The 230,686-nt window shown below is 40.7% G+C and carries 208 protein-coding genes, 1 tRNA gene, 1 pseudogene and 1 riboswitch (2 of these 211 cut by a window edge); of the genes and pseudogenes, 127 read left to right on the top strand and 83 right to left on the bottom strand.

The annotated features are described in order from the left end of the window. The 12 genes from PSH50_RS04695 to PSH50_RS04640 all read left to right on the top strand — a co-directional run. Positions 1 to 478 carry the final stretch of an argininosuccinate synthase gene (locus PSH50_RS04695; RefSeq protein WP_024034340.1) on the top strand. It extends 725 nt beyond the left edge of the window, so 478 of the gene's 1,203 nt are visible here — the last part of the coding sequence; the start codon falls outside the window, past its left edge; its stop codon occupies positions 476 to 478. A 51-nt stretch (positions 479 to 529) separates the two neighbouring features. After that, positions 530 to 2,395, top strand: a complete 1,866-nt coding sequence (gene argH, locus PSH50_RS04690) for an argininosuccinate lyase (protein WP_273586250.1) — start codon at positions 530 to 532, stop codon at positions 2,393 to 2,395. A gap of 314 nt (positions 2,396 to 2,709) precedes the next feature. After that, positions 2,710 to 2,907 carry a hypothetical protein gene (locus PSH50_RS04685; RefSeq protein WP_273586249.1) on the top strand — a complete coding sequence of 66 codons (198 nt, stop codon included), beginning with the start codon at positions 2,710 to 2,712 and terminating at the stop codon, positions 2,905 to 2,907. A gap of 17 nt (positions 2,908 to 2,924) precedes the next feature. Continuing rightward, positions 2,925 to 3,458: a hypothetical protein gene (locus tag PSH50_RS04680; RefSeq protein ID WP_273586248.1), complete on the top strand. Its 534-nt coding sequence runs from the start codon at positions 2,925 to 2,927 to the stop codon at positions 3,456 to 3,458. Between the two features lie 26 nt (positions 3,459 to 3,484). Next, positions 3,485 to 3,934 (top strand): hypothetical protein, encoded by a 450-nt coding sequence (locus tag PSH50_RS04675; RefSeq protein ID WP_273586247.1) that lies wholly within the window; start codon positions 3,485 to 3,487, stop codon positions 3,932 to 3,934. 225 nt (positions 3,935 to 4,159) lie between these two features. Next, positions 4,160 to 4,579 carry a hypothetical protein gene (locus tag PSH50_RS04670; RefSeq protein WP_273609329.1) on the top strand — a complete coding sequence of 140 codons (420 nt, stop codon included), beginning with the start codon at positions 4,160 to 4,162 and terminating at the stop codon, positions 4,577 to 4,579. Between the two features lie 189 nt (positions 4,580 to 4,768). After that, on the top strand, positions 4,769 to 5,212 hold the full coding sequence (locus PSH50_RS04665; RefSeq protein WP_273586244.1) for a hypothetical protein: 444 nt from the start codon (positions 4,769 to 4,771) through the stop codon (positions 5,210 to 5,212). A gap of 68 nt (positions 5,213 to 5,280) precedes the next feature. Then, positions 5,281 to 5,724 carry a hypothetical protein gene (locus PSH50_RS04660; RefSeq protein ID WP_273609328.1) on the top strand — a complete coding sequence of 148 codons (444 nt, stop codon included), beginning with the start codon at positions 5,281 to 5,283 and terminating at the stop codon, positions 5,722 to 5,724. After that, a complete protein-coding gene (locus PSH50_RS04655; protein ID WP_273586240.1) occupies positions 5,717 to 6,235 on the top strand; it encodes a hypothetical protein in 519 nt (172 codons plus the stop codon). Before PSH50_RS04660 ends, PSH50_RS04655 begins: the two co-directional genes overlap by 8 nt. An 88-nt stretch (positions 6,236 to 6,323) precedes the next feature. Continuing rightward, positions 6,324 to 6,833, top strand: coding sequence for a hypothetical protein (locus PSH50_RS04650; RefSeq protein WP_273586238.1), 510 nt, complete (start codon positions 6,324 to 6,326; stop codon positions 6,831 to 6,833). Beyond that, positions 6,826 to 7,338, top strand: a complete 513-nt coding sequence (locus tag PSH50_RS04645; RefSeq protein WP_273586236.1) for a hypothetical protein — start codon at positions 6,826 to 6,828, stop codon at positions 7,336 to 7,338. The genes PSH50_RS04650 and PSH50_RS04645 overlap by 8 nt, the downstream gene beginning before the upstream one ends. Before the next feature lie 17 nt (positions 7,339 to 7,355). Then, entirely contained in the window at positions 7,356 to 7,880 is a 525-nt protein-coding gene (locus tag PSH50_RS04640; RefSeq protein ID WP_273609327.1) for a hypothetical protein, read from the top strand. 42 nt (positions 7,881 to 7,922) lie between these two features. On the opposite strand, the gene coaD is transcribed toward PSH50_RS04640, so the two are convergent. Next, complete coding sequence (coaD, locus tag PSH50_RS04635; protein WP_004588523.1) at positions 7,923 to 8,414, bottom strand: pantetheine-phosphate adenylyltransferase; 492 nt, start codon at positions 8,412 to 8,414, stop codon at positions 7,923 to 7,925. A gap of 326 nt (positions 8,415 to 8,740) precedes the next feature. On the opposite strand from coaD, the gene PSH50_RS04630 reads away from it, so the two are divergent. Together PSH50_RS04630 and thiI are read left to right on the top strand one after the other, a co-directional pair. Next, entirely contained in the window at positions 8,741 to 9,394 is a 654-nt protein-coding gene (locus PSH50_RS04630) for a TetR/AcrR family transcriptional regulator (RefSeq protein ID WP_273586231.1), read from the top strand. A gap of 97 nt (positions 9,395 to 9,491) precedes the next feature. Next, a complete protein-coding gene (gene thiI / locus PSH50_RS04625; RefSeq protein ID WP_004588521.1) occupies positions 9,492 to 10,949 on the top strand; it encodes a tRNA uracil 4-sulfurtransferase ThiI in 1,458 nt (485 codons plus the stop codon). Between the two features lie 26 nt (positions 10,950 to 10,975). Here thiI and PSH50_RS04620 read toward each other — a convergent pair whose 3' ends face one another. Further along, a complete protein-coding gene (locus PSH50_RS04620) occupies positions 10,976 to 11,878 on the bottom strand; it encodes a ketopantoate reductase family protein (RefSeq protein ID WP_138578340.1) in 903 nt (300 codons plus the stop codon). Continuing rightward, positions 11,871 to 12,224 (bottom strand): VanZ family protein, encoded by a 354-nt coding sequence (locus tag PSH50_RS04615; RefSeq protein ID WP_004588519.1) that lies wholly within the window; start codon positions 12,222 to 12,224, stop codon positions 11,871 to 11,873. The genes PSH50_RS04620 and PSH50_RS04615 overlap by 8 nt, the downstream gene beginning before the upstream one ends. 150 nt (positions 12,225 to 12,374) lie before the next feature. Between PSH50_RS04615 and PSH50_RS04610 the strand changes: the two genes are divergently transcribed. From PSH50_RS04610 to PSH50_RS04600, 3 genes are all read left to right on the top strand, one after another. Beyond that, positions 12,375 to 12,857, top strand: a complete 483-nt coding sequence (locus tag PSH50_RS04610) for a YajQ family cyclic di-GMP-binding protein (RefSeq protein ID WP_004588518.1) — start codon at positions 12,375 to 12,377, stop codon at positions 12,855 to 12,857. A gap of 267 nt (positions 12,858 to 13,124) precedes the next feature. Further along, on the top strand, positions 13,125 to 13,907 hold the full coding sequence (locus PSH50_RS04605; protein ID WP_138578336.1) for an ABC transporter substrate-binding protein: 783 nt from the start codon (positions 13,125 to 13,127) through the stop codon (positions 13,905 to 13,907). Positions 13,908 to 13,994: 87 nt separating this feature from the next. After that, positions 13,995 to 14,158: riboswitch (cobalamin riboswitch) on the top strand. 36 nt (positions 14,159 to 14,194) lie between these two features. Next, complete coding sequence (locus PSH50_RS04600; protein ID WP_273586228.1) at positions 14,195 to 16,024, top strand: TonB-dependent receptor; 1,830 nt, start codon at positions 14,195 to 14,197, stop codon at positions 16,022 to 16,024. Between the two features lie 245 nt (positions 16,025 to 16,269). Here the strand turns inward: PSH50_RS04600 and msrA are convergent, their stop codons facing one another. The 3 genes from msrA to PSH50_RS04585 all read right to left on the bottom strand — a co-directional run bounded on the left by msrA (position 16,270) and on the right by PSH50_RS04585 (position 21,059). Beyond that, positions 16,270 to 16,806, bottom strand: coding sequence for a peptide-methionine (S)-S-oxide reductase MsrA (gene msrA, locus PSH50_RS04595; RefSeq protein WP_024034325.1), 537 nt, complete (start codon positions 16,804 to 16,806; stop codon positions 16,270 to 16,272). A gap of 89 nt (positions 16,807 to 16,895) precedes the next feature. Further along, positions 16,896 to 20,003: an efflux RND transporter permease subunit gene (locus PSH50_RS04590; protein WP_004587179.1), complete on the bottom strand. Its 3,108-nt coding sequence runs from the start codon at positions 20,001 to 20,003 to the stop codon at positions 16,896 to 16,898. A 3-nt stretch (positions 20,004 to 20,006) separates the two neighbouring features. After that, positions 20,007 to 21,059 carry an efflux RND transporter periplasmic adaptor subunit gene (locus PSH50_RS04585; protein WP_024034323.1) on the bottom strand — a complete coding sequence of 351 codons (1,053 nt, stop codon included), beginning with the start codon at positions 21,057 to 21,059 and terminating at the stop codon, positions 20,007 to 20,009. A gap of 246 nt (positions 21,060 to 21,305) precedes the next feature. Between PSH50_RS04585 and PSH50_RS04580 the strand changes: the two genes are divergently transcribed. The 6 genes from PSH50_RS04580 to PSH50_RS04555 all read left to right on the top strand — a co-directional run bounded on the left by PSH50_RS04580 (position 21,306) and on the right by PSH50_RS04555 (position 26,951). Beyond that, positions 21,306 to 22,010, top strand: a complete 705-nt coding sequence (locus tag PSH50_RS04580) for a DUF2982 domain-containing protein (RefSeq protein ID WP_024034322.1) — start codon at positions 21,306 to 21,308, stop codon at positions 22,008 to 22,010. A gap of 20 nt (positions 22,011 to 22,030) precedes the next feature. Next, entirely contained in the window at positions 22,031 to 22,363 is a 333-nt protein-coding gene (locus PSH50_RS04575; protein WP_024034321.1) for a hypothetical protein, read from the top strand. 217 nt (positions 22,364 to 22,580) lie between these two features. Further along, a complete protein-coding gene (locus PSH50_RS04570; protein ID WP_273586227.1) occupies positions 22,581 to 24,236 on the top strand; it encodes a DUF1566 domain-containing protein in 1,656 nt (551 codons plus the stop codon). A 9-nt stretch (positions 24,237 to 24,245) separates the two neighbouring features. Next, entirely contained in the window at positions 24,246 to 24,764 is a 519-nt protein-coding gene (locus tag PSH50_RS04565; RefSeq protein WP_024034319.1) for a DUF1566 domain-containing protein, read from the top strand. A 175-nt stretch (positions 24,765 to 24,939) separates the two neighbouring features. Beyond that, positions 24,940 to 25,857 carry an ExeA family protein gene (locus PSH50_RS04560; RefSeq protein ID WP_024034318.1) on the top strand — a complete coding sequence of 306 codons (918 nt, stop codon included), beginning with the start codon at positions 24,940 to 24,942 and terminating at the stop codon, positions 25,855 to 25,857. Between the two features lie 11 nt (positions 25,858 to 25,868). Next, positions 25,869 to 26,951: a general secretion pathway protein GspB gene (locus PSH50_RS04555; protein ID WP_273586226.1), complete on the top strand. Its 1,083-nt coding sequence runs from the start codon at positions 25,869 to 25,871 to the stop codon at positions 26,949 to 26,951. Positions 26,952 to 27,000: 49 nt separating this feature from the next. On the opposite strand, the pseudogene PSH50_RS04550 reads toward PSH50_RS04555, so the two are convergent. After that, positions 27,001 to 28,193: pseudogene (locus PSH50_RS04550) on the bottom strand (HD-GYP domain-containing protein). Between the two features lie 119 nt (positions 28,194 to 28,312). Then, positions 28,313 to 32,116, bottom strand: coding sequence for a bifunctional proline dehydrogenase/L-glutamate gamma-semialdehyde dehydrogenase PutA (gene putA, locus PSH50_RS04545; protein WP_024034315.1), 3,804 nt, complete (start codon positions 32,114 to 32,116; stop codon positions 28,313 to 28,315). 207 nt (positions 32,117 to 32,323) lie between these two features. On the opposite strand from putA, the gene PSH50_RS04540 reads away from it, so the two are divergent. Then, positions 32,324 to 32,806: a winged helix-turn-helix transcriptional regulator gene (locus tag PSH50_RS04540; RefSeq protein ID WP_004587169.1), complete on the top strand. Its 483-nt coding sequence runs from the start codon at positions 32,324 to 32,326 to the stop codon at positions 32,804 to 32,806. 112 nt (positions 32,807 to 32,918) lie between these two features. Here PSH50_RS04540 and PSH50_RS04535 read toward each other — a convergent pair whose 3' ends face one another. Next, positions 32,919 to 33,524, bottom strand: coding sequence for a TIGR04211 family SH3 domain-containing protein (locus tag PSH50_RS04535; RefSeq protein WP_054983196.1), 606 nt, complete (start codon positions 33,522 to 33,524; stop codon positions 32,919 to 32,921). A gap of 215 nt (positions 33,525 to 33,739) precedes the next feature. Here PSH50_RS04535 and PSH50_RS04530 point away from each other — a divergent pair, with 215 nt between their 5' ends. The 3 genes from PSH50_RS04530 (at position 33,740) to PSH50_RS04520 (ending at position 38,466) form a co-directional block, all read left to right on the top strand. Beyond that, positions 33,740 to 35,260, top strand: coding sequence for a CYTH and CHAD domain-containing protein (locus PSH50_RS04530; RefSeq protein ID WP_004587167.1), 1,521 nt, complete (start codon positions 33,740 to 33,742; stop codon positions 35,258 to 35,260). 163 nt (positions 35,261 to 35,423) lie between these two features. Beyond that, the gene (locus PSH50_RS04525; protein WP_273586223.1) at positions 35,424 to 36,233 is read left to right on the top strand and encodes a phosphate/phosphite/phosphonate ABC transporter substrate-binding protein; all 810 of its coding nucleotides are present in this window, start codon (positions 35,424 to 35,426) and stop codon (positions 36,231 to 36,233) included. Beyond that, entirely contained in the window at positions 36,220 to 38,466 is a 2,247-nt protein-coding gene (locus PSH50_RS04520; protein ID WP_273586222.1) for an ATP-binding protein, read from the top strand. The genes PSH50_RS04525 and PSH50_RS04520 overlap by 14 nt, the downstream gene beginning before the upstream one ends. 24 nt (positions 38,467 to 38,490) lie before the next feature. Here the strand turns inward: PSH50_RS04520 and PSH50_RS04515 are convergent, their stop codons facing one another. Then, on the bottom strand, positions 38,491 to 40,008 hold the full coding sequence (locus tag PSH50_RS04515; RefSeq protein WP_273586221.1) for a S10 family peptidase: 1,518 nt from the start codon (positions 40,006 to 40,008) through the stop codon (positions 38,491 to 38,493). 338 nt (positions 40,009 to 40,346) lie between these two features. Here PSH50_RS04515 and PSH50_RS04510 point away from each other — a divergent pair, with 338 nt between their 5' ends. From PSH50_RS04510 to PSH50_RS04490, 5 genes are all read left to right on the top strand, one after another. Further along, positions 40,347 to 41,567, top strand: a complete 1,221-nt coding sequence (locus PSH50_RS04510) for a response regulator (RefSeq protein WP_273586220.1) — start codon at positions 40,347 to 40,349, stop codon at positions 41,565 to 41,567. A 221-nt stretch (positions 41,568 to 41,788) separates the two neighbouring features. Next, positions 41,789 to 42,127 carry a P-II family nitrogen regulator gene (locus tag PSH50_RS04505; RefSeq protein WP_004587162.1) on the top strand — a complete coding sequence of 113 codons (339 nt, stop codon included), beginning with the start codon at positions 41,789 to 41,791 and terminating at the stop codon, positions 42,125 to 42,127. Positions 42,128 to 42,139: 12 nt separating this feature from the next. Next, complete coding sequence (locus PSH50_RS04500; protein WP_004587161.1) at positions 42,140 to 43,369, top strand: ammonium transporter; 1,230 nt, start codon at positions 42,140 to 42,142, stop codon at positions 43,367 to 43,369. Between the two features lie 149 nt (positions 43,370 to 43,518). Beyond that, positions 43,519 to 45,861, top strand: a complete 2,343-nt coding sequence (gene mrcB / locus PSH50_RS04495) for a penicillin-binding protein 1B (protein ID WP_004587160.1) — start codon at positions 43,519 to 43,521, stop codon at positions 45,859 to 45,861. Positions 45,862 to 46,315: 454 nt separating this feature from the next. Beyond that, positions 46,316 to 49,336 carry a TonB-dependent receptor gene (locus tag PSH50_RS04490; protein ID WP_024034306.1) on the top strand — a complete coding sequence of 1,007 codons (3,021 nt, stop codon included), beginning with the start codon at positions 46,316 to 46,318 and terminating at the stop codon, positions 49,334 to 49,336. A 76-nt stretch (positions 49,337 to 49,412) separates the two neighbouring features. Here PSH50_RS04490 and PSH50_RS04485 read toward each other — a convergent pair whose 3' ends face one another. From PSH50_RS04485 to PSH50_RS04465, 5 genes are all read right to left on the bottom strand, one after another. Next, positions 49,413 to 51,254, bottom strand: coding sequence for a methyl-accepting chemotaxis protein (locus PSH50_RS04485; protein WP_273609326.1), 1,842 nt, complete (start codon positions 51,252 to 51,254; stop codon positions 49,413 to 49,415). A gap of 157 nt (positions 51,255 to 51,411) precedes the next feature. Next, a complete protein-coding gene (hemL, locus tag PSH50_RS04480; RefSeq protein ID WP_004587157.1) occupies positions 51,412 to 52,692 on the bottom strand; it encodes a glutamate-1-semialdehyde 2,1-aminomutase in 1,281 nt (426 codons plus the stop codon). Positions 52,693 to 52,727: 35 nt separating this feature from the next. Continuing rightward, complete coding sequence (locus tag PSH50_RS04475) at positions 52,728 to 53,744, bottom strand: aspartate carbamoyltransferase (RefSeq protein WP_004587156.1); 1,017 nt, start codon at positions 53,742 to 53,744, stop codon at positions 52,728 to 52,730. A 116-nt stretch (positions 53,745 to 53,860) separates the two neighbouring features. Continuing rightward, positions 53,861 to 54,295 carry a CopD family protein gene (locus PSH50_RS04470; protein WP_024034304.1) on the bottom strand — a complete coding sequence of 145 codons (435 nt, stop codon included), beginning with the start codon at positions 54,293 to 54,295 and terminating at the stop codon, positions 53,861 to 53,863. Between the two features lie 7 nt (positions 54,296 to 54,302). After that, positions 54,303 to 55,985: a chloride channel protein gene (locus tag PSH50_RS04465; protein WP_055252948.1), complete on the bottom strand. Its 1,683-nt coding sequence runs from the start codon at positions 55,983 to 55,985 to the stop codon at positions 54,303 to 54,305. A 248-nt stretch (positions 55,986 to 56,233) separates the two neighbouring features. On the opposite strand from PSH50_RS04465, the gene erpA reads away from it, so the two are divergent. Next, on the top strand, positions 56,234 to 56,572 hold the full coding sequence (gene erpA / locus PSH50_RS04460; RefSeq protein WP_002958911.1) for an iron-sulfur cluster insertion protein ErpA: 339 nt from the start codon (positions 56,234 to 56,236) through the stop codon (positions 56,570 to 56,572). Between the two features lie 48 nt (positions 56,573 to 56,620). Here the strand turns inward: erpA and PSH50_RS04455 are convergent, their stop codons facing one another. Beyond that, positions 56,621 to 56,809, bottom strand: a complete 189-nt coding sequence (locus tag PSH50_RS04455; protein WP_004587152.1) for a hypothetical protein — start codon at positions 56,807 to 56,809, stop codon at positions 56,621 to 56,623. Between the two features lie 499 nt (positions 56,810 to 57,308). Between PSH50_RS04455 and PSH50_RS04450 the strand changes: the two genes are divergently transcribed. Next, entirely contained in the window at positions 57,309 to 57,548 is a 240-nt protein-coding gene (locus tag PSH50_RS04450; protein ID WP_004587151.1) for a helix-turn-helix domain-containing protein, read from the top strand. Between the two features lie 71 nt (positions 57,549 to 57,619). Here PSH50_RS04450 and PSH50_RS04445 read toward each other — a convergent pair whose 3' ends face one another. The 4 genes from PSH50_RS04445 to PSH50_RS04430 are packed head-to-tail and all read right to left on the bottom strand — an operon-like array spanning position 57,620 to position 61,370. Continuing rightward, positions 57,620 to 58,999, bottom strand: coding sequence for an MFS transporter (locus PSH50_RS04445; RefSeq protein WP_273586216.1), 1,380 nt, complete (start codon positions 58,997 to 58,999; stop codon positions 57,620 to 57,622). Positions 59,000 to 59,045: 46 nt separating this feature from the next. Further along, complete coding sequence (locus PSH50_RS04440) at positions 59,046 to 59,663, bottom strand: peptidylprolyl isomerase (protein WP_004587149.1); 618 nt, start codon at positions 59,661 to 59,663, stop codon at positions 59,046 to 59,048. Positions 59,664 to 59,665: 2 nt separating this feature from the next. After that, on the bottom strand, positions 59,666 to 60,226 hold the full coding sequence (locus PSH50_RS04435; RefSeq protein WP_096042114.1) for a YajG family lipoprotein: 561 nt from the start codon (positions 60,224 to 60,226) through the stop codon (positions 59,666 to 59,668). 1 nt (position 60,227) lies between these two features. Beyond that, on the bottom strand, positions 60,228 to 61,370 hold the full coding sequence (locus PSH50_RS04430; RefSeq protein ID WP_024034301.1) for a methyltransferase: 1,143 nt from the start codon (positions 61,368 to 61,370) through the stop codon (positions 60,228 to 60,230). 42 nt (positions 61,371 to 61,412) lie between these two features. Between PSH50_RS04430 and PSH50_RS04425 the strand changes: the two genes are divergently transcribed. From PSH50_RS04425 to cyoE, 17 genes are all read left to right on the top strand, one after another. Continuing rightward, complete coding sequence (locus tag PSH50_RS04425) at positions 61,413 to 62,024, top strand: alpha-ketoglutarate-dependent dioxygenase AlkB (RefSeq protein WP_004587146.1); 612 nt, start codon at positions 61,413 to 61,415, stop codon at positions 62,022 to 62,024. Positions 62,025 to 62,079: 55 nt separating this feature from the next. Then, positions 62,080 to 62,391 (top strand): BolA family transcriptional regulator, encoded by a 312-nt coding sequence (locus tag PSH50_RS04420; RefSeq protein ID WP_004587145.1) that lies wholly within the window; start codon positions 62,080 to 62,082, stop codon positions 62,389 to 62,391. A 124-nt stretch (positions 62,392 to 62,515) separates the two neighbouring features. After that, positions 62,516 to 63,709, top strand: a complete 1,194-nt coding sequence (gene fabV / locus PSH50_RS04415; protein WP_024034299.1) for an enoyl-ACP reductase FabV — start codon at positions 62,516 to 62,518, stop codon at positions 63,707 to 63,709. 353 nt (positions 63,710 to 64,062) lie between these two features. Then, positions 64,063 to 65,406, top strand: coding sequence for a Na(+)-translocating NADH-quinone reductase subunit A (locus tag PSH50_RS04410; protein WP_004587143.1), 1,344 nt, complete (start codon positions 64,063 to 64,065; stop codon positions 65,404 to 65,406). A 3-nt stretch (positions 65,407 to 65,409) separates the two neighbouring features. Continuing rightward, positions 65,410 to 66,612: an NADH:ubiquinone reductase (Na(+)-transporting) subunit B gene (locus PSH50_RS04405; protein WP_248442969.1), complete on the top strand. Its 1,203-nt coding sequence runs from the start codon at positions 65,410 to 65,412 to the stop codon at positions 66,610 to 66,612. Continuing rightward, positions 66,605 to 67,357, top strand: coding sequence for a Na(+)-translocating NADH-quinone reductase subunit C (locus PSH50_RS04400; RefSeq protein ID WP_004587141.1), 753 nt, complete (start codon positions 66,605 to 66,607; stop codon positions 67,355 to 67,357). Before PSH50_RS04405 ends, PSH50_RS04400 begins: the two co-directional genes overlap by 8 nt. Then, the gene (locus tag PSH50_RS04395; RefSeq protein WP_004587140.1) at positions 67,357 to 67,989 is read left to right on the top strand and encodes an NADH:ubiquinone reductase (Na(+)-transporting) subunit D; all 633 of its coding nucleotides are present in this window, start codon (positions 67,357 to 67,359) and stop codon (positions 67,987 to 67,989) included. The genes PSH50_RS04400 and PSH50_RS04395 overlap by 1 nt, the downstream gene beginning before the upstream one ends. A gap of 10 nt (positions 67,990 to 67,999) precedes the next feature. Further along, positions 68,000 to 68,608 carry an NADH:ubiquinone reductase (Na(+)-transporting) subunit E gene (gene nqrE / locus PSH50_RS04390; protein ID WP_004587139.1) on the top strand — a complete coding sequence of 203 codons (609 nt, stop codon included), beginning with the start codon at positions 68,000 to 68,002 and terminating at the stop codon, positions 68,606 to 68,608. A gap of 18 nt (positions 68,609 to 68,626) precedes the next feature. Then, complete coding sequence (nqrF, locus tag PSH50_RS04385; RefSeq protein ID WP_004587138.1) at positions 68,627 to 69,856, top strand: NADH:ubiquinone reductase (Na(+)-transporting) subunit F; 1,230 nt, start codon at positions 68,627 to 68,629, stop codon at positions 69,854 to 69,856. A 98-nt stretch (positions 69,857 to 69,954) separates the two neighbouring features. Next, a complete protein-coding gene (locus PSH50_RS04380; protein ID WP_138578303.1) occupies positions 69,955 to 70,986 on the top strand; it encodes an FAD:protein FMN transferase in 1,032 nt (343 codons plus the stop codon). A gap of 162 nt (positions 70,987 to 71,148) precedes the next feature. After that, on the top strand, positions 71,149 to 71,361 hold the full coding sequence (gene nqrM, locus PSH50_RS04375; RefSeq protein WP_004587136.1) for a (Na+)-NQR maturation NqrM: 213 nt from the start codon (positions 71,149 to 71,151) through the stop codon (positions 71,359 to 71,361). A 1,050-nt stretch (positions 71,362 to 72,411) separates the two neighbouring features. Continuing rightward, the gene (locus tag PSH50_RS04370) at positions 72,412 to 72,831 is read left to right on the top strand and encodes a hypothetical protein (RefSeq protein WP_055016845.1); all 420 of its coding nucleotides are present in this window, start codon (positions 72,412 to 72,414) and stop codon (positions 72,829 to 72,831) included. A gap of 310 nt (positions 72,832 to 73,141) precedes the next feature. Beyond that, positions 73,142 to 74,095 carry a ubiquinol oxidase subunit II gene (gene cyoA, locus PSH50_RS04365; protein ID WP_273609325.1) on the top strand — a complete coding sequence of 318 codons (954 nt, stop codon included), beginning with the start codon at positions 73,142 to 73,144 and terminating at the stop codon, positions 74,093 to 74,095. A gap of 2 nt (positions 74,096 to 74,097) precedes the next feature. Next, positions 74,098 to 76,086 carry a cytochrome o ubiquinol oxidase subunit I gene (gene cyoB / locus PSH50_RS04360; protein WP_273609324.1) on the top strand — a complete coding sequence of 663 codons (1,989 nt, stop codon included), beginning with the start codon at positions 74,098 to 74,100 and terminating at the stop codon, positions 76,084 to 76,086. Beyond that, the gene (cyoC, locus tag PSH50_RS04355) at positions 76,083 to 76,724 is read left to right on the top strand and encodes a cytochrome o ubiquinol oxidase subunit III (RefSeq protein ID WP_273609323.1); all 642 of its coding nucleotides are present in this window, start codon (positions 76,083 to 76,085) and stop codon (positions 76,722 to 76,724) included. The genes cyoB and cyoC overlap by 4 nt, the downstream gene beginning before the upstream one ends. Continuing rightward, positions 76,724 to 77,080 carry a cytochrome o ubiquinol oxidase subunit IV gene (gene cyoD, locus PSH50_RS04350; RefSeq protein ID WP_004587444.1) on the top strand — a complete coding sequence of 119 codons (357 nt, stop codon included), beginning with the start codon at positions 76,724 to 76,726 and terminating at the stop codon, positions 77,078 to 77,080. The genes cyoC and cyoD overlap by 1 nt, the downstream gene beginning before the upstream one ends. A gap of 9 nt (positions 77,081 to 77,089) precedes the next feature. Then, positions 77,090 to 77,974, top strand: a complete 885-nt coding sequence (gene cyoE, locus PSH50_RS04345; RefSeq protein WP_273609322.1) for a heme o synthase — start codon at positions 77,090 to 77,092, stop codon at positions 77,972 to 77,974. 59 nt (positions 77,975 to 78,033) lie between these two features. Here the strand turns inward: cyoE and PSH50_RS04340 are convergent, their stop codons facing one another. Together PSH50_RS04340 and PSH50_RS04335 are read right to left on the bottom strand one after the other, a co-directional pair. Then, entirely contained in the window at positions 78,034 to 78,621 is a 588-nt protein-coding gene (locus tag PSH50_RS04340; RefSeq protein WP_273609321.1) for an FMN-binding negative transcriptional regulator, read from the bottom strand. Continuing rightward, on the bottom strand, positions 78,621 to 79,196 hold the full coding sequence (locus tag PSH50_RS04335) for a GNAT family N-acetyltransferase (RefSeq protein WP_273609320.1): 576 nt from the start codon (positions 79,194 to 79,196) through the stop codon (positions 78,621 to 78,623). Before PSH50_RS04335 ends, PSH50_RS04340 begins: the two co-directional genes overlap by 1 nt. 104 nt (positions 79,197 to 79,300) lie before the next feature. Here PSH50_RS04335 and PSH50_RS04330 point away from each other — a divergent pair, with 104 nt between their 5' ends. Beyond that, positions 79,301 to 80,761, top strand: a complete 1,461-nt coding sequence (locus PSH50_RS04330) for a PLP-dependent aminotransferase family protein (RefSeq protein WP_273609319.1) — start codon at positions 79,301 to 79,303, stop codon at positions 80,759 to 80,761. On the opposite strand, the gene PSH50_RS04325 is transcribed toward PSH50_RS04330, so the two are convergent. The 5 genes from PSH50_RS04325 to ettA all read right to left on the bottom strand — a co-directional run bounded on the left by PSH50_RS04325 (position 80,708) and on the right by ettA (position 85,207). After that, positions 80,708 to 81,427, bottom strand: coding sequence for a hypothetical protein (locus PSH50_RS04325; protein WP_273609318.1), 720 nt, complete (start codon positions 81,425 to 81,427; stop codon positions 80,708 to 80,710). The two genes, PSH50_RS04330 and PSH50_RS04325, sit on opposite strands and share 54 nt — an antisense overlap. Before the next feature lie 104 nt (positions 81,428 to 81,531). Further along, on the bottom strand, positions 81,532 to 82,026 hold the full coding sequence (locus PSH50_RS04320; protein WP_273609317.1) for a TlpA disulfide reductase family protein: 495 nt from the start codon (positions 82,024 to 82,026) through the stop codon (positions 81,532 to 81,534). 60 nt (positions 82,027 to 82,086) lie between these two features. Further along, positions 82,087 to 82,995 carry a histone deacetylase gene (locus tag PSH50_RS04315; protein ID WP_273609316.1) on the bottom strand — a complete coding sequence of 303 codons (909 nt, stop codon included), beginning with the start codon at positions 82,993 to 82,995 and terminating at the stop codon, positions 82,087 to 82,089. 62 nt (positions 82,996 to 83,057) lie between these two features. Further along, on the bottom strand, positions 83,058 to 83,414 hold the full coding sequence (locus tag PSH50_RS04310) for a PilZ domain-containing protein (protein ID WP_273609315.1): 357 nt from the start codon (positions 83,412 to 83,414) through the stop codon (positions 83,058 to 83,060). Between the two features lie 119 nt (positions 83,415 to 83,533). Then, a complete protein-coding gene (gene ettA / locus PSH50_RS04305; protein WP_029773845.1) occupies positions 83,534 to 85,207 on the bottom strand; it encodes an energy-dependent translational throttle protein EttA in 1,674 nt (557 codons plus the stop codon). Positions 85,208 to 85,440: 233 nt separating this feature from the next. On the opposite strand from ettA, the gene metA reads away from it, so the two are divergent. From metA to PSH50_RS04270, 7 genes are all read left to right on the top strand, one after another. Further along, entirely contained in the window at positions 85,441 to 86,388 is a 948-nt protein-coding gene (gene metA, locus PSH50_RS04300) for a homoserine O-succinyltransferase (RefSeq protein WP_273609314.1), read from the top strand. Next, entirely contained in the window at positions 86,378 to 87,451 is a 1,074-nt protein-coding gene (locus tag PSH50_RS04295) for a homocysteine S-methyltransferase family protein (protein ID WP_273609313.1), read from the top strand. The genes metA and PSH50_RS04295 overlap by 11 nt, the downstream gene beginning before the upstream one ends. An 8-nt stretch (positions 87,452 to 87,459) precedes the next feature. Next, the gene (metH, locus tag PSH50_RS04290) at positions 87,460 to 90,090 is read left to right on the top strand and encodes a methionine synthase (RefSeq protein ID WP_273609312.1); all 2,631 of its coding nucleotides are present in this window, start codon (positions 87,460 to 87,462) and stop codon (positions 90,088 to 90,090) included. Between the two features lie 208 nt (positions 90,091 to 90,298). Continuing rightward, positions 90,299 to 90,925 carry a DUF2971 domain-containing protein gene (locus PSH50_RS04285; protein ID WP_273609311.1) on the top strand — a complete coding sequence of 209 codons (627 nt, stop codon included), beginning with the start codon at positions 90,299 to 90,301 and terminating at the stop codon, positions 90,923 to 90,925. Positions 90,926 to 90,935: 10 nt separating this feature from the next. Next, entirely contained in the window at positions 90,936 to 91,691 is a 756-nt protein-coding gene (locus tag PSH50_RS04280) for a hypothetical protein (RefSeq protein ID WP_273609310.1), read from the top strand. A gap of 185 nt (positions 91,692 to 91,876) precedes the next feature. Next, positions 91,877 to 92,374 carry a (2Fe-2S)-binding protein gene (locus tag PSH50_RS04275; RefSeq protein ID WP_273609309.1) on the top strand — a complete coding sequence of 166 codons (498 nt, stop codon included), beginning with the start codon at positions 91,877 to 91,879 and terminating at the stop codon, positions 92,372 to 92,374. Continuing rightward, on the top strand, positions 92,371 to 94,632 hold the full coding sequence (locus PSH50_RS04270; protein ID WP_273609308.1) for a xanthine dehydrogenase family protein molybdopterin-binding subunit: 2,262 nt from the start codon (positions 92,371 to 92,373) through the stop codon (positions 94,630 to 94,632). Before PSH50_RS04275 ends, PSH50_RS04270 begins: the two co-directional genes overlap by 4 nt. 66 nt (positions 94,633 to 94,698) lie before the next feature. Here PSH50_RS04270 and PSH50_RS04265 read toward each other — a convergent pair whose 3' ends face one another. Then, complete coding sequence (locus PSH50_RS04265; protein ID WP_002958133.1) at positions 94,699 to 94,896, bottom strand: CsbD family protein; 198 nt, start codon at positions 94,894 to 94,896, stop codon at positions 94,699 to 94,701. 272 nt (positions 94,897 to 95,168) lie between these two features. On the opposite strand from PSH50_RS04265, the gene hrpB reads away from it, so the two are divergent. Together hrpB and PSH50_RS04255 are read left to right on the top strand one after the other, a co-directional pair. Beyond that, positions 95,169 to 97,595: an ATP-dependent helicase HrpB gene (gene hrpB / locus PSH50_RS04260; protein WP_273609307.1), complete on the top strand. Its 2,427-nt coding sequence runs from the start codon at positions 95,169 to 95,171 to the stop codon at positions 97,593 to 97,595. A 94-nt stretch (positions 97,596 to 97,689) separates the two neighbouring features. After that, positions 97,690 to 98,154, top strand: a complete 465-nt coding sequence (locus tag PSH50_RS04255) for a nuclear transport factor 2 family protein (RefSeq protein ID WP_154944839.1) — start codon at positions 97,690 to 97,692, stop codon at positions 98,152 to 98,154. Positions 98,155 to 98,236: 82 nt separating this feature from the next. Here PSH50_RS04255 and PSH50_RS04250 read toward each other — a convergent pair whose 3' ends face one another. Then, entirely contained in the window at positions 98,237 to 98,452 is a 216-nt protein-coding gene (locus PSH50_RS04250; RefSeq protein ID WP_273609306.1) for a hypothetical protein, read from the bottom strand. An 876-nt stretch (positions 98,453 to 99,328) separates the two neighbouring features. On the opposite strand from PSH50_RS04250, the gene PSH50_RS04245 reads away from it, so the two are divergent. From PSH50_RS04245 to PSH50_RS04210, 8 genes are all read left to right on the top strand, one after another. Next, a complete protein-coding gene (locus PSH50_RS04245) occupies positions 99,329 to 101,056 on the top strand; it encodes a DUF4856 domain-containing protein (protein WP_273609305.1) in 1,728 nt (575 codons plus the stop codon). A gap of 85 nt (positions 101,057 to 101,141) precedes the next feature. Continuing rightward, the gene (locus PSH50_RS04240; RefSeq protein ID WP_273586203.1) at positions 101,142 to 102,416 is read left to right on the top strand and encodes an imelysin family protein; all 1,275 of its coding nucleotides are present in this window, start codon (positions 101,142 to 101,144) and stop codon (positions 102,414 to 102,416) included. A gap of 8 nt (positions 102,417 to 102,424) precedes the next feature. Then, positions 102,425 to 104,659 (top strand): TonB-dependent receptor, encoded by a 2,235-nt coding sequence (locus PSH50_RS04235; RefSeq protein ID WP_273609304.1) that lies wholly within the window; start codon positions 102,425 to 102,427, stop codon positions 104,657 to 104,659. Between the two features lie 10 nt (positions 104,660 to 104,669). Continuing rightward, positions 104,670 to 105,710, top strand: a complete 1,041-nt coding sequence (locus PSH50_RS04230) for a sterol desaturase family protein (RefSeq protein ID WP_273609303.1) — start codon at positions 104,670 to 104,672, stop codon at positions 105,708 to 105,710. 110 nt (positions 105,711 to 105,820) lie between these two features. Beyond that, positions 105,821 to 107,728, top strand: coding sequence for a DUF1800 family protein (locus PSH50_RS04225; protein ID WP_273609302.1), 1,908 nt, complete (start codon positions 105,821 to 105,823; stop codon positions 107,726 to 107,728). Between the two features lie 9 nt (positions 107,729 to 107,737). After that, positions 107,738 to 109,078, top strand: coding sequence for a DUF1501 domain-containing protein (locus PSH50_RS04220; RefSeq protein ID WP_273609301.1), 1,341 nt, complete (start codon positions 107,738 to 107,740; stop codon positions 109,076 to 109,078). 256 nt (positions 109,079 to 109,334) lie between these two features. Continuing rightward, complete coding sequence (locus PSH50_RS04215; protein ID WP_273609300.1) at positions 109,335 to 110,048, top strand: DUF1499 domain-containing protein; 714 nt, start codon at positions 109,335 to 109,337, stop codon at positions 110,046 to 110,048. A 200-nt stretch (positions 110,049 to 110,248) separates the two neighbouring features. Continuing rightward, positions 110,249 to 111,298: an NAD(P)-dependent alcohol dehydrogenase gene (locus PSH50_RS04210; protein ID WP_273609299.1), complete on the top strand. Its 1,050-nt coding sequence runs from the start codon at positions 110,249 to 110,251 to the stop codon at positions 111,296 to 111,298. 69 nt (positions 111,299 to 111,367) lie between these two features. Here the strand turns inward: PSH50_RS04210 and PSH50_RS04205 are convergent, their stop codons facing one another. After that, complete coding sequence (locus PSH50_RS04205; RefSeq protein WP_004587418.1) at positions 111,368 to 112,570, bottom strand: MFS transporter; 1,203 nt, start codon at positions 112,568 to 112,570, stop codon at positions 111,368 to 111,370. Positions 112,571 to 112,939: 369 nt separating this feature from the next. Between PSH50_RS04205 and PSH50_RS04200 the strand changes: the two genes are divergently transcribed. Next, on the top strand, positions 112,940 to 114,241 hold the full coding sequence (locus tag PSH50_RS04200) for a PAS domain-containing methyl-accepting chemotaxis protein (protein ID WP_024034262.1): 1,302 nt from the start codon (positions 112,940 to 112,942) through the stop codon (positions 114,239 to 114,241). Between the two features lie 98 nt (positions 114,242 to 114,339). After that, positions 114,340 to 116,469, top strand: a complete 2,130-nt coding sequence (locus tag PSH50_RS04195; RefSeq protein WP_273609298.1) for a TonB-dependent siderophore receptor — start codon at positions 114,340 to 114,342, stop codon at positions 116,467 to 116,469. Positions 116,470 to 116,511: 42 nt separating this feature from the next. Here PSH50_RS04195 and PSH50_RS04190 read toward each other — a convergent pair whose 3' ends face one another. Beyond that, positions 116,512 to 116,685 carry a DUF2986 domain-containing protein gene (locus PSH50_RS04190; protein WP_273609297.1) on the bottom strand — a complete coding sequence of 58 codons (174 nt, stop codon included), beginning with the start codon at positions 116,683 to 116,685 and terminating at the stop codon, positions 116,512 to 116,514. A 215-nt stretch (positions 116,686 to 116,900) separates the two neighbouring features. Between PSH50_RS04190 and PSH50_RS04185 the strand changes: the two genes are divergently transcribed. Beyond that, positions 116,901 to 118,388, top strand: a complete 1,488-nt coding sequence (locus PSH50_RS04185) for a dipeptidase (RefSeq protein WP_273609296.1) — start codon at positions 116,901 to 116,903, stop codon at positions 118,386 to 118,388. Between the two features lie 74 nt (positions 118,389 to 118,462). Here the strand turns inward: PSH50_RS04185 and PSH50_RS04180 are convergent, their stop codons facing one another. Then, a complete protein-coding gene (locus tag PSH50_RS04180) occupies positions 118,463 to 119,248 on the bottom strand; it encodes a putative porin (protein WP_273609295.1) in 786 nt (261 codons plus the stop codon). Positions 119,249 to 119,486: 238 nt separating this feature from the next. Here PSH50_RS04180 and PSH50_RS04175 point away from each other — a divergent pair, with 238 nt between their 5' ends. Beyond that, on the top strand, positions 119,487 to 119,675 hold the full coding sequence (locus PSH50_RS04175; protein WP_024034257.1) for a 2TM domain-containing protein: 189 nt from the start codon (positions 119,487 to 119,489) through the stop codon (positions 119,673 to 119,675). A gap of 58 nt (positions 119,676 to 119,733) precedes the next feature. On the opposite strand, the gene PSH50_RS04170 is transcribed toward PSH50_RS04175, so the two are convergent. The 3 genes from PSH50_RS04170 to PSH50_RS04160 all read right to left on the bottom strand — a co-directional run bounded on the left by PSH50_RS04170 (position 119,734) and on the right by PSH50_RS04160 (position 121,960). Then, positions 119,734 to 120,171, bottom strand: a complete 438-nt coding sequence (locus tag PSH50_RS04170; protein WP_024034256.1) for an OsmC family protein — start codon at positions 120,169 to 120,171, stop codon at positions 119,734 to 119,736. Positions 120,172 to 120,318: 147 nt separating this feature from the next. Further along, positions 120,319 to 120,456, bottom strand: a complete 138-nt coding sequence (locus PSH50_RS04165; protein WP_024034255.1) for a DUF2256 domain-containing protein — start codon at positions 120,454 to 120,456, stop codon at positions 120,319 to 120,321. 1 nt (position 120,457) lies between these two features. Continuing rightward, positions 120,458 to 121,960: a cryptochrome/deoxyribodipyrimidine photo-lyase family protein gene (locus PSH50_RS04160; RefSeq protein ID WP_273609294.1), complete on the bottom strand. Its 1,503-nt coding sequence runs from the start codon at positions 121,958 to 121,960 to the stop codon at positions 120,458 to 120,460. 84 nt (positions 121,961 to 122,044) lie between these two features. On the opposite strand from PSH50_RS04160, the gene PSH50_RS04155 reads away from it, so the two are divergent. The 4 genes from PSH50_RS04155 (at position 122,045) to PSH50_RS04140 (ending at position 127,054) form a co-directional block, all read left to right on the top strand. After that, entirely contained in the window at positions 122,045 to 122,653 is a 609-nt protein-coding gene (locus PSH50_RS04155; RefSeq protein WP_273609293.1) for a flavin reductase family protein, read from the top strand. Positions 122,654 to 122,724: 71 nt separating this feature from the next. Beyond that, complete coding sequence (locus tag PSH50_RS04150) at positions 122,725 to 124,653, top strand: S9 family peptidase (protein ID WP_273609292.1); 1,929 nt, start codon at positions 122,725 to 122,727, stop codon at positions 124,651 to 124,653. A 262-nt stretch (positions 124,654 to 124,915) separates the two neighbouring features. Beyond that, the gene (locus PSH50_RS04145) at positions 124,916 to 126,370 is read left to right on the top strand and encodes an ATP-binding protein (protein ID WP_248443043.1); all 1,455 of its coding nucleotides are present in this window, start codon (positions 124,916 to 124,918) and stop codon (positions 126,368 to 126,370) included. Between the two features lie 9 nt (positions 126,371 to 126,379). Further along, on the top strand, positions 126,380 to 127,054 hold the full coding sequence (locus tag PSH50_RS04140) for a response regulator (RefSeq protein WP_029773415.1): 675 nt from the start codon (positions 126,380 to 126,382) through the stop codon (positions 127,052 to 127,054). An 18-nt stretch (positions 127,055 to 127,072) separates the two neighbouring features. Here the strand turns inward: PSH50_RS04140 and PSH50_RS04135 are convergent, their stop codons facing one another. Continuing rightward, a complete protein-coding gene (locus PSH50_RS04135; RefSeq protein ID WP_273609291.1) occupies positions 127,073 to 127,927 on the bottom strand; it encodes a PA4780 family RIO1-like protein kinase in 855 nt (284 codons plus the stop codon). A gap of 254 nt (positions 127,928 to 128,181) precedes the next feature. Here PSH50_RS04135 and PSH50_RS04130 point away from each other — a divergent pair, with 254 nt between their 5' ends. Continuing rightward, positions 128,182 to 128,457 carry an EF-hand domain-containing protein gene (locus PSH50_RS04130; protein ID WP_055252984.1) on the top strand — a complete coding sequence of 92 codons (276 nt, stop codon included), beginning with the start codon at positions 128,182 to 128,184 and terminating at the stop codon, positions 128,455 to 128,457. 11 nt (positions 128,458 to 128,468) lie between these two features. Beyond that, on the top strand, positions 128,469 to 128,921 hold the full coding sequence (locus tag PSH50_RS04125; RefSeq protein WP_004587402.1) for a hypothetical protein: 453 nt from the start codon (positions 128,469 to 128,471) through the stop codon (positions 128,919 to 128,921). Positions 128,922 to 129,048: 127 nt separating this feature from the next. Here PSH50_RS04125 and PSH50_RS04120 read toward each other — a convergent pair whose 3' ends face one another. The 5 genes from PSH50_RS04120 to PSH50_RS04100 form a co-directional block, all read right to left on the bottom strand. After that, complete coding sequence (locus tag PSH50_RS04120; RefSeq protein ID WP_273609290.1) at positions 129,049 to 130,350, bottom strand: MFS transporter; 1,302 nt, start codon at positions 130,348 to 130,350, stop codon at positions 129,049 to 129,051. 4 nt (positions 130,351 to 130,354) lie between these two features. Continuing rightward, positions 130,355 to 132,295, bottom strand: a complete 1,941-nt coding sequence (locus tag PSH50_RS04115; RefSeq protein WP_273609289.1) for a bifunctional diguanylate cyclase/phosphodiesterase — start codon at positions 132,293 to 132,295, stop codon at positions 130,355 to 130,357. Between the two features lie 146 nt (positions 132,296 to 132,441). Further along, positions 132,442 to 133,281 (bottom strand): glutathione-dependent disulfide-bond oxidoreductase, encoded by an 840-nt coding sequence (yghU, locus tag PSH50_RS04110; RefSeq protein WP_004587400.1) that lies wholly within the window; start codon positions 133,279 to 133,281, stop codon positions 132,442 to 132,444. Positions 133,282 to 133,371: 90 nt separating this feature from the next. Then, entirely contained in the window at positions 133,372 to 133,953 is a 582-nt protein-coding gene (locus PSH50_RS04105; protein WP_024034245.1) for a rhomboid family intramembrane serine protease, read from the bottom strand. A gap of 104 nt (positions 133,954 to 134,057) precedes the next feature. Beyond that, positions 134,058 to 134,741 carry a type 1 glutamine amidotransferase domain-containing protein gene (locus PSH50_RS04100; protein ID WP_064386837.1) on the bottom strand — a complete coding sequence of 228 codons (684 nt, stop codon included), beginning with the start codon at positions 134,739 to 134,741 and terminating at the stop codon, positions 134,058 to 134,060. A 164-nt stretch (positions 134,742 to 134,905) separates the two neighbouring features. Between PSH50_RS04100 and PSH50_RS04095 the strand changes: the two genes are divergently transcribed. Further along, entirely contained in the window at positions 134,906 to 135,829 is a 924-nt protein-coding gene (locus PSH50_RS04095; protein WP_024034243.1) for a LysR family transcriptional regulator, read from the top strand. A 12-nt stretch (positions 135,830 to 135,841) separates the two neighbouring features. On the opposite strand, the gene PSH50_RS04090 is transcribed toward PSH50_RS04095, so the two are convergent. From PSH50_RS04090 to PSH50_RS04070, 5 genes are all read right to left on the bottom strand, one after another. Next, positions 135,842 to 136,576, bottom strand: a complete 735-nt coding sequence (locus PSH50_RS04090; RefSeq protein ID WP_273609288.1) for a dienelactone hydrolase family protein — start codon at positions 136,574 to 136,576, stop codon at positions 135,842 to 135,844. Between the two features lie 78 nt (positions 136,577 to 136,654). Further along, the gene (locus tag PSH50_RS04085) at positions 136,655 to 137,986 is read right to left on the bottom strand and encodes a glycerophosphodiester phosphodiesterase family protein (RefSeq protein ID WP_273586190.1); all 1,332 of its coding nucleotides are present in this window, start codon (positions 137,984 to 137,986) and stop codon (positions 136,655 to 136,657) included. Positions 137,987 to 138,041: 55 nt separating this feature from the next. Then, entirely contained in the window at positions 138,042 to 138,905 is an 864-nt protein-coding gene (locus tag PSH50_RS04080) for a carboxylate/amino acid/amine transporter (protein WP_273607149.1), read from the bottom strand. A gap of 103 nt (positions 138,906 to 139,008) precedes the next feature. Beyond that, positions 139,009 to 141,144, bottom strand: a complete 2,136-nt coding sequence (locus PSH50_RS04075) for a M3 family metallopeptidase (protein WP_096042068.1) — start codon at positions 141,142 to 141,144, stop codon at positions 139,009 to 139,011. A 212-nt stretch (positions 141,145 to 141,356) separates the two neighbouring features. Next, a complete protein-coding gene (locus PSH50_RS04070; RefSeq protein ID WP_004587392.1) occupies positions 141,357 to 141,563 on the bottom strand; it encodes a hypothetical protein in 207 nt (68 codons plus the stop codon). Positions 141,564 to 141,806: 243 nt separating this feature from the next. Here PSH50_RS04070 and PSH50_RS04065 point away from each other — a divergent pair, with 243 nt between their 5' ends. From PSH50_RS04065 to yegD, 6 genes are all read left to right on the top strand, one after another. Next, positions 141,807 to 142,670, top strand: coding sequence for a mechanosensitive ion channel family protein (locus tag PSH50_RS04065; RefSeq protein ID WP_024034237.1), 864 nt, complete (start codon positions 141,807 to 141,809; stop codon positions 142,668 to 142,670). A 410-nt stretch (positions 142,671 to 143,080) separates the two neighbouring features. Then, positions 143,081 to 145,345, top strand: coding sequence for a TonB-dependent receptor (locus PSH50_RS04060; protein ID WP_024034236.1), 2,265 nt, complete (start codon positions 143,081 to 143,083; stop codon positions 145,343 to 145,345). Positions 145,346 to 145,451: 106 nt separating this feature from the next. Further along, positions 145,452 to 145,751, top strand: a complete 300-nt coding sequence (locus PSH50_RS04055) for a hypothetical protein (protein ID WP_004587389.1) — start codon at positions 145,452 to 145,454, stop codon at positions 145,749 to 145,751. 53 nt (positions 145,752 to 145,804) lie between these two features. Beyond that, the gene (locus PSH50_RS04050) at positions 145,805 to 146,461 is read left to right on the top strand and encodes an HAD family phosphatase (protein ID WP_273609287.1); all 657 of its coding nucleotides are present in this window, start codon (positions 145,805 to 145,807) and stop codon (positions 146,459 to 146,461) included. Between the two features lie 33 nt (positions 146,462 to 146,494). Next, positions 146,495 to 147,337 (top strand): DNA ligase, encoded by an 843-nt coding sequence (locus tag PSH50_RS04045; protein WP_273609286.1) that lies wholly within the window; start codon positions 146,495 to 146,497, stop codon positions 147,335 to 147,337. Between the two features lie 61 nt (positions 147,338 to 147,398). Continuing rightward, the gene (gene yegD, locus PSH50_RS04040) at positions 147,399 to 148,763 is read left to right on the top strand and encodes a molecular chaperone (RefSeq protein ID WP_273609285.1); all 1,365 of its coding nucleotides are present in this window, start codon (positions 147,399 to 147,401) and stop codon (positions 148,761 to 148,763) included. An 11-nt stretch (positions 148,764 to 148,774) separates the two neighbouring features. Here yegD and PSH50_RS04035 read toward each other — a convergent pair whose 3' ends face one another. The 3 genes from PSH50_RS04035 to PSH50_RS04025 are packed head-to-tail and all read right to left on the bottom strand — an operon-like array spanning position 148,775 to position 151,131. Further along, positions 148,775 to 149,239: a methylglyoxal synthase gene (locus tag PSH50_RS04035; RefSeq protein ID WP_004587385.1), complete on the bottom strand. Its 465-nt coding sequence runs from the start codon at positions 149,237 to 149,239 to the stop codon at positions 148,775 to 148,777. A gap of 60 nt (positions 149,240 to 149,299) precedes the next feature. Continuing rightward, entirely contained in the window at positions 149,300 to 149,941 is a 642-nt protein-coding gene (locus PSH50_RS04030; RefSeq protein WP_273609284.1) for a LysE family translocator, read from the bottom strand. Further along, a complete protein-coding gene (locus PSH50_RS04025) occupies positions 149,938 to 151,131 on the bottom strand; it encodes a multidrug effflux MFS transporter (RefSeq protein ID WP_055252998.1) in 1,194 nt (397 codons plus the stop codon). The genes PSH50_RS04030 and PSH50_RS04025 overlap by 4 nt, the downstream gene beginning before the upstream one ends. 183 nt (positions 151,132 to 151,314) lie before the next feature. Here PSH50_RS04025 and PSH50_RS04020 point away from each other — a divergent pair, with 183 nt between their 5' ends. Next, complete coding sequence (locus PSH50_RS04020; RefSeq protein WP_029773430.1) at positions 151,315 to 151,788, top strand: hotdog fold domain-containing protein; 474 nt, start codon at positions 151,315 to 151,317, stop codon at positions 151,786 to 151,788. A 7-nt stretch (positions 151,789 to 151,795) separates the two neighbouring features. Here PSH50_RS04020 and PSH50_RS04015 read toward each other — a convergent pair whose 3' ends face one another. The 3 genes from PSH50_RS04015 to PSH50_RS04005 all read right to left on the bottom strand — a co-directional run bounded on the left by PSH50_RS04015 (position 151,796) and on the right by PSH50_RS04005 (position 153,893). Further along, a complete protein-coding gene (locus PSH50_RS04015) occupies positions 151,796 to 152,287 on the bottom strand; it encodes a polymer-forming cytoskeletal protein (protein WP_004587381.1) in 492 nt (163 codons plus the stop codon). Then, a complete protein-coding gene (locus tag PSH50_RS04010) occupies positions 152,277 to 153,440 on the bottom strand; it encodes a M23 family metallopeptidase (protein WP_055253000.1) in 1,164 nt (387 codons plus the stop codon). The genes PSH50_RS04015 and PSH50_RS04010 overlap by 11 nt, the downstream gene beginning before the upstream one ends. Before the next feature lie 138 nt (positions 153,441 to 153,578). Further along, positions 153,579 to 153,893 (bottom strand): YebG family protein, encoded by a 315-nt coding sequence (locus PSH50_RS04005; RefSeq protein WP_024034226.1) that lies wholly within the window; start codon positions 153,891 to 153,893, stop codon positions 153,579 to 153,581. Between the two features lie 345 nt (positions 153,894 to 154,238). Here PSH50_RS04005 and PSH50_RS04000 point away from each other — a divergent pair, with 345 nt between their 5' ends. After that, positions 154,239 to 154,535: a ComEA family DNA-binding protein gene (locus tag PSH50_RS04000; RefSeq protein WP_024034225.1), complete on the top strand. Its 297-nt coding sequence runs from the start codon at positions 154,239 to 154,241 to the stop codon at positions 154,533 to 154,535. 11 nt (positions 154,536 to 154,546) lie between these two features. On the opposite strand, the gene PSH50_RS03995 is transcribed toward PSH50_RS04000, so the two are convergent. Both PSH50_RS03995 and dsbB read right to left on the bottom strand, forming a co-directional pair. Continuing rightward, on the bottom strand, positions 154,547 to 154,849 hold the full coding sequence (locus PSH50_RS03995; protein WP_004587377.1) for a DUF6170 family protein: 303 nt from the start codon (positions 154,847 to 154,849) through the stop codon (positions 154,547 to 154,549). A 1-nt stretch (position 154,850) separates the two neighbouring features. Continuing rightward, complete coding sequence (gene dsbB, locus PSH50_RS03990) at positions 154,851 to 155,369, bottom strand: disulfide bond formation protein DsbB (RefSeq protein WP_248462549.1); 519 nt, start codon at positions 155,367 to 155,369, stop codon at positions 154,851 to 154,853. Positions 155,370 to 155,890: 521 nt separating this feature from the next. On the opposite strand from dsbB, the gene fadR reads away from it, so the two are divergent. Together fadR and PSH50_RS03980 are read left to right on the top strand one after the other, a co-directional pair. Further along, the gene (gene fadR, locus PSH50_RS03985) at positions 155,891 to 156,604 is read left to right on the top strand and encodes a fatty acid metabolism transcriptional regulator FadR (RefSeq protein WP_004587375.1); all 714 of its coding nucleotides are present in this window, start codon (positions 155,891 to 155,893) and stop codon (positions 156,602 to 156,604) included. Positions 156,605 to 156,839: 235 nt separating this feature from the next. Beyond that, positions 156,840 to 157,445 carry a peroxiredoxin gene (locus PSH50_RS03980; RefSeq protein ID WP_004587374.1) on the top strand — a complete coding sequence of 202 codons (606 nt, stop codon included), beginning with the start codon at positions 156,840 to 156,842 and terminating at the stop codon, positions 157,443 to 157,445. A gap of 87 nt (positions 157,446 to 157,532) precedes the next feature. Here PSH50_RS03980 and PSH50_RS03975 read toward each other — a convergent pair whose 3' ends face one another. Both PSH50_RS03975 and smpB read right to left on the bottom strand, forming a co-directional pair. Further along, complete coding sequence (locus PSH50_RS03975; RefSeq protein WP_024031815.1) at positions 157,533 to 160,124, bottom strand: TonB-dependent receptor; 2,592 nt, start codon at positions 160,122 to 160,124, stop codon at positions 157,533 to 157,535. A gap of 378 nt (positions 160,125 to 160,502) precedes the next feature. Then, positions 160,503 to 160,982 (bottom strand): SsrA-binding protein SmpB, encoded by a 480-nt coding sequence (gene smpB, locus PSH50_RS03970; protein WP_004587371.1) that lies wholly within the window; start codon positions 160,980 to 160,982, stop codon positions 160,503 to 160,505. A 145-nt stretch (positions 160,983 to 161,127) separates the two neighbouring features. Between smpB and PSH50_RS03965 the strand changes: the two genes are divergently transcribed. Then, positions 161,128 to 161,565 carry a type II toxin-antitoxin system RatA family toxin gene (locus PSH50_RS03965; protein WP_055253005.1) on the top strand — a complete coding sequence of 146 codons (438 nt, stop codon included), beginning with the start codon at positions 161,128 to 161,130 and terminating at the stop codon, positions 161,563 to 161,565. After that, positions 161,565 to 161,882, top strand: coding sequence for an RnfH family protein (locus tag PSH50_RS03960; RefSeq protein ID WP_273609283.1), 318 nt, complete (start codon positions 161,565 to 161,567; stop codon positions 161,880 to 161,882). The genes PSH50_RS03965 and PSH50_RS03960 overlap by 1 nt, the downstream gene beginning before the upstream one ends. A 63-nt stretch (positions 161,883 to 161,945) precedes the next feature. On the opposite strand, the gene PSH50_RS03955 is transcribed toward PSH50_RS03960, so the two are convergent. Next, positions 161,946 to 162,305: an outer membrane protein assembly factor BamE gene (locus PSH50_RS03955; RefSeq protein ID WP_004587368.1), complete on the bottom strand. Its 360-nt coding sequence runs from the start codon at positions 162,303 to 162,305 to the stop codon at positions 161,946 to 161,948. Between the two features lie 107 nt (positions 162,306 to 162,412). On the opposite strand from PSH50_RS03955, the gene PSH50_RS03950 reads away from it, so the two are divergent. Continuing rightward, a complete protein-coding gene (locus tag PSH50_RS03950; RefSeq protein WP_273609282.1) occupies positions 162,413 to 162,727 on the top strand; it encodes a GIY-YIG nuclease family protein in 315 nt (104 codons plus the stop codon). On the opposite strand, the gene PSH50_RS03945 is transcribed toward PSH50_RS03950, so the two are convergent. The 3 genes from PSH50_RS03945 to ilvC all read right to left on the bottom strand — a co-directional run bounded on the left by PSH50_RS03945 (position 162,713) and on the right by ilvC (position 167,527). Then, positions 162,713 to 163,891 (bottom strand): tetratricopeptide repeat protein, encoded by a 1,179-nt coding sequence (locus PSH50_RS03945; RefSeq protein WP_121637161.1) that lies wholly within the window; start codon positions 163,889 to 163,891, stop codon positions 162,713 to 162,715. The two genes, PSH50_RS03950 and PSH50_RS03945, sit on opposite strands and share 15 nt — an antisense overlap. 79 nt (positions 163,892 to 163,970) lie before the next feature. Then, entirely contained in the window at positions 163,971 to 165,890 is a 1,920-nt protein-coding gene (locus PSH50_RS03940) for a methyl-accepting chemotaxis protein (protein WP_024031820.1), read from the bottom strand. Between the two features lie 164 nt (positions 165,891 to 166,054). Beyond that, positions 166,055 to 167,527, bottom strand: a complete 1,473-nt coding sequence (gene ilvC / locus PSH50_RS03935; RefSeq protein ID WP_273586184.1) for a ketol-acid reductoisomerase — start codon at positions 167,525 to 167,527, stop codon at positions 166,055 to 166,057. A gap of 139 nt (positions 167,528 to 167,666) precedes the next feature. On the opposite strand from ilvC, the gene ilvY reads away from it, so the two are divergent. The 6 genes from ilvY (at position 167,667) to PSH50_RS03905 (ending at position 173,075) form a co-directional block, all read left to right on the top strand. After that, positions 167,667 to 168,572: an HTH-type transcriptional activator IlvY gene (gene ilvY, locus PSH50_RS03930; RefSeq protein ID WP_121637162.1), complete on the top strand. Its 906-nt coding sequence runs from the start codon at positions 167,667 to 167,669 to the stop codon at positions 168,570 to 168,572. 181 nt (positions 168,573 to 168,753) lie between these two features. Beyond that, positions 168,754 to 169,740 carry a GGDEF domain-containing protein gene (locus tag PSH50_RS03925; RefSeq protein ID WP_039972219.1) on the top strand — a complete coding sequence of 329 codons (987 nt, stop codon included), beginning with the start codon at positions 168,754 to 168,756 and terminating at the stop codon, positions 169,738 to 169,740. Between the two features lie 165 nt (positions 169,741 to 169,905). Next, on the top strand, positions 169,906 to 170,715 hold the full coding sequence (locus PSH50_RS03920; protein ID WP_096042577.1) for a MipA/OmpV family protein: 810 nt from the start codon (positions 169,906 to 169,908) through the stop codon (positions 170,713 to 170,715). Position 170,716: 1 nt separating this feature from the next. Continuing rightward, positions 170,717 to 171,097: a DUF3019 domain-containing protein gene (locus tag PSH50_RS03915; RefSeq protein ID WP_024031825.1), complete on the top strand. Its 381-nt coding sequence runs from the start codon at positions 170,717 to 170,719 to the stop codon at positions 171,095 to 171,097. A gap of 14 nt (positions 171,098 to 171,111) precedes the next feature. Then, positions 171,112 to 171,804 (top strand): response regulator transcription factor, encoded by a 693-nt coding sequence (locus PSH50_RS03910; RefSeq protein ID WP_024031826.1) that lies wholly within the window; start codon positions 171,112 to 171,114, stop codon positions 171,802 to 171,804. 23 nt (positions 171,805 to 171,827) lie between these two features. Next, positions 171,828 to 173,075 carry an ATP-binding protein gene (locus PSH50_RS03905; protein ID WP_273586183.1) on the top strand — a complete coding sequence of 416 codons (1,248 nt, stop codon included), beginning with the start codon at positions 171,828 to 171,830 and terminating at the stop codon, positions 173,073 to 173,075. Positions 173,076 to 173,387: 312 nt separating this feature from the next. On the opposite strand, the gene PSH50_RS03900 is transcribed toward PSH50_RS03905, so the two are convergent. Further along, positions 173,388 to 173,609, bottom strand: coding sequence for a DUF3820 family protein (locus PSH50_RS03900; protein WP_004587357.1), 222 nt, complete (start codon positions 173,607 to 173,609; stop codon positions 173,388 to 173,390). A gap of 405 nt (positions 173,610 to 174,014) precedes the next feature. Further along, positions 174,015 to 175,589, bottom strand: coding sequence for a cation:proton antiporter family protein (locus tag PSH50_RS03895; protein ID WP_273609281.1), 1,575 nt, complete (start codon positions 175,587 to 175,589; stop codon positions 174,015 to 174,017). 266 nt (positions 175,590 to 175,855) lie between these two features. Between PSH50_RS03895 and PSH50_RS03890 the strand changes: the two genes are divergently transcribed. Both PSH50_RS03890 and PSH50_RS03885 read left to right on the top strand, forming a co-directional pair. Beyond that, positions 175,856 to 176,599, top strand: a complete 744-nt coding sequence (locus PSH50_RS03890; protein ID WP_029773443.1) for a sporulation protein — start codon at positions 175,856 to 175,858, stop codon at positions 176,597 to 176,599. A 58-nt stretch (positions 176,600 to 176,657) separates the two neighbouring features. Next, a complete protein-coding gene (locus tag PSH50_RS03885; RefSeq protein ID WP_273586182.1) occupies positions 176,658 to 177,107 on the top strand; it encodes a GNAT family N-acetyltransferase in 450 nt (149 codons plus the stop codon). Positions 177,108 to 177,208: 101 nt separating this feature from the next. Here the strand turns inward: PSH50_RS03885 and PSH50_RS03880 are convergent, their stop codons facing one another. The 6 genes from PSH50_RS03880 to PSH50_RS03855 form a co-directional block, all read right to left on the bottom strand. Then, positions 177,209 to 178,561 carry a sodium-dependent transporter gene (locus tag PSH50_RS03880; protein ID WP_273586181.1) on the bottom strand — a complete coding sequence of 451 codons (1,353 nt, stop codon included), beginning with the start codon at positions 178,559 to 178,561 and terminating at the stop codon, positions 177,209 to 177,211. 471 nt (positions 178,562 to 179,032) lie between these two features. Next, positions 179,033 to 180,325, bottom strand: coding sequence for a HAMP domain-containing sensor histidine kinase (locus tag PSH50_RS03875; protein WP_121637168.1), 1,293 nt, complete (start codon positions 180,323 to 180,325; stop codon positions 179,033 to 179,035). Positions 180,326 to 180,342: 17 nt separating this feature from the next. Further along, positions 180,343 to 181,050: a response regulator transcription factor gene (locus tag PSH50_RS03870; protein WP_029773446.1), complete on the bottom strand. Its 708-nt coding sequence runs from the start codon at positions 181,048 to 181,050 to the stop codon at positions 180,343 to 180,345. Positions 181,051 to 181,245: 195 nt separating this feature from the next. Continuing rightward, positions 181,246 to 181,629: a DUF3019 domain-containing protein gene (locus PSH50_RS03865; protein WP_004587350.1), complete on the bottom strand. Its 384-nt coding sequence runs from the start codon at positions 181,627 to 181,629 to the stop codon at positions 181,246 to 181,248. Continuing rightward, a complete protein-coding gene (locus PSH50_RS03860; RefSeq protein WP_004587349.1) occupies positions 181,619 to 182,476 on the bottom strand; it encodes a MipA/OmpV family protein in 858 nt (285 codons plus the stop codon). The genes PSH50_RS03865 and PSH50_RS03860 overlap by 11 nt, the downstream gene beginning before the upstream one ends. Positions 182,477 to 182,563: 87 nt before the next feature. Beyond that, positions 182,564 to 183,367, bottom strand: a complete 804-nt coding sequence (locus PSH50_RS03855) for a hypothetical protein (protein ID WP_273586180.1) — start codon at positions 183,365 to 183,367, stop codon at positions 182,564 to 182,566. A gap of 136 nt (positions 183,368 to 183,503) precedes the next feature. On the opposite strand from PSH50_RS03855, the gene PSH50_RS03850 reads away from it, so the two are divergent. After that, positions 183,504 to 184,628: a serine hydrolase gene (locus PSH50_RS03850; protein ID WP_240452948.1), complete on the top strand. Its 1,125-nt coding sequence runs from the start codon at positions 183,504 to 183,506 to the stop codon at positions 184,626 to 184,628. Positions 184,629 to 184,764: 136 nt separating this feature from the next. On the opposite strand, the gene yhbY is transcribed toward PSH50_RS03850, so the two are convergent. After that, a complete protein-coding gene (gene yhbY, locus PSH50_RS03845) occupies positions 184,765 to 185,061 on the bottom strand; it encodes a ribosome assembly RNA-binding protein YhbY (protein WP_004587346.1) in 297 nt (98 codons plus the stop codon). Positions 185,062 to 185,149: 88 nt separating this feature from the next. Between yhbY and rlmE the strand changes: the two genes are divergently transcribed. From rlmE to PSH50_RS03805, 8 genes are all read left to right on the top strand, one after another. Continuing rightward, positions 185,150 to 185,779: a 23S rRNA (uridine(2552)-2'-O)-methyltransferase RlmE gene (gene rlmE, locus PSH50_RS03840; protein WP_004587345.1), complete on the top strand. Its 630-nt coding sequence runs from the start codon at positions 185,150 to 185,152 to the stop codon at positions 185,777 to 185,779. Between the two features lie 66 nt (positions 185,780 to 185,845). Continuing rightward, positions 185,846 to 187,789 carry an ATP-dependent zinc metalloprotease FtsH gene (gene ftsH, locus PSH50_RS03835; protein WP_004587344.1) on the top strand — a complete coding sequence of 648 codons (1,944 nt, stop codon included), beginning with the start codon at positions 185,846 to 185,848 and terminating at the stop codon, positions 187,787 to 187,789. Between the two features lie 70 nt (positions 187,790 to 187,859). Next, positions 187,860 to 188,705, top strand: coding sequence for a dihydropteroate synthase (gene folP, locus PSH50_RS03830; RefSeq protein ID WP_029773450.1), 846 nt, complete (start codon positions 187,860 to 187,862; stop codon positions 188,703 to 188,705). After that, positions 188,705 to 190,045 carry a phosphoglucosamine mutase gene (glmM, locus tag PSH50_RS03825; protein WP_004587342.1) on the top strand — a complete coding sequence of 447 codons (1,341 nt, stop codon included), beginning with the start codon at positions 188,705 to 188,707 and terminating at the stop codon, positions 190,043 to 190,045. The genes folP and glmM overlap by 1 nt, the downstream gene beginning before the upstream one ends. A gap of 80 nt (positions 190,046 to 190,125) precedes the next feature. After that, on the top strand, positions 190,126 to 190,875 hold the full coding sequence (gene tpiA / locus PSH50_RS03820; protein WP_055253015.1) for a triose-phosphate isomerase: 750 nt from the start codon (positions 190,126 to 190,128) through the stop codon (positions 190,873 to 190,875). A gap of 1 nt (position 190,876) precedes the next feature. Beyond that, positions 190,877 to 191,224, top strand: coding sequence for a preprotein translocase subunit SecG (gene secG / locus PSH50_RS03815; protein ID WP_004587340.1), 348 nt, complete (start codon positions 190,877 to 190,879; stop codon positions 191,222 to 191,224). An 82-nt stretch (positions 191,225 to 191,306) separates the two neighbouring features. After that, a tRNA-Leu gene (locus PSH50_RS03810) sits at positions 191,307 to 191,391 on the top strand. 209 nt (positions 191,392 to 191,600) lie between these two features. Beyond that, positions 191,601 to 193,226 carry a methyl-accepting chemotaxis protein gene (locus PSH50_RS03805; RefSeq protein WP_029773452.1) on the top strand — a complete coding sequence of 542 codons (1,626 nt, stop codon included), beginning with the start codon at positions 191,601 to 191,603 and terminating at the stop codon, positions 193,224 to 193,226. A gap of 226 nt (positions 193,227 to 193,452) precedes the next feature. On the opposite strand, the gene PSH50_RS03800 is transcribed toward PSH50_RS03805, so the two are convergent. From PSH50_RS03800 to PSH50_RS03790, 3 genes are all read right to left on the bottom strand, one after another. After that, positions 193,453 to 193,860, bottom strand: a complete 408-nt coding sequence (locus PSH50_RS03800) for a phosphate ABC transporter substrate-binding protein (protein ID WP_096042052.1) — start codon at positions 193,858 to 193,860, stop codon at positions 193,453 to 193,455. A gap of 12 nt (positions 193,861 to 193,872) precedes the next feature. Next, positions 193,873 to 195,018, bottom strand: coding sequence for a porin (locus PSH50_RS03795; RefSeq protein ID WP_024031843.1), 1,146 nt, complete (start codon positions 195,016 to 195,018; stop codon positions 193,873 to 193,875). A gap of 284 nt (positions 195,019 to 195,302) precedes the next feature. Continuing rightward, positions 195,303 to 195,893 (bottom strand): LuxR C-terminal-related transcriptional regulator, encoded by a 591-nt coding sequence (locus PSH50_RS03790; protein WP_096739941.1) that lies wholly within the window; start codon positions 195,891 to 195,893, stop codon positions 195,303 to 195,305. Between the two features lie 413 nt (positions 195,894 to 196,306). Here PSH50_RS03790 and PSH50_RS03785 point away from each other — a divergent pair, with 413 nt between their 5' ends. Continuing rightward, on the top strand, positions 196,307 to 198,529 hold the full coding sequence (locus PSH50_RS03785; RefSeq protein WP_273586179.1) for a TonB-dependent receptor: 2,223 nt from the start codon (positions 196,307 to 196,309) through the stop codon (positions 198,527 to 198,529). A gap of 278 nt (positions 198,530 to 198,807) precedes the next feature. On the opposite strand, the gene PSH50_RS03780 is transcribed toward PSH50_RS03785, so the two are convergent. Next, positions 198,808 to 199,572, bottom strand: a complete 765-nt coding sequence (locus PSH50_RS03780) for an outer membrane protein assembly factor BamD (RefSeq protein ID WP_024031852.1) — start codon at positions 199,570 to 199,572, stop codon at positions 198,808 to 198,810. A 141-nt stretch (positions 199,573 to 199,713) separates the two neighbouring features. Between PSH50_RS03780 and rluD the strand changes: the two genes are divergently transcribed. From rluD to clpB, 3 genes are all read left to right on the top strand, one after another. Next, on the top strand, positions 199,714 to 200,691 hold the full coding sequence (rluD, locus tag PSH50_RS03775; protein ID WP_004587336.1) for a 23S rRNA pseudouridine(1911/1915/1917) synthase RluD: 978 nt from the start codon (positions 199,714 to 199,716) through the stop codon (positions 200,689 to 200,691). Continuing rightward, positions 200,691 to 201,422 carry a peptidoglycan editing factor PgeF gene (pgeF, locus tag PSH50_RS03770; RefSeq protein ID WP_273609280.1) on the top strand — a complete coding sequence of 244 codons (732 nt, stop codon included), beginning with the start codon at positions 200,691 to 200,693 and terminating at the stop codon, positions 201,420 to 201,422. The genes rluD and pgeF overlap by 1 nt, the downstream gene beginning before the upstream one ends. A gap of 97 nt (positions 201,423 to 201,519) precedes the next feature. Continuing rightward, positions 201,520 to 204,096 (top strand): ATP-dependent chaperone ClpB, encoded by a 2,577-nt coding sequence (clpB, locus tag PSH50_RS03765; protein WP_004587334.1) that lies wholly within the window; start codon positions 201,520 to 201,522, stop codon positions 204,094 to 204,096. Between the two features lie 46 nt (positions 204,097 to 204,142). On the opposite strand, the gene PSH50_RS03760 is transcribed toward clpB, so the two are convergent. Continuing rightward, a complete protein-coding gene (locus tag PSH50_RS03760) occupies positions 204,143 to 205,690 on the bottom strand; it encodes a methyl-accepting chemotaxis protein (protein WP_273609279.1) in 1,548 nt (515 codons plus the stop codon). Between the two features lie 616 nt (positions 205,691 to 206,306). Here PSH50_RS03760 and gshA point away from each other — a divergent pair. Together gshA and PSH50_RS03750 are read left to right on the top strand one after the other, a co-directional pair. Continuing rightward, entirely contained in the window at positions 206,307 to 207,893 is a 1,587-nt protein-coding gene (gshA, locus tag PSH50_RS03755) for a glutamate--cysteine ligase (protein ID WP_273609278.1), read from the top strand. 133 nt (positions 207,894 to 208,026) lie between these two features. Then, positions 208,027 to 208,638 carry a transglycosylase SLT domain-containing protein gene (locus PSH50_RS03750; RefSeq protein ID WP_024031857.1) on the top strand — a complete coding sequence of 204 codons (612 nt, stop codon included), beginning with the start codon at positions 208,027 to 208,029 and terminating at the stop codon, positions 208,636 to 208,638. Between the two features lie 61 nt (positions 208,639 to 208,699). On the opposite strand, the gene PSH50_RS03745 is transcribed toward PSH50_RS03750, so the two are convergent. Both PSH50_RS03745 and PSH50_RS03740 read right to left on the bottom strand, forming a co-directional pair. Beyond that, positions 208,700 to 209,968 carry an HlyC/CorC family transporter gene (locus PSH50_RS03745; RefSeq protein ID WP_004587330.1) on the bottom strand — a complete coding sequence of 423 codons (1,269 nt, stop codon included), beginning with the start codon at positions 209,966 to 209,968 and terminating at the stop codon, positions 208,700 to 208,702. 61 nt (positions 209,969 to 210,029) lie between these two features. Continuing rightward, on the bottom strand, positions 210,030 to 210,836 hold the full coding sequence (locus PSH50_RS03740; protein ID WP_273609277.1) for an inner membrane protein YpjD: 807 nt from the start codon (positions 210,834 to 210,836) through the stop codon (positions 210,030 to 210,032). A 253-nt stretch (positions 210,837 to 211,089) separates the two neighbouring features. Between PSH50_RS03740 and ffh the strand changes: the two genes are divergently transcribed. The 6 genes from ffh (at position 211,090) to tyrA (ending at position 216,067) form a co-directional block, all read left to right on the top strand. Next, the gene (gene ffh, locus PSH50_RS03735) at positions 211,090 to 212,469 is read left to right on the top strand and encodes a signal recognition particle protein (protein WP_024031859.1); all 1,380 of its coding nucleotides are present in this window, start codon (positions 211,090 to 211,092) and stop codon (positions 212,467 to 212,469) included. A 250-nt stretch (positions 212,470 to 212,719) separates the two neighbouring features. Beyond that, complete coding sequence (rpsP, locus tag PSH50_RS03730; RefSeq protein ID WP_004587327.1) at positions 212,720 to 212,968, top strand: 30S ribosomal protein S16; 249 nt, start codon at positions 212,720 to 212,722, stop codon at positions 212,966 to 212,968. A gap of 17 nt (positions 212,969 to 212,985) precedes the next feature. Next, positions 212,986 to 213,522 carry a ribosome maturation factor RimM gene (gene rimM / locus PSH50_RS03725; RefSeq protein ID WP_273609276.1) on the top strand — a complete coding sequence of 179 codons (537 nt, stop codon included), beginning with the start codon at positions 212,986 to 212,988 and terminating at the stop codon, positions 213,520 to 213,522. Beyond that, entirely contained in the window at positions 213,522 to 214,289 is a 768-nt protein-coding gene (gene trmD, locus PSH50_RS03720) for a tRNA (guanosine(37)-N1)-methyltransferase TrmD (RefSeq protein WP_004587325.1), read from the top strand. The genes rimM and trmD overlap by 1 nt, the downstream gene beginning before the upstream one ends. 33 nt (positions 214,290 to 214,322) lie before the next feature. Continuing rightward, positions 214,323 to 214,682, top strand: coding sequence for a 50S ribosomal protein L19 (rplS, locus tag PSH50_RS03715; RefSeq protein ID WP_004587324.1), 360 nt, complete (start codon positions 214,323 to 214,325; stop codon positions 214,680 to 214,682). Between the two features lie 251 nt (positions 214,683 to 214,933). Next, complete coding sequence (tyrA, locus tag PSH50_RS03710) at positions 214,934 to 216,067, top strand: bifunctional chorismate mutase/prephenate dehydrogenase (RefSeq protein WP_029773468.1); 1,134 nt, start codon at positions 214,934 to 214,936, stop codon at positions 216,065 to 216,067. A 104-nt stretch (positions 216,068 to 216,171) separates the two neighbouring features. Here the strand turns inward: tyrA and PSH50_RS03705 are convergent, their stop codons facing one another. Next, entirely contained in the window at positions 216,172 to 217,329 is a 1,158-nt protein-coding gene (locus PSH50_RS03705) for a chorismate mutase (RefSeq protein ID WP_054982179.1), read from the bottom strand. 358 nt (positions 217,330 to 217,687) lie between these two features. On the opposite strand from PSH50_RS03705, the gene PSH50_RS03700 reads away from it, so the two are divergent. Further along, a complete protein-coding gene (locus PSH50_RS03700) occupies positions 217,688 to 220,702 on the top strand; it encodes an EAL domain-containing protein (protein ID WP_200910440.1) in 3,015 nt (1,004 codons plus the stop codon). A 12-nt stretch (positions 220,703 to 220,714) separates the two neighbouring features. Here the strand turns inward: PSH50_RS03700 and PSH50_RS03695 are convergent, their stop codons facing one another. Then, complete coding sequence (locus PSH50_RS03695; protein WP_024031864.1) at positions 220,715 to 221,044, bottom strand: translation initiation factor; 330 nt, start codon at positions 221,042 to 221,044, stop codon at positions 220,715 to 220,717. A gap of 129 nt (positions 221,045 to 221,173) precedes the next feature. Between PSH50_RS03695 and PSH50_RS03690 the strand changes: the two genes are divergently transcribed. The 4 genes from PSH50_RS03690 (at position 221,174) to PSH50_RS03675 (ending at position 225,115) form a co-directional block, all read left to right on the top strand. After that, the gene (locus PSH50_RS03690; protein WP_273609275.1) at positions 221,174 to 221,479 is read left to right on the top strand and encodes an STAS domain-containing protein; all 306 of its coding nucleotides are present in this window, start codon (positions 221,174 to 221,176) and stop codon (positions 221,477 to 221,479) included. Further along, entirely contained in the window at positions 221,479 to 223,128 is a 1,650-nt protein-coding gene (locus tag PSH50_RS03685; protein WP_138577486.1) for a fused response regulator/phosphatase, read from the top strand. The genes PSH50_RS03690 and PSH50_RS03685 overlap by 1 nt, the downstream gene beginning before the upstream one ends. Before the next feature lie 56 nt (positions 223,129 to 223,184). Beyond that, a complete protein-coding gene (locus PSH50_RS03680; protein ID WP_024031866.1) occupies positions 223,185 to 223,844 on the top strand; it encodes a GAF domain-containing protein in 660 nt (219 codons plus the stop codon). Between the two features lie 80 nt (positions 223,845 to 223,924). Further along, positions 223,925 to 225,115: an amino acid aminotransferase gene (locus PSH50_RS03675; protein ID WP_004587316.1), complete on the top strand. Its 1,191-nt coding sequence runs from the start codon at positions 223,925 to 223,927 to the stop codon at positions 225,113 to 225,115. 265 nt (positions 225,116 to 225,380) lie between these two features. Here PSH50_RS03675 and PSH50_RS03670 read toward each other — a convergent pair whose 3' ends face one another. From PSH50_RS03670 to PSH50_RS03650, 5 genes are all read right to left on the bottom strand, one after another. After that, positions 225,381 to 226,226 carry a Tim44 domain-containing protein gene (locus PSH50_RS03670; protein WP_273609274.1) on the bottom strand — a complete coding sequence of 282 codons (846 nt, stop codon included), beginning with the start codon at positions 226,224 to 226,226 and terminating at the stop codon, positions 225,381 to 225,383. Positions 226,227 to 226,386: 160 nt separating this feature from the next. Next, positions 226,387 to 227,139: a DUF3379 family protein gene (locus PSH50_RS03665; RefSeq protein WP_054982184.1), complete on the bottom strand. Its 753-nt coding sequence runs from the start codon at positions 227,137 to 227,139 to the stop codon at positions 226,387 to 226,389. Beyond that, complete coding sequence (locus PSH50_RS03660) at positions 227,139 to 227,696, bottom strand: sigma-70 family RNA polymerase sigma factor (RefSeq protein ID WP_039972214.1); 558 nt, start codon at positions 227,694 to 227,696, stop codon at positions 227,139 to 227,141. The genes PSH50_RS03665 and PSH50_RS03660 overlap by 1 nt, the downstream gene beginning before the upstream one ends. A gap of 63 nt (positions 227,697 to 227,759) precedes the next feature. Then, positions 227,760 to 229,424 carry a BatD family protein gene (locus tag PSH50_RS03655; RefSeq protein WP_273609273.1) on the bottom strand — a complete coding sequence of 555 codons (1,665 nt, stop codon included), beginning with the start codon at positions 229,422 to 229,424 and terminating at the stop codon, positions 227,760 to 227,762. Next, a protein-coding gene (locus PSH50_RS03650) for a VWA domain-containing protein (protein ID WP_273609272.1) crosses the window boundary here: on the bottom strand, positions 229,418 to 230,686 show its 3' portion. 636 nt of this gene lie beyond the right edge of the window; 1,269 of the gene's 1,905 nt are visible here — the last part of the coding sequence; its start codon lies off the right edge, out of view — the gene reads right to left on this strand; it ends in the stop codon at positions 229,418 to 229,420. The genes PSH50_RS03655 and PSH50_RS03650 overlap by 7 nt, the downstream gene beginning before the upstream one ends.

The raw sequence follows: 230,686 nt of genomic DNA, 5'->3' as shown, positions 1-230,686 counted from the left end.
CTGTTTAGTTAAATTAAACGACATTGCTGCGCCACATGGTGTTGGTCGTGTAGATATTGTAGAAAACCGTTTAGTAGGCATGAAATCGCGCGGCTGTTACGAAACACCTGGTGGCACCGTTATTATGGCGGCACTGCAAGCCATTGACGAGCTAGTACTTGATAAATCTAGCCGTAAGTGGAAAGAAGTACTGGGCGGTGAATTTTCGCATTTAGTCTATGACGGGCGCTGGTTTACACCTCTAAAAGACTCTATTTTAGCCGGTGCAGAAGCACTTTCTACACTTGCTACAGGTGAAGTTGTACTTAAGCTTTACAAAGGCCAAGTGACAGCCGTTCAGAAAAAATCACCTAATAGCTTATACAGCGAAGACTTTGCTACATTTGGTGAAGACGACGTATATGACCAGTCACATGCTGAAGGCTTTATTCGTTTATTCTCGCTTTCGAGCAGAATTTCAGCAATGGCTAAAAAGTAAATTATTTATAGCCCCTTGTATAAGGGGCATTACAGGGTTTGGAGAGATTTCATGGCATTATGGGGCGGACGTTTTTCTACGGGTCCAGATGAGGCGTTTAAACAATTTAACGACTCACTTCCGTTCGATTATCAGTTAGCAGAGCAAGATATTATTGGCTCTGTGGCATGGGCAGGTGCGCTTGAGCAAGTAAATGTACTTACAAGCGATGAGCACACCAAGTTGGTTGCAGCACTAAATGAACTGCTTGAAGAAGTAAAAGCAGATCCACTAGCAGTGGCAACCTCAGGTGCAGAAGACATTCACTCGCACGTAGAAGCTGCACTAATCGAAAAAGTAGGTGATTTAGCTAAAAAGCTACACACAGGCCGAAGCCGTAATGACCAAGTAGCCACTGACTTTAGATTATGGTGCCGTGATACTGCCGATCATTTGCTTGGTGCTATTGCTGCACTAAAAGCTGAGTTTGTGGCGTTAGCTGAGCGCGAGCTGGGAACTATATTGCCAGGCTACACTCACTTACAACGTGCTCAACCTGTGTTATTTAGTCATTGGTGTATGGCCTACGTTGAAATGCTAGAGCGAGATGAAAGCCGCCTTCAAGATGCCAAAGCGCGCTTTAATTTTTGTCCTCTTGGCAGTGGTGCACTCGCAGGTACTGCCTACCCAATTGATCGCCAAGCTTTGGCGCAAGGCCTAGGCTTTACTGGCGCAACTAAAAACAGCCTTGATGGCGTATCTGACCGTGATTTTGTAGTAGAGCTTTTAAGCTGTGCTTCTATTTCTATGATTCATTTATCGCGTATGGCTGAAGATTTAATATTTTATAACTCTGGTGAAGCCGGATTTATAGAGCTTGCTGATAATGTTACCTCTGGCTCATCGTTAATGCCGCAGAAAAAGAACCCTGATGCACTAGAGCTTATTCGTGGTAAAACGGGCCGTGTATTTGGTGCGTTTAGTGCCATGATGATGACCTTAAAAGCACTCCCTCTTGCGTACAATAAAGATATGCAAGAAGACAAAGAAGGTCTTTTTGACGCTATGCCAACTTGGCTTGCCTGTATTCACATGGCGCAAGCGTGTATCAAAGGCGTAAAAGTAAACGGCGATAAAACGCTTGCAGCGGCAAAAGGCGGCCATGCTAATGCAACAGAGCTTGCAGACTACTTAGTAGCTAAAGGTGTGCCATTTAGAGAAGGCCACCACATTGTGGGTGTACTTGTGCAGCTTGCTATAAGCGAAGGTAAAACTCTTGAAGAGCTTTCGCTTGAGCAGTACAAATCGGTTAATGACGTGTTTGAAGATGACGTTTACCCAGTACTTGAAATAGATGCCTGTATTAAAGCTCGTCAAGCGCTTGGCGGTACATCTATTGAACAAGTGACCAAAGCGGTTAAAGAAGCCAAAAAAAAACAGCAAATAACGGTTCGTGATGCAAATTTAGATGATGTTGAAGATATTGCTAGGCTGATACAGCACTGGGCCACTGTAGGTGAAAACTTGCCGCGTGCTAAAAGCGACATGGTGCATTCAATTAACGAATTTGCAGTAACAGAAATAGACGGCAAAGTGTCGGGATGTGCATCGTTATACATTTACGACACGGGGCTTGCTGAAATACGCTCTTTAGGCATAGATCCACAAAGCGCGGTAACTGGGCAGGGTAGGCAGCTTGTAGAGCACTTATTAGCAAAAGCCAAAAAATTGGCGCTTAATCGCGTTATTGTATTAACCCGTGTGCCAGACTTTTTTGAACAGCAACGTTTTACTTTTTGTAGTAAAGAATCGTTACCAGAGAAGGTAATGAAAGATTGCGAACTTTGCCTTCGTAAAGAAAACTGTGACGAAGTAGCAATGGAATATATTTTAAAGCCAAGTACACGTGCGGAGATCCCGTGTAAATACGTGGCTTAAATTCCCTGGATATAAAAAACGTACGGTTACCCCTGTACGTTTTTTTATGTGTATAATAAACTGGTCAGATGAGCTTGGGGTGGTGTGCGAGTTTTTACTTTAGTTATGAGGGTTAACTTAAGGCTTGGTATGAATATAATACCTTGCTAGCATATATTATGGGTATGTCAAAAAATCTTGGCACGCTGGTTGCTTTGTATAAGTCAGATAGCAAAATAGCTATCACTGCTTAAAACAGGTAATGCAATTACCTACATGATGGTGTGATTAAAAGTTGCGCCAAATAATATAAAAATTATACAAGGAACAATCACATGCAAGTTTCAGCTAATAGCCAATTACAAATGCAAGCATACAATAAAACACAACAATTACAGCCTGCAACGGAACAAACTGCTAGCCCTAAAACACTACAATCTGATACAGTAAGCTTCTCTAAAGAGGCGATGAGCGCTGCAAGTACTGATATACAGCGTGTAGGTGGTGTTGTAGTACCTATCAGACCAAAGTAATATTTTTAAGGTTGTAAATGATTTTAACTGAGTTTTTTGGGTTGTTCTCACTGTCTGCCTTTTCGATGTGGGCTTTTTTGATGGCATTCTTTTTCAATGTTTTTGTATACTCATTAGATGTAAAAAGAGGTACAACCCTTTTGCTCAGTTCATTTATTATGATGATATCTTATACGTTATCTGATTACTTCTATACATGGTTATCCATGAGAGAGTCTGTATATATTGAATGGGCTTTATACGATATAGTTACTGTAGCTGCACTTATATGTATTTATAAAATAATAAATAAAACAACCCCTTCTTTTTTATATTTAATTGTCGGATTATCTATAAATTCAACTCTTTTCTTTTGTATGTACCTCGATATATACATCTTTAAGAATCAAGAAGCATGGTTTCTTTGGGATCTTTATACATATACTGTAAATTTTATAGATTTAGTTATGATAGTTGTATTAATTGTAGATAGGGACTTCTTAGGTCTTCACAAAGTCAAAAACAAGCTCTTTAGTTTGTTTAAATCTCAAAAACCGCAACCTACAGCTTAGTTTAAGTGTACTTATCTGAAGCCCTAATGGATTATGTAGCGGCTTTCTCCCAATGGGGCTTTTTAATGGCCTTCCTATTTTGTTTGGTTTCCAGCATAAACAAAGAAAATAAATCTCCTGTGTATTTATCTGCACTTATGCTCTGCTCATATATTTTTGGCAGCTATATAAGATTGTTAGATAACCTATATCTTAATTGGGCGTTCTACGATTTTATTACAATTGTAGCGCTACTCACTTTGCAGTACTTCAATGTTTTTAAACGTACCAAAGCTTTCCTGTTCCTCGTTCTGGCTTTAACTGCTAATGCCGTACTTACGTTGCTTTTGTATTATGACTTATATGTTCTATATAACTTTGAGCCATGGTGGTATTGGAGTGTTTATTCTATCGGGGTAAACGTAATTGATGTTTTAATGATGTTTTCACTAGTGGTTAACCAGCTAAAGAGTAATCGGCTTATTGAAAAGTTATAATGTGGCTGAACTTTAATACCTTGAGGTTTGCTGCATTTGTGGGGCTATTGAGTTTTAGTTGCCAGGTGAGGGCTATGGTACTGACGAAGGTCAGATGAATTATGTTAATATTACTTATTTTTTGCCTAACTACATAGTGTTTCAAACAACATGGCTATTATTGATGTAATCTCTAACTTCGATTTCGCTTATATATTAAGCGCTATTGTGCAGTGGGGGTTTCTCATGGCCTTTTTATACTCATTAGTATCTTCAATAAATAACCCCTTTAAAGGCTTTGTTGTACTTTCGAGTATTATGGCGATAGGTTATTTGCCTTGGATATTCACAAACTTTCAAACAGTTACTTATTTAGACTTTGCCCTTTTAGATATCGCTATTTTAGTTTCTGTGTATGTAACTCAGCGTTATTTTATTAAAGAGAAAACGACAGCTTATGCCTACTTAATCATCGGCCTTAGTGTTAACACCTTTTTAGCCCTATGCATGTATCTAGATACCAATATTCTATATAATTATACCTACTGGTGGTTTTGGCATTTCTATTCATCGGCTGTTATGTTTTCTGATTTGTGTATGATTGCCGTACTAATTATCAATAGAGACTTTTTAGGCCTTGTTAAGTTAAAAAAGTTGGTTTTTTAATAGATCTTTGTAATTAATTAGAATTGTTAAAAAGTTTAGTGTTAAGTCAGGTTGTTTAGTAAATGGTTTTTTTAATGAATTTCGAGATCTTTATTCTCCGAGCTTGCTTTTAAGATGGGGTTTATTTCTTTTATCTCAGATATAAGCTTTGCACATACTTTAAGTATTATTATGCAATGGGGATTTCTCATGGCATTTCTATACTCTTTAGTTTCATCTATTAACTCACGCTTTAAAGCATTAGTTATTCTTTCGCTTATAATGGCTGTTTCATATTTTCCAGGAATGTTCTTCAACTTTCAAACAGTTACTTATTTTGATATTGCTTTATTAGATGCTATAACCCTAGTTGTATTGGCACTTGTGCAGAACTTATATATTAAAGAAAAAACAATTGCCTTTAACTACCTTATGTTTGGGCTGAGTATAAATATGTGTTTAGCTCTGGGTATGTACTTAGACCGTCATATTTTACAGAATTACACCCACTGGTGGTTTTATGATTTTTATGTAACGGTAGTATTGGTATTAGATTTAAGTATGATTTTAGTGTTGTTTATTAATAAAGACTTTTTAAAAATCATTTATTTTAAAAACCTTATTTACTCTTTTTTTGCTAAGAAACCGCAATAGTGAATAATGTTCTAATCCCGCCTGAAGTGTCAGTTTATATCGGTGTGTTAGTGCAGTGGGGGTTTTTAATGGCCTTTTTATATTCACTAACAACTAGCATTAACAATTCACAAAAACAGGCGGTATGGCTATCTTTAGTTATGGTAGTTTCTTATTGCTTAAGCTCATTTATAGATATTTACAACTTTAGTTACATAGAACTATTCTGTTATGACGTAGCCACTTTATTTTTTATTTTTTTTCTGCGGTATTACTTACCTGAAAAGCACATGTCTACTTACTTATTATTTGGCTTGAGCATCAATTCGTTATTATTTTTAGCTATGCACATAGATGTGTTTGTACGTGGTAATTACGAACCGTGGTGGTTTTGGTCTGTTTATACAGTTGTTATTAATATGATGGATATCATCATGGTTGGTATTTTTTTCGTTAAAAAGGATTTTTTAATGTTAGTGCATGCTACTGATAAGTTGGTGAACGGTGTTATGAGGTTGAAGCAAAGTGGCTGATGTTCTTTGGGGACTGGTCGATTTAGGGTACAACGTAGGTATTTTGTTTACGTGGTTTTTTCTTATTGCCTTTTTGTATAACTTATCGGCAAGTATTAATAAGCCAGATAAGAATAGGGCGCAACTTTCATTTATTATGATGGTATCCTACATAGCTAGTTTGTTTATGGATCCAATTATAGAAACACCGCACTTAAATTATTTTTATTATGATGCTGTAACTATCTTGGTTTTACTTCTGTGGCGTAATTTCACCAAACAAACTATACCTACGCCCTTTTATTATTTAATTGTAGGGCTGAGCTTTAATGCCTGTTTATTTTTAGGTATGCATTACGACATTGTTATACAAGGTACACTTTACTATTGGTGGTTTTGGGCGGTATATATTTTTGGGATGTATTTTAGCGATTTCACAATGGCAATTGTACTAATTATAAACAGAGATATTTTAGGTTTACTTCGGCTTAGGAGATATTTGAGATTATTTATAGAAAGGCTGAGGGAGTGAGTTAATTTAATTATTGTTTTATGGTATTTGCTACGCCTCAAAAGTGTAGATAGCGGTACAATTTTTACTTTTCAGGCGTTAAGGTTTCATGATTGATTTAGTGTTAAATACCAATATAACCTTCTATATAGGTGCATTTGTACAGTGGGGCTTTTTAATGGCTTTTTTGTACTCGCTGGTCAGCTCAATAAATAACGCTGATAAGAGCAAAGTTTGGTTAACATCAATCATGGCTCTTTCATATTCATCTAGCTTATTTATTGATATGGACTCCATAACCTACTTTGACTTTTTCTTATTTGATGCTGCAACACTAGCCTCAATTGCTTTATGCGGTTTTTTTATAAAAACTTGCACCTTGTACATTTATTTACTTGTTGGGTTAAGTATTAATACTTCTTTATTTTTTGCGATGTACATAGACAACTATATTCTGCATCACTATGAGTACTGGTGGTTTTGGGATATTTACTTTGTAGGTGTTAATTTTAGCGATTTACTAATGATTACAGTAAGCCTTTTAAATAAAGATATTTTAGGTTTAGTAAAGCTAAGTAATTATTTAACTACAAAGTTGAAGCGTTTCCGATATGCATAACCTGTTATGGGCGATGGCTGATCTTTATGATTACATAACCATTTTAATTACATGGCTGTTTGTTTTTGCATTTTTATATTGCTTATCTACAAGCATAAATAAGTCAGATAAAAGTTTAGCCCAAATATCATTTATTATGATGGCTTCATATACATCAAGTATGGTTATGGACCCGCAAACAGCCACTCCTCACTTAAAACTGTTCTTATTTGATGCAGTTACCATAATCGCTTTGATGATATGGATGATTTTTTTATCGAAAGCTAAACCGAACGCTTTTTATTATTTAATCGTGGGGCTTAGTTTTAATGCGTTTGTATTTTACGGTATGCATTACGATAGTATCGTTGTTGGGAATATAGAGTGTTGGTGGTTTTGGGGGCTTTATGGTATTGGGCAGCTTACAAGTGACTTAGTAATGGCATTGGTTTTATTTATAAATAAAGATATTTTAGGGTTAATAAAAGTCAAAAAATATCTCGTTAAAAAAATGGGTGTTTATTAATGCTCCAACATGTATTTATGGCATTGAGCACAGTAAATGACTACCTAAGTATTTTTATTACATGGACTTTTGTAGTTCCATTTCTTTATAATTTTGCTTGTACAATAAACTGCCGCAATAAGCATATTATGTACATTTCTTTGGTGATGATGCTCTCTTATACGCTCAGCCTATTTATGTTCAAAGCATCATTTATCCTTACAGGCTCAATATATTTAGATTTAGTAATTGCAGATTTACTTACCATTTTCACGCTTGCTTGCCTCTCCTATAATTATAAACATGCTAACGCCACAGCCTATTATTATCTTCTTTGTGGTTTAACGTTTAATGCAACATTACACATGGCTATGCATTACGATTATGTGGTGTTGGTTAGTTATGACTATTGGTGGTTATGGGGGGTCTATGGGGTTGGCCAGTTTTCGAGTGACTTAATAATGGCAATAGTATTAATTATAAACAAAGATATTTTAGGCTTGGTAAAGCTTAAACGCGCTTTATTTAACCGCAATGAATTACAAGCTATGGTTAAAAAGTAGTTAGGTATATTAGCGCACCTAAAGTGCGCTAATTGTGTTTTTTTAGCTTGCGTCGCAGCCTAACTTTTGTTTTAAAGCATCCACTACAAGTGGGCTTACAAATTCGCTCACATCGCCATTATGGCGGGCAACTTCTTTTACCAAGGTTGATGATATAAACGAGTTGCGCTCAGAAGGTGTTAAAAACACGCTTTCTAAATCTGGATTTAGGCGGCGGTTCATATTTGCGAGCTGAAATTCGTAATCAAAATCAGATACCGCTCTAATACCGCGAATAAGCACATCAGCTTTATGATCAAAAGCTAAATCGGCTAGTAAGCCTGAAAAGCCAATCACTTTTACATTACTCAAATGCCCTAAAATAGTGTTGGCTAAATCAACTCGCTCATCGAGACTAAAGCACGGCTTTTTTGAAGGGTTATGAGCAATAGCAACAATAACCGTGCTAAACATTTTAGCTGCGCGCTGAATTAGGTCTGTGTGGCCGTTGGTTAACGGGTCGAATGTACCAGGATAGATTGCCGTAACGTTCATAGATTTCACTAACTATTATTTTTTAAGTAGTCTATCAGTGTTTGTTCTACAAATCAGCCTAGGAGATCAGGTTGAGCTTTTATGTTTGATATTTAATCAGTAAAAGTGCTTTAAATGCGTTACCATTTTTTAAAGTGTAATTACGCTGCTTAGGCTTTGCTTTAGTTAACAGCACCACATTAATGCAAATGCCTGCGTGCAGCATAATCTGACCCTCGCTTTTAAAATAGTAAATTATGATGGTATTTAAACCAGCCTGATTTGTTTATACTGCAAGGCTGATATTTAGTGTAATGTAGTTTATAAGTTAATTTGAGTCGTCGCATATGAATACTAAGGATAAAATAATACACACCAGTATTTCGTTATTTAATGAACATGGTGAGCGTGCAATATCAACCAATCATATTGCATCACATTTAGGGATGAGCCCGGGTAATCTTTACTATCATTTTAAAAATAAAGAAGACATTATCCGACATATTTTTGCGCTTTACAGCGAGCATTTACATACTCATTTTAAACCTATTGAAGTAAACGATGATGCGTTTGATCATTTAACTGCTTATTTAGATTCGTTATTTGAGCTAATGTGGCGCTATCATTTTTTTTACGACAACTTAGGCGATATCCTCTCAAGGGATGAAAGTTTAAAGCAAGCCTACATTGGTTTTCAGTCAACTTTATTAGAGCAGGTTCGCCAAGTTATTTTAGGCCTACGCGATAACGAAATGATTGCCATAGAAGAGCAAGATGCGCTAGAACTTGCCCATACTCTTAAACTAACCGTTAGTTTTTGGACTCCGTATATTAAAGCGCGTAGGCTCAGTGGTAATTTAGCCGAGCAAGATATTTATCATGGCATTTTAAAAGTATTAGCATTATTTAGGGCTTACAGCACCGAAAAAAGCATACTTAAAATGAATCAGTTACGTGAAAAATACACCCAACTAGCAGAGCAAGCGCCAGCGCTTGCCTAACTGCTGTTAGTTGGTTAGTTCCTAGACGCAAAAATTTTTGCTATAATCGCGCGCCCAATGCCTGGGAGCGCGAATTCCCGCAGTCTAAGAGTGAACTATGCTTAAATTTATCGTCAAACTACATCCTGAAATTGCCATTAAAAGCCGTTCGGTACGTAAACGCTTTACTAAAGTGTTAGAAAATAACATTAAAATTGTATTGCGCCGTGTTGACGAAAAAGTACAAGTAAGAAACAACTGGGATAATATTTCTGTTGTAACTAAGCTTGATGATGCACAAACACGCCTAGACTTTATCGATAGCTTGCAGCGCATTCCTGGTATTGTGCAATTTATTGAAGTGACCGAAACTGACTTCACAACGCTTGACGATATCTATAAAAAAACCATAGACCTAGTAGGGCACACCATTGTTGGTAAAACGTTTTGTGTACGCGCAAAGCGTATTGGTCAACACGACTTTACTTCTACGGATTTAGAGCGTTACGTGGGTGGTGGTTTAAACCAGCACGTTGAAGGCGCTCGCGTTAAGTTAAGCCGCCCAGAAGTAACTATTCGCTTAGAAGTAAAAGACGATAAAGCCTACATAGTTACGCAAACTCACCTAGGTATGGCAGGCTTTCCACTGCCAACACAAGAAGACGTTCTTTCGTTAATGTCAGGCGGCTTTGACTCTGGTGTAGCAAGTTATCAGATGATCCGTAAGGGCGCTCGCACGCACTTTTTATTCTTTAATTTAGGTGGCGCAGCACACGAAATTGGTGTTAAGCAAGCCAGCTACTATTTATGGAAAAAATTTAGCTCTACCCATAAAGTTAAATTTATCACGGTTGATTTTGAACCGGTTGTTGCCGAAATTTTAGAGAACGTTGAAAACAGTCAAATGGGTGTTGTGCTAAAACGCATGATGATGCGTGCTGGCAGCCAAGTAGCCGAAAAATTAAATATTCAAGCCTTGGTAACTGGTGAGAGTATAGGTCAGGTTTCTAGCCAAACCTTAGCTAATTTAAGTGTAATTGACCGCGTAACAGAAACCCTGATTTTGCGCCCACTTATTCAGCACGACAAACAAGAAATTATAAATATTGCACGTAAAATTGGCACCGCAGAAATGGCCGAAACCATGCCTGAGTACTGTGGCGTAATATCTAAAAAGCCAACGGTTAAAGCTAAACTTGACGTTATTAAAGCCGAAGAAGAAAAGTTCGACTTTGATGTGCTTAATACAGTTGTTGAAAACGCTCGCATTATGGATGTGCGTGATATAGACGTAGAAGCTAAGCAAGAACTTAAAGAAGCTGAGTCGGTAGTTGATTTACCAGCGGGTGCAGTGGTTGTTGATATTCGCTCACCAGAGGAAGAAGATGCAGCGCCGCTTGAGATTGACGGTATAGATGTAGTGCATTTACCGTTTTTCCGCTTAGCGACTAAATTTGGTGATCTGCCAAAAGATAAGGATTACTACCTGTATTGTGAAAGAGGGGTTATGAGCCAGTTACAGGCGCTTATTCTTCATGAAGCAGGCTTTACGGGTGTAAAAGTTTACCGCCCGTAAAGGTTAACCGTAATTTAGAGCGTGGTTTATACCACGCTTTTTTTTGCCTTAATTTTAGCAAGTAGGGCATCGTTTAGCGGGGTGCTGATATTTAATCGCTTTCCTTGTTGGCTAATATAGCCACAAATGGCGTCTATTTCGGTTTGTCGGTTATGCGCTACGTCTTGATGCATTGAAGAGTAGTTTTCAGCGGTTAGCATCATTACGTTGTAAGCGTTGTTAAGCGCATCGGCCAGCTTAATATCAAGCTTTAAAGCATGGGCTATTTGGCATGCCTCAGTTAACAAATTAAAGATAATGCTATTAAAATAAGGGGCACGTAACTGACCATTTTTAATATCATACAGTGCGCTTAATGGGTTAATGGCAATATTTACTAATAGTTTTTCAAAACGTAGCTGCTCAATATTAGTACTATAGCTTAGCTGCGGCACGTTTTGCAATTGCTCACACATTGCTTGGCGATAACTGTGCGCGCAAGGGTTGCAGGCACCTAATACGCTTTTACCTTCACCGGTGTGCTGTACTATAAAGTCGTTTGTTTTAAAGCCAGCCATGCTGGTGGTTAAAAAGTACAACGCTTGTTGCTTATCGAGTTGCTCATTGAGCGTTTCAACATTACCCATACCGTTGTGCGATACAATAAGTACACTACTTGGCGATAAAAAGGGCTTAATTTGCGTAAAGGCAGATTGAACCTGAAAAGCCTTTACAGCAAAAATAACAATATCAAACGCGGGCTGTTCATTAATTTGCTTAAGCGTAATAAACCGCGCATTAATTTTTTGCGAAGGCTGTTTTGCTTTGCAATAAAAGCGTGTATTTGCAGTGGCTTTGCGTGTTAACACATGAACAGTGTGAGCTTTAGATAAAAAGTGGCTTAGCAATAAACCAATAGCGCCGTCGCCAATAATAAGAATATTAGCCATAAGGGTTCTTTTTTCGAGGAGTAAAAATGGTTCTTAGTAAAAAGTACGTGGCCGCACCGGCAAAATCAGCAACAAAATCACCTAACGAGGCCTGCCTGTAGGGAAGCGCATCTTGCATTATTTCTATTGCTGCACCGTAGCCCGCAAGCAAGAGTACTTGCGTGTACAGCGGTAACTTAAAGGCTTTATCCATAATGATGGCAAGTATAAAAAAAATCCCAAAGTGGGCAACTTTATCAACATGTGGAAATAAGTTCGTAACGCCGCCTTTTATTTCTTTGGCAAATAAGAGGGTAAACACCACAATACTAATCAAAAAAACTGCTTGGTAAACACGCCTTGTCACGATAAATCCTAAAACCGCTTAAAAAAGAGGCTGCAGTATATCAAACTAAATTAGTATCGCACCTGAACAACTGGCAGAAAAATGTAAAGATTTATAATTTTAGCGTTATAATCGGCGCATAAATTTAGATTTAATAGTTAGGAGAACCCAATGCCTTCATTTGATATCGTATCAGAAGTAGAAATGAACGAAGCTAAAAATGCAGTAGATAACGCCAACCGTGAGCTAGAAACGCGCTTTGATTTTAGAGGTGTTGACGCATCAATTGAGCTAAACGACAAAACAATTAAACTAAAAGCAGAAGCTGACTCACAAGTTATGCAGTTGTTTGATATTTTAGCAGGTAAAATTTCTAAGCGTGGTATGGACGTAGCAAGCTTGGAGCTGCAAGACATCACTCGTGCTGGTAAAAATGTGTTTCGTAATGTTGCACTTAAACAAGGCATTGAGAAAGACATGGCTAAAAAAGTAGTTAAAGCCATTAAAGACTCAAAAGTAAAAGTACAAGCTGCTATTCAAGGTGAAGAAGTACGTGTAACGGGTAAAAAGCGTGACGATTTACAAGCCGCTATGCAAGTCGTTCGCACTGCAGATTTAGGTCAGCCTTTCCAGTTTAAAAACTTTCGCGATTAATTAGCTAAGTGCCTTTAGTATTTTAAAGTGAAAATTTAAATGTGTGGTTATTAAATATATTAGCCACACATTTTACCCCGCCCTAATTACAGCCTTTACTTACTCGCAAGCCTAAACCCCTTTTACCTACGTAAAATTAGTCCACTGTTATTCCATACTCTTTTAACGTTATTTAAATGCATTATTAAACCTGCTTATCACGCAGTTGCGTATATTAGGCTATTCTTAATATCAATATTACTTAATAGCGACTGTTAAAGGCTTTAAATGCTTAAGTTTCTTATTTTTATAATTATTATTGCGTGCAGTAAGTTTAGTTTTGCCAAGCCAATAAATGTAGATGTGTTGGTAGAGGACGGTTACTTTCCAATTATTATTAATGCCGAAAAAGAGCAAGGGTTAGCGCCTGAGTTTGTAAAAATACTCAATGACTCTCAAAGCGAATATAAATTTACTCTTAACTCTTTGCCTGTAAAAAGGCTCAAAAAGTGGGTCGAATGGGGGGAATTCGACATGTTGTTTTTAATGGCTATGCAATGGGTGCCTGAAGTAGCAAGAAGTGCCTTAAAGGAAACTAGCTTTTATGTTATTGCTAAAAATGAGTTGTATACGCTGGCACAAAACGCCCAAAAGCAAAGCTATTTCGATGACTTACATGCTTTAACAAAAGCGGGAGTATTGGGGTATTCCTATCGTTTTGCTGATTTTAAAACCGATGCACAGTATTTAAGTGATGAACACCAAGTTAGTTTAACAATCGATGAGTTTAACGTTGTTAAAATGCTGCTATTAAAGCGTGCCGATGTAGGGGTGTTAAATAACATAGCTTATCAATACTTTAAAAAGAACAACATTTTTAATATGAACCTGCTTTATAAGAGTAATACCCCAGATGCTATATACGATACTCATTTTTTAGTTAATCCTGTGCGCAGTAAAATTACGGTAAAACAAATGGATAAGCTTTTAAATTCGCCCGAAATAAAACCTAAAATCACAGCGCTTTTAAGTTTATACGGCGTAACATCCAGCTTTACTGAAAATAAATAATTTAACCTTTAGCTATATAGACGTCCGTTGACATTTGTAAACAAACTGCTCACAATAACCGCCTATTTTCAAGGTGCTTGCTGGTTGCTAAATACAGGGTTTAAAAGTATTAAAACTAACAGCGAGATAATCGGGAAGTTGGTGCGCCTTTATGATAAAAGCAATCCCAACACTGCCCCCGCAACGGTAAAGTATTAACGCATTTATGTGTTTACTGAGTCCGGAGACCGGCCTTGAAGTAATCTTACTTACTTAAATCTTTGCGGTGGGCAAAGATAGGGAACATCATGCTAAATAAAACAACTCTTGGCGTTGCTATCTCGGCTGCGCTGTCTTTTTCTGTATCTGCTGCACAAAGCCCAATTGAAAAAATCACTGTTACCGCTAATAAATTTGAACAATCAATAAATAATGTATTAGCGAGCGTTAATGTAATTGAACGCGCCGAAATAGATGCAAGCAATGTACGCGATTTACCAACCTTATTAAGCACTCAAGTGGGTTTTCAGATTAATCCTAATGGTGGCTTTGGCCAAACGTCGGGCGTATCTTTACGTGGTACAGGTTCTGGCGATACGCTAATTTTAATTGATGGTGTACGCACGGGCTCAGCCACGCTAGGACAAAAAGCATTAAATAACGTGCCGCTAAATAGTATTGAGCGAATCGAGATCATAAAAGGCTCGCGTGCAGCTGTGTATGGCTCAGATGCATTAGCTGGGGTTATTAATATAATAACGCGTGAAGCGAGCAATGTATCACTTGATGCCACATTTGGCTCTAACGCTTATCAAAACTATCAGCTTGCAGGTTCAGTAAAATCAAATGAAGTGGTTAGCGCATTTAATGCAGGCTTTGAAAAAACCGATGGTTTTGATGCATTACAAGGTATAGCGCCCGATGACGACAGCTATGAAAATAAAAACGTAGGCTTTAAATTAAACTATGCAGATGCACACTACGGTAACTTTAAGCTACTAGGCCAGTACAGCGAAGGTTACGCGGATTACGATAGCAGCTTTAGCCCTGCAACGAGCACGGTCGAAAGAGGGGATTTTAAAAACTATCAACTGTCGGCGCAGTGGAGCAAAAACTACACTAACCAATCTCATGCTATAGATGTTGCTTTTGCAACCGATGATTCTGACAGCACATATGTGGACTCTTTTACCGGCGGGCCATTAACCAGTACATTTATTACTAAGCGCTCGCAAGTAGATTACAGCGGCCAATACCGCTTAACAAATGCGCTTAATATTAGCGGCGGCGTTAATTGGTATAACGATGATGTATCGCAAAGCTCGCAAGCATTTGATGAGAATAGCCGCGATGTATTAGCAGTGTTTGTTGGGGCTTATTACGACACCGACACTGTGCTTGCCAATTTAACTCTTCGCCAAGACGACGATGAACAGTTTGGTGATGAAACAACCTATACTGCGGCGGCTGGTTATCATTTATCTGAAAATTCAACATTTAGAATTAGTCAAAGCACAGGTTTTAAAGCGCCAACATTTAACGATTTATACTACCCAAATTTTGGTAATCCAGATCTCCAACCTGAAAAATCAATAAACCGCGAGGTTGGTGTAAATGTTAATTTTGACAGTGCACAAGTCGATTTTGCAATTTTTAGAAACGACATCGAAGATAAAATTGATTACGATGAAAACTTTGCGTTAGCTAATATAAACGAAGCTCGCTATGAAGGGGTTGAGTTTAGCCTTACCCAGCAAATTTTAGGGTTTGATAGCCACTTTAATTTTGCATACTTAAGTGCCGAAAACAAAGAAACCGGCGATGAGCTACGCAATGTTGCCAAGCGCACTGTTAATTGGGAACTCGCAAAGCAATTTGGTGATTTTGATGCTCGCATTGATATGCAATACCGCAGTGATCGCGAGGGGGCTGTAACGCGCCTAGGTTCGTATACACTTTGGAACCTAGCGGGTAACTATCATGTAAACGATAATATTGAGCTGTCGCTTCGTGTAGAGAACCTATTTGACAGAGATTACAATGTGGTTGACTCAAGAGCTGACTTTACAAGCGGTGACGTATATTACTACAACACCCCAGAGCGCCGCTTTTTTGCAGGTGCAAGCTATCAGTTTTAATAGCGTTTTTTAATATACAAAAGCCCGATTTATATCGGGCTTTTTAATGTGTATTTATACCAATTCGCATTAATACTTAATCATTTTCAGGGGCTAAATGTGTCGCTATCTGCGTTAAAAAATTCTCATTTAGAACAACTAAATAGCGAATTTTTTGCCTTGCTATCAACACGTTTATCCATCCTCAAAATAGATCACTTAATTATGCGGATTGGTATTAGAATTACTTTAACAACGCAAATTAGCTACTCAGTTAAAAACTCTTTAAATACAGTTTCAAACTTGTGTAACTTAGGCGTAATTAAAATACTACAGTAACCTTGCTGTGGGTTTTCGTTGTAGTAATCTTGATGATAATGCTCCGCTGGGTAATAGGTGGTAGCAGGGCTAACCTCTGTCACTATTGGCTCGCTAATATGGTTTTGTAGCTGGGCTATCATCTCATTGGTTTGATTTAATTGTGCATCGTTGTGGTAATAAACAACACTTCTATACTGTGTGCCAATATCGTTACCTTGGCGATTTAATTGGGTGGCATCGTGTAACGTAAAAAACATGCTAAGCAGTGTTTCAAAACTCACTACAGCGCTGTCAAATTCCAGTTGCACAACCTCAGAATGACCTGTTGTACCAGAGCAGACTGATTTATACGTGGGGTTGTCGGTATGGCCGCCGGTGTAACCTGAGCTTACGTTTAGTACACCTTTTACTCGTCTGAATGCAGCGTCTATACACCAAAAACAGCCTCCACCAAATGTTGCTAGTTGTGTTGATGTGCTCATAAGTTGTCCTAATTATGTATGTTACAGTATTAAGGCGAGCATAAATTGAATGCGCCGTAACAGCAAGTTACGGCGCAGTGTAAGCTCAGTTAAATTTCTTCGCTGTCTTTTAACGGGTGAGAGTCGGCTTGCTTATTTAATTTTTGCTGTAAGAACTCTGGCGACTGTGTGTTGCGGGCTAGGGCATAATACGCTGCAGGCACAACATAAAGTGTTAGCAATGTTGATACAATAACCCCTGTAAATACCACCACACCAATTACCATGCGGCTCTCTGCGCCTGGGCCTGATGCCAATACTAAAGGCACTGCGCTCATTACCGTAGTCAGAGAGGTCATTATTATTGGGCGCAGGCGCTGAGTGGCCGCTTGCAAAATAGCCTCGCTAAATTCTACGCCTTTATCACGCAGTTGGTTGGTAAATTCGACTATTAAAATGCCATTTTTAGCGCTTAAACCTATCAGCATTACAATACCAATTTGGCTATAAATATTAAGCGTTAAGCCAGTTGCCCATAGGCCAAACATGGCACCCATTAGGCCAAGTGGTACTGTTAGCATAATGACAAATGGGTGCATAAAGCTTTCAAATTGCGCAGCTAAAACTAAAAAGGTCACAGTTAGGGCAAGCACAAATACATAGGTCATGGCCGATGCGCCTTCGTAATATAATTGTGATTCACCTTTATAATCTACAGCGCCGTCAATGTCGTTTTCTTCTGCAGCTACTTTGTTTAAAAAGTTAAGTGCTTGTTCCAGTGTATAGCCGTCCGCAAGATTAGCGCTTAGTGTAATGGCGCGCATTCGGTTATAACGGTTTAAGCGCGATGCTGTGGCCTCTTCTTTTAAGCTTATAAGGCTATCAAGTGGGACCAGCTCACCACTGCGTGATTTAAGGTAAATATTTGAAATATCAGTAGGGTTTGTAAAGTCTTGTTTAGTGCCTTTTAAAATTACATCGTATTCTTCACCTCGGTCAATAAAGGTGGTAACGCGGCGCTGCCCTAACATGGTTTCAAGCGTGGTGCCTACATCTGATACCGATACACCTAAATCGGCGGCTTTGTTTTTATCTATGCTGACTAAAAATTGTGGAAAGGTTTCTTTATAGTCGTGATCGATTCTTACCAAGCCTGGATTTTTTTCTGCGCGCTCTATAATGCGGTCGCGCCAATCAGCAAGTTGCTCGTAATCGTTACCTTGTAGTACAAACTCTATGGGGCGAGAGGAGCCGCCACCGCCAATACCACGGCGCATAATAGCAAAGGCACGTACGTCTGTTACTTCGGTCATTTTGGCGCTTATTTCGTCCATAACTTCCCAGGTAGAGCGCTTGCGCTTATCCCAATCGGCCATACCAACGATAGCAACACCGCCACTGCCGCCCCAGCCCGGTACGCGCACTAAAACACGGCTTAATTCGCCAGCTTCTGAGTAAGGAAGCAGGCGCTCTTCTATTTTGGCCATGTTGGCAGCGTTATTTTCATAACTTGCGCCTTCAGGGCCGCTCATCATAATAAAAAAGGTACCGCGATCTTCTTTTGGCGTAAGCTCAGAAGGCACTTGCAAAAACAACGAGTAGCTAACAAAACCAGCAAGTACTAGGCTTATCATTAAGCCCCATTTTTTGGTCATATTTGAGGTAAGCGATTGGCGGTAACTGTTTTCAACTTTGCTAAAAACACGGTCCATCCATTGGCTAAATTTACTTTCTTTTTCTGACGCTTTTAAAACTTTAGAGCACAGCGCTGGCGAGAGCGTAAGGGCAGTAATACTAGAGAAAAACACCGCGGCACTTACAGCCATTGCAAACTCTGTAAACAAGGCGCCAATTCGCCCATCCATAAATACTAAAGGTACAAACACCGAAATAAGCACAAGCGTTGTCGCAATAATTGCAAAGCCTACTTCGCGGGCACCTCTAAAGGCTGCTAATAAAGGAGGCTCGCCAAGCTCAATACGACGGTGAATATTTTCAAGCATTACAATGGCGTCATCTACGACCAAACCAATTGCTAATACCAGCGCAAGTAAGGTTAATAAGTTGATTGAATAACCCATGGCAAGTAAAAACATAAAGCTGCCAACAAGTGCTACAGGCACTGTAACAGCAGGGATAAGCGTAGCGCGAATATTACCTAAAAAGATAAATATTATTAACACCACTAACCCCATAGAAATGGCAAGCGTGCTATATACTTCGTTGATTGACTCTTTAATAAAAATAGACGAATCGTAGCTGTCTTGAATAGTGGTGCCCTCTGGCAAATTACGTTTTATTTTTTCAAGTTCACTGCGGGCGTTGTCTACCACTGTTAAGGTGTTTGCTTTTGCTTGCTTTACTATGCCAAGGCCAATCATGTTACGGCCGTTACCACGGAACAGGCTTTCATCGTCGGCGGCTTCTAAATGTACATCGGCAACTTCACCTAAACGCACAAGGTAGCCGTCTTCACCGCGTTTAATAACTAAGTTTTGAAAATCACGTTGGTCTTTATAGCTACGCGCTGTACGTACGGTAAAATCGCGGTCGATAGATTCAATTTCACCTGCTGGTAGCTCTACGTTTTCGCTGCGTAGGGTGTTTTCGATATCACTTGAAGTGATCCCACGAGCAGCCATGGCTTGGCGGTTTAGCCAAATTTTCATGGCGTATTGGCGCTCACCACCAATACGTACATTTGAAACGCCATCTACAACGGCTAATCGGTCGACAATAAAGCGCTGTGCATAATCGCTCAATTGCAGCGAGTTCATGGTTTCACTGTTAAGTACAAACCAGGCTATAGGGCTCTCGTCGCTGTTTGACTTAGATACCTCTGGTGGGCGCACTTGCTCTGGTAGGTTATCTAGTGCACGGGCAACTCGCTCTCGTACATCGTTTGAGGCTGCGTCAATATCACGGCTTATATCAAACTCAATAACGATATTAGAGCGGCCATTTCTGCTTGAAGAATTAATACTTTTAATGCCTTCAATACCCGATATCCGGTTTTCTAATATTTGCGTTATTTTTGTCTCGACTATTTCTGCCGAAGCACCAGTGTAGTCAGTACTAATACTGACAATAGGGGTTTCAATATCAGGGTATTCTCTAAGTGGTAGCATCGAAAAAGCCACCAAGCCAAATGTTAGCAGTAGTAAGTTAATTACTATGGCAAAAACAGGACGTTTAACACTCGTATCTGTAATTTTCACCGATTAACCCTCAACACTTACTTTGCTACCAGGGCGAATTTTAATAATGCCTTCGGTAATCACTTGCTCGCCATCGCTAAGGCCTTCATCAATCGCTACCCAGCCGTTATTTCTGCCAGCAACATGCACTTCTACCTTATTGGCAATACCCTCTTTTACTTGGTATACAAAATGTTTATCTTGCAGTGGGATCACGGCTTTTTCTGGCACCATAAGCGCCTGATTGCTACTAAGCTCCAAAGCGGTGTTTAAAAGCATCCCAGGGCGTAATAATCCGGATTTATTAGCAAAGCTTGCGGTTACTTCTACACTGCGAGTAATCGAGTCGATACGAGAACTAATATGGGTCACTTTGCCGGTAAAAGTGCGCCCTGGGTAGGCATCGTTTTGAGTATGTACTTTCATGCCTAGGTTAAGTTGAGATAAATATTTTTCAGGGACTTTAAAGTCAACTTTTATAATACTAATATCATCAAGCGTTGTAATAATTGTATCGCTATTTACATAAGCACCAACTGACACTTCTCGTTTGCCTAATAAGCCAGAAAACGGCGCGGTAATTAGCATTTCATCAAGTTTGGTTTTAGCACTTTCTAGTTGGGCTTGCGTGGCATCTACGCGAGAAAGCTGCTCTTCTAATAATGATTTAGCGGTAGATTGCGTACGAGAAAGCTCAGTAAGGCGGCTTAACTGACGTTTTTCTTCTTTTAAGTTAATGCCTAGCTCTTTTACAGCGTATTGTTCTTGCTGATTTTGCAGCTGCACAAGGCGTTGGCCTTTACTTACTAAGTCGCCATCTTCAAAATATATGTGTGTAACATAATCGCTTTGTGCGCTTTTTATATAAATTGCTTGGTTTGCGCGTGCACTGCCTATGGCTTCAATCATAACGGTGTTTTCTTGAGACGATACCGTATGAGCCATTACCTGTGTGGGTGTATCACTTGAATTAGATTGTTCACCATGGCTAGATGGCAAATATAAGTACACACTTAAAATAACAAGAAGCGTAATTAAAAATGGAAAAAGAGCTTTACCTGACTGTTTTGAATACATCGTTTTCATACCTGAAAATAAATTGTAAGTATTGTACGAAATAAGACCGTGAAAAGGCGGTTATGTGTCTCATAAATTTGTGCGTTAGGCGTAAAAATTTATGAGACTAATTACTTGTTCCCATTTAACACTAAAATTATGATAAAACGATGAAGCAACCACCGCAGTGTAAAACCTGTTTAACAATGAGAAAAATAATACTTTGGGGTATTGTTATGTTTTTATTTTATATGGCTTTTTACCAATATGGGTAAGCCAAGTTCAATAATAAAATACAGGGCGCAAGGGGCGCGCAATGGCATTGAAGTACTTACTGTAGGCAGCGTAGGCTTAGTATTTATTATGCTGTTTAATTTACTGCGCCCGGATGAAATTAGCTTAATAGAAATTTTTTTAGTAAGCATGTGCATAGCTGCTATTTTTATTGGCTTTTTAAAAACACAGGAACCTTATTACAGTTTAGTACTTAGTGAGTCCTTGCTTGTGTATCAGCATAAGTATGGCCAGTGGCAGTTACATGTTAGTAACTTACACCACAGCGGTATTCCTAAAGTGGCTGATGGCCTTGAATACCTTGAATTAAACGCAGTAGGTTTAAAACTCAATGATATGGACGAATTTTTAAGCGCTATACACCCACGCATTGCCGGAAAACTACTGATAGAGCAGCGTAATTTATTTATGCAAGCTGTTCAAAAACATTGCAAAAATGGCAATTGCCCATCAGAATGGTTAATAGAAGAGACACAATACACCTCACCTAAAGGATTTAGCTATACTGGACTTATAGCTATGTTTGCTAACAGAGCCAAGCACCTTGAGTTGTTAACGGGATATAATTTACTGTTACCCGCAAGTGTATTAGAGACAGACATTTGGTCGTTCAGTGCCGATTTAAATAAATGGAAACGCGCACCTGAACGGTTTATAGCATCGCAAGTTGGACACTAAATGCGATAGTAGGAAAAATAATGAGCCAAGAAAGATCTTTTATAAAGAGTGGTCGCAATACCATCATCCATAAAGATAAAAAGCTTGATCTAGTCATTGTAAATGCAGAGCAGCACCCACGTATAAAGGTAACTCAAAATGGTTTGGAGCCATTTAAAGAGGATCTACCTAAAAACCGGCGTGATGCCAAAGAGCGTTACCTTGAAATTGTTAATGTAAGTAGCGCTGATATTTTTGGTGAAGAAAAACAGCTGTTGTTTATTCAGGCGCTTGATGGGCGTGAATACAAAGTAGATTACTCAAAAATAGGCACTAAGCTGTTTGTGCGTATTCATCAAGATACGTATATGTAATACCAATCCGCAATAATGCTTAATCATTTTGAGAGGCTAAACGTGTTAAAAAGTTCTCATATAGAACAACTGACTAGCGAATTTTTTGCCTAGCTACCAACACGTTTTCCAGCCTCAAAATGGAGCACTTAATTAAGCGAATTGGTATAACTCTAAATGGCATCTTTATTGCTAGTGATTACACTATAGTAATTATTTGACATTATAGGTGCGTTTTATGAAAGCGTTTGCTTTTACTCCTCTTATATCTTGTTTTTTATTGGCTGCCTGTGGCGGTGGAGGCGGCGGTAGTGAAGACTCTGCTGTTGAAACCACGGTTAATGCCGGAACCGATCTACAAGTTGTAGAAAAAACAGAGTTTACAATCACCGCACAAGGCTCACCAGCCGACGGTACCTTTACTTGGCAGCGCGTTAGTGGCCCATCTGTGGACGGCTTCCCGCTTGAAGGTGCAGAGCAAACAATTATTGCGCCCGATGTTAAAGCCGACAGTGAACTTGTTCTATCTGTAAGCTATCAAACAGATAATGGCAGCTTAGTTAGTGACAACGTGAGCATATTTATTACCTCAAGTAATCAATTACCGCTTGCTGTTGTTAGTCAAACAGCCCCAGAAACACTGCCTTCAACCTATAACGACACCGTAACGTTAAGTGCTGAAGAGTCGAGCGACCCTGATGAAAATGGCCAAATTAATAGCTATCAGTGGCAATTAATTTCAGGCCCTGATTTAGATGTAACCGACTTTGACAACTCTACGGTAAGTTTTAGCCATCCGCTGCTTGAATCAAATACTAATTTAATATGGCAATTAAGCGTTACCGACGACGAGGGCGGCGAGGCAAGTACTGAATACAGTATGACATTAAATAAAACAGACGAGCTGGTTGTGGCCAATGCCGGAGATGACCAAAATGTTGAAGAATTTGAGGAAGTGACCTTAGATGCAAGTGAAAGTGACACCCTAACAGATACGTTTTCATGTAGCTGGCAACAATTAACAGGCAATGCCGAAACGCTGGCAAATACTAGCCAATGTACCACGACATTTTTTGCCTCCGACGTTGATTTAGATACCACGTTGAGCTTTGAAGTCACTGTTACTGATTCTAAAGGGCGCACTGACACCGATACCGTATTTATTGACGTATCACCAAAAGCATTAGGGTTAATTAACGACAGTGGCCTAGGCGAGTGTTATAACAATACCCAGCGTATCAATTGCCAAAGTAGTGACTTTCCGGGTCAAGATGCAGAGCTTGGTCGAGACAGCTTTGCCAACCAACTCGATAAAGCAGGCCAAGGTAACCTTGCGTTTGACTACACTAAGCTAAATCAGTTTGCTGATGAAGTAGCGGATGATAGTGACGACTTTACTTGTATACGCGACAACGTAACGGGGCTTGTATGGGAAGTGAAAAGTGTAGAGTCAGGTACATTACCTAATACCACCTTACGCGATGGCCAAAATCATTACTTTTGGGATTTAGGCACGACAACCTTTACCGATACCAGTACCGCTAATACCACCTGCCCAGATGATACAAGCTGTGGTGTGCAAACCTATATAAATGAAGTGAACGACTTAGATTTTTGCGGCGGTACCAATTGGCGCTTACCAACTTACACTGAGCTGTTGAGCTTAATAGATTATGGCAAGCAGGGCGAAAACGTATTAATTGATGAAGCGTTTTTTCCAAATATGCCAGAAGCAGGCGCTATAGATGATGTGAATTTACCGTACTGGACATCGCAAACTGCAGCAGATGGTACCAGCTTATCGCAAGCGTACATTATCGATATGAGCAACGGGAATGACTTAGCCTACCCGAAAGAAAAATACGCGTATGTACGTTTAGTCAGAAGCCGATAGGAGAAAATCATGAAAACATGCTTACTATTTTCAATGGCTGTATTTAGCGCAAGCTTTCAACTAGCCGCAGCGCAAACGTGTTACGACGGGGCGGATACAACAACACCAACCACTCGCTTCACCCTTAATGACGATGGCACAGTGTTAGATACAGAAACTGGCCTAATGTGGCAACGTTGTAGCTACGGACAAGTTTACGATAGCGACACTGAAACATGTACAGGCTCTTCTCCGTCACTTAATTGGCAAGAAGCACTCACAGGTGCAGAAAACGACACCACTGCCGATTACGACGATTGGCAGGTGCCTAATGTTAAAGAGCTTGCCAGTATTTTAGAGCACAGCTGCACCGAGCCAAGTATTAACGAAGAGGTGTTTTTAGGCACTAAATTGCAAAACTACTGGAGTAATACCTCAGGTGTAAGCACGATGAGCTCAGCATGGGTTTACCAGTTTGATAGTGGGCTTAATAGCTTACATGCTAAAACCAGTGACGTGTATTTACGTTTAGTGCGTTACGAAAACTAAGTAAAATAAAATAGCCAAGCACTTAGCTTTAATACAAAAGCGCCGCTAAATTTAGCGGCGCTTTTTTGTTTTACATAAATTTACGTTATTTCAATAATAAAGCGCATACAACGTTGTTACTTTGTCGTTTTTTTTGCCATTATAGGCCGAGTTTTAATGACGAAGGAACATTGCGGTGTATTTAAGCTACTTTGGCTTGAGCGAAAAGCCATTTTCGATCTCGCCCAACCCCCATTATTTATTTTTAAGCGAACGCCACAAAGAGGCACTTGCCCACTTAACCTATGGTTTAGGCGAAGATGGCGGGTTTGTATTGCTAACCGGCGAAGTGGGAACAGGCAAAACCACCATTACCCGCAGTATGTTAGAGCAACTGCCAGAGAATACTCAAGTTGCAATGATCCATAATCCGGCGCTGTCGGAGCTTGAGCTTTTGGCCAGTATTTGTGATGAGCTAAACATTACTTACGATGCCCAAAATGCCACCCTTAAAAGTTTAACCGACATTATTAAGCAGCACCTAGAGGCTAATAACAAAGCGGGCGGGCACACAATTTTAATTATTGATGAAGCGCAGCTCCTTGCCCCCGATGTGCTTGAGCAATTACGACTATTAACCAACATAGAAACTGATCATAAAAAACTGTTACAAATAGTCTTAGTGGGTCAACCAGAGCTTCAGGCATTATTAAAACGTACTGAGCTTAGGCAGTTGGCGCAGCGAATTACAGCACGGTATCATTTATTACCGCTCACCCAAGGGCAAACAGTTGCGTATATAAAGCATCGTTTACATATTGCCGGGTGTGATAAAGGCGTGTTTTCGCTCGATGCTATGCAAGCTGTACATCAGTTAACTGGCGGCATTCCACGCTTAATGAATTTAGTCTGTGAGCGCGCGTTAGTCGGGGCTTTTTCTAAGCAGCAGCTTATTGTTGATAGTGATATTATAAAACAATCAGCCCAAGAATCACTGCCTATGGACTTTGTGGCTGCGCAGAATAATGCGCCTAAATCCACTGGCCGTGTTTATTATTACTTAGCATTTGCTGCTTTGTTTGCAGTAGGTGTTGGCATGTCGTTTATTATATAGTTAGGTAATTTATGTCTTATTTATTAGATGCATTAAAGCAATCTCAACAAGCAGATATGAGCGCCGAGCAATATGATTTGCAGTCAGCGCAGTTAAAGCAGCAGCAAGCACTTACGCGCTATAAAAAAATGGTGTGGCTACTTGGCGGCGCAATTGCAGCATTTATTGCCATAGCGGGTGGCTTTACAGCAGGTAAGTGGTTTCAAAGCAGCGCACTATTAAAAACAACCCAGCCGGTTGACGTTGTTAGCACTGATAGCAAAAAACAAAAACAAGCAGTAACAGATGAGCCAGCTATAGCGCAAAATAAAGCCGCAAAGCCTGTAACATCACCTTCTTCAGAGGCTGAAAAAAATAGTAATAAAGCAACGATTGAAGGGCAGTTGGTGTATGTACAAACACCTACCGGGGTACAAAAAATGTTGCTTACCCCACAAGGGCAGTATATCCCTATTAATGATAATCCGGCGCAGCAGCAACCAGGTTACAATGTGCAAACACCTATAAATGCAAACGGGTATAATCAAAATGCGTTTAATCAGCCGACTCACAATGCACAGCTACCTAATACGCAAAGCTATAATCCACTAGCTTATAATGCACACGGCCAAAACACGCAATTTATGCAGCCACAAACACAAAATACAAGCTCAGCAGGTTTAGATATGAGCAAGTATAAAGTGCTTGGAAAACCACTGAATGGTGAGAATACCCCAAGCACGCAAGCGCCGCAAAGTAGTCCGGAGCTTGATGCTGTACCGAGTAAATTAAAAGATGCCTTTGCGCAAGCGATAAAAGACTCGGAGCAAGAACAAGATTACGAAGTAACCCAGGCCTCACGCAGTTCATCTCGAGTTAAACCGGTTGAGCTATTACCAGATGGCTTACAAGCCATGCTGCCAAGCATTAAATACCAAGCACATATATACTCTTCAAGTGCAGATAAACGCTGGATAAAGCTTAATGGCAGAGAGCTACACGAAGGGGAGAGCATTGGGGCACTAACAGTGCGCGAAATTACCCCAGAGCAAAGTGTACTTGATTTTGATGGTTATGAATTCAGTATTAAAGCTTTGCAGGATTGGCCGCAATAAAGCGCAGCTAATAAAGTAAAGCCGCAAAACTGCGGCTTTACTTTTTAACTCAAGGTAAAATAGCGTTTTTGTAAAAGCGCTCTAAATCAATGTTGTAGTCGGTCGGCTTAACGGTTGATTCGAGCTTGTCAGCTGTTTTTTTATTTGCCAAGTTTATATCTTGCATTTCCGTGTAGCGACCGTGTTTAGCACTATAAAATGTTTTAACCACCGGCTTTAAAGGTGTTTCAGGGTTACTCTGTGTAACCAAGCCTACTTTTTGGCTAGATAAGCGCACTAAGGTGCCTACAGGGTGAATGCCAATACATTGGATAAACTTAGTAAGTAGCTCACCATCAAAGCTATCAGGGCAACCATCTTTTAAAATTTTAAACGCTTTTATAGGCTCCATACCTGCTTTATATACCCGCTCTGCCGTAAGTGCATCATATACATCTACAATTGACGCCATACGTACGTATTGGCTTATCTCATCGCCTTTTTTGGCAAACGGATAGCCTTTTCCGTCTAAGCGCTCATGGTGTAGGCCGGCAATATCTACAGCAATCCCCGTTAACCCCGCTTCTTCTAAAATTTGCTTAGAATACAGAGCATGGTTTTGCATAATTTTAAATTCGTCATCACTAAAGCGACCCGGTTTATTGAGCACTTCGTCAGGAATTTTAATTTTTCCTATGTCATGTAACAAAGCACCTGTAGTGAGCTCTACAATAATGTCGCGCTCTATGCCTAAGTGCTTTGCAAAAATACCCATTAAAATAGAAACGTTGATAGAGTGCTCTAATAAGTAAGCATCTTTTTGGCGCATTTGCGTTAAGCAGGCTAGGGCATCTTGGTTTCTAAAAATAGAGTCCATAAAGCCACTGGCAAGCTCTTTAAAAGGCGCTATGTCTATATCTCTACCCGCTTTAATATCGCCAAAGGCCTTTTGTTGAAGTGTTTTAGCTTCGTCGTAGAGCTTTTTAGCTTTGCCTATTTCTTGTTCACTACTGTGAACTTTAAGCCAAGGGTCGCGTTTTTTAATCTCTGCCTTAGGCACTGGGGTTTGGGTGACGGGCTCGGGTGTAGTTAATGTTTTATCTGGATCTATCTCTATTTCTAAAATGCCCGCTTTTTTGAGCTTATCGATACTCGCCTGAGTTTTAACCCAGCCTTGGATTTAATTTTAATGCGCCCAGTTTGTTTTGTAACACTTTGAACAAACATGCCAGGCTGTAATTGCGAAATAGAGATAACTTTCAATTTTTTTACTTCTGTAATGGGTCTTTGTTTAAATTAGCATCATTATACGTTGCAGGGTAAAAAAAAAGGCACTTTTAAGTGCCTTTTTTTACATTTTTAGTTAATTAGTACTAGATGGGCTATTCGTCATCTTCTACTAGGGTCATCAGTGAAGTATTACCACCAGATGCGGTAGTATCTATACTGATCGTTTTTTCAGTAATTAAGCGCTTAATTAACGTATCGTAATACTCTGAAGTAATTACTGGTAAAATAGCGCCTTTACGCTGTGCAAGTTGTTGGCTGAAGTAACCTAAACGAGACGAACGTGCAGCAACCACCGCACCCGCTAAGTGAGGGTGAGCCAAAATAGCTTGTAGCTGATTAGGTTTTGCAACCTGGAACACGCCCTCAGCAACGCCTGTGGCAATAAACTTATCTTTAAAGGCTACCGCTTCGTCGTAAAATAGCTCTGATGCTACCGTAATTACTGTATTACCTGCAGCAAGTGCTGTAATGATTGAAAGCGCCCAAAAGTTAAATGACGTGCTTTTATCTGCATAACATACTACACAACCACGTGCTTCAAGGTGCAAGGTGTTTGATTCACCAGTAGGCCCAGGCAAAGTGGTAAACTTACGCATGTGTTTTTCTAAACGGTTAAGTTGTGCACGCGCTTCTGAAAGCGTTAATGCCAAATCGTCCGCTAGGTCATCAATAATTTCGACCGTTGCTACTTTAGCAAGCAACTGACGAACAGCTGATACACGGTCATTTAGCGGTGTTGCACGCCAAATTTTCTCATCGCGCATTGAGTTAGCCATCAGCTTTTCAACTTGCTCGTTTGCACCGCTGTAATGGTGTAAATCAAGCTCATCTGGCGTTAGGTTAGTCATTTGCACATTATCAGGTGATGCTTTCTCTTTTACTAAACGCTGCAGGTAGTTAGGACCACCGGCTTTAGGGCCAGTACCAGATAAACCACGGCCACCAAATGGTTGCACACCGACAATGGCACCAATCATGTTGCGGTTTACATATACGTTACCCGCACGCGACATTTTAGCTAGGTACTCACAGCGCTCTTCAATACGTGAGTGAACACCCATTGTTAAGCCGTAACCTGTGTTGTTAATTTGGTCAATCACGTTGTCGATATCATTCGCTTTAAAGCGAACAATGTGCACACATGGACCAAATACTTCACGTTTAAGTACTGATAAATCTTCGATTTCGTATAAACGAGGGGCAAAAAAGTAGGCGCCATTTTCAGTGTTATCAGGGATCTTACACTCGTAATGAAGTGTTGCATTACCTTTTAAGTATTCAACATGATCATTTAGCGTTTTAAGGGCTTTTTCATCAATTACTGGGCCTACATCGGTAGAAAGTAATGACGGGTCGCCAATATGCAGCTCGGCGAGTGCGCCTTTAAGCATTTCTATAATGCCATCGGCTACATCTTCTTGTATAAATAATACACGCAGTGCTGAACAACGCTGACCTGCACTTTGGAAACCTGAACTTATTACATCATCAACAACTTGCTCTGGCAGCGCTGTTGAATCCACAATCATACAGTTTTGGCCACCGGTTTCTGCAATTAACGGTACTTGAATATCGTTACGCGCAGCCAGTGTTTGTGAAATCAGTGTGCCTGTTTCTGTAGAACCAGTAAACATAACTGCCTGAATGCGCTCATCAGGTACAATTGTTTTACCTACCTCAGAACCGCGGGCAATCACCGGCTGTACTACATGCTCTGGTAAGCCAACCGAAAGCATTAACTCAATAGCGCGAAGTGCAATTAAGCTTGTTTGCTCTGCAGGTTTTGCAATAACAGTATTACCAGTCACAATGGCAGCGGCCACCTGACCTAAGAAAATAGCAAGCGGGAAGTTCCACGGGCTAATACATAAAATTACACCGCGTGCTTCAAAGCGCTCATCGCTTGCAAGTTCTTCTGCACGTGCCGCGTAGTAACGACAAAAATCAACGGCTTCACGTACTTCGTCAATACCATCTTGCGCAATTTTACCGGCTTCTTTAATACATATAGCGACGAGCTCGTCGTGGTGACGCTCTAAAATATCTGCCACGCGGCGTAATAAATTAGCACGCTCTTTTACAGATGTTTGTGACCATGACTCAAACGCCGCTTCTGCATTGGCCAAAATGTCTTTCATCTCATCGCCAGATTGCAGTTTAACGTGGCCGATGATTTCGTTGTGATTAGCTGGGTTTTTAACTGCTAATGCGCCTTCAGGTACTTGGCTTTGATCAATTAAATGCTCGTTAAACCAGCTTTCAAGGTTTTCTTTGAATGGCGTAATTACATTAATATCGGTTAAGTCCATGCCTTTAGAGTTAGCACGTTCGTCGCCGTATAAGTCGATTGGCATTTTAATTTGCGTATTGTACTTATTACGTAAACCTTGCAGTGTTTCTACTGGATCAGGTAGTAACGACTCAACTGGTTTAGTGGTATCTACAATGGCGTTTACAAACGATGAATTAGCGCCATTTTCTAGTAAACGACGTACTAAGTAGGCAAGTAGGTCTTCGTGCTGGCCAACGGGTGCATAAACACGGCATTGAATTTTTTCTTCATTTACGATTTGGTCAAATAAAGATTCGCCCATACCGTGTAAACGCTGGAATTCAAATCCGGTGTTATCGCCTTTAGCAACTTCTAAAATAGTCGCTGCAGTGTAAGCGTTGTGTGTTGCAAATTGCGGGTACAGTACATCGCGTGCTTCTAGCATTCTAATAGCACAGGCTTTGTAAGATACATCGGTAGTTGCTTTACGCGTAAATACTGGGTAGTGCTCTAAACCATCTTGTTGCGTGGTTTTAATTTCTGTATCCCAGTAGGCACCTTTTACAAGGCGAACCATCATTTTACGGCCTACACGAGTAGCAAGTTCAGTTACCCACTCAATAACAAAAATAGCGCGCTTTTGGTATGCTTGTACGGCTAAACCAAAACCTTGCCAGTTACCTAAATCTTCATCGCTAAATACCGCTTCAATAACATCTAGAGAAATATCTAAGCGGTCAGCTTCTTCTGCATCAACCGTAAAGCCAATGTCGTACTTTTTAGCAGCAAGCGCTAGCTCTTTCAGTTTAGGTACAATTTCGGCCATTACGCGGTCTTTATGCGTAAACTCATAACGTGGATGAATAGCAGAAAGTTTAACTGAAATACCAGGGCTTTTAACTGGGCCACGGCCATTTGCCGCTTTACCAATTGCATGGATTGCGTTCATGTAGCTGTCGAAGTAACGCTTGGCATCTTTCATTGTGCGCGCGCCTTCGCCTAACATGTCGTATGAGTAAACGTAGCCTTTTTGCTCTTTTTCAGCAGCGCGTTCAATGGCTTCGTCAATGGTGCGACCCATAACGAACTGCTTACCCATAATTTTCATGGCAAAGTTTACAGATTTGCGAATCACAGGCTCGCCTAAACGACCTATGGTCTTTTTAAGCATGCCAAATTGCTGTTCTTTGGTTTTATCTGTGTAGTTAACCATTTTACCGGTTACTAATAATCCCCACGAAGAAGCATTAACGAATAAAGAATCGCTGCTTCCTAAATGAGAACTCCAATCACCTTTAGCAAGCTTGTCACGAATTAACGTATCTTGCGTGGCTTTGTCTGGTACGCGAAGTAGGGCTTCGGCCAAACACATTAACACTACACCTTCCTCACTAGAGAGTGAGAATTCATTTAAAAGTGCGTCTACACCGCTTTGACCGTCTTGATCTTTTCGAATGTTTAAAACAATCTGGCGAGCTCTTTCCCATGCACGGCTTCGTGCTTTAACACCCACTTCTGCAAGTGGTAAAATATGATCAATAACAGCATTTTCATCAATGCGGTAAAAATCACGAATTTTCTGTCTTGTAGGACAGGTTGTTGTCAAATCGCCATTGAATAACATAAGCAACCCTTAGGAATGTTAATATGTAAATAGTAGAACAAAATTTATGTGCTTGGGCTGTTGAGCTAAAGCAACTTTGCTACCAATAAATTACCAGTGATGTAATGCGTGCATTCTAATTAAATTTCAGCAGAATATGCTGGTTAAATTTCACGATTTACGATAATTTACAGGGCATATTTTCAACTTATCCGTATAAAATTCTGTATGACAAGTCCAAATAGATTACGCCTGCTTGATCGTATCGATTTAGCAATATTAGACGTTCTTCAAAAGAACGGCAGAATTTCTAATGTTAACCTAGCAAAACAGGTTAATTTAAGTCCTAGTCCATGCCTTGACCGTGTAAAACGTTTAGAGCAAGAAGGCTATATAGAAGGGTACTTTGCAAAGCTTAGCGAACAAAAGCTGAATCAGAGCTTAGTAGCGCATGTGCAAGTATCGCTGGTGACATCTAACACGGCTGTTTTTAAAGTATTTAAAGAGCATATACTTAAAATTGAGCAAGTTGTAGAGTGCGATATGGTAGCGGGAGGGTACGACTACCTGCTAAAAATTAGGGTCTCGGATATGGATGAGTATCGACAGGTGCTAGGAGATTTGGTCGATATTCCGGGAGTAGGTACTCACCATACTTACATGGTAATAGAAAAAATTAAGCAGGATCCTGGTTTACGTTTGGATGTTTAAAAACCAAATGCTTATTGCAATACATTACATACACATTAAAAAAGCACCTAAGGGTGCTTTTTTAATGATTAGCCAGCGGCTATTAAACTTAGTTAACCAAGGTTTAGGTTAATTAAGCCCACCCTTCGTAGCGCTTACGGCGCGAAAGTACAACGGTAAGTATAATACCTAAAAACAAACCTATAAAAGCAATAGCGCCACCATAAGTAAGTAGTTGGCGTTTTTCTTTTGCAGTGGCAGCTTGTTTTTGAGCACGCTCTTGCTCAAGCGTTGTTTGCAGCTCAGTAATTTGTTGATTAAGCAATTTGTTTTGATTAGTTAAGCTTTGATTATGTTCTTGTAACTGAGGTAGCTCAATTTGTGCTTGGCGTAGTTTGTTTTGCACTGTGCTCATTTCGCTACTGAGTGTTTGATACTGCTGATGAAGCCCTGGCGTTTGCGATATAAATTTAGACTCAACCCAACCTTCACGGTCTTTATCGTCTTTTATTTTTATAAAGCCGTTTTCTTCTTTTGATAGCACGGTTAATTTAGTACCCGCATCTACAGAGCCAAGTAAGCGGTAGTTTTTACCTGCGCCAGAGCGCATAAAGGTATATAGATTATCGATTATATAAGCTGAATTTGCATCTGATGAATTGGCTGTTTGAGCTTCTTGTGCTTGGCTTATAAACGAGGTGGCTGTTAAAAGTAGCCCTAGTAAACAGTGTTTTAGCATTTATCTACCTTGTTAGTCTATCCGTGTCCGTTGTGGTTGTGATTGAGATTTTCACATAAGTAGTGAGATAGTATGGATTAAACGCGTTAATAGCAAGGTTGATATTGTAACCCAGTGCGGGCGTTGCTCAGCCAAAAAGGTTAAAAAATTTGCAAAATGAGGTGGCTTTGTTTATTTTGAGCACTTATTTATTTTAAAGGTAATCCTCAACCCTAATGGATACTGAGATAGAACTGAAGTTTTTGGTATCAGATGCTGTTGTTCCACTGATCCCCTCGCTAATCACACAATTTGCTAAAACGGTTATTAATAAACCTTCACGTAGTTTGCAAAATGCCTATTACGATACCCCAAGTAGAGAGCTAAGAGCCCTTGATATAGGTTTTAGAACCCGCTGTGCCGACAGTAAATGCGAACAAACAATAAAGCTTGCTGGCGAAGTTGTGGGTGGGCTACACCAGCGTCCTGAATACAACTTACCAATTGAATCAAGCCGTCCTGATTTATTAGCATTTAATAATGCTATTTGGCCTCATGGTATGCAAGTAAATGCTATTAGCAATAATTTATATCCTATTTTTAGCACTAACTTTATTCGTCGTACTTGGTTAATAGAAACCCCCAATGGCGCAAAAATTGAAGTCGTGCTAGATAAAGGCGAAATAGCTGCATCAGGTAAGGTTGATATTATTAGCGAGCTAGAAATAGAGCTTGTTGAGGGCAACAGAGACGAGCTATTTGCTTTGGCAGATAAACTTGTTAGCCAAAACTGTATTCGTTTAGGGCTTTATTCAAAAGCAGCTAGAGGTTACCGGCTAGCCGATGAAACACCGCTTAAACCAAGTAAGTCTATAGGGTTTGTAAAATTAAAAAAACAAGCAACTCAAGAGCAAGCACTAATAGAGGCCATGAACTTTGGTATTCGTTTTGTGCAAAAGCATGAGCAGTGTTACTTTGACAAACCAAGTTTGAAAACGCTCAAACGTGTGACTGATGGCATTAGCTTAATTAGGCATAATTTTTGGTTGTTTGACGATATTGTAAGTAAAGACAGTACTGAGCAATTAAGAACAGAGTTAAAGTGGCTGTTAAGTGAATTAGCTTGGGTTGAAAATGCAATTCAGCTAAAAACTTATACATCTAAACGCCATGCATTTTATAAAAAAATAAATGCAGCGCCTGCATTAGCGCAAGTTATTAACGATTTAAAAGAGCTACAGCCAAGCATTGATGATATTAATGCTTTGTTTCAAAGCGCGCGATACAATCGTTTATTGCTGTCGTTGACTACTTGGTTGGTAGATAAACAATGGCGTAAGTTTTGGGGGCAAACCCAACTACAGGCGGCAGAGCAGCCAGTAGCTAAAATTGCAAAACGTTTATTTAATAAAGATTGGCAAAATTTAGATAAGCTACTTCCTAAAGAGCAAACGCTTACAGCACAAGATTATTTAAGCTTACGCACCCAACTAGAAAACAGCTTATTAAGCGGTAATTGCTTAGGGTCATTGTTTGACAAAGAAGAGCGCTTAGAATTTAGACTGCCGTGGCTGGATATTTCTCATGGTATGTACGAGCTCAGCACGCTGGAATATTTAAAGCAGCTTTGCGGCGGGCAAGAAGACGAGCAATTGGCTAAAATTCAACAGTGGCTAGATCAAAAGTCAGATTACTTAGTCAGTGCAATGGAGCAAAGCCGTTTAGCGTCTTTTGATATAGAGCCGTACTGGCAGTAATATATTTAAGCAGGTGTGTATTGGCGCCTGCTTTTATCTTTTTGTTGAAACTTTCTTAAACCTCCTAAATTAAATAACCTCTTAATTTCTACGTAATAAAAATGGTGCGTTAGTCACTCGTTAACTATGCTTATAGTCATAAACCTACAACGGTAAGACTAATATGAAGTGTAGTGTTGTTTTGCTTTTTTTATTCAATAGTATGGGTGTCTATGCTCAAACCTTTACTTTTGGTGTAGTTCCGCAATATGAGCCTCAAAAACTCACTGCAATATGGCAGCCCTTTCTTAATAAAGTAACCGAAAAAACAGGCGTGCAACTAAAGCTTGTTACCGTGGAATCAATCCCGGTTTTTGAGCAAGGTTTTGCAGATGGCGATTACGATTTTGCTTATATGAACCCATGGCATAGTGTGATTGCTTACAACAAGCAAGGCTATTTACCTATAGTGAAAGATGCTGCGCGCCATTTGCAAGGCGTATTAGTAGTCAATAAAAACAGTAATATTGAATCCGTTAAGCAGCTTGAAGGCGCCGAAATTGCTTTTCCTGCGCCTAATGCATTAGGCGCTTCTTTATTAATGCGGGCGGAGCTTGCCCTATTGTATGGCTTAACAATAAAGCCTGTATATGTACAAACGCACTCATCTGTTTATTTAAATGTGGCACTTAACGCAACGCCTGCAGGCGGCGGGGTAATGGGCACATTAAAGCAACAGCCTCAAAATTTGCAGCAAAAGCTAAAAGTTATTTACAAAACGCGTAAGGTTAGCCGCCACCCCATTGTGGTTCACCCTAGAGTAAATAATCAGGTACAAGCGCAAGTTCAACAAGCAATTATAGAAATAGGGAGCGACCCTAAACAAAAACACTTATTAGCGGGTATTCCTATAATTAACCCAAGTAAAGCAAGCATTGACGATTACAACCAATTAACGCAATGGGGTTTACGCTCGTTTTATGTTGAAAATTAACTGGTGGCGCAGCCTAAGGGTTCAAAGCTTTATTGCGGTAATGGCATTTGGCTTTTTATTAATATGTTTATTTATTTTTTACGCTTTGCCAGAGCAAGCTAGGTGGGTAAACAATGGCCTTTCTAGCGCAGCGCAGCGCTCTTTACAGCAACTATCCACATCAATAAAAACCCCTTTATTAACTCGCCAATACGCACAGCTTTATGAGCAAATAGACGCGCAACTTAATACAAACCCTAATTGGAAAGCAATTAGAGTAGTAGAGCCGACTACAGGTATTCAGTTATATCCTTTAGATGAGTGGCAGCTGTTAGCGCAGCAGGGCAATGTTACGTTAAATGAGCGCATCACTTTTTTAGATAAACCTTTGGCTGAAATAACGTTAGTCGTTAATTTTGTAGACGAAATAAACGAAGCGGCCAAGCTACATTACACGTTAATTTATATTCAGTTTTTTATACTTGTGGTGTTTTTTATTGGCTTAGCTTGGTTGGTCGATTATAGAATTACCAGCCCTTTACGGGCGCTCGAAGTCGCCTTTTCTAAACTGGCTAAAGGGAACTTTGATTGCCACGTTAGCGTTCAGCAAAAAAATGAGATTGGCAGTGTCATAAATGCATTTAATAAAATGGCCGGTGAGGTTGCTACTAATCATCAAAAAGTAAACGCGCTGAGAATTCAAGCCGAGTCGGCCAGTAAGGCTAAGTCTGACTTTATGGCGAGTATGAGCCATGAGCTTAGAACGCCGTTAAATGCTATTTTAGGGTTAGCGCAGCTTTATCAATATGACAGTAAAGCAACCGAGGTACACAAAGACAATGCGCAAAGTATTTACCAAGCTGGGGAGCATTTACTTTTACTAATAAACGACGTGCTAGATTTAACTTCTATTGAGTCGGGGAATATGCAGTTTAATTTTGAATATGCCTCCGTGAAAGACATGCTACAGCATAGTATTGAAATGGTGAGCGAACTTGCCAGAGTTGAGCTTGTTACTATAAATACTCACAATATTGACTCCCTAGAAGGTATTTACTTATATGTAGATAAGCGCCGTTTTAAACAGGTACTGCTTAATTTACTTTCCAACGCAATAAAATATAACAAAGTGCGAGGTAAAATAGATATACGTTGCGAGATTGCTGATTCAAGCCGCTGTAATATTGATATTGAAGATACAGGGTGCGGTTTTTCAGAAGATGATATTTTAAGGCTTTTTAAACCCTTTGATAGACTAGGGGCTGAGACCAGTAAAACACATGGTACGGGCATAGGTTTAGTTATTACTAAAGAGCTTGTAGAGCGTATGCAAGGGCAGCTACAAGTAAATAGCCAAATAAATAAAGGCGCGTGTTTTACTATTAGCTTTAATGGTTTTAAAGAAAGCGCTTTAACCACTATACAAGCTGATGAGCCGATAAGTCACCCCAGCAGTGAGTCCGCAGGCTCTGCCACAGGTAAGCTCCCAGTATTAAATGTGCTGGTGGCAGAAGATCAACTGACTAATCAGCAGGTTTTAAAGCAGCAACTGACCATGCTTGGCGTTAACTCAACGTTTGCAAATAATGGCGAACAGGCCTGGCAAATGCTCCAAGATAAGTTCTTCGATATGCTACTTACCGATATTCAAATGCCGTTGTTAAATGGCCTTGAATTGGCTAAAAAAATCCGAAAAAACACAAAGTTCAATGAGCTAATAATTATTGCTGTTACTGCCAATATAATGGAAAAAAACATACAGGATTGTTACAGCGCTGGGATGAACGGTTTTTTAACTAAACCGATAGAGCTTGAAAGCCTAAAAGCACTGTTAATGAAACACTCGCAAGGCATTGTTCCTTCGCATACACAGCCGCTGCAAATCACGGCGCAAGCAAGCTCTATGTACAGTCAATTAGATATGCCTTTATTGTTTTCGATGTTAGGAAAAGATACGCATGTACATTGTTTAGTCTTTCAGGCGTTTTTACAAACCGCTTATGAGCAAGTTAAATTAATTGAAGCGTATACACATAGTTTAAACTACGCCGATTTATCTTTTCAGGCGCATGGTTTAAAGTCATCTGCTAAATCGGTTGCAGCGTTAAAGTTAAGTGACATTTGCCAGCAGATAGAAAGCTTAGCCGCTCAAAATAAGGTCGATGAAGCGTTATTATTTGCACTACAAACAGGGTTTAATGAAGTGGTTACACAGTTAAAAGTGTACTGTAATAAACATGAGGCATCTTCTTAATGCCTCATGTAATGGCCCTTTTAATTAATATTTAGCGGCCTGCCCTTTAGCGGGTAGGGAGCTTAAAATGAAGTCGCGTAAATCGTTATTTGAAAGCTTAAGATCTTCATGTCTTAGGTACATCATATGGCCGCTGCGGTACCCTTTAAAGCTTAACCTTTCTTTCATTTTACCACTTGGGTCAAGCTGCCATAACGTGTATTTAGCATCAAAGTAATTTGTTGCGCCATCGTAGTAACCCGCTTGAATCATGACGTTTAAATACGGGTTTTGCGCCATCGCTAAACGTAAGTTTTCGCCGGTATTATTTTTACTACGATCCCATGGGTGAACATTGCCAAATAAGTTGTATTTAACATCCGTTTTATAGTTGAGCTCTTCACGCAGGTAATAGTTAATTGCAGGCGTAAATGAGTGCAGCCAAGAGGTAAGCTCAGCCCAGTAATCAGGTGATTCGCCAGCATCGCGTTTATCAATACCTAAATAGCGCGAATCTAGACGTCCGACAGTTTGTCCACGCTCACGTAAAAGTTCTTTCCAAAAAAATCGAGTGGGAATATCTAAGTTGTTTTGCGCTACAAACTGCTCTGAAAGGCCTGCATATTCGGCCATCTTCTTTATTATTTGGCGTTTTTTATCGGCATCGATAAAGCCACCTTTAGCGAGGGCAGGAATAAGCTCATTAATAGTGAACTGTTCTACTTCGGGTAAAAGTTCATTGAGATCTTTTTCTTGCAAGTTTTTATTCAGTGCTTTGTGATACCACGCAGTTGCAGCAAAATAAGGTAAGCGATTAGCCGCTTTTATAGGGCCGTCGCGTTTTATACCAATATCAGTCGGCGATACTAATACCACCCCATTGATGTACATCCATTGACTGTTTTGTAGTTCATGGGCAAGGCCTGATACACGAGTAGTGCCGTAGCTTTCTCCAATTAAAAACTTAGGTGAGCGCCAGCGCTCGTTTCGGTTAACAAAGGTATTTAGCCATTCAGCTAAGTATTTTATGTCGGCATTGACACCAAAAAAGTGCTCTTTTTGTTGCTCTTTCGAAAGCATTTCACCTTTGGCGTTTTCTACTACGCGTGAATAACCTGTATTTACCGGATTTACATAAACAATATCTGCTACATCTAACACAGAGTAGGGGTTATCTTTTACGCCATAAGGCTGAATGGGGTAGCCTTCGTCATCAATTTTTAATACGCGTGGGCCAGTATAGGCTAAGTGCATCCATACAGATGCAGAGCCTGGGCCGCCATTAAACGATATCAGTAATGGGCGAGCTGCGGTGTCATCGACTTTATCTCGTGTGTAATAGGTATATTGTAAAGTGGCAATGGCATCGCCATTATCATTCCACACCGGCTGAGTGCCTGTTTTAACGGTGTAGCTCAAGCGTTCACCATTAATTTTAGCTTTATGCTTAGTGACTACGTGGCTATCAATGTCTATTTTTCGTTGGTTTTCTGCTGTTGCAGTACTACTAAGCAATACGATGGCAAGCGCTAAGGTGTAACGAGTTAATTGGACAAGCTTCATTGTCGTTCCTTATTTTTGTTTAGGTGCTATTTAAAATAAAAAACACACAAATAACAAAAGTATTGAGATTAATGGTCGATAATACTGGTTAAGCCTAAGCTTATACACGCCGACATTGTTTATTTAGGGATAATTTATCCTAGCGTGTTTAGCTTAGCTAAAAAATCAAGTATATTTGGTCGACTTTGTATTTGAAATTAAATACAAGCCTTGCGCTTAGATTAATGGACTTAGCCTACTCACTGGCTACATAAACAGAACTTTATTGGATGTTTTTCATAACTTGTCGCTTTAGTGCAAGTTTAAGTACGTAAAATAACAAGATTAAAGAGAAGTTTATGCAAAGAGTATTAGTGGTTGAAGACAGTAAAGTAGTGCAGCAGGTGCTACGCCACTTATCGGCTCAATATTTAGATGTCGCTGTCGATTTTGCCTGGTCATTAAATGAATGCCAAGACTATATTGAGAAACATAAATACTCGCTGGCTTTAGTTGATTTAACTTTGCCCGATGCACCTAATGGCGAGGTCGCTAAATTCACACTTTCACACGCCATTCCTACTGTGGTACTTACCTCAAAAATTGATGAATATAAGCGCCAACAAATGCTAGAGCTTGGTGTTATTGATTACGTAATAAAAGACAATCGCGATTCATACCATTACGCTATCAAGTTAGTAGCTCAGCTTTTGAGAAATCAAGGCTGTAAGGCGTTGGTTGCTGATGATTCAATGCTAAGCCGCTCCTTAATGAAGCAAATGTTAGAAAAGCAATTATTTGATGTAACCGATGCGCAAGATGGTCAGCAAGCACTCGAAATAATAAAAAGTAACCCTAATATAAAATTGCTCATGACCGATTATGCGATGCCATTAATGGATGGCTTTGAACTGGTTAAAGCGGTGCGTAATTTTAGAGGGCGCGATGATTTGGCCATTATCGGGCTTTCGGGGGCAGGTAAACATGGGTTATCGGCTCGGTTTATTAAATACGGTGCCAACGATTTTTTAACAAAGCCATTTATGAATGAAGAGTTTCATTGTCGTGTTATGCAAACAATGGAGCAGTTGTCACTGATTGCGGATATTAAAGAAAGTGCTTACAGAGACTATTTAACGGGTATGTATAACCGCCGTTATTTTTACCAATATGCAGAGCAACTATTAAAAAAACAACAGCAAAACACGCTTGCATTACTCGATATAGATTTTTTTAAAAACATTAATGACACCTTAGGCCACGAAGCGGGCGATCAGGCACTAAAGCAGGTAGCCACATTAATTAAAACTACGTTTTCTAAGTTTATTGTTGCGCGGGTGGGCGGCGAAGAGTTTGCCATTATATTAGATGATATAGACACGGCGCGTGGGCGAGAGTACTTAGAAGGCTTTAGAAAAAAACTCGCTAAGCATGAGTTTTTAATCAATGAAAAACCGTTTTCTATCACCATCAGTATTGGTGTGGCTGATTTCCAAAGTACTGATTTAACACAAGCCATGCGCATCGCTGATGCTGCCCTTTATGAAGCCAAAAACAATGGCCGAAACTGTGTTGTGTAGATATAAAAAATAACATTAATTACAAGCTAGTAGGGCGTCACTTTTGGAGATGCACCAATGTAGCTAAGTTGTTAAAAAAGCGCACCTTGATGGTGCGTTTTTTTTGTTTTTAATTTGCTATTCAAGATTATCTTATTGATATTAAGTGTTTTTTAATAGTGGCACAAAGGTTGGATTATGTAAGCCAACAGGATAACAATAAAGCGTCCGAGGGGGCCACTATGAAAATGATTAGTGCAATCATAAAACCATTTAAATTAGATGATGTGCGTGAAGCGCTCGCTGATTTAGGTATTGAAGGGATGACCGTAGTTGATGTTAAAGGTTTTGGACGTCAACGAGGCCATACAGAGCTGTATCGTGGAGCAGAGTATCAGGTAGATTTTATTCCTAAGATCAAACTTGAAATTGCTACTCGTACTGAAAATTGCCAACGCGTAGTTGAAGCAATTACCAAAATTGCATCAACAGGCAAAATTGGTGACGGTAAAATTTTCGTGTACGACTTAGATCAAATTGTGCGTATTCGTACGGGCGAACTTGATGAAGAAGCAATTTAAGGGGGCTGATTAATGGAAAACACAATTGTAGAACTCAAATTTTCACTCGATACCTTTTATTTTCTGGTGTCGGGTATATTAGTAATGTGGATGGCAGCAGGTTTTGCCATGTTAGAAGCGGGTTTAGTTCGCTCTAAAAACACCACTGAAATTTTAACTAAAAACGTGGCGCTGTATTCTATCGCATGTACCATGTTTTTATTAGTTGGCTACAACATTATGTATGTAGACAACGCTGAAGGCGGCATTATCCCTTCAATTGGCGCATTAATTGGCACGCAAGCGGCCGATGCTGACCACTCTTTAGAATCTGACTTTTTCTTCCAAGTAGTATTTGTTGCAACGGCTATGTCGATTGTATCGGGTGCGGTTGCTGAACGTATGAAGTTATTTGCTTTCTTAGCATTTGCAGTTGTTTTAACTGGCTTTATTTACCCAATGGAAGGTTACTGGACATGGGGCGGCGGTTTCTTATCAGAAATGGGCTTTGTTGATTTTGCAGGCTCTGCCATTGTTCATGGTGCTGGTGCTGCAGCTGCTTTAGCAGGTGTAATTTTACTTGGCGCTCGTAAAGGTAAATACGGTAAAAACGGTGAAATTTACCCAATTCCAGGTTCTAACCTACCACTTGCTACATTAGGTACGTTTATTTTATGGATGGGTTGGTTTGGTTTTAACGGTGGTTCGCAATTACTTCTTTCAGATAAAGAAAATGCAACAGCTGTAGGTCAAATTTTACTTAACACCAATGCCGCAGCGGCAATGGGTGCAATTGCTGCACTGTTTGTATGTAAAGTGTTATGGGGTAAAGCTGATTTAACTATGGTACTAAACGGCGCACTAGCAGGTTTAGTTGTTATTACAGCAGACCCACTTTCACCATCTCCATTAATGGCGTGTTTACTAGGTATTTTAGGTGGCTCACTGGTTGTATTTAGCATTGTAGCTCTAGATAAAGCGAAGATTGATGACCCAGTAGGTGCTATCTCTGTTCACGGTGTATGTGGCGCGTTAGGTATTATGTTAGTGCCTGTATCTAACGGCGATGCAAACTTTGTAACACAGCTGATTGGTTTAGTGACTATTTTAGCCTTTGTTTTTGTAGCTTCATTTATTGTGTGGGCTATTTTAAAGCAAACTATGGGTATTCGCGTAACCGAAGAAGAAGAGTTAAGCGGTATGGACCAACACGATTGTGGTGTTGATGCTTACCCTGAGTTTGTATCTGTTCGCAGTAACTAATATTAAATAGATTAATCATTGTGTTCACAAAGCCCTACCTTGGTAGGGCTTTTTTTCGTTTCAGGGAAGGTTAACTTTTCAGGTGTTAGGCTATACCCAATATGCTAAGCTCACACTCGTGAATAAACCTTGGAATAAATTACACTTAAATGGCTGACAACAAAAAAACACCCAGTAGTAAAACCACTCCTAAGCGTGCACCTAAAGCAACCAGCTCGCCACGTAAAGCTAAATCAAAAACGACTAAAAAAACGTCAAACACTGTTGTTAAACGCACATTTATGCGAAAAACATGGTCTGTTTTTTGGAAATTGAGCTTAGCTGTTTTTATTGCTATGGCCATGTATCTTATTTATTTAGATTCAAAAACAACACGTATATTTGAAGGTAATAAATGGCAGTTACCTGCCCAAGTATACGCACGCTCAATGGAGTTTTACCCAGGGCAGTTTTTATCTAGCCAAGAGGTTGTGTGGGAGCTTGAGCGCCTCAATTATTCATCAGTTAATAGGCTAAGCCGCACGGGGCAGTTTGTAAAAACAGCCGATAGCATAAAAATTTACCGACGCGACTTTGAGTTTTATGATGGCCTTGAAGAATCGCACATTATTGAGCTGCGTTTTGCGGGGCAAAAGGTAGCAACCATTAAAGATAAATTTGGCAGGCGCCTAAACAGCGCTCGCCTAGAGCCTGTGCAAATAGCCCGTATTGGAAATGATTCAAAGCAAGATAGAGAGTTTGTACCGCTTGATAAGTTTCCGCCTATGTTGAAAGACACGTTATTAGTGGTAGAAGATCGGGATTTTTATCAGCACCATGGTGTGTCGGTATTTTCTATTTTGCGCGCGCTTTATTCAAACATTAAAGCAGGGCGTACCGTGCAAGGTGGTAGCACCTTAACGCAGCAGCTTGCAAAAAATATATACCTAACGCGTGAGCGCTCTTTAGTGCGTAAAATAAATGAGGCATTTATTGCGCTTATTCTAGATTACCGTTATTCAAAAGATCAGATTTTAGAAGCTTATTTAAATGAAGTTTACCTAGGGCAATCTTATAACCAAGGCGTGCATGGCATGGGCTTGGCCTCTGAGTTTTATTTTTCAAAGCCTGTTGATGAGCTGGAATATGACCAAATAGCGCTGCTGGTGGCGATGGTCAAAGGGCCTTCGTATTACAATCCTCGTCGCTATAAAGAACGCACTATGGAGCGTCGCGACCTAGTACTGCGCTTAATGGTTGAAAACAAGCTACTAACTACAAAAGAATACCGTGCATCACTTAAACGCCCAATTGATATAGCGCCTATGAAAGCAAGTTTACAAAAGTCATACCCTGGCTTTTTAGAACTTGTAAACCGTGAGCTTAAGCAGTTATTACCTGATCAAAAAACACTAGATGCCGGTGTGCGTGTATTTACTTACTTTGATTTGCAAAAACAAACGGCAATGGAAGAGTCCATTCAAAAAAGTTTACCGTATTTAGAAAAACGCCCTAACACCGATAAACTCGAAGCAGCCATGATCTCAGTTAATGTAGAAAAAGGCGGTGTGTCGGCTTTAGTGTCGGGGCGCGATGTTCGCTACTCAGGTTTTAACCGAGTGCTCGATACTAAACGAAATATTGGCTCTTTAGTTAAACCCGCGGTGTACTTAACAGCCCTGCAGTTACCACACTATAACTTAGCCACATTACTTGATGACTCCCCTGTGCAGGTAACAAATGAGCAAGGTAAAGTGTGGCAACCTGAGAACTTTGATCACCAATACCGAGGTGCATTGCCACTTTATAAAGCCTTTAGTAACAGTATTAATATTCCTGCAGTAAATTTAGGCCTAGATGTAGGTGTTGATAAAGTAGCAAATACGCTCAAAGGATTAGGCGCAAAAGGTAATATAGATGAATACCCCTCGCTGCTACTTGGTGCTGTAGAAATGTCGAGCTTTGAGGTTGCTCAGCTTTATACCACTATCGCAGCAGATGGCGAGTATAGAGAGCTTACCTCTGTATCTGCCCTAACAGACTCGGTAGGTAACGTTTTGTATAAGCATAAAGTTAAGTCTGAGCCGCGCTTTGCAAAAGACGCTGTATATATGACTAAATATGCCATGAAGCGAGTAACAAAGGACGGCACCGCTAAGCGTTTAAATTTACACTTTCCATCAATTCAGCTTGCCGGTAAAACAGGCACTAGTAATGATTTACGTGATAGTTGGTTTGCAGGGTTTGATCAAAACACAGTGACCGTTGCATGGCTTGGTAGAGACGATAATAGAAGCACCGGTTTAACAGGGAGTGTGGGCGCGTTAGAAGCTTATATTCGTTACTTAAAACCGCTCAACCCTGAAGCAATAGCAGATACACGCCCGCCATCAATAAGATGGGCTTTCGTCAATGAAAGAACGGGTTTACAAGCACCGCCCGGATGCGGAAAAGTCATTCAGTTACCACTAAGAGCCAGTGAGTTTGAACCTAGGCCGCAGTGTATACGCTAATAAAATAAAACCTTAATAATAAAACCGCTAACTCAGCGGTTTTATTATATTTGCTTCACTATCTAACAATCAAAATTTGAAACTAAATAAATTTTAATTACTTTTTTTAGCTTGTTTTCTTATAAATAAATTAAAAAGCAGTAAGTATAATTAGAGTAAAGTAGCACTTTGCGAGATTAAAAATAAGAGCCTTGTAACGAGTATGTTAATAGTTTAATTAACTGAATTGTTGTTAATTAACGGCTTGTTTTTGTTTCTTTAAATTAACATTGAGAATCTTATATTTCACAAATAAACATGTAAAATTAAATTTAAGTTGTTGTTTTTAAATTATTTTTATTTCTATTTTATCTTTATTTAATTAACATATTTACAATTTGTACCCTTTTGTTACCCTCTGTATGCATTTTGTATAAAGTGCAAAAATAATTATAAACTTAACAGGGATAAGAGTATGAAAAATATTTTCAAAAAAAATCTTACGGCAATAGCGGTTCTCGCTTCACTAGGTGTAGCGCTTCCAGCAGTGGCATCTGATGTTGTAGGTTCTATCGATAATATTTCTACTACAGCAGGGTATACCGTAACAGTAAAAAATCCTGCAACAGGGTTAGAAAGAACATTAAATATTTCTGAAGACGGTTCATTTCGATTTGCTTCATTGCCTTCAGGTAGCTATCAAATACAAATCTTAAAAAACGGCGCCGTTGTAGCTGAAGATAGTGTGCGCGTTTCATTAGGTGCTAATGCAAAAGCGAGCTTTGATTTAGCACAAGTCAGTGATTCCGGTCCTGAAGTAATTCAAGTATTAGGCGCTCGTATTTCTTCGATTGATTTAACAACTGCCGATTCTGGCCTAGTTATTACAGATGCTGAAATAGACCGTATGCCGATAAATAGAGATCTTACCTCGGTTGCATTGTTGGCTCCAGGAGCTGTTAAAGGAGACAGTGCTTTTGGTAATACTGCGTCGTTTGGTGGCTCATCAGTAGCTGAAAATGCATGTTATATTAATGGCTTAGAGGTTACTAATACACGCCAAGGCCTTGGTTGTGGTGAAGTACCGTTTGAGTTCTATGACCAGTTCCAAGTTAAAACGGGTGGTTACTCTGCCAAATTTGGCCGCGCAACCGGTGGTACCATAAATACAACTACTAAAAGTGGTACAAATGAGTGGGAATTTGCGGCAGTTGTGCAATTTCAACCAGACTCTTTGCAAGAAGAGGGAAGTATTTCTCGTGGTAACAATGGCGCAGGTCAAATATTTAGAGATGAAAGCTTAGACACTGATAGCAAAACAGATGTGACTATTTCTGCTGGTGGTCCTCTAATTGAAGACACGTTGTTTTTCTATGGATTAATTAACCCAAGAGATACTGAGTCTACATACACGTGGGGTGGAGATGAATTTTCGCCAAACGATCAATACCGTAATGAATCAGCTTCTGGTGGCGATAATTTATTTTGGGGCGGTAAGCTTGATTGGGATATTAATGAAAACCATAGGTTAAGCTACTTTGCTTATTCTAATCGTCGTGATATTGAGCGTTCAGTATACGAATACAATAACGGTACTGTGGGCGATCGCATCGATGGCGCCATTTTAAAGCGTGGTGGTGAAGCACAAAGCTTAAGTTATACGGGTGTTTTAACCGAAGACCTAGTTGTTACTGCAATGGCTGGTAATATTAAAACCGAATATGAAACGCAATCAGAAAACTTGGTTTGTCCATCTATTACCGACTCTCGAGGTACTGCTAATCCAATCACTGGCTGTGGTGCAGGCGGTAGCTTTGGTGCCAATAATGATGAAAATACCCAATACCGATTAGATGTTGAATATGTATGGAATGACCATGAAATAACATTTGGTATTGATTACCAAGAGCGTAAGTCTGAGAATATAAGTAGTCCTATCGGTGGCCACAGCTATGATTACAGAACTCTTGCAGATAATGGTAGTTGGCAAGCCGATAATGGCGCACTAACAAATAACACTGGTGCCGCGCTTGACTATGTTGAAGACCGTATCTTTGATGGCGGCGGCAGCTTTGAATCAGAGTTAACAGCTTACTACATAGAAGATCAGTGGCAAGTAACAGAGGATTTCTCAGTTAAAGTTGGCTTACGTATTGATGAGTTTGATAGCTGGGGTACGACTGGTAAGTTACTAACTAGCTTTGAAACAGATATTGCACCTAGACTAGGCTTCACATGGGATCCTACAGGTACAGGCGACACTAAAGTTTATGGTACATATGGGCGTTATTACTTACCCGTAGCCAATAATACTATTTTTAGAGCCGCATCAGGGGTTAGTGATATAACCACAGCTTATACATATACTGGTGTTGATTCGCAAACTGGCGCACCAACAGGCCTAACACCATTAGCTGATACGCTTGGGAATGGTGGTATTCAAAACTCACAGCAAGTGAGTGGTGTACCGGTTATACCTGAAAAAGATATCTTCCAAGCGCAAGAGGCAGATCCATTCTCTAAAGATGAATATATTATTGGTATACAGCAAGCTTTAAATGATGAATATACAGTAGGTGTTAAAGGTATATACCGCGAAGTTGCAACAGCATTAGATGACTACTGTGGGCGATATGCATACCCTTACTGCGTAATGATAAACCCTGGTGATTCGTCTAGCTGGTACAGTGATGGTTACTACTGGAATGGAACCGATTGGGGAGATTCATCATTCAATAACGACGGTGTTCCAGATAGTGGTTCTTTAACTACCTATTCAGCAGAAACAATAGGCCTACCTAAAGCAAATAATGAATACACCGCTGTAGAGTTTAGCCTTGACTATAAAGCTGACACTATTCGTTATCAGTTTGGTTATACATGGGCTAGAAGTGTAGGTAATTTTGAAGGTGCTGTTAAATCAGATATTGGTCAAGCAGATGCGGGTATTACCCAAGACTTTGACTTCCCAGCAGTTATGGATGGATCTCAGGGCTATCAACCTAATGATAGACGCCATACATTTAAATTCTTTGGTAGTTGGGAGCCAATGGAAGACTTAACTGTAGGCTGGAATGCTACTTTACAAAGCGGGCGTCCTAAGAGCTTATTTGGTCAAGGCTATCCATCTACCGATCCAAATTTAAATGGCGGTTGGGGTGATACTTTCTACATTTATACTAATGAGTGTCCAGATACAAATGGCAACGGCGACTGTGATCAAGATGAGAAAATCTATGAAAAACATAGCCGAGGCACAAATGGCCGTACACCTTGGGTATTTAACTTAGATTTATCTGCTGCATATGATTTCACAGTATCTGATATCGACATGCGTGCATCGGTTAATGTATTTAACATTTTCAACTCGCAAACAGAGTCATCACTGAATGAACACTATGAGCAAAATGAAGGTGAAGTAAATGCGTACCATGATGCTGCATACTCTTGGCAAACACCACGTTACGTTCGTATAGGTTTGGAAGCTCGCTTTTAATACTTATTAATAACTAACCTTAAAAACCCTTCTTAATCGAAGGGTTTTTTGTAATTTAAAAGCACTTTTATTATTTTCAAGATTTAAAAAACTGCATTGATTTAGTTAAGTCATCAGAGAGCTGACTAAGTTGCTGTGCGTCTTGCAGTGTAGATTGCGCAGAGAGAAGAGTTTGATCAGCTAAGTTACTTACTTCTTGTGCATCACTTAATGCTTGGGTGGTTGCGTTAGATTGCTCTTTAACCCGCAGTGCTATCTCTTCGCCTTGATGTTTTATATCGCCCATGCTTTGCTCTGCACTTTGTAAAATATCGTTTGTTTCGGTGGCGGCTTTTACCGATTGTTCCATCTTCTGGACACTTGAGTGCATTTTTTGTTGTGTATCGTCAGAAGCTTGTTGGAGTGAGCTAATTATTTGGTGAATTTCTTGGGTTTGAGTTTGTGTACGCTGCGCAAGGGTTCTTACTTCATCAGCTACCACGGCAAAACCACGGCCATGTTCACCGGCTCGTGCGGCTTCTATAGCAGCATTAAGTGCAAGTAAGTTAGTTTGATCGGCTATTTCGCTAATGCCTTTACTTACTTTACTAATTTCTTGGCTATCTTGAGCGAGTCTATCTAAGGCTTGTTGGCTTTCGGTAAATTCAACCTGAAGGTCTTGCATGTATTTGGCAAGTTCCATGGTGTTGTTAGAGCCTTGCTTTACATGCTGCGCGGCATCTTGTGCTGTTAACATCGCTTGATTAGCAGACTCTTCTACACTCACTGCACTTTGCTCCATATTACTTAGTGCATCATGAATCGCGTTTACCCGTATTTGCTGTTTTTCAACATAGTTACTCGTTTGGCTGCTTGCCTGTGAAAGTGATTTAGTGGCGCCGCATAGCTCCACAGTACTTGCTTTTACATTCTCTAAAAGTTTTGAAAAGGCATTAAGAAGTGCGTTATATCGCGCTGCAATAATATCCATTTCATCATTAGTACTTGAGTTGATAACCGCATTTAAATCGCCATTTGCTGCACTTTGCGCAGCTTCGGCAAAGCGATTAATGGTATCGACCACAGCAAAGTAAAAACCAACCATTAAGTAAAATGCAATCAATAAACTAATTAATGATGCAGCTAATACAGTGTTTCTTGTCAAGCGTTGCGTGTTCAGTTTTTCATTTATTAGCGATTCAAGGGTAGGGATGCTTTTATCAATTAGTTGGCTAATACGACTAAGCACTTGGCTGGTAAGCCCTGCAAATTCGTTTTGTGTAAGCTGTATACCATCTGGTTCAAGCAGCTTTTTATCAATGGCTGTTTTAAAAGCGGCTATGGCGTTATGTAAATTAGTGAGAGAGGGCGTGAGTGCTTTATTTACAGATGCATCGGCCGTGGTGGCAATTGTAAGTATTTTATCGAGTTGCTGCTGGTACAAAGGGAGCGACTTACTTAAGTTTGAAAGCGCAATAAAAGTCTCTGGTGTAAAACGCTGATTAGTAAGAACAGTATTAGCGCTTTGCGCTGTCGCATTTATCTGCATGATAAGCGCAGGTATAGGCGTAACTAATGCGCGATTAACATAAGCACTCGCAAGTTGGTTATCTAAGGCTAAATTAGACTGTATTGAAACCAGCTCAAGTACGTCATTCATTTGCTCATCTTTTACATTAAAACCACGTGCTTTTGCTACTTTTATATTTTTATAGGTTTCACCCTGCATTTGATTTGCAAGAATGTCTCTGTAGCTCAGTAAACCTTGTTTTTGCATTTGAGAGACGCTTATACTCTCGCTTAATAAAGAGACTAAAAAAAACAAACTAAGCGCAAGGGGTAATAATAAAATACCAAAAACTAAACCAATTTTAGTTTTATATTTTAAGTTGCCCATTAATGATATAGCAGGTGCTGCTAAGTGCCTTAAGCTCGTCATACGTTTCTCTTGTGGGGTAAAAGTGAGTCTAAAAAGTGAGACCGTATAAAGGCTAAAAACCATTCAATTATCAATACGCACAAATAAAAAAAGCCCGTAAGGGCTTTTTTTAACTACAGAGTTAATAACGCACATTATTAACACATGTATTGGATGCTTATAGCTTAGCGAAGGCGCGCTCTGCAGCTTCTATAGTCGCTTGTACTTCTTGCTCTGTGTGCGCAGCACACACAAAGCCTGCTTCAAATGCAGAAGGTGCTAGGTATACGCCTTCTTCAAGCATTAAGTGGAAAAAGCGTTTAAAGCGTTCTAAATCACATTCTGTAGCTTGTTTATAAGTGGTTACTTTTTCTGCTTCAGTGAAGAAAAAGCCATACATACCGCCAGCGTAGTTAGTGGTTAAAGGAATGCCTGCTTTTTTAGCGCCTGCTTCAAAACCTTCACAAATAGCTTTAGAAATAGCTTCTAACTTATCGTGCAAACCTGGTTCACTTAATAGCTCAAGCGATTTTAAACCCGCAGCCATTGCAATAGGGTTACCAGAAAGTGTACCGGCTTGGTAAACCGGACCTACTGGCGCAATGTAATCCATAATTTCGGTTTTGCCGCCAAAGGCACCAACAGGCATGCCGCCGCCAATGACTTTACCTAAACATGTTAAGTCAGGTTTTATGTTGTAATACGCCTGAGCGCCACCTAATGCAACACGAAAACCGGTCATTACTTCGTCAAAAATAAGCACCGATTTGTACTCATCACATACTGCACGCAAGCCTTCTAAAAAGCCTTCTACAGGAGGAATACAGTTCATGTTACCCGCTACTGGCTCAACGATAATACAGGCAATGTCGTCTGCGTATTTTTCAAATACCGCTTTTACTTCATCAAGGTTATTAAACGATACGGTAAGTGTGTGCTTTGCAAAATCCTCAGGGATACCAGGTGAATTTGGCACACCCATGGTTAATGCGCCAGAGCCAGCTTTTACTAATAATGAGTCGGCATGGCCGTGGTAACAACCTTCAAACTTAAGGATTTTATCACGCCCTGTATAGCCACGAGCTAAGCGAATGGCGCTCATTGTTGCTTCGGTACCCGAGCTTACCATGCGTACTTTTTCGATTGATGGGACAAGCGCTTTTACTTTTTCGGCCATTAAAATTTCAGCTTCAGTGGGCGCCCCATAACTTAAACCGTTTTCTACCGCTTCGTGAACAGCTTGCTTTATAGCTGGGTGGTTATGTCCCATGATCATCGGACCCCACGAACCTACGTAATCAATATAACGGTTGCCATCGGCATCAAAGGTAAATGCACCCTCGGCTTTGGTAATAAATAGTGGCGTGCCACCTACCCCGTTAAATGCACGTACAGGTGAATTTACGCCACCAGGAATTGAAGTTTGTGCACGATTAAATAAATCTTGGCTAATTGTCATGAAAAATCCTATTAGTTGTCGCTTGGTAAAAGTGTTTAGCTGTCGCGTTTGCGGCTAAACCAAGGTACGTCTACTTCATATTGCTCGACTTTGTTTTCTACGCCGAGGGTTAAAGCAAACAGTGCCATACGAATTAACACGCCATTTTGTACTTGGCGGAATATAGCTAAATTGTCGTTACTGTTTAAGTCGTTATCAAGCTCATTAGCTTCTAAACGGCTATCGCGTGGGAGCGGGTGCATAAGCACGGAGTTTGGCTTACAGTGCGCGTTATAAATTGATTGGCTAATTCTAAAGCCGCCACGGTATTTATTAGCTTCTTCTTGTGAAGGGAAGCGCTCTTCTTGAATACGTGTTTGGTACACAATATCGGCTGCTAAGTTCCCTTCCATTTTGTTTACTAATTGTATTTTATGGCCTGCATTTTCTACCGCATCTAAAATACTCGTTGGCATTTGTAGGCCATCGGGCGCTACCATCGAAAATTTTACGTTTTTGTAATGGCACAATAATTTAGATAATGAATGTACTGTGCGGCCATATTTTAAATCGCCAACTAAGGCGATATGCATGCCATCAATGTTTTGGTCAAACCGATTGAGTTCGCGCTCAATAGTAAGCAAGTCAAGTAGTGCTTGAGTAGGGTGCTCGTTTGGGCCATCGCCACCGTTAATTACCGGTACGGTACAACCGTCTGCAAATTCGCTTACCGAGCCTGCATCAGGGTGGCGCATAGCGACGGCATCAGCGTACGCTGAAATAACGCGCGCAGTGTCGTAAAGCGATTCGCCTTTAGCAAGAGCTGAGCTTTGCATGCCGGTTGTTTCGCGCACGCCACCGCCTAATAAATTAAAGGCAGTACCAAAGCTTACACGCGTACGCGTGCTTGGTTCAAAAAACAAATTAGCTAAAATAGCGCCTTCTAGCACTGTTGTTTGCTTTTGTTTTTTAGCATAAGGCTCCATTTTTTTCGCTACTGCAAAAATACGCTCAATGCAGTCTCTGTCGAGTTGATTTACCGACAGTATATGTTCACCTTGGAAACTTAACATGGGGTTATTCCTAATCAATCAAAGGGGCGCGATAATCCATTAAAATGGGGCACGCAATCGCGCGTGTTATAGCAAGTATTGTAAATTGCAGCGCAGTTTAACATGCGCTACACAGCTTATAAATTAGGTTTTATTACCGCAAGCGCAACAATAATTAGTAGCGCAATAACTGGGAGCTCATTAAAAATACGATAAAAGCGGTCCGTTTTGGTATTTCTATCGTGTTTAAAGTCGCTCAGTAATTTAAAGCAGTAGCCGTGATATAGATATAAAATAATGACCAGTACCAGTTTGTAGTGCAGCCACATGCTGTATCTAAACCACTCACGGCCATATTCTACAATAGTGAGTACACCAAAAACGGCCGTTAAAATAGCAAACGGGGTAACAAAAAAGAGTAGCCGGCGTTCCATCACTTTAAGCATTGAGTTACAGGCTTTTTCTTCGCTCATTGCGTGGTATACAAATAACCGAGGTAAATAAAAAATACCGGCAAACCAAGCAATCATAAAAAAAATGTGCAGTGTTTTATAAATTAGTAAAGCGCTCATAAGAATCCTAAAGTAGGCTGTTACGAATAGTTAAAATATTATTTATTTGATCCCAGCGTAATAGCCCCATTATTTGCTGATCATCTAGCAAGTTGTATACATACAGGGCGCCGCTGCGTTTATCTTTTAAAATATCAAAGGCATCGGCTAAGGTCGACTGGCTGCTAATGCCTTGTAAGCTAATGTAGTTTATATTTATGTTTTCGCCCGACATCAGGGTAAGGTCGTACTCTGCTAAGCGATAGCCGTTTTCTTCATCGTAAACTATTAAAGGGGTTTGGCTATCCATGGCGTCTAAGGTGTTTTTAATTTGCTCTTTATCGTCTGAATAAAGCAGTTTAAAGTCCTCATCCATATCATCCATTATGCCCACTTTTTGTAGCGCCTCCGTTGCGGGCGATACATGATAGGGTAGCCCCTGAAAATCGAGCTGTTGCAAAAATATAGACCGATTGCCAAATACTTGCAGCGCCGTTACATAGGCGGTTGTTATCACTAACATGGCCGGTACAATAATCTCTGGCGAGGACGTAAGCTCCATCACAGTAGTTAATGCTGCTAACGGCGCATGTAATGTAGCTGCGAGTAATCCTGCCATTCCTAATACCCCGTATGTGCCTGCAATGTCAGCACCTGGGCTTATAAATTGGGCAAAAAAGGCCATTAAAGTACCTGTTAATACACCTAGCCCAATAACGGGGCCTATTAAGCCACCCGGTATTCCTAGGCCAATGGCAAACAAGGTCGCTAGCAGTTTAGCTATTAAAATAGTGGTAAGTAGTTGCGCGTTTTCAGGCGATTCAACCGCAATAGTAATCGCGCTCATACCCGAACCCATTGCTTGGGGCACTGCATAGGCAATAATACTCGCAATACAACCTGCAATGAGTAAACGAGGAAACATGCTTAAAGGTTTAAATGTTTTTATGATCAGCATTAAATTTTGATTAAAGCTATAGGCAATTGCCCCTAGGGCCATGCCACATAAAATTAAATATGGGTAATGCCAACCACTCAATGGCGTAATGCTAATAAGTGCAAGCTCTGAGCCTTCACCAAACACAAATTGGGTTGCTAATGCACCAGTTAGTGCGGCAAGCATAATTGGTACAAAAATATGCACTTTGTACTCACGTAGCACCACTTCCATTACAAAAATAACCGCAGCCAGAGGGGTATTAAACGAGGCCGCAATACCCGCGGCGACACCACAGCCACTTAATGTACGCATGGCGTTATGCGGTAAATGAAGCTTATCGGCTAATATACTTGCGCCAGTGGCGCCCATATGAACAGATGGCCCTTCGCGGCCAACCGAAAAACCACTAATAAGTGCCAGTGCACCACCAACAAATTGATTTACAGTGTTGTAAAGGGGCATTTGCCCGTAGTGGCGTTTAATGCGATGAATAACAAAAGGAATGCCTAATCGGTAGTGCTTAAAGCCAGTAAATGCAGCAAATGTCGCAATCAGTAGGGCAGCAATTAACGGCATTAAAACCCGTTCAAGAGTGGGGATAGTCGTAAAATTATCGGGAGTGTCTAAAAATAAGCTTTGAAAAAACAGAATCGTTAAGCGAAATAAAATAATAAAAAATGCAGCAATTAAACCAGCACTTACGCCTAATAAGCATAATTGCACAGAGGTTTTTGGTTTTGCTAATCGACGCCTGAGTTGCTCAAGCCACATGCTGTATTCTCCGCCACATTTTTTCAGCGAGCAGTTTAACAAAAGTGTGCAGGTAAGTCCTTGTGATTTTGCAATTTTAAACACTTATATTAACAAATATTACAGCAATCACTGAAAACACATTTTGCTATCGTATCGGCTAAAGCAATAGTTAAAAGCCTAAGATACCTCAAGAGATGTTTGACTATACTTGATTAAAACACTCGGGTATTAGATAATCACGCCATTGCGATATTGAGGGTTTTAAAATGTCTGAAGAATTACCAATAAAGTTCAGCGATGCAGCTGCTGTTCGTGTTAAACAGTTAATCGACGAAGAAGAAAATCCAGATTTAAAACTGCGTGTTTACGTAACAGGTGGTGGTTGTTCTGGTTTTCAATATGGTTTTACTTTTGATGAAAAAGCAAATCCTGGCGATTTAGAAATAGTTAAAAATGGTGTAACCCTGGTTATTGACCCAATGAGTATTCAGTACTTAGTTGATGGCGAAGTGGATTACACTGAAGGGTTAGAAGGTGCACGCTTTTTTGTATCTAATCCTAATGCAACGACTACCTGTGGGTGTGGTGCAAGTTTTAGCGTTTAAGCAATTTACGCTTAGCTATTAAAGCCGCGTTAGCGGCTTTTTTAATGCCTAAAATTCAATTGGGCTGTAATGGGTAAACTGCATTATTAATACAAAAAAGCCTAATACAAAAGCAGAAAAGGCAAGTATGTATAAAAAGCCTTTTTTACCTTGTTTAATGGGTACTCCGTAGTGACGTAAAAACAAAAACCATAAAAAGCATAGTAAAATAGGCAACAAAAATAAGACTCTAAACATACTTCCTCTTTAGTCCCTTAGTTAGGGAAAAACGTTATTTATGGGAACTTTTTTACCCTTACTGTTGTTTAAACATCAATACAGCAAGGTTATTCGCACGTTAATTTGTAACAAAGTGCTTTTATCTTACAATTAATTTTTTAGGAAAAAACTTAATATTTTTGGTACGTTAACTTAAATATTCAGCATAAGTAAAGGTTAGTGGTTGGGTAAATTTATGCAAACTATGTAATTAATTATTTAACCGAACTGTTAATAGTATATAATGTATCCAAGAGTGAGACGGGCAAAATTTCACTCTTAATAAAAATAAACCTATATCCTATTTTTGCGGGTTAGCACTGAATAGATTGGTAGGTTGAATAAGTAGCAATACCTTTGCTTATTTAAGCAATAGCTTGCTATTGAATAATGTAGTGGGTATCTGCTTATATGCCTCCAATCATTGTGTGACTACTGCTTTGACGGGTATGTCATATCATCTAGTAGGAGATGTAAAATGATGGGCAAGACTGTTTCTTCTGAAGAAAACGAAAAGCTAACTAAATGGCTTAAAACAAAACGCCATGAAAAGGGTCATACAATGCGTAGCCTGGCACAAGTGCTAGGAACACCTCACTCATTTATCGGTAAGATTGAAAATCAAGAACGCCGCTTAGATGTTATTGAGTTTGTACGTTACTGTAATGCACTTGAAGTTGATCCGCATGAAGCGCTAGGCTTAATTAAAGCGGATTAATATTGTTTTGCTTAGGGTGTTATAAGGGGCACTTGAACGGCCTAAGCAAATCACGTTAATGCAGGGATGCATTACATATTTTTATGGTAATTTTGCTCTAACTGATAGAGCTTATGCCTAATCAAATATAAAAACACCAGCGAAGGTATTACCATTAATGCCGTTAACACAAAAAATAATGCCCAATTTCCCATTAGCCAATCATCAATAACCACACCACTGTAACTTGAAAGCAATGTACGCCCTAAATTCCCAAGCGAAGCCAGTAAAGCATAATGTGTTGCACTAAATGCCCGGTCACATAACATCGATATAAATGCCACCATAGCCACTAACGACCAAGCCTGAGTAAAGCCGTCAATTACAATAGCAAAAGCGTATAAGCCTAAATTAGGGCCAACCAGCGCAATAGCCGAAAATGCTAAATTAGACCCCGCCATAGCAACACCACTTATAAATAGCCCTTTTACAATGCCGTACTTTTGATTGAACAAGCTGCCCACAAAGGTAAAAGCAATGGTGAGTACTGCTGTACCTACTTTTGAAAAAGTGGCTATATCGCTGTTGCTAAAGCCTATTTCTTTATAAAAAACAATCGACATACGCCCTAAAAAAGCTTCGCCTATTTTAAATAAGAAAATAAATGCTAATAAGGCAAGGGCTGTTTTAACCCCATTTTTAGCAAAAAAGGTTTTAAAGGGATCAACCACTGTAACGCCAAGCCAAGCTATCACCTTAGTAAAGGGCGTTTGTTTAATACTGACTAGTTTTTCAAGGTATACGCGCTCGAGCTCTGCGTGAACAGCTTCTCGGTTTGATTTAGGCTCTTTGGCAAATAACACGCCGCTCATTAGTATCAACATAACAGCGGCTAAAAAGTAATACACTTGTGGCCAATCTAAAGAGGGGATATCGGCCATGTAAAAAGGAATAGCCCCTAGTAATGCATAACCTGTCCACCAACCTGATGTGGCCATAGCGGCAGCTGCAGTGGCTTTATGAGATTCGTTTTCGCTTAACGTGTCTATTCTAAAAGCATCAATTGCTATGTCTTGTGTGGCAGAGGCGACTGCGATGAGTAAACATAAGCCGGCGGCAATCGCTAAGTTTGCTTTTAAATCAAGCCCCGCTAAAAGCAGGGTGCCAATAAACATAAAGCTTTGGCAAAATAAAATCCAGCTGCGACGTTGCCCGAACCATTTGTACAATAACGGCAGTTTGGTTCTATCAATAAGCGGCGACCACATAAAATTAATGCTATATGCGCCAAATACAATACCAAATAAGCCAATCATACTGCGGCTTAGGCCTTCGTCTTTTAGCCAAGCCGACATCACAGAGCCAATCAGTACCCATGGAAAACCACTGCTCATACCAAATATAAAAATATTGATTAAACGTTTATCTTTAAAATACGAGAAATATTCGCTTACTGAGAGGGTTTTGCTCATAGGGCCTTCATTGGCGTTGGGTGCAACTTAGTTGCACCTCAGTGATTTATAATGGGGTTTGCTCAAGTACTTTAATATTTAAAATAACAACGGGCGTTTTTGGTACAAAGTCGTAGCCAATTTTTTCATTAAAGCCGGTTTCTACAGCCATAATTTTATCTAGTGTGTCGTAACCATCCATTACATTGCCAAACACGGCAAAGCCCCAATCTCTACCTGGGTTTAAATGATCGTTATCATCCATATTAAAAAAGAACTGGCGAGTTCCTGAATGCGGTTCACGGTCTTGATACGCCATAGCGATGCTGTACATATCATTTTTTAAACCGTTGCCACTTTCGTTAAATATAGGGTCGTTTTCGTGTAAGCCATCAAGGTCTTTATCGTAGCCACCGCCTTGTATTACAAAGTCACGGTCGTTTTCAACATCACGTTCTACACGGTGGAATATACTGCCTTGGTAACTTTTATCCATTACGTAGGTTAAAAAGTTATTTACCGTAATAGGGGCTTTTGAGCGGTCTAGCTCAACCACAATGCTACCCAATGACGTGACTATTTCTACACGCGGGAAAATATTGTCTTTTTGGACAAAACGGCCTTCTTGCGCGGCAAAGGTGCTTACACTAAATAGTAGGCTTAAGCAGATTAAAAATCGTTTCATTGTTAACCTTCTAAAAATTCAATTAATTCTGGGTCCGATACAATGCGGGTTATAATTTGTTCCGTCAACTTATTGAGTTGACCTTCAATTTTGGCGCGATCGTGGCTCAGCGGCCCTTCTAAATTAGCACTGCCACGATACACTTTACTAAAATTGCTGGTAGAGCGAATGACCCGTACGCCTAGCTCAATGTGCGCTTCGCTGGTATGGCTCATGAGCTTTTCAGTCACCTGTGCTTGTAAGGCATGAATGTCTAGTTCAAAGCGGGTTGTTGCTAGGTTAGAAATGCTTGCCCCGTTACGGTTTAGCGCGCTATCTAATACGCTTTTAACAGAGGTTACAATATCTTGGCTGGCAAAGGTTTTGGTTTTGTCCGACTCAACAAGCTTAAGGGTGGCGCTATCACCACGTAAATCAATAACGCTGGTACTTAAACTGGCTGAAATAACGCTAATTTGGCCACTTTTATAAACCGGGTTTAATATCACTTGGTTTGGCTGGTTACTGCATGCGCTAAACACCAGCATGGAGCAACAGGCTAAAATAAATTTAGTTAATTTCATTTTATAGCATCCCACTATTTTTAGTTGCGCTGAGCACTACAAACTTTTTGTTTGAACCTAATAGCTTACAGTTACCAAACATACGATTTAATTTATCGTGATAATCTAAATGACGATTACCAATAATACGCAGCTCGCCACCTTCTTTTAATGTATCTTTTGCTTGTTTAAACATTTGCCACGCAATGTGGTCGGTAACAGCTTGGGCTTGGTGAAATGGAGGGTTACACAACACCATATCCACACTGTCTCTTGCAAAGCCGGTTAAACAATCGTTTTCTATAAATTGGCAATCATCAAATTTATTTGCTTGGTTAAGTTCTACATTTAAACGTGCAGATTCGACCGCCATGTACGACTCATCAACAAAGGTTACCGACGCGTTTGGACAGCGTGATAACGTCATTAAGCCCACTACGCCATTACCACAACCTAAGTCGATAATACTTTTTGCTTTTGAGGTTTGCGGCAAGTAATTAAAAAAGAACCGTGCACCTATATCTAACGAATCGCGCGAAAACACATTGGCATGGTTCGTTATATTAAAATCAGTGCCTTCCAGCTGCCAACTTACCGGGAAGTTAGCTTCTTTATAGCCGCCTTTAGCTGTACTTAATATTAAACGCGACTTTTTAACGGCCAAGCTTGTTTTGGTCTCGCCAATAAATTGCTCAAACGCTTTTATAGTTGAGTTATGAATTTCCTTTGTTTTACCCGCGGCAATAACCGGTGTGCCAGGGGCAAGTACTTCACTCAACTCGCTTAATTGAAACTGTAAAAACCCGACGTTACGCGGTATTTTTATAAGTACTAAATCAACCTCTTCAGGCAGCGCAGATAAGCTATCTAACTGTGTAAATTGGGCTGTTGATAGTTTATTTTCTTTTAAATTATAGGCTGCAGCTTGGTGGCTAATATAAGAATCGTTAACTGAACAAACCGTTAATTCACTAAAATAACAGGCAAGAGCACCAAATGCGTCGTTTAAAATTAGTAATGAGCGACAATCAGGGTGATGTTCGTTAACATAATTGATAAGGTACTCGTCGGCCGAATCCCACGCTTGTAAACTGCGGTTTTTTTGATCCAAAGGGAAACGTTCAAGAGTAAATGTTTTATCGCCTAGCTGGGCTTGCGTCGTCATAATGGTTTGTTGATCAGTAATCTAATGTAGGTAAATTCTAACATGCAACGGCAAAACGCCAACCCCCAACAGTTACCAAACGGCTTTTCTTATCAAAGTAAGGCGCTTAGTGCGCAAAAAAGCCTCGATTTATTTTATTATTTACAAAAAAATCTTAATTGGCAGCAGCCTAATGTCACTGTGTATGGCAGAACAGGGCCCATTCCACGTTTGCAATGTTTTATGAGCGACTTAAATATTGAATATGGTTACTCACACAGTAAACAAATAGTAGAGCCGTGGGATGAGGTGCTTTTAGCAATGCGAAAACGTTTAGAGCGACATTTAAATAAGCCGCTTAATTCGTTATTAGTTAATTATTACCGTGATGGTAACGACACCATGGGCTGGCACAGTGATGATGAAATAGAACTAGGCCCTGAACCTACCATTGTATGTATATCACTTGGTGCTGAGCGCGTACTCAAATTAAAACAAAAAGCCACAAATAAAGTCACCGACTTAAAATTACAAAGCGGTAGTTGCTTAGTGATGAGTGGGCATAGTCAGCGCGACTACCAGCACGCAATCCCAAAACAAACTACGCTTGCTCACCCACGGATCAGCTTAACGTACCGCTTTATTGAGCACATTAAACAAAAGCAATTTAGTTAGTTAAATTAACTTGTTATAGTAGCTGCATAAATCAGTGACTAAATATGGTGTTTTAATGTCAATGCAACAACAAATTCAAGACAAGCTTAGTAGCGCAATTGCCTGTAAGCATTTAAACGTAATTAACGAAAGCCATATGCACAGCGCCGGTACTGAGTCGCATTTTAAAGTAATTGTGGTAAGTGAAGAGTTTGCGGGTAAGCGATTACTACAGCGCCACCGCCAAATTAACGAAGTACTAAAAGATGAGCTAGCAAATCACATTCATGCCTTAGCGATTCATACGTACACGCCAGATGAATTTTCAGAGCAAGGTGGCGAAGCACCTGACTCTCCAAACTGTATGGGCGGCTCAAAGCTAAATTAACCATAATGTAGGTTAGCCAATATAAATAGGGGTATTTGATCAGGTTTAACTGATCAGATCAGTGTTTTTAGTATTAGCCTTTAAACTAGCGCTAATTTTTATTGTAAAAGATATAGGATGATCAATGGTCATTAAGCCTAAAATTCGTGGATTTATTTGTACTAACGCACACCCTGTAGGATGTGCAGAGCATGTTCAAGAGCAAATTAACTATGTAAAACAACAAGGCGAATTAAAAGATGCGCCTAAAAATGTACTCGTAATCGGTGCATCTACTGGCTACGGCTTAGCGTCTCGTATTACGGCGGCATTTGGCGGTGGGGCTAAAACACTGGGTATTTTCTTTGAAAAAGAAGGTACAGAGCGTAAAACAGGTTCTGCTGGTTGGTACAATACAGCAGCATTTCAAGACGCTGCAGATGAAGCTGGGCTTTGGTCAAAAAATATTAATGGCGATGCGTTTTCTAACGAAATTAAGCAAAAAGCAATCGAGACAATCAAAGCTGATTTAGGCAAAGTAGACTGTATTATTTACAGCTTAGCATCGCCTCGTCGTACTGATCCAAATACAGGTGAGGTGTATTCATCTACACTTAAACCTATTGGCAGTGCTGTAACTACAAAAAATTTAAATACGTCAAAGCGCGAAATTGACGAAGTAACAGTAGAAGCCGCAAGCCAAGATGACATCGACAACACCATTAAAGTGATGGGCGGTGAAGATTGGGAAATGTGGATTGATGCATTAAAAGAAGCAGACGTACTAGCCGATAACTTTAAAACCACGGCTTATACTTATATAGGTAAAGAGTTAACGTGGCCAATCTACGGGCACGCAACAATAGGTAAAGCAAAAGAAGATTTAGACCGAGCAACTGCTGCAATTAAAGAATCGACAAAAGATTTAAATGGTCAAGCCTATGTGTCGTCTTTAAATGCTGTTGTTACTCAGGCAAGTTCTGCTATTCCAATTATGCCGCTATATATCTCTGCTTTATTTAAAGTAATGAAAGCCGATGGCACTTATGAAGGCACTATTGAGCAAATTCATGCTTTATTTAGCGAAAACCTATACGGTGAAAACCCACGCTTTGACGAGGGCGGCCACTTATTCCAAAACTACAAAGAGCTAGAGGACGATGTACAAGCACGTGTGCAAGCTGTTTGGGATAAAGTAGACACGAGCTCAATTGATGAGCTAACCGATTATGTAGGCTACCATAACGAATTTTTACGTTTATTTGGTTTTGGCATTGACGCTGTTGACTATGAGCAAGATGTAGATGCAGTGAAGCCAATTGCAAACATGATTGACTAATCATACTTTGTAATTATAAAAAGTCGCTTATTGCGGCTTTTTTGCTTTTAGTGTTTTAGATATTTTGTGGCAGTTAGGTGCTTAGGCTACCACTTTGGTCTACCTTGATTTTTATTTAAAACACTTAACAAAACTAAATAAGCGTTTCTGTCGTATAATTTTCATAAATACACTCGCATAGTCGTACATAATGATGTTAAAATCGAAGCAATATGTGAGGAGTTTTACTGCGTTGCTTGTTTGATATTCCTAGCAAGTTGTTCTTTTGTACCTTGATATATCTTGGATAACTCAAGTGGCGACGTGGTTGATACGATTTTTCAGTTTCTTTCCGTTAATTAATGCAAGTGCGTATGATCAACATAAAAAAAGGTCTGGATTTACCCATAGAGGGCGCGCCTCAGCAAGTTATTCATGATGGTTCTGCCATCAAACGTGTAGCTGTGCTAGGTGAAGAGTTTATCGGTATGCGTCCAACCATGCATGTTCGTGTGGATGACCAAGTCAAAAAAGGCCAGGTACTTTTTGAAGACAAAAAGAACCCAGGCGTCCTATTTACTGCACCAGCTTCTGGTACAGTAAAAGAAATTAATCGTGGTGCTAAACGTGTGCTGCAATCTGTTGTTATTGAAGTAAACGGCAGTGAGCAAATCACCTTTGACTCTTTCAATGCAGATGAGCTTGCAAGCTTATCGCGTGAAAAAGCCAAAGAAGTACTTGTTCAGTCAGGTCAATGGACAGCACTTCGTGCTCGCCCATTTAGCAAAATAGCTGCGTTGGATGCAAATCCTAGCTCTATATTTGTAACCGCTATCGACACAAACCCTCTTGCTGCAGATCCTGCAGTAATTATTGCCGAAAATGCAGCTGCATTTGAAGCGGGTCTTGCTGTTGTTTCGCGTTTGACCGATGGCAAAGTATTTGTATGTAAGCAAGCTGGCAGTCAAGTTCCTAGCTCGTCTATCGCTCAAGTAGAAGTACATGAGTTCGGTGGCGTGCATCCAGCAGGCTTAGTTGGTACTCATATTCATCACCTTGATGCAGTATCTGTTAATAAACAAGTTTGGCATATTGGTTACCAAGACGTTATCGCGTATGGTCACTTATTCCTTACTGGTGAAATCAACACAGACCGTGTTATTTCGCTTGCAGGTCCTCGCGTTAAAAACCCTCGTTTAGTGAAAACACAACTAGGTGCTTCATTAGATGATTTAGTGGCAGGCGAATTAGAAGACGGTGATAACCGTGTTATTTCTGGTTCTGTTTTATCTGGCGCTATTTCTTCAGGTCCTCATGCATTCTTAGGTCGCTACCACGTTCAAGTATCTGTTTTACTTGAAGGTCGCGAAAAAGAGCTGTTTGGTTGGATTGCACCAGGTAGTGATAAATTCTCTGTAACGCGTACATTCCTTTCTCACCTTGCACCGAGTCGTTTATTTAAAATGACAACGTCTACAGGTGGTTCAAAACGTGCCATGGTACCAATTGGTAGCTACGAGCGCGTAATGCCGTTAGATATTTTGCCAACTCTATTATTACGTGACTTAATTTCACGTGACTTAGACAGTGCAATTTCATTAGGCGCGCTTGAACTTGATGAAGAAGATTTAGCGTTATGTACCTTCGTTTGTCCGGGCAAATACGAGTATGGTTCTATCCTACGCGATTGCTTAACAACGATCGAGAAGGAAGGCTAAGAGATGGGTTTAAAGAAATTTTTAGAAGACATTGAGCCGCATTTTGAACCAGGTGGTAAACACGAAAAATGGTACGCCCTGTATGAAGCAGCCGCGACTATTTTTTACACGCCAGGTTATGTAAATAAAGGCGCAACTCACGTTCGCGATAATATCGACCTAAAACGCATGATGATTTTAGTGTGGATGGCGACGTTCCCAGCTATGTTTTTTGGTATGTTCAACATCGGTCATCAGGCCGCAGGTGCTTTAGCACAAGGTTTTGAACTAGCAAACTCTTGGCAGGTTGGCTTGTTCCAGTTAGTTGGTGGTGAATTAACCGCTGAGTCGGGCTGGGGCGCTAAAATGTTCTACGGGGCATGTTTCTTCTTACCAATATACGCCGTTACTTTTGCAGTAGGTGGTTTTTGGGAAGTACTATTTGCTTCTGTGCGTAAGCATGAAGTTAACGAAGGTTTCTTCGTAACCTCTGTATTATTTGCACTTATTTTGCCTGCGACTATTCCTTTATGGCAAGTGGCGCTAGGTATTACGTTTGGTGTTGTTATTGCTAAAGAAATCTTTGGTGGTACAGGCCGTAACTTCTTAAACCCTGCATTAGCGGGCCGTGCGTTCTTATTCTTCGCATACCCTGCACAAATTTCAGGTGACACAGTATGGACTGCAGTAGACTCGTTCTCTGGTGCAACTATGCTAGGTCAAGCGTTTGTAGGCACTCTTGATTACAGCAACATGGAGCTATGGTGGAATGCGTTTTACGGTTTCATTCAAGGTTCTGTAGGTGAGACATCTACGCTTGCTGTGCTTATTGGTGGCTTATTCTTAATTTACGTTCGCATCGCTTCTTGGCGCATTGTACTAGGTGTATTCCTAGGTATGGTGGCAACTGCATTCTTATTAAATGCGGTTGGCTCTGAGAGCAATCCTGTATTTGCAATGCCTTGGCATTGGCATTTAGTACTGGGTGGTTTTGCGTTTGGTATGTTCTTTATGGCTACTGATCCTGTATCAGCTGCATTTACCGATAAAGGTAAGTTCGCATACGGCGCGCTTATTGGCTTTATGGTAGTTATGATCCGTGTAGTAAACCCTGCTTTCCCAGAAGGTATGATGCTAGCAATCTTATTTGCTAACTTATTTGCTCCACTGTTCGATCACTTTGTAGTGCAAGCTAATATCAAGCGGAGGTTGGCACGTAATGTCTAGTAATAACGAATCAATCGGCAAAACGTTAACGGTTGTTGTAGCACTATGTTTAGTGTGTGCAATTATTGTATCGTTTGCTTCTGTACAGCTTCGTCCTTTACAGCAAGCTAATAAAACTCAAGATATTCAACGTAATATCTTAGCAGCAGCTGATATTGAAATCGCAAACTCTGTATCTGACACATTCGATGGCAAAATCGAAGCACGTGTTGTTGATATGGACACTGGCGAATTTGTTGAAGATGCTGATCCAAACTCATTTGATTTCGAAAAATCGAAATTCGACCAACAAAGAAGTTTTGCACTTAAAGCAGAAGGGATTAAGGACATCGCTGGTATTCAGCGTATGACTAAAAACTCACCTGTTTACATCTCTAAAAAAGAAGATGGTTCTACAGATGCAATCATTTTACCTATCCAAGGTTACGGCCTTTGGGGTGTAATGTATGGTTTCTTAGCGCTTGAAAGCGATGGCGAAACAGTTAAAAACATCAACTTTTACAAGCATAGCGAAACACCAGGCCTGGGTGGCGAAATTCAAAACCCACAATGGACAGCTAAATGGCAAGGTAAAGAGTTACCTATTAACATTATGAAAAGCGGTGCTAGCAACGAACATCAAATTGATGGTTTATCAGGTGCTACACTAACTTCTAATGGTGTTGATCACACAGTTGACTTTTGGACTGGTGAAAACGGCTTTGGTCCTTTCCTTGCGAAGGTACGTGAAGGAGCGTTGAAATAATGGCTGATACTAAAGAAATGAAGTCGGTCCTATTTGGTCCGGTTTTAGCTAACAACCCAATCGCATTACAAGTACTTGGTATTTGTTCTGCTCTGGCGGTAACGTCTAGCTTAAAAAATGCCTTAATCATGTCAATTGCTTTGACATTAGTAACGGCGTTTTCTAGCTTGTTCATTTCAAGCATTCGTAACCACATACCTTCATCAGTACGTATTATCGTACAGATGACGATCATTGCTTCACTAGTAATTGTTGTAGACCAAGTATTACAAGCATTCTCTTACGCTACGGCGAAAGAGCTTTCTGTATTCGTTGGCCTAATCATTACTAACTGTATTGTAATGGGTCGTGCTGAAGCGTACGCAATGAAGTCGCCACCACTTATGTCATTTTTAGATGGCATCGGTAATGGCTTAGGCTACTCAGTGGTATTACTTACTGTTGGTTTCATTCGTGAGCTATTTGGTAAGGGAACACTATTCGGTGTTGATATTATCCCATTAGTACAAGATGGTGGTTGGTATCAACCTATGGGTCTATTGATTTTACCACCGAGTGCATTCTTCATCATTGGTTTATTCATATGGGTACTTCGTACTTATAAGAAAGACCAAGTAGAAGCTAAAGCGTAAGGGGCAAGCAGTGGAACATTATATTAGTTTATTTGTAAAAGCGGTTTTTATTGAAAACTTAGCTTTAGCTTTCTTCCTAGGTATGTGTACTTTCTTAGCAGTATCTAAAAAAGTAACTACATCAATTGGCCTAGGTGTAGCCGTTATTGTGGTACTGGGTATTTCTGTACCAGTAAATAACTTGGTTTACCATGCCGTACTTGCACCGGGTGCATTAGAGTGGCTTGGTTACCCTGAAGCAGACCTTAGTTTTTTACGTTTCTTAACGTTCATTGGTGTTATTGCAGCACTAGTGCAAATTTTAGAAATGGCATTAGATAAGTTTTTCCCTGCACTTTACAACGCATTAGGTATCTTCTTACCACTAATCACAGTTAACTGTGCGATTTTTGGTGCGGTATCATTCATGGTTGAGCGTAACTATAACTTCGGCGAGTCTGTTGTTTATGGTGTTGGCGCTGGTGTTGGTTGGGCACTTGCAATTACATTACTTGCAGGTATCCGTGAGAAAATGAAATATTCAGACGTGCCAGACGGCCTACGTGGTTTAGGTATTACCTTCATCACTGTTGGTTTAATGGGTCTTGGCTTTATGTCATTCTCTGGTATTTCACTGTAAAGGTAGCGAGGATAAATCATGAGTTATGAGATTTTCTTAGGCGTTGGTGTTTTCATCGCTATCGTTGTACTACTAGTTTTAGTTATCATTGGTGCTAAATCTAAGTTAGTTGCAAGCGGTGACATCATCATCGGTATTAATGGCGATCCAGACAAAGCCATTAAAACATCAGCAGGTAGCAAGCTTTTAGGCGCGCTATCTGAATCAGGTATTTTCGTATCATCTGCATGTGGTGGCGGTGGCTCTTGTGGTCAGTGTCGTGTACACATTAAAGAAGGTGGTGGTGATATTTTACCTACAGAACTTGATCACATTTCTAAAGGTGAAGCCCGTGAAGGCTGTCGTTTAGCGTGTCAGGTAAATGTTAAAAACGACATGGAAATTGAACTTGAAGAGTCAATTTTCGGTGTTAAAAAATGGGATTGTGAAGTTATCTCTAACGATAACAAAGCAACGTTCATTAAAGAGCTTAAGCTACAAATTCCAGATGGCGAATCAGTGCCTTTCCGTGCGGGTGGTTACATCCAAATCGAAGCGCCTGCTCACCATGTTAAATACGCAGATTTCGATATTCCTGAAGAGTATCGTGGCGACTGGAATCACTTTGGTTTCTTCGACCTGGAGTCAAAAGTAGACGACGAAACAATTCGTGCATACTCAATGGCTAACTACCCAGAAGAAGAAGGCATTATCATGCTTAACGTGCGTATTGCTACGCCGCCGCCAAGAAACCTAAGCCTACCATGTGGTAAAATGTCATCGTACATTTGGTCACTTAAAGCAGGCGACAAGGTAACTATTTCAGGTCCATTTGGTGAGTTCTTCGCTAAAGACACCGACGCTGAAATGGTATTCGTAGGTGGTGGTGCAGGTATGGCACCAATGCGTTCACATATCTTTGACCAACTTAAGCGTTTAAACTCTAAGCGTAAGATTAGTTTCTGGTATGGTGCGCGTTCTGAGCGTGAAATGTTCTATGTTGAAGATTTCGACGGCTTAGCAGCTGAAAACGATAACTTTGTATGGCATACCGCATTGTCTGATCCACAACCAGAAGATAACTGGGAAGGTTACACAGGCTTTATCCATAACGTACTTTATGAAAACTACTTGAAAGATCATGAAGCGCCAGAAGATTGTGAGTTCTACATGTGTGGTCCTCCAATGATGAACGCGGCTGTTATCGGCATGCTTAAAGACCTAGGTGTAGAAGACGAAAACATCTTACTAGATGACTTCGGTGGCTAACACCCATATCAAAACAGCTTAGTTTTGGTTAAAATACGGGCCTCGTCGCACATTGTGCAACGGGGCTTTTTTTATTTTATTTTACATGGGCTAATTTAATGAACAGAGTAAGCAGTTCTCAAGGCGCTATCAGTATTTTTTTATTAACTATAATGCTATTTATCTCTGGCTGTGGGGCTGAAAAAACACCTCAGGAGGTATTTTTAGAAGGCAAAACGATGGGCACCACCTATCATATTAAATACTTTGCCGACGATAAAAGCGTTGATGCCACTAAATTACAGCAGCAAATAGATACGCAATTGAAAGCGGTTAATCAGTCTATGTCTACGTATATCCCCGATTCTGAAATTAACACATTTAATAAATTACCCGCCAACCAGGTTATGCCAATTAGTGAAGACTTTAGGGCTGTGGTGAGTGAATCGATTCGCTTAGGTAAGTCGACTAAAACGCTTGATGTAACGATGGGCCCGTTAATAGATTTATGGGGCTTTGGACCTGATAAAAAACCAACTAAGCGCCCAAGTGATGAAGCACTTGCTGCAATGATTGAAAAAATTGGTGTAGATAAACTTAATCTTACTGAGCAGGGCCTTGCTAAAACAGTTGATGGTTTAGAGCTGTCGTTTTCGGCCACAGCGAAAGGGTATGGCATTGATAAAGTAGCGCAATTACTTGAAAGCCAAAATATTAGTAACTACATGGTAGAAATAGGTGGGGAGCTGCGCATTGGCGGTGAAAAGCCAAATAACCAAGATTGGAAAATCGCGATAGAGCAGCCAGATGCGCCACCAGGCGAGCGAAAAGTTCACCGTGTATTAGCGCCCGGTACGAATGGCATTGCAACATCAGGTGACTACCGTATTTTTTATAAAATGGATGGCGAAACTTACACTCATTTAATTGACCCAGTAACAGGCATGCCAATCAAACATGACTTAGTGTCGGTTACTGTATTACATCCTAGTGCAATGACCGCAGATGGCTTAGCAACCGCATTAACGGTTATGGGAATGGACGATGCTAAAGCATACGCTGAAAAGCACGATTTACCTGTGTACTTAATGGCTAAATCAGACAAAGGCATTGTGACTTACGCGAGCACTGCATTTAAGCCTTATTTGTAATATAATAGCGTTTAGCTAAAACTTTATTAGTGCTAAACGCATATTACAACCGATTTTTTGAAATAGACTTCTCTCGCATCTATGTGGGTTTTGGGTGTATAATTTAGCGGTCGCTCAACAATGTTTGAGCATAATTTATTGCTGATCAATAGGGGCTAAGCAATGTCACTTTTTCTTCTTACATTTGGTTTATTAATTTTAATCGTGATAGCTATGGCTGTTGGTATGATCGTGCAAAGAAAATCTATGGCAAGTAGTTGCGGTGGATTAGGCTCGGTAGGTATTGATAAAGCCTGTGATTGTGACGATCCATGTGATAAGCGTAAAAAGCGTATGGCTAAAGAGCAAGCCTGGAAAGAAAACCAAATTATTTAAGCAGTAGCTTAATGATAAAAAGCGCCTTATGGCGCTTTTTTTGTACCTGTATATTTAGTGCTCATATCTTCTTTTAATTAAACACAACCTTAATGTATTAGACCAAGGTCTATAGTTTAGTTTTTTTCACCTATTAGGTTTATTTTTCTCGTTTGTCAAATTGGAGCTAACACTCTAAAGTTTAACCATAGACACAGAGCAAGGCTCTAGTCATAAGCTTGAGGCATAAAAGTTAGCCTCGCTTAAAAGAATCTTTATATTGTGTGTGAAGATGTTGTCAGTGTGAAAGGCAACTCAAGTTCGGTGGTGACTTAGCTTGAGTTGTTTTTATTCCCTACAATTGCCACGCAGTGTAAACCAAAAATCTTTATATTGTGTGTGAAGATGTTGTCAGTGTGAAAGGCAACTCAAGTTCGGTGGTGACTTAGCTTGAGTTGTTTTTATTCCCTACAATTGCCGCGCAGTGTAAACCAAGAATCTTTATATTGTGTGTGAAGATGTTGTCAGTGTGAAAGGCAACTCAAGGTCGGTGGTGACTGGTTTTGAGTTGTTTTTATTCCCTACAATTGCCACGCAGTGTAAACCAAAAATCTTTATATTGTGTGTGAAGATGTTGTCAGTGTGAAAGGCGGCTCAATTTCGGTGGTGACTGAATTTGGGCTGTTTTTATTTGTGCTCCTTTATTTTTAACCTCATTAATATCCTTATCTCTACTCCTCAAGCCTCTTAAATATCAAATATCTATAAGCTAAACCTTTATTTTTTATTGTGTTATTTTTTATTAACAAAATAGCTGCGAAAGCTTAACGCAAAACTTTATATTTTTTGTTGAACCGAAAACTGTCTTTGTTATACTCAGCATCGAACTTTCAGTAAGTTTTGAAAGTTTGTTTGATACGGATCAATTCTCACTAGGTAAATGTGTGCTAGCCGGGTTTGATTGTATTTAGCACCTCGTTTTAGGGCTTACAGCAGCAATGTTTTTTTAATTTTTCCATTGCGCGCTTAATTACTCTAATTTTGTTATTAGTCATTTAGTAGGTTATGTCTTTGAACACACTTTCTTTGCATCATACAAATACGGCTTTTGCTTCTAGCAAACCGCAAACGTGTGAGCGCTTGAATAAAGCGGGCAAGGGCGTGTGTGTCGCTATAACATTATTAGTGTTTAATACGGTAATGCTGCTAAGTGGTGCATTAGAGGATGCCTTTCAGCTTGAAGCGCTGTTTAGCAATGGCTCTATTGTTGAGCCTGTTTTGCTGCACATCACGCAATTTTTAGCTCATCCGATCATATCTAGTCAGCTACTCATTGGCCTTTGCTGGTTATTGTTCCATATTTTTCCGGCGCGTCGTGCTGGAATAATCCTTCGTAAAGCCGCTTTCGCTTTTCGCGAGGCAAAAGTACACCAACCTGTGTCCGCTGCACATGGTTGTCGTGCTCCACCTAGCTTTACAGGTTGTCTGTAAGGCTTCATTTGTTGCTGGTTTTAATTATTTTTTCTTGCTGTAAATAATTAAAGTTTGCATTAGCAATGTAGCCGCGTGTTTTAAACACGTCAGCCAACCAACACTCACCCAAGTTAACTTTTATTACGTTATATAAATGCGTTTAGAAGCTGGGTTTGTTGCTAGGTATTTTTTGCATCCACTTGCAGCGGGTTCAGTCCCCTTTATTTTTATAATTTAGTTCTAGTTAACTTGGGTTTTTATTGAAAAATCGTTGCTTGATTTTTATTCAAAGCAGCAAATTAAAACTCTAGGTTTGTAGGATACTCCCTTGTTAATTCGTAACCTTTGTAATATTGCTTTAGCTAGTACGGTGCTGGCGTTGTCAGGCTGTAAAGGCGGGATACTCGATCCAAAAGGCCAAATAGGTATTGATGAGAAAAACTTAATCATCATTGCTACTGTCCTTATGTTGCTCGTAGTAATCCCCGTTATTGTGATGACTTTGTATTTCGCATGGAAATACCGAGACACACAAGATCATGAAATTTATGCACCAAAATGGGCTCATTCAAATAAGATTGAGGCCGTTGTTTGGGCTGTTCCTATTGTTATCGTTATTATTTTAGGTGTTATTACCTGGCAGTCTACCCAAGACTTAGACCCCTATAAACCTATTGAAGGTAAAGGCGAGCACCTCACTGTAGAGGTGGTGTCATTAAACTGGAAGTGGCTATTTATTTACCCAGAGCAAGGTATTGCAACGGTAAATGAATTGGTATTTCCGGCTAATGTACCTGTTGAATACAAAATCACTTCACAAAGCACAATGAACTCGTTTTTTATTCCTCAGCTAGGTAGTCAAATTTATTCTATGGCTGGCATGGAAACCAAGCTTCACTTAATTGCTAATGAGCCGGGCACATTTAAAGGCTTTTCAGCTAATTACAGTGGCGCAGGTTTTACCGGTATGAAATTCAATGCCATTGCCACTCCAACACAAGCCGACTTTGACAAGTGGGTAACAAGCGTTAAAGCCAATGCTAATAACCTCACCCATGCCAATTATGTTGAGCTTGCAAAAGCCAGTGAAAATAATCCTGTTGCCTATTATGGCAAGGTCGACGACGGCCTATTTCATACCATTGTTATGAAGTATATGCAGGCACATGGCGATATGAACAAAAAACATCAAGCGATGAGCGAGCATGGGCAAATGAGCAAAAAGCACCATGAAATGAATAAACACGCAATGCCTTCATCTCACAGCCAGGGCGAGGAATAATAATGTCGTTTTTAGGTAAACTTTCACTCGACGCAATTCCGTTTCATGAGCCAATTATAATGGTTACCATGACGGTGATAGCGATTGCCGGGCTTATTATTGCCGGGCTTATTACTAAATATAAAAAGTGGGGCGTGCTTTGGCACGACTGGATCACCTCTGTTGATCATAAACGCTTAGGCGTAATGTACATTTTTTTAGCACTAATAATGCTGTTTCGTGGTTTTTCTGATGCAATAATGATGCGTTCGCAGTTAGCACTTGCTACCAGTGGTGCACCAGGTTATTTGCCTCCTGAGCATTACGACCAAATATTTACAGCGCACGGCGTTATCATGATCATATTTATGGCTATGCCATTTATGATTGGCCTAATGAACATTGTATTGCCACTGCAAATTGGTGCACGCGATGTCGCTTTTCCATTTTTAAACAACCTAAGTTTTTGGTTTACAGCCAGCGGTGCCATTTTAATTAACTTGTCGCTTGTATTTGGTGAGTTTGCAAAAACAGGTTGGGTGGCGTATCCGCCGCTTTCGGAGCTGACCTTTAGCCCTGGGGTGGGGGTCGATTATTATATATGGGCCTTGCAAATATCCGGGCTCGGTACGCTTTTAACTGCAGTAAACTTTTTAGTTACAGTGTTTAAAATGCGTGCCCCAGGTATGACCCTAATGAAAATGCCAATTTTTACATGGGCATGTACATGGGCAAACATCTTAATTGCAGCATCATTCCCAATTTTAACTGCTGTACTTGCAATGCTAACGCTTGACCGCTATCTCGATTTCCACTTCTTTACCAATGAATTGGGCGGTAACGCCATGATGTACATCAACCTGTTTTGGGCGTGGGGTCACCCTGAGGTTTATATTTTAGTACTGCCTGCGTTTGGTATTTTTTCTGAAATTATCTCAACCTTTGCCGGTAAACGTTTATTTGGTTACAAATCGATGGTTTATGCCAGCGGTGCTATCTCAATTCTAGGTTTTATTGTTTGGCTACATCACTTTTTCACCATGGGATCCAGTGCAAACGTTAATGCGTTCTTTGGGGTAATGACCATGGTTATTGCCGTACCAACTGGGGTTAAATTATTTAACTGGTTATTTACCATTTACCGAGGCCGTTTACGTATTAGCGTTCCGGTGCTTTGGACACTTGGTTTTATGATTACCTTTACTGTAGGCGGTATGACCGGCGTACTACTGGCTATTCCGGGTGCCGATTACGTGTTGCATAACAGTTTATTCTTAATTGCGCATTTTCATAACACTATTATTGGTGGCGCAGTATTTGGCTACCTTGCTGGTTTTGTATTTTGGTTCCCTAAAGCAATGGGCTTTAAGCTTAACGAAAAATGGGGTAAAGCATCATTTTGGTGTTGGATAGTTGGTTTCTTCGTGGCGTTTATGCCGTTGTATGTACTTGGTTTCTTAGGTATGACACGTCGTTTAAACCACACTAACAACCCAGATTGGAACATGTGGTTATACATTGCCGCAGGCGGTGCTGTCATTATTATGTTTGGTATTATCAGTCAAGCAATTCAACTATTTGTAAGCTTTAGAGACCGTGAAGCACTTGACGATGCAACTGGCGATCCGTGGAACGGCCATACACTAGAATGGGCAACTAGCTCACCTCCACAAGTGTATAATTTTGCCACTATTCCTCACGTTGATGACATTGATGCATGGACTGAGGCAAAAGAAAAAGGCCAAGCTTATCAAACAAAAGCAAGTTACAGCCCAATTCATATGCCTAAAAATACCTCAGCAGGTGTGTTGATGGCAGCTAGCCTAACGGCATTTTGTTTTGCCATGATCTGGCATATTTGGTGGTTAGCTGTAGTAGGGCTAGTGGGTGGAATTGCCATATTTATTAAGCGTTGTTACACCAATGATGTTGATTACTACATACAGCCAGATGAAATTGCACGCACTGAAGCTGCGTATAATTCAAGTGGAAATAAGGAGCTAAACGCGTGAGTACACTTTCTGCAAATCTAGAATCTGCAAATTTAGACTCTGTATCGCACGATGATCATGCCCACGCGCATGATCATCACGACACATCGGGCGATACGATATTTGGCTTTTGGTTATACCTAATGACCGATTGCCTATTATTTGCCTCGTTTTTTGCCACTTACGCCGTGCTGTTTATGAACACAGCCGGTGGTGTATCAGGTAAAGATATTTTTGAACTCGACTTTGTTGCAGTAGAAACCGCTGCGCTACTTATTAGTAGTATTACTTTTGGCTTTGCCATGATTGCCGCACAAGGGCAAAAAAAGGCACTAACACTCACCTGGTTGTTTATCACCTTTTGTTTAGGTGCTGTGTTTATAGGCATGGAAATTTACGAATTTCATCACCTAATTGTGCATGGTAATGGCCCGCAACAAAGTGCTTTTTTAACCTCATTTTTCTCGTTAGTAGGCTTACATGGTTTACACGTAACTGCGGGTCTTATTTGGATGAGTATTATGATGATAGAAGTGGCTAAACGTGGTTTAGGTAAACAAACAGTGACACGCTTAAGCTGCCTAAGCCTATTTTGGCACTTCTTAGACATTGTTTGGATTTGTGTATTTACCGTTGTTTATTTAATGGGAGCAATGTAATGAGCCACAGCGAAGCGCACGCGTTAAAGCAAATGCAAAACGAGCACCATGATGAATCTCATGGCAGTGTTAAAACTTACTTAATAGGCTTTGTGCTATCAATAATTTTAACCGCCATACCGTTTTACATGGTTATGGAAGGCGACTTTTCAAAAGTAACTACGCTTTGGAGCATTGTTACTTTAGCTATTGTACAAATTTGGGTGCACTTAAAATACTTTTTACACCTTAATTTTACGACAGAAGATGGCCGTGCAAGTACCTTCTCATTTTTATTCAGCGCCCTAATTATCGTCATGGTTGTTGGGTTATCGGTTTGGATAATTTACGAATCTAACGCAATGATGATGTACTAGGAGTTGAAGATGTTTCGTCGTTATTTATCAGTGACTAAGCCGGGCATTATTATGGGCAACCTTATCAGCGTTGCAGGCGGTTTTTTGCTTGCCTCTCGCGGAGATATAGACCCATGGCTAATGGTTGTTACGCTTATTGGCCTGTCGCTTGTGGTTGCATCGGGCTGTGCTATCAACAATGTTATTGATAGAGATATAGATGTAGCCATGGCACGTACGCGTACGCGGGTTACAGTAACAGGCGAAATGTCGGCCTTTGCTGCACTGAGTCACGGGGTTTTGTTGGGGGTTGTAGGTTTTGGTTTACTCATTGCTTACACCACACAAGCCGCGGTATTTTTTGCAGTGTTTGGTTATGTTATTTATGTTGGGGTTTATAGCCTTTACATGAAACGCAACTCTGTTTATGGCACGTTTGTAGGCAGCCTTTCAGGCGCTGTGCCCCCTGTTGTAGGTTACTGCGCCGTAACAGGGCAGTTCGATATGGGCGCATTAATACTGCTAGTTATGTTTAGTTTGTGGCAAATGCCGCACTCATATGCCATTGCTATTTTTCGCTTTAAAGATTACCAAGCCGCAGGTATTCCTGTATTACCTGTAGCGCAAGGGATTGATAAAGCGAAACGTCATATCGTACTTTATATTGCTGTATACGCTTTAGTCGTCATGCTGTTACCAATAAGTGGCTACACGGGCGCCGCCTTTATGGCTGTGGCGTGTATTACCAGTTTTTGGTGGTTACTTATGGCACTGCGTGGCTATCGCCGTAATGTTAATTTAACAAGCTGGGCACGCCAAGTGTTTGCTTTTTCTATTATAAATATTACAGCACTCAGTATAGCCATGGCCGTTGACTACCACAGCGCAGCGCCACAACTGCTTACACTAATATAATTTTAAAACTTTACATTTCCAAAGTTAATCCAAAGGCTCGAAAGGGCCTTTTTTTATGCCTAAAATAGCTGGGCAATAGAGTGCTTGTTGGCAAGTTCTAGGCTTTGTTTTATACGGGCTCTTACATCAGGTGATTTATTTTGGCTTAGCTTAAAGTTTCCACTCCAATGAGTGGGAGTAAACTCTATAAAGCTTAATTGTTGATACATTACTTGGCGACTGCGTATGGGCACGTGATTAATATTCCACATGGGCTTAAAGGGTTGCTCAAAATGGGTTGTTAGTTGATTCATTATTTTTTCTTTCTCAATATCACTTTTAATAATCACTACCTTTGCAGTTATTTGCACAGATGAGTAAAGCCAGCTCGGCAGTGTTTTATTATTGCTATAAGAGGGAGATAGGTAACAATTGTCACCATTAAAAAGTAATTTTACAGAGTGTTCATCACATTGCGTTAACGGGTTATTTTTTGCTACGTGTGCAATAAATACATTACGTGAGTGCTCATATAATACAGGTACATGGCATATAGTATTTAAGCCACTTTGCGAGCTGGGCATTAAAATACTCGCTAGCGGAAATTGCTCAACCAATGCCTTTAAGCGTTTGATATCATTTTCTTGAAAATGCATCGGTGGGTACATTAAAGCCTCTCCTCTAGTTGTAATTTTATACTCGGCCACTGCTCATCAACTATGCTAAATTTTGCTGTGTTTCTATAGCTACCATCATTAAGCTTTCTATCTTTATAAGCGAGTCCTTCAAAATGGGCGCCTAAACGAGTAATTGCGTTACGTGATTTTTGATTTTTTTCATGAGTATTAAATGTAATTCTCACTAAATTAAGCTCATCAAACGCGTATTTAAGCAGTAAATACTTAGCGTGTGTATTTATGTAAGTTCGCTGCCAGTCATTACTAATAAATGTATGACCAATCTCAGCGCTTAAATTATGTGTATCTAACTTAAATAACCGTGTTGTGCCCACTACTTGCTGTGTGTTTTTATCAATAATGGCAAAAACAACTTGTTCGTTTTTATTAAATTGCGCCTGAGTTAAAAACCATTCGTGTAGTATTGCAGGGCTTTTAGTGTAATTGCTTAATACCCACTGCCATACATTAGGGTGCTGGCCCGCCTTATATAATCCATTTAGGTGCTTATGGTTTAATGGCTCTAAAATGACCTTGTTTGTTTTATGTGTTTGCAGATTAAACATTAATGGCTCCATTTTTGCTATTTGTGAGCAACAAATGTACGCTTATTTGGGTTGGTAAAAACAACCAGAATGTAACTTTTACCTATACCAGATTAAGGAAGCGTATGCAGCCGATTAATATTGAATTTAATGAGCAACGCAAAGCAAAGTATTTGCAGCTAGCGCAAGCACTTCGTAGCGCAATTATTAAAGGCGATATTGCGGTAGGCGCTAAGCTCAGCTCAGCCAGAGAAATGGCGCAAACTTACCAGTTAAACCGTCATACAATAATGAATGCTTTACAACTATTAGTAGCTGAGGGATGGTTAGAGTCTCATGAGCGTAGCGGTTATAAGGTAACGCAAACTTTACCTATCCAAGGCAGCGCTAATACTAAGCAAGTGCCAGCCTTAACACCTAAAGCCTATAAATTTGCTAAAGAGCTAGCAGTTCCAGCTCCTGCAATGAATTTAAATAATTATAAGTATAATTTTGCAGGTGGCCTCCCAGATCTTAATTGCTTCCCATATAAAGAATTTAAACGCTCCTTAAGCCATGTTTTTAACCATGTAGATACCAGTAAATTTCATTATGGTGATATAAGCGGTGTGAGTGAGTTAAAAGTGCAAATAAGCAATTACTTATATAAAGCGCGTAACTTAAAAACAAACGACTTACTTGTGTGTAATGGCTCACAAGAAGCACTATTTTTAATCTCGAAAGCATTTATTAGCACTAACGATTTTGTTGCTGTAGAAACGTTAGGGTATCCACCAGCCCGTAAAGCTTTTGCGGCATGTGGCGCACAAATAGTAGATATAAAACAAGATGAATACGGTTTATGTATTGATGATTTGAAAGCGCAACTTAGCCGCTTCTCAATTAAAATGATGTACTTAACACCGCTGCATCAGTACCCGACAACTGTTACTTTATCGCCTACACGGCGTATGCAAATTTATCAGTTATGTTACCAACATGGCGTAATGATTATAGAGGATGACTATGACCATGAGTTTCATTACCAATGTCACCCGTTACAACCAATGGCGGCGGATGACCCTGCGGGTATAGTTATTTACCTTTCTACATTCTCCAAAATTATGTTTTCCGCAGCCAGAATCGGTTACATTTGCGCTGCCCCTGATGTTATCGCACAGCTTAATGCGTGGAAGCAGTTAATGAATCATAAAAATGATGTGGTTATGCAATTAGCTTTAGCGCACTTTATGAAAGAAGGCGCATTTGAACGTCATTTAAAACGCATGACAAAGCTTTATAAACAGCGATATGAAGCAATGGATAAGTCGTTAAAAGCACTGCAGGCTAAAGGATTACCTCTTGAGTTTAAAAAGCCCGATGGTGGGATGGCAATGTGGATTAACTTAAACATAGATACGGCTAATATTAAAAAGTACCTACACAAACACAGTATTTATTTGCAAACAGAATCAGAGTTTTATTTCTGCGACTCTTATAGAAGCTTAAAACCTAAACACTTTAGCTACTTGCGTCTAGGCTTTGCTGGCCAGTCAGAGGAAGTCATGCAAGAAGGTATAAACATAATTGCTGAGTATGCTTATTAAGCTATTTTTTAAACTTGCTGCTTCGTAAAACAAGGGCTTTAATGTACCGCAATTTATAAATTTATATGTTAACTCATTCTGGCTAGGAAGGAGAGTTGAGGTTCTAAACTTTTGCATGCAGGCATTTACCAAATCTACAAAAATTAGGTGGTTGAAACTAGGTGCTTGGCTAATTTTATGAATATAAATACGTTCAGTGCTGCCTAAATCAATCATATCGTATTCTTGCCATTGAGTTGGCTGTGCTAAGTCTTTTAATTGGCGGGCATATAGCTGTTTACTCAGTTCTACAGTTCTGTTTGTGTAAATTAGGCTACCTGCTTTTTTGTAATTGCCTTCGTACACATCGGCGGTAATAGTTATTGCTTCACCGCGCATTAAACGTTGAATATTAAACGGTTTGGGCTTTAGCGTTATAAGTTCTGCGTTGCGTACAACATCTAAAAACGCTACATCGGGGTTTTTAATCCTATACACCACTTGTACATCGTGCGGTAATTTGTAGCCAGGTAAGTTAAATGCATAAATTCCCGAACCTTTATTCACCAGTGCTATTGCATGCTCAGCATTGTATTTGGGGTTGAGCGGGGGCAATTCTGCTGCCTCTTGCTCAGCAAAAGCGCATCCGCTTATAGTAATGATCAACAAAGTAAGTAATAAACGCATAATAATCTCATTAATTTATGAGCTTAAATTGTAGTATATAGTGCGCTAAGCTGGTGATTTATTGTTAGGCTAAGTAAGCCTGTAATTAAGATGTATTTATGCACTTAGTTTCTTACTTCGTGTAATAAAGTTCTGGCATATACGTGTAGGTTTTCGTCTTCAGGGTTTGAAGTGTTCGTTAAATAAATTATACGCCCAGCTTTATTAATAAATAAGGTAGTGGGTGTGCCTCTTATTCCTAATTGTTTTGCTATGGCATCGGCTTTAATAGCTGTTTTAAATGTATACCCTCTATCAATTATTGCTTTGGCGGGGGTGGCATCGTCGTCTTCTTGAAAGCTTACCGCAATGACCTTTAAGCCTTTGTGTTTTATTTTTTCAAGTGCTGGTTGCAGCTTTTTACAATATGGGCACCACGTAGCCCAAAAATGTAAAACGTAGGGTTGGCCTAATAAATCTTGTGTGTGAACGGACGAACCATCAGCCATGTTTAACGTTATTGCAGGCAATAGTGGTAATGAGTCATCATCAGCGAGTTGCTGTGCAGAGCTTATAAAGCTTAATAAAATCAGTGTAATTGCAGTAATTAGTTTTCTCATGGTTCGTTCTTATTATTTTTTTAATATTAATAAGAACGTGAATTAAGTTATTTCATTTCATTAAAAACCAGCGGCCTGCTCAATCACTATTGCATGGCGCTTTGCTAAACGCGTATGGTTTCTGTCGTAACCGCCGCCAATAACACTGGCAATAGCGGTGTTATGTTCAAGGCAGCGCTTAAACACTAAATGGTCACGCTGTTTAATGCCGTCCCAGCTTATATCTAGTTTACCTAAGCCATCGTCTTGCCAAATATCTACACCGGCATCGTATAGGACTAAATCGGGGTTGAGTTCTTTTAATAAAAACTGCAGGGTGTCATCCACAATGCCTAAGTATTCTGCGTCTTGCATATTATTAGCAAGGCCGATGTCTAAATCGCTGGGGGATTTTTTAAACGGGAAGTTTTTTTCGCAGTGTATAGAGCAGGTATACGCATACGGCTGATGCGCAAGCATTGCAGCTGTGCCATCGCCTTGGTGTACGTCTAAATCAAAAATGAGCACGTTGGTCACTTCATTGCTTTGAATTAATGTTTGCGCGGTAAAGGCTAAGTCGTTCACCATACAAAAACCTGAGCCAAAATCAGTGTGTGCATGGTGCGTACCGCCTGCTAAATGACAGGCTAAGCCATGCTTTAATGCTAAGCGTGCAGTTTGTAACGTGCCTTGTGGTGCGGTGAATGTACGGTTCATTAGCGGTTGCGACCAAGGTAAGCCAATACGGCGCATGGCTTTTTCGTCTAGGCGGTTATGCCATAAGTCGTGAATGTAGTTTTCGCAGTGTACCAGTTCAAGTGGCTCGGGGGAGCCCAAAATAGGCTCAACTAAATTATTACCTGCAATGCCTAAACCTTTAACCTGCTCGTATAAATGAGCAAATTTACTCATTACAAATCGGTGCTTAGGATCAAAGCTAAACGAATAATTACTGTGATAGACCAAAGGTAAGTGAGGGTTTAGGCGCATAACCGTATCAATAATAAAGTTTGCGCTATGGTAATAAACTTAACTAAGGGAGTCTATTGCTGCTATTCAATCAATGAGGCAAGCTCGCGATGAAGTAATTGTTCATCGGCTAAATTAAGTTCAACTAATCGTTTTAAATAGGTAATACTGTTTATATCAATATGGTGGCAATTAAGACCGATGTGTTCATCTTCTATGTGGCAAATAAGCACCTCCATTTTTATTTCTATATCGCTTTGTGGCAAGGTAAAGCGCAAGGTGGCTTCGCTATTTTTGGTGCCACTAAACGCCGCGCATTTAGTAATGAGTGCGCCATGTAAAGATACATCAAGTAATTTGCATGGGTAGCTCTCTCCTGCAAATTCTAATTGGGCCGCGGTTGAAAAAAGAATACGCGAGAACTGACGTCGATTTTCCATAAAACGAATTGCCTTTATTGTAATATTTAAATCAAGCATAGCGGGAAATAGCGCATAGCGATAAAAAATGGCATAAAAAAACCCCGCATAAATGCAGGGTTTGTTATATCAGTTAACAATTAACCAATTTTTTTGTACTTAATACGCTTAGGTTGTGCAGCTTCTGCGCCTAAGGTCTTTTTAAGCCATTCTTCGTATTCAGTGTAGTTACCATCGAAGAAGTTAATTTGGCCTTCGTCGCGGTAATCTAAAATATGCGTTGCAATACGGTCGAGGAACCAACGGTCATGCGATATACACATTACACAGCCTGGGAACTCTAAAATAGCGTTCTCAAGTGCGCGAAGTGTTTCAACATCAAGGTCATTGGTTGGCTCATCCAGTAGTACTACGTTACCACCGGCTTTTAAAAGCTTAGCAAGGTGTAAACGGTTACGCTCACCACCGGATAAGTCTTTTACAAACTTTTGCTGATCGTTACCTTTAAAGTTAAAGCGGCTAACGTATGCACGGCTTGGGAACTCAAAGTTACCAATTTTTAGCACGTCTTGACCGTCAGATATTTCTTGGAATACGGTTTTGCTTTCGTCCATATTGCCACGGAACTGATCAACCGTTGCAAGCTCTACAGTTTCACCTACACTAATGCTGCCGCTATCTGGTTGTTCTTCGCCACTTAGCATTTTAAATAGGGTTGATTTACCCGCGCCATTGGCACCAATAATGCCCACAATGGCACCTTTTGGCATGCTAAAGCTTAAATCGTCGATTAAAACACGATCGCCAAAACTCTTACGTAAGTTATTAACTTCAAGCACTTGGTCGCCTAAACGCGGACCAGGTGGAATAAATAGCTCGTTAGTTTCGTTACGCTTTTGGTAATCAGACTGCTGTAGCTCGCTAAACTGCGCCATACGCGCTTTAGACTTAGCTTGACGACCTTTAGGGTTTGAACGTACCCACTCAAGCTCTTGAGCAATTGATTTTTGACGTGCTTTTTCAGATTTTTGTTCTTGTTGTAAGCGCGCATCTTTTTGTTCAAGCCAAGAAGAGTAGTTACCTTCCCATGGAATACCTTCACCACGGTCAAGCTCTAGTATCCAGCCAGCTACATTATCAAGGAAGTAACGGTCATGCGTTACCGCCACAACAGTGCCTTCGTAATCGTGTAAGAAGCGCTCAAGCCAAGCAACCGACTCAGCATCTAAGTGGTTAGTAGGCTCATCGAGAATAAGCATATCTGGCTTTTCGAGTAATAAACGACAAATAGCAACACGGCGGCGCTCACCACCTGAAAGGTGCTCAATTTTAGCATCCCACTCAGGTAAACGAAGTGCATCGGCAGCGCGCTCTAAAACGTTATCGATGTTGTGACCATCGTGCGCTTGAATAATCGCTTCAAGCTCGCCTTGCTCTTTTGCTAGGGCGTCAAAGTCAGCGTCTTCCATTGCGTACTCGTTGTACACTTCGTCAAGGCGGTTAAGGGCATGTTTTACTTCGCCAACAGCTTCTTCAACTATTTCGCGTACTGTTTTGCTTTCATCCAGTACTGGCTCTTGCGGTAAGTAACCAATTTTAGTACCCGGTTGAGGGCGAGCTTCACCTTCAAAGTCTTGGTCAACACCGGCCATAATGCGAAGTAATGTAGATTTACCAGCACCATTTAAACCTAGCACGCCAATTTTAGCGCCAGGGAAAAAGTGCAACGAAATATCTTTTAAAATTGTGCGCTTAGGTGGCACAACTTTAGATACTCGACTCATCGAGAATATAAACTTATCAGGTAAAACCATGGAGGAAAGCCTTCAAATAATAATAAAAATTTCAATGTTGTATTGTAGTGGCTCACGGGTGAAACAGTCAACGAATGGCGGGTTTTAAAGCGCTAAAGCACACTTGTTAGCAAAGTATAAAACCATGAATAAATTTCATTTAGACATCTATACATCTAGAGGTTGATATTTTTAGCATTCTGTTCATAATGAGAGCGTATAAATTCTCGGTTTTTATGAGTAGGAGTAAAAATATGCCAATTACAGTGAAAGACGAGCTACCGGCTATTGCCCGTTTACGTGAAGAAAACGTGTTTGTAATGCCAAAAAGCCGTGCAAAAACGCAAGAAATTCGCCCAATGCGTTTGGCTATTTTAAATTTAATGCCTAATAAAGTAGAAACCGAAGTACAGTTTATTCGTTTGCTTGCTAATTCTCCTTTGCAAGTAAATGTAGAACTATTACGCCTAGATACGCACCGCAGCAGTAGCAATTCAGAAGAGCACCTAGATACTTTTTATCGTTATTTTTCAGAAGTAAAAGACAATAACTACGATGCGTTAATTGTTACCGGCGCGCCACTAGCACACCTTGAATACGACGATGTAGCCTACTGGGATGAGCTAAAAGTGATTATTGATTGGGCAGAGCAGCACGTTACTTCCACACTTTACTCATGCTGGGCGGCGCATGCGGCGTTGTATCATCGTTACAATTTAAAGCGTGATTTAAAAGAAGATAAACTCTGTGGCGTGTTTACCCACCAGTGTTATTTTGATCACGGAGCACTTACTCGTGGCTTCGACGATACCTTTTTAGTGCCGCACTCACGTTATGGCCACATTGATATAAATAAAATAAACGCCTGCGACGATATAGTGGTATTGGCAGGCTCTGAAAAAGTAGGTGCTTACTTAATGAAAAATAAGTCGGGCAGCCAAGTGTTTATAACCGGCCACCCAGAATACGATGCCGACACATTAAAAGCAGAGTACGAACGCGATTTACAAAAAAGCCCAGACGCGCCAAAACCCGAAAACTATTTTCCAAATAACGATGCAAGTAAAAAGCCGTCAAAAACGTGGCAAAGCCATGCCTTTTTGCTTTTTTCGAACTGGTTAAATTACTACGTGTACCAAACTACACCTTATGATATTAATTTAGTTAGCCAAGATGTGAGGACTAACAACTATGCCGAATAACGTGCCAAACAAAAATAAGCAAAGCGAATTAAGCGCTGCGCTAAAACAGCGTATTTTAATTTTAGATGGTGCAATGGGCACTATGATCCAAACTCACAAGCTTGAAGAAGAAGACTACCGCGGTGAGCGCTTTAAAGACTGGCACGTGCTAATAAAAGGCAATAACGATTTATTAAGCCTTACCAAGCCCGAGTTAATTGCTGATATACACCGCAGCTTTTTAGCCGCCGGTGCAGATATTATTGAAACCAATACCTTTAATTCAACCACCATTTCGATGGAAGATTACGACATGGCAAGCATAAGCCGTGAGGTAAACCTAGAGTCGGCCAAACTTGCACGCGCAATATGTGACGAGTTCACTGCTAAAAACCCAGAAAAGCCACGCTATGTAGCCGGTGTGTTAGGGCCAACCTCTAAAACTTGTTCTATCTCGCCAGATGTAAACGACCCAGGCTATCGTAATATTACCTTTGATAAGCTGGTTACTGCGTATGTTGAGTCTACTCTTGCATTAATGGAAGGCGGCGCTGATTTAATACTTATTGAAACCATATTTGATACCCTCAATGCAAAAGCAGCCTCATTCGCAGTAGAAGAAGCATTTGATCAAGCAGGGCGCACATTACCTGTAATGATCTCGGGCACCATTACCGATGCCTCAGGACGTACGCTTTCGGGGCAAACAACCGAAGCATTTTATAACTCTATTCGCCATATAAAACCTATTTCGATTGGCCTTAACTGCGCCCTTGGCCCCGATTTACTACGCCAATACGTAGAAGAGCTTTCGCGCGTGTGCGAAACCTTTACCTCAGTGCACCCTAATGCGGGTTTACCTAACGAATTTGGTGAGTACGACCTAGAAGCAGAGGACATGGCCGCCGAGATTATAGATTGGGGTAAATCGGGCTTTATAAATATTGTTGGTGGTTGCTGTGGTACTACGCCTGCGCATATTCGTGCGTTTGCCAAAGGGCTTGAAGGGGTTAAACCTCGCCCATTACCAGAGCTTGATATACGCATGCGTTTATCAGGCCTTGAAGCCTGTAACTTAAACTAGGAGCCAACATGACACAGCAAATTGCAGTATTTACCAATGTTGGTGAGCGTACCAACGTAACCGGCTCTGCCATGTTTAAACGCTTAATCATGGAAGAAGATTATGAAACAGCTCTTAATGTTGCTCGCGAACAAGTAGAAAATGGCGCCCAAGTTATTGATATAAACATGGACGAAGCCATGTTGGACTCAAAGGCGGCCATGATTAAGTTTTTAAACTTAATTGCATCAGAGCCCGATATATCTAAAGTGCCTATTATGGTCGACTCCTCTAAATGGGATGTAATAGAGGCAGGGCTTAAATGTATTCAAGGCAAGGCGATTGTTAACTCAATATCGCTTAAAGAAGGCGAAGAGCCATTTAAGCGCCAAGCTAAAATTATTAAACGCTTTGGTGCAGCCGCTGTTGTTATGGCGTTTGACACCGAAGGCCAAGCCGACACCGCAGATAGAAAGTACGAAATATGTGAGCGCAGCTACAAAATCTTAGTCGATGAAATAGGTTTTCCGCCGGAGGATATTATATTCGACCCTAATATATTTGCTGTAGCCACCGGTATAGAAGAACACGACAACTACGCAGTAGAATTTATAGAAGGCACACGCCGCATTAAACAAAACTTACCGCACTGTAAAGTGTCGGGCGGGGTGTCTAATGTCTCGTTTTCGTTTAGAGGTAATAACCCCGTACGTGAAGCGATTCACTCGGTGTTTTTATACCATGCGATAAAAGCGGGTATGGATATGGGTATTGTAAACGCAGGGCAACTTGCGGTTTACGACGACATCCCCGAGGAACTTCGCAAAGCCGTAGAAGATGTAATCCTTAACACTGACCCAGGTTCAGGTGAGCGCTTAGTAGAAATAGCCCCTAAGTTTTCAGGCATGGCACAAGCCGAACGCGTAGAAGATTTAGAGTGGCGCACATGGCCTGTTGAAAAACGCCTAGAGCACGCCCTTGTAAAAGGCATTACCACCTTTATAGATGAAGACACGGAAGAGTGCCGAGCTGCCGCCGATAAACCTATTCACGTAATTGAAGGGCCATTAATGGATGGCATGAACGTGGTAGGGGATTTATTTGGCGCAGGTAAAATGTTTTTACCGCAAGTTGTTAAATCGGCCCGCGTAATGAAGCGAGCAGTGGCCTACCTAGACCCATTCATAGAAGCCGAAAAAGAAGAAGGTGCCACTAACGGTAAAGTAGTTATGGCAACCGTAAAAGGCGACGTGCACGACATTGGTAAAAACATTGTAGGCGTAGTACTGCAATGTAATAACTACCAAGTAATCGATTTAGGCGTAATGGTACCTGCTGAAAAAATACTGCAAACCGCGATTGACGAAAAAGCCGACATAATCGGCCTTTCGGGTTTAATTACCCCATCGCTTGATGAAATGGTACACGTAGCCAAAGAAATGACCCGCCGAGGCTTTGAATTACCCCTTATGATTGGCGGTGCAACTACCTCTAAAGCGCATACTGCCGTTAAAATTGAGCCGCAGTACGACAAAGGCGTAGTGTATGTAAATAACGCCAGCCGTGCGGTGGGCGTGGTATCGAGCTTATTATCTAAGGAGCTAAAACCGGCCTTTTTAGAAAAAACTAAAGCCGAGTACGAAAAAGTACGCGAGCAACAAGCGCGCAAAAAGCCACGTTCAAAACCCGTTACCATACAGCGCGCCCGAGATAACGCCGCCAAGCTTGATTGGGATAACTACACGCCACCCGTGCCTAAAAAGCTGGGCGTGACCGAATTTAAAAATGTATCAATTGCGACTTTACGTAAATACATAGATTGGACCCCATACTTTATGACGTGGTCAATCGCTGGTAAATACCCACGCATAATGGACGATGAAGTCGTTGGCGAGCAAGCACGTAGCTTGTTTAAAGACGCTAACGACATGCTCGACGACCTTGAAAAGTCAGGTGCTTTGCAACCTTTAGGTGTAATTGGTTTATTCCCTGCAAACCGCGTGGGTGATGACATAAAAATTTACACCGACGAAACCCGCAAAGAGCTGTTAACTACCTCATGCCATTTACGCCAGCAAACCGAAAAAACCGACTTTGCTAACTATTGTTTAGCCGACTACATTGCGCCAAAAGGCACACCTGATTACTTTGGCGCGTTTGCAGTAACGGGCGGCTTAGAAGAAGACGACCTAGCCGACGCGTTCGATGCCAAGCAAGATGACTACAATAAAATAATGGTAAAAGCGGTTGCCGACAGGCTTGCCGAGGCGTTTGCAGAATACTTGCACGAACAAGTGCGCAAAGAGTATTGGGGTTACGCAGCCGATGAAAACTTAAGTAACGATGAGCTAATTCGCGAAAACTACCAAGGTATTCGCCCAGCGCCTGGTTACCCAGCGTGCCCAGAGCACACCGAGAAAAAGAAAATTTGGCAGTTACTCGATACCGAAAAACGCATTGGCATGCAGCTCACCAGCTCATACGCCATGTGGCCAGGGGCTGCGGTTTCGGGTTGGTATTTCTCACATCCTGAGGCAAAATACTACGCCGTAGCCGCTGTGCAAAAGGATCAGGTAGAAGATTATGCCAAGCGAACTAGTATGACGCTCACAGAGGCAGAAAGATGGCTATCGCCTAATTTGGGGTATGAGCCAGAGTAAAAGAGCAGCGGTCAGTTTTTAGCTGTCAGCTATCAGTAAAAGAAAAACGAGCCTAATTTGGCTCGTTTTTTTATATTAAAGAAAAGAAGTAAAAATTGGTTCATATGTATTCAGTGTTTATTTAGTATAAGTAGTAATAAAAAGCTGAGTAACTTGATTTTTACTCAGGAAAATATTCTTTTCTAAAAATAATAGGATTATAGATTAAATGAAGCTTTATCATTACATGGATGAGGTGTTTGGCTTAAAAAATTTATCAAATAGGAGGATTAAGGCTTCAACTTTTGACAATTTGAATGACCCTTTTGAGTTATTAGGTATCGAAACTAGCACACCTTATATACGTGCAAGCTTAAATAGGATGAAACTAGGTGTTTCAAGAGAATTTGGAATATTGTGCTTTAGTAAAATTTGGTCTAACCCTATTCAGTGGGCTCATTATGCTAATAACCACAAGGGCATATGTGTGGAACTTGAGCTATCTAATAAAGAGGATGCTCAAGAAGTAAAATATTATTCTGAAAGATTTAAAAGTAATTTAATAGATGATCAAAGCTTCCCACTAAAGTTATTACTTTCTAAATTCAAACATTGGGAATATGAAAAAGAATATAGAACAATTCGGGACCTTAATAACTTTGAAAAAGAAAATGGTCTTTATTTTCAGCCATTCAATGAGGACATGAAACTATCTAAAATAATTATTGGATGCCAATCGAAGTTAACTAGAAGCGAGCTAGAGAAGTCCCTCTGCATTCAGGATAGAGGTGTTGAAATTATATATGCTAGAGCAGCTTTCAAGTCATTTAAGATTGTTAAGTATCAGAATAAATAAAGGACTATTAATGAAGTATCTACATTATATATTGCTTTGCCTATCCCTATTTTTCACATCGAACACATTTGCGCTTGAGCAAAAGTATCACGGGAGTGTTTTACCTGTTATTGCTGCTTTTAAAGCGCAGGATAAAACTGCGATTGCTGCGCATATTCGCTACCCTCTAAAAAGGCAATATCCATTGCCCGACATTAAAAATGAAGCTGAGTTTATTAACCGCTTTGATGAAGTGTTCGACGATGAACTAGTTGCCGTTATTGGCAGCTCTAATATTAATACCGATTGGAATAAAGTTGGTTGGCGCGGCATTATGCTAAATAACGGCGTGATGTGGCTAGATACCGACGGTAAAATTATCGGTATAAATAGCCACACAGCTAAAGAGCAGGCGTTTGCTAAACGCTTAATTGAACAAGACAAGCAATCACTCCATTCAAGTATTAATACATTTGAAGAGCCAGTGCTGGATTGGAAGACGGCTAGCTACCATATTCGCGTTGATGATTTAGGTGATAGAAATTACCGTTATGCAGTGTGGAGTAGTGATAAAAGGCCAAAGGACAAGCCTGATATGGTTTTATTTAACGGTGATATTACCTTTGAGGGTAGCGGCGGCAATCACCACTATACGTTTATAAACGGACGCTATAGTTACATATTACACGTTACTATTATTGGCTGCGATACATCGCCACCTGGTTGGCTTGAAGTATATAAAAATGATGAGCAGTTATTAAATGAGTCAGTTATAAGTACTAAGTAAAATCAGTAAACCCTTCTTATCTCTATCTAATAAAGCTGCCACTTAATAACAGCTATAGGTTGGCGTTTCGCCGATAAAAATTTCAATAAACCAATCCTAAGTGGTAGGCTAAAAAAGTAGCAAGTATTCAAACCGTTCTCGCGCAACAAGGCATTCCTTTAAAGCGCTTTGCCAAGGAGTTAAATATGATCACGCTTACCGTTAATGGTAATAAACATGAGTTTACAGGCGATCCGTCAACGCCGGTGCTTTGGTATCTTCGAGATGAATTAAATTTAACTGGGCCTAAATTTGGTTGTGGTATGGCGCAGTGTGGTGCGTGCACCATACATATTGATGGCGTAGCGCAGCGCTCGTGCATATTACCGGTATCGGCTGTGGCAGGGCGCAATATTACCTCTATTGAAGGGTTAAGCGAGCAAGGCGACCATCCTGTGCAAAAAGCGTGGGTTGAGCATAAAGTGCCGCAGTGTGGGTTTTGTCAGTGCGGGCAAATAATGCAAGCGGCAAGCTTATTAGCCGCTAACCCTAACCCCACTGATGATGAAATAGTGAGTAATATGTCGGGCAATATTTGCCGTTGTGGTACATACCCACGTATTCATAAAGCGATTAAGTCGGCGGCTAAAACCATTGCGGGCGTTGAGTATTTTGACCCAAATGAACAAGGGGAACAAGTATGAAAAACGACAATACGTACTTTGACTTAAACCGTCGCCAATTTTTAAAAACCAGCGCAATAGGCGCATTAGTATTAGGCACTTATTTTGTAGGCAGTGCACCAAGAGCGTTTGCTGGCGTGTTAGAACAACCCTCTGACCAAGCAAAGCGCGCTAACTTATTTATAGCTCTGCGCCCCGATGGCATGGTTGAAATAACCTGTCACCGCTCTGAAATGGGCCAACAAATTCGTACCGCCATTGCCCAAATTGTGGCAGACGAAATGGAAGCCTCGTGGGATAAAGTCGTGGTTATTCAAGGTAAGGGCGACCCTAAATACGGGGATCAAAATACCGATGGCTCGCGCAGTATTCGCTACAACATGCAACGCCTGCGCGAAATGGGCGCAAGTGTTCGCTACATGATGCAGCACGCAGCTGCTAAATATTGGAAAGTTGACCCGCAAACCTGTACAGCCAATCAACACGTTGTTACACACAGCTCAGGTAAATCGCTTACTTATAAAGATTTAATCGACTTAGCACTTACAATAACGCCACCAGAAGTTGATAAGTTAACACTTAAAACACGCAAAGAATGGCGTTATATAAATACCGGTATGGCGCATATAGATTTAACCGATTTAGTAACCGGTAAAGCCACATTTGCTGCTGATGTTCGCGAACCAAAAGCGCTGGTGGCTATTATTGAGCGCCCACCGGTAGTAGGTGGTATGGTTAAATCGTTTGATGCCAGCGCCGCTAAAGCAATTAATGGCGTAGTTGATATTATTGAAATGCCTGTACCAAAAGGTGCGCCGCAATTTCAGCCAAAAGGCGGCATTGCTATTGTTGCTAAAAATACCTGGGCTGCATGGCAGGCGCGTAAAGTACTAAAGGTGGTGTGGGATGATGGTAAAAACGGCGATTATAATTCAGAGAGCTTTAAAAAGTCGTTATTACAAACCGTTAATGAGCCGCAAACGCATGTACGCGAAATAGGCGATACCACCAATGTACTGGCTAAATCGAGCAATAAGTTAGTAGCTGATTATTACGCGCCGCATTTGGCCCAAGCACCTATGGAGCCACCTTGTGCTACGGCTATGTATCATAAAGACCGCGTTGATATTTGGGCTGCAACGCAAAACCCGCAAGCTGATATGAAAACCGTAGCTGCGTTACTTGGTATGGAGGAGAGCCAAATTAACGTGCATGTAACCATGTTAGGTGGCGGTTTTGGGCGTAAATCAAAACCTGATTTTTCGGCAGAAGCTGCCTACATTTCAATGAAAGTAGGACAACCTATTCGCGTACAATGGACGCGAGAGGATGATATTCAGCACAGTTTTTATCATGCGGTATCGGCTCAACATATTGAAGCTTCACTCAATGAAAAAGGTAATATTGAGGCTTACTTACACCGTACGGCGTTTTCGCCAATTATGTCGACCTTTCAAGAAGGGGCAACGTCGCCTGCAGGTTTTGAGCTGCGCTTGGGCTTTACCGATAACCCCATAAACTCACCTAACTTAAAGTTAGAAAACGGCGAAGCACCCGCTAAAACAAGGGTAGGTTGGATGCGTTCGGTATCAAATATTTTTCATGCTTTTGCTATTCAGTCATTTATTGCTGAAGCGGCGCACAAAGCAGGGCGCGACCAAAAAGACTATTTACTTGAAACCATAGGCCCTGATCGCATTTTAGATGTAACCGAGCAAAATGCCTCGTACGATAACTATGGCGCCGATAAAGACGTTTACCCATTAGATATTGGTAAATTACGCCATGTTATAGAAAAAGTGGCTGAGATAAGTAAATGGGGCCGAAAGCTGCCAAAAGGTCGCGGATTAGGTATTGCAGCGCACCGCAGCTTTTTAACCTATGTGGCTACTGTGGTTGAGGTAGAGGTATCGGATGCTGGTGATTTAAACGTGATTAAATCGTGGGTCGCTATTGATGCGGGTACGGTTGTAAACACCGATACCGTAAAAAATCAAACGCAAGGTGGCTCTATTTACGGTATTACAACCGCAATTAGCGACGGTATTACTTTTGATAAAGGCCGAGTACAGCAAAGTAATTTTCATGATTACCGCGTACCGCGTATGAGCGACTCACCACTAGAGGTAGAAGTAGAAATAATACAAAGCGATGCACCACCAGCTGGTGTAGGCGAGCCCGCAACGCCGGTTTACGCCCCTGCGCTGTGTAACGCTATTTTTGCTGCCTGTGGTAAGCGTATTAGGCAGCTGCCTATAGGTAACCAATTAAAAGCGTAAATAACGTCCTTTTTTAGCCGTTAAACAAAAAAACCGCCAAGTGGCGGTTTTTTTAGAAGTTAGCGATTAGTGAGTTTTTTCAAACTCATCTACTTCACGCTCTGCTTCTTCTTTAGATTTACCGTACTGTTGCTGGATTTTACCCACTAGCTCTGTACGGCTACCTTCAATTTTGTCTAAATCGTCGTCAGTAAGATCGCCCCATTTTTGTTGCGCCTTACCTTTAAGTTCGTTCCAATTACCTTTCATACGATCGCTGTTCATAAGTATCTCCTTACTTAGTTTTAAATAACGTTCAGTATAAAAGGAGCAAAGCGTGTACCAATCAGTCAAATTTTTATTTTGTGTTTATAATCATTAATTTATATATTTAAGCGAGGCGTTACTTTTATTGCAGCGCGTATGTTCTTAAAAAATGTACAGAGCGGTCTGTAATTATTTCTGATTATGGATACGCGTAAACTCATCTGCTTTTGCGGCGCGTTTATTTTTGGTTTTTGTTACAATGCACACAAAGCAATTTTGGGTAAATAGCAGTGCTGCCGGTTCAAAACATATATCAACAACTTCTAACTACATTACAAAGTAACCCCATAACGTTATTACAAGCACCGCCTGGTGCGGGTAAATCAACCTGGTTGCCGCTACAGCTTATGCGCGACGGTCATTTTAAACGTATTGTAATGCTTGAGCCGCGCCGCTTAGCAGCACGTAATATTGCCAATTACTTAGCACAGTGCCAATACGAAAATGTGGGGCAAAGTGTTGGCCTGCGTGTACGCGGCGAGAGTAAAGTAAGCAGTAATACGCGCCTTGAAATAGTCACCGAGGGTATGCTTACCCGCATGCTACAAAACGACCCCGAATTAAGCGATATAGATTTACTGATATTTGATGAATTTCATGAACGCTCAATTGCGGCCGACACCTCACTGGCCTTTGCTTTAGAGGCCCAAAGTGCGCTGCGCGACGATTTAACCATACTACTTATGTCGGCCACCCTTGATACTGAGCGCTATACGCAGTTTTTTGATTGCCCGGTTATACAATCAAGCGGGCGTAGTTACCCCATAGACGAAGTATATATACCAATAAAAGATGAGAGCCGCTGGTTAGATGCCATTTCTAATATCGTTAAGCAAGCGCTCAATGAGCAAAGCGGTAGTGCATTAGTCTTTTTACCTGGGCAATTTGAAATAGTACGTGTGCAGCAGGCCCTTAATGATTTACCAAGTAACTGCTTAGTTGCCACATTATTTGGCGAGCAAGATAAAGCCAATCAGCAAGCGGCGATTGCCCCTGCGGCTAAAGGTATGCGCAAAATTGTGCTTACCACCAATGTTGCCGAAACTAGTTTAACCATTGAAGGCATTCGCATTGTTATTGATAGCGGCAAACGCCGCGCGGCGAGCTATAACTTAAAAACAGGCGTAACTGAGCTTACAACACAAAGTATATCTCGCTCCTCTGCTGTGCAGCGAGCAGGGCGTGCAGGGCGAATAGAACCCGGTGTTGTTTACAGGCTTGGCTCAAAGCAAACCTTTGAGCGACGCAATAGCCACGATAGCCCGGAAATACTCACCTCAGACATAAGCCAACTTATGCTGGAGGCAAAACAGTGGGGCGCAAATATCAGCGAACTCACCTTGCTTGATACGCCAACAGCGCAGCAATGCACGCAAGCGGCAAACTTACTAACCATGCTTGAAGCCATCGACTCTAAAGGTAAGTTAACCAAATTGGGCAGCAACATGCTGGGTTTTGGGGCGGATATTCGCTTAGCGCATATGCTTTTAAAAGCGCAAGCGCTTGAGGCAGAACTCCCTGGTATTTATCGCTTAGCACTTTATTTAGTGGCGCTGCTTGAGAGCCGAATAAACAGCGCCAACGAGCTAAGCTTGGCGCTACATAGCCAACAGCAAAGGCCACACCCAGTATTTAAACAGCAGTTAAAATACTGGCAAAGCCGTTTAAAAGTAACCGACAGTAACAGCGAGCTAAACACCGAGTATTTAGGTTTGCTGGTGGCATTAGCTTACCCCGATCGCATTGCAAAAAAACGCGGCAATGGCTACTTACTTGCCAATGGTGCGGGCGCTGATTTAAACACCGATTACTGGCATAACGATGACTACCTTGCTATTGCAAGCATGGGCGGCCATAAAGGCACGCGTATTTTTGCAGCCACCGCACTTAGCCCATTTGAGCTACAAGATTACTTACCGCACTTGTTTACTACGCTTACCCGCTGTGAGTTTGATGAGAAAACCGCGCGGTTTATCCATCAAGACGAAGTAAAGCTCGGCGCCATTACGCTTACAAGCCAACCAAGTAAGCAAAAGCTTGATAAAACCGAGCGCGCCAAAGCGTGGCTTAATTTATTTACTAAGCACGGCTTTGCATTATTTAATGAACAAGCCGATGCGCAGCAATTATTAATACGCATGAGTTTAGCCAGTCAGTTTATGCCAGATACGTTCCCGGCAATAAGCGAGCAGCAACTTATCGAAACAGCTGATGATTGGTTAGGCGTATATTTACAGGATATAAAAACGCTGGAGCAGCTTAAAAAGTTTAACTACTTTGAAGCACTGCAAAATTGTTTTGACTGGACACAGCAAACAGCCCTAAAAACACTGTTACCGCTTAGGTTAACGGTACCGAGTGGCTCAAATATAAAAATTAATTACCAACTAGATGGCCCCGCAAAACTTAGCGTGCGCATGCAAGAAGTGTATGGTTTAACAAGTACGCCAATGCTTGCAAATGGCAAGCTGCCACTGCTTATGGAATTACTCTCGCCAGGTAAGCGTTCATTACAGCTTACGCAAGATCTTGCGCACTTTTGGGCTAGTAGTTATCGCGATGTACAAAAAGAAATGAAAGGACGTTATCCCAAGCATTTTTGGCCCGACGATCCAGCCAACAGCGTGGCAACCAATAGAGTAAAAAGCAAAATGTAGGTTTATTAACTTAAAAATATTTGTTTTATTTTTGAACATGTGAATATAGTGTACCTATAAATAAATCAATACTTTTAACTACAAGGAAGAAGTGATGAAACGACTATTTACATTAGCTTTGCTATTAGTGAGTACCTTTTCGGTTAATGCTGAAAAGGCACTGGACTTAAACAAATTTGCACAACATTACTACAACACAATGACCGCCACTCAAGCGCCTAACGCAAGTGAAAAAGAGCTTGAAGCCTACCTTAATTTATTAACAGACGATGTAGGCAGCCAGCACATACCGTATCAAGTAGATGACTCTCGCACAGCAGAGGGTAAAAAACTAATGCGTAAGGGCATGCGTTTTTATTTAGGCGCGCATACCTTATACGAAAGCGAGCTGCTTAATACCTTTGTATTTAACGATAGCGGCTTTGCGATTCGTTATAAAAACCACGCTAAGGGCATTCATCCGCAAAGTAAGCAGCCAATCGAGTACACATCAGTAATGATGGAAGTAATAGAAGTTGAAAACGGTAAAGTGGCGATGATCCGTAAATATCACGAATAAAACGTAAAGTGATAAAACGCGCTAGCCATTAAAGCAAAGTTAATGGCTAATTGGGCTGTAATAGCTTTTTGTTGTTAAGTGCCTAAACTTCTTTACCACCGTGCTGCTCTGATAAATCATCTAGCTCGGCAGAGGTGTAATCAAACCCGCTTTCATCATACTCGTAAGTGACTTTTACACTGTCGCCGCCATTAAATAGGCGAGTTTTAACTTGGTTTACGGGCCAATCTTTTAGTACATGCACAAAGCGGTTAGCAACTTGCGAGGTTTCAAAGCGGTAGCGAATTTCTGTTTTCATAAAAAGGCTCTGTTATTGTATGGCTTAGCTAAAAGTGAGTAGTAAAATTACACTATTTAATGCATTACCACCTCTCATAATCTCTTGGGTGTGTTGATTTTTGATGGTTGAATTTACAGCCGTATGTTTGGTTTTTAGGCAAGGCAGAGCCTATGAAACTTGGTTATTCCCCATAAATAGGCGTTAACGCAGCATAAAAGCCAAACATGGGCTGCCCACTGGGTTCTTTATAGGGTGATAAGCTCTTGTTTATTGGTTTTTACTTATTCTTACATGGATGTAAGTCATTAAAATAACGCAGGAGCCGTTATCGAGCCTACTAAGTTACAAACCACGCGCTGCGATTTAATCGCCCCTAGATTGAACAAATTTCTATCCGCCAAGGTCAACACGCCCTAGTATACCTTTAATCAATACGCCGATATAAGCCTCTAAAACAGTAAGTGAAGCAAAAAACCACACTTAGACGCTATAAGTGATGCGTTTTTAAAATAAATAATAATTATTACAAATAGCTTTTATATCTAAAAAGTTAATGTGATTTTATTTTTACGTAATGTTCGCATTTTGCTTTAAGGCGCAGTGTTCCTTTCTAAAAATACTGATCTAGTACAAGCAAAGCATTGTTATAAGTTTTTGATAGTTAATTACTTTAATGAGTAGATTTTCTTTATGCAGCGAATGTTTTGCTAAGGGATTTACGCACAGTTTAGCTATATTAAATAGTATTTTTGCCGATCTCCCTTTGTTCTAAAAACTAAAACTATTTTAAAAATAAAACAAAAAAGCAACATTTAGGTTGATTGTTAGGTATTTGTAATTAGAATAGTCGCTATTACAAATAAGAATGATTCACATACAATATTAGGATTCAACATGAATTTGCGTAAATCTCTCCTTGCAAGTGCAGTAATTACTGCAACTATGGGTTTAACTGCGTGTGGTGGCTCAAGCTCCAGCGATAGCACCGAAACACCAACCACTCCAACAGTGACTAATTCGGCACCTACCGCTATTAGTTTATCAACAGCGGCTGTAACAGAAGATGTGGTAGGCGCAGTAGTCGGTACTTTAAGTGCAACCGATGACGATGCAACAGGCATGGTATTTACACTTTCTGATGATGAACAGTATTTTGAAATAAATGAGAGCAATGAGCTAACGCTTAAAAGCACGTTAGCGCTTAATGCTGAGCAAGTAGAAACAGTTGATGTAACAGTTACTGCAACCGATGCTGGCGATTTAAGTTTTACACAAACACTGAGCGTATCTGTAACTGATATTGAAGCGCAAGATGGCGTAAACGTTTACGAATTTGCCTCAACAGTTAATGCTAGTAAATCTGCGGTAAGTTATACAGGCCAAGTGGCTCGCCATGCACTTTCGGCGCAAATTAAAGCTTACATAAGCTTATTAAGTGTTGATTACATTGAAAGCGAAGGCTTAACGGGCGATGCCGTTAAAGCGCAGTTAATGGCTTATTGGAGCGATTACGAAGCCGTAAAAGATAACAGCTTTTTGTTTATTGATGGCGCAACTACGTTGCAACAGTCGTTTGCAGAAATTTCGAATTCAGGCAAAACCTTAACAGGTAAAATTGCTGGTAACGATGCGTCTAAAATGGAAGAAGACTGGCTAACAGAAGGCTCATTTGAAGGTTGGAGCGACTTCGGTACTCAAGCAAAAACGCCAGAAGGGCTTATTTTTCATTACTTTGATTTAATTGCCGCCAATGTAGATGCAATTGCAAGCGGTACACAATCTGAGGATGTAAACGGTAATGACATTACTGCGGCATACATCACAACAAGTGGCCTTGATTTAAACCAGCTTATTCAAAAGCACACGCTAGGTGCGTTAATGTTCTCGCAAGGCACTGACGATTACCTAGACGAAGGGCTTGATGAAGATAACACCGATGCAGCAGCCGATGGCACTTACAGTACTTTAGAGCATCAATACGATGAAGGTTTTGGTTACTTTGGCGCTGCTCGTCATTATTTAGAATTTAGCGACGAGGCTATTTCTGATGGTAGCGCAAGCGCTGATATTGATGGTGATGGCAAAATTGACTTAGCGAGTGAATACAACTGGGGGAACTCTACCAACGCAGCTAAACGTGATAAAGGCGCGGTAGTAGCGACTGACTTTAGCAGCGCAGCAATGACGGCGTTTATTGCGGGTCGTAAAATTATTAACGGTGCTGCACCAAGTGCATTAACTGATGATCAAAAAACGCAGTTATTAGCACAACGTGATATTGCTGTAGCCAATTGGGAAAACGCAATTGCAGCCACCGTTGTACATTACATCAACGACACATTAGCCGACATTGATACAGTACAAGGTACAGAGGCAAGTGCTGACGATTTTGCTAATTTAGCTAAACACTTTAGTGAAATGAAAGGCTTTGCACTGAACTTTCAATTTAACCCATTTTCACCTTTTTACAGCGACGATAACGCAGGTAAATTTGCCGAGCTACATACATTACTCGGTGAAGCGCCACTGCTAACAGATGCATACAAAGCGCAGTTAGTAGAGGCACGTGATTTGATGCAGGAAGTTTACGGCTTTGATGCTCAAAACGTTGAAAACTGGTAATAACCACCCGTTTTAGCACCAAGGAAGGTCAGCCCACGGGCTGGCCTTTTGCCGTTTAATTTTCAAAGTTTTTAGGGTTGAAATAATGATCAATTATGCAAAAAAAGGGGTTGTGGTTGCAGCTACTGTATTAACCCTTAGTGGGTGTGGTGAAAGTAGCTCAAGTAGCACAGGGAGTGATTTTCAAAGTAGTGATAGCGGGCAAACTACGACGCCTGCGGTTACAGAGTTTGATGAAGCACAACTCGTTGCTAACTTAGTCGATAATGTAATAACACCGACGTTTGTTTTATTTAATCAACAAGCACAAACACAAACACAGGCCGTTGCAAATTACTGCCAAGCTGAAATACAAAGCGTACAAGAAAGCTCAGAAGAGGCCATTGCGCTGCGTGCTCAAGCACAACAAGCCTGGCTAGATACCATGGCGGGTTGGCAACAAGCCGAAATGATGCAAATGGGGCCGCTTCTTGATAACGCAGGGCAGTTACGTAACCAAATATATTCATGGCCTACTTTTAGCCGCTGTGGGATAGACCAAGACGTGGTGTATAACCAAGACGGTGTTATTAACCAAGATCAAAATCGCCCGTATGCCATTAGCGAAAGAACAGCAACACGCCGCGGCTTATTTGCAATTGGGCATGTGTTGTTTAACGAGCAATTAGCGCATCACTGTAGTGTGGCAAATGACGCCCTTGCAGATTGGAATAACCGTACAGATTTAGCGCGTCGTCAGGCTCGTTGTGAGTTTGCTGTGGTGGCAAGTGAAGATGTTTTAAGTTCGTCAGCGCAGTTATTACAAGCTTGGCAAGGGGATAGCGGTTTTGCTAACGAATTAAAAAATACCGGCCAAAGTGGCTCTCGCTTTAGCACAACTCACGAAGCGCTTAATCATATTAGCGATGCACTGTTTTATATCGACACAATAGTAAAAGATAAAAAATTAGCAGAGCCGATTGGTATTTTTTCAAATTCGTGTGGCGCATCGGCGTGCCCTGAAGATGTAGAAAGCCTAGATGCGAAAAGCTCTTTAGATAATATTCGTAATAACTTAGCGGCGTTTGAAGCGTTAATTATGGGTAACTTAGACGCTGAGCAAGCAGGCACTGGCTTTGATGACTTTTTAGATGCAGAGCAAGCACAGGCTACTAAAACACGTTTAGTTGAAGGAATAGCAGCCCTTAAAGCCACTTTAAATAGCATAGATAGCTCGCTGGCCGATTTGCTAATTGATAACGAGCAACAGGTACGTGATGTACATGGGCAAGTGAAAGTGCTGACCGATGAGCTAAAAAATGACTTTATTAATGAGCTAGCACTTGAGCTACCTACCACCTCTGCAGGCGATAACGACTAAGGGCGACAATGAAATACAATAAACTTACAATTGCATTGCTTATGGCCGTAAGTTGCCAAGCAGTGGCAGAGCAAAAAAACGAATTAGAACATATTCAAATAATTAGCCATAACGATAAATTGCGCACCGAAGCAGGCTCGGCAACTTTAATTGGCGAAGCGCAACTGGAACAATTTGAGTTTGATGATATTCATCGTATTTTATCGCAGGTGCCTGGGGTAAACATACGCGAAGAAGACGGCTTTGGGCTAAGGCCTAACATTGGTTTTAGGGGAGTAACCCCTGAACGTAGTAAAAAAATAACCATTTTAGAAGATGGTGTTTTAATTGGCCCTGCGCCGTATTCGGCACCGGCGGCTTATTATTTTCCGCTTACTACACGCATGACCGCAGTTGAAGTGTTTAAAGGCCCAGCAGCCATACATTATGGCCCGCAAACGGTGGCGGGTACGCTTAATTTAGTTTCGCGTCAAGTACCTGATGATGCCAGCGGTATGCTTGATATTTCAGCAGGCTCCGATGGCTATAAAAAAGCGCACGCGTATTATGGTAACCGCCAAGGGCAGTTTGGCTTTTTAGTTGAAGGCGTTCACCTAGAAAGTGACGGTTTTAAAGAGCTTGATGGCGGACAAAATACTGGCTTTGAAAAAGACGATTTATTAGTTAAATTAGATTACACACTTAATAGCGAGCAGTTTAAGCAACGCTTTGAGTTAAAGCTGGCCTATTCAGATGAGCTTTCTAACGAAACCTACCTTGGGTTAACCGAAGAAGATTACCAGCAAACACCGTATCGCCGTTATGCCGCCAGTGGCCCTGCAAATATGGACACTAAGCATACGCAAGTGATGTTTACCCACCAGCTTAGCAGCGACAATTTTGCCCTTACAACCCGCACCTATCGCAACGATTTTGAACGTGCGTGGCTTAAACTCAACGCGGTTACTAACAGCAGTGGTAGTTTGTCGGATATTTTGGCAGACCCAACACGCTTTGAGCGTGAATACAGCGTTATTAGTGGCCAAGCCGATTCGGTTCAAAGTGGTGAAAGCAATGTGTTTTTAACCATGGGAACGAACGACAGAGCCTTTTTCTCACAAGGCATACAGTTTGATGGTGATTGGCAAGTCGCTGCGTTTGGGCTTGAACATTCACTCTCATTTGGGGTGCGTTTTCATCAAGATGAAATAGAGCGCGATCATTTTGAAGACACATACGCCATGGTTAACGCGGTTAACACCCGTACAGACACCGCGAGTGTATTTACCACACAAAATACCGAATCTACCGATGCGTGGTCGTTATATATTGAGGACAAAGTAACCTTCGATAAGCTAACTCTTGGTTTAGGCGTGCGCGGCGAGTTAATGGATATGTCGTATCAAAATGACGCCCCTGGACAAGAAAACGATTGGCAAGATAAATCGAGCCGTATTTGGTTACCTGGTTTAAGTGGCTTTTACCAATTATCGGCCAATGCAGGGTTACTTTTTGGTGTACACCAAGGGTTTGTGCCCTCAAGCCCATCTAGCCCTGTACGTGAAGGAGATGAAGAGTTTGAAAAAAGCGTAAACTATGAATTTGGTGGCCGTTACAACAACGGTAACAGCCAAGTGGAAGTAGTGAGCTTTTTTAATGATTATTCAAACTTAGTAGAAAGCTGTGGCCAGTCAAACTGTGGAATCGAAAACGAAATTGACCGCGAGTTTAGTGGTGGGGAAGTGGATGTATGGGGCGTGGAGTCTCAATTTGCACACACTTACGCATTAAATAAGCACATTGATATGCCGGTACGCTTAACTTATACCTACACGCAAAGTGAGTTTAAAGAAGAGCTATTTAGCGAATTTACGCAGTGGGGGCATATTCGCCCGGGCGATCATTTACCGTACTTGCCTAACCATCAAGCTGCGCTGAGCTTAGGCCTTGCACATAACGATTGGTCGGTTGATGTATTAATAAAATACACCTCAGAAATGCCAGAGGCCGCTGGCGTAGCTTATACCGCTGGTGAGCTTGGTAACACCACAGGGAATGATTTTTCATTACCGTTAGCAGGTGTCGAGGTACCCGCTACAACCGTTGTAGATATTGCTGCGCGCTACGAGCTTGATCAATATGGGCATATTTACGCTAAGGTAGATAACCTGTTTGACCAAGATAACATTGTTAGTCGTCGCCCATATGGCGCGCGCCCGGGTAAACCGCGTAGCGTAGCCGTGGGTTACAAATATCAATTTTAAGAGGTAAGTTATGCTCGAGACTATATGGCAAACGCTTCTTCAAACGCCAAATTATTTGTTTGATGCCAATAAACGTATTTTTATTGGCTATAGCATTGCGGCGTTATTGATTGCAATGTTGCTGTATTTCTCGGGCCGTGCGCAGCAAAAAAAGCGCACGTGGCGTGGGCTGGGGCGCTATTTATTTAGTAAGCGTATTTGGCTGAGTAAAAGTGCCAAGCTCGACTACCAATTATTAATTATAAACCGTTTACTTAAAGCCGCGCTGTGGGTGCCTATAGTGTTAACTATGGTGCCTGTTGCTATTGGCGTAAGTGATGCCCTGCAATGGCTTTTTGGTGAGCGCGCAGTATGGCAGCTGCCAAGTACTGTGGTGTTAGTTATTTTTACCGTTTTATTGTTTATATTTGATGATTTAACACGGTTTTTATTACATTTAGCACTGCATAAAGTGCCGTTTTTGTGGCATTTTCATAAGGTACATCATAGCGCGTTAGTGCTCACCCCAATGACCATTTATCGCAGCCACCCGTTTGAAAGCTATTTATATGCCTGTCGAATGGCGTTAGCCCAAGGTTTTGTAGTGGGCGTTTGTGTGTATTGCTTTGGCCGAAATTTATCAATGTTAGATATTTTGGGGGCTAATGTATTTGTATTTGCCTTTAATGCGTTAGGCGCTAATTTACGTCACTCACATGTGTGGTGGAGCTTTGGTAAAAAAATAGAAAATTGGTTAATTAGCCCAGCTCAGCACCAAATTCATCACAGCGATAACCCAAAACATTTTGACCGTAACCTAGGCTCAGCGTTAGCCATTTGGGATAGAGCTTGTGGCACGCTGATAAAAGCGCATCACGTAGGTAAAATTACCGTGGGGGTTGGCAATAACGACCGCGGGCACAACAGTGTAATGGATGCGTATTGGCGGCCAATTTACGAGAACCTACAAACGCCTTGGCAACGTGTGGCTAAAGCCGCTAATAAGGTGAATGTTTTTAATAAAAAAAAGCCCATTATTGAGGTTAATATTAACGACAAAACAGTTAAATAGCGCTCGGTTACAAAAAATAAAAGGTTAAATTGTAAATTTTGTGTTTCAATAATCGTATCAAACTCGGTACATACACGCGTACCTTCTTTAATTTACGATGACGATTTAACATGCATTACAAATCAGTTTTATTAGCAAGTTGTGCTTTATTGCTAAGCGCCTGTGGTGGCTCAGGCGGCGATGACCAGCTCACCGTCAATTCAAATAAAATTCCTACCTTGTCGGTTGCCGACATACCCAGCGAATTAACTAAAGGCCAAACCATTGAGCTAATTGCAACAGCAAGCGATGAAGACGGCACAATAAGCAGTGTGGTTTGGCAACAAACTGCGGGCACCACGTTATTGAATGAACCATTAGATGCGTTAAGTACCCGCCTTACTATACCCGCTGCGCAAAGTTATGAGCCTATAACGTATTCATTTAGCGTAACAGCCACCGATAATGAAGGGGCAACAAACACTCAAACCGTTACATTTGTAGCCAAAAACAGCATGGACATACACAGCGCCGCTAGGTTATTACACCAAGCTAGCATGGGCCCAACGCTTGCTGAAATAAACAGTGCTCAAGGTTTAAGTGAGCAACAATGGCTCGATAACCAAATAGCACTGCCAGTTAGCTACCATCGAAACTACTTGGTAAAACTTGAAGATGACGAAGACTTTAAATATATAAGCCGCATAGATGCATGGTGGAAAGCGGTGCTACAAAGTGACGATCAACTACGCCAACGCGTTGCATTTGCACTGAGTGAAATATTGGTTGTATCGGATGAAAATAGCGATTTGCGTGCACAACCAGAGGGCATGGTCACTTACTACGATTTATTACTTAAACATGCGTTTGGCAATTTTAGAGAGTTACTCGAAGAGGTAACGCTTTCGCCAATTATGGGCACGTACCTAAGCCATTTAGGGAACGAAAAAGCTGATGAGGCACTTAATATTCGCCCAGATGAAAATTACGCCCGTGAGGTTATGCAATTATTTACCATTGGCCTAGATGAGTTAAACCTTGATGGCACCGCTAAACTAGATGCAGACGGTAATAGCATAGCAACTTACGGGCAGGCTCAAATACAGGGGTTTGCGCGTGTATTTACAGGCTGGACATTTGCCGGCAGCGAAACCTTTAAACGCAAAAGCCGTGATTATATAAACCCTATGCAAGCTTACAGCGAATACCATTCGGATAAAGAAAAAGCTCTATTAAATAATGAGGTTATACCGCCAGGTTATGGGCCAGAGGAGTCGCTAAAAATAGCCCTCGATAATTTATTTAATCACGACAACGTAGCACCGTTTATTTCTAAGCATCTTATTCAGCGGTTAATTACCTCAAACCCTACTGCGCAATATGTAGAGCGCGTTGCACGTGTATTTAACAATAATGGAAGTGGTGTGCGAGGCGATTTAGCCGCAGTTGTTAAAGCTATTTATTTAGATGACGAAGCGCGCCATTTTGGCAGTGTACTTAGCTATCAAGGTAAAATTAAAGAACCACTTTTAAAAACCGTGCAGTTTTGGCGAAACCTTAATGCGAAGTCGCAGCAAGGTTATTATAAAACGTGGAACTTAGTCGATAGCTATGGGCAAGGCCCCATGCAGTCGGGCTCTGTATTTAACTTTTTTAGACCCGATTACCAAAGTGCGGCGTTACGCACGCAAGGTTTGGTAGCGCCTGAATTACAAATAGCCAACGATGCGACTTTAATAGGCACAATGAATGCCTTATTTGCAAGTTTGGTTTGGAGTACAGCCGAAGCGCATACCGAGTTAAACCCTGCAGGAATTTATGTTTATGTACAAAGCGATATGGATTACTTGGCGCAAAATGGCATTAGCGCACTAATAGAGCAATACAATACCCTGTATTTTGCCGGCAATATGAGCGCTGACACTACACAAGCTTTGCTTGATTTAGATGCCTACTTTGACGAGGATCAGTACCGTGTGAGGGTTTCGTACTTGTTATACATGATTGCTATTTCACCTGAATTTAACGTGCAGTATTAGGAGCGCATAATGAGCCTAAATAGAAGAGACTTTTTGTCATTATGTTTAAAAGGCGGGGTATCGGCAGCCGCTTTAACCAGTTTGCAGCTACAAGCACTCACGGGGGCAACTAATGCAACAGAACTCGGTGATTATAAAGCCCTAGTGTGTGTATTTTTATATGGCGGAAACGACTCACTTAATATGTTGCTACCCCTTGAGGGAGAGCAGCGTAGTTTATACGAGCAAAGCCGGCAAAACCTCGCAGTAGACAATCCGCTAGCGTTAAGTGTTTCTCAGCAGTTTGCAGGTGGCGTGGGTATTCATCCCTCACTAGCGCCTTTACAGAGCGTGTTTGAGTCGGATGATTTAGCCTTTGTTGGTGGCGTAGGCACGTTACTTACCCCTACCACATTAACAGATTACAAAAATAATGCGGTGCCTTTACCTAAGCATTTATTTTCGCATAACGATCAGCAAGCGTCATGGATGTACGGCCGAGAAAAAGCCTCTTTAAACAGTGGGTGGGGCGCACGTATGCTAGAGCGATTAGCTGTAGAGGATCAGTTTGCGGCAAATATCTCTCTCGATGGCACTAATTTATGGCAAACAGGCACAAATACCAGTGCCTTTGCGCTTAACAAAAGTGGCATAAGCACAATTAACGCCTTTGGTGGCTATCAGCCCCGCACTGAGCACGTTACTAACATAATGAACCGCTTGTTAGGCAATGCAAGCCATGTACTAGGGCGTGAATATGCGAATGGCTTAAATAGCGCAATTACCAACACGCAAACGATGAACAGTGCGCTTGAACAAGCCCCAGCGCTTACTACCACCTTTAGCGATACTAGCTTGAGTGAGCAATTAGCCGCAGTGGCCAAAGCTATTAGTGTGCAGTCGTCGTTAAGTACACAGCGCCAAGTATTTTTTGTCTCTATGGGGGGATTTGACACCCACGATGATCAGCTTACTGCGCACCCTGCATTATTAAATACGCTAGCTCAAGGGCTCAGCGAGTTTAACAGTGCCATGAAAGAGCTAAACATGAATGATAAAGTCACCACGTTTACTATGTCGGACTTTGGCCGCACGCTCACCTCAAACGGAGATGGCACCGACCATGGCTGGGCGGGTAATCAAATAGTAATGGGCGGCGCGGTAAAAGGCCGTTCTATTTATGGCCAGTTACTTACTCAGCAATTAGAGGGCGAATACGATACCGGAGGCGGGCGGTTAATTCCGCAAGTGGCTAACGAGCAATACTTTGCAACGTTAGCGCAGTGGTTTGGCGTGCCTGTTTCTGAGCTGGTTGATATTTTTCCTAATTTAAGTAACTTTAACAGCGCGACCTTAGACTTTTTTGTGTAATGATACTGACACGCCAGCCTAGGTACGTTAGTTTAAGGTTAAAGCGCCGCTGCTTGATAATAAAAATGCGTTATTTAGTTGTTTTAATTAGCTTATTTTAAGGTTTTTGAACAAAGCTTATTATTTAAAGCACTTAAGTATCACTATACAGTGGCGTGAGCTGTTAATTGTAATCTAAACCCAGTGCTTGGCAGTATAATGTACTGGTTTCAAATACTTAAAATTAAAGATCACACATGATAAAGGAATCATAATAATGAAAATTTTAGTGAGCTTAGTAAGTTTAATCGCTTTTTTACTCGTTTTACTGCCAGGGCCTTTATATAAGTATGGGTTTGTTGAACTAAGTACTGCGTTTGCAGGGTTTAGATTTGGTGTGTATGTGGGTGGCGCTGCATTAGTGCTGCTTGTTATACAGGTTATTTTTATGCGTAAAACGCTTAGCATGGGCAGCACTTTAATGGCATTGGTGTTTGCAGCCATCGCGATTGCAATGCCACTGAGCATGATGAGCAAGGCTAAAAGCGTACCCGCGATCCATGATATTTCGACCGATTTAATTAACCCGCCAAAATTTGTGGCAATTGTACCGCTGCGAGCGGATGCTAAAAACCCAGCTGAATACGCAGGAGAAGAAACAGCCACGCAGCAACGCAAAGCTTACCCTGAGCTAAAAACACTAAATTATGCACAATCAAAAACAGACTTATTGGCTGCTACCGAGCAAGCGGTTAAAAATTTAGGGTTTGAGCTTGTTAATGTTAATGCAGCTACGGGCATTGTAGAAGCAACGGATACCACCACATGGTTTGGTTTTAAAGACGATGTAGTTGTGCGTATCAATGACGAAGGCAGCCAGCGCTTTGTCGATATACGCAGTAAGTCACGGGTGGGGCGAAGCGATTTAGGAAAAAATGCTGAACGTATACATTCACTCATTGATGAGATAAATACGTTACTGGATAAGTAACCAACATTTAAGTTAAAAAAGCCCAACCTTGTTGGGCTTTTTTGGTCAGGGTGCATTCACTGCGCCGGCGTTAGTGTAAACCACATCAAAGTGCATACAGGTGTTTTTAGAGACAGCCCTTATGGGATTAGTTTTAAAATAAAGCACTTAAATAAGCGAAAAGGTAGACGACTTAAATTTTTACAGACTATGGAGTTGTTATGAAAACAGTAGGATATGCAGCAAAAAGCGAAGGTGCGCAACTAGGTGAATATACTTTTGAGCGCCGCGATTTACGCGATAACGATGTAGAAATTGAAATTTTATATTGTGGCGTATGCCACTCTGATTTACATGCAGTGCGCAATGACTGGGGAGGCAGCAGTTACCCGTTAGTCCCTGGGCACGAAATTGTAGGTAAAGTAAAAGCCATTGGTAGCGCTGTTAAAAACTATGAAAAAGGTGACACGGTAGCGGTAGGTTGCATGGTTGATTCATGCCAAAGCTGCAAACAGTGTGATAACGGCGAAGAGCAATTTTGCCAAGAAGGCATGGTAGGCACATACGCAGGTAAAGATAGAGTAACCGGCGAGATGACCCAAGGTGGCTATTCTAAACATATTGTTGTTCGTGAAGAATTTGTACTATCAGTCCCCGAAAGTCTAGAGCTTTCGCGCGTTGCCCCTTTATTATGTGCAGGTATCACTACTTACTCTCCATTACATAAGTGGGGCGTTACAAAAGGCAGCCGTGTTGCCGTTGTAGGGCTTGGTGGCTTAGGTCACATGGCTGTTAAAAATGCCGTAGCCATGGGCGCGAGTGTAACAGTGGTTGGGCGAAGTGAGTCTAAAAAAGATGACGCAGTAAAACTTGGCGCGCAGCATTATTTAGTGTCGACTGACGAAGATGCAATGAAAGCGTCGCAGTCGGCTTTTGATATTATTATTGACACCGTACCTGTTAAGCACGATTTGTCTATTTACACACCCTTATTAGACATAGATGGGACGCTAGTTATTGTTGGGCAAGTTGGCCCTGTAGAGGAGCTAAACACTGTGCCTCTTTTAATGGGTCGCCGCCGCATCGCAGGATCACTAATTGGTGGGATAGAAGAAACCCAGCAGATGCTAGATTTTTGTGGCAAAAATAACGTATTGCCAGAGTGCGAAATGATTAATATTGACCAAATAAACACCGCGTATGAGCGAATGGAAAAATCAGACGTACGCTATCGTTTTGTTATTGATATGGCGTCATTAGAGGCCCAGTAAGGTGGGTGATTAAATACCCTTGTTAAAGTAAAAGAGCGGCTAATTGTATTAGCCGCTCTTTTTATATGCTTAACACGTTTGTGCTGCGGGTTGTTGTTTATTAAGTTGCAAGTAGCTTAAAAACCACATTACTAAGCCGCCTAAAAACAACGCCGCTGCGACATAACCTGTTTGGTTAGGCGCTGCACCTTGTGCAATAACAGCCCCGCCAACCCAAGGGCCGATAGCATTTGCGGTGTTAAATGCGCATTGTACTAATGCACCAATCATTGCATGGCCCTCTGGGGCTACATCCATTAATAAAGATTGAATAAGCGTTGCCAAACCTACACTGCAACCAATAAAAAATATAACCGCATACAGCATCCAAATATTGTAACTTGCGCTAACGTAGGCAATTGCAAATACGATGGTGCACACCAGTGCAAGGCCTGTGGTTTTAATGGCAGATTTATCGGCCGCTTTACCTAATATGTAATTACCTAACGTACAACCAATACCAAACATCACCATAGCGATAGAAATAGTGTAAGGGGCTGTTTTAGTTACATCTAAAATTGTATCGGCAATGTAAGTGTAAATACAAAACACGCCGCCAAAGCCAATAATAACAATACCTAAAATAGACCACACCAGTTTATTTTTAAGTACGCCAAACTCGTTAAGTAAGTTAGATGGCTTAGCGTTATCAATATTTGGCACTACTTTGTATACAAATATAAACGCAATAAACGCTAAAACCGCAGCGCCACCTAAGCAATAACGCCAGCTTAGATTTTGCCCCACCAAGGTAACAATAGGCACGCCAACGATGGTCGCAATGGTTAAGCCCATAAATACTTTTGACATAAAGCTTGCGCGTTTACCCGAAGGGGCAATATCGGAGGCAAGCAAAATAGCGGCACCAAAGTAAGCGCCGTGAGGTAAGCCACTTAAAAAGCGAAAAATAACGAGCTGCTCTAATGAGGTTGCTAATGCACTCAAACCATTAGAAATACACATTAGGCTTAAAAAAATCAGCAAAGCTTTGCGTTTTCGCATATTGGCCGTTGTAAGCATTAATACCGGCGCGCCTACCACAACGCCAATAGCATAGGCGCTAATTGCATAGCCACTTTGCGAAGGGGTTGAGCCAAACGTTTCACTGATCAGCGGCAGCATAGGCATCATTGAAAATTCTGATAATCCTAAAATAAACGTACCTAGTGCTAACACTAATAAAATAGCAGCTTTATTTAACTGATTAGATGCCGACGCAACATCTGCACTCATAGAAGATCCTTTAACTTTGATTTTAAAAATAGTGAATAGCCACACATTAACTGTGTGGAGAGTAAACATATATTAGGTGTGGAGTGTGTCAGTGAGATGGCTATTTTAAGTTAAAAAGTGTACTGCGTCATGTATAAAAATAGTATTTTTGGCTTGTTTTACTTTTGTTAACAGGCAAAAAGTGCTACTTATTAAATTAATTTATAAAAAGTTTTTACAAAGCAGCTCACTAGCAAGTGTTTAATTGCTAGCAGAAAAACTAAAAAACACCTATATTTACAAAGTTGTTACATTTATTGCTAGCTTACATATTATTTTTATATTTGTTTGTTATTGTCATCCTATTATTATTCCCTAAAGGTTTAACACATGTTTGGTCTACGAAAAGATAACGCCAAAGTTGAAGAATTGGAACGTCAACTCAATGAAAGTAAATCAGTACTATCCGCTATTTATAACCATGTAGCGTATATTGAATTTACACCCGAGGGAAAAATTTTAGACGCTAATGATCTTTTTTTAGATACCGTAGGCTACAAAAGAGAAGAGGTAATAGGCAAGCACCACCGGATGTTTTGCGATTCAGACTACGCTAAGTCGAGTGAGTACAGCCAATTTTGGCAAGCGCTGCAAGGGGCAAACTCAACAAGCGGTACCTTTATGCGCTTTAACGCTAATGGCGAAAAGCTGTGGCTAGAGGCTACTTATTTCCCTGTTGAAGTAAACGGGGTGGTTACTAAGGTTATTAAAATAGCGTCGGATATTACAAAAAATTATGTACAGCGAAAATCTCAAGAAGCGCTCACCGAAGCGCTTGATAAGGCGCTGGCTACAATAGAATTTAACCCCGATGGCACTATAATTAAAGCAAATCATAACTTTTTATCTACGGTGGGTTATTCACTTGCAGAAATAGTTGGCAAGCATCACAAAATGTTTTGTACTGACTCTTTTTATCAAAATAACCCTCGGTTTTGGGAAGAGCTAAGCGATGGGCAGTTTAAGTCGGGTAAGTTTAAACGCATAACCTCTGATGGCTCGCAAATATGGCTAGAGGCAACTTATAACCCCATTTTAGATAATAAAGGCAAAGTGATAAAAATAGTGAAGTTTGCCTCTAATATTACCGATCGCATAAAAGACAACGAAGCCGTTAGTGAGGCCGCACAAATTGCGTATGAATCGGCGGTGTCGAGTGCGCAAACGGCTAAAACGGGCTCAGATATATTACACGATGCAATTGCAAACTCAGATGCAATTGTAAGCCAAGTACTTAAATCGGTTGATTTAATTAAAAACCTGAATGAGCAGTCAGCAGTTATCGGCTCTATTGTGTCGACCATAAGCAGTATTGCCGATCAAACTAATTTATTGGCGTTAAATGCAGCCATTGAAGCCGCCCGAGCGGGCGAGTACGGGCGAGGCTTTGCCGTGGTAGCCGATGAAGTTAGGCAGCTTGCAGCAAGCACCAGCAGTTCAACCAACGAAATTGCAACCGTAGTTAAAAACAACCAAGAGCTGACTAACGATATTTCAAAGCAAATCACCTCTGTCTCTGATTCCTCAGAGCAAGGCCGAGAGCTAATAGCGAAAGTCTCAGAAGTAATTCAAGAAATAGAACGCGGCGCAGATGCTGTTTCTGCTACAGTGTCAAAGCTTAACGCGAGTTAAGTGGCAGTAAGTTCTCAAAGTGCGACATTTTGTCGCGCTCTAAACTTGTAACTACATAATATAATTTATGCCATATATAACAGTGGCATAAATTATAAATGGCTCATATTCAACATATCCAACATTCTTATTTATTCTCTCCTTTAGCACTTTTATTAACTGGCCTTTTATCTCCTGCAGTATTTGCAGATGATAACACTTTAGAAATTATTGAAGTGCATGGGCAGGTACACAATAAGCACTTATCGCTTGGTTCGTCAGAGGCAATGCTTAGCAATTTAGGTGTTGATTTTTCGGCTGCGGGCGGGGTGTCTAACTTACCTATTTTAAATGGTTTAATGGGCGATAGAGTAAAAGTACTGGTTGATGGCGCAGAGGTTACTGCAGCGTGCGCTAATCAGATGAACCCGCCTCTTTCCTACGTATCAGCTAATCAAGTAACGGCTTACAATGTAGTTGCTGGTGTTTCGCCAGTGAGTGCTGGTGGCGATAACATTGCAGGTGTAATAAGCGTTAACTCAATTTCACCACAATACAGCGAAAGTAGTGAGCTAGCATGGCATTCAGGCTATGTCTCGGCTAAGTACAGCAGTGTTGATAGCGGCCGAAAGCTAGGTGTGGGAGCACGTTTAGCAAGCGATACTGTGAGCCTTAATTATCAAGGCTCGTTTAGTGATGCCAACAGCTACAAAGATGGAAAGGGTAATGTGGTACTTGATACATTATATCGGGCTCAAAACCACAGCCTAACTGGCGCGATACGTGACGATAAACAGCAAGTTGTGATAAAGCTTACGCATCAAAAAATACCGTATCAGGGTTTTGCTAACCAGTACATGGATATGACTGATAACACCAGTTATGGCGCTATTGCCCAATATAAGCGCAGTTTTGAAAACAGCGAGCTACAAGGACAAGTTAATTGGCATAGCGTTAAACACGAAATGGGTTTTTTTAGTAAAGAAAAAACCGGCATGATGCCCATGAAAACAGATGCAAAAGACATAAGCACACAGCTTAAATGGCGCCTTACACTTGATCAAAATAGCTCATTACTACTTGGACAAGAATATTATAATTACCGCATTGATGATTGGTGGCCGGCGATTGAAGGCTCAACGATGATGGGGCCAAATGATTATATAAATATTAATAACGGTAAGCGTGAGCGTATTGCCTTATTTGCAGAATATGAAAGCCAAATCAATAACAAGCTCTGGTTAAATACGGGTATAAGGGTTGAGCGTGTTAATACACAGGTTGATGAAGTACAAGCCTATAACGATGGCATGATGAATACGGGCAGTATGAGCACAATGACAACTGCCAATAATGCGCTAGCTGCCAATAACTTCAACAATGCTGATAGAGACAAAACCGACACCTTAGTTGATGTAAATGTATTAGCTAATTATCAATTTACACTTTATGACGAGCTACAATTAGGCCTGGCCCGTAAAAACCGAGCCCCTAATTTATATGAGCGCTACAGCTGGGGTGTAAGTAATATGGCAAGCACTATGATTGGCTGGTACGGCGACGCTAATGGTTATATTGGTAACCCAGAGCTTGATGTAGAAACCGCAAATACCATCAGTGCAACGTATTCAAAAACAGCAAAAAATGATGCGTGGCGGGTAAGTGCTAATGTGTGGTACACCGATATAACTGACTACATTGATGCAGATATTGTACGTAGTTTTAATAGTTATGGATTAGCAAATACAACACGTAACATTTTAAGCTTTACTAATGTTGACGCCACACTTTATGGCGCAAAGCTTGATATAAGTAAGGCACTTTATCAATCAACACAGTTTGGCGAATGGCAATTAAAAGCAAACATAACGAGCACTCGTGGTAAGCGCCGCGACACTAACCAACCGCTTTATCAAATTAAGCCGTTACATACAGCGCTCTCATTAAGCCAGCAAATAGGGATATTCGAAAATGCATTGTTGTGGCAATGGGTAGATACAAAATCACGCGTTGATGTTAACCGCTTAGAAAACCAAACCGTTAGTTACAGCTTAGTTAATATAAGCTCTAAAGCTTCTTTTGATGCGCTTACGCTGGGTATTGAGGTGGTAAACTTATTTGATACGTTTTACCAATTACCCCTAGGCGGGGTAAGTATTGCAGCGCTTAAGCAAGGTACCAGCACGGGGTTTACTCAATTAGCTGGGCAAGGGCGCTCATTTAATATAAGTGCCAGTTACGCATTTTAAACCCATATAAAGCGTTGAGAATATGCTGCTTGGCGCTTAAGTTTAATCTGTTGTTGGCGTAACTTGCTCGGCGTTGGTTGTTTGCTGCGCCTCTAAAGCTAGTTTTTCACGCTCTGCTTTTGATACATACGCCGGTTTATTACTTTTATGCAATTTAGCATTAGCACGTTTATCTTTTTTCTGAAATTTGGTGACGATTTTCTTGCGGCGGTTCATTAGTACTAATACTCTGATTAATTAAGGTCGCGCATTATACAACCAATGCAATGTAAGCCGCTATCTAAATTTAAAGCGCGATTGTTGTAACCCTGCCGCAAAGCGCTATTTAATACTATTGCTTGGCGGTATAATTTAGCTTTAATGCCAATTTAATTATTTAAGCGATTTATTATTGCGCATTGGTAGTAATGATTCATACAAAAGGATACGTTTTGAAAAAGTTAGCTTTGCTTTGCAGTGCTTTATTTGCTTTTAGCGCACATGCACAATTACATACAAATATTGATAGTGTTGCCGATTACGCTGTGAATACTTATCAACAATCACAAATTCACACGTTAACTAATTTAGTGGCTTTTCCTACGGTAAATAAAGAGTCGATACCCGCGCCACAAAATCCTGACTTTATTAATTTTAAATCAGTATTAAAAATGAAAGCTGCAGAGCTTGGGTTTGATTACCAAGACCTAGGCTACACCGTGCTTATAGGCATGGGAGATCAAAGCGAAAAGGTTACCGTTGTAACCCACGGAGACGTACAACCTGCCAATGCCAGTAAGTGGAAGCAAAGCCCATTTATTATTGATACCTCAGAGCCTGGCAAATTAGTCGGGCGCGGTACCGAAGACGATAAAGGCGCAATAGCCACCGCACTATACGCCATGAAAGCGATTAAAGATAAAGGCATAGAGCTTGATAACCGCATAGAGCTGATGATTTACCTAGCTGAGGAATCTGACTGGGGCCCGCTTACAGAATTTATGAAAACCTACGAGCAGCCAAAATACGCCGTAACCATTGATGCATCATACCCAGTTGTAGTAGCCGAGAAAGGCTGGAGCTTAATTGCTCCTACTTTTAATGCTACCTCAAAACAAACTGCTATGTATGTGAGTGATTTAGCGGGCGGCGCGTTTAAAAGCCAAATACCAGAAGATGCAAGCTTAGTGCTGCATAACGCAAGCGCTGCAGTTATTAACTCATTAAAAGCTAAAGCTAAAACACTTAGTGAAGTTGAGTTTAACTTTGAAGAGCAAGGTGAAGGCTTAAAAATAACTGTAAAAGGGGTGTCTGCGCACTCATCAGAGCCAGAGTCGGGCGTTAATGCTATTGCACACCTGAGCGAGCTATTTAAAGACGTCGCACTTGAAAATAATAGCGATGGGCAGCTTATAAAATTTGTAAATCAATTAATTGGTTTAGATATTCATGGTAAGCAATTTGGTAATATTGCCTACGAGCATGAATTCATGGGCCCAATGAGCGTAGCCCCTACCGTAATTGAACGCGATGGTAACGCACTAACGTTAGCCATTAACGCGCGCCGCCCAGTTGGTAAAGATGAAAACTTACTTAAAGCACAAATAAACAGCGCGATTAAGGAATGGGAAACTGCAAATAACGTAACGCTTACTAATGTCGAGACCATTATTGGTACACCTATGCTGTTAGATAACGCACCGCACGCACAAAAGCTGCTCGATATTTTTAAACATTTTACAGGTGACGAACAAGCTGACTTTGTATCAATAGGTGGCGGCACTAACGCAAAGCTATTTGATAATGCCGTCTCGTTTGGCCCTTCAATGCCAGGCAAACGTTATACCGGCCACTCAGAGCATGAATTTATTACGCTTGAGCAATTAGCGCTTAATTTACGTATGTATACCGCAATGATGATAGAGCTAGGTAATATGTAAGTTATAGCTGTTTTAATATAAAAGCCGCCTTATTTAGCTGAAGTGACTCCAGCAAGGCGGCTTTTTTGTATTTACTAAAACTGAGCTACAAAACTGAGATTGTATATATCGTAGTCATCGTTATCGGTGTAATTAGCTGTAAAATAGTAGTTATCGTTAATAAAGTATTTACCTTCAACAACTAAATCTGAGTCGTATAAACCACCGCCAACTGCAACATGCTTATTAAAGTAATAATTTGCCAACACATTAAAAATTGAATCATCGCCAGCATCGAGATAGTCAGCATTTATAGTAAAGTAGCGTTCATCGTAAAGGTGAGCAAAGTAACGTGATGATAAGTCCCACGACTCTATTTCATCATCCGTCTCAACAGTAAAACCAATGTAGTCGGTGTCATTAATTTGGTGATTATATTGCGCTTTAAATAAATAAACAGTGTCACCATATTCGTAATCTACCATACGTGCAGATACTTTTAGCGAATCAGCAAATAAGTAACCTATGCCAAGTGAGTAGGTATCAGTATCGCCAATATTAGGCAACTCTATGGTTGCAAAAGCATTACCGTAAAAGCCTTCTCCAAAAATCCCTTTTCTACTATAACCATCAGAATTAAAGTAATTTAAGCCTATATTACTATCTGTATCTAGGTAGCCATAATCATCCCATACTCCCGAGCTTTGTTGCTCTTCAAAGTAATAATGCGTAGATAATCCGTACACATTGTCGCTGTAATAGCGAGAATCAATTTTTGCGTAGTTAATTGTATTAAACCATTGCTTTGATGCTGATTGTTCAGCGTTTACTGATGCTGTACAGCTAAGTGCAAGCAAAGAGAGTGGTATTAAGCAGCGCATAAGTATCCTTTCTTATAATTAAATAGGTGTATCTAGAAAAGGTATTATATTAAATTCTCTTTAAAATACATTTAAATAATTGTAAGTAACTGTATGTTTGTATAAGTATTTGTAGAGATGCGCTTGAAGGGGCTGCTATAAATTTATGACTAATGTCATATTAACTAATGACAAATAACACCTCCAAAGCTTAAAAATTAAGGCAATAATAACCTTACATTTTAAGAGGAGAGCAAACATGAATACACCAGCATTTTTTGATAATTTAAAACGTTACTTTGTGGCTTTGGTATTTTTGACCGCGATAAACTTAATTACATCGCCAAATAATTTATGGGTAGTTTGGCCTGCTTTAGGGATGGGTATAGCACTGCTAAATGAGTTATTAAACTCAAATAACTCAAAAAGGGTTAGGGATGAGTGCTAAGCCAAGTAACAGGTTACCTGGCTTAACGCGTAAAACCGTAAGGTTTAAAAATTACGTTTTATGCGGTTGAGTCGAGCGTTGCGTTTAGGGAGATTTCTGTATTAAGTAGCTTTGAAATAGGGCAGCTTTTTTTAGTTTGCTCACACAATGCCTGAAATTGCTCGTTAGCAATATCATTAATACGTGCTTTTACTTCAAGCGCTATATGGGTGACTGCAAAGCCGTCATCAACCTCATCAAGGCTTACGGTGGCTTTAGTATCAATTTTATCGGCTTTAAAACCGGCATCGCCAAGTGCAAGTGAAAGCGCCATACTAAAGCAGGCACTGTGCGCAGCTCCCACTAATTCTTCTGGGTTAGAGCCTGGCTCGTCTTCAAAGCGAGTATTAAAACCAAATGGTTGTTTATCAAGTGCGCCGCTTTGTGTAGAAATACTGCCTTTACCTGTTTTAATATCGCCTGACCAGGTTGAGTTTGCCGTTTTTTTAATCGTCATCATCTTCTCCTTGCGTTGCATGTAAGCTTTTCAGGCTGAGTAAGTGCTATTTACATAAAACACCTAAATACAGCCTTAAAAGCCGAGTTATTCATACCATTGCAAAATAGACGCCAGCTCACGCATAGCATAAAGGATTAATACCTTTTACTTTTTATTACGTTTACAACGCTCTGAGCAGTAAATAACGTTATCCCAATCGCGCTGCCACTTTTTACGCCACGCAAAAGGCTTATTGCAAACAGGGCACATTTTTTGTGGTAAGTGACTTTTTTTATGTGCCATATTAATTACTTTTTGCGGTGTTTTTTTGTGTGCGAGTAAGCCCTACATGCTTTTTTAATATGTTAGGAATTGCACGTTTAACATCGGCGCGCTCGCGGTATTGCCATAAACGTTCGCGCGCTTGTTTGGAGGCTTGAGTTAAATCAAGCATTGGCTCGGGGTAGTCTTCACCAAGTTTAAAGTCGTTAAACAGCGCTTCCATTGGTGTTTGTTGCCAAGGCTCGTGTAAATATTCTATCGGTAGCTTTTCAAGTTCGGGGCACCATTTTTTAATAAAGGCGCCGGTTGGGTCTTGATCTTCAGACTGTTTAATCGGGTTGTAATGCCTAATGGTGTTAATACCCGTAACTGAGGCCTGCATTTGTATTTGTGGGTAATGAATGCCAGGTTCAAAGTCTAAAAAGTAATTTGCCAAAGGTAAGCTTGCCTGCTGCCAGCTTATATTTAAATGATGCGTAACGAAGCTAACCAACATAGCGCGCATTCTAAAATTAATATAGCCCGTGGTTTTTAAACAGCGCATACAGGCATCAATAATGGGTATACCCGTTTGGCCTTGTGCCCAGCGCTCAATATCGTGTTGTACGTTGTCATCGTTTCTATATGGGAACTGATGATACCCAGCATTGAGCGCTTTAAATTCCATCGTACTCTCACTTTCAAATTTTTGCATAAAATGGCAGTGCCAATGCAAACGCGATACAAATGCAGCAAGCGGGCGTTTCCAGCCTTTTTTGCTTGAGTGTTTTGCATGGTATGCATCAATAGCCATTTGGTACACCTGTTTAAGGCTAATATTACCCCACGCTAAATAAGGTGAAAGCCTAGAGCAATGAATACGGCTTAAGCTGGGGCTAGATATGCCTTTTTGATATCCCTTACCGCGCTCAGCAAAAAAGCTTTGCAATATTGTGTGCGCAGTTAAAGGCCCACCTACTTGAAAGTTTTCATCATTTTGCGTGTAGCTGTCGGGCAATTTAGGTGTTTGGTAGTTATTAAGTGTAATGGTTTTTATGTTTTTCCAATTAGGAATAGCAATAGGGGCCTGCATTGTTTGTTGCCAGCGTGCGTTCCAATCTTTACGGTTTTTTTTGCCGCGAATAACGGCGCCCGTTTGTGACTCAAGCCAGTTAACTTTGTTAGCTTTACACCATATAGCAACGGCTTTATCGCGCTCAAAAGTATTGTTTAAACCAATTTCTTGATGGCTAAATATGTTTGCTATTTGGTATGTTTGATTAAGCGTGTTTAACAGTGTCAGCATGTTTTGGTTAAAAAGATACAGTGTTGCTTTATAGCGAGTTAGCTGCTGATTTATTTCGCCTATTGATTGATAAACAAAACGCCAATGGCGCGCATTATAATGTGCATCCTCAAGCATTAGTGGCTCAAAGTTGTATAGCAGTAACGTGGGTAAATCATCACTAAATGCATTTTTAAGTGGTTGATGGTCGCTAAGGCGTAAATCGCGTTTAAACCACACTATGTTTATTTTTTTGCGCATATTTAAAAAAGTGGCTGCAGTTATGAAATACTGTACGCAATAAAGCGCTTTTACGATTTGCAGTACGACGTATAAAGGAAAATTATGTTTTTAGATTTAACGCAAAGCACGCAGCACAATGTTTACTCGTATTTAGTGGGGGGGATTAGCCCACGGCCTATTGCTTGGGTAAGCACACTTAGTAAGGAGGGGATTGCTAATATTGCCCCTTACTCTTTTTTTACAGTGGCCAGTTGTAACCCGCCAGTGCTGAGCGTGACCCAAGTAAACCCACGCGACAAAGCCAATAAAGACACGCTTTTAAACCTTCAAGCCACTAACAACTGCGTGGTTAATATTGTTAGTGAAGAGCTAGTAGAAAAAATGAATCAAAGCTGCGCTAATTATCCACATAATGTAAGTGAATTTGAGGCGGCAAATATTGAAACAATCGGCAGTACACACGTAACATCCCCAGGCGCCGCAGCGGCTAAAGTAAGATACGAGTGCACTTTAAGAGACGTTATTCAGATAAGCGACGAACCAGGTGGCGGCAAAGTTATGCTACTCAACGTGGTGGGGATTTATATTGACGATAACGTGTTAGTGAATGGCTATATAGACCCCACGCGATTAAACAGCGTAGGTAAAATGGGTGGAGACTACTTTAGCTCTACTAAAGATAAATTTGTACTAAAGCGGCCACAATTGTAAAATAACAGATTAACTTTATACACTTACTGTTAACTCATTAAGCGTTACTTATAAAAACAAAAGGATATTGAATGTCTAAACTTTACCTCACTTTAGTATTTGCCCTACTTAGTTTTAGCTGCCTATCAGCCTCTGATAAAAAGCTACCCATAGAAGCGTTTGCAGGCTTAAAAAGCATAAGCCAAGTTAAGCTCTCACCAGATGGAAATAACATTGCGTATGTTAGAAACCTTGATGGCGATTTAGTTTTAATGGTGCAAAGCCTTACAACAGGCAAGGGCAAGCCGATTATTAAATCGGATAACCACACTGTATTTTTTGACTGGTTTAGTTGGGCAAATAATGATGTGTTGTTATTGGGCGCACGATACATTAAATATCAATTTGGTGGGGTTAAGTATGCGTCTACATTAATGTATTCGTATAATCTAAGTGATGATAAAGGAATAAAACTGGCGTTTAGAGCAAACAACACGCGTGATGAAAAGCAGCCTCAGTTTTCTGACCGAATTATTAGCTTTTTACCGGAGCAAGAAAATAAAATACTCGTGCAGGGCGATTTTAAAATTGCCAATACCCCAGCTGTGTATGAACTTGACCTAACTACCTTACGCAAAAAACAAATACAACGTGCTCGTGCAGATGTAACCAGTTGGTTTGCTGATAGACAAGGCAAGGTTCGTATTGCTAAAAAAATGGATGAAACACAATTCACTTACGAGCTGTACAACGAGCAAAATGAGTCGTGGCAAACACTATTTAGCTACGAAGTATTTAGTGAGCAAAGCATTTCGATACTTGGCTTTGATAAAGACCCTAACTTTTTATACATCACTGCGTTACATGAAGGGCGTGATGCATTATTTAAGCTTAATCTAACAACTAACAAACGTGAGCTCATTTTTAGCGACGACAAGTATGATGTAGATGGCGATATTTTTTACTCCCGTAAAACTGGCGAAGTGGCAGGCTTTACGCATTCGCATTTAGAAGATGGTATTGCGTATTGGGATGAAGACTTAGACAAGCTACATCGCTCTTTACGAGCATCATTACCTAAAGATTCATTTGAAATGGATATTGTTAGCACCAGCGACGATCAGCAAAAATATGTACTGTATGTCAGCTCAGATAAAACATCAGGCGCCTACATGTTAGGTGACAGAAAGCGAGGTGATTTAACATTTTTTGCAGACGTTTACCCACACATTAACGAAAGCGTATACGCCGGTAAAGAACACATTAGCTATAAAGCACGTGACGGGCTTATTATAGAAGGCTACTTAACGCTGCCTGTTGGCTATGAGAAAGGCGATAAGTTACCCACTATTATATTTCCACATGGTGGGCCTATGGCGCGCGACTATGCAGGCTTTGACTATTGGACGGCGCTACTGGCATATAATGGTTATGCCGTGTTACAGCCTAACTTTCGTGGCTCAAGTGGTTATGGTTATGACTTTTTAATGCAGTCGATCCAAGGTTTTGGTTTAGCCATGCAAGATGACTTACAAGATGGAGCTAACTGGTTAATAGACCAAGGGTTTGCTCAGCCAGATAAAATTTGTATTGGTGGCGCAAGCTATGGTGGATATGCCGCCTTAATGGCTGTTATTAAACACCCTGAAACATTTAAATGTGCGGCAAGTTTTGCAGGGGTAACTGACCTTGAGCATATTGTGAGTAAAGCCCGACACTTTACAAATAAAGACATAGTACGAAAACAGTTTGGAACAAATAGCGATAAGTTAGAGGCCAATTCGCCGGTTAATTTTGCTAAATCAATTAACAAACCTGTTTTACTTGTGCATGGTAGCGACGACAGTGTTGTCCCTATTTACCATAGTCGAGAAATGGAAGATGAATTAGATGACGAAGATAAAGATGTTACTTACATTGAGCTAGAAGATGGCGACCATTACTTGTCTTATCAGCCGCATAGAATTAAAACGTTACAAGCGTTTCTCGATTTTTTTGATAAGCATTTAAAAAACGATTAATAGCAAAGGCGACTTAGGTCGCCTTTTTTGAGCGTAATTTTTTATATAATGCACATTGTTTGCACTTTTACTTGTTAACGTTATACGTTGTTATTAAAGGCGCTATTTATAAGTCGCTATAATAGAACACGCAATTAATACAATTGGTATTACAGGCTATTCTTGAAAGTGCTTAGAGCTTTTAATAATACGTTTTAGCAGTAAAAAAATACGCAATAAATAACAGCTCAAATGCTTTTAGAGTCAGGTTTATAAAAAATAAATGAAAATTCATAACAAACTTTTTTTAATATTATTTAGCTTCACCTTTAGCATTATTGCGGGGCTAGTTGTGCTTATTCAGTACAGTATTGGCCAAGGTATTATTGATTTTGTAAACGCCAAAGAAGTAAAAGCATTAGAGCCATTAGCAGTACAGCTGGCTAATAAATACGCGCAAACTCCTTCGTGGGATAAAATTATAGGTAACGATCAGCGCTTTTTAAGGTTGGTTGAATCGCAATTGCAATCAAGCCAGTTTTTACCTAGTTTACGCGATATGCCACAGCGCCCAGAAATTCGCGGTGAACGCAGACCCAGACCCCCACAGCATATGGCGCAACGAGATCGTCGCCCACCGCCCGAGCATGCCGCGCACTATGCACTACTGGATGAAAACCAGCAGCGTATTTTTGGTAAATTATTTGAGGATTTAAAGTACATTAAAACGCCCATAGAGCTTGAAGGTAAAACAATTGCTTACCTTGCTGTTTCAAAAAGAAAAAGCCTAGCAGATGGGTACGAGCTGGATTTTTTAAAGCAACAAACTAACTATTTATGGCTTATTGCGTTAACCGCAGGGCTACTTACCTTAATGTTGTCTTTTTTACTGGCAAGGCATTTAGTTGGCCCTGTAAAGCAAATTGCCAGTGGTATGCATAAGCTAACCAAAGGGCAGTACAGCACCAAACTTTTATTAGATAGAAAAGACGAGCTGGGCCAGCTTAGTGAAGATTTTAATACCTTGGCCTTTACGCTCGCTAAAGATGAGCAAGTACGTAAACGCTGGTTAGCTAATATTTCTCATGAACTAAGAACGCCCATGAGCATTTTACTCGGTGAGCTCGAAGCTATGTTGCTTGGGATACGTGAACCAAATAATAAAAATATTAGTTCTGCTAACGATGAAGCGCTGCATTTAAAGCGCTTGATTGACGACCTACACATGTTAAACAGCGCCGAGCTAGGCGGCATGCATTACACCATGCAACCTACCGACGTAGGCTTTTTACTTAACTCCATAGAGCAAAAGTATCACGTTATTTTTGAGCAGCACGCTATTAATTTTTACCTTCTTAATAGTGCTAACAACACCACAGTAAACGCAGATAAAACACGTATACTGCAATTACTAGATAATATATTAATGAATGCGGTGCATTACGCCCAGTGCTCAACTATTTCTTTAAGTGCCAATAACGTAAATATTAAAGGCCAAGCCTATTTAGAGCTTATAATAGAGGACAACGGGATAGGCGTTGAGCAAACGCATTTATCGCACTTGTTTGAATATTTATACCGTGTAGACAGCTCTCGCAATCGCCAAGAGGGAGGCTCTGGTTTAGGTTTGTCTATTTGTCAGCATATTGTTAAAGGTCATAATGGCGAAATATCAGCCGAAAAAGCCAGTATTGGCGGGCTTGGCATTGTTATTAAATTACCCTTATTAGTTCAGTAGAGGATAAGTATGAGTGAGCAAATACTCATTGTTGAAGATGAAATAAAACTTGCCAATTTAATGAGCGACTTTTTAACAAGTCATCATTATCAAACGCACCTTATTCATCATGGTGATGAAGTACTTAGCTGGCTTGAAAGTAATAAGCCAAGTGTTATTTTATTAGATATTATGTTGCCAGGGCAAAGCGGTATAGAGCTGTGCAAAGCGATAAGAAAGTTCTCTAATGTGCCCATTATTATGGTTTCGGCAAAGGTGGAGGAGATTGACCGGTTACTCGGACTTGAACTGGGCGCCGATGACTACATTTGCAAACCGTTTAGTTATGCTGAGCTGGTGGCGCGAGTTAAAGCAATTTTAAGACGTGTTAATACCACAAAAGAGCCGGTAAATAATGCCATGACACTGGATGAAAGTACTTACAGTGTAAACTATAAAAATAGCAGTATAGAACTAACTAATTTTGAATTTCAGCTATTTAAGCCTTTGTATTCAAACCCTAACAGAATCTATTCACGCGATAGCTTAATGGACACCATGTACGCAGACCAACGTATAGTTAGCCACCGCACTATAGACAGCCACATAAAAAAGTTACGTAAAAAGCTTGATGAAGTAACGCAAACCGACAGCGTTATTCAGTCGGTTTACGGTGTGGGCTATCGGTTTGTTCACCCTCAATAGCTAAACGTGAGCGCAGTTTTACTCATCGTCAGCGTTTTTAATACGCTCTAAACGGTCGAACTCTTCGTATTCGGCCGCTTGTATTTCATCGAGTACCGCATCTACATCTGCAGATTCATTACTGTCTTCAAATTCTCCGCTGAGCACAGTGTTTGGCGTTAAGCTAGCCTCTTCAAACAGTGCCCACATTTCTTTAGCGTAATGGGTGTTTAATAGGCTAGGTGCAAACTGCGCATAATAACGGCGTATGTTGTTTACATCGCGCGTAAACATTGCTTGCGCACTGTTATTGGCTGCGGCGTTTACAGCTTGTGGAAGGTCAATAATTACAGGCCCTTTACTATCAACAAGTACGTTAAATTCTGATAAGTCACCGTGGATAATACCAGCGCACAGCATTAATTTAATATAATGAACCATCATACTGTACTGCTCAATAGCGTCTTGCGGTGTAAGGGTCACATGCCCTAACTGTGGAGCAACATCACCGTCTTCATCGCACACAAGCTCCATTAACAACACGCCATCAATACAGTAATAAGTATCAGGAACTCTGACGCCAGCACGTGATAAACGTGAAAGCGCGTCTACTTCTGCATTTTGCCAAATTTCCTCTTCTAGTTGCCGCCCATAACTAGAGCGTTTACCCATGGCGCGGGCTTGGCGTCCGCCTCTTACTTTTCGGCCTTCTTGATACTGAGCTGCCTTTTTAAAGCTGCGTTTAACGGCATCTTTGTAGACTTTAGCACAGCGAATTTCGCCACCGCTGCGCACCACAAATACATCCGCTTCTTTACCGCTCATTAATCGGCTTATCACTTCATCAATTAGGCCATCATCAACGAGTGGCTGGAGGCGTTTAGGTATTTTCACTGCGATACAACTAGAAAAATTGGAAGATTAAACATGTATGTTAATAAGTCCTTAGTATGTTAGCTCTCAAAACAGGTGTTGAAAGTGGTTTTAAGTAATTAGTTATCACAATAACCGAAATACCGAATAAGGTAAAAATAACATGATAAAAATCGGATTTATTTTTATTTCCTTATTGTTTGCACAATGTTTGCATTTTTTAAGCGTACTTTATATTCATACCCTTTATTAATATTTAACCCAAGGTGACCACGATGAAGCATTTTTCTACTTTTGCCGTTGCTGCATTATTATCAATGGCTTTTTCAGCCAATGTTGCAGCCAGAGGCGGTGATAACCCACCACCTAAACCTGACTTTTCAAGCATAGATGCAGATGGTGACGGTGTGATTAGCCTTGCAGAATTTAGCGAAAGTGCGCCACCGCAAGGCGATGCGCAAACTATTTTTGACGAAATAGATGCCGATGGGAATGGCGAAATTAGCGAACAAGAATTAAGTGAACACAAGCCACCACGCCGCTCACGTTAAGGGAGAAAAATATGATCAACAGTATTGGTAGTTCAGCGAGTTTTATGACTCAACAATCTAGCCAAGTAAGCGCTTTAACTTCAGAGCAAACTGAGTTTGTTAAAGAAACACTTGCAGAATTTGATGCACAAAACCTAAGCACGGAAGATGCGCAAAGTATTCAAGCTGCATTTGAAGAGCAGGGGATCTCACCTACAAAAGAGTTAGCTGATTTAATGAGCGAACTTGATTTTGACGCTAAAAGTATTGGCGATGCAGGACGCCCTGAAGGGCAGCGCCCGCCACCGCCGCCGCAAAACTCTCTAGAATCTGTTGATACTGACGAAGTGGTTAGCTACTTAGATGAGTTATTAACTGAGTATTCAAGCCAGCTATCTGATGAAGATAAAGAATCAATTCTTTCATCGGTACAAGAAAAATTTGGCTTAAGTGAAGGTGATTCACTGCTAAATGTAACTGCTTAGGTGTTATAACTTGAGGTAAAGCTGACTGTTTATCCTTAGGTCTTAAGTCCAAAGCCCGGCAATTATTTTGTTGGGCTTTTTTTTATACCAATTCGCTTAATTGATTACGTATTATTGCGCATTGGTATTACTCTGCTTGAGGCAAAAAAATCGCGCTAATAGCACCTAACAAACCGAGCAGGCTATACAACAAAATAAGCTGTGCGGTTGATAAAAATGCTTCTAAAAGCCCTATACTGCCTAACATTAAAAGCAAAATGCCAATTACAGTATTACTAACCGACACGTAATCAGTGCGTTTATTGCCTTGTGCCATATCTACTAAATAGGTTTTACGCCCGAGCCGTACGCCTTGATGAGCAATGCAAAGCAAAAAATAAAAACCAGGTATTACCCAAGCATATTCAAACAGCTGGCTATACCATGTGGCTATTACAAACACGCTCACCCCGTTTATGGTGACAAGTAACGCACTGATCACAAGCACCTTTTGGCTAGAAAAATCGCTGAGTCTTCCCCATATTGGCCCAGAAATTAAACTTGCTAAGCCAGACACGGCTAAAAATACTGCCAATAATGAAAATTCAAACTGCTGAGAGCTTGCTAAAATAATATAAAAAGGCGCGCTTAGGGCTGAGCAAAGTAAAAAGGCGCGGGTAATTACAAAATGTGCAAATTGTTTATCTTGATAAAGCAGCTTTAATTTACTTAGCGCATTTAAAAAGCCATTTTTACCGCCTTGTGTCGCGCCTTTGTATTCGTTTATGCGGCTATAAAAAAGTGCAGCCACAACCCACAAAACAGCGCCTAAACACAGCGCAATTAATACCGTATTTTGCTCTTTTTGCCCCGAAAAAAACCACATCATTAAACCAAAAGTGAGTGTTGCAAAGCCAGCAATACTTGCCGCTAGGCCACTAATATTGCCCCGCTTTTTTTTAGGAATAACTTTACCTAATACATCTTTAGCGGCAATAGAATTAAACCCGCGGGCGAGGCTAAAGAGCACCAGCAGAGCTAAAATTGCATAGCCAGCCTGAGCGCCTTCTAACACAAATGAAACACCAACCATAGCGCCAATACATACCGATTGGGCAAATGCACCGCAAACCCATACCCACTTTCTTACAGAGAGTTTACGGATAATATTGGCTATCGCTAATTGTGGTAATAAAGAGCCCGATTCTCTTATAGGCACGAGCCACGCTATAAACGCGCTTGGCACGTTTAAGCTTTGCATTAACCAAGGCAGAGTTATTTTAGGGTTGAGGAGGGCATCGGCAAACTTACTAAAAAGCTGGCTTGTTAATAAAAGAATAAAGTTACCGGCCACTTCTTTGCAGTCATCTTCGTTTATGTCTTTACAAGCGCGTGCGTCTTCATCGTTGTTAAGGCGTTTATAGACTTGCTCTTTAGTGAGTTTTTTCATACTGCTAGCTACACAATTTGTTTTGCTCTTTGAGGTACGAATCTACAAAGTGTTGTTCCATAGGTTTAGAAAAGTAATAACCTTGTAGGTGAGACACACCAATTTCTTTTAGCATGTTGGCTTGCTCTAGAGTTTCTACACCTTCAGCGACTACTATAAAATCTAGTGTTGAGGCCATTTGCACAATAGCATGAATTATACTTAAGCCTCGCTTATCCATGTTTTGAATGAAGCTTTTATCTATTTTTACTATGTCTACACCAATATCTAACATGCTCGACAAGGATGAGTACCCAGTACCAAAGTCGTCAATAGAAATACAAAACCCTTGTTTTTGCAGCTCTTTTACTGCTGCTAAAAAGGTGAGCTTATCCTCAGCAAACACAGATTCAGTGATTTCAAGGTGCAGGTTTTCTGGCTTTACGCCGTATTGATCAACGATATTTACAACCTTAGTGACAAAATCAGGGTCTTGAAGTTGTATTACAGATACATTAACGCTCACAGCAATAGGGGGTTGTACGTTTTTAAACGTGCAAGCTTGCACACACGCTTGCTCAATAACCCATAAGCCAAGTTCGGTTATGAGGTTGTATTGTTCGGCAATGGCAATAAATTCATCAGGAAATATCGCTTCGCCATTTAATTGCCAGCGTAAAAGTGACTCAAACGAGGTCACCTTCGCTGTTTGGCTATCCACAATAGGCTGAAACACTAACCGCAAGCCGTTGTCTTTTATTGCACTTGCTAAGCGTTTACTGAGCAATTGTTCGCGTTCTTGTTGGCGCTTTAAGTCATTGTTGTAAATATTTACGCAGCCTTTGGCAATACGTTTTTGATGGTACATGGCTAAATCTGCTGAACGAATTAACGCGCTTAAATCGCCCTCATGCTCAGGAAATAACGCTATGCCAATAGTGGCAGATACCCAGCTTTGGTATTTATATCGTTCATGCTCGGCACGAATGCTTTTAATAACCTTTTTGGCAAAATCAAATAAGTCTTGTTCATCCTCATAGGTTGTTAAAATTAAAAATTCATCTCCGCCCCAGCGGCATTTGTATAAGTGGCGGGTGCAAACGTTAGTGAGTCGCTCGGCTATTTCTTTAAGTACTTGGTCGCCAACTTTATGACCCATAGAGTCATTAATTTGCTTAAAGCCATCTAGGTCTACAAACAGTAAAGCGAGTTTTTCCTCGGGGTGATCTGCCAGTTGTTTATTTGCCACTTTTAAAAAAGCGGTGCGGTTTAACAAGCTTGTTAGCGGGTCAGTATTTGATAAACGGTAAATTTCTTCTGTGCGTGTTTCTACTTTGCTTTCCATTTCGTTAAGTAGTTCGCGGTTTTGATTTCGTAATTTTATGGCTGTTTGGGTAAATGTGGCCGACTTATAAGAAGAGGCGACCATAATTGCCGAAAAAGTAATGCCCAAAAAGCCTAATACATAGTGGTAATAGTCATCAGATAAGGTTAGTACTATAGAGTAAGGCATTAATAAAATAATGCTGTAACACACCGAGGTAAAGCGACTACCCGAGAGCAAATTGGCTGAGCCACCAGCAAATGCCGACAAAATAGCTATTGTGGTGGTAATTTCAACGGTGGATGAGCTTTTATGAAACCACAGTGCGTAACATGACCACGAAATCGCGGTTGCTATACAGCCCACCGAAAAGCGTTTTAAAAAGCTATTTGCATTAAAAGGCTGGTTAACTTCTTTGGTGTAGTTAAAGTAAATAACATCCATTAGCCTTGCTGCCAAAACAACCAGCATAAAAAAAAGCCAAATTATTTTTTCTTGATTTGTTCTTTCATCCGTTAGGTCAAATGCAAATACAAGTACAAAGCTAACTAACGCCGAAACACCAATGCCAGATAAAGCATTAGAATATAAAAGTTTTACGGCTTCTCTGCGTTCATCACTATTTAAATTTTTATATTGCACTCATTAAAGCCTTATGAAAAGTAATGCGGGTAAAGCAGGTTAGATTTTATAAAAACACAATAATAAATATAGTTTAATGACAGGGAAAATGCAGATTTTAAATAAAAAAATGCCCATAACACAATGTCTTGTTATGGGCTGTTAGATTAAAAGTCGCTGGCGTTATGTCGTTCGCTAAGTTGCTCTTCTTCAGGGCCCCAAGTGCGATTAACACGTTGACCACGTTTAACAGCGGGGCGCTTTGCTATTTGCTCTGCCCAGCGCATTACATGAGTGTAAGAGGCAACATCTAAAAACTCAGCGGCGTCGTATAATTTTCCAAGCACCAACGAGCCGTACCAAGGCCAAATGGCAATGTCGGCAATAGAGTATTCACTACCCGCCATGTATTCGTTTTCACTTAAGTGGCGATTTAATACATCGAGCTGGCGTTTAGTTTCCATAGTAAAACGGTCTATTGGGTATTGCATTTTTGTTGGTGCGTAGCTATAAAAATGACCAAATCCGCCACCTAAATAAGGCGCTGAACCCATTTGCCAAAATAGCCAATTACGGCACTCGGTCTTGGCTTTAAAATCTTTTGGGATTAGCACATCAAATTTTTCTGCCAAGTATTGTAAAATTGAACCCGACTCAAAAATGCGTGTTGGTGGCGTGGTAGAGTGATCCATTAGCGCAGGAATTTTAGAGTTTGGATTAATATCAACAAAGTCTGAGCCAAATTGGTCGCCTTCGCCAATGTTAATTAAATAGGCATCGTAGTCGGCATCGGTTAGGCCAAGCTCTAATAACTCTTCAAACATAATGGTCGCTTTTTGGCCATTAGGCGTGGCTAATGAATAAAGTTGAAACGCATGCTTGCCAATGTCTAAGGTTTTGTCATGAGTGGCGCCGGCAATAGGGCGGTTAATATTAGCAAATTTACCACCACTTTCGCTGTCCCACGTCCAAACTTTAGGCGGCGTGTATTCGTGTTCATTACTCATAAATAACCTCAATTTAAAAATGTAATTAATTTATATACTCATAGATAACAAGCTGGGGGCGTAAAAAATTAATTAAAGGCAATGAAAAAATTATCGTGCTTTTAATTTATCTGCTTTGGCAAGTTTATACCCTAAAAAGAACCCACTTAACGCACCAAAAAGGTGACTTTCGAACGAGACATGAAAGCGTTGTGGTAGCACGCCCCAAATAAATCCGCTGTAAAGCACTGCCACTACTAGGGCAATAACAATAGACTTAAACGAGCGCCTAACCACGCCATAGCACAGTATAAATCCCCATAAACCATAAATAACGCCGCTTAACCCAACATGAAAACTACTTCGACCAAAGGCCCACACTAATAGCCCGCCAATTAACGCAGTAAATATAAACACGGTATAAAAGCGCTTTACACTGTATTGGCAAATTAGCCAGCTAAGTACAGCAAAAGGCAACATGTTGCTAGCAAAGTGCCACCAGCTGCCATGTAAAAATGGGGCGCATAAAATGCCGATTAACCCTTGAACGCTGCGAGGGTATATACCTAAACCATTAAGCGTAATGCCAGGTAAACTATTGATCACTTGTAGTATTAGGCATATAAAAACTACGCTAAATATTGCAAATCGCGTACTGGTTATCAGTGAAGATGATGATGGGGTAGTTGGCATATAAACGCTTTAGTAGGATTGTTTTGTACCAGTATAGGAGTATGTTTTCACTATTAAAAGCGATTTAATAAGCGCGGCGTTATACGCCGCGCACAGGGGTTATTTTAACCTAGTTTAGTTAATAGTTTTTTCGCAGCAAGCTCTGAACTTGCTGGGTTTTGGCCTGTAATCACTAAACCATCTTCGAGCGCTAATACGCCCCAGTCGTCGGTTTTTTGATAATCGCCGCCTTTTTTAATGAGTTCATCTTCAACTAAAAATGGCACTACGTCTGTTAATTGCACGGCGGCTTCTTCTGAGTTAGTAAAGCCTGTTACTTTTTTACCAGCTACCAGCGCATTGCCCTGTGCATCTTTAACATTTAAAAAGGCTGCACTTGCGTGGCAAACAGCCGCTACTGGCTTTTGCTCTTTTACAAACTTTTCAATAAGTGAGATTGAATCGCTGTTATCTACTAAATCCCATAGTGGGCCGTGGCCGCCTGGGTAAAATACCGCGTCAAAGTCGCTGGCGTTTACTTCACTTAATACTTTGGTGTTTGCCATAAGTGTTTGTGCTGCGCTGTCGTTATCATAGCGCTTTGTTGCATCGGTTTCAAAGTCAGAAAGCGTGCTGGTTGGGTCAATTGGCGGTTGGCCACCCGCAGGGGAAGCAAGTGTTACCTCTGCACCAGCATCAACAAATGCATAGTAAGGTGCTGCAAATTCTTCTACCCAAAAACCTGTTTTTTCGCCTGTGTTGCCAAGCTCTGAATGTGAGGTAAGTACCATAAGTATTTTTTTAGCCATAACAATATTCCTTCGATTAGTGAGTAAATTAAAGCTTGGTGTTAACCAAGGTGCTGTAATAACTATATGCACTTAAAAGGATTTAAACAACGATGATAAATTTAACTTTATTGGTTTAATTATTGATACAATTATTGGGTTGAATAATCATTGGTGGGTTTGTGATGAAAGTGTCGTTTGAGCAACTTAAAAGCATGGTGGTATTTGCGCAAATTGTCGAGCAGGGCAGTTTAACTGCGGCTGCAAAGCAGTTGGGGTTAACGCGTGCGGTGGTAAGTTATCACCTTAAAAAATTAGAAACGCAATTAGAAGTTACGCTACTAAATCGCTCAACCCGCACTATGGCGCTAACTGAGGCGGGCATTGCGTATTATGAGCGCTGTAGAGTGATCACAGAACAAGCAAACGCAGCTAATCAGCAAATAGAAAACATTAAAAGTGAGCCACAAGGAGTATTAAAAATTAGCTGCCCCGTTAATGTAGGCATGCAACTAATTGTGCCTGCAATTAATACGTTTAAACGCCAATACCCCAAAATTGAAATAGACCTGCAACTAACCGATGATGTGGTTGATATAATAAAAAACGGCTTTGATATTGCTATTCGTGGGGTCGCTTTAAGTGACTCAAACTTACAAGCCACCAAACTAACCACCATGAGTACCTGTATTTGTGGCTCAGCTGAATATTTTGAACACTTTGGCAAACCTAAAACGCCAGCTGAATTAGCCTTGCATAAATGGGTGGTGTACCAACTTAGCAGTAAAACATTAACCCTTAGCAAAGAGGGCAAAAAATACGATGTAATACTACAAGGCGGCATAAGCACCAATAATGCCGCGGCGCGTACCGCGTTTGTAGAGGCCGGGCACGGGCTTGGGCGCATTCCGTTGTATGATGCGTGGCCTAAAGTGCAAGCAGGGCTGTTAGAAATAATACTCGATGATTATAAAACAAAAGATATTGAGCTTTATGGCGTGTTTCCACCTGGGGCGGCAGGCTCCAAAAAGCTCAGGTTGTTTATTGATTATTTAAAAGCCTATTTTGTTAAACAACATACTGCACTGGGCATGCTAAAAAGCACGTAAAACCGAACTTAATTACAAAGTACGATTAAATAATGCAACCGCTTGCTGGTACATAGTAATTGCAAGCGCGGCATCGTAACGCTCGCCCTCATCACGCATAAACGCATGCTGTGCGTTTACTTCTTGCCAGTGGTAATTAATACCCGTGGCTACACATTGCTGGTAAATTTTACTTCGGCCTTGTTGCGGTACATGTGGGTCTTGCTTACCCCAAATAAAGTGTATTTCACCTTGAATATCAGCCATGCGTTCAAACGAATTGTTACCTGCATTAGCAGTTAAGGTATCACTATGAATATCGGTGGCGTATAAACAAAATGCAGCTTTTATGTGTGGGTTTAATGCGGCTCTGTAAGCTAAATGCCCACCAATGCACACACCCATGGCGCCCACTGTGCCAGTGCAGTAATCTTGATTTTGTACAAAGTCGATGAGTGCTTGTGTGTCGCTGTCGTGGTGCTCAAGTGGCTTTTGCCATTTATCGGCATTGCCTTTATCTTTACCCGCGTCATCGTACGCAAGTACAGTACCAATCGGGTTTAGCTCATGAAATACCTCAGGCACTAATACAACAAAGCCGTAGCTTGCTAAAATAGCAGCGCTGCGCGCAATAGGCGCGGTTTGCTGAAAAATTTCAGAGTAAAAAATAATACTTGGATATTGGCCAGCTGCTTGTGGGCGGTAAACGGTAGTACGCATTAAGCCTGTAGAGGTGGCTAGGTCGGTATTATGGTGTTGGATTATCATAAAAGCGCTCAGTTAAATAATTAATAAGATTATGGTAACTGAGCGCAAAAAAATAAACGACCACTGATACTGGTTTTTTTAAATGCTTGCAGGCATTTTATTACAACTTGCGTAGTAGCTTACGGTCGCAGGCCAATCCGAAAATATACCCATAACCCCGACATCCTGCGCGAGTACATCAACCACCGTCATCATGTCGCCATCGTTATCGATAACATCGGCGATTGATTGATAGTAGTAGCCACCGCCCTCGTTAAGAGGCCCCGAGCGCTCAAGGCTCCATGCTATCAGTTCAAGCCCTGCAGCTTTTGCGTCAATGGCGTATTGTGAGGGGACAATATTACTTTCGTTGTCTATGGTGAGCATCATCCAAATAGGGGGCGCTAATATTTTAACGCCATCGGCTACTAGCTCTTCCATACTTGGTTGCCACGTTGCAGGGTTACTTGGATCAAAGCCCGCTTCGCTGTCACGGCCATCTAAATATACGCTTTGATTTGCAAAGTCGGGGTTGTTATTTATCCAATATTTCACATCATCAAGATTAAACGATTGCGGGTACACATCACTGCTTGGTACGTCCAATTGCGTGTACTCATCAAGCATTTTTTGCGCGTATTGCTGTTGTGTCATTCCCTCAAAAGGCATGCTCACTTGCGGAGATTTTAGCTCTGGGGTCATTTTTACACCCAAGCTTTTAAATAACTCAATACTTTGTTTATGAGTTACTAATGTTCCACTTGTGGCGTATAAATCGGTGCGCCAGCTGGGCGTGCCCTGCATATATTCACCAACAGTAGTGGCTTGGGTGTTGGCGCCATCCATTTTACCTTCAAGCGTTAAAAATTCGCTCAGGCTGATATCACTTGTGCAGCATTTAGCGGTGGCAGGCGTGCCACTGGCCGCGTTAGCTGGAGTAAAAGGCACACTGCATTTAGCGGCAAGTTCAGGAATGGCTAATATATTGGTGGTGGTGTGCAAATCGCACTGAGAGTGGCGACACACGAGCTCTTTGTCGCTGGTAAAGGTTACATCGCACTCGACAATACCTGCGCCCATACGCGCCGCAGCTATATAAGACTCCTTTGTATGCTCAGGGTATTGCATTGGCGCACCACGATGACCAATAGAAAAATCTGTACGGTAAAATGGCCCATCCGTACACGATTCTAATTTTGTTTTTAAATCGCTCTGTGCCATATCGTTAATTAAGTAGTCGGCACGAGTACCTAATTGAATATCAGGCGCCTCGCCTTTTGCAACTTCAACAATTACAGGCGTCGGTACTTCAACAACCTCAACAGTGGTATTGGTAACGACTACGTCTTTTTCTACAATTTCGACATCGTCGTCGCAGCCGCTCAGTAGTGCAAGTATTACTGAGCTTGTTATTAGGGTGAGATGTTTCATGTTTGTTCCTTAACGTTAATTTATTCAACCCTAATCGCATTCAATGACAAATTAGCTACAAGGATGTGACGTTATGTTTATTTGTCCCTATTTGATTAATTACCAGTGCCGCTAACATAATTGCACCCCCCATACTTAAGCGCATAATGTCGGCATTTTTATTCCATATAAGCACGTTAACAATAATACCGGCAGGAATAAGCACGTTGTTCATAACGGCTAATGCTCCCACATTTACTTTTGTTGCCCCTTTGTTCCATAAAAAGTAACCAAGGCCTGAGGCTACAATACCTAAATATATTAAAATACCCCACTGAGTAGGTGTACTCGGCAATTTGCTTGTATTGCCAAATAAAGCGTAGCAAGCACTCGCCACCACTAAGGCGCCAATAAAAAACCAACCAAATACGGTTTTGTCATCCAACTGATTAGTGGCCATTAAACGTTTATAAGTTACTTGTCCGGTGGCAAAACTAATATTGGCACCCTGAACCAGTAATAAACCTATGATGAAATGACTATTGAGGCTTTCCCAGCGAATAGCTACCGCGCCCAGTACGGCAATAAGCGCAACCGCAAAAAAGCGAGGGTTAAAATGCTTATTAAATGCATCGTTTAAAAGCGTTATATAAAGCGGCGTCATAACGGTAAAGAGCAACACTTCGGGTACGCTTAAAAATAAAAAGGAGTGATAGTAAAAGCTGTACATAACACCTAGTTGCACAGCGCCTATCAGCATTAGCTTAAGTGCGAGTGGTTTTGAGGTAAGTTTAGGTTTTAAAAAGGGTAAAAAAACCAACGTGGCTAATGCAACTCGTATTAATACGCTAAACCACGCATCAACTTGGCCTGCTAGGTACACACCAATTAAACTAAATGAAAAAGCCCAAAGTAGGGTAACTGCAAATAAATAGCCCATAATTGTCGTTTTTTATAATTTATAGTGTGGCTAGTTTATCTGTTATAAACAATAAAAGCCCGCAAGCGGGCTTTTATAAGGTTAAAATTAATAAACGAGGTTATTAATCAACTAAACCACGGCGCTTAAGAAGTGCGTCTGTCGTTGGTTTTTGGCCTCTAAACTCAATGTAGCTTTGCATTAAGTCGCGGCTGTTACCTTTTGATAGGATTTCTTCACGGAACTTGTCACCGTTTTCACGGGTTAGGCCACCGTTATTTTCCATATGTGCAAACGCATCGGCTGCAAATACTTCAGTCCATAGGTAGGCGTAGTAACCTGCTGAGTAACCACCTGCAAAAGTATGGCTAAAGTAGTTTGATTTATAACGCGGTGGTACTGGGTAGTAATCAATACCGTGTGCTTTTAGCGCATCGCTTTCAAACTTTTGAACATCACTGATTTTTTTATCAGAACCAAATGAGTGCCATTCCATATCAAGTAAAGCAGCTGCTAAGTATTCAGTAGTACCAAAGCCTTGGTTGAATTTTTGCGATGCTAATACTTTATCAAGTAATGCTTGTGGAATTGGCTCACCCGTTTTGTAATGCTTAGCGTAGTTAGCAAGTACGGTAGGTTCAATCATCCAGTCTTCGTGTGCCTGTGAAGGAAATTCAACAAAGTCACGTGCTGTAGCAGTACCCGCTAGGCTTGGGTATTTAACATTTGAGAATAAACCGTGCGCAGCATGACCAAATTCATGGAACATAGTCGATACTTCGTCGAAGGTCATTAGCGTTGGCTCACCTTCAGCTGGTTTTGGAATGTTTTGTGCGTTGTAAATAACTGGTTTAGTGCCTTTTAAGCCGCTTTGGCTTACGTATGCACTCATCCATGCACCGCCACGCTTACCTTCGCGTGCGTATGGGTCCATGTAAAATAAACCAATAGCGCTGCCATCTGCGTTAAATACTTCGTACGCTGTTACATCTTCGTGGTAAACAGGTAAGTCTTTACGCTCTTTAAAGGTGATACCGTAAAGCTTGTTCATTGCGAAGAATAACCCATCATGGATCACAGAGTTCATTTCAAAGTAAGGCTTAACTAGCGCAGGATCTAGGTCGTACTTTTCAGCACGTACTTTTTCTGCGTAAAACGCCCAATCCCATGGCTTAAGCTCAAAGCTTTCGCCAGAATCGTTAATTACTTTTTGGATAGCGGCCGCTTCTGCTTTGGCTTTTTCAACAGCTTTTGGTGCAAGGTCATCTAAAATGCCGTACACGTTGTCGGTTGTTTGTGCCATACGCGAAGTCATTACATACGATGCCCAATCTTTAAAGCCTAACAGCTCTGCTTTTTGTGCACGCAGGTTCGTTTCTTCAATAATGATAGGGCCGTTAGTTTTAGCAGCACGGTTTGTAGAGGCTTTAAAAATTTGCTCGCGTAGTTCACGGTTTTCAAGGCTTGATAAGATAGGCTGCTGAGTGGTATTAACCAGGGTGATCATGTAGCCGTCTTTGCCTGCTTTTTTAGCTGCGGCTGCAAGGCCTGCAATTTCACCTTCAGATAGGCCAGCAAGTTTAGATTTGTCTGTAACAACAATAACGTCTTCTTTAAACGATTTTAAAATGTTTTGAGAGAACGCAGTAGATAGCTCTGCAAGCTGAGCGTTTATTTCACGCATTTTTGCTTTTTCAGCATCGCTTAACTTAGCACCGGCTTTTACAAATTGCTTGTAGTAGAAATCAACTAAGCGTTGATCTTCAGCGTTAAGCGCATCTTTATTGTCGTAAATAGTTTGTACACGCTTAAATAACGCACCATTTAAGTAAATGTCATCAGAGTGAGCAGATAATACCGGCGCCATTTTTTTGCTTATACGTTGGTATTCGTCATCTGAAATTAAACCCGATAGGTTGTAAAAAGCAGCAGATACGCGGTTTAACAACTCACCAGATTTTTCCATCTCAACAAGTGTGTTTTCAAATGTTGCTGGTTCTGGGTTGTTTGCAATAGCTTGAACTTGCGCAGTGTGCTGAGCAATACCTGCATCAAAGCCTGCTTCGTAGTCTTTTGTACCAAACTTATCAAACTCTGGTGCCATGTATTGTAATGGGCTTGGTTTGAATAATACATTGTTTGCGTTCATATCTTGCACTTGTGCTGCGCTCTCTTTAGCTGTGTTCTGAGTTTCGTTAGATGAACAAGCAGATAGGATTAGGGCACTAGCAATAGTAGTGGCGATCAGTGTTTTACGCATAATAACTCCATAAAAAGATGAGCCGAAATAGGCTTTTCGAGTCGAAAACCCAGTTAACTTATCAAATTTTGGCGTTTATACAATAAAGTTTATCGGTATTAAGCGGGATTTAAACGCAAATTAGCTACTAAAAATGCGATTTGGAGGTAAAAGTAGCCTTAAAAATAAACGTAAGGCTACTTAAATATTGTATTGTGTGTGTTTTTTAAAGGCTAGTTATAGCCAAGAACAAAGCGTTTTTCAGAACCAAAGCTATTAGATTGCTGGCCAAATTCTTTATTAATAGTAGCAAGTGTTTGTTCTTGCTCAGCAAGAAGGCACAAAATTTTATTGCGGTAATCTAGGCTGCTTTCAAACAAATTTAAATCTACCTGCGGCTGCAAAGTAGCGAGTCTTTGATTTAGAGTAAGTTGTGACATATGTAATCTCCAGTGCTTGTACACTATTTATATAGCACTCGGTGCAATAAAGAGTTAATAAATTGTTTAAACAAAAACGTTAAATCTATTAACTTAGCGTTTTAACACTATTATGCCGTGCTAAGCTTAGCGAAGACTGAACCACACTCATTTTTACTGAACAAATAACAAACAATAGAAGACTGAACCACACTCATTTTTACTGAACAAATAACAAACAATAAATAATACTTTGGAAAATACATGACGCTCGAACACATTCAACATTATCTCAGCTTGGTTATTTTTACCTATAACGACGTACACATCACTGTGGCTAAGGTTATACAAGTTCCTTTAATTTTATTTGCTATGTGGTTTGTAGTAACGCGCATTGGCAAACTTATTAAAAAAACACTGCTGGCCAAAAAAATCAGCCAAGACGCGGTTCATCTATTTACGCGCATTTATTTTATTTTGAGTATCGCAATATTAATTTTCACCTCGTTAGAGGTTTTAAGTATTCCGCTTACGGCCTTTGCATTTGTATCAGGGGCCATAGCCATTGGGGTTGGATTTGGTGCGCAAAACATTATTAATAACTTTATTAGTGGCTGGATTTTAATGTGGGAGCGGCCAATTCGTATTGGGGACTTTTTAGAAGTAGGTAATGCAAAGGGCGTAGTAGAAACTATTAATACGCGCTCTACCCGCATTCGCCGTAACGATGGTGTGCATATGTTAATCCCTAATTCGCAACTATTAGAAAACACAGTGACTAACTGGACCTTAATAGACGGTAATGCCCGCTCCTCGGTTAGCGTAGGTGTTGCTTATGGCAGCGATGTATTGTTAGTTAAAACGTTAATTCAACAAGTGCTTGATGATCATGATGCGATACTAACAAATCCAAAAGCCTCTGTTTTATTTGACGACTTTGCTGATAGCTCACTGGTATTTAATGCAATTTTTTGGGTTTGTGCAGAGTCAGAAACCATGCTCAGAAAAGTACGTAGTGATATCCGTTTTAGTATCTATGCTGTTTTTGAAAAACATGATGTGGTGATTGCGTTTCCACAGCGCGATATTCACATTGATGGAGAAATTGCGTTAAAGCGTACTCAATGAATTTAGCCTTTAAAAATTTAGCAAGCATTAACGGGTTTTAACTGCGCGTTTCTAGTTTGGGTTTATTTGTAAAAATACGCAGTTTGCTACTTTAAAGCGGCTTTTGAAAGAAAGGACATATGTCCGCATTATTAGTCTTTTGCATCTAAAAGCGGGTAAAAAAGCTATAAAATGAGGTTAAATGTTGCAAAAAAGTTTACTTTTTTGTACATATTTATGCAGTAAATTTGTAATACGATGGTATAATCTTCATCGTTCGTTCAGCCTCATTACTCCGTTTTTGTACTCTCGGTGATGAGGTCCGCGCGCCATAAAGCTAGACGCGAAAAATTGTACGAGCCCGCAATGAATACATTGCGCAACACAAAAAACCGTTGAACAAGAGTGCATACAAAAGGTTTATACCCGACATGAAAGCAATCAAAAAAACTGCAATAGCGACCATAATTAATGCTGCTTTATTATCTGCAGCTGGTACCTCTGTTTCTACTCTTGCTGCTGAAGAAGAAACTGCAAAAAAAAATAACCAATTAGAAGTTATTCAAGTTACTGCTCGTAAACGTGTAGAAAATGCACAAGAAGTGCCTGTTGCTGTATCTGCATTACAAGGTGATAACCTTGATGCTTATAGTTCTGCTGGTATGGATATTCGCTTTATGAGTGCGAAAATCCCAAGTCTTTCAATCGAATCATCGTTTGGACGTTCTTTCCCTCGTTTTTATGTTCGTGGTTTGGGTAATACCGATTTCGATCTTAATGCTTCACAACCTGTTTCATTAGTTGTTGATGAAGTGGTTCAAGAAAATGCCATTTTAAAAGGCTTTCCAGTATTTGATGTTGAGCGTGTAGAAGTACTACGTGGTCCACAAGGTACTTTGTTTGGCCGTAATACGCCGGCTGGCCTAGTTAAATTTGATACTGTTAAACCAAGCCAAGAATTTGAAGGTTACGGTGCTGTTTCTTACGGTAGCCGTGGCGCTGTAGATACAGAAGGCGCTGTAGGTGGTGCATTAACTGACCGTTTATCTGCACGTGTTTCTTTGCTATGGCAAGATAAAGATGATTACATCGACAACCAAGCGCCTGGCTTTGAAGCGAAAGACGAGCAGGGCGGCTACACAGAAAAAGCAGCGCGTATTCAGTTTTTATACGAAGGCGATGACTTTACTGCTCTTCTAAACTACCACACGCGTGACCTAGACGGCTCACCAATTGCGTTTCGTGCAAACGTTATTGAATCAGGCTCAAACGATTTAGTAGACAACTACGAGCATGATGTTGTTTATCAAGATGCCGCTGTACGCAATACCCAGCAAGTTGAATCTGAAGGCGCAAGCTTAAAGCTTGAGTGGGATATTAGCGATGAATACACGCTAACCTCTATTTCAGGTTGGGAAAGTGCAGAAATATACTCACGTGCAGATATTGACGGCGGTTACGGTGCTTCTTATATCCCTGATTACATGGGTCCAGGTTTTATTCCGTTTTCTTCAGAAAGTGCGGATGGTATTCCAGAGCAAGATCAGTTAACGCAAGAGCTTCGCCTTGCTAGTAACTTCAGCGGTGACTTAAACTACCAAGTTGGTCTTTTTTACTTTGATGAAGAGCTTACAATCGAAAACTTTAGTTACGATACGTTCTCTTCACCTGCTGGCGCTTTAAACGGTTATGTTCAGCAACAACAAGACACAACAGCATGGGCTATTTTCGGCTCAGTAGATTACATCTTCTCAGATAAGTTAAAAGTAACAGCGGGTCTTCGTTACTCTGATGACGAAAAAGATTTTGTTGCAGACCGTACAATTAGCCCAATTGGCGGTGGTGCTTTATACGTAGAGCGTAGTGTAAGTGACAGCCACGTAAGTTGGGATTTATCTGCAAACTACAAAGTTAATGACGATGTAAACTGGTACAGCCGTGTAGCAAACACGTTCCGCGCGCCTAGCTTACAAGGTCGTATTTTATTTGGTGATGACGTAACAACAGCTGAATCAGAAACCGTTACTTCATTCGAAACCGGTATTAAATCAGACGTTCTTGACGGCCAAGGCCGTGTAAATGCAACGGTATTTTACTACACAATGGACGACCAACAGCTTACTGCTGTAGGTGGTGGTGCTAACTTTAACCGCCTAGTTAACGCTGATAAAACAACAGGCTACGGTTTTGAGCTAGATACAGAATGGGTATTAAGCGATGAGTTTAATGCAACATTTAACTTAAGCTACAACAAGACTGAAATTAAAGATGATGAGTTAGCTGTAGCGGTATGTGCTCAATGTATCGTGAATGACCCTATTAACGATGCAGGTTTAGCCGTACTAGATGGCAACAGCTTACCGCATGCGCCAGAGTGGATCTCTAACTTTACCCTTCGTTATACGAAAGAACTTGAAGATGGTAATTTCTTCGCATTAGGTGATATTTCTTACCGTAGCGAAATTAACATGTTCCTATACGATTCAGTAGAATTTGAAGGTAAAGCATTAACAGAAGTAGGTTTACGTGCAGGCTACGAGTGGGCTGAAGGTGACTACGAGTACCAAGTATCTGCATTTGTTCGTAACTTATTTGATGAGCAACAAGCAATTGGTGCGGTAGACTTCAATAACAATACGGGTATTGTTAATGAAGAGCGCTACATTGGTGCTGAATTTAAAGTTAACTTTTTCTAAAGATAACCTTAAATTTTATTAATTTTTAAAAGCCTGCCTTGTGCAGGCTTTTATGTTTTTATAAAGCTGGTAAAGTAGCGTTAATTAACTTTAATGAGATAGAAAAATGGCTGGATTTTGGAACTACCGTGTAATTTTTTGTGAAGCAACGAAAGATGAAGCAGCGCAATACCAAATACACGAAGTAGAATATAACTTAAATGGCAAAGTAACTAATTGGTCAGAAACAGGCGCAGCACCTTTTGGTACAACGCTAGATGAGCTAGCAGCTGATGCCGATCGTTTAAAAACGGCGCTAGAAAAGCCAGTACTTAAGGTTGTGCGCAAAGCCCGAGGCTACGAACTGGTTGATGTTGAAACCGGTGAAGAAGCATTTGCTGAGCCACCTGCTGGCTTAACAGCATAATATTATAAAGGCGCCTAGGCGCCTTTTTTAACGTTAAAATTTAAGGAATGAGGATGAGCTTAAACGCAGTATTGTTTGATATGGATGGCACGCTAGTTGACTCGGAAAGCATGCACTTTGAGTGTTGGAGCCAGCTGCTTGCACCCTACAATGTAAGTTATAACGAAGTGGAGTTTTGTCAGCGCTTTTCAGGGCGCCCAACGTTAGAAGCTGCAATTGATATTAAAAATGAGCATAATTTAGACGTCAGCGCACAATTTTTAGCAGATGAAAAATATCGATTATTTGGTGAATACGTAAAAACTAATTTACCGCCTGTTATGCCTTTTACTGAGCAAACCTTACACGCTGTTAAAAACTGTGGGCTAAAAATGGCGTTAGTTACCGGTAGTGCTCGCAGCGAAGCTATGCCTATTTTAAAAGGGCTAGGTTTTTATGAGTTATTTGATACTGTAGTGACAAAAGACGATGTAACAAATCCAAAGCCAGCAGGCGATCCTTACCTTTTAGCGCTTGAACACATACATGTAGCCCCAGAGCATGCAATTGCTGTAGAAGACACCTTTACGGGCGTTTGCGCTGCAACCAATGCACAGGTTAGAGTCGTTGCGATTGCAAATCATCATACAGTTGACCATGACTTTAGTAAGGCGACCTACAAAATGGCTGACCTAGGTGAGTTTTGGCAGTGGGTCGAATCTCAACTATAGTTATAGCCTTATTTTATTTGCAGGGATGCAGTAATGGCTCAGCTAAAGTACTTACTTTTCATTGTCAGCTTTATTGGCTCACAGTTTGCCTTTGCGGCGCAGCCTCAGGTGTTATTGGCAAAAGTATATGATGAATCTAAACATGGCAATATTAGTGAATACCTCGTCAGTGAAAAATTTGATGGTGTAAGAGCAATATGGACGGGCGATACATTTATTACCCGTAAAGGAAATGCGATTAACGCCCCGAGTTGGTTTACGGCGCCATTACCAAATGTTTGGTTAGATGGGGAGCTGTGGATAGCGCGCACTCAATTTTCTTTGGTCAGTGGGATTGTAAGAACTAAACGCCCCAGTAATTCAGATTGGCACGCTATACGCTATCAAATATTTGATATGCCAGACTCAACCCTTCCTTTTAGTGCGCGTTATAAAAACTACCAAGCCTTGGTAAAACAAATCAATAAGCAGCATATAACTGCAGTTAAGCAACACCGCTTTACTAGCACAGCCCAATTAACAGCGTACTTTGAAGATTTAACTAAGCAAGGGGCTGAAGGGGTGATGCTGCATTTAGCCAATGCTAAACATAAAAGCGGGCGCAGTAATACATTATTAAAGTTAAAGCCCTACCTTGATGCTGAAGCGGTTGTTATTGCACATTTACCGGGTAAAGGAAAATACACCGGTATGTTAGGTGCATTAAAAGTAAAAACACCTCATGGGCAAATATTTAAAATAGGCACGGGCTTTAGTAACAAACAGCGCCAAACACCGCCGGCTATAGGCAGCACGGTAACGTATCGGTACCATGGGTTAACAAAGCATGGCTTACCTCGTTTTGCGAGCTTTTTAAGGGTGAGGGAGGGTCATTAGCGTTTATAATTTTGGCAAAGTATGCTAAATTGCGCGGCCTTTTTCTAATGTATGGTGAAGTATGTTTGTAGGTTTTGATTACGGTAGTTCTAATTGTGCCATGGGTGTTATGGAGCAAGAGGAAGTGCAGTTAGTGCCACTTGAGCAAGGAAAACATTATTTACCTTCTACTCTTTATACACACCATAGCGCATTAGTTGTCGACTTTGTGGCAAAGCATGTAAAAGGCACTGCCCACGAGCATGACTTTTTAACGCAGCGCCAAGCTTTATTAAATACACTCCCACGTATTAAGTCAGATCTTGATTTACAACCTACAGATGAAACGCTTTTTATTGGCCGTGAAGCTATTAGTGAATATGTGCAGTTTCCTGAAGAAGGCTACTTTGTAAAATCACCTAAATCGTTTTTTGGTGCCACAGGCTTAAAGCAAGGGCAAATTAATTTTTTTGAAGATATTGCTACCGCAATGATTTTAAAAATAAAGCAACGCGCAGAGCTTTCACTTAAAACCCCACTTACGCAAACGGTTATTGGTCGTCCAGTTAACTTTCAGGCTGTTGGCGGTGAGCAGTCAAATCAGCAAGCTGTAGGTATTTTAGAGCGCGCAGCTAAGCGTGCGGGCTTTAAAGACGTTGAGTTTTTATACGAACCGCTTGCAGCAGGGATTGATTACGAAAGTAGTTTAGTGGAAGACCAAAAAGTGCTGGTTATTGATATTGGCGGTGGTACCAGCGATTGCTCGTTTGTACAAATGGGGCCAAGCTTTAGAGGTAACAGTGAGCGCGATAGTGACTTCTTAGCCCACAGCGGTAAGCGAGTTGGCGGGAATGACTTAGATATAGCGCTTAGTTTTCATGGTTTAATGCCATTGCTTGGTTTAGGCAGTACCTTTAAATCCGGCCTACCTTTACCAAACCAACCTTTTTGGCAAGCCTGTAAAATTAATGATGTAAATTTACAAAGTCAGTTTTATAGTGAAAGCCACTATCGAGAACTCACTGCCCAATTACGCGATGTCAGTGCACCTGCGCTTTTCAAACGCTTAATTCATTTACAGCAAAATAAACAGGGCCATCAGTTAGTACAGCAAGGTGAGGCGGCTAAAATAGCGCTTTCATCGGCAGATGCTTTTGATTGCGATCTTCGCTTTTTAGATAATGCCCTTAGTAAAAACCTATCTGTTAGCGATTTGGCGGTTGCAGTAGAAAGTTGCATTAGCCAAATAGTAACGTTAGCCAAACAAGCAATTACCGATGCAGGAACCACCCCAGATGTTATTTATTTAACAGGGGGAAGTGCACAGTCACCACTTATTAAAGCGGCGTTAAGTGAGCATTTAGGTGATATTAAAATGCTGAATGGCGATCACTTTGGTAGTGTAACGGCTGGCCTAACAAAATGGGCCAGCATGCTTTATAAGTAGCTTAAAAGGCTTTAAAGACTGATTTGTCGGGTTGCGAGGTATTTTTCGTAATCTGGCAAAGTACGTTCAAGCTCAGTGTCCATTAAGGGCGAGCTTAATAACATGTCGGCGCTGACTTCATTACAGGCCACAGGAATATTCCAAACAGCAGCTAAACGCAGTAATGCTTTAACATCAGGGTCGTGTGGTTGTGATGCCAACGGATCCCAAAAAAACACCAATACATGAATTTCGTGCTCGGCAATTTTAGCTCCTAGCTGTTGATCGCCCCCCATAGGACCACTTAATAGCTGAATAACCTCTAGCCCGGTGGTTTTTTCGATTAAATGGCCTGTGGTGCCAGTACCGTATAAGGTGTGTCTGCTTAAGGCCTCTTTGTGTTTTTCGCACCATAATTTAAGCGCGGCTTTTTTACCATCATGCGCAACTAAGGCAATATTTTTATTAGCGGGTAGCGATTGTTTTTTTTGTTCCATGCTGCATCTTATTTTGTTGAGTAACCAAGGCTTTGGTTAAGTAATACCAATTTAGTGTAATTAGTATAATAAATTAATGGCCAGTGCAATAAATACCATGCCGGTCACTCGGTCTATCCAAAGTTGGCTATGTGGGTGTTTTTTGAAAAATTGCGCTATTTTGTCGCCAAAATAAATATACGTACAGTCAATTGGGAAAGCAAAAATAGGGTAGAGCAGACCAAAAAATGCTAATTGAAACGTTGCTGATGATAAGCTTGGGTCTACAAACTGCGGTATAAAAGCAATAAAAAACAACGCGACTTTAGGGTTTAATACCTCGGTCATCATGGCTTGAAACATGACATTTGGCTTTTTACTGGTGCTTACATGGGGCTTATCATCACTAGCGCAATCCACGGTATTTTGCTGCGAAAAAGTGCTTTTAATCATCACAAACCCTAAATAGCACAAATACGCCGCGCCTAAGTACTGGACTGCGCTATAAGCGGTGGGCGAGGCTTTTAACACTGCGCTTAATCCAATAACGGCAAAAAATGTGTGTATTACTCCACCTAAAGCAAAGCCAAATGCGCTTTGCATACCTGCCGCTCTGCCATTGGCAAATGTTTGCGCCATTAAAAATGCGTTTGATGGCCCAGGGGCCACCGCCATTAAAAAGCTCGCCAGTAAAAATGATGCTAAAAAATCAGGGTTGATCATGTATTAACCGGGTGCAATGTATGGGCTTTTTTACTCATTAAAATTAACCAAAGTGGCGCCAGTAACAATAAATGAAAAGCAATTAACCAAGGTGTGCTAAGGCCTAAGTATTGCGTTAAAAACACAAGCACACTAGCGCCACTCATTTGCATAGCACCAATTAAGGCAGAGGCTGTACCGGCTTGTTTAGGAAAGCGCGATAACGCCATACCAGCCGCAGAGCCTAAGCTCAGGGCAAAACCAAGTGCTGCAATTAAAATAGGTAGCATAAGCGCAATGGCCGATTCTATATGGCTAAGTGCAATCATTAATATGCCAGAGGCTACCAATACTGTAACCCCAACGCGCAGGGCTTTTTGGCTATTACGTTTAATATAAATGGGCGTAATAAAGCTGGCTACAATACTTAATACGGCATTGAGCGTAAACCAAAAAGTAAAGTCGGCTACGGTGCCCCCTAAGTGCGTAATGATCCACCCAGGTGCCAAGGTGACATACACAAGAATCGCCGACATGGCGACCATACACAGTAAGCTATTAAATAAAAATATCGGTGTCTTTAATATTGGCACAAACCGGCGTAAGTCCAATATATGTCCTTGGTAGTGACTATCAGCAGGGCGGGTTTCTCTAAATAAGGTGAGCGTAATAACTAGGCCCGCTAACGCAAACAAAGTTAAAAACATAAAGTTCATGCGCCAGCCAAATTGCACGGTAAGCCAAGCACCTAAAATAGGCGCAAGCGCAGGAATAAAACACACAATTCCATTTAAATAGGTAATCATTTGCCCGCTGCGTTCGCTGCCGTATTTATCACGTACAATGGCAAAAGCAACCACAAACGTAGCACATGCACCTAACCCTTGCAGAGCGCGTGCAAACATTAATACAGCAAAAGAGGGTGCCATGTAGGCAAGTAAGGCAGAGCCTGCATATAAGCTAACACCTACAACCGCTACCGGCTTTCGGCCAAACTTATCAGCAAGCGGCCCTGCAATTAATTGCCCTAAACCCACAGTAAGCATAAAAATAGCCACCGTTTGCTGAACCTGTTGTTCGGTTACGTTAAATTGCGTGGCAATAGTTGGAAAAGCGGGAAGATAAATATCAATTGCCATAGGGCAAAATATTACGAGTAACGCTAAGATGAGTAATAAAATTAAGTTAGGTTTAGCGGGCTGTGTTTGCATTAGGTCTCCTTTTGCTGGCTATTTTAGGTGCCCGCTTATAAAAAAGAAAGGGCTTATGAGTGAGCCTCGCTTTATTGTGATAAATATTTCATGACATTAGGATTAACAGCACAGTGAATTGCGCTTTTTTTAACTGGTCTGATGTGTTAATTTGAATTTATAAACACAAAATGGGAAATAACAATGAGTAATAAATCAGCCCTTTTAAAAACCTGGCTTAAATTTAAACGCTTACCTTTTGGCAATTGGTTGTTTAGCAAAGCGGTATGCATAAAAGCCCCGTATTTTGGCTCAATGAAACCTTACGTGCTCGATTTAAGAGAAGGACACTGTAGCGCTGTCGTAAAAAACCGCCGTAGTGTGCATAACCATATTGGGACTATTCATGCTATTGCACAATGTAACTTAGCTGAGCTGTGTGCAGGTGTAATGGTAGATGCCACCGTGCCTTATAAAACGCATCGCTGGATCCCAAAAGGAATGACGGTACACTATTTAGCAAAGGTTGATACCGATGTAACTGCTATTGCAGAAATCGACTTGCCTCGCCAATGGGTAGATAAAGAAGATTTAGTAGTGCCAGTTAAGCTTTACAATACCCGCAATGAACTGGTGTTCACTGCAGATATTACGATGTACATAACCGAGAAAAAGTAATGAGCGCTTAATTAGATTTGGCTTTATCAGCGGCTTGCTTATTAACAAACGACAAGTCGCTATCAGCATCATCAAGCAAAGTTTTTACTTCTTTAGCCGGCTTTAAATCTTCGCTAATAAGTTCCGGTTCTTCTTTTTCAAAGCGCTGTTTTAAGCTGCCTTCAATAATGGCTCCAGCATCAATACTTAGTGTATCGTGAAAAACATCGCCATGTACGTGAGCGCTGCTTTGAATATTCACTTCACTTGCGTTTAGTGAGCCAATAATTTTGCCTTTTACAATGACACTTTTAGCTTCAACCACACCTTCAACAATGCCGGTAGAGCCAATTACCAAGTGCTCTGCCTTTATATCGCCATCAATTCGGCCATCTAGCTGAACTTCGCCTTGGCTGGTAAGTGTGCCAGTTAAGCGCACATCTTCAGAAATAATAGAAGGGGTATGATTTACTCTTTTTAACGTAGTTTGACTACTTGGTTGCTTTTTTTTACCGAACACGAGAAAGCGCCTTTGTTATTTTTAGAGGATTGACATGTTTGCCATCGAGTAACACTTCATAGTGTAAGTGGGTGCTGGTACTTCTGCCAGTACTGCCCATTAATCCAATTACCTCATTTTTAGCAATTGTTTGGCCTTTTTTCACTTTAATTTTATTTAAGTGGCCAAAACGGGTGACCAAGCCATTTTTGTGCTCTAGCTCGATAAAGTTACCATAGCCGCCATTTTTACCAGCGCGCAATACACGTGCATCAGCAGGGGCAAAAATTTCGGTTTTATGCCAGCCGGCTAAATCAACACCTTTGTGAAAAGCGCGGCGGTTGTTCATCGGATCTTTACGTAACCCAAAGTTGCTCGAAATATAGTATTTAGCCGCAGGCAAGGGCAGTGAGTTAGGCAGCTCTGTTAAAAAGTTTTCAAGGTTGTTAAGTAATAATAGCTTATCAACAATGGCTAAAAACTGCCCTGGTATTTTAGTTTCGTCAAATACATCTAACGGTCCACCTTGCGCACTGGTTTGTGCGCCCAGTGCTAAATGTTGTTCAAGGGCTGATTCTAAGCCTGCGCCTTTTAACATCGCTAAAATTGCATCATGGCGTTTATTAATTTGCGCATCAATAAGCGCAAAATTATGCTCGTAGTATTTATTTAAGCGCTCATAACGTGCGGCAAAAGTGATTGGCGTTAGAAGGCTGGCATGTTTGTTTTTCGGCTCTTCATCTACAAGTGGTTCATGAAACTCGCCTTTGTCTTGATTAACAGGCGATTCAAGTTGTTCTTCTAGTTTTATTGTCTCTTTACTAATAGATGCGGGGAGGGATTCAATCATACCTTGCAAAAGTGCCTGCTTTTGCTCTAGTACTGCAAGTTGTTCTAATTGCTTAGCGTGCAGTGCTTTTTGTTCTTGGACCTGCTTTTGCCACACTTGTTGTTTGTCAATTTGGCTTTGTTCTATGTCGGTAATTTTATTTGTTTGGCTATAAACACGAAAACTAGAAATACCGACCCAAGTAATAGTGCCTAAAATAAGCAGTACTGTAAAAAGCTGAAACCAAGGCGCCAAAACAACATGCTTAACTTCGCCATTTTGACGAATAAGCAACTGACGGGCTGGGAAAAATTTTTGGTAAAAAGACTTAATAAATACTGACATGGCACATAAACACTCGCTATTAACCGGATTAATGTATCAATTTCAGTCTAAAAAGCCAGAAAAAATTTGTAACTGTTCAAAAATTAATAAAAAAGGGCTGCTATTTAGTAGCAGCCCTTTATTTAAAATAGTCGCAAATTAGCTAGCTTGTTGCTCGTCGTTATCTTTTATTGATGCTACGTTGTCGGCTTTTTTAGCTTTAGCTGTACCTTTTGTTGTGGGCTCTTTTGCGCCTTTTAACACCGCCATAAAGTCATCTTTACTCTTTGCAATTTCAAGCGCAAGCGATTCAACCTGTTGCTCGCTCAGTGGCACATCTACTTTTTCCAGCATTACTTCAAGCGATTCTGCTATATCGAGCATTTTGTCATAGGCATCCGCTTCTTTTTTAGTAGTAAACGTCATTCGCTCAACTCCGTTTCGTTCTACAACATATTTAACAACAACAGCCATGATCTCTCCTGCTTGATTGCGTGGTAATGTGGTTACTGACCCGTAGGTCACTGTTTTTATATACAGTAAATGTTTGTGTGTAAAATTGCAAGTATTCGGTGCATTTTTAGCTTGTCATCAATTTGACAAAAAAGCGTAACTTTACTTTAGTTAAGCAATCACTTGTTGTACCAGCTGCATTTTAGGTTTTCGGATTTAGGTGATTATGCACTGGAAATAATATAAGTGATGCGCGTTGCTCCTTATTTAACATTATTTCCTCAAATAAAAATTAAGCACATGTTTAAAGCCAAATTAGCAGTTTAACTATAACGCTTTGGTATAAACAAAAATAAGGAATAACAAATGAAAAATCTATTAACGCTACTTATTATTAGCTTTTTAAGCTTTAGCGCGTTTACCCACGCTAACCCTGTTGAAGATAAGCCTATGGTTGAAATGCCGCAAGCGCCGGTTATTAATATTAATAGTGCCGATTCAGAAATGCTGGCCAAGTTGCCTGGTATTGGTAAGAAAAAAGCGCAGGCTATTGTTGATTACAGGGTTGAAAATGGTGAATTTTCCCAGCTGAGCGACTTAACTAACGTAAAAGGAATAGGTAAAAAGCTTGTAGCTAAACTAGAAGGAAAAGTGTCTTTATAATAGGCAGGGCGCTAAGCGCCCTGTGAATACTGCTCAAGTGCTTTGGCTAAATATTTTTTAGCGAAGTTTATTTCAATCGGGGTTGTTAAAAGCGGGTAACACAGGCCACCTAAAATTAAAAAGGGAATGAGTTCCCATCCTTTAAAAACAGTAAATAATAAAAACAATGGGCTGAGCAATATCAGCTTTACTATTCTTAATAACACTCTATCGGTAGCAGGTAGCATACTTAGCGCAATAGCAACAACGGCTTGTCGCTGCCTCACTTTAAGGTGCTTTAGTTCAGGCAGCTGACTGGTAAAAAACGTAAACATATTAAATAGTCTTTTTAGTAAGTAAGCGAGTGGTAACAATTACAAAAAGCGTAATAGTAAATAACGCAAATAGTATTTCCATCCATGCTGGCATACTTAATCCCGCAAATTGCCAATCGATATTACCGCAATCCCCTGTGGCTTGAAAAAAGCTTGGGATCCATTCATGCAATGGCATAAATGAAGGAAAGTTTGGCTCAAACTCACAGCTAAATGCAAAGGGATCGGTGGTTGTTTGCATTTCAATGTGCTCACGTGCAATAAAGTAACCCCACACACTTGATACACCCCACACTAAATAAGCGATAGCGCGTACTAATTTACTTTGTGGTTTAGTTGCGCCAATAATGCCTGCCCCTAATAAGCCTAATACCGCAGTTCGCTGGTAAATACACATAATGCATGGAGCAAGGCCCATCTGGTATTGAAAAAACAGTGCGGTGACTTCTAAGAAAAATACAATGCCTGTAAATAGTAGCCATGGAGTACGTTGAGTAGGGAGTTGTGCTAGCCAGTTCATAAAAAATCCGCATTGAAATAAGACGTTGAATTATGTACTAGGATAAAGTAACGAGCAACAAAAAGGGTAAAAAAGCTACCGAAGTGGCTTTTTTTAAGATGAAATTAATAAGCGGTTATGGCCAATCCTATTTAGGGAAAGGTTAAGCTTAATTTGCTAAGTGAACATGTAATATAAGATTGGTTCGCTAAAAAGGCTTGTTTAAACGTTGTAGTTAACAGGCTCTGCTGTATGCGACTTTTGAATGTGCTTGTTGCCGCACACGGGAATTATTGTAGTAATGCAATGGTGAAGCAAAAACAGCAATGGTATTAATGTACCTACTATGAATAGGGTTAATTTATTTAGCAAATTAGACCTAATTTAAGCATGTTGAATTTTATTATTTACTATTGCGAAATTTTCAGCGGTTGGTTGGCACTTATATCAACGAGTTTACTTGTTAGTTATATTTCATCTGGTACAATCTGTCAGTTATTCGTATAAAACGATGAGTTGTGATTAATTCGAGTGGGAATTGAATGAGAATTTTTAAAGCTAAAAGCCCAGCAGGATTTGCTGAAGAGTATATAGTTGAATCTATCTGGAACGGCGATTTCCCTCCAGGTTCAATTCTACCTGCAGAGCGTGAGCTTTCTGAGTTAATTGGTGTAACCAGAACAACCTTACGTGAAGTACTGCAACGTTTAGCACGCGATGGCTGGCTAACTATTCAGCACGGCAAGCCAACCAGAGTGAATAACTTTTGGGAAACATCGGGTTTAAACATACTCGAAACGCTGGCGCGCTTAGATGAAGACAAAATGCCAGAGCTTACCGATCAGTTATTATCTGCACGTACTAATATTAGTGCTATTTATACCCGTGCAGCGATAAAGCTTAACCCTGAGCGTGTTATTGAAATTTTATCAAAAAGCGATGAACTTGAAGACACTGCGCAAGCTTTTGCAGATTACGATTACAAAGTACACCACGAATTAGCTGTCGCTGGTAATAACCGCATATACGTACTTATACTTAACGGTTTTAGAGGGTTTTACTTTAAAATTGGTTGTCATTATTTCTCAGACGCAGGCACTCGCCAGTTAGCACGTCAATTTTATAAAGATCTAACAGTATTGGCTGAAAACCGTGAGCATGATGGCGCGATTTCAATGATGCGTAAGTTTGGCCATCAAACCGGTGAAATCTGGCAAAATATTAAAGGCGATATGCCTTCCGATATCATGGATTAACCCATTTTTAAAACCTGCAAATGCAGGTTTTTTTATAGGCGTAATAAAGTTTTAATATCTGTTCGGTATTTTCGATTGTGCACATCGCTAAATACGATTGTTCTTTTTTCCTTATTAAATTTAAAATGCCACGTAATTATGTGTTGGTGCTATTGTTTTTTTATTTTTAGCGCCCATATAAGTATCAGCATTGCGTATGCAATCGACAACAAACTCAAAATATTTGGAGAATAAAATGGGTGTATTAGTAGGCCGCCAGGCACCAGACTTTACCGCTGCAGCTGTACTAGGTAATGGTGAAATTGTAGATAGCTATAACCTTCATGAAACAATTAAAGGTAAAAAAGCAGTAATCTTCTTTTACCCACTAGATTTCACGTTTGTATGTCCTTCAGAACTTATCGCATTTGATAAGCGTTACGAAGAATTCCAAAAGCGTGGCGTAGAAGTAATTGGTGTTTCTATCGATTCACAATTCTCACACAACGCATGGCGTAACACTGCTGTAGCAGACGGCGGTATTGGTAAAGTTCAATACGCACTAGTTGCAGATGTTAAGCACGAAATTTGTAAAGCATACGACGTTGAGCACCCTGAAGCGGGCGTTGCATTTCGTGGCTCTTTCCTAATCGATGAAGAAGGTAACGTACGTCACCAAGTAGTGAACGACTTACCACTTGGTCGTAACATCGACGAAATGATCCGCATGGTTGACGCGCTAGCATTTCACAGCGAAAACGGCGAAGTATGTCCTGCAGGTTGGGAAGAAGGTAAAAAAGGTATGGACGCAAGCCCTGAAGGTGTTGCTAAGTTCCTATCTGAAAACGAAGGCGAGCTATAATTTAGCCCCTACGCTTTAATAAAAAAACCGCCATATGGCGGTTTTTTTGTTTTTAGCATAGCCCATTTAATAATGGGCTATATTAAATTAAAACGAGAAGGTTACTTTAGTGTAGAAGTAACGACCACGAGGGTTGTGTACACCCGATGCATACCCGTAAAGGTCGGCATCGCCATCACCAATGGCAAATGGTGGCTCTTCGTCAAATACGTTATTTACACCAAGCGACACTTTAGTTGCATCACTTACACGGTAAGATGTTTGTAAATCTACCAGTGCTTGCGAGTCAACCATACGCGATGTATTGCTATCAAAGTCTAAGTTACCGTCAAAGTCTATATCTGGGGTATCTTCAAACTCGCCTACGTAGCTAATATTTACGTTGGTATTAAATTGGCCAATTTCCCAGTTAGTAGAGAAAATCCAGCGGTGCTCTGGGTAATTGTATTCACCCGTGTAGTCGCGGCCGTCTTTTTCAAACTTGTTTTGGTACGCCCATTCTAAGTTAAATTTAAGTAAGCCTAAATCATCCAGCGAATGGTTGTAATTTGCTGATAAATCAACTCCTGACACTTCTTGCGAAGAGACGTTTTCAAAGGTGCTGTATATTTTTTGAATGGTACCTAAGCTATTACCACCACTAGGTGCTAAGCGTACACACACCGTGCTATCTTGGTTATTACACTCAGAGTTGTAAATTGGGCCAAATTCTTGTTCATCAATTTTATTATCTTGGGTAATACTCCACACATCTACGCTTAAACCAAACTCAGCAGAAGGTGCCCAAATAAAGCCAACATTCCATGATTCTGACTCTTCTGCTTCTAAGTCAGGGTTACCCGCAAATTCAATGTTGTAATCTAGCGCGTCACAATCAAGGCCAGTTGCTTCACAGCGATAAGTATCTACAAAAAACTGACTTTCTTGTGATGGACCTAAACCTACTTGTGCAAGCGATGGCGCTCTAAACCCTTGTGCCCACGAACCACGAATGGTTATTTCGTCGGTAGGTGCCCAGCGTAAAGCGACTTTAGGGTTTGTTGTATTACCAAAGTCGCTGTAATCATCGTAACGGCCAGCGAGTTGTAGCTCTAGGTTTTCAGCAAGTGGGATTGAAAATTCCACATAGGCTGCGTATTGGTCGCGCTCTGCTGCAGCAGACACAGACTCAGTACCAAAAATTAAACCGCGCTGAAATTGGTCATCCGGTGTATCGGTTACATCTTCTTCACGGTATTCAATACCCGCGGCCATCATAACCACATCATCACCAAAGCTGAATGCTTCACCAGAGATGTTAGCGTCGAATGAGGTCATATGAGACTCACCGCGACGTACTAAGCTTGTGGTAATTCTGTCAATAACTTCTGGGCTGTTATAGGTGCCACCAAATGGGTTGTAGTTACCGGCATCAATCTCTTGTTGTAAAAAGTCGGTGCGAACCCAACCTTGCGAGCGATCGCCTGTTTGAAGTGATTTACTACGGCCTTTTTGAACCGCAGCTTCCCAGCTCCATTCGTTAATTTCGCCTCTTAGGCCAGCTACAAAGCGAAGCGTGTCTGATTCAATATCCCATTGGCGAGCGCCCGCATCAACCGTACGGTAACGGCCAATTTGAATATCTTCACCAAACGGGTTGTTAGGGTGGCTAGCAGGTACTGTTAAACCTGCATCTTCATCTAGTGGAGTAGGGGCACCGGCTGCAACTGAGGTATTATGCTGCACTGCCATTTCTAAAAAGCCGGTAATACCATTATCAAAATTGTATTCAAATTGAGAAATAGCACCTACGCGCTCAGACTCAGGGGCGATGTAGCCAAATGGGCCGTAATCAAATAAACAACTACCGCTTGATGTGGCGTTTTCAGCAGGGCAATCTGGGTCAATTGTTTTTACACCATCAACATAAAAGTAGCCTGGAAAGCCACGAGAAGAGCGAAAGTCTTCGCCGCCATAAGGCGATTGATTAGCGGTGCCTAAGCTGCCCATTTCATCCGACGAAAGCGAGGTGTTTTTAAAGTAATCAATAATAATTGAGGCGCTGCTTTTTTCGCTAGTTGTACCCCATACTAAACTTGCTGTTGTTTCTTCGTAATTAGGGCCATCGGTACCACCGTAGCCTAAGTTTAGTTCAACGCCATCTATGTCTTTTTTCAAAATAACGTTGACTACGCCCGCTACTGCATCAGAGCCATAAATTGCTGATGCGCCATCTTTTAAAATATCAATGCGTTCAATCGCCGATACCGGAATACTATTAATATCGACAAATGAGTTTGTAATACCTTCGGCAAAGGCACTAATTGCAACACGGCGGCCGTTGATTAGCACCAATGTAGCATCAGCACCTAAACCACGTAGGCTGACCGCGGCAGATCCATTTGCAGTTGAATCTTGGTTGTTGCCGCGTGTTGAGAAAGTACCGCTGCCTGCCACAGGCATTCTTTCGAGGAGTTGTTGAAGGTTATCGTAACCCATGTTTTCGATATCTGCTCTGCCAATAGATTGTACTGGCGAAGGCCCTTCGATATCGGTGCGTTTTATGCGCGAACCTGTTACTTCAATGCGTTCTACTTTTTTTGCTTCTTCAGCAGCATAAGCTGTTGTTGTAAACCCTGCTGAAAGTGCGATTGTAGCACCTGCAATTATGCTAGGTGTAAATGCAATTGATTGCTTCATCCTTAAGTCCTTGTTGATATGTTATAAATTTAGTTGCTTAACAAGCGCTGACATTAATATCATGTAACTTAAGTGTTATCAATCTACACCCTTTGCGATTTTAGTATGAGTTTTTGTAGAGTATTGAGGGAAAAATATTCAATAATAGAAACAACGAAAAAGGATAGACAAGGCTAAATTACTCGCTTTGTACCATAAAATTTGCGCACTAAAATGGACAGGCATTTAAATAAATTAAAAAAATAAATAAAGTGTAATAATTTATTTATATCATGCACAGGGATGAATTAAATAAAGCTGAGGGGAATTTGATCAGGTTGTTTTAAATTTAACCGGTAAGAAATTAAAAAAAACGCCTAAATAAATTAGGCGTTGTGTTTATACTTTATGTTTCATGAGGCGTTCTTTCTCACGCGACCAATCTTTATTTTTGCCGTCTTCACGTTTGTCATGCATTTTTTTACCTTTTGCTAAGTGAAATTCAAGTTTCACCCAACATTTTTTCCAATACATGGCAGTGGCAACAAGTGAGTAGCCATCTCGTTCAGTGGCACCGACTAATCTATCAAGCTCTTTGCGGCTTAATAACAGTTTACGGTATCGCATTGGATCGCAAATAACATGAGTCGAGGCGCTATTTAAAGGCTGAATTTGACTGCCTAATAAAAAAGCTTCGCCATTTTTAAGATGTATATAAGTTTCTGAGATGTTTACCTTACCAGCTCGGATACTTTTTACTTCCCAGCCCTGTAGTTCAACACCTGCTTCAAACTTGTCGTGTAAAAAATACTCATGACGCGCTTTTTTGTTAAGCGCGATGGTATTACTGTTCGATTTTGATGATTTGTTCTTAGCCATAGTGCCCTATAATATACGTATTAAGAGATGTTTTACATCGATTTTTTATATGTGCCTTTAAAATAATCTGGTGAACTTAAGACCATGAAAATTTGGGGAAACGCGCAAAGCTTGCTAAAATTCGCCCACACAGTTGGGAGTGAGTATGCCACAAATAGAAAAAAGTGCGCTGGTTATGTACAGCACTAAAGAGATGTTTGACCTAGTTAATGATGTAGAAGCTTATCCGCAGTTTTTACCTAATTGCTCAGACTCTAAAATCGTTTCGCAGCACAATAATAACATGACCGCGAGTTTAGAAATATCCAAGGCGGGTATAAAAAAGTGGTTTACCACTGAAAACACCTTTATTGACGAGCAAACCGTGCAATTAAGGCTGGTTGATGGCCCATTTAAAACTCTTAAAGGGCGTTGGCATTTTCAAGCGTTAGATAAAAAAGCCTGTAAAGTTGAGCTTAAGCTTGAATTTGAATTCTCTAGCAAGCTTATAGAATTGGCGTTTGGTAAAATATTTAATGATGTAGCTAAAAATATGGTTAGCGCATTCACGCAACGTGCAAAAGATGTATACGGAGCAAGATAATGATTAGCGTTGAGATAGTTTTTGCATTACCGACTAAAGCAACCACATTAACAGTGGAAGTAGCGCAAGGAACCACAGCCGAACAAGCTGTTATTCAATCGGGGATCATTAAAAAGTGCCCTGAAATAGACCCAACTGCGCTAACTTTAGGTGTATGGAATAGAACAGTAAAAGCGCATTACGAATTAAAAGATGGCGACAGAATAGAAATTTATCGTCCACTAATTGCAGACCCTAAAGATGCTCGAAGAAAGCGTGCTGAAAAAGCAAAAGAGGAAGGTCGAGCTAATAAAGTTACCGGTGGGCGTCCTTTATAAAGGTTATTAATGTAGTAAATAAAAAAGGTGAGCCATGCTCACCTTTTTTAATAACTAAAGCGTTTACTGCTCTAGCGGAGTATCAAAGTTTTCTGGCTGATCATAATCACCCGAAACAGCAACTAGTTGATCATTTTCAAATTTAACCAGCAACTCTTTATGCTGCTCATTATCGCGGCCTTTGTTAAAGCTGTACACATAACGCCAGGTACTATTATCAAACGCATCTTCTGCTATTGGACGACCTAATACATAAATAACTTGCTCTCGTGTCATGTTTACACGAAGCTTATCTACATCTGATTGCTCTAAAAAGTTACCCTGTGGGATATTGATTCTATATACCCAGCTAGAACAACCTGCTAAAGAGCTGAATGTGAGAGCAACGATAAGCCAAAGAGAAAAAGTTTTTAACGACTGCATTGTTAGTTGTGATCCTTATTTTTTATAATCTGCATGATACCGATTAGTCACTGAAGGTAAAACCCTTTTAAGAAATTGTTTTTAGTTACGAGGGTTAGGGCAACGTTTTGACCACAAACACACAAAAAAGTTTAAGTATAAATATAAGCAAAGAACACAAAGTACCCTCAACGTGGTATTTGTATATAGTGCAAACGCGTTTAGGCCACTGGTATACAGGTATAACAACAAATGTTGATAAGCGCTTAGCCACGCATCAAGCGGGTAAAGGCGCAAAAAACTTAAAAGGCAAAGGCCCTTTAGTTTTAATTCATCAACAAAAGGTGGGCTCAAAAAGCGAAGCCAGTAAGTTAGAGTGGCAAATTAAAAAATTAAGTAGGGCCCAAAAAGAGCACTACGTACAACAGCTAATGACTAAGTGAAGCTGTGGCATTTTTTAATGCTTTTAATTTATTACGATAGCGGGCTTTGTCATAGTTAAACTCGGCGTTTATACCCGCTAAACGCATATAATGTGTTGCCTGCTTTATATTGCCGGTAAAATAATATGCTCGCGCAAGGCCAAAGTGGCTTTCGTGTAACTTAGCGTCAATTTTATAAGCGCTTTTAAAATGCTTAATCGCTTGGGAGTAATTTTTAAGTACCAGTTCACTATTACCCAATGATATATGGTAATACGGGTTAGCTTGGCGCTTTTTATTGAGCTGTTTTAGCATTTGCTGACCTTGTTTAGCGCGGTTACTTAAGGTGTACAGCACAGCGAGATTACCTATGGCAGTATGGTTATTTTTATCAAGCAATAATGCATAGTTATATGCCTGTTCAGCTTCTTTTAAATAATTAAGCTGCCTAAATACAATACCTAAATTTCCCCAGCCACCACTGTATAATGGGGCGGCTTCAACGGCGGCACTAAAGTAGCTATAAGCTAAATTATAATTTTTATTTACTAACGCTTGAGCGCCTTTATTGTTATAAAACATAGCCGTAACAAACTCTTTGCTTATTGGGCTGGTTTTAAAGCGTTGTTTTCTTATATTCGGGTCGAAGTCTATGGTTAACTGTTTATCACGTTGATAAACCATTGTGGCTGGTATTGTTTGCATAAGCGCATTGTCAATTGATAAATTAATATGCCCTGTCAGTAAATTAACCCCTTTATTCATTGCCCAATATTCAGGAATATGAACCTTTTGAAAGCGCGCTTTTATACCTAAATAATCGGCTAAGCTATACGCTAATATCGATAACGACAGGCAATTAGCATTTAAATTAGCGTAGGTTTGCGATGCACTCAATGTGGCACCACTTTGATAGGTTAACGAGTTATCGCCGTTTTTTAATAAAAAACTTAAAATACTGTTCGCTAAGTAATGCGCGCTGCGCTTACTGGTTAAGTGGGCATCAAGTTGGGAAGTGATTGTTTTGTCGAGCTTAAATATGTCTTGCTCGGTTTCAACGTTAATACGGTTAAATGTTGGATGGTTTGCTAGGGCAAGCGGCGGCGGTTCACGCACCGTGGTGTTACATGCGCTTAAATATAAGCAACTACTTAGTAATAATGCGTTAAAACAAGATATGTTCATAAACCACCTCCAACATATTACATCTATAAGTGTAGATGCAATATGCGCAGGTGGTTTATTAAAGTGTTACAAAACGTGTTTAGTGGTGTTTTTCAAAGGTGGCTACGAGTGCATCAAGGGCTTGAGCGCTATTTGCTAAATCGCGAATTGCTTGCTCGGTGTTTATTTGCTCATTCATAGCACGGTCACTAATTTCACTTATTTGCTCAATATTACGTCCTACATCAGCAACCACGTTACTTTGCTGCTCAGTTGCGGTGGCAATTAAAGTAGCCATGTCGTTTATTTGATTTGCTGTTTCGCTTATCGCATCAAGCAATTCAACAGAGCTTTGCATTGCGCCTACGCTTTGTTGGGCTTTTTGCTTAGATTGACTAATATCGTTTACTACATCTTCAGAAATAGTGGTTAGCTCTTCAATCATTGACTGAATTTCGGTGGTTGATTGCGAGGTACGATTAGCAAGCGCGCGTACTTCATCGGCCACCACTGCAAAGCCTCTACCATGCTCACCAGCCCGTGCCGATTCGATGGCTGCGTTTAAGGCCAGTAAATTAGTTTGCTCTGAAATGCCGCGAATAGAGTCAACAATACTCGCTATATCAATTGTTTTTTTAGAAAGCAGTGTTACTTGCTCGGTAATGCCGTCAATATCAGTGGCAAGCGCTGAAATTGTAGCTTGGCTTTGCAGTACTTGCTGATGGCTTTGGCTGGTGTTTTCTTGACTGCTTTGCGTTAACTTGGCTGCATTAGCCGCACTTTGTGCTATTTCTTGTACAGTTGCGCCCATTTCGTTAATGGCTGCAGCTACCGAAATGGTTTGCTCTTTTTGATTATCAATAGACTGCGAGTTGTTTTTTGCTTGTTCAAATACATGATTAGAACTTTGGCGTATTTCTGTACTTTCGTTGGCGACTTGCTTTATGGCAGTTTCAATTTTATGAATAAACTGGTTAAAGCCATGGCTTAAATTGTTTAGCTCTGGCTGATTAGACTCTGGCAAACGGTACGCTAAATTAGCATCGCCTGATCCTAAACGTGAGAACAGCTCGGCCATATCCGAAAGCGGTGACGCTAAAGAACGTGCTAACAAGTAACTTAGCATGCTAGCAACGAGGGCTATCACTAGCGTAAAGGTAAATATTTGCCACTCCAATGTACCTACAGTCGCAAACACCTCACTTTTAGGTACTTGGGCTAATACGTATAAGTCGGTATTGGCTATTGGCATGGCTGCTAAAAATGTGGCTTCGTTATTAAGTGATAATTCTGTAATTGCAAAACCAGAGGGGTTATATAAAGTACTATGAACATTACTGCCATAAAGTGTGTCTATGTTTACTTTAGCCACTTTATTTGCATCTTTATGTAACTGAATTAAGCCGCTTTTATCTGCAATAAACACAAAGCCTGTTTGCTCAATTTTAAATTGTTGTAATAGCTTTTGCATGTCGGTGATGCTTTTTGCAAGCCCCGCTAACCCAAGCCCATTTGTTTGTTGATGATTTACAAACATTTTTACATCAGTCGGGGATTCTTGATAAATACTGATTGAGTACGGATTATTTGAGTTGGTAAAGCCAAAAAACCACCCATCAGCCGCGTCGTTTTTAAGCACGCGTAAAAATCCGTGTTGGTTCCAATATTGTGCTGTATCACGGTTAGCCCACGACGCCGTTGCTAAATCAAACTGCTTTGCTACGCGGTTTAATTCTTTAAGCAGTAGTGTGTCGTCTTGGTTATTTGAGCGCGCCCACTCTAAGATAAATTCATTTGATGATAGTTGCTGTGCAGCACCTAGTAGTTCGTTTATTTCGCCACCAATTTGATTACTAATACTGTGTAATTTGCTGGGTAGCTCAGATTCAATCATACGTCGTTCTATAATATCTTCAGAGCTATATAAAGACGTTAAACCAATTAATGCAGCGACACAGATTGCAATGGTACTGCCTAAAATGGTGATTTTTTGAGTGATAGTTAGGTTTTTTATCGTCATATTATTTAACTTTACAACTAGGTAGATAGCCATGTTAGCACATTATTAATTAAGCGCTAATTATTGCAATATATCTAAAAGGGTATACTCGCTTTTTATTATTACTAGCACGAAAAAGCCCACAGCGTATGCATGTGGGCTTGGTTTCTAACAAGCGAAACTAGTTATACAATTTTCTTCATAGCTGACATGTAGCCGCGTAGTCTAGCGCCAACAATTTCAACAGGGTGCTCACGTAGTGCAGTGTTAATTTGAATCAATGTTTGGTTATCTACTTGGTTACTTTGCTCATTTAAGCCTTTACCAATAACATCGGTGTCGATGTTTTTCATAAAATCGGCCAATAATGGTAAACACGCATGGTTGTATAAGTAACAGCCGTATTCTGCAGTATCAGAAATAGTACGGTTCATTTCGAATAACTTTTTACGTGCTATTGTGTTGGCAATTAACGGTGTTTCGTGTAAAGACTCATAATAAGCCGACTCGTCAATAATGCCCGCTGCAGTCATGGTTTCAAATGCAAGCTCAACGCCCGCTTTAACCATAGCAACCATTAAAATACCGTTATCGAAAAACTCTTGCTCAGAGATTTCTACATCACCAGCAGGGGTTTTTTCAAAGTTAGTTTCGGCAGTTTCTGCACGCCATTTTAGTAAGTTTGCATCGTCGTTTGCCCAATCTTCCATCATTACGCGTGAGAAAGTACCGTCGATAATGTCATCTTGGTGCTTGTTATAAAGCGGGCGCATAATAACTTTAAGTTCTTCGCTTAGTTCAAACGCTTTTACTTTTGCAGGGTTTGATAAACGGTCAAGCATGTTAGTAACGCCGCCGTATTTAAGGGCTTCGGTAATTACTTCCCAGCCGTATTGAATTAGTTTTGATGCGTAACCCGCATCAATGCCTTTTTCAATCATTTTATCAAAACATAAAATTGAACCGGTTTGTAACATGCCACAAAGAATTGTTTGCTCGCCCATTAAGTCTGATTTAACTTCAGCGATAAACGATGACTTAAGTACACCGGCACGATGACCACCGGTACCCGCAGCGTAGGCTTTAGCTTGTGCTAAGCCGTGACCTTGTGGGTCGTTTTCTGGGTGAACAGCAATAAGAGTAGGTACACCAAAGCCGCGTTTGTATTCTTCGCGCACTTCAGAACCAGGACACTTAGGAGCAACCATGATTACCGTAATGTCTTCACGAATTTGCATGCCTTCTTCAACAATATTAAAACCGTGCGAGTAAGCAAGTGTAGAGCCTTGTTTCATTAAAGGCATAATGGCAGTTACAACGGCCGTATGTTGCTTATCTGGTGTTAGGTTTAATACTACGTCAGCGCTCGGAATTAGCTCTTCGTAGGTGCCTACAGTAAAACCGTTTTCAGATGCATTTAAGTATGACTGACGACGCTCATCAATTGCTGATTGACGTAACGTGTACGATACATCTAGGCCTGAGTCACGTAAGTTTAAACCTTGGTTAAGACCTTGTGCGCCACAGCCAACAATAACCAGCTTTTTACCTTTAAGTGCATCAACACCCTCGGTAAATTCACTTGGGTCCATAAATTCACATTGCGCTAATTGAGCTAACTGCTCGCGTAAAGGTAAGGTATTAAAATAATTCGCCATGTTAGTGTCCTATAATTCGTGTTTGTTAGATGCAAAGCGTATTTGCTTTGCTTAAACACACCATAAAAAAAAACTTTGCTTGCGTAAAATGATATATTTGCACTAAAGTATTTCAAAAAATGAAACGTAGAGGCATATAATGGATCATAAGCATTTAAATTACTTTTTAGCGTTAGCTAAAACGCTCCATTTTGCCCGTGCGAGCGAGCTGTGCCATATAAGTGCACCTACATTAAGTCGCAATATTAAGCAGCTTGAAGATGAGGTCGGCGTTGCTTTATTTATACGCGATAACCGAAGTGTAAAATTAACTAAAGAAGGGGAGTCGTTTATTGATTACGCCACCTCTACACTGGCTAATTGGCAGCGCTTTAAAGCGAATGTGAAAGACCCAACCCAGCATATTTACGGTAATGTGAGTATTTATTGCTCAGTCACCGCCTCGTATAGTTTTTTGCATCAAATATTAGAACAACTCCGCGCGCAGCATCAGCATATAGAAATAACGCTAAATACCGGCGATCCGGCGTTGGCAATAAACCGAGTGCTGGATGCCCATGAATCAATGGCTATTGCTGCACGGCCAAGTAAACTGCCTGCCCAAATTGCTTTTGTTAATATAGGCCACTCTCCACTGGTTCTTATTGGACCTAAAATTCAATGCCCGATCAGCGAAAAAATAGCGAAAAACGCCCCACATATTGATTGGTCAGAACTGGAGTTTATTGTACCTGAGCAAGGTTTTTCTAGGCAGCGGTTAGAGCAGTGGTGGCGGAAAAATAATGTGCATGGAAAAATTTATGCACAAGTAGCAGGGCACGAAGCTATGGTGTCTATGGTGAGCCTAGGATTAGGTGTCGCCATGGTTCCCAAAATAGTGCTAGATAATAGTCCGCTACAAGACAAGGTACACGTACTGCCCAGTGAAAATTACCAGCCAGAAGGGTTTGATATTGGTTTGGCGGTGCTAAAAAAAGAGCTTAACGACCCAGCAATCAGTGCATTATGGAATATTGCACAAACTTTAGGCGCAAATGTTATTTAAGCTTTTAACGATTAATATAATTCAGTAAATAGTATGATTAACAGTTGCGTATGAGTTTACTATTACTTAACATGAAAGCTTAATAATAAAAAATAATGACGCACGAGAGTTTATAATAATTATGGATCATGCTGTATCGCTCGCTCATTCTGCTCAATGTTTAAAAAAAGCAATTCCCCTGATGGTAAAATACCGAATGCCGGTAACGCCTATCAATTACGCTATTTGGTATTGCTATGTGCAAGGCAGTAAGCCAGCATTAAATGCTGAGCTTGATCACGTCATTGCTGAGCAACAAACATGTACTCAAAATAAAGCAAAAGAAATTTTTGATAAGCATTTAAGCGAAGATGACTTAGTGTTTTTTCAAGAAATGGCAGATCGCTTCCATGGCACTATGGAGCAAGTACAGCATGATATAAGCGTTACCCTCGATCATTCTAAAAGCTTTACCACGTCGTTGGTAGATTCTCAAAATGAGTTGGCAAGTTTAGCTAATGTAAATTCGTTTAACGAAATACTCGGTTGTGTTGAACGCTTAACCGATGAGTCGGTGGCTATGCAAGACTATGCGCGAGAATTTCAAACTAAGCTTGCGGTAGCCTATAACGAAATTAAAGATTTAAAAGAAGCACTTAACCTTTCTCAAGAAGCAGCTGATACAGACCCCCTGACAGGCTTTTTTAATAGAAGAAAGTTTGATGATGATATTCAGCAGTTTTGTCAAACCTATTCAGAGCAAGCTGACGAGAGCGTATTGGCGGTACTAATCATGTTTGATATTGATCACTTTAAGCGTTTTAACGACGATTTTGGTCATCAAAAAGGCGATGAAGTACTTAAATTAGTAGCCAAAAAAGTTTCGCAAAATATTTCCGATAGCCTGAATGTTTACCGCTATGGTGGTGAGGAGTTTTGTATTACCGGGTATTTTGACAGCATCAACGAGATTATGGTGTTTGCTGATAAAATTCGTTTAGATATTGCCTCATTAACTATCCGTAAAAAAGACGATGTAAATTCTAAACGTGCAATTTCTGCAAGTTTTGGGCTCGCTATTTTACGTCCATTCACGAAAGGTTCGGTACTTATTGAGCGCGCCGACCGAGCTTTATATATAGCTAAAACACATGGTCGCAACCGTATTGAAATAGCCCCTGACATTTAAATGTGATACGCATGTATAAAAATTGTGAATGATTGTAACCAGGTGGCGCACATTTGTGCTTACCTTGCTAGTATGGGTCACTTACTTATTTTACTCATTTAGATTAGGTTAATGCGGCTCAATACTTTTATTTACATTTTTTGCTTTGTGGTGTGTCTTATTTGCGTGCCTAGCACAGCTTCGCAGGCCTACAACGAACAAGAGTATGCGCAGCAACATATTACTGTTAAGAAGTGGCATGTAAATCTAAGTGCCGGCGCGGGTGTTATTACCAACCCTCTGCATGGCGGAAAAAACGTCCCGCTCCCTGTGATCCCGCGAATTGCTTTTTATGGCGAGCGTTGGTTTTTCGATAATGGTCGCCTTGGCTACACACTTAAAGAAAATCAAAAGCATTATTTTAATATCGTTTCAGAACTTAACGCAGAGTCACGCTTTTTTATTGATTGGCATCCTAATAACCTCTTTGTTTTACCAGCAACCGCAGGTGCTTCTGCATTAGCGCAAAATAATCCCCAGCCTAAAAAAATAAATATCGATAATATTGATAATCGCCATTTAGCCCTAGATGCCGGGGGAAGCTATCATTATGTGCAGCAAAACCATGTGCTATCGATACAGTTATTACACGATATAAGTAATGTTTATAACGGTACTCGAGGCGCTATACAATGGCAGTACCACAGTGAAGTAGGGCGTTTAAAGTTAAAGCCAACGCTTGGGGTTAACTATAAATCAGCTGAATTAAACAGCTACTATTATGGTTTAAAAGCACACGAAACCTCATTAGGTAAAATTGACGTTGGTAGTAGCTGGCAACCTTATGCTAAAATCGACGCCAGTTGGCCATTGAGTGAGGCTAACAGTCTTCGTTTTCATGTAGCATATTACGACTATTCAGCTATGGATGGCAGTCCGCTTTTTGAACGTAACTATTCAATGACTGCTTTTATAGGATTCGATCATACTTTTTAATATGAAGTATTTAATGTTGATTGTGCTTACAGTTTTTCTGTTTAGCCCTCCCGTTGTAGCGCAAAATGCGTCTTTAAAGGTCTCTCCCAAAGTGTGTGTTGTTTCTGAGCAGCAAGCGTTTTGCGATCTCGATTTAAAGTTTAATTGGCAGCAACCATCGCCAAGCGATGCATGCCTGTACCAACAAAACAAACTGATTAAATGCTGGCAACAGCAGGCTGTTGGTGAGTTTGAGTATAAAGCGCGTGTTCAGGTAGAGACCATATACTCCTTAATCAATCCTCATACCGGTGTGTTAATTGCTAAAACACACGTTGAAGTGCAAAGTGCTGATGCTAAAAAAAGTAGGCGCAGGCTTCGCTCTCCATGGAGCTATTTTTAATTTAGGAGCAACTCATGCCAAAAATTTTACTTGTTGAAGATGACCTAGGTTTACAACAACTAACAAAAGATTATCTTGAACATAATGGCTTAGAAGTAGACGTATTAAGCCGTGGTGATGAAGTATTTAGTTATCTTGAGAATAACGCTGCTGATTTAATGATTTTAGATATTATGTTGCCAGGTAAAGATGGCTTTAGCGTATGTCGACAAGTACGTGATAAGTTTTCGTTGCCAATTTTAATGCTTACTGCAAAAGGTGAAGACTTTGACCAGGTGATTGGCTTAGAGCTTGGCGCAGATGACTATGTGGTAAAACCTGCAGAACCGCGTGTTTTACTGGCGCGTGTAAATGCATTACTGCGTCGCGGGCAACCCGTGGTTAAGGCCGCAGAAGAGATTCAGTTTGGTGATTTAGTCATTGATAAAACCAGCCGAATTGTTAAATTAAACGAAAACGAAATAGTACTTACATCCCATGAGTTTGAGCTACTATGGCTACTTGCCTCAAATGCAGGCGAAGTACTAAGCCGTGAACATGTTCATCAACATATGATTGGTCGTCAATACGATGGGCTTGACCGTACCGTTGATGTACGCGTGTCACGAATTCGTAAAAAGCTAGGTGATAACAGCGATAAACCTTACCGTATAAAAACCGTGTGGGGGCAAGGTTACTTGTTTGTATCAGACGCCTGGGAAAAATAATATATGAAGGTAAATAAGGAATAATGGGCAAACTATTTATAAGTTTATATGTTTATATCATTGTTTCTTTATTTATTGTTAGTGGTGTTATAGAACAAATTTGGCCTTACGAAGAGACGCAGCAGCAAGTGCTGTTAGATGATGAGTTTGGCCAAGCACTTTGGTTATTATCGCAAACCGATGATGGTCTAGATAAGCTAAAACACAGCTTTGAAAGCCAAGTTATTGCCCGCAAAGATCTTATTTTACCCCTTAAGGAGCAAGCCTCATTAGATAAAAACCATTACCTGTATCTGTATGATAAAAAGCAGCGCATAGTGTGGTATGTTGAGCTTGGTGATAACAAACTACTTCAAATTGGTCCTGTAGGCGTTATAAAAGCACCTGAAAGCTCTGTTATTCCGTATTTAATGTTACTGGCTATTGTAGGGTTACCTGTGGGGCTGTGGAGCTTTTTACTATGGCGTGATTTTTCTAAATTAAGCCATGCGTGCGAAGCGGTAGATGGCTCGCAAGACTTTAACTTAAGCAGTCCTTCTAAATCGTTTTTTTTACCCGTTACTGATACTCTAAAAGTAATGCAGCAGCGCATAGAGCATCTTCTTAGTGCGCAACAAGAACTGACCTCCTCTGTATCTCATGAATTTAGAACGCCCCTTGCACGATTAAAATTTGGTATAGCCATGTTAGAAGAAACACTGCAATCGGAAAAAGGGCAACATTACCTAACTAATATGCAGGCAGATATAAGCGAACTTGAAGCGCTTGTGTGTGAAATGCTTGAATATGCTCGGCTTGATTCGCAGCAACCAAGCTTAGCTAGAAGCGACGTTGATTTGGCTGCTTTGACACAATCGGTCATTAATAAGCTAAATTTTGCAAGCGGCATAGAGTTTAATGCGGTGTTACCACAGGCTCTAGTGTACAAGTGTGATGCGCACTTTATTGCGCGTGTAATGCAAAACCTGGTGGGCAATGCGTTAAAGTACGCTGTTAGTCGTGTTGATGTCACACTCAAAGCGCAGGGTGATGCAATTTACTTTATTGTGGAAGATGACGGAGAAGGTATTTTAAAAAGCGACAGAGAAAGCGTATTTAAACCCTTTACTCGTTTAGATAAAAGCCGTGATAAAAGCACAGGGGGCTTTGGTTTAGGCTTAGCAATAGTGGCAAAAATTGTATCGTGGCATAAAGGGCACTATTCAATCACTGACTCATCGCTTGGTGGTGCTAAGTTTATAGTTACCTTACCTAATACCTATCCAAAATAATATTTAATCATTTTGTGGGGCCAAATGTGTCGCTACCTACGTTAAAAATTCTCATTTACGATTGCATGGATGCAGAAGGTAGAGCAATGCAGGAGCAATTGCCGAGAACAACTAAATAGCAAATTTTTTGCCTAGCTATCAACACGTTTTTCCATCCTCAAAATAGATCACTTTATTATGCGGATTGGTATAAAAGCAATTCATCTAAAAACGCCAGACATAAAAAAAGCGCCTAAGGCGCTTTTTGTGGTTAAAAACCAAAATCAACAAGTAGCAAAATAGTAGACCCGGCTACGTGGAAAAAGTTCTCAATTATTTTTCATTTTTTTTAAGTAGGGGCATCAGCATTTGCTCAAGCCCATTTAATTTAACCTCGTACATCATTGCAAGCTGCGCCCCGAGTTTACTTTCTGGAAACCCTTGCTGTTTAAACCACACTAGGTAGGGCTCTGGCAAAAGCAATAAAGGTCTGCCTGCGTATTTCCCAAAGGGCATAATTGTATTAATGGCGAGCTTGAGTTCGGCTGTATCCATAATAAGTCAGTAATTGATAAAACGTATAATAGTAATACTACTGCTTATTAATAATAAACGCATTAAATAGTGGCTGGGTAAGCGGGCAAGTAAACAGAAATAAAATAGGCTGTGACGGGCAAGAAACAGCCTATTGAACGAGGGAGTAGGCCCTCTGATTGAATAAATTTGTGTTGATAAATAAATGCTTACCTTGCATTAATTAGCTGGAGTCTAATTATGTGACACAGGTGCGAAGGCGTTTATTTAAACAACACCGGTAGTTTATCTGTTTTTTTTACAGATAGAGAGAAGTAATGTAAAGGAATGTAAATAAAATGAGTTTTTAAACTAAAACTAATAAAAAAGCCTTATTAAAAATAAGGCGTTTTCATTTGGTTGTTTTTATTATTAAGTATAAAAGTGCTATTTTTCGAATAACTCTTGCTTTACGTGCTCGGCAAAACCACTTCCTGCTTCTAAATAAAAGTTATAGGTCGAGTTTACGCCCATTTGTTCAAGCTCTTTTTGTTGATCAGGGTAATTGGCGATAGCTGTTACTTGGCCGTTATAGCCTGAGGCTTGTAATTGCTCTAGTGCAAAAATATTTTGCATATGCTTTGGCATAGCTAACATGACCATTTCAACATGAGAGTGGTTAACGCGCTGCCAAAAGTCAGGGTCGGTGGCATCGGCAAGGAGTACCTTTCGATTGCGTTTAATATGTTTTTCTACCACCTCTGGTTTTATATCAATGCCCGCCACTACATTAGGGTGAGTCGCATTTATTGTTTCGTAAGCACCTGTACCTATGCGGCCCATACCAAATATAACGATTTTAGTGTCGTTTAAATTAACGGGTAACTCTTCAGCTAAGCGGGTTTTGCTTTCGAATTTTAATAGCCAGCGCTCAATTTTTACGTATAACTCGTTTGAGCGTTTATTAAGAGGCGATGCAATAACAAAGGTAATAGACACCGCAATAGCCATTACCGCCAGCCACTCTGAGGTGATCATGCCTGTAGAGACTGCCACAGCACACACAATAAGGCCAAACTCACTAAAATTAGCAAGGCTAAATGCAGTGAGTAACGAGGTGCGCGCTCTGAGCTTAAAGGTATTCGTAAACACATAATAAAGTAAGGTTTTAACTGGCAGAACAAATATAAGGATTAACGCTACAATTAATGAATTCGCTGTAAGCTCTGCGTTTAAACCAATGCTTAAGAAAAAACCGACCAGCAAAATATCTTTTAAATTAAGCAGCGACTTTGAAAGCTCTCCCGCCTTTTTATGTGGCGCAAACATCATCCCCATAATGAGCGCGCCTAAATCGCCCTTTAAACCTGCAAAATCAAAAGCGTTATAACCGGCTACCAACGCAAAGAAAAAGCCAAATAACGGCAATAGCTCACCATGTTTAGAGCGGTTAAGCACTGCATACATAAGTGGGCGCACTAAAGGGAGTGCAATAATTAAAGCAAGAGCCCACATATTAGGTACTTTGCCGGTGCTAATGGCTAAAAATATAACCGCAAAAATATCCTGCATAACTAAAATGCCAATGGCTATTTTTCCGTGTAGGCTTGCCATTTCACCGCGCTCTTCAAGTACTTTTACCGCAAATACAGTGCTTGAAAAGCTTAGCGCAAACCCAACTAATAAGGCACTTTGCCAGCTTAAATCAACAAACATAGGCACAGCAAAAATACCTAGCAGTAACATAAAGCCACTAAATAATGCACTGCTAAAAATAATGTGTAGGGTAGCGGGTGCCCATACTTGGGGCTTGATTAAGCTGTTTACTTTAAGTTTTAAGCCAATACTAAATAAAAGAAGTGTTACACCCAGTGCCGCAATGGTATCGAGTAATTCGGTGCTTTTATAGCCTGATAAATTTAATGCAAAACCGGCAAGTAAAAAGCCAATAAGGGGAGGAAGTTTTAATTGATAAACACCAAAGCCACAAACAAACGCGGCGGCAAAATAGATTAGTTCCATAATTCTTAATATCACTTCATTTGGGATTGCAGTGTAGCGAAAATTTTATACCATTGAAAATAAAAATAGCCCTAAAAATGAGCGCGTTTAATCAATTACTTGCCCAGCTACGTATAAAAAATGCACATTAAACACGTATTTAATCGTAAATAGCATGTAAATAACATTTTTTCACTGACATTGGCTTTTAAATATGGTTAAGATGCTTTAACGAAGGAGTTTAAGCTTGAGCAACAAACTGAGCCGCTCAGCTTAAGGAGATAGATATGTTTAAAAAGATTTTAGCGTCGGTAGGTATTGGCGCTGCAAAAGTAGATACAATTTTAGAAACTGAGCATCTTCAGCCAGGGCAACTTTTTAACGCTAATATCGTTATAACTGCAGGCGATGTGGCTCAAGAAATTGCTGGCCTTGATTTGTTTTTAATGACTCGCGTTAAAGTTGATGGCGAAGAAGGTGAGTACTTTACTAATCACGTAATTGATCAGTGGCGTATAACCGACATAGGCACCATTGAGCCAGGTGAAGTTAAAAGTATTCCATTTGAAGCGCGCCTTCATCCAGAAACGCCAATTACTGAAATTAATGCCGGTTACAACCAATCACATGTATGGATTGAAACAGGCCTTGATATTGATTTAGCACTAGACCCAACAGATAAAGACCACTTGCATATTTACCCTAACGAAGCTGTTAAAACCTGTATGCAAGCAATGGATAAATTAGGGTTTAGTTTATTAAAAGCTGATGTTGAAAAAGGCCATTTACGTGCGCCTACTTTTCAGTCGGTATCGGGGTGTTATCAAGAGTTAGAGTACAAGCCTAATAGCCGCAGCTTATTTGGTATTCAAGAAATTGAATTATCGTTTGTACCAGAAGCACACAAAACGCATGTTTTAATTGAGCTGGATAGAGCATTTAGAGGCGATGGTTATGTTGATTTAACCATAGAGCACGACCATGTGAATTTATCGCAGTTGTGCGACCAATTAGAGCGTTTGTTTGCCTAAGTGATGCGTAATTTAACTAAACCCAGCTTAGGCTGGGTTTTTTATTTTAGGATTTTATATGTCGTTTAAATGTGCGCATTTTGATGCGCTTGATACGCGTACTTTATTTACGATAATGCGAGGTCGTGTTGATGTATTTGTAGTAGAGCAAACATGCCCTTACCCTGAGCTTGATGAAGTAGACTTTAACCCTAGTACTCAGCATTTATATGCAATTGCAGATAATAGTTTATTAGCTTATGCCCGCTGCTATGAAAAAAACGAGCAGTACAGTGCAATAGGCCGTGTACTGGTTTGCAAAAGTGAGCGAGGTAAAGGGCGGGCTACTGAGCTTGTAAATGCGGCCATAGCATGTTGTAAAAAGCAGTGGCCACAGCGTCATATTTATATAGGCGCACAAACCTATTTATTAGCATTTTATCGCTCTTTTGGCTTTACAGAAGTAGGGGAGCAATACCTAGAAGATGGCATCCCTCATCAAGATATGGTGTTAAATACACTAAGCTAATTTATTACGAGTAAATTTAAGCTATTAAAAAGCCCACTTAACGCGTGGGCTTTACTTAATTTAGAACTTAACCTGAACTCGGGTTAGTTAAAAATAACGTTTTAACTTAACACCGAATGTAAAAACACAGCACCAATAGCTATAGGGCACACAAACTTAGTGTATACAGGCCATACTTTCCAAAATAGTGTGTTATGAACCTCAGGGTTACCTTGCTGTATTGCTTTTAGTAGTGAGCCACGGTACCAAATCCAGCCAACAAAAATACAACACATTAAGCCAAGTAAAGGCTGAGCAACTTTAGTTGTTAGGGTGATCACTAAACCAAATAAGCTTCCTAAGTTACATACTATGGTAATGCTCACTGCGCTTATTAGCGCGCCAATTAACCATGTAGCCTGCAGGCGGCTCATTGCAAAGCGCTCCACAGTATACGATACCGGCGCCTCTAACATTGAAATAGAGGAGGTAAGTGCGGCTATACTCATTAGGGCAAAAAATGCAAAGCCTATAAATAAACCCACAGAGCCCATACCATCAAACAATGCTGGTAGCACTTGAAACACCAGTGTGTCTTCAGAGAGAAGTTTGCCTGTAGATGAAAAAATTTCTACGCCTTGAGCTTGTGCGACATACATGGCAGGTATAATTAAAAGGCCCGCTACAAACGCGATAAACACATCTATTAAGGTTACATATGCGCCTAGCGTGACTAGGTTTTCTTTTTTACTTATGTAAGAGCCATAAATAATCATCACACTGGTGCCTAATGACAAAGAGAAAAACGCTTGCCCGAGTGCACTTACGAGTAAATTTGCATCAAATATAGATGAAAAATCAGGCACTAAATAGGCTTTAAGCCCTTGCATGGCACCTTCTTGGGTCATAACGTAGGCAATTAAGGCAAATAAAATACCTAAAAGCGCAGGCATCAGACGCTTAGACCATTTTTCTATGCCGTTTTCTACGCCACGACTAATAATAGCCACGGTGAGTATAATAAATACCACTGTAAAAATGATGTTTCGTGTAAGTGACTGCTCACTTAACCACGCTGAAGCTTGGTTTGCACCAGCTAATGTAGTGATAGGCTCGATTGTTGCGCTGAGCATCCAGCCTGCCACAATGGCATAAAAACTTAAAATAAAGCCCGCACATAAAATCCCGCCAAAACCCACGATAAAAGCAAAGCGCTTTTGCCACGCGTGTGATGTTATTTTTGTTAAAGAAGACACCGCATTAGCTTGTCCGTGGCGGCCAATTATAAGCTCAGCCATAAGTGCGGGGTATGCTAAAAAGAACGCGAGTACCAAATAAGCGACTAAAAAAGCGGCACCACCATTACTTGCTGTTTGGGTAGGGAAACCCCAAATATTACCTAAACCTACTGCAGAGCCTGCGGCGGCCATTATAAATCCAAAGCGAGAGCTAAACTCACCTCTAACTGCGCTCATATTGTTGTACTTCTCTATTTTTTGACGGCGCTGACAATCTACTGGAATTGCAAATAAATAAAAAGTACTTATTTGCTCAATTGTGACAATAATTATCGTCTGGTGTGTCTATCATGCGATGCATTTAATTAATGTTATCAACAGGTTTAGAATAAGGAGTTGATTTTGTGTAATAAATTTTAGGGCCTGTTTACCTTTCGAGGTTAAATTTGCAGCAGTCTGTTTGGTGTTTAGGCAAGGCAGAGCCTATGTAGTGTGGATGTTCCCCATAAATAGGCGATAACGACGTATAAATGCCAAACAGGCGCTGCCCTAAGGGTTCTGCCTAGGGGCTATTTACTCTTTGTTACTCGGTTTTTACGTAGCCCACTAGGTTACAAACCTCGCGCCGCGATTAAACAGCCCCTAGATAGAACAAATTATAACCCTAAAAGGCCAACAGGCCCTAATTACAGTTGTGTAAATAATATTTTACGAATCGTGATGCTGGCCAATTTTAAGGGTAAAACACGCCCCTTGAAGCCGCGCACTTTTACTAACGCTTACACTGCCGTGATGCCAATCTGCCACTTTTGCAACAATGGCTAAGCCTAAGCCATAACTTTTATCAGCACGGTTACGGTGGCTTTCTTCTCTAAAAAACGGGCTAAAAACGTTATTAAAGTTCTCTGGTGCGATGCCTGGGCCATCATCTTCAACCGTAATATATAAATAGTGCTCATCGCGCTTTGCACTGACATAAATAGTGTCTTTTGCAAAGTCGCAGGCATTGCCAATTAAATTACTAATAGCTCGGGCAAGCCAATGTAAGTCAGCAAAAACCATATCGTCACTACTGTTTAGTTGTATTTTAAGTTGGCTGGTTTCAATTTTAGGCGAAAGCTGAGTAAGTAAATCCTCTAGATAGTGCGATAAATTAGTTTGCGAGTAGGTGAGCTGGTTGGCATTTTGCTCAAGGGTTGCAAAGGCTAAATAGCTTTTAAGCATTGATTCCATATGATCGAGATCGTTTTCCATACGCACAAGGTATTGTTTAACTTTAGGCATATCTGTGCTGTCGAGCGCAGCATCTAAGCCAAAGCGTAAACATGCGATAGGGGTTCTAATATCGTGCGATAAGCTCGATGCCATTAATTTGTTTTCCGCCACGAGCTTTTCTATTTGGCTAGCCATGCGGTTAAATGTAAGCTCAACATCTCTTATGTAGGTAAAGTGAGAGACCTTTATTCTCGCTTGCACATCTCCTGCGGCAAATTTTTTAGCCGCATCGTTTAATACTGTTAAGCGTTTAGCAAGTGGGGCAATAATAAAGCCCATAAAAATGCAGAGCCCAGCATAAAACAACAAAGTTAAAATAATATCGTTGCGCTGATCTGTTTCAAAGCCTTTATCTAGGCGCATGGAAAGATGATAAGGCGACAATACTTCGCTACTGTAGAGCATATAAAAACCTTGCTGGTCTTCTAAAATAAGACCGCTTTGGGTATGCATTTGCAGTATTAAAGACGGTGGCAGGGCAAGGGATTCATTGTTTTTGTAATCAAGCTTTACATTAAAGTCGTTTGCCAATTGCTTTACATAAGCTGCGCGCTCTGAGGTCGCTACACTACTCAAATGTTTACTAAAGCCGTTGATCATTTGGCTTTGTAGGCTAAATTCATCATGCGGTGTTTGAGTTTGTTGGCTAAATGCATCGATTAGCCAGCCCAATACAACAATAGAAAGCAGCGCACTACCGAGTAGTGAAATGTAAAATTTTTTCATTTAAACCACCACGGTTACTATTCCCACGCAGTGGCAACAAGTAAATAACCACGCCCCCAAATTGTTTTAATTTTTTCTGGGTTTTGCGGGTCATCATGAAACTTTTTGCGCAGCGCAGATATTAGTACATCAACACTTCTATCAAGCCCATCGTATTCACGGCCTTTGGTTGCTTTAAACACAGCATCACGCGAGACTACTTGGCCTGCATTACTGGCTAAATAGTGCAGTAGGAGGTACTCAGCACTAGAAATAGCCATATCTTGATTATTAAGCGTTACACTGCGTGATTGAGTATCAATACTGAGTGCGCCTACAGTAATCACACTCTCGTTAGTGGCTACTTTAGTCGGTTCGCTGGTAAGGCGCAGTGCTGCTTTTATACGGGCAAGTAATGCGCGAGGGCGCACAGGTTTCATGATGTAATCACTCGCACCTACTTCTAAACCAATTACTTCATCCATTTCATCATCGCGGGCGGTCAGCATAATAATGGGCGCGGTGTAAAAGCTACGTAGCTCTCTGCACACACTTATACCGTCTTGGCCTGGCAGCATAATGTCGAGCAGCACAATGTTAGGGTTTAAGTTTTTTACCTGGCTTATTACTTCATCGCCGCGATGGCAAACATGGGTGGTATAGCCTTGCTCGGTTAAGTACTCTGCAACCCATTGGGCTAAAGAGGTGTCATCTTCAACTAATAAAATAGTGCCGTAATTATCCATAAAGCTTCCTTAGTGTTAGAGGGTTGCCGTGTGTGGATTGAAACTCGCCCTTAAATAACCCTAAGGGCTGCATAGGTTTGGGATTTATGCTGCGTTAGTGCCTATTTAGGTGAACGACCACACTTTATAAACGCTGACTTACTTAATTACCAAACACATTGCTGTAAAATCAATCACGAAAGGTCACACCTCTAATTAGAACAAGCGCCAGCGGCGTTTTTTTTGTCTATTTTGATAAACCCACTGCAGTTTAACCTCTGTTGTGGCAATAACTTGGGCTGTATTACTATCAAACAATTCAAAAGAAATACTTTGCTGGGAGTCGAAGGTATATTCAAATACGCCTTGTTGCTGCTTTAACCAGCATTGCATTATATATTTTGATGTTGCGTCTCTTAGGCAGTAATTACCAATAGTTGGTTGCTGCCAGCTAAGCGTTACATCAGCGTAGCAATTACGGCCCTCACGTAGTGCAACACAAGTGTCGGGCAGCGCAATTAATGGGGCTGTTTTATCTGTGGTTTTAGCAGATGAAATAGCAGGGAAGATCAATAATAAACAGATCCATCTAAAATACATAACGTAGGCCTACCTTGGCTTTATGTTGATACCCTTGAGAAATAATGGGGCTGTCGTCTATTTCTTTTGAAAACCACGTTGTTAACCAGCCAGACAAAAACACCCAATCTTGAGAAATAGGGTACTCAGCATGAAATTCAAACATAATACTGGTACTGCCATTAGGGGTGTAAATAGGGCGATTAGCGGTGGCTTCGTCTGCATCAATACCAAAGTAATAGTTAGTAAAACTGCCCGAATAAGCGCTAATACCCACCCCAGATCTAAACTCCCAATTACGCCATGGCAAAATATGGCTAAAAAAGGTGTTAAACACCCAGCCATTATGTGTACCTGTAATATCATGTAAAAACTCAAACGAAATTTGCGAGTTTTCAAAGCGGCGCGTTAATCTTAGCCCAGCATCAAAATCGTAATTACGCGATTTTATACCCGCAAGCTCTTCTATTACACCGTGGTTGTAAAAACCTAAACCTTTGTCATCAAAGCCAGCCTGAGTATTGGTGCCTAATATATCCAAGCCCCAATCAAATTTATCTATAAGGCTGTAACCCACAACTAAGCCGCCGCTTAATTGGTTATGGTCAAAGTCGAGATAAAAGTTTTCGTAGGAAATAGCCAGGCTTAAATCGAGTTCAATGCCATCGTCGTAGGAATCAAGGCCAATTAGGTAAGAGTCTTCTACATAATAACCAGCCCCAGCGCTCCAATCCCACGCAAAGCCTTGGGTGGGCTCTAGCGTGTTATCAGCATAGTATCGATTGCTTGCCTGGCTTTGAAAGCTCAAAAAACTGGCGCAAAGCAATACGCTATTAATAAAAGTATGCTGTAAGAAAGCGTTTTTCATCCCTGGGGACCTAATTATTATTTGTTATTAAGCGTATTATATTGGTAAGTGAATCCTTGAATCTGTAAAAAAATGTAGTTTTTCACGTTATTGCACTTTTATTTTGTCAATTAAAATACTGCTTAAGTAATATTGCATCATAGGCGTTAAGGCACTCACCTCTGTACGCGTACATGGGCCTTGTAGTTTAGTTAAGCTGCTTAATTTAGTAATAGTTTTAAAGGGAGGTACAGTTACTTCCTTACCTGCGCGCGCTATACGGGCTTGCTCGGTATTTTGTTGATGTACAAATGTTGCCACTTCCAACTCATTAGTAATTTTTTGCTCTTGGGCAAAGCTAAACAATAAAGGCTCACGGTGGAAGCTTGCGCTGTCTATTGATGATTTTGCAAACCACACCACATCGCCAGAGGCGCGGTGCGTAATGCGCATGCTCACTTGCGCTAGTATGGTGGCGCATTGTTGAGTAGGGTATTGCTGCGCTACTTTGGCAAATAAAGGGTACGGGTTTTCAGGTTGAGTTAACGCATATTTTGTATCGTCAGTAAATGCTAAATCTAACTGATGAATAGCTAACGTGTAGTCACTGTTTTTGCTATCAGTCACTTCTAAGCCTTTATCGTTCAAGGCTTGGATTATTTGCTTTAATAGCGTGTCTGTTACGCTTGCTTTATCGGTTGTAATACGCACTGTTTGGCCGCGTGTTACTTTGTGCGCCGGTAACTGTACAGACTTAACTTTTGGCGATGCGTGCTCTGTTTTATACTCAAGCTGGTAAGTTTCGCTCTTTAATGTTGGCTTTAACGGTAAAGCCAAAGGCTCGGCCGGCTGCTTGGTAATTGCACAACCTGCTGATAATAATATAAAAAGTGATACAACTATAAAACGCATAAATACTTAACATCCACTTAAAAAGCCAATAATTGCAACATTGTACGTTAGTCCTATCAAAACTTCATGATATTATGCACATAGATGTAGTTAAAAAAGAATAAATTTGTAACGAATGAAGTATCTCACTAATTTTATGTACGTTTGGGTCGCTATTTGTCTATCTATACCGCTTCAGGCAATAGCTAAAGCAGACTCAAGCTGGGATGGATTCGTAAAACAGTATGGACGCTACGCAGAAAAAAAACTCAACAGTAAAGGTATTCCTGGCGCTGCGCTTTCGATAGTGAGTATTGGTAACGCTGATTATATCCACACCATGGGCCGCACTAAGGCAAGAAGTGGCACACAGGTTAACCGCCACACCCGCTTTAGGTTGGCTTCTGTGTCAAAAACATTTGCAGGGTCGTTAACTGCAAAGCTTGCAAGTGAAGGGTTAATAGATTTATTTAAACCGGTAAGTGAGTATATACCTGCTTTTAAAGGCACGGTTTATAAAGACAATTTAAAAGTGTTTCACTTATTAAGCCACTCCAGCGGGTTGGTCCCTAATGCGTATGACAATTTAATCGAATCAAGAATGAATTACCCCGATATTGTCGAAAAGCTATTAACAGTAAAGCCCATTTGCGAACCAGGCCAATGCTACGGCTATCAAAATGTGATGTTTAGTTTAATTGATGATGTTATTTACAGCGGTACCAATAAAAAATATGACCAGTGGTTGCAAGAGGGAATTTTTACACCATTAAAAATGAGCGATACCAGCTTAGGCTACGATGCAATGGTGCAGGATAAAAATTATGCGCTGCCGCATGTTAGAGGCAAAAAACGTTGGTACACAGCCAAGCTGAAAAAAAACTATTATAAAGTTGGTCCGGCTGCGGGCGTAAATGCAAGTGCCACCGATATGGCAAAATGGTTAAATGCGCAATTAGGGCAAAACCTAGATGTACTTTCTTTAGATGCACTTGCTACACAAACACGTCCTTATACACTTACAAAAAAAGAGCGTTATAGACGAGTATGGAAAAAGGAATTAGAACAAGCTTATTATGGATTAGGCTGGCGTGTTTATAACTATAACGATGAAACGCTTTATTATCATAGTGGCTGGGTGCAAGGCTATCGCAGTGATTTGGTGGTTATACCGCATTTAAATGTGGGTTTTAGCTTGATTGTTAACGCGGAAACAGGCGTGATAAACGAATTAACTACTGAATTTTTAGACCGTTTATTAAAATACAAACGCACTAAATAAAACAGGCCTAAAATTGCTTAAAAAGCGCCGTGCTTTAAATTTATTGTTTAAAGGTAAAAAGCATAAATAAGCTCATATAATAAAAAAACCAGCTTAATGCTGGTTTTTTTATAAAAAGACTCACTGCACAATTAACTTATGCGCGTGGTAATTGAATCTTTTTTTCTGCACTTTGACGATACAATACAACAGTGTGACCTATTGTTTGTAGCTTAGTAGCGCCGGTTTCACGAACGATTGCATCAAAAATAAGTGCTTTTGTTTCACGATCGTCAGTAGGTACTTTTACTTTAATCAATTCGTGAATTTCTAATGCACTTTGAATTTCGACTACTACGCCCTCGGTTAAACCGTTAGAACCTAGTAAAACTACAGGCTTAAGGCTATGCGCCTGACCTTTTAAAAACTGCTTTTGTTTGTTTGATAATGTCATGTTTATACAAATTTTGCTGAATATGGCTTGAATTAAGGGTATTCTAACGCCATCTAAAGAATATTACTAATTAGTTGCGTGTTAATTTATGACAAATAAAAAACATTCAGCCAGTTCAAAGCGATGGCTGAAAGAACATTTTGATGATCAATATGTTCAGCAAGCGCAAAAAAAAGGCTGGCGTTCTCGAGCTGTTTTCAAATTAGATGAGATCCAAAATAAAGATAAACTGCTTCGCCCTGGTATGACCGTTGTTGATTTAGGTGCTGCACCTGGCAGCTGGTCACAATACTTAGCCGAGAAAGTATCTGATAAAGGTCAGGTTGTTGCGTGTGACATATTACCTATGGACTCACTTGCGGGGGTTGACTTTTTACAAGGCGATTTTCGTGAAGAAGCCGTACTTGATGCATTGTTAAAACGCATTGATGGTAAAAATGTTGATGTGGTACTCTCTGACATGGCACCAAATATGAGCGGTAATAACTCGGTAGATCAAGCGGGTAGCATGTATTTGGTAGAATTAGCACTTGATATGTGTCATCAAGTATTAAAGAAAAATGGTGCATTTGTTGTTAAAGTGTTTCAAGGTGAAGGCTTTGATCAATACTTGCAAGACGTTCGTAATAGTTTTAAAGCAGTGAAAATACGCAAACCTGATGCCTCACGTGCCCGTTCTCGGGAAGTATATATAGTAGCGACCGGCTACAAACTGTAGTACAGTTGCTTGGCGTTTAGTTGAATTTAAATTAATTGGATACAAGAGGTTAACCCCTTGAGCGATATGGCGAAAAATCTAATACTCTGGCTGGTTATTGCAGTTGTGCTAATGTCAGTATTTCAGAGCTTTAATGGCGGCGATCAAGTTGATCGTCAAACAAGTTACACTCAATTTGTAAAAGACGTGCGTAGCGGCTCTTTACAAGAAGTTATTATTGACCGTGGAACAGGTAATATTACAGGTACTAAAAGCAGTGGTGAGCGTTTTCAAACCACAATGCCAATGTACGATGAAGACTTAATTAATGATTTACTTAAAAATGATGTAAATGTGAAAGGCGTTCAGCCTGAAGAACAATCGTTTTTAGCAAGTATTTTTATCTCTTGGTTCCCAATGTTGCTGCTTATAGGTGTATGGATATTCTTCATGCGTCAAATGCAAGGCGGTGGCGGTAAAGGCGCAATGTCGTTTGGTAAAAGCAAAGCGCGCCTGATGAGCGAAGACCAAGTTAAAACAACTTTTGCTGATGTAGCAGGTTGTGATGAAGCAAAAGACGACGTAACAGAGTTAGTAGACTTTTTACGTGACCCTTCTAAGTTCCAAAAACTTGGTGGTAGTATTCCTAAGGGCGTACTAATGGTGGGTCCTCCTGGTACGGGTAAAACATTACTTGCAAAAGCCGTAGCCGGTGAAGCAAAAGTACCGTTTTTCACCATTTCAGGTTCTGACTTTGTTGAAATGTTTGTTGGTGTGGGCGCATCGCGTGTACGTGACATGTTTGAGCAAGCTAAAAAGGCTGCACCCTGTATTATCTTTATAGATGAGATTGATGCTGTAGGTCGTAAGCGTGGCGCTGGCATGGGCGGTGGACACGACGAACGTGAACAAACACTAAACCAAATGCTTGTAGAAATGGATGGTTTTGAAGGTAACGAAGGTATTATCGTTATAGCGGCAACTAACCGCCCTGACGTACTAGACCCTGCATTACTTCGTCCTGGTCGTTTTGACCGTCAAGTAGTGGTTGGTTTGCCTGATATTCGTGGCCGTGAGCAAATTCTTAAAGTACATATGCGTAAAGTGCCATTAGGCGATAACGTAGAAGCGGCAGTTATTGCACGTGGTACGCCTGGTTTCTCTGGTGCTGATTTAGCAAACCTTGTAAACGAAGCCGCACTTTATGCTGCACGTGGTAATAAACGTGTTGTAAGTATGGCTGAGTTTGATGCTGCTAAAGATAAAATCATGATGGGTGCTGAGCGCAAGACCATGGTGATGAGTGAGCAAGAGAAAGAAATGACGGCTTACCATGAAGCGGGCCATGCTATTGTTGGCCGTATGGTGCCAGAGCACGACCCAGTTTATAAAGTGTCGATTATTCCACGTGGCCGTGCCCTTGGTGTAACTATGTACCTGCCTGAACAGGACCGTGTTAGCCATTCTAAAGAGCTTTTAGAGTCAATGATTTCAAGCCTTTACGGTGGCCGAATTGCTGAAGCACTTATTTATGGCGAAGACAAAGTAACAACGGGTGCGAGTAACGACATTGAGCGTGCAACAGATATTGCACGTAAAATGGTAACGCAGTGGGGCTTGAGTGAAAAACTAGGTCCGTTACTTTACGCTGAGGATCAAAACGAGATGTACATGGGTGGCGGCGGTGGTCGCGCAATGAGCATGTCTGATGAAACAGCTAAAGTAATTGATGCCGAAGTACGCTTATTCTCAGACCGTAATTATCAAAGAGCAGAAGATATATTAAAAGAAAATATTGATATTCTTCACGCGATGAAAGATGCATTAATGAAATACGAAACAATTGATGCTAAACAAATTGATGATTTAATGGCGCGTCAACCTGTGCGTGAACCACGTGATGCACACGACCGTTTAGACGATAAGCCAACTAAAACAGTCGCACCTCAAGAAAAGCCGGTTGATGAAAGCCAAAAACCGGATGATTCATCGAAAAAAGATGAAACAAACCTTGATGATAAAGCTGAATAATCGTTAAAATAATACTTTAAAAGCCCCGTACTTCGGGGCTTTTTTGTATCAAATAACTAAAAGGTTGGCGATGACTAACATAATAAACCTTCCCCGTGGGCGTAAACTTAATTTAGAAAAACCATGTGTGATGGGTATTTTAAATGTGACCCCAGATTCATTTTCTGATGGTGGAAAGTTTTTAGATACAGCGCACGCGGTGCAACAGGCAATGCAGTTGCTAGACGAGGGTGCAACTATCATTGATATTGGCGGGGAGTCTACACGCCCAGGCGCGCCAGATGTTAATTTAGACGATGAACTTAATCGTGTGATACCTGCAATAAAAGCCATTAGAGCTAAAAGTGACTGCGTTATATCGGTAGATACCAGTAAAGCGCAGGTCATGGAGCAGGCGATTTTAGCAGGTGCTGATATAGTTAACGACGTACGTGCATTACAAGAGCCCCACGCACTTAGCACACTCGCTAAGTATCCCGATGTAGCAATTTGTTTGATGCATATGCAAGGGCAGCCACGGACAATGCAAAGTGAACCCACTTATACTGACTTGCTAGCGCAAATTAACCTCTTTTTTGAGCAGCGTATAAGCGCATGCGAAACAGCGGGGATTAAGGTGGAGCAACTTATCCTCGACCCAGGTTTTGGCTTTGGCAAAACCCTAGAGCATAATTTTGAAATACTTGCTAAATTTAATGCATTTAATAAATTTGCACTACCGCTTTTAGCAGGTCTTTCACGCAAGTCGATGATAGGTAATTTGCTAAACAGAAAAACAGATGAGCGATTAGCGGGCAGCTTAGCCGGTGCGCTAATTGCCGCGCAAAATGGCGCAAAAATTATTCGTGTACACGATGTAAAAGAAACAGCAGATGTGCTTGGTGTACTCCAAGCTTGCGAAAAAGGAGCTTTATAATGAGCGAAAGAAAATATTTTGGTACCGATGGGGTACGTGGTTTAGTGGGCACAGCTCCAATTAACCCTGAGTTTGCAATGAAATTAGGCTGGGCCGCAGGTCGAGTTTTGTCTCTAAGTGGAACAAAAAAAGTAATTATAGGTAAAGATACCCGTATTTCAGGTTACATGCTAGAAACCGCGCTTGAAGCTGGTTTAATTGCCGCAGGAATAGATGTCGTACTGCTTGGGCCAATGCCAACGCCCGCTGTTGCATATTTAGCGCAAACGTTCAGAGCCGAAGCAGGTATTGTAATTAGTGCATCGCATAACCCATATTACGATAACGGGATTAAGTTTTTTAATGGCCAAGGCTTAAAATTGGATGACGACGTTGAGCTACAAATTGAAGCGATGCTTGATGAACCAATGACCTGTGTTGCCTCAGATAAACTTGGTAAAGCCTCGCGCTTAGTAAGTGCTGATGGGCGCTATATTGAATTTTGTAAAAGCCAATTTCCACAAGGCTTATCACTTGAAGGTTTAAAAGTTGTACTAGATTGTGCCAATGGCGCAACCTACCATATTGCTCCGTCGGTAATGCGTGAGCTAGGCGCTGAAGTGATTACTCATGCATGTGAGCCTAATGGGGTGAATATAAACCATGAATGTGGTGCTACACACGTTGATACGTTAAAGCGCAAAGTGCTAGAGCACAAAGCTGATGTGGGTATTGCTTACGATGGTGATGGTGATCGCGTAATGATGGTTGATCACAACGGTCGCGTATTTGACGGTGATGACTTAGTTTACATTATTGCCTGTCAAGCGGCTGAAGATCATATGCTAGGTGGTGGTGTTGTTGGCACGGTTATGTCGAACATGGGGCTTGAAAATGCATTAAAAGCAAAAGGAATTGAATTTGCGCGCAGTAAAGTTGGCGACCGTTATGTAATGGAAATGCTGCAGCAAAAAGGGTGGAGAATTGGCGGTGAAAGCTCAGGCCATGTATTAAACCTCGATTTAATCACCACGGGTGATGGTATCATTTCAAGCCTTCAGGTATTGGCTGCAATGGTGGCTCAAAATCGCACATTACAAGATTTAGGGGCTGGTTTTACAAAGTACCCAATGAAAATGATTAATGTACGTTACACACCTGGCACAGACCCTACACAAGCACCAGAAGTACAAGATGCGGTTGCGCAAGTAGAGCAAGCTTTAGGCGAAAAAGGCCGTGTTTTACTCCGTAAATCAGGCACTGAACCGGTAGTACGTGTTATGGTTGAAGCCGAACAAGAAAAAATAGTCATAGACAGTGCGCAAAAAATTGCAGCAGTTGTCGAATCTATGAGCAAATAAACTGATTGAGAACAATAACCTCTTGTAACTTAGGGCGAGAAAAGTTAATATCTCGCCCGCTTTCTAATCTGGAGTGGAAAATGGCAATACGTAAGGCAATGGTCGCGGGAAACTGGAAAATGAATGGCTCTTTAGAGCTTGTCACTCAACTGTCTGATGCCATTAACAGTGTTAAATCAAATGAGATAGACATTGTTTTATTTCCTCCATTTCCATTAGTATCAGCACTGGTTGACAGTGGTGTTACCACGGGTACTCAAACGCTCAGTGAAAATACCCCAGGCGCCTTTACCGGTGAAGTGGATGCTCAGCTTATTAAAGATTTAGGTGCTAAGTATGTACTCGTAGGTCATTCAGAGCGACGCAGTATTTACAAAGAAAGCAATGCAACCGTAGCCGCAAAATTTGCCCGTGCGCAGCAAGTGGGACTAACACCTATCTTGTGTATCGGCGAAAGCGAGAGCGAACAAGAAAACGGTCAAACCGAACACGTGGTTGCTGCACAAATTGATGCAGTAATTGAGAAATTAGGTGTAGCAGCACTGAAAGATTCTGTGATAGCATACGAGCCCGTTTGGGCCATAGGCACAGGTAAGACTGCATCGCCAGAACAGGCACAAGCTGTTCATAAATTTATCCGTGACAAAATTGCATCATTAGATAGCGATTTAGCACAAGGGCTTACCATCTTGTATGGTGGTAGCGTTAACGAAAAAAATAGCGAATTATTATTTGCACAACCAGATATAGACGGCGGCCTTATTGGCGGTGCTAGTCTAAAAGCAGATTCGTTCACTGCAATCTGTAACAGTGCAAAAGGGACCGTATAAGATGTACGAAATTTTATTAGTAGTTTATTTAGTTGTTGCTTTAGCTTTAGTTGGTATGGTTTTAATCCAGCAAGGTAAAGGCGCAGACATGGGTTCTTCATTTGGCGCCGGTGCTTCGGGCACAGTTTTTGGCTCATCAGGTGCAGGTAACTTCATGACCAAAACAACAACAAGCTTAGCAACAGTGTTTTTTGTTTTAAGTATTGTGTTAGGTAACTTAACTGCCGGTCAAATTAAAAAGACCGATGAGTGGGAAAACCTTGAAGCAGCACCTGCAGTAGAAACTGTAGCGCCAGCAGAAGAAGACGTACCTGTTACTCAACAGCAGAGCTCTGACGTACCAAACTAATTTAGCGTAAAGCTAACGTTAAACGACTTATACTCCTCAAGTAAGTCAATAAGTTTAACACCTAAGCGAAAGCTTAAAAAATGCGGATGTGGTGGAATTGGTAGACACGCTACCTTGAGGGGGTAGTGCTTTCGGGCGTGGGGGTTCAAGTCCCCCCATCCGCACCAAATTATAAAACCAGTAGCAGCAATGTTACTGGTTTTTTTATGGGAAATTTTCAACTTGCTCGCTTATTAATCGCCTGATCCTTGTGGCGTTTATTAGTTGTTTAAAACTCGCTGTATTTGTAAAAAAAACTAGAAATATTACAAATTTAGTTAACACTTATAGGTAATAAGCCGATAATAGATATAGACAACAAAATAAGGTATACACAATGGCTTCAGGCTTCTCTTTTCAAAACCTCAGCATAAGTAAAAAAATACATGCGATTACCAGCATTGCGGTTGTAGCATTTTTAGCAATCGTTTTGATTAATTACTTTGCAATGAATGACAATAGAATCGCACTTGATGAAATGGAAAAGTCTTCATATCAGGTTGTTAAGTTAACATCAGCAAATGTAAGTCTTTTAGAAAAGCTCGATGAGCTTTATACGCAAGCAGTTACATTTGGTGAGCAGGAGTTAGTAGAGAAAGCAGCTGATACATACAATGCACTAAGCAACAACATAAATGCGGTTGAGCAAATAAACGCTTCGTATATTCATAGTGACACGAAAGTTCAGTTAGCAAACTACGAAAAAATATCAGCCAGTATTGCCAATGGCATGGTAAATGGAACAGCTGACTTCAGTAAAATTCAGCAACAAGCACAAAGAAAAACAGCACTGTATAATGATGTGCTTGAAAAGTTTAAAACCGCTCAAGCAAAAGCAGACGATCGCTTTTTTGAGTTGGTTGCAAGTACTAAAGAGCGTTCTGATCACGCACTAACACTTATGTTGGTGGTATCTATTATTTCGTTAATTTTACTGCTATTTATGGCTATTTGGATTGCTAAACGTATTGCTGCCTCTGCAAGTGATGCCGCTAATAACCTGAGTCTACTCGCAAACGGTAAAGGGTCGCTGAGCACTAATCTGAGCGTAAATTCAGAGGATGAAATTGGTCAAGTATCAATTAACTTCAACTCTTTCATCGCTTTGCTGAAAAAAACAGTACTTGAAGTAATCGCGGTATGTGAGCCACTAATGGAGAACTCAACTCGCTTAGTGCAAGGTATGGAGCAGGCTGAACGCGCAACCACAAAGCAAACAACAGAGGCTGAGGTGGTTAAACAGTCTATGGAAGAGATGAAGCAAAGCGTGGGTGATATTTCTCAATCGGCGGCAAGTGCATCAAATGCAGCGCAAACAGCAGAAAAAGAGGTAGAACAAAGCAGAACTCAAGTTCAAATGTCAGTCACCGCCTCACGTACGTTAAGTGATGAAATAAATCAAGCCGCCTCAACTATCAATAAGTTAGCTGATGATACAAAAAATGTGTCTCAAATTCTTAATGTGATCACATCTATTGCTGAACAAACTAATTTATTAGCTTTAAATGCTGCTATAGAAGCGGCTCGTGCAGGTGAGCACGGTAGAGGCTTTGCCGTGGTTGCGGATGAAGTAAGAGAGCTTGCATCACGTACAGCACATTCAACGAATGAAATTCGTGAGTTACTAAGCACCTTGACTGAGGCTGCAAATGAGTCTGTGACGGCGATGACATCAGCGCGAGATATGGCCACAGATAACGCAACAGCCGCAGAGAAAACTGGCGTTTCGATAGAAAAAATTGCAGAGCAAATGTTAGAAATAAATGGTATGAACTCACAAATTGCTGCTGCAACAGAAGAGCAAACATCGGTTGCTGCGATGGTTGTAGAAAATGTGACGAATATGCATGAATCGTTTGAAGACACCATGGACTCACTCGCGGCGGTAAGGGATGTAGCGAAAAACCTACACTACCTTTCAGATAACCTTTTAGATGCCACCGCGAAGTTTAAAATTGAGTAATATTAACCTGCAATAATACTTAAGCATTTTAGAGGCTAAGCTAGGCGCTCGCTGCATAAAAAAATCGTTATTTAGAGTAACTAAATAATAATTTTTTGCTTAGCTTACTACACACTTTGTCTGCCTCTCAATTGCTTATTTATTTAAGGGTATTAGTATAAAGCCGTAATATTTAGATATAAAAAAACCACCTAATCGGTGGTTTTTTTATATCTAGCTACCGCGCTTAAAACGTAGCAACTACCTTAACTTTATCTGTTGCCTTACTGCTGTCTATGTAACCAATTGAGTCGCCATTACTAGCAACAAAATCAATAACAGCCTGGTCAGAATCAAATTTCTCTGGTGGTGTACCTTTACCGGTAAAAACAAGTTTTGACCAATAGGCATTTAATTGGCTACTTGATTTACCAACTACTTTAGAATTGAATTCATCAGCAACAGCGGTACCATTTTGAGTGGCTGGGTTCACTTTATTACCGTTAGCAAATGACTTTGCTTTTCCTAGGTAAATCTTTTTAATAGTATCGCCATCAAGTGCACTTGCATTGCCAGGGTTTACTATTACCGCAACTTCAGCATAGGCGCTAAACGCACATACCGACAGTACACTGGCTAGGATTAATTTTTTCATATTTCGCTCCAATTAGAATACTAAGTCAACGCCGACAGCTACTACATCAGTTTCAATGTTTGTTATGTCGTCATCTAAGCGACTAAAGTCGATTTTAAATGCAGCTGACGGGTGGAAGTCATAACGGGCGCCGATGGTGTAAACATTACTTTTTGCTTTAGAGCCTTCTAATGCTGAATTTATACCTGCATTTAATTGCGGCACAGCTGTAAGTGAATCATAACGGTTGTTATCGTGTTTATCGTCGTTGTTTTCATAGGTAACGTGAACAAGCCACTCATCCATACGATAGCCTAGAGAGGTATAGTATTGAGTTTGCTCAGCTAAAGCGCTGTTATCGACTTCAAACTGAGTATACTCTGCATCAAATAAAATATTGTTGTAGTCAATTGAAAAGCCAAGTGCGAAAAATGCTCCATCGTCTTCATCTACAGCAATGCTATCTGCTTGATCAGTGAAACCCGAGCTGCGAAGAGTTGCCTCTAGGCCATTAAGGGCGATACCAGCATCAGTATCATTTTCAATGTCAATGGTGGTCTCTGCCACAAAATAGGCAACACGTGCGCTAAACCAATCGTAACTAAGTGACCAGTTAAGACCAGCGATATCATTAAGCTCAGTTTCACCATTGACCGAGACTACTGCGATATTATCTTCAAAGCTACCATATATGACTTGAAGACTTGAGTCCCAATCACCGATTTGTGATGTATATAGTAAGCTCAACCCTTCGTAAGTAGAAAATGGTAAATTGTAAACCGATTGAGGAGGGCGAACCCAGCGGTAAGTGTAACCTACATCTAGAAAGTCAGAGTATTTGTAAAATGGCGCACGCATTTTACCAGCGCTGAGTTGTAACTCATCACTAAACTCATAAGTTAAATACGCCCATTCAAAATCTGCATCAAAGTCATTCTCGCCGCGAGCCACAATTTGCGCTGTTGCGCTGAGCTTTTCCTGAAGATCGGCAGATAGTTGTAATGCAAATACACTCTCATTTTTAAATGAGATATCGTCATCATATCCGTATAAAGTTTGATCACTGTCTAGACTTTTGCCACCTACTATAGATGCAAAGCCATTTATGCGAACTTCAGCACTCGTGTAACTAGATGCAAGTGCGGCACATATTGCTACTGCTACAGATAGCTTTTTCATATGTATTTCCTATTTGTTATTTAGATGTTGATTTCATGGGGATTATAGAAGTGATTTTAGTTTTTATCTAATAATTTTAGGAAGTTAGTTAAAAAAACTTTACCGACCGTGTTTTTCTTTTGGTTACAAATGTTAAATCATAGAAGCTATTATCTAAAGCAGTATGATTTCATTAGATATTTTTTTATTTCGGTACTAAATGATGATTAAAGAGTGGAATACTATTTTATTAATATAAGCTTATTGCGCATATAAAAGCCTAAAAGCATTTGTCGTTATGCTACTTAATTATTTACTTTATTAAGATTGGCTTGACACCATAACAAGGCCTGCTGCTTGTTTTTAACAGAAATTTTTTGATAAATTTTATGCAAATGTACACGAACTGTTGCTTCGCTAATAAATAAGTTGTCTGCAATGGCGCTGGAGTGTAGCCCTGAGAATAACAAGTTTAACACTTTTATTTCTTTGCTAGTTAAGTTGCTTGATTGTACCGCTGACTGCTTCTCAGTGGCTAGCATTTGCTTCATCCAACAATCAGAAATATCTCGTGGAAACCAGAGCTTCCCCTTTTCAATTGCCTCTAGGCCTTTTTGAAAATATTTTTCATCGGTATTTTCGTAAAATAACCCTTTTAGATTAGGCCACTCTTTCAAAGAAAGTGCATTGCAATTTTTAGGGACATCAAAAATAACTAACCCTTGTTGCTTATTCTGCGCCATAAATTGCGTAATTAAATCATGGGTAGTAATTATGTTAAGTGCTTGGTAGTTAACCAGTAAAATATTGTATTTCGCAGCTACGCAAAATAGCGAGGTGTAATCAGGGTTGTTAAAACATTTAAGACTTTTATTACTAGTATTGTCTGATTCCATAACGATTCAATCCATAAGGTTGATAATTATACTATATTGTTATTTATTGCCGATTTCAATGAAGTTTAAAGCCGTTATTTGAAGCAACTATTACTATAAAGAAAATTAGTTCACCTATATCTATTACACTGTTTTGCTATGTATTTGAATAGGTTGCTTAAAAGTGAGGCCTTATAGCCTGCCTTAATTATTTATAATGTAAGTAATATTATCCAACAATAATCAAAAATTATAATTAATTTGTACCTGTATGTTTATTAAATGAAAATTTTTATACATTTCTTCACAAATATGTAATATAATACCCTTCCAGAGGAAAGATGCTATTAGGCGTCTTTTTTTATGCCCAAAACTTATTGCCCAAGCCAATAAGTTCGCATAACTAAATTATACGGTATCCTTTGGAGAATATTTTGAAACTACGCAAACTCTCACAGTTAAGCCTCGCAATTGTCGCTGCACTAACTATCTCAGTAAATGCTGAAGAAGCTAAAACAACAGCAAAACAAGACGCGTTTGAAAAAATCGAAGTTACAGCTCGTAAACGTACAGAGAGCTTGTTTGAATCTCCAACCGCTATCACATCAATTGGTGCTAACCTAATTGATAAAGCCAATATGAGTAACCTAGAAGATATTGGTAAATACGTTCCAAACTTAAATATCACTCGCTACGGTGTAGGTAATGCGGCTCATGCCTCTGTGTTTATTCGTGGTATTGGTCTACAAGATCACATAATTACAACCGATCCGGGTGTAGGTGTTTATTTAGATGGTGTTTACTTAGGCCGTCAAATGGGGTCAAACTTATCGTTACCAAATGTAGAGCGTGTTGAAGTTCTACGTGGACCACAAGGTACATTATATGGTCGTAATACCTTAGGTGGCGCAGTAAATGTAATTACTAAGCAACCAGGTGATGAAGGGATTGTTTCAACTACAGCTAAAATTGGTAGCCGCGGACGTATTGCTGGCGATGTATACTTTAATAACTCGCTAACAGATGAAGTAAGTATGTCTGCAAGTGCATCATACAAAACGCGCGATGGTGTGGGTGAAGCTGTCAATTTAGCTAACCCAGAAAAAGAAATTGGTGAAGAAGAAGAGTTTAGCGGTCGCGTAGCCCTTAAATGGCAAGCCAATAGCGATTTAGCGTTTACTTTTTCACTTGACGGTGTTGATAACGAGTCGGGTCAATCGCCTTACACTATTGAGTTAACTGAGCCGCTTGATGCAAATGATGTATTTAATGGTGACTTTCCTTTATTAACACAGGATATGATCCCATCTGACCCAGATGATTTAGGCACTACCGTTGCTGGTATTGAATCTACGTCTTACTCAGGGTGGGGTACGTCATTTACTGCTGATTGGGCAATTGATGATACGTACACGGCTAAATTTATTTCAAGTTACCGTACTTCTGAATACGAAGGTGGACTTGATGATGATGCGTCACCTCTTAACTTATCTGAGTTCCCAGAAGAGGGTGGTGCAGACCAATACTCGTTTGAAATTCAACTAAATGCGACTTACGACAATATGGACTTTGTATCAGGCCTTTACTTCTTTAATGAAGATGGCTTTACACGTTCAGGTCCATTTGTATTTAGCCCATTCAATACACCTAATGGTTTATTAAACGATGGTGTTACACCTTCATTTGGTGGCTATGGCGATTTTGAAATTAACCAAGAAACAAACTCATACGCTGTATATTTTAATACAAGTTACGATTTAACAGATGATTTAAGTATTGGTGGTGGCCTTCGTTACTCAAAAGATGAGAAAGATGCCGATGCGATTTTCCCAACATTTGCTGAACGTAAATACGTAAGTGCTGAGTTTGACGCTGTAACATGGGATGTAAACGCATCATATCAAATCAGCAATAACATGAATGTATATGGTCAAATTCAAAAAGGTTACCAAACCGGTGGTTTCCCTCCACGTCCATTTGGCGGCCCCGATCAGTTTGTATCGTTTGATGAAACTAAAGCAATTAACTACGAAATGGGCTTAAAAGGCCAAGTACATGAAAATGTATCTATGATGTTAGCTGTATTTGTAACAGATTACACTGACCTTGCTTTACCATTTTCTGACCCTACTGCAGGCGGTGGTTTTGTAACGATTGTTGAGAATGCAGGTGAATCTAAAGCGCAAGGTATTGAGCTTGAAACTACCGTTGCCATTACAGACGATTTCACAATTCGCAGCTCTGTAGGTTACTTAGATTCTGAAATTACAGAAGTAGATGCAGGTGTACAAGGTATTGGTAAAGGTGATTCACCGGCATTAACACCACGTTGGACTGTAATGATTGCCCCTTCTTACTTTATGGATTTAGACAGCGGTGCAACCGTTGCATTTAACGCTAACTACTCTTTCAGAAGCGAAATGCAAGGCCAGTCGGTTTACAATGAAAGCGAGACTATTGATTCGCGTGAGTTAGTTGGTTTTAATATTTCTTACACTAACCCTTATGGCGATATGGAAGTAACCTTATACGGTGAAAACGTATTAAACGAGGTTTACGATGTAGGTCGTTTACAGCAGTCAGGTTTTGTTGGTGTAATGCGCAGTAATGACCGTAGCGAGTTTGGTTTAAAATTCAAAAAAGACTTTGAGCTTTAATAACCCGCAATGAGTTAATTAAAAGGTAAGCTTAGGCTTACCTTTTTTTTCGCCTGCAAAAAGAAAAACTTAGATCAATAGTGAATCCCTTTGTTAAAAGCGCTATACAAGCGTGTAGTGCAATTGCTATTATTATACTTAGTGTGGTGCGATGGCTAATCGCTAAGTATTAAAAAGCGCCACAGGCATCAACTAGCCTTATTTTTAGGCAATAAAAAAGCCCTCAGAGAGGGCTTTTAAACAATCAACATAGGTTTAAATAAAAACCTCTGCCATTCTTATTTGTTAGATTCATTGTATTCACGCGTTAGTCTTGCGTGCTCACTTAAATCTGTCAGGCCAAGCTTTTCGTAGCTTTTTTCCATCATCTCAAGTGCAGGCTCTAAATAGCTGCTTTGCGAGTAATGCTCAACAACGTACTTACCACGATTAGCGGCCGCTAGGTAAGCTTCACGTTCGTAGTAGTAATTAGCCACTTTTAGCTCGTAACGCGCCATGCGGTTTAAAAGCCACACTAAGCGACGTTTAGCCTCTGGTGCGTAATCACTCTTTGGAAAGCGTTTTACAAGCGTTGATAAATCGGTAAATGCAACACGTGTACGGTTTGCATCGCGGTCAGCTCTGTCTATGCCAAAATACTCTTGGAAGGCATTTTTATCTGCTTTAATGTTAACCAAGCCACGCATGTAGTACATGTAATCTAAATCTTTGTGGTTTGGGTTTAAACGAATAAAGCGGTCAATGGTCGCTAATGCTTGCTCTGTATTACCTGATTGGTAATGGGCATACACTAAATCCATTTGTACTTGCTTTGAGAAAGGGCCAAATGGGTAGCGTGAATCAATAGCGGTTAATAGCTCAATTGCTCGGGCGTATAAACCTGAGTCGAGTGTTTGTTTTGCATCTTCATACAAAGCGTGTGCAGATTTGTTAGGAACGCGTTGGATATCTTCTTGGTCAGGCGCAGAAGAACAGGCCCCTAAAGTAAGTACAGAAGCTGAAAAAACAATGGCGAATGCACGTTTCCCTATTTTATTTATCATTTTATTTGTTACCTTCGATGTCTTCGGCTAGGCCACGGCGGTAAAACCGAGTAAACTATGCGTATTATATTATGCTTTTATTAAAAGCGATTCTAACCCAGTCAGGCACAGCTTGCACTGGTAAATTGGGTAAAGTTACTAATGTCAGAACAAATTTCACTTCAAGCCGAGGTTCCTACCGAGTTAGGTGGTAAACGTCTAGACCAAGTATTAGCGCAATTGTTCCCTGATTATTCACGTTCACGTATAAAAACATGGATATTGGATGATAAAATCACCGTTGACGGTGAAATCTATAACACACCACGAGAAAAACTACTCGGTGGTGAAGTTGTAAATGTTGAAACCAGCATTGAAGCACCACGCGAATACGAAGCACAAGATATCAAATTAAACATTGTTTATGAAGATGATGATATTTTGGTTATCAACAAACCTATGGGCCTAGTCGTTCACCCAGGTGCAGGTAACCCAGATGGCACAGTGCTAAATGCATTGCTGCATCATTTTCCGGATATTATTAACGTACCGCGTGCAGGTATTGTGCACCGTCTAGATAAAGACACCACAGGCTTAATGGTGGTGGCTAAAACTATTCAGGCGCAAACACATTTAGTTAAAGCACTGCAAAAACGCGAAAACTTTACGCGTGAATACGAAGCTTTATGTAATGGTACTATGACCGCAGGTGGCATGGTTGAAAAGCCGATTGGCCGTCATCCAACGCAGCGTACACACATGGCAGTTCACGAAATGGGTAAGCCTGCTATTACACATTACCGTGTTGCTGAAAAATTCCGTGCTCATACACGTTTACGCCTTCGCCTAGAAACCGGCCGTACACACCAAATTCGTGTTCATATGGCGTATATAAACCACCCGTTAATTGGCGATAGAGCCTACGGCGGCCGTCCGCGTCCACCTAAAGGTGCTACGCCGGAGCTGTTTGAAATGTTACGTACATTTAATCGCCAAGCCTTACACGCAGTAAAATTGAGTATTGCGCACCCTATTACGGGCGAGATGATGACCTGGCAAGCGCCTATTCCAGATGACATGGTGGCAATGACTCAGGTGCTTAGAGAAGATACCAAAGCTAACCCTAACATAGAGTATTAATGGCTTTTTTGTCAGCCCCTTGGCCTAATTTAACCTCGGTAGGTACGCTCAGTACCACCCGAGAAGGCGGTGTGTCAAAGCCGCCTTTTAATAGCTTAAATTTAGGCCTACATGTTGATGATGATCCAGAGCACGTGCTAAAAAACCGTGCTTTGGTTGAGCAATCCCTGCCAAACCCGCCACTGTGGCTTAATCAAGTGCACAGCGCCGATGTGCTCTGTGTTGATGCAGATTTTAATTTTCAAACATTACACAGTGCTGATGCGTTGTATACCCAAGTTAAAAATCAGCCTCTTGCTATTATGAGTGCAGATTGCCTGCCTATTCTGTTTGCAAGTCATGATGGCCATGAAGTTGCAGCAGTACATGGTGGCTGGCGCGGCCTTGAAAAAGGGATCATAAAAAATACCCTTGCCTGCTTTAGCGCGCCTAGTAAGCAAATATATGCGTGGCTTGGGCCTGCTATTGGTGCTGAGCAATTTGAAGTTGGTGCTGAGGTTGCTACGCGATTTATCGCAAAATCCCCTTTGTTTAAACAGGCATTTAAATTACAAAGCAATAATAAATACTTGTGCGATATTTACCTAATCGCTCGCATTGAGCTTGAGCAGTTAGGCGTTATTAATATTAGCGGAGGCGATTATTGTACTGTTTCTCAGCCATCATTGTTTTTCTCTTATCGGCGAGAAGGTAAAACAGGACGTATGGCAAGTTTGATCTGGCGCAAATAAAACACTATTTCCCTACAATATTCATCTTAACACCTTGAACAATTCTATTAACATACCCATTTATTAAGCAATTAGTTTATTAAATAGGTAAACCCTCATGCGTTTAGATAGATTCACAAGTAAATTTCAATCTGCGCTTTCAGATGCTCAATCGCTAGCATTAGGGCGCGATCATCAATTTATTGAACCCGTACATTTAATGTATGCGCTTTTACAGCAAAATGGCTCTAGCGTGCGCGCCTTGCTTGCACAAGCAGGCGTGAGTGCGGATGAGCTCAACACCAAGCTTTCTCAAGAAATAGAAAAGCTGTTTAAAGTTGAAGGAGTAGGGGGCGACGTACAGCTTTCTAATAACATGGCTTCGCTTATTAACTTATGTGATAAGTACGCGCAAAAACGTAAAGATAAGTATATTTCGAGCGAATTATTTGTATTAGCTGCCTGTGACGACAAAGGCCCTTTAGGTGATATTTTTAGAGCGCTTAATATCACTGCAACTAAAATAGAAAGTGCCATAAAAGCAATTCGCGGTGGCCAAAAGGTCGATGACCCTAACGCCGAAGAAACCCGACAAGCACTTGAAAAATACACCATTGATTTAACCGAGCGCGCAGAGCAAGGTAAGCTCGACCCCGTTATTGGGCGAGATGACGAAATCCGTCGCACGATTCAAGTTTTGCAGCGCCGTACTAAAAATAACCCCGTGCTTATTGGTGAGCCAGGGGTAGGTAAAACGGCCATTGCTGAGGGGTTAGCACAGCGCATTATAAATGGCGAAGTGCCAGAGGGCCTAAAAAGTAAGCGTGTTTTATCGCTAGATTTAGGCGCGCTGGTGGCGGGTGCTAAATACCGCGGTGAATTTGAAGAGCGTTTAAAATCGGTGCTCAACGAGTTGGCTAAAGAAGAAGGCCAAGTGATTTTATTTATTGATGAAATTCACACTATGGTGGGCGCAGGTAAAACCGATGGCGCAATGGATGCTGGCAATATGTTAAAACCAGCGCTTGCTCGAGGGGAGCTACACTGTGTGGGCGCCACTACGCTTGATGAATACCGCCAATACATAGAAAAAGATGCCGCACTTGAGCGTCGTTTTCAAAAAGTATTGGTTGAAGAGCCCTCAGTTGAAGACACCATTGCCATTTTACGCGGCTTAAAAGAGCGCTACGAGTTACATCACTCGGTGGATATTACTGACCCGGCAATCGTCGCCGCTGCGCATTTATCGCACCGTTATATTAGTGACCGACAATTACCAGATAAAGCTATTGATTTAATTGACGAGGCTGGCTCGTCAATTCGTTTGCAAATAGATTCTAAGCCTGAGTCTTTAGATAAGCTTGAGCGCCGTATTATTCAATTAAAACTTGAAGATAACGCTTTAGCTAAAGAAAAAGACGATGCAAGCCAAAAGCGGCGCAGCGAAATGCAGCAGCTCATCACCGACTTAGAAGCGCAATACCGAGAGCTTGATGAAGTATGGAATGCAGAAAAAGCCTCGTTACAAGGCACGCAAGTAATTAAAGCTGAGCTTGAACAAGCGCGCCTTGATTTAGAGGTTGCCCGCCGAGCGAGCGATTTACAGCGTATGTCGGAGCTGCAATACGGAAGAATTCCAGAGCTTGAGCGAAAACTTGATTTAGCCTCGCAAGCTGAAATGCAAGAAATGAGCTTACTAAAAAACCAAGTAGGCGAAGACGAAATTGCAGAAATACTTTCTCGTTGGACCGGGATCCCAGTATCGCGAATGCTGCAAGGTGAGCGAGAAAAACTGTTAAAAATGGAAGAGCAACTTCACAGTAAAGTGATAGGGCAGGACGAAGCAGTTGTAGCGGTCGCGAATGCGATACGACGCTCTCGTGCGGGGCTTGCCGATCCTAATCGACCAATAGGATCATTTTTATTTTTAGGACCCACTGGGGTGGGTAAAACAGAGCTTACTAAAGCGCTTGCAGGTTTTATGTTTGATACAGAAGATGCCATGGTGCGTATCGACATGTCAGAGTTTATGGAAAAACACGCGGTAGCACGTTTAGTGGGTGCGCCTCCCGGTTATGTTGGTTACGAAGAAGGCGGCTATTTAACCGAAGCCGTTCGCCGTAAGCCTTATTCTGTAATTTTGCTTGATGAAATAGAAAAAGCGCATCCCGATGTATTTAATATTTTATTGCAGGTACTCGATGATGGCCGCCTTACTGATGGGCAAGGGCGTACGGTTGATTTTAAAAATACGGTTATTATTATGACCTCAAATTTAGGCTCAGATATTATTCAAGAGCAAGCGGGCACAAACGACTACGCAACGCTTAAGAGCAAAGTTATGAATGTGCTCGTTAACGAATTTAGGCCAGAATTTATAAACCGTATTGATGAAACTGTCGTATTTCATCCACTTGCCAATGAGCATATTAAAGAAATTGCCGATATTCAGCTTGTTAAATTGCGTGAGCGTTTAACAGAAATGGGCTATTTATTAGAGATCAGTGATGCGGCGCTTGAAAAAATAGCCTCTAGCGGGTTCGACCCTGTTTACGGTGCTCGGCCATTAAAACGAGCTATTCAGCAAACAATTGAAAACCCACTGGCTCAGCAGCTATTAGGGGGAGAGTATAACCCTGGCGATATTGTCGTGATAGATGCAAACGAGCAGGGCCTGATTTTTTCAAAACGCTAATACAGACGCACAATAAGCCGCTAAGCAGGCGGCTTATTGCCTTGCTTTATACTTTAAATGTATAAAGTAGGTTGTTTACTTTTTGAGAGCCGGCAACTAATTCTGCGGCATCTTTAGCAACGTCATAACTTAAAGCTAAGTTTTCGTTACTCACCTCTTTTATATTATCTACATTATTAGCAATATCATGGCTCACCATCTGCTGCTCCTCTGCAGCCGTCGATACACTATTTGTTAGCAAAGCTATTTCACTAATTTGATTGAATATAATATCGAGCTCTTGGTGTGTTTGCTCGGTTGTTTGTACGCAGCCCTCAGCTTGTAGTTTTGTACTTTGCATTACCTTTGACCAATTAACCAATGTATCCTGTATATCTTTAATCGAGCTGTGAATTTGCCCCGTAGCACTTTGCGTACGAGAAGAAAGAGCACGCACTTCATCAGCAACTACGGCAAAACCACGGCCATGCTCGGCTGCTCTTGCGGCTTCTATTGCAGCATTAAGCGCTAGTAAATTGGTTTGCTCAGCAATACCTTCTATCTCATTCATTACTTGGCCTATTTTATCTGCTTCCTGCGCGAGGTTATTAGCCGTATTGGCAGCATGATCTACGTGAGTTGCCAGCTCAGATACCATTTTTTTGTTATCAGCAATATGTTGTTTTATATCCGCGCAGCTGTGCTGAGTAGAATTAACTTTGTCGGCGGTAGTTGTTGTACTATTCGAAATCTCACCAATAGTGGCGGTCATTTGCGCCATAGCAGTGGCGATTTGTGTAAGCTGTGTGCTTTGCGCCTCAATGCCTTTTTCGGTGAGCGACGATTTATCATCTAGGTTTTCAGCAATGTTATTAAAGGCATAGGTAGCATCTTTTACGCGCCCCAATACAGTTCTGAGCTTAGCAAGTAGCATTTGCTCTTTATAGTCACTCACACTTAGCGGTGAGTTATCGCAAAAAACATAGCGCGAGATAGAGTCAGAATGCTGTTTATAGGTGTTTAATTTAGCAGGGGTTGCCACTAGCTCTTGATAATTTAAGGCCAAAATAAGCACGCAAATTAATACGTTGATAACCGCTGCCATGGTTGAAAAGGCAAACCCACTCATTATTAGCCAGCTAAATACAACGGCTAACGTAAGCATTTGGCGCAAGTGTGTGCGTTCTTTAAAATTAAAAGCGGCTTTACCGCTATTTAATTTTTCGTATAGTTTATGGGCTGTTAAAACATGTTTTTTATCTGGTTTTGTACGTACAGATTGATAGCCAACTAACTGATCACCTTCAAAAATAGGGGTTACAAATGCATCAACCCAGTAATAGCGCCCATCTTTACATCTATTTTTTACTATGGCGCGCCATGAGTGGCCGCTTTTTAGCGTACTCCACATTTCTTTAAATGCTGCTTTGGGCATATCTGGGTGGCGCACAATATTATGATTTTTACCAACGAGCTCTTGGGCACTAAACCCTGCTACATCGCAAAATGCCTTATTTGCATACGTAATGACTCCTCGTAAATCGGTTGTGGATACCAATTGCTGAGCATCACTAAAGTGAACCTCTTCATTTATTAAGCTTTGATTATGACGCATGTTAGTTTTAACCATCCTTTTTAATTAACTTGTCATTGTATTGGGTAAACAAAAGGAGGTGAAGTAAAGGCGCTGCGCTAAATAAAATTGTCATCAAAATTGCGACTTTTTATGATCTATATCAAATACTGCGTTTAAAATGTTAAAGCTTATGAAGTGTAATCTATTAATTCAGGGTCTTTATGTTTGGGGCGTGAGGGTTTTTGGTGGCTGAATTTACAGCAGTATGTTTGGTTTTTAGGCAAGGGGTAAGAGCAGGACGCGAAAGCTTTGTTCGGTTTTTACTTATTCATACATGGATGTAAGTCATAAGAATAACGCAGGGCAGTTATCGAGCCTATTAGGTTACAAATATCGCGCTGCGATTGAATCGCCCTTAGTTCAAACAAATTTCAATTCACAAAGGCCAACACGCCCTAGCAAAGCGATTGTATATTAGCGTGAGCAGTGGCAAGATTAGCTTGCTGGTTGATGCTTATTGTATCAAGCGCATGCTCAACAGGGTAAATAGCTAAAAATTTTGAAAAATTATATTGTTCTTAATAATTTAATCTTGAGTATGGGCAATTAGCCCCCATAACCCTAAGATTAAGCCACGTGGCCGAGGAAGCATTTTTTGACTATACATGATTTATCTAGCGCGCTAAACGCGTTATCAGCAACACCGCATCAGCACGCAATTAAAGGGATCAAACGTGGTATTGAGCGAGAGTCGTTGCGTATTAAAGGTAATGGCGCCATTTCCACTTTAGGACATCCTAAAGGCGTAGGTAGTGCATTAACAAACGGACATATTACTACCGACTTTTCAGAGTCATTACTTGAATTTATTACCCCTGTTAGTGAATCAGCGACAGAAACCTTAGCGCAATTAAAAGACCTACAAAAATTTACACTTGAGCACATGGGTGATGAGCTTTTATGGCCCATCAGTATGCCATGCTTTATTGAAGAGCAAGATGACATCGTACTTGCTCAATTTGGTAACTCAAATACTGCGCGTATGAAAACCCTATACCGTGAAGGATTAAAAAACCGTTACGGTAGTATGATGCAAGCGATTGCGGGTGTTCATTTTAATATTTCTTTTCCAGAAACACTTTGGCAATCTTTACACACCTTAAAGCAAAGTGAGCAAAGCCTAGAAGCATTCATTTCGGATGGTTATTTAGCGCTTATTCGTAATTTCAAACGCGAGCTTTGGTTAATTAGTTACTTGTTTGGTGCCTCACCTGCATTATGTAATTCTTTTTTACAAGGTCGCAAAACTGACCTACCGTTTAAAAAGCTAGGTAAAGGCACACTTTATTTAGAAGTAGGAACCGCGCTACGCTTGGGTGATTTAGGTTACACCAACAGTGCGCAATCTTCATTACGCGTAATGTATAACTCGCTTGATGAGTACGTCGCTGGGCTTAAAAAAGCAATCAACACGCCTTCTGACTTATACGGCGATATTGATGACTACACCACAGCAACACCTAAGCAGCTTAATAAAAATATTCTGCAAATCGAAAACGAATTTTATTCGCCGATCCGCCCTAAACGTAATGCTAAAAGTGGTGAAAAACCAACGGATGCATTATTAAGAGCAGGTATTGAGTATGTTGAAATTAGAGCGCTGGATGTAAACCCGTTTAGTGAAACCGGCATTGATATAGAGCAAATTCATTTTTTAGATGTGTTTTTAACGTATTGTTTGTTAAAAGACTCCCCAGAAATGAAGTGGAAAGAGCAAGCCCGCAGCACTGAGAATTTAGACACAGTGGTTAATCAGGGGCGTCAGTTAGGTGTTATGCTTAACGACAACAACCAACAGCGTACGTTACAAAGTTGGGGGAGAGAAATTTTTGACCAACTAAGTGAAGTCGCTGAGCATATGGATAAGGCGTATGGGGTGACCTATTACAGCGAAACCATCGCACAAATGGCTACTTGGGTTGATAACCCAGCGCTGACTTTTTCAGGGCGTTATGTGCGCGAGCTAGAAAGTGCGGGTATAGATAACGGTTTATTTGCTATTCAATTGGCTAATAAATATAAGCAAAGCCATGCGCAAGCCAACTACAATGTGTTTTCTAAAGAATGGCTCGAGCAACAAGTTGTTCTCTCGGATAAAGCGCGAGAAGAAATAGAGCGCGCCGACACGCTAAGCTTTACTGACTTTTTAGATGAATATTTTAATGCCAAAGCATCTGCTTAAGTTTTTTTAAGCAAAAAAAACGCAGCCCAAGGTGGCTGCGTAAATATTCTTCAGGGATGAAACAATGCTATACTGCTGCATTCATATACTCAGACCCACGCTTTTTTAAAAAGTTCAGTGAGATCTTATAAAAATGAAAAAAAATGCAATTATTTTATCTTTTGCCCTCTCTTTAGCTGGGTGTGCCACTGCGCCGCCAAAGCAGCCTAATGATCTTTGTAAAATTTTTGAAGAAAAGTCAGATTGGTACTTTGATGCAAAAGATGCACAAGAAAAATGGGGCTCACCTAAACATGTTCTTATGAGCATGATGTACCAAGAAAGTTCGTTTCGTCATGATGCCGCACCACCCATGGAGTATTTTTTATGGATAATTCCAACTGGGCGTGCCAGTGATGCTTACGGGTACTCACAAGCAAAAACTCCAACTTGGTCTGACTATATTCGTGAAACGGGTAACAGTGGGGCTGATAGGGATGATTTTGACGATGCAATCGACTTTATGGCATGGTTTGTTTATAAAACACATAAAGTAAATGGTATCTCTAAATGGGATGCTTACGCCCAATACTTAAATTATCACGAAGGGTGGGGCGGTTATAAACGCGGTACCTATAAAAAGAAAAAGTGGCTAATGAGTGTTGCTAATAAAGTAAAACACCGCGCAAGCCGTTATGGTGCGCAGCTTAAACGTTGTGAAGAGGAGCTTGATAAAGGCTGGTTTGAGCGACTGCTTTTTGGCTAACTACATATCTTAAAAGCAAAAAAAGGAGCCAAGGCTCCTTTTTTTAATGCATTATTTACACTTACAACTTACGTTGATTTGGCTTAATTTTTACCTGTTTTATCATATTCTCTTTTACTTCTAACACCTCAACAGGGTAGCCGGCTATTTTAAGGCTTAAATTAGCATCTGGAATATCTTCTAGGTATTCTACAATTAAACCGCTGAGTGTTTTAGGGCCATCAAGAGGAAACTCCCAGCCCATCTCTTTGTTTAAGTCGCGCACGTTAGCGCCGCCATCAACAAGGTAAGAGCCATCGCTTTGTGTCGTCACTTCTTCACTTGGCGTACGTGTTTGCGTGGTAGTAAAATCGCCAACCACTTCTTCAAGAATATCCTCAAGGGTTACGAGACCTTGTATGTCGCCATATTCATCAACCACTATACCAATACGTTCTTTTGATTGTTGGAACTTTAATAGCTGGGTATTTAGGGATGTCCCCTCAGGAATAAAGTAAATCTCACGTACAGCACGCAATAATGACGGTTTATCAAATTGCTCTTTGGTTAAAAGACGAAGAGCGTCACGCGAATGGATAAAACCTACCGCGTCATCAATATTGTCGCGATAAAGTAATACACGGGTGTGCTGAGCATGAGTTAATTGGCGGCTAATGAGCTTCCAATCGTCGTTAATATCAATCGCCACTATTTCGTTACGAGGGATCATAATATCTTCAACGGTCACTTGCTCTAAGTCTAAAATAGAGGTCAGCATGCTTTGGTGACGAGCTGGCAGTAATGCGCCTGACTCATTCACCACTGTTTTAAGCTCTTCTTTACTCATGCTGTGCTCATCTATTTGTGCTGAGCTGATACCAAATAGACGTAAAATACCGTTGGTCATCCAGTTAACAACAACCACAAACGGAAATAGTATTTTGAGTAACCCTTTGAGAATAATAGAGCTTGGAAAGGCTACTTTTTCAGGGTACAACGCAGCAAGCGTTTTTGGGGTTACTTCTGCAAATATTAGTACCACTAGCGTTAACACACCGGTTGCAATACCAATACCTAAATCACCGTATAAACGAATACCAATGATAGTGGCTACCTGGGCGGCAGCGATATTTACAAGGTTGTTACCAATTAATATTAGGCCAATGAGTCTATCAGGACGGCTAAGTAATTTACTGACTCGTTTAGCTGCGCGATGTTCCTCTTTTGCAAGGTGGCGCAAGCGTATACGATTAATTGACATGATCCCGGTTTCTGAACCCGAGAAATAAGCAGAAAAAAGCACCAATAAACCTAAAATGATAAACAAGGTACTTGTCGATATGTCGTCCAACGATGGATCCTTTTTTTATAAACCAATGCGTATTAAGCTAGAGTGAGCTGACAGAGTCAAGTTAAAACTTATTTAACACCACTTCTTGTATAAAACGGCTGCCAAAATAAGCAAGTGTGAGGGTAAATGCAGCGACCATGATGGTAATAACCACAGGTTTTCCACGCCAGCCTTTTTTCATGTGCCCAAGCGCCACAGTGACAAAAATAACCCATGCGACAAGCGATAAAATGGTTTTATGGATAAATTCTTTTGCAAACATCCCATCCAAAAACACAAACCCTGTTAATAAGGCAAAGGTAAGTAACACCGTACCTAAGTTTAATAGTTGATAGAGCTGACGTTCTACCACCATTAATGGTGGCAAATGGCTATGCACAATTGCTAAATCTTTACGTTTTAAGCGTTTATCAATAAAGTAAAACTGCACGCCGTATAAAGTAGCAATAATTAACACGCAATATGCTAACAGTGATAGCGATATATGTGTAATAAGGCCTATTTCAATATTAAAGCTTTGTAATAAAATATGGTGCGGTATAAACAAACTCGCAATGGTGAGTAGGGCTGCAAAGCCATAGACGACCGGTAATAGCAATGTAGCAGGGAACTTTAACGACACCGCAGTCACCGACACCACAATAACCCAGCAGGTCAGCAGTGCAACATTAACAATACTTAAATCTTGCCCGTCGGAGCGAAACACCGAATTAACCAACAGCAGCATGTGCGCTAGTATAGCCACGGTACTTAAAATAACCGTTACCTTTTGGCTAGGACCTTGTTGATGAAACAGGCGTGTTAACACGTGAGACGTTGCTAACACATAAAATAAACTGGCAATAATAGTTAAACTAATAATCAGCATTGTGCTTGGGCCACTTATAATTAGAGTCAAATAATTCTTGTTGTTATAAGCACATTGTATTTTATAGCAAAGCAATTGCATAGACCTAAAAAAAGAAACTCAATAAGCTGTGCTTCAATACTGTATTGTGCGCCATCATTTACGGTATACTGTTTTTAATTGAAATTTAATACTATTGCTCCCATCTAATAAGTAAAATGCAAATAAGCGTGAGCTTATTGGGTCAATATAAACGTCTTATCGGAACCGTTACATGTTTGAGAACCTCCAAGAACGATTAGGTAAAACCTTAAAAAATATTAGTGGCCGCGGCCGTTTAACAGAAGACAACATTAAAGACACGCTACGTGAAGTACGTATGGCGTTTTTAGAAGCTGATGTTGCGTTGCCTGTTGTTCGCGAGTTTGTAAAGCAAGTTAAAGAACGTGCCGTAGGTGTTGAAGTAACTAAAAGCTTAAGCCCTGGCCAAGTATTTATAAAAATAGTGCGCGAAGAGCTTGAAAAAGCGATGGGTGAAGCCAACGAAGAGCTTAGCCTTAATGCACAGCCGCCAGCCGTTGTTATGATGGCTGGTTTACAAGGTGCGGGTAAAACAACCAGTGTTGGTAAGCTTGCTAAGTTTTTAAAAGAGCGTAAGAAAAAGTCAGTGCTAGTTGTTAGTGCCGATGTATACCGTCCGGCGGCTATTAAACAGCTTGAAACACTTGCCAGCGAAGTTGACGTGGATTTTTTCCCAAGTGATATTTCGCAAAAACCAGTAGATATCGCCACCGCTGCTATTTCTCATGCTAAAAAGAAATTTATAGACGTTGTTTTAGTCGATACCGCCGGCCGTTTGCACGTAGATAACGAAATGATGGGCGAAATTAAAGACCTTCATAAAGCAATCAACCCAATCGAAACATTATTTGTGGTTGATGCAATGACGGGTCAAGATGCGGCGAATACCGCTAAAGCATTTGATGAAGCGCTACCTCTAACCGGTGTTATTTTAACTAAAACAGATGGTGATGCACGCGGTGGTGCTGCTTTATCTATTCGTCATATTACCGGCAAGCCAATTAAATTTATGGGTGTGGGTGAGCGTACGGATGCACTAGAGCCGTTCCATCCCGATCGTATCGCATCGCGTATTTTAGGCATGGGGGATGTACTTTCATTAATCGAAGAAGTCGAAATGAAAGTCGATAAGGAAAAAGCAGCTAAGGTCGCTGAAAAAGTATTTAAAGGCAACGGCTTTACCCTTGATGATTTTGCAGAGCAATTAAAGCAAATGAAAAATATGGGTGGCATGATGTCGATGCTAGATAAGCTGCCTGGTATGCAAAACTTACCCGATGCGGTAAAAGGCCAAATGGGTGACAAAACCTTCATTCAAATGGAAGCAATCATCAGCTCTATGACCAAACAAGAGCGTGCGCGCCCTGAGATTATTAAAGGCTCTCGTAAAAAACGTATAGCCGCAGGCTCTGGTACACAGGTACAAGAGATAAATAAACTGCTAAAACAGTTTACGCAAATGCAAAAAATGATGAAAAAAATGAAAGGTAAAGGCGGCATGCAAAAAATGATGCGCGGCATGAAAGGCATGTTACCACCTGGAATGATGGGTGGCGGTGGCCCTAAATTTTAATGTAGCGCTTAAATAGCCGCTATATAATGTATAACAAAAGGGCTAATTGGCCCTTTTTTGTTGAATAAATTATGCGCGTGGTGCATGATAATCTATTAATTGTGGCTCAGATCACAGTTTAACCTACTAAAGTGGCTTTTTGCTTCACTTCTTACTTGCATTGTTGCTAAAAACTCGTACAATTCCCCAGCTCCCCATACTGGGGAGTAAATCTTATTAATGAAAACAGTCAATCTATTTAGAGGACGGTATGGTAACTATTCGTTTGCAACGTGGTGGCGCTAAAAAACGCCCTTTCTATCAAATTGTGGTTGCGGATAGCCGTTTCTCGCGTGACGGTCGCTTCATCGAGAAAATTGGTTTCTTTAACCCAATTGCTTCAGGTCAAGAAGAAAAACTTCGTTTAGATTTACCTCGTGTTGATCACTGGGTAGGTCAGGGCGCAGGTCTTTCTGATCGTGTAGCTAAGTTAGTTAAAGACGCTCGTAAAGCGGCTTAATAGGCGTAAGTGTAACCATGAGTCAAGAGAACACCTCATCAATTATTGTCGTAGGAAAGCTCGGTGCCCCATATGGTATAAAGGGCTGGCTTAAGGTACATTCATTTACTGATGATCCCCAAGGGATCTTCGATTTCAGCCCGTGGTTGATAGGGCAACAAGGTAAATGGCAGACCTTAGAAGTGGTCGACTGGCGTCGCCACAACAAAGGCTTTATCGCTAAAATTGCGCAAGTAAACGACAGAGACGAAGCAATGGCTTATACCCATGCAGAAATATCTGTTGATTCAGCGCAATTACCAGAACTCCCGCAAGGCGAGTTTTATTGGCGAGATCTCATTGGCATGTCGGTTGTAACTGATAAAGGTTATAATTTAGGCACTGTTGATGACCTGATGGAGACAGGATCGAATGACGTACTGGTTGTTAAGGCAAACAGTAAAGATGCATTTGGTCAAGCTGAGCGTTTGATTCCTTTTTTAACTGATTCAGTAATTAAAGAAGTTAAATACGAAGCGAGAGAAATTACCGTAGACTGGGAACCTGGGTTTTAATGACTCAAACTAGTTCATTATGGGTAGGGGTGATAAGCCTTTTCCCAGACATGTTTGATGCTATTACACACCAAGGTGTCACTGGTCGCGCAGTGAAAAATGGCTTAATTGACTTTAACTGCTGGAATCCACGTGACTATGCTTTAGATAAGCACAGAACCGTAGATGACCGTCCTTACGGGGGCGGCCCAGGTATGTTAATGATGGTTGAACCATTAAAACAAGCCATTCTTGACGCTAAAAAAGCGGCAGGTGATGGCGCAAAAGTAATTTATATGTCCCCGCAAGGGCGCAAATTAGATCAGCAAGGGGCTAGCGAACTCGCAAACTCTGAAAAGCTGATTTTGATTGCCGGTCGCTATGAAGGTATAGACGAGAGAATAATAGAGTCATACGTTGACGAAGAATGGTCAATTGGTGATTTTATTTTGAGTGGTGGCGAATTACCTGCCATGACATTAATTGATGCAGTAGCGCGATTAGTGCCAGGCGTGTTAGGTCATAACCAGTCAGCAGAGCAAGACTCATTTTCGGATGGCTTGCTAGATTGTCCTCACTATACACGGCCAGAAACATTGGACGACAAACAGGTGCCTGCTGTACTACTCAGTGGAAACCACCAAGAGATTGCAAAATGGCGGCTTAAGCAGTCATTAGGCAGAACTTGGCTACGACGTCCTGACTTGTTGCATAACCTAGCTCTGACTGAGGAGCAAGCGGTATTACTCGCACAATTTCAGCAAGAGTACCAAAAAGCTTGTGGCTAGAAGACAGTTACACCTAGGAAAGTGAGAAACATAATGGCAAAAGTAAACCAAAATATTATTAAAGCGCTTGAAGAAGAGCAGCTTAAAACAGACGTACCAGCATTCGGCGCTGGTGATACAGTAGTTGTACAGGTACGTGTAAAAGAAGGTAACAAAGAGCGTCTACAGGCCTTTGAAGGTGTTGTAATCGCTAAGCGTAATCGTGGTCTTCACTCAGCATTCACAGTTCGTAAAATTTCGAGCGGTGAAGGTGTTGAGCGTGTATTCCAAACGCACAGCCCTCTTATTGATAGCGTAACAGTTAAGCGTCGCGGTGCGGTTCGTCGTGCTAAGCTTTACTACCTACGTGAGCGTTCTGGTAAATCTGCACGTATTAGAGAAAAACTTAACTAATACGCGCTGTTTATCAACGCAAAGAAAACGGGTTGCAGCCTCACGGTTGCAACCCGTTTTGGTTTTTAAGCATTAAATAACATACTACCTCTTCACAAAAGCATCCCTCTGTATTAAGTAATCTTCACTCGCGTTGCTACATTAGCCTTTTAACCCATACTTGATCCTGTTAGTATTTAACGTATTGATTAGTTTACTTAAATGTAAATATATATTTACGAAATGAGTTGTTTATAGGTGGAATGAGAAACGTGGCTGAATTAAGTGATTTATCACAATTACGAGATGGCATAGATGAGTGCGATGCGCAATTAGTTGCTTTACTTGCAAAGCGAAATGCAATAACCCAAAAAATTGGTGCTATTAAGCAGCAAAATGGCGCCCCCCTGCATGCCCCTGAAAGAGAAGCTGCTTTGCTCGCTGCTCGACGTGATGAAGCGATTAAACAAGGAGTCAGCCCTGAACTTGTTGAAGACATATTAAGGCGCATGATGCGCGAAGCTTATCAAAACCAACAAGCTAAACTTGCCTGTGCAGCTCCTGATTTATCACCTATTGTAATTGTAGGTGGGCAAGGGGCAATGGGCCAGTTATTTGCTCAGCAGTTTATTCGTTCAGGTTATGAAGTTAAGATTTTAGATAAAGATCAGCAAAACGATGCTAAAGCCATTTTAGCTGGCGCAAAATTAGTGATGATCAGTGTGCCTATCAATGCACTTGAGGCCGTTGTTGCTAAGCTACCTAAACTTGATGATGACTGTTTGCTTGTTGATATTACCTCAGTTAAGCAATCACCCATTAAGGCATTAAAGGCGGCGCACTCTGGGCCCGTTGTTGGCCTGCACCCTATGTTTGGCCCTGATATTTCTCACTGGGTTAAACAAACTGTTGTTGTGTGTGAAGGCCGAGCGCATGATGCTGCGAAAGGCTTACTACAGCAGTTGCAAGTATGGGGTTGCCAACTTGTTGAGCTAGATGCTAAAAAGCATGATGAAGCAATGCAAATTATACAAGTAATGCGCCACTTAACGACCTTTGTTTATGGGCAGTTTTTAGCAAAGCAAAGCCATACGCTTGAGGAACTAAGAAGCTGCTCGTCTCCTATTTATCAGTTAGAGTTGATGATGGTAGGGCGCTTATTTGCACAATCTCCTGAGCTATACTCAGATATAATGTTGGCCCAGTTTGATAATGTTGAGAGTTTATTAGCGCAATACCAAGAGACCTTTGCACAAACTCTTGAAAAGCTAAAAGCGGGAGATAAAGGCGCACTCATCGATGCATTTGCTGATGCTAAAGCGTATTTTTCAGACTCTACCGCGCACTTTTTGACGCAAAGCCGTAGCCTGCTAAATAAAGCAAATGACGCCAAGGTATTAGATTAAAAGGGTTAAAAATGTGTAGTTACTTAAGCTATACGTTGAAAGCATTTTAAATCAGCGATTAAAAAAGGGCCTACTTAGGCCCTTTTTAGTATTTGCGTGTTAGGTTAGGTATTAACACTCACAGCTTGTAAAGACTCACTTTGATAACAGCCTAAAACGCGCACATATTGAGTATGCTCTTTTAGCTCCTCTAAGGCATGTTGCACTTGGCTATCGGCAAGGTTTGCCTCTAAGTCTACATAAAACACTTCTTCCCACGGGTTACCCGGTACAGGACGAGACTCTAGTTTAACTAAGTTTATTTGATGTTGTTTAAACACCATTAACGCATCAGCCAATGAACCTGCTTGTTGTTTAGTAGCCATAATAAGGCTGGTTTTAGTCGGTATTTGTTTAGATACCTGCAGAGGTTTGCGCGCCACCACGATAAAGCGGCTGTGGTTTTCACTTTGATTCGCAAGGTTTGATTTAATCACTTCAAGGCCAACGTTTTTACCTGCCTGCGCTGAGCCAATAGCCGCACTATTTGGCGTATTTAAAGCTGACTGAAGAGCACTTGAGGTTGAATCACAGGTTTCATGTTGTAAATCACCGAGGCCTTGTAAAAAGCGACTACATTGAGCAAATGGCTGAGGATGGGCATAAATTTTAGTTAATTGGCTTAATTCAGTATCTGGGGTAGCAAGTAAGCAGTGCTCTACACTGTGTGTAACTTCACCTACAATTGATACTTGAGCATGTTGTAATAAATCAAATACTTCGTTAATACTGCCCGAGCTGGTGTTTTCTATAGGCAGCAAACCAAAATCTGCTTGGCCATTTTCTACTTTGCCCGTAATTTCATCAAACGAGGTACAGCCAATTTCGACTAACTTGCCAGGGCGGCGGCTAAAGTATTTATGACATGCTAGCTGACTGTACGAGCCTTGCCCGCCTAAGTAAGTAACGCGATGTGTTTCGCTTAATGCATCGGGGTTTAAGTTTTTTTGCAGCATGGCTTGCTGATGCAGCACAGAGTCTTCCAAAATGGTTTGAAAAACGTTATTCACATAATACGCATCTAGACCAAGCGACTTGCCATAACCAATCAGCTTTTCGAGTAAGGCTAGTTCGCGCGCTTCATCACGAATCGGTTTGTTATTCGCAATTTTATACTCAACAACACCATGGCTAATACGGCGGCGCTTAGCTAATAACACCAATAGATCAGAGTCTATTTCGTTAATATCGTGTCTGAGCGCGTTTAAAACATCGTTGGTCATTTTGGTTTCCTCATTCCAAAAATAAGTTGCTTAGTGCAACTAAAACAAAAAAGCCTCCCAAGTGGGAGGCTTTGCTATTCGATTGATTTTATCTCACAAACAGTTCAGCCTCTTTTATATAAAGAAGCTAAAAAAAGAAAAAAAAGTGCAAGATAAGATAATTTTCATGCTGTTAATGTATGAGGTGTTACTAGCAAAGTCAACAAGCAAGCCAGTTTAAATAGACATAATGAATAATTATCAGCTCCTAGCTAACATTTAGATAAAATTTACAAATAGTTTATAAATATGAATAGGGATCTGGTATATTTCAGGTATTAGCTAAAAATAACAACAACTAAAATAGTAAGGTTGGCCTGTGGTGTATAGACGCCCTCCATCGCGTTTTGGACTAAATTCTTTAAGTGTAAAGCTGTCGTTGCTTATATCTGCAATTTGTTTAATTGCCGGTGTGTGTGCTGCCGCGCTGATGCTTAAATCTGAAGAAAAACAATTAGTTTTCGAAGAGCATGAAGTACTTAAAAGCTCCACCGAATTACTTATCAGGCAATTTGACGCACTAATCAAAACAAAATCAGCCGTTGCCAAGCAGGCTAATAATGTTGTGTCAGAGCAGCTATTTAGTGATAGCTCAGCAATCAATTTATCTAACAAAACCCAGTTACAATTTAATAGCGACGGCACTATACGCAGTGCATCGAGCGACGGCCTTTCAGCCGCATTTCTTCCTCAGCAGCATTATTCTCCTTTTTATAAGCGTTTATTTAATAACTCAGAGTCGTTATGGAAAGTCATTTCACCAACCTTAATTCACGACTTTTTTAATTTTTATATGATCACCAAAGACGATTTCATCCGTGTCTCGCCCCCCAATTGGGCGTTAAACGCACCGGCTGAACTCAGAGGCTCTAATGGTGCAACATTTAAGTATGTACAAAGTGATTTAAACCCTAGCAGAGAACCTGTTTGGTCTAAGGTTTATTACGATAAAGTATGGCATAAATGGGTTATTAGTTTGCTTGTCCCTTTGTATGTTGATAATGAATTTTTAGGGGTGACCGGCAGCGATATAGATTTAAATACGCTGATTTCATTTTTACCTGTGGGCGATAAAGAAAAACATTTACTGGTATTTGATAAAAAAGGCCAACTGCTTGCGCACCCGAGTCTTAACCCAGCGCTACAAGCAAGTTATGGCAGCAAAGATAAAACAATAACAACAAACGAATTTGTAAATCCGCAATTGCAAGCCATTATAAATGAAGCAATTACCATGAAATTACCAGAGTATGCTAATTCGTTTGTACAAAACGATGAAGCACACATTATTAATATTCGTAAAATTGATAAATTAGACTGGTATATTGGGGTTTATAAAAAACGCTCATCAACGCTCTCTGCTCTGCAAGATTTAAAACTGAAGTTTTTTGGCTTGTTTGTGCTTTATGCGGTCTTGGTTGCCTTATTGTTACACCAAGCGCTGTATCAGCTAGTGCTTCGCAGAATTCACACATTAGTACATGCAGTTACTGGCTTTGGTAAAGGGCAATTACTAACCGAATTCCCGCCAGAGAACAAAGACGAAATAGGCACGCTAAACGGCTCATTTAGAGATATGACCGTAGAAATTCGTAAGCTTATAGATGGGTTAAACCAGCGAATTACAGAAAAAGAAATTGCCGAGAAAGCCGCTAATAGGCTCTCTAAAGCCGTTGCCTTCTCAGGAACCGGTGTGGTGATCACCGATGAAAACTTTGTTATAGAATACGTTAATCCCAAAATGCTGGAGATGACAGGCTACCCAGAGAGCCACTTTAACCGCGCGCCGCTGTTGAATATTATCGCATCTGAGATGGCCATTTTGGTTGAAGATATCAATATCGACCTTCGCAGTAGAAACTACTGGCGTGGTGATACCTTGATTCAGGGCAATGATAAACAGCCTATTTGGGTATCGTTAAGTGTTTCTCCTATTCGCGAAGACGGCGGTGAGATCACCAGTTATGTAGCCTCCGCACAAGATATTTCGTTTGTTAAAGAAAGCCAGCGCAAAATGGAGCAGCTTGCGTACTTTGACACGTTAACGGGCTTAGCAAACAGAACCTTTTTTAGAATGCAGCTACGTAAATCAATGGCTTTGGCTGAGCGCGGCCATTATGCGTTTGCACTTTTTTACTTTGATTTAGATGAATTTAAACGCATTAACGATACGTTAGGCCACGATGCAGGCGATCAGTTACTAATTGAAGTTGCTAACCGCCTTAAAGCACGCTTACGCGCCGAAGATACAATTGCCCGCCTAGGGGGCGACGAATTTGCTGTATTACTCAGTGGTATTGAAAGCCAAGAGCATGCCAGTGATGTCGCAAATACTATTCAAAAAACACTTAATGTGCCTATAAAGCTTGGCAATAACGAAGTAATAGTCAGCGCTAGTATTGGTATTACAATGGCCCCTTACGATAGCCTAGAAGAAGATCAGCTTTTAAAACATGCTGATTTAGCAATGTATGAGGCAAAAGCCAAAGGGCGTAATACTTACCACTTTTATAGCCAAGAGCTTAACGCGGCTGCCAATGAAAGGCTGTTCATTGAAAACGAATTACGCCATGCGATTAAAGAAAAACAGTTTGAGGTTTATTATCAGCCGCAAATAAACTCATTAACTCAGCACGTTGTAGGCTATGAAGCGCTACTACGCTGGTTCCACCCAGTAGAAGGGCTTATATCGCCGACCAAGTTTATTCCTATTGCTGAGGCAACAGGGCTCATTGTGGAACTCGGTGAGTGGGTATTACAGCAATCGTGCGAGTTTGCCGTGCGTTTAGCGCAAGATGGACGAGATAACAACGTATCTATTAATTTATCGGCACGTCAGTTTAAAGACGCTAATTTAGTGCCCATGCTCAGCAGTATTATAAAACAAACAGGGGTAAGTGCTAAGCGGTTACACTTGGAGCTTACCGAAAGTATGCTAATGGGCAATGTTGAAGCTGCCATTACGCAGTTACACGAACTAAAAGCACTGGGTATTTCAATATCGATTGATGATTTTGGTACTGGCTATTCGTCGCTAAGTTACTTAAAACGATTCCCGGTCGACATATTAAAAATTGACCGCTCGTTTGTAAAAGATATCCCTGCTGATTCTAATGACATGGAAATTACCGCCGCTATTATAGCCATGGCGCAAAAGCTTAAATTAGACGTAGTTGCAGAAGGGGTTGAAACGATTGAACAAGTAGAGTTTTTGCAAAATAATAATTGTTATATTGTGCAAGGATTTTATTACAGCAAACCGATTGCTGAGAGCGAACTGCCAGCGTTATACAAAAAATTAAACGATGCGCCTAACATTGCTAGTAGCAAATAAAAAGTTGCGGGTTTAGCCACCCGCAATTTTTACTTTAAATTTAAGGGTTTCTAAAATCCCTTTTAGTTTTTCGCGATCATCGCCTTGAACTTCAATAATGCCTTCTTTTACCGCGCCACCTTGGCCCATTTTACTTTTTATGGTTTTAGCTAGCTTTTTTAGATCGTGCGCTTTTGGATCTATACCCACCACCAACATCACACCTTTACCTTTTCGGCCCTTAGTTTGGCGCTCTATGCGGATAAAGCCATCTTTAAACAGTTTTGCAGTGGGTTCTTGTTCAACCTTTGGCTGGCTAATTCGGCCCATATCGGTTGAATATACTAAGCGGTTATCACTCATAATTTACCTAAATAAACGTTTTTATTGATGTATTAAATAATAACAAATTTGCTGGCGAGTGTTTTTATTTTTGCTAAATACTTTTAACAGGTTATATTTAGGTCAAAGGAAATATTATTGGAGTTTATAATGAGTTTAACAAAGAGTTTATCGGTTGATGAAAGTACTTTAACGATACAAATTAAAGGCAAATTTGACTTTAATTTAGTGCAATCATTTCGCCAAGCCTATGCCCAAATTGAGCCTAAAACAAATAAAGTGATTATCGATTTAAGAGAGACTGACTACATGGATAGCTCTGCTCTTGGTATGTTGCTTAACATGAAAAAAACCATTGAAAGCCAGGTACAATCAATAGAGATCAGTAATTGTCAGCCTCAGCTTAAAAAAATACTGCAAATATCACGTTTTGATAAGAAGTTTGATATTAACTAATGACCCACGTACTTATTGTTGACGATCAGGCGCTTAATCGCATCCTGCTCGAAAAAATGCTGCTCGAAGAAAACTATAAAATATCAATTGCGTTTAACGGCCTAGAAGCACTTGAGGTGTTAGAAAAAGAAGCGATTGATATTGTTCTACTCGATGTACTTATGCCGGTAATGGATGGCTTTGAAGCTGCAAAGCTGATAAAGCAGCGATACAACGACGTTTATCTACCCATTATTTTTATTACTTCGCTTGAAGATCAAAGTAGCTTTGAGCGTTGTTTAGAAGTAGGCGGGGATGACTTTATTCAAAAGCCGTTTGAAAAAGTAATTTTAAACGCAAAAATTAAAGCGCACAGCCGTACGCGCGAATTAAGTAAAAAAGCCCATCAACAAAACACCTTACTTGAGTATCATCGCAATCAAATAGAGCGCGAGCACGAAATAATTGAGCACATTTTTAATAACTCGCTCGAAAACCAAGATAAGTTTAAAGACCATTTAGACTTTAGCCTTTCTCCTGCTTCTATGTTTAACGGTGACATGTTTTTAGTCGCGCAAAGCCCAATAGGCAATTTATATTGCATGTTGGGTGATTTTACCGGGCATGGGTTAGCGGCCGCGATTGGAGCATTACCTGCATCACGGGTGTTTTACACTATGGTGCAAAAAGGCATGGCTGTTAACGATATCGCCTCTGAGATCAATATATTACTGCATAATTTACTGCCAGAGCACATGTTCTGCGCGGCGACTATTATTGAGCTCAGTGCCTCGGGCAAAAGTATTTCAGCCTGGCTTGGTGGCTTACCAGATGCGTACTTAATAAATACCGATGGTGAAGTAAAGCAAACGCTTGAGTCGCAACACATGGCGCTGGGGATTTTAGACAGCGATGAATTTGAATATGAACTAATTAATTTAGAAGTTGATAAAAACACCCGCTTGGTGCTTTCAACCGATGGCATAATAGAAACTAACAACGACGCCGATATTTTTTATGGTGAGCAGCGCTTTTTAGCAGCACTTAAAAGCAAGCCGATGATCAGCAGTCAGCGTGTTATAGATAATGTAAATACCTTTGCCAATGGCAGTGAGCAATTAGACGACTTAAGCTTAGTGCTGCTTAATTGTTTGCCGCTAACCCCAGAGCCTGAGGCCAAAGAGGCGTATTCTAATTTGGCATTTAACTTTTCACTTAGCTTAAACGCACAGCAAATTAAATGCACAGACCCTGTGTATGATGTTGTTAATGTATTAAGCAGTGTTGAGGGGCTTAGGTCGCATCGCTCAAATATATTTTTATTGCTTTCTGAGGCGTATAACAATGCACTTGATCATGGTGTGTTAGGCCTTGATTCAGACATAAAAAAACAAGACGATGGCTTTTTTAAATACTATGAATTAAGAGAGCAAGCACTGAGTAAAATGAAGGAGGCGATGATTATTATTGATATGCGATATTGCCCAGATACTTTGTGTTTGTACTTTATTATTTGTGACTCGGGTAGGGGGTTCTCAAGTGACTCTTCTACACGTACCGAACTCAACGCAGAGTTTGGGCGTGGCTTATCGTTACTCGAAGAAGTGGCAGAAAAAGTCACGTATAACGCAAGTGGTAACCAAGTCGAAATGTGTTACAAGTTGCTATAGCTCAGAAAAAATTTCCATGTTATTATCTAAAAAATTTTAGATGTATGGATGGCCAAATGATTTCTTCTTACCTTGATATTGCGCAATTAAATATAGACCCACAATTAATTGCCAAAGAGCTAGAGCAGCTAGAACAGTATATTGCTGCAAGCGCGCTGCCGTCTGTACGTTGGGAATATCAAATTCCTGAACTCGGTGAAGGCGGTGCGTGTAGTTTGTTTGGTTATTTACAAGATGAGCCATTTAAACTTACTGATCACGTGAGCGCGACTTCACAAAACGAGCAAAAACTAGCAAACCTACAAAATATAGTTAATTACATAGAGCAGCAAACACAGGTCGATTGGTATGGTATTTATCAAGCGGTTGACACTGCTCAGGGTCCGCAATTATTAAAGCTGGCGTATCAAGGTGCGCCAAGCCGTCCACTGTTTCCTCTTACTGAAGCATTTGCAGCAGGCAGCAATAATGTACAAGTTGCATTGTCTAAGCGCGGGCGTGTAATTAACAACGTAGAAAACTATTTAGCACAAGGTGGCGAGTACTATACGTGCGACCCTAAAGTGAAAGCTGAAACCTGTTTACCCTTATTTAATGAGCAACATGAATGCGTCGGTATTATAGATGCAGAGGCATTTAGTAACGACTTTTTTGATAGCCGTACACTGGCTGTATTAGTTGCGTGCTGCATTAAAATTCCTCACTTTCTAGTGTAAATATCACTAGCCAAGAAGGTAAGCTTTTATGTTAAGCTTACTACAACAGCCAACCCCTAATTAATGATAAGAGATAGCTAATGTTCTCAGAATTAAAACCATTACCAACAGATCCTATTCTTGGCCTTATGGCAGCCTATAAACAAGATACAAACCCTAACAAGATTGATTTAGGTGTAGGTGTCTATAAAGATGAGCAAGGCAACACACCGGTATTAAAAGCGGTAAAAAAAGCTGAAGCATTTCGTTTAGAAAACGAAACAAGCAAATCTTACATTGGTTTAGCGGGTAACTTAGACTACTGTCAAAAAATGGAAAACCTATTACTAGGTGAGCACCAAGCACTTTTAGCAAACCGCGTACGTACTGCACAAGCACCAGGTGGTACAGGTGCACTTCGCGTTGCCGCTGAATTTGTTAAGCGTTGCAATAAAGACGCAACAGTGTGGGTAACTACGCCAACATGGGCAAACCACATTAGCTTGTTTGAAGCTGCGGGCTTAAACGTTAAAGAATACCCGTACTACGATTACGAAAACAAAGATTTATTGTTCGACGACATGATAAACACCCTTAAGCAAGTACCAAAAGGGGATATTGTGCTACTTCATGCTTGTTGTCATAACCCAAGTGGTATGGACTTAAACGAGACACAGTGGAACACAGTTGCTCAGCTTGCAAAAGAAGTTGGCTTTACACCACTTATTGATATTGCTTACCAAGGCTTTGGCTCGTCACTTGAAGAAGATGCACGTGGACTGCGCATTTTAGCTGATGCAGTAGAAGAGCTAATTATTTGTTCATCATGTTCTAAAAACTTTGGTTTATACCGTGAGCGTATTGGTGCGTGTTCAATTATTGCAAAAGATACTGCAACCGCTGATATTTCAAATTCAGTGCTATTAAGCGTTGTTCGTAGTATTTACTCAATGCCTCCAGCGCACGGTGCTGACATTGTAAACACTATTTTAAGCAGCACAGAGCTTACACAAATGTGGCACAGTGAGCTTGATGAAATGCGTAATCGTATTAATGGTTTACGTAGCTTAATTAAAGAAAGCTTAGCAGCAAAAGAGATAGAGCAAGACTTTTCGTTTATTGAACGTCAACACGGTATGTTTTCTTTCTTAGGTATTAATAAAGAGCAAATTGCGCGCCTACAAAAAGAATACGGTATTTACATTGTTGGTTCTAGCCGCGTAAATGTAGCGGGTATTAGTGATACTAACATTGAGTATTTCGCAAACGCCGTTGCTGACGTTTGTAAATAATACTATTACATAACAGTAATAAAAAACCGCCCAGCCTAAACTTTAGGCTGGGCGGTTTTTTTAGCTGTTATTTATACCAATTAGCTAATACCAATCTGCAATAATACTTAATCATTTTACGGGGCTAAACGTGTCGCTACCTGCGTAAAAAAACTCTCAATTAAAACACCTAAATAGCGAATTTTTTGCCGAGCTATCAACACGTTTATCCACCCTCAAAGTAGATCACTTAATTAAGCGAATTGGTATAACTATAATTACAGCACTATTCGCTATCGATTAAGTCTTCTACGCCTACAATCAGCCATGGTGCATCTGAGGTGGTAGCACGCTCAAGGTGCCAAATCTCTAAAATAGGCTCTTCTTTTTTATCGTCTAAGTCGCGGTATTTGCCTTTAAATTGCACACTTACTTGCCACGAATTTGCTGTTGTTTCAGCGCGTACAAGCTCGGCATCAATAAACATCACCTCAGTCGCTACCCGTTCAATCGCTTCGCGCTCAGTTTTAAACTCTTGAGCTAACGATGGGCTTAAATACTCAGCCATCGTGGCGTAATCAGCATTATTCCAAGCAGTTTGCATAGTGTGATAGTGGCTACGTGCGCCTTGTAAAAAGCCATTTACGTCAAAATTAGGGGGTAAATTGAAAGGCACTTGCTCAGTGTGTGCGCTTTGCTGGGTAAAACCACTGTTAGTAGGTTGCTCTGCGGCAGTTTGCTTAAAAGCAGAGTGCCCCGTAGCGTGTGTACCGGCTAATTGCGGGGAGTGGCGAGCGCGCATAAACCCCGTAATAAGTTTAAACAAAATAAAGGCAACGCCTGCTAATAAAATAATTTCTAATAGCTGCATGCCCTCAAAGTTATCTCCTAGCATAGCGGCAATTAAACCGCCGGCTAACAGTCCGCCTAATACGCCGGCCATAATGCCTTTTTTACTGCTTTTTGTCTTGGCTGCAGGTGCTGTGGTATCGGCTTTTTGCTTTTGTGTGGTTTGTTGTGTTGCTGGGGTTGTACCGCGTTTACTACTACCAAACTTTTTGCGTGCGTGTGCATCAAAACTTGCTGTACACAGTAGTGCAAGTAATGAAAATATAACGATGATGTTCTTCATGTAATTCCCTAAGTTAAACTGAGCGGTGAGTATAATTAACTTTTCAGTAAAAATTAATAATTACATTTAAAATCAATTGTTTTGGATGAAAAGTGAGCGCTGAATAGGCACAAAAAAACCGCTCAGTGTTACTCAGCGGTTTTTAGTCGTTAAGCGCTAGTTACAGCCAGCGAATGGCATTGGTAACCCGCTCGTTGTACACATTAATTGGCGCGCCGGAATTAGCCACTAAAATAGTATCGGCTTTGTCGCCTCGATTAATATGACCAGCAAAGCGCGCATCATGAAAATCATCTTCGCCAAACCCAAACGACTTATTCTCAGAAGGAACAATAAAGACCGTCATGGGGCCAAAGTCCGACTCAAAAATTAAGTGCAGACCTTTTTCACCTTTAAAGTCGCAAAACATCGCATAAGTAATTTTACCTGGCAGCTCTTCTATATGAGCGCCTAGCAGTGCAAGCTTATCGTTAACGCTTTGTAGGCTAATAGCATTGGTTTTTTCTAGGGCGGTAATTTCATGGTAAACATGGGTTAAAGCATGTTCGCCTGCTTCATGAGCAATGTGTTGCTCTGTGCTAAAAAAGAATGCGCCAATAGCTACAAAAAAAGACGCGGCTAGGGCTAAGTGAACACGGTCAAACTTAAAACGTGAGCGTGCATCTACAACGTTATCCCCAGTTGCTTGCTCTTCTTGCATTGCTTTTTCTTTTAACGAGGTGTTTAAAAGAATACGCTCAGCAAGGTTGTCAGGCACAGGCACATCTAACGCATCTTGAATTTGTTTATCAAAGTCTTTCATATCGCTTATAAAGTTTTGTCGCTCAGAGCTCTCTTTAGCAAACTCTAAAAGCTCCTTATCTAAATCGTTTGGCTGCGCAATAGTGCGTCGACGAAACTCAAGTTCATCCATTATTTTGATGCCCCTTTAAGTTGTTCATCATCACGGCTTAAAGCCTCTTTAAGTTGGTTTCTGGCACGGTACAAACGAGTCATAACCGTGTTTTTATTTAAATCGAGAATCTCTGCTATTTCTTCACCAGAGCACCCCATAACAACTTGCAGAAGTAAGGGTTCTCTGTATTCATCAGATAGCAGCGCAATTTGGCGTTGGATAACCGTTTGCTCCATTTCATCATCTAACGAATGGCTGGTTTCATCGACAAGTGTATCGTTTTCTACATCGCTGTAGTCAAACTGCTTGCGCTCAAAGCGACGTGCATTTTCTCTGCGCAAAATAGTCAGCAGCCACGGCTTGGCGGCTTTTTGATCCAATAATGAGTCAAGCGAGCGCCAAGCACGTAAAAACGTTTCTTGTACTAGGTCATCTGCAATATGTGGGTCACGGCATAACCAATAAGCAAAGCGATAAAGCTCCTTATTATATACATGGACCAAGGCTTCATAGCGCTTTTGTTTCTCTGCCATATCAACTAAGACCTGATTATTTGATTTTTTCTTTCCAAGCATAAGTACTTTTTTAATTAAAATTTATTATTTAATGCATGAAAAGACCTAAATTTATCAAACTAGTTAATAAAGGTCTTTTAATACAGCTTGTTGCGACTTTGTACGTTGAACTTGGTGCTGCTCAATTATGTTAATAATAGCATTAAGATCGATATCTGCACTGCTATTTGCATAAAGAGCTGACTGTAAACGGTTAACTTGCGTCGCCAGTTCATCATTATTGATGTTGTGTATTAACGTATCTATCGCAGCCACTTTTTTGCCCGTTAGCTTAATCGCTACCGCATTTAGTTCGCTATAAAATGCATTGAGATTATTTGATTTAGCTGCATTTTTAAGCGCGTTTAATGAAAGCGGTTGGGCTTTATTTACAGATACACTGTTATTTTTTGGCTCATTATTAGTAGAACGGCTTAACCAATAAAAAATTGCAGTGATTATCCAAAAAATATACCCAAGCACGGCAACAATAATTAACCAAAGCGGAATAACACTTTGCGGCGCGGCTATTGCTGTATTGGGCTGCTGTGTATTACTTACTTTATTAGCAGGCAAAGTTGGCTCACCTGTATTAAGGTTGTCGTTTGCAATAGCACCTGGGTTTATAGCATTGGCGCTTGGTGTTACCGTTATAGTGCGCTCAGGCAATGTAGCGTAGCTAATGCGGTTCATTTTGGTGTTATACCAAGGCAGTGTTATTTCTGGGAGGGTGTAGGTGCCCGCTTTTTGTGGTAATAACGCAAATGACGCTGTTTGCTGAGATACAACCCGTCCGTTTCTTACGGCATTGTTTGTTTCTACATCATCGGGGTAACTGCGAATTCCCGCAATGGTTTTCATATCAATTTCGGGCAGTTGCTCTTTAGTAACCCCTAATGCGGTTAAGGTAATAGTGCGTGTAATAGGCGTGCCAACTTCTACTGTTTTTTCATCAGGCTGCCACTGCTCATCAATATTAACTAACTCACTGGGTAGCCATGCGCCTTTATAGTTTGCCGGAATAGGTTTTATCTCAAGTTGCTGATCATCCCCTAAAGCCGACACCTCTAATTGGCGGTAATTTTGCTGTACACGGCCTTGAAACGTAGGGCCAACAATGGTGTATACACCACTTTTTTGCGGTTGTAGTAAGTATTCTCGGGTGATCACTAAATAACGTTTACCATCTACAAGCTCATAGCTTTCGGTTTGTTTACCTAATTGAGTAAGCTGTGCATCTTGCATACTGGGCGTACTTAGGCTGCCATCAAGCAGCTCTTTTGCTAGGTAGAGTTTAATCGTATATACGCCAGCTTCTTGAACAAACAACGAGTCACTTGAGAGCGATGTTTTTAAAAAAATATCGTTATTTTTATCAGCATCGGCAGCGCGTTTTGCCACTTTTAATTTTATTGGCTGCGAGCTTAAACCGGCCACGTTAAATGCCGGAATGGTGTATTCACCTTCATTACGGGTCATTAACTTAACAGACCAGGTTGTTTGCTTATTAATGCTGCCATTTATAATGTTGGTGCGCGTACTTAAACTTGTTGGCCCAACTACAAAGTCTTTAAGTAACACCGAGGTGTCGGGTTGCTCGCTTTTTATTGTGTCGTCAACTGAAATGTTAAGCATAAAAAATTCGCCAGCAAGGACTGGGTTTTTATCTACACTTGCCTCTAATTTGGTGGCGGCCCATGATGGCATCGCACTTAATAGCAATAAACAGCAAAATAATCGCATTACCATGATTTTTCTACTCCTGTAGGGCGACGTTGATATTGTCTTTTTTGGGCTTCTAATTGCATTTTATTCCGTAATAAAATTGCCGGATCGTCCGGTACTTTTCTTAATAACTGGTTAAGCTGCTGGGCTTTTTCTTTCTCTTCGTTGGTGAGCTCACGGGTTTGTGCTTGCGCGGCTTGTTGTTGAGCATTTTGCTTTTGCTCATCGGTTAACGTTTGCTGCTGCGCTGTTTGCGGCTGAGTATTTTCAGCCTGTTCTTCGTTTGTTTGCTCAGGCTGTTTTTGCTCTTGATTAGCTTGTGGCTGAGTTTGTAGTTCTGGCTCATTTTGTTTATCTGATTGTGAACCCGACTCAGCACTTTGTTGGTCTTGCTCAGTGTCAGACTCATCACTTGGCTCACCTTGCTGATCTTGTGATTGCTCGCCTTGACTTTGCTCTGATTGAGAATCGCTATTTTCACCTTGTTGGTTTTGATCTGATTGCTGATTGTTTTGTTGCTCACTTTGATCAGATTGTTGCTGGTTATCTTGCGAATCACCCTCTTGCTGTTGCTGCTGTTGTTGCTCGAGCAACTGCTCAACCAAAGCTTGGTTATCAGCGGCTTCGCTAAAGTTAGGTTGTAGCATTTGTGCTTGTTTGTAAGCATCTATGGCTTGTTCTAGCTGTCCTGATTTGGCAAGCGTGTTGGCATAGTTATAAAAACCAGTGGCTGATTTATCTTTACTAAAGGCTTCTAGTGCGGCATCAAAATTACCTTGTTGGTACAATGCAGACCCTTTTAAGCTGCTTGAGTCGGCATTGGCGGCCCGTTCAAAATCTTTATTTTTATAAGCATCAAGCGCTTGCTGATCAGTGTTTTTTAAAAAAGAGGGGAGCTCTAATGCACTTGCCTGTTGGGTTGGCAAAACGCTGAGTACTAAAAAGGCACCTACAAATGTTGCACTTCTAAATAAATAAAGGCCTAAGGGCAGTAAAATAAGTAACCCATATATACCTGCGTCTATGCGCCACAGGGCATGGCTTTGTTTTTCATCTTTTAATAACTCACTGTTGGCACTTGGTGCAAAAGTGGCTATGTCACTGCTGCTTGGTTGGTAAAGGGCAAACTTTCCACCACTGCGGGTCGCTAGGCTTTTTAAGCGGCTTATGTTAATGGTGGGGATGACTATTTGACCGTAGCTGTCTTTTAAAAAACCGCCTTCAGGTAATTTAATTGGTGCGCCTTGCTCTGTGCCTACGCCATAAATATTTAGCCGATAAGAAGA

The sequence above is a fragment of the Pseudoalteromonas sp. Angola-7 genome (assembly GCF_028599255.1).
GTDB lineage: Bacteria > Pseudomonadota > Gammaproteobacteria > Enterobacterales > Alteromonadaceae > Pseudoalteromonas > Pseudoalteromonas atlantica.
The sequence above is the reverse complement of the archived record's forward strand: the minus strand, read 5'-3'. Positions and strand labels throughout refer to the sequence as shown.

Coding starts and splice junctions, on each gene's coding strand:
- argH (WP_273586250.1), top strand. CDS start 530: ATGGCATTATGGGGCGGACGTTTTTCTACGGGTCCAGATGAGGCGTTT.
- PSH50_RS04685 (WP_273586249.1), top strand. CDS start 2,710: ATGCAAGTTTCAGCTAATAGCCAATTACAAATGCAAGCATACAATAAA.
- PSH50_RS04680 (WP_273586248.1), top strand. CDS start 2,925: ATGATTTTAACTGAGTTTTTTGGGTTGTTCTCACTGTCTGCCTTTTCG.
- PSH50_RS04675 (WP_273586247.1), top strand. CDS start 3,485: ATGGATTATGTAGCGGCTTTCTCCCAATGGGGCTTTTTAATGGCCTTC.
- PSH50_RS04670 (WP_273609329.1), top strand. CDS start 4,160: ATGGCCTTTTTATACTCATTAGTATCTTCAATAAATAACCCCTTTAAA.
- PSH50_RS04665 (WP_273586244.1), top strand. CDS start 4,769: ATGGCATTTCTATACTCTTTAGTTTCATCTATTAACTCACGCTTTAAA.
- PSH50_RS04660 (WP_273609328.1), top strand. CDS start 5,281: ATGGCCTTTTTATATTCACTAACAACTAGCATTAACAATTCACAAAAA.
- PSH50_RS04650 (WP_273586238.1), top strand. CDS start 6,324: ATGATTGATTTAGTGTTAAATACCAATATAACCTTCTATATAGGTGCA.
- PSH50_RS04645 (WP_273586236.1), top strand. CDS start 6,826: ATGCATAACCTGTTATGGGCGATGGCTGATCTTTATGATTACATAACC.
- PSH50_RS04640 (WP_273609327.1), top strand. CDS start 7,356: ATGGCATTGAGCACAGTAAATGACTACCTAAGTATTTTTATTACATGG.
- coaD (WP_004588523.1), bottom strand. CDS start 8,414: ATGAACGTTACGGCAATCTATCCTGGTACATTCGACCCGTTAACCAAC.
- PSH50_RS04630 (WP_273586231.1), top strand. CDS start 8,741: ATGAATACTAAGGATAAAATAATACACACCAGTATTTCGTTATTTAAT.
- thiI (WP_004588521.1), top strand. CDS start 9,492: ATGCTTAAATTTATCGTCAAACTACATCCTGAAATTGCCATTAAAAGC.
- PSH50_RS04620 (WP_138578340.1), bottom strand. CDS start 11,878: ATGGCTAATATTCTTATTATTGGCGACGGCGCTATTGGTTTATTGCTA.
- PSH50_RS04610 (WP_004588518.1), top strand. CDS start 12,375: ATGCCTTCATTTGATATCGTATCAGAAGTAGAAATGAACGAAGCTAAA.
- PSH50_RS04605 (WP_138578336.1), top strand. CDS start 13,125: ATGCTTAAGTTTCTTATTTTTATAATTATTATTGCGTGCAGTAAGTTT.
- PSH50_RS04600 (WP_273586228.1), top strand. CDS start 14,195: ATGCTAAATAAAACAACTCTTGGCGTTGCTATCTCGGCTGCGCTGTCT.
- msrA (WP_024034325.1), bottom strand. CDS start 16,806: ATGAGCACATCAACACAACTAGCAACATTTGGTGGAGGCTGTTTTTGG.
- PSH50_RS04585 (WP_024034323.1), bottom strand. CDS start 21,059: ATGTATTCAAAACAGTCAGGTAAAGCTCTTTTTCCATTTTTAATTACG.
- PSH50_RS04580 (WP_024034322.1), top strand. CDS start 21,306: ATGGGTAAGCCAAGTTCAATAATAAAATACAGGGCGCAAGGGGCGCGC.
- PSH50_RS04575 (WP_024034321.1), top strand. CDS start 22,031: ATGAGCCAAGAAAGATCTTTTATAAAGAGTGGTCGCAATACCATCATC.
- PSH50_RS04570 (WP_273586227.1), top strand. CDS start 22,581: ATGAAAGCGTTTGCTTTTACTCCTCTTATATCTTGTTTTTTATTGGCT.
- PSH50_RS04565 (WP_024034319.1), top strand. CDS start 24,246: ATGAAAACATGCTTACTATTTTCAATGGCTGTATTTAGCGCAAGCTTT.
- PSH50_RS04555 (WP_273586226.1), top strand. CDS start 25,869: ATGTCTTATTTATTAGATGCATTAAAGCAATCTCAACAAGCAGATATG.
- putA (WP_024034315.1), bottom strand. CDS start 32,116: ATGTTATTCAATGGCGATTTGACAACAACCTGTCCTACAAGACAGAAA.
- PSH50_RS04540 (WP_004587169.1), top strand. CDS start 32,324: ATGACAAGTCCAAATAGATTACGCCTGCTTGATCGTATCGATTTAGCA.
- PSH50_RS04535 (WP_054983196.1), bottom strand. CDS start 33,524: ATGCTAAAACACTGTTTACTAGGGCTACTTTTAACAGCCACCTCGTTT.
- PSH50_RS04530 (WP_004587167.1), top strand. CDS start 33,740: ATGGATACTGAGATAGAACTGAAGTTTTTGGTATCAGATGCTGTTGTT.
- PSH50_RS04525 (WP_273586223.1), top strand. CDS start 35,424: ATGAAGTGTAGTGTTGTTTTGCTTTTTTTATTCAATAGTATGGGTGTC.
- PSH50_RS04520 (WP_273586222.1), top strand. CDS start 36,220: ATGTTGAAAATTAACTGGTGGCGCAGCCTAAGGGTTCAAAGCTTTATT.
- PSH50_RS04515 (WP_273586221.1), bottom strand. CDS start 40,008: ATGAAGCTTGTCCAATTAACTCGTTACACCTTAGCGCTTGCCATCGTA.
- PSH50_RS04510 (WP_273586220.1), top strand. CDS start 40,347: ATGCAAAGAGTATTAGTGGTTGAAGACAGTAAAGTAGTGCAGCAGGTG.
- PSH50_RS04505 (WP_004587162.1), top strand. CDS start 41,789: ATGAAAATGATTAGTGCAATCATAAAACCATTTAAATTAGATGATGTG.
- PSH50_RS04500 (WP_004587161.1), top strand. CDS start 42,140: ATGGAAAACACAATTGTAGAACTCAAATTTTCACTCGATACCTTTTAT.
- mrcB (WP_004587160.1), top strand. CDS start 43,519: ATGGCTGACAACAAAAAAACACCCAGTAGTAAAACCACTCCTAAGCGT.
- PSH50_RS04490 (WP_024034306.1), top strand. CDS start 46,316: ATGAAAAATATTTTCAAAAAAAATCTTACGGCAATAGCGGTTCTCGCT.
- PSH50_RS04485 (WP_273609326.1), bottom strand. CDS start 51,254: ATGACGAGCTTAAGGCACTTAGCAGCACCTGCTATATCATTAATGGGC.
- hemL (WP_004587157.1), bottom strand. CDS start 52,692: ATGACAATTAGCCAAGATTTATTTAATCGTGCACAAACTTCAATTCCT.
- PSH50_RS04475 (WP_004587156.1), bottom strand. CDS start 53,744: ATGTTAAGTTTCCAAGGTGAACATATACTGTCGGTAAATCAACTCGAC.
- PSH50_RS04470 (WP_024034304.1), bottom strand. CDS start 54,295: ATGAGCGCTTTACTAATTTATAAAACACTGCACATTTTTTTTATGATT.
- PSH50_RS04465 (WP_055252948.1), bottom strand. CDS start 55,985: ATGTGGCTTGAGCAACTCAGGCGTCGATTAGCAAAACCAAAAACCTCT.
- erpA (WP_002958911.1), top strand. CDS start 56,234: ATGTCTGAAGAATTACCAATAAAGTTCAGCGATGCAGCTGCTGTTCGT.
- PSH50_RS04455 (WP_004587152.1), bottom strand. CDS start 56,809: ATGTTTAGAGTCTTATTTTTGTTGCCTATTTTACTATGCTTTTTATGG.
- PSH50_RS04450 (WP_004587151.1), top strand. CDS start 57,309: ATGATGGGCAAGACTGTTTCTTCTGAAGAAAACGAAAAGCTAACTAAA.
- PSH50_RS04445 (WP_273586216.1), bottom strand. CDS start 58,999: ATGAGCAAAACCCTCTCAGTAAGCGAATATTTCTCGTATTTTAAAGAT.
- PSH50_RS04440 (WP_004587149.1), bottom strand. CDS start 59,663: ATGAAACGATTTTTAATCTGCTTAAGCCTACTATTTAGTGTAAGCACC.
- PSH50_RS04435 (WP_096042114.1), bottom strand. CDS start 60,226: ATGAAATTAACTAAATTTATTTTAGCCTGTTGCTCCATGCTGGTGTTT.
- PSH50_RS04430 (WP_024034301.1), bottom strand. CDS start 61,370: ATGACGACGCAAGCCCAGCTAGGCGATAAAACATTTACTCTTGAACGT.
- PSH50_RS04425 (WP_004587146.1), top strand. CDS start 61,413: ATGCAACGGCAAAACGCCAACCCCCAACAGTTACCAAACGGCTTTTCT.
- PSH50_RS04420 (WP_004587145.1), top strand. CDS start 62,080: ATGTCAATGCAACAACAAATTCAAGACAAGCTTAGTAGCGCAATTGCC.
- fabV (WP_024034299.1), top strand. CDS start 62,516: ATGGTCATTAAGCCTAAAATTCGTGGATTTATTTGTACTAACGCACAC.
- PSH50_RS04410 (WP_004587143.1), top strand. CDS start 64,063: ATGATCAACATAAAAAAAGGTCTGGATTTACCCATAGAGGGCGCGCCT.
- PSH50_RS04405 (WP_248442969.1), top strand. CDS start 65,410: ATGGGTTTAAAGAAATTTTTAGAAGACATTGAGCCGCATTTTGAACCA.
- PSH50_RS04400 (WP_004587141.1), top strand. CDS start 66,605: ATGTCTAGTAATAACGAATCAATCGGCAAAACGTTAACGGTTGTTGTA.
- PSH50_RS04395 (WP_004587140.1), top strand. CDS start 67,357: ATGGCTGATACTAAAGAAATGAAGTCGGTCCTATTTGGTCCGGTTTTA.
- nqrF (WP_004587138.1), top strand. CDS start 68,627: ATGAGTTATGAGATTTTCTTAGGCGTTGGTGTTTTCATCGCTATCGTT.
- PSH50_RS04380 (WP_138578303.1), top strand. CDS start 69,955: ATGAACAGAGTAAGCAGTTCTCAAGGCGCTATCAGTATTTTTTTATTA.
- nqrM (WP_004587136.1), top strand. CDS start 71,149: ATGTCACTTTTTCTTCTTACATTTGGTTTATTAATTTTAATCGTGATA.
- cyoB (WP_273609324.1), top strand. CDS start 74,098: ATGTCGTTTTTAGGTAAACTTTCACTCGACGCAATTCCGTTTCATGAG.
- cyoD (WP_004587444.1), top strand. CDS start 76,724: ATGAGCCACAGCGAAGCGCACGCGTTAAAGCAAATGCAAAACGAGCAC.
- cyoE (WP_273609322.1), top strand. CDS start 77,090: ATGTTTCGTCGTTATTTATCAGTGACTAAGCCGGGCATTATTATGGGC.
- PSH50_RS04340 (WP_273609321.1), bottom strand. CDS start 78,621: ATGTACCCACCGATGCATTTTCAAGAAAATGATATCAAACGCTTAAAG.
- PSH50_RS04335 (WP_273609320.1), bottom strand. CDS start 79,196: ATGTTTAATCTGCAAACACATAAAACAAACAAGGTCATTTTAGAGCCA.
- PSH50_RS04330 (WP_273609319.1), top strand. CDS start 79,301: ATGCAGCCGATTAATATTGAATTTAATGAGCAACGCAAAGCAAAGTAT.
- PSH50_RS04325 (WP_273609318.1), bottom strand. CDS start 81,427: ATGCGTTTATTACTTACTTTGTTGATCATTACTATAAGCGGATGCGCT.
- PSH50_RS04320 (WP_273609317.1), bottom strand. CDS start 82,026: ATGAGAAAACTAATTACTGCAATTACACTGATTTTATTAAGCTTTATA.
- PSH50_RS04315 (WP_273609316.1), bottom strand. CDS start 82,995: ATGCGCCTAAACCCTCACTTACCTTTGGTCTATCACAGTAATTATTCG.
- PSH50_RS04310 (WP_273609315.1), bottom strand. CDS start 83,414: ATGGAAAATCGACGTCAGTTCTCGCGTATTCTTTTTTCAACCGCGGCC.
- ettA (WP_029773845.1), bottom strand. CDS start 85,207: ATGGTTTTACCTGATAAGTTTATATTCTCGATGAGTCGAGTATCTAAA.
- metA (WP_273609314.1), top strand. CDS start 85,441: ATGCCAATTACAGTGAAAGACGAGCTACCGGCTATTGCCCGTTTACGT.
- PSH50_RS04295 (WP_273609313.1), top strand. CDS start 86,378: ATGCCGAATAACGTGCCAAACAAAAATAAGCAAAGCGAATTAAGCGCT.
- metH (WP_273609312.1), top strand. CDS start 87,460: ATGACACAGCAAATTGCAGTATTTACCAATGTTGGTGAGCGTACCAAC.
- PSH50_RS04285 (WP_273609311.1), top strand. CDS start 90,299: ATGAAGCTTTATCATTACATGGATGAGGTGTTTGGCTTAAAAAATTTA.
- PSH50_RS04280 (WP_273609310.1), top strand. CDS start 90,936: ATGAAGTATCTACATTATATATTGCTTTGCCTATCCCTATTTTTCACA.
- PSH50_RS04275 (WP_273609309.1), top strand. CDS start 91,877: ATGATCACGCTTACCGTTAATGGTAATAAACATGAGTTTACAGGCGAT.
- PSH50_RS04270 (WP_273609308.1), top strand. CDS start 92,371: ATGAAAAACGACAATACGTACTTTGACTTAAACCGTCGCCAATTTTTA.
- PSH50_RS04265 (WP_002958133.1), bottom strand. CDS start 94,896: ATGAACAGCGATCGTATGAAAGGTAATTGGAACGAACTTAAAGGTAAG.
- PSH50_RS04255 (WP_154944839.1), top strand. CDS start 97,690: ATGAAACGACTATTTACATTAGCTTTGCTATTAGTGAGTACCTTTTCG.
- PSH50_RS04250 (WP_273609306.1), bottom strand. CDS start 98,452: ATGAAAACAGAAATTCGCTACCGCTTTGAAACCTCGCAAGTTGCTAAC.
- PSH50_RS04245 (WP_273609305.1), top strand. CDS start 99,329: ATGAATTTGCGTAAATCTCTCCTTGCAAGTGCAGTAATTACTGCAACT.
- PSH50_RS04240 (WP_273586203.1), top strand. CDS start 101,142: ATGATCAATTATGCAAAAAAAGGGGTTGTGGTTGCAGCTACTGTATTA.
- PSH50_RS04235 (WP_273609304.1), top strand. CDS start 102,425: ATGAAATACAATAAACTTACAATTGCATTGCTTATGGCCGTAAGTTGC.
- PSH50_RS04230 (WP_273609303.1), top strand. CDS start 104,670: ATGCTCGAGACTATATGGCAAACGCTTCTTCAAACGCCAAATTATTTG.
- PSH50_RS04225 (WP_273609302.1), top strand. CDS start 105,821: ATGCATTACAAATCAGTTTTATTAGCAAGTTGTGCTTTATTGCTAAGC.
- PSH50_RS04220 (WP_273609301.1), top strand. CDS start 107,738: ATGAGCCTAAATAGAAGAGACTTTTTGTCATTATGTTTAAAAGGCGGG.
- PSH50_RS04215 (WP_273609300.1), top strand. CDS start 109,335: ATGAAAATTTTAGTGAGCTTAGTAAGTTTAATCGCTTTTTTACTCGTT.
- PSH50_RS04210 (WP_273609299.1), top strand. CDS start 110,249: ATGAAAACAGTAGGATATGCAGCAAAAAGCGAAGGTGCGCAACTAGGT.
- PSH50_RS04205 (WP_004587418.1), bottom strand. CDS start 112,570: ATGAGTGCAGATGTTGCGTCGGCATCTAATCAGTTAAATAAAGCTGCT.
- PSH50_RS04200 (WP_024034262.1), top strand. CDS start 112,940: ATGTTTGGTCTACGAAAAGATAACGCCAAAGTTGAAGAATTGGAACGT.
- PSH50_RS04195 (WP_273609298.1), top strand. CDS start 114,340: ATGGCTCATATTCAACATATCCAACATTCTTATTTATTCTCTCCTTTA.
- PSH50_RS04190 (WP_273609297.1), bottom strand. CDS start 116,685: ATGAACCGCCGCAAGAAAATCGTCACCAAATTTCAGAAAAAAGATAAA.
- PSH50_RS04180 (WP_273609295.1), bottom strand. CDS start 119,248: ATGCGCTGCTTAATACCACTCTCTTTGCTTGCACTTAGCTGTACAGCA.
- PSH50_RS04175 (WP_024034257.1), top strand. CDS start 119,487: ATGAATACACCAGCATTTTTTGATAATTTAAAACGTTACTTTGTGGCT.
- PSH50_RS04170 (WP_024034256.1), bottom strand. CDS start 120,171: ATGACGATTAAAAAAACGGCAAACTCAACCTGGTCAGGCGATATTAAA.
- PSH50_RS04165 (WP_024034255.1), bottom strand. CDS start 120,456: ATGGCACATAAAAAAAGTCACTTACCACAAAAAATGTGCCCTGTTTGC.
- PSH50_RS04160 (WP_273609294.1), bottom strand. CDS start 121,960: ATGCGCAAAAAAATAAACATAGTGTGGTTTAAACGCGATTTACGCCTT.
- PSH50_RS04155 (WP_273609293.1), top strand. CDS start 122,045: ATGTTTTTAGATTTAACGCAAAGCACGCAGCACAATGTTTACTCGTAT.
- PSH50_RS04150 (WP_273609292.1), top strand. CDS start 122,725: ATGTCTAAACTTTACCTCACTTTAGTATTTGCCCTACTTAGTTTTAGC.
- PSH50_RS04145 (WP_248443043.1), top strand. CDS start 124,916: ATGAAAATTCATAACAAACTTTTTTTAATATTATTTAGCTTCACCTTT.
- PSH50_RS04140 (WP_029773415.1), top strand. CDS start 126,380: ATGAGTGAGCAAATACTCATTGTTGAAGATGAAATAAAACTTGCCAAT.
- PSH50_RS04130 (WP_055252984.1), top strand. CDS start 128,182: ATGAAGCATTTTTCTACTTTTGCCGTTGCTGCATTATTATCAATGGCT.
- PSH50_RS04125 (WP_004587402.1), top strand. CDS start 128,469: ATGATCAACAGTATTGGTAGTTCAGCGAGTTTTATGACTCAACAATCT.
- PSH50_RS04120 (WP_273609290.1), bottom strand. CDS start 130,350: ATGAAAAAACTCACTAAAGAGCAAGTCTATAAACGCCTTAACAACGAT.
- yghU (WP_004587400.1), bottom strand. CDS start 133,281: ATGAGTAATGAACACGAATACACGCCGCCTAAAGTTTGGACGTGGGAC.
- PSH50_RS04105 (WP_024034245.1), bottom strand. CDS start 133,953: ATGCCAACTACCCCATCATCATCTTCACTGATAACCAGTACGCGATTT.
- PSH50_RS04100 (WP_064386837.1), bottom strand. CDS start 134,741: ATGGCTAAAAAAATACTTATGGTACTTACCTCACATTCAGAGCTTGGC.
- PSH50_RS04095 (WP_024034243.1), top strand. CDS start 134,906: ATGAAAGTGTCGTTTGAGCAACTTAAAAGCATGGTGGTATTTGCGCAA.
- PSH50_RS04090 (WP_273609288.1), bottom strand. CDS start 136,576: ATGATAATCCAACACCATAATACCGACCTAGCCACCTCTACAGGCTTA.
- PSH50_RS04085 (WP_273586190.1), bottom strand. CDS start 137,986: ATGAAACATCTCACCCTAATAACAAGCTCAGTAATACTTGCACTACTG.
- PSH50_RS04080 (WP_273607149.1), bottom strand. CDS start 138,905: ATGGGCTATTTATTTGCAGTTACCCTACTTTGGGCTTTTTCATTTAGT.
- PSH50_RS04075 (WP_096042068.1), bottom strand. CDS start 141,144: ATGCGTAAAACACTGATCGCCACTACTATTGCTAGTGCCCTAATCCTA.
- PSH50_RS04070 (WP_004587392.1), bottom strand. CDS start 141,563: ATGTCACAACTTACTCTAAATCAAAGACTCGCTACTTTGCAGCCGCAG.
- PSH50_RS04065 (WP_024034237.1), top strand. CDS start 141,807: ATGACGCTCGAACACATTCAACATTATCTCAGCTTGGTTATTTTTACC.
- PSH50_RS04060 (WP_024034236.1), top strand. CDS start 143,081: ATGAAAGCAATCAAAAAAACTGCAATAGCGACCATAATTAATGCTGCT.
- PSH50_RS04055 (WP_004587389.1), top strand. CDS start 145,452: ATGGCTGGATTTTGGAACTACCGTGTAATTTTTTGTGAAGCAACGAAA.
- PSH50_RS04050 (WP_273609287.1), top strand. CDS start 145,805: ATGAGCTTAAACGCAGTATTGTTTGATATGGATGGCACGCTAGTTGAC.
- PSH50_RS04045 (WP_273609286.1), top strand. CDS start 146,495: ATGGCTCAGCTAAAGTACTTACTTTTCATTGTCAGCTTTATTGGCTCA.
- yegD (WP_273609285.1), top strand. CDS start 147,399: ATGTTTGTAGGTTTTGATTACGGTAGTTCTAATTGTGCCATGGGTGTT.
- PSH50_RS04035 (WP_004587385.1), bottom strand. CDS start 149,239: ATGGAACAAAAAAAACAATCGCTACCCGCTAATAAAAATATTGCCTTA.
- PSH50_RS04030 (WP_273609284.1), bottom strand. CDS start 149,941: ATGATCAACCCTGATTTTTTAGCATCATTTTTACTGGCGAGCTTTTTA.
- PSH50_RS04025 (WP_055252998.1), bottom strand. CDS start 151,131: ATGCAAACACAGCCCGCTAAACCTAACTTAATTTTATTACTCATCTTA.
- PSH50_RS04020 (WP_029773430.1), top strand. CDS start 151,315: ATGAGTAATAAATCAGCCCTTTTAAAAACCTGGCTTAAATTTAAACGC.
- PSH50_RS04010 (WP_055253000.1), bottom strand. CDS start 153,440: ATGTCAGTATTTATTAAGTCTTTTTACCAAAAATTTTTCCCAGCCCGT.
- PSH50_RS04005 (WP_024034226.1), bottom strand. CDS start 153,893: ATGGCTGTTGTTGTTAAATATGTTGTAGAACGAAACGGAGTTGAGCGA.
- PSH50_RS04000 (WP_024034225.1), top strand. CDS start 154,239: ATGAAAAATCTATTAACGCTACTTATTATTAGCTTTTTAAGCTTTAGC.
- PSH50_RS03995 (WP_004587377.1), bottom strand. CDS start 154,849: ATGTTTACGTTTTTTACCAGTCAGCTGCCTGAACTAAAGCACCTTAAA.
- dsbB (WP_248462549.1), bottom strand. CDS start 155,369: ATGAACTGGCTAGCACAACTCCCTACTCAACGTACTCCATGGCTACTA.
- fadR (WP_004587375.1), top strand. CDS start 155,891: ATGAGAATTTTTAAAGCTAAAAGCCCAGCAGGATTTGCTGAAGAGTAT.
- PSH50_RS03980 (WP_004587374.1), top strand. CDS start 156,840: ATGGGTGTATTAGTAGGCCGCCAGGCACCAGACTTTACCGCTGCAGCT.
- PSH50_RS03975 (WP_024031815.1), bottom strand. CDS start 160,124: ATGAAGCAATCAATTGCATTTACACCTAGCATAATTGCAGGTGCTACA.
- smpB (WP_004587371.1), bottom strand. CDS start 160,982: ATGGCTAAGAACAAATCATCAAAATCGAACAGTAATACCATCGCGCTT.
- PSH50_RS03965 (WP_055253005.1), top strand. CDS start 161,128: ATGCCACAAATAGAAAAAAGTGCGCTGGTTATGTACAGCACTAAAGAG.
- PSH50_RS03960 (WP_273609283.1), top strand. CDS start 161,565: ATGATTAGCGTTGAGATAGTTTTTGCATTACCGACTAAAGCAACCACA.
- PSH50_RS03955 (WP_004587368.1), bottom strand. CDS start 162,305: ATGCAGTCGTTAAAAACTTTTTCTCTTTGGCTTATCGTTGCTCTCACA.
- PSH50_RS03945 (WP_121637161.1), bottom strand. CDS start 163,891: ATGAACATATCTTGTTTTAACGCATTATTACTAAGTAGTTGCTTATAT.
- PSH50_RS03940 (WP_024031820.1), bottom strand. CDS start 165,890: ATGACGATAAAAAACCTAACTATCACTCAAAAAATCACCATTTTAGGC.
- ilvC (WP_273586184.1), bottom strand. CDS start 167,527: ATGGCGAATTATTTTAATACCTTACCTTTACGCGAGCAGTTAGCTCAA.
- ilvY (WP_121637162.1), top strand. CDS start 167,667: ATGGATCATAAGCATTTAAATTACTTTTTAGCGTTAGCTAAAACGCTC.
- PSH50_RS03925 (WP_039972219.1), top strand. CDS start 168,754: ATGGTAAAATACCGAATGCCGGTAACGCCTATCAATTACGCTATTTGG.
- PSH50_RS03915 (WP_024031825.1), top strand. CDS start 170,717: ATGAAGTATTTAATGTTGATTGTGCTTACAGTTTTTCTGTTTAGCCCT.
- PSH50_RS03910 (WP_024031826.1), top strand. CDS start 171,112: ATGCCAAAAATTTTACTTGTTGAAGATGACCTAGGTTTACAACAACTA.
- PSH50_RS03905 (WP_273586183.1), top strand. CDS start 171,828: ATGGGCAAACTATTTATAAGTTTATATGTTTATATCATTGTTTCTTTA.
- PSH50_RS03900 (WP_004587357.1), bottom strand. CDS start 173,609: ATGGATACAGCCGAACTCAAGCTCGCCATTAATACAATTATGCCCTTT.
- PSH50_RS03895 (WP_273609281.1), bottom strand. CDS start 175,589: ATGGAACTAATCTATTTTGCCGCCGCGTTTGTTTGTGGCTTTGGTGTT.
- PSH50_RS03890 (WP_029773443.1), top strand. CDS start 175,856: ATGTTTAAAAAGATTTTAGCGTCGGTAGGTATTGGCGCTGCAAAAGTA.
- PSH50_RS03885 (WP_273586182.1), top strand. CDS start 176,658: ATGTCGTTTAAATGTGCGCATTTTGATGCGCTTGATACGCGTACTTTA.
- PSH50_RS03880 (WP_273586181.1), bottom strand. CDS start 178,561: ATGAGCGCAGTTAGAGGTGAGTTTAGCTCTCGCTTTGGATTTATAATG.
- PSH50_RS03875 (WP_121637168.1), bottom strand. CDS start 180,325: ATGAAAAAATTTTACATTTCACTACTCGGTAGTGCGCTGCTTTCTATT.
- PSH50_RS03870 (WP_029773446.1), bottom strand. CDS start 181,050: ATGGATAATTACGGCACTATTTTATTAGTTGAAGATGACACCTCTTTA.
- PSH50_RS03865 (WP_004587350.1), bottom strand. CDS start 181,629: ATGTATTTTAGATGGATCTGTTTATTATTGATCTTCCCTGCTATTTCA.
- PSH50_RS03860 (WP_004587349.1), bottom strand. CDS start 182,476: ATGAAAAACGCTTTCTTACAGCATACTTTTATTAATAGCGTATTGCTT.
- PSH50_RS03855 (WP_273586180.1), bottom strand. CDS start 183,367: ATGCGTTTTATAGTTGTATCACTTTTTATATTATTATCAGCAGGTTGT.
- PSH50_RS03850 (WP_240452948.1), top strand. CDS start 183,504: ATGTACGTTTGGGTCGCTATTTGTCTATCTATACCGCTTCAGGCAATA.
- yhbY (WP_004587346.1), bottom strand. CDS start 185,061: ATGACATTATCAAACAAACAAAAGCAGTTTTTAAAAGGTCAGGCGCAT.
- rlmE (WP_004587345.1), top strand. CDS start 185,150: ATGACAAATAAAAAACATTCAGCCAGTTCAAAGCGATGGCTGAAAGAA.
- ftsH (WP_004587344.1), top strand. CDS start 185,846: ATGGCGAAAAATCTAATACTCTGGCTGGTTATTGCAGTTGTGCTAATG.
- folP (WP_029773450.1), top strand. CDS start 187,860: ATGACTAACATAATAAACCTTCCCCGTGGGCGTAAACTTAATTTAGAA.
- glmM (WP_004587342.1), top strand. CDS start 188,705: ATGAGCGAAAGAAAATATTTTGGTACCGATGGGGTACGTGGTTTAGTG.
- tpiA (WP_055253015.1), top strand. CDS start 190,126: ATGGCAATACGTAAGGCAATGGTCGCGGGAAACTGGAAAATGAATGGC.
- secG (WP_004587340.1), top strand. CDS start 190,877: ATGTACGAAATTTTATTAGTAGTTTATTTAGTTGTTGCTTTAGCTTTA.
- PSH50_RS03805 (WP_029773452.1), top strand. CDS start 191,601: ATGGCTTCAGGCTTCTCTTTTCAAAACCTCAGCATAAGTAAAAAAATA.
- PSH50_RS03800 (WP_096042052.1), bottom strand. CDS start 193,860: ATGAAAAAATTAATCCTAGCCAGTGTACTGTCGGTATGTGCGTTTAGC.
- PSH50_RS03795 (WP_024031843.1), bottom strand. CDS start 195,018: ATGAAAAAGCTATCTGTAGCAGTAGCAATATGTGCCGCACTTGCATCT.
- PSH50_RS03790 (WP_096739941.1), bottom strand. CDS start 195,893: ATGGAATCAGACAATACTAGTAATAAAAGTCTTAAATGTTTTAACAAC.
- PSH50_RS03780 (WP_024031852.1), bottom strand. CDS start 199,572: ATGATAAATAAAATAGGGAAACGTGCATTCGCCATTGTTTTTTCAGCT.
- rluD (WP_004587336.1), top strand. CDS start 199,714: ATGTCAGAACAAATTTCACTTCAAGCCGAGGTTCCTACCGAGTTAGGT.
- pgeF (WP_273609280.1), top strand. CDS start 200,691: ATGGCTTTTTTGTCAGCCCCTTGGCCTAATTTAACCTCGGTAGGTACG.
- clpB (WP_004587334.1), top strand. CDS start 201,520: ATGCGTTTAGATAGATTCACAAGTAAATTTCAATCTGCGCTTTCAGAT.
- PSH50_RS03760 (WP_273609279.1), bottom strand. CDS start 205,690: ATGCGTCATAATCAAAGCTTAATAAATGAAGAGGTTCACTTTAGTGAT.
- PSH50_RS03750 (WP_024031857.1), top strand. CDS start 208,027: ATGAAAAAAAATGCAATTATTTTATCTTTTGCCCTCTCTTTAGCTGGG.
- PSH50_RS03740 (WP_273609277.1), bottom strand. CDS start 210,836: ATGCTGATTATTAGTTTAACTATTATTGCCAGTTTATTTTATGTGTTA.
- ffh (WP_024031859.1), top strand. CDS start 211,090: ATGTTTGAGAACCTCCAAGAACGATTAGGTAAAACCTTAAAAAATATT.
- rpsP (WP_004587327.1), top strand. CDS start 212,720: ATGGTAACTATTCGTTTGCAACGTGGTGGCGCTAAAAAACGCCCTTTC.
- rimM (WP_273609276.1), top strand. CDS start 212,986: ATGAGTCAAGAGAACACCTCATCAATTATTGTCGTAGGAAAGCTCGGT.
- trmD (WP_004587325.1), top strand. CDS start 213,522: ATGACTCAAACTAGTTCATTATGGGTAGGGGTGATAAGCCTTTTCCCA.
- rplS (WP_004587324.1), top strand. CDS start 214,323: ATGGCAAAAGTAAACCAAAATATTATTAAAGCGCTTGAAGAAGAGCAG.
- PSH50_RS03705 (WP_054982179.1), bottom strand. CDS start 217,329: ATGACCAACGATGTTTTAAACGCGCTCAGACACGATATTAACGAAATA.
- PSH50_RS03695 (WP_024031864.1), bottom strand. CDS start 221,044: ATGAGTGATAACCGCTTAGTATATTCAACCGATATGGGCCGAATTAGC.
- PSH50_RS03690 (WP_273609275.1), top strand. CDS start 221,174: ATGAGTTTAACAAAGAGTTTATCGGTTGATGAAAGTACTTTAACGATA.
- PSH50_RS03685 (WP_138577486.1), top strand. CDS start 221,479: ATGACCCACGTACTTATTGTTGACGATCAGGCGCTTAATCGCATCCTG.
- PSH50_RS03680 (WP_024031866.1), top strand. CDS start 223,185: ATGATTTCTTCTTACCTTGATATTGCGCAATTAAATATAGACCCACAA.
- PSH50_RS03675 (WP_004587316.1), top strand. CDS start 223,925: ATGTTCTCAGAATTAAAACCATTACCAACAGATCCTATTCTTGGCCTT.
- PSH50_RS03670 (WP_273609274.1), bottom strand. CDS start 226,226: ATGAAGAACATCATCGTTATATTTTCATTACTTGCACTACTGTGTACA.
- PSH50_RS03665 (WP_054982184.1), bottom strand. CDS start 227,139: ATGGATGAACTTGAGTTTCGTCGACGCACTATTGCGCAGCCAAACGAT.
- PSH50_RS03660 (WP_039972214.1), bottom strand. CDS start 227,696: ATGCTTGGAAAGAAAAAATCAAATAATCAGGTCTTAGTTGATATGGCA.
- PSH50_RS03655 (WP_273609273.1), bottom strand. CDS start 229,424: ATGGTAATGCGATTATTTTGCTGTTTATTGCTATTAAGTGCGATGCCA.